Annotated in this window: 191 protein-coding genes and 1 pseudogene (2 of these 192 running past the window's edge); 97 read left to right on the top strand and 95 right to left on the bottom strand. The window is 61.5% G+C overall.

Features of this window, described 5'->3' with window-relative positions; translation table 11 throughout:
• Window positions 1-153 carry the final stretch of a methylenetetrahydrofolate--tRNA-(uracil(54)-C(5))-methyltransferase (FADH(2)-oxidizing) TrmFO gene (gene trmFO / locus FTO74_RS14815; RefSeq protein WP_162538841.1) on the top strand. 1,221 nt of this gene lie to the left of the window's left edge, so 153 of the gene's 1,374 nt are visible here — the last part of the coding sequence; its start codon lies beyond the left edge, outside the window; its stop codon occupies window positions 151-153.
• 259 nt (window positions 154-412) lie between these two features.
• Here trmFO and der read toward each other — a convergent pair whose 3' ends face one another.
• Both der and FTO74_RS14805 read right to left on the bottom strand, forming a co-directional pair.
• Window positions 413-2,260 carry a ribosome biogenesis GTPase Der gene (der, locus tag FTO74_RS14810; RefSeq protein WP_162538840.1) on the bottom strand — a complete coding sequence of 616 codons (1,848 nt, stop codon included), beginning with the start codon at window positions 2,258-2,260 and terminating at the stop codon, window positions 413-415.
• A 228-nt stretch (window positions 2,261-2,488) separates the two neighbouring features.
• Window positions 2,489-3,391, bottom strand: coding sequence for a hypothetical protein (locus FTO74_RS14805; RefSeq protein WP_162538839.1), 903 nt, complete (start codon window positions 3,389-3,391; stop codon window positions 2,489-2,491).
• Between the two features lie 189 nt (window positions 3,392-3,580).
• Here FTO74_RS14805 and FTO74_RS14800 point away from each other — a divergent pair, with 189 nt between their 5' ends.
• From FTO74_RS14800 to FTO74_RS14765, 8 genes are all read left to right on the top strand, one after another.
• On the top strand, window positions 3,581-4,729 hold the full coding sequence (locus FTO74_RS14800) for a GGDEF domain-containing protein (protein ID WP_162538838.1): 1,149 nt from the start codon (window positions 3,581-3,583) through the stop codon (window positions 4,727-4,729).
• A gap of 48 nt (window positions 4,730-4,777) precedes the next feature.
• Window positions 4,778-6,826, top strand: a complete 2,049-nt coding sequence (locus FTO74_RS14795) for an ATP-dependent DNA helicase (protein ID WP_255462295.1) — start codon at window positions 4,778-4,780, stop codon at window positions 6,824-6,826.
• 6 nt (window positions 6,827-6,832) lie between these two features.
• Window positions 6,833-7,078 (top strand): hypothetical protein, encoded by a 246-nt coding sequence (locus FTO74_RS14790; RefSeq protein ID WP_162538837.1) that lies wholly within the window; start codon window positions 6,833-6,835, stop codon window positions 7,076-7,078.
• Between the two features lie 76 nt (window positions 7,079-7,154).
• Window positions 7,155-7,535, top strand: a complete 381-nt coding sequence (gene queD / locus FTO74_RS14785; RefSeq protein WP_162538836.1) for a 6-carboxytetrahydropterin synthase QueD — start codon at window positions 7,155-7,157, stop codon at window positions 7,533-7,535.
• Window positions 7,536-7,538: 3 nt separating this feature from the next.
• A complete protein-coding gene (locus FTO74_RS14780) occupies window positions 7,539-8,222 on the top strand; it encodes a radical SAM protein (protein WP_162538835.1) in 684 nt (227 codons plus the stop codon).
• Window positions 8,223-8,281: 59 nt separating this feature from the next.
• Window positions 8,282-9,379, top strand: a complete 1,098-nt coding sequence (gene ychF, locus FTO74_RS14775) for a redox-regulated ATPase YchF (protein ID WP_162538834.1) — start codon at window positions 8,282-8,284, stop codon at window positions 9,377-9,379.
• Between the two features lie 184 nt (window positions 9,380-9,563).
• A complete protein-coding gene (locus tag FTO74_RS14770; RefSeq protein WP_162538833.1) occupies window positions 9,564-10,538 on the top strand; it encodes a purine nucleoside permease in 975 nt (324 codons plus the stop codon).
• Between the two features lie 35 nt (window positions 10,539-10,573).
• Window positions 10,574-11,296: a PIG-L family deacetylase gene (locus tag FTO74_RS14765; RefSeq protein ID WP_162538832.1), complete on the top strand. Its 723-nt coding sequence runs from the start codon at window positions 10,574-10,576 to the stop codon at window positions 11,294-11,296.
• On the opposite strand, the gene FTO74_RS14760 is transcribed toward FTO74_RS14765, so the two are convergent.
• From FTO74_RS14760 to FTO74_RS14735, 6 genes are all read right to left on the bottom strand, one after another.
• Window positions 11,293-11,814 (bottom strand): DUF1440 domain-containing protein, encoded by a 522-nt coding sequence (locus FTO74_RS14760; RefSeq protein ID WP_255462294.1) that lies wholly within the window; start codon window positions 11,812-11,814, stop codon window positions 11,293-11,295. The two genes, FTO74_RS14765 and FTO74_RS14760, sit on opposite strands and share 4 nt — an antisense overlap.
• Before the next feature lie 48 nt (window positions 11,815-11,862).
• Window positions 11,863-13,368 (bottom strand): sodium:solute symporter, encoded by a 1,506-nt coding sequence (locus tag FTO74_RS14755; protein ID WP_174242232.1) that lies wholly within the window; start codon window positions 13,366-13,368, stop codon window positions 11,863-11,865.
• Window positions 13,369-13,522: 154 nt separating this feature from the next.
• Window positions 13,523-14,071 (bottom strand): hypothetical protein, encoded by a 549-nt coding sequence (locus FTO74_RS14750; RefSeq protein ID WP_255462293.1) that lies wholly within the window; start codon window positions 14,069-14,071, stop codon window positions 13,523-13,525.
• 87 nt (window positions 14,072-14,158) lie between these two features.
• Window positions 14,159-14,941, bottom strand: coding sequence for an enoyl-CoA hydratase-related protein (locus FTO74_RS14745; RefSeq protein ID WP_162538831.1), 783 nt, complete (start codon window positions 14,939-14,941; stop codon window positions 14,159-14,161).
• 214 nt (window positions 14,942-15,155) lie between these two features.
• Entirely contained in the window at window positions 15,156-17,639 is a 2,484-nt protein-coding gene (locus tag FTO74_RS14740) for a PAS domain S-box protein (protein ID WP_162538830.1), read from the bottom strand.
• 58 nt (window positions 17,640-17,697) lie between these two features.
• Window positions 17,698-18,300, bottom strand: coding sequence for a nuclear transport factor 2 family protein (locus tag FTO74_RS14735; protein ID WP_162538829.1), 603 nt, complete (start codon window positions 18,298-18,300; stop codon window positions 17,698-17,700).
• A 155-nt stretch (window positions 18,301-18,455) separates the two neighbouring features.
• Here FTO74_RS14735 and FTO74_RS14730 point away from each other — a divergent pair, with 155 nt between their 5' ends.
• On the top strand, window positions 18,456-19,751 hold the full coding sequence (locus FTO74_RS14730; RefSeq protein ID WP_255462643.1) for a cation:dicarboxylase symporter family transporter: 1,296 nt from the start codon (window positions 18,456-18,458) through the stop codon (window positions 19,749-19,751).
• A 234-nt stretch (window positions 19,752-19,985) separates the two neighbouring features.
• Here FTO74_RS14730 and FTO74_RS14725 read toward each other — a convergent pair whose 3' ends face one another.
• Window positions 19,986-21,029, bottom strand: a complete 1,044-nt coding sequence (locus tag FTO74_RS14725) for a carboxypeptidase-like regulatory domain-containing protein (RefSeq protein WP_162538827.1) — start codon at window positions 21,027-21,029, stop codon at window positions 19,986-19,988.
• Window positions 21,030-21,269: 240 nt separating this feature from the next.
• On the opposite strand from FTO74_RS14725, the gene dxs reads away from it, so the two are divergent.
• The 16 genes from dxs (at window position 21,270) to murG (ending at window position 40,946) form a co-directional block, all read left to right on the top strand.
• Complete coding sequence (dxs, locus tag FTO74_RS14720) at window positions 21,270-23,159, top strand: 1-deoxy-D-xylulose-5-phosphate synthase (protein WP_162538826.1); 1,890 nt, start codon at window positions 21,270-21,272, stop codon at window positions 23,157-23,159.
• Between the two features lie 442 nt (window positions 23,160-23,601).
• Entirely contained in the window at window positions 23,602-26,247 is a 2,646-nt protein-coding gene (locus FTO74_RS14715; RefSeq protein ID WP_162538825.1) for a TonB-dependent siderophore receptor, read from the top strand.
• A 16-nt stretch (window positions 26,248-26,263) separates the two neighbouring features.
• Window positions 26,264-26,950 (top strand): Fe2+-dependent dioxygenase, encoded by a 687-nt coding sequence (locus FTO74_RS14710; RefSeq protein ID WP_162538824.1) that lies wholly within the window; start codon window positions 26,264-26,266, stop codon window positions 26,948-26,950.
• 186 nt (window positions 26,951-27,136) lie between these two features.
• Window positions 27,137-27,652, top strand: a complete 516-nt coding sequence (locus tag FTO74_RS14705; RefSeq protein ID WP_162538823.1) for a DUF2127 domain-containing protein — start codon at window positions 27,137-27,139, stop codon at window positions 27,650-27,652.
• Between the two features lie 47 nt (window positions 27,653-27,699).
• Complete coding sequence (locus FTO74_RS14700; RefSeq protein WP_162538822.1) at window positions 27,700-27,915, top strand: ribbon-helix-helix domain-containing protein; 216 nt, start codon at window positions 27,700-27,702, stop codon at window positions 27,913-27,915.
• Window positions 27,909-28,280, top strand: a complete 372-nt coding sequence (locus FTO74_RS14695; protein WP_162538821.1) for a type II toxin-antitoxin system VapC family toxin — start codon at window positions 27,909-27,911, stop codon at window positions 28,278-28,280. Before FTO74_RS14700 ends, FTO74_RS14695 begins: the two co-directional genes overlap by 7 nt.
• 363 nt (window positions 28,281-28,643) lie before the next feature.
• Complete coding sequence (locus FTO74_RS14690; protein WP_162538820.1) at window positions 28,644-29,084, top strand: division/cell wall cluster transcriptional repressor MraZ; 441 nt, start codon at window positions 28,644-28,646, stop codon at window positions 29,082-29,084.
• An 84-nt stretch (window positions 29,085-29,168) separates the two neighbouring features.
• On the top strand, window positions 29,169-30,089 hold the full coding sequence (gene rsmH, locus FTO74_RS14685; protein ID WP_255462292.1) for a 16S rRNA (cytosine(1402)-N(4))-methyltransferase RsmH: 921 nt from the start codon (window positions 29,169-29,171) through the stop codon (window positions 30,087-30,089).
• Between the two features lie 3 nt (window positions 30,090-30,092).
• A complete protein-coding gene (locus tag FTO74_RS14680; protein ID WP_162538818.1) occupies window positions 30,093-30,605 on the top strand; it encodes a cell division protein FtsL in 513 nt (170 codons plus the stop codon).
• Between the two features lie 144 nt (window positions 30,606-30,749).
• The gene (locus FTO74_RS14675) at window positions 30,750-32,960 is read left to right on the top strand and encodes a penicillin-binding protein (protein WP_345933306.1); all 2,211 of its coding nucleotides are present in this window, start codon (window positions 30,750-30,752) and stop codon (window positions 32,958-32,960) included.
• Window positions 32,961-33,008: 48 nt separating this feature from the next.
• Entirely contained in the window at window positions 33,009-34,493 is a 1,485-nt protein-coding gene (locus tag FTO74_RS14670) for a UDP-N-acetylmuramoyl-L-alanyl-D-glutamate--2,6-diaminopimelate ligase (protein WP_162539910.1), read from the top strand.
• Between the two features lie 33 nt (window positions 34,494-34,526).
• Window positions 34,527-35,900 carry a UDP-N-acetylmuramoyl-tripeptide--D-alanyl-D-alanine ligase gene (gene murF / locus FTO74_RS14665; RefSeq protein ID WP_162538817.1) on the top strand — a complete coding sequence of 458 codons (1,374 nt, stop codon included), beginning with the start codon at window positions 34,527-34,529 and terminating at the stop codon, window positions 35,898-35,900.
• 346 nt (window positions 35,901-36,246) lie between these two features.
• Complete coding sequence (gene mraY / locus FTO74_RS14660) at window positions 36,247-37,383, top strand: phospho-N-acetylmuramoyl-pentapeptide-transferase (RefSeq protein WP_162538816.1); 1,137 nt, start codon at window positions 36,247-36,249, stop codon at window positions 37,381-37,383.
• 22 nt (window positions 37,384-37,405) lie between these two features.
• Window positions 37,406-38,764 carry a UDP-N-acetylmuramoyl-L-alanine--D-glutamate ligase gene (gene murD, locus FTO74_RS14655; RefSeq protein WP_162539909.1) on the top strand — a complete coding sequence of 453 codons (1,359 nt, stop codon included), beginning with the start codon at window positions 37,406-37,408 and terminating at the stop codon, window positions 38,762-38,764.
• Between the two features lie 17 nt (window positions 38,765-38,781).
• On the top strand, window positions 38,782-39,876 hold the full coding sequence (gene ftsW / locus FTO74_RS14650; protein WP_162538815.1) for a putative lipid II flippase FtsW: 1,095 nt from the start codon (window positions 38,782-38,784) through the stop codon (window positions 39,874-39,876).
• Window positions 39,876-40,946 carry an undecaprenyldiphospho-muramoylpentapeptide beta-N-acetylglucosaminyltransferase gene (gene murG, locus FTO74_RS14645; protein ID WP_162538814.1) on the top strand — a complete coding sequence of 357 codons (1,071 nt, stop codon included), beginning with the start codon at window positions 39,876-39,878 and terminating at the stop codon, window positions 40,944-40,946. The genes ftsW and murG overlap by 1 nt, the downstream gene beginning before the upstream one ends.
• A gap of 187 nt (window positions 40,947-41,133) precedes the next feature.
• Here the strand turns inward: murG and FTO74_RS19815 are convergent, their stop codons facing one another.
• The 3 genes from FTO74_RS19815 to FTO74_RS14630 form a co-directional block, all read right to left on the bottom strand.
• Window positions 41,134-42,216, bottom strand: a complete 1,083-nt coding sequence (locus FTO74_RS19815; protein WP_255462291.1) for a YXWGXW repeat-containing protein — start codon at window positions 42,214-42,216, stop codon at window positions 41,134-41,136.
• Window positions 42,217-42,572: 356 nt separating this feature from the next.
• Window positions 42,573-43,628 carry an acetamidase/formamidase family protein gene (locus FTO74_RS14635; RefSeq protein WP_162538813.1) on the bottom strand — a complete coding sequence of 352 codons (1,056 nt, stop codon included), beginning with the start codon at window positions 43,626-43,628 and terminating at the stop codon, window positions 42,573-42,575.
• A gap of 87 nt (window positions 43,629-43,715) precedes the next feature.
• The gene (locus FTO74_RS14630; protein WP_162538812.1) at window positions 43,716-44,384 is read right to left on the bottom strand and encodes a Bax inhibitor-1 family protein; all 669 of its coding nucleotides are present in this window, start codon (window positions 44,382-44,384) and stop codon (window positions 43,716-43,718) included.
• 122 nt (window positions 44,385-44,506) lie between these two features.
• Here FTO74_RS14630 and murC point away from each other — a divergent pair.
• The 5 genes and pseudogenes from murC to FTO74_RS14605 all read left to right on the top strand — a co-directional run bounded on the left by murC (window position 44,507) and on the right by FTO74_RS14605 (window position 50,879).
• A pseudogene (gene murC, locus FTO74_RS14625) lies at window positions 44,507-45,879 on the top strand (UDP-N-acetylmuramate--L-alanine ligase).
• 200 nt (window positions 45,880-46,079) lie between these two features.
• Window positions 46,080-47,270, top strand: a complete 1,191-nt coding sequence (locus FTO74_RS14620; protein ID WP_162538811.1) for an FtsQ-type POTRA domain-containing protein — start codon at window positions 46,080-46,082, stop codon at window positions 47,268-47,270.
• A 94-nt stretch (window positions 47,271-47,364) separates the two neighbouring features.
• The gene (gene ftsA / locus FTO74_RS14615) at window positions 47,365-48,606 is read left to right on the top strand and encodes a cell division protein FtsA (protein WP_162538810.1); all 1,242 of its coding nucleotides are present in this window, start codon (window positions 47,365-47,367) and stop codon (window positions 48,604-48,606) included.
• A gap of 6 nt (window positions 48,607-48,612) precedes the next feature.
• A complete protein-coding gene (locus FTO74_RS14610; protein ID WP_162538809.1) occupies window positions 48,613-49,512 on the top strand; it encodes a LysR substrate-binding domain-containing protein in 900 nt (299 codons plus the stop codon).
• Between the two features lie 113 nt (window positions 49,513-49,625).
• Complete coding sequence (locus tag FTO74_RS14605) at window positions 49,626-50,879, top strand: cupin domain-containing protein (RefSeq protein WP_162538808.1); 1,254 nt, start codon at window positions 49,626-49,628, stop codon at window positions 50,877-50,879.
• 113 nt (window positions 50,880-50,992) lie between these two features.
• Here the strand turns inward: FTO74_RS14605 and FTO74_RS14600 are convergent, their stop codons facing one another.
• Window positions 50,993-53,191: a hypothetical protein gene (locus FTO74_RS14600; RefSeq protein WP_162538807.1), complete on the bottom strand. Its 2,199-nt coding sequence runs from the start codon at window positions 53,189-53,191 to the stop codon at window positions 50,993-50,995.
• Window positions 53,192-53,502: 311 nt separating this feature from the next.
• Between FTO74_RS14600 and ftsZ the strand changes: the two genes are divergently transcribed.
• From ftsZ to tsaE, 4 genes are all read left to right on the top strand, one after another.
• Window positions 53,503-55,071 (top strand): cell division protein FtsZ, encoded by a 1,569-nt coding sequence (ftsZ, locus tag FTO74_RS14595; protein WP_255462290.1) that lies wholly within the window; start codon window positions 53,503-53,505, stop codon window positions 55,069-55,071.
• 188 nt (window positions 55,072-55,259) lie between these two features.
• On the top strand, window positions 55,260-56,576 hold the full coding sequence (locus FTO74_RS14590) for a penicillin-binding transpeptidase domain-containing protein (RefSeq protein WP_255462289.1): 1,317 nt from the start codon (window positions 55,260-55,262) through the stop codon (window positions 56,574-56,576).
• A 295-nt stretch (window positions 56,577-56,871) separates the two neighbouring features.
• The gene (locus FTO74_RS14585) at window positions 56,872-58,494 is read left to right on the top strand and encodes an NAD(P)H-hydrate dehydratase (protein ID WP_162538806.1); all 1,623 of its coding nucleotides are present in this window, start codon (window positions 56,872-56,874) and stop codon (window positions 58,492-58,494) included.
• Window positions 58,491-58,946, top strand: a complete 456-nt coding sequence (gene tsaE, locus FTO74_RS14580) for a tRNA (adenosine(37)-N6)-threonylcarbamoyltransferase complex ATPase subunit type 1 TsaE (protein WP_162538805.1) — start codon at window positions 58,491-58,493, stop codon at window positions 58,944-58,946. The genes FTO74_RS14585 and tsaE overlap by 4 nt, the downstream gene beginning before the upstream one ends.
• Window positions 58,947-58,952: 6 nt before the next feature.
• Here tsaE and FTO74_RS14575 read toward each other — a convergent pair whose 3' ends face one another.
• A complete protein-coding gene (locus tag FTO74_RS14575) occupies window positions 58,953-59,681 on the bottom strand; it encodes a class I SAM-dependent methyltransferase (RefSeq protein ID WP_162538804.1) in 729 nt (242 codons plus the stop codon).
• A gap of 10 nt (window positions 59,682-59,691) precedes the next feature.
• Window positions 59,692-60,072: an iron-sulfur cluster assembly protein gene (locus tag FTO74_RS14570; RefSeq protein WP_162538803.1), complete on the bottom strand. Its 381-nt coding sequence runs from the start codon at window positions 60,070-60,072 to the stop codon at window positions 59,692-59,694.
• Window positions 60,073-60,151: 79 nt separating this feature from the next.
• Here FTO74_RS14570 and FTO74_RS14565 point away from each other — a divergent pair, with 79 nt between their 5' ends.
• Window positions 60,152-60,574, top strand: coding sequence for a cupin domain-containing protein (locus FTO74_RS14565; protein WP_162538802.1), 423 nt, complete (start codon window positions 60,152-60,154; stop codon window positions 60,572-60,574).
• Window positions 60,575-60,846: 272 nt separating this feature from the next.
• On the opposite strand, the gene FTO74_RS14560 is transcribed toward FTO74_RS14565, so the two are convergent.
• Genes FTO74_RS14560 through FTO74_RS14545 form a run of 4 tightly spaced genes read right to left on the bottom strand, consistent with a single transcriptional unit; the run spans window position 60,847 to window position 67,297 of the window.
• On the bottom strand, window positions 60,847-61,782 hold the full coding sequence (locus tag FTO74_RS14560; protein ID WP_162538801.1) for a polyprenyl synthetase family protein: 936 nt from the start codon (window positions 61,780-61,782) through the stop codon (window positions 60,847-60,849).
• Between the two features lie 47 nt (window positions 61,783-61,829).
• Window positions 61,830-63,458 (bottom strand): hypothetical protein, encoded by a 1,629-nt coding sequence (locus FTO74_RS14555; protein WP_162538800.1) that lies wholly within the window; start codon window positions 63,456-63,458, stop codon window positions 61,830-61,832.
• Window positions 63,459-63,498: 40 nt separating this feature from the next.
• Window positions 63,499-66,249, bottom strand: a complete 2,751-nt coding sequence (locus FTO74_RS14550; RefSeq protein ID WP_162538799.1) for a penicillin acylase family protein — start codon at window positions 66,247-66,249, stop codon at window positions 63,499-63,501.
• Window positions 66,250-66,274: 25 nt separating this feature from the next.
• Complete coding sequence (locus tag FTO74_RS14545; protein WP_162538798.1) at window positions 66,275-67,297, bottom strand: CPBP family intramembrane glutamic endopeptidase; 1,023 nt, start codon at window positions 67,295-67,297, stop codon at window positions 66,275-66,277.
• 89 nt (window positions 67,298-67,386) lie between these two features.
• Between FTO74_RS14545 and FTO74_RS14540 the strand changes: the two genes are divergently transcribed.
• Window positions 67,387-68,364, top strand: a complete 978-nt coding sequence (locus tag FTO74_RS14540) for a phosphoesterase (protein ID WP_162538797.1) — start codon at window positions 67,387-67,389, stop codon at window positions 68,362-68,364.
• 211 nt (window positions 68,365-68,575) lie between these two features.
• A complete protein-coding gene (locus tag FTO74_RS19810) occupies window positions 68,576-68,701 on the top strand; it encodes a hypothetical protein (RefSeq protein WP_255462288.1) in 126 nt (41 codons plus the stop codon).
• On the opposite strand, the gene rseP is transcribed toward FTO74_RS19810, so the two are convergent.
• From rseP to FTO74_RS14375, 33 genes are all read right to left on the bottom strand, one after another.
• Window positions 68,670-70,028, bottom strand: a complete 1,359-nt coding sequence (gene rseP / locus FTO74_RS14535; RefSeq protein ID WP_174242231.1) for an RIP metalloprotease RseP — start codon at window positions 70,026-70,028, stop codon at window positions 68,670-68,672. The genes FTO74_RS19810 and rseP overlap by 32 nt on opposite strands.
• Before the next feature lie 39 nt (window positions 70,029-70,067).
• Window positions 70,068-71,231 (bottom strand): 1-deoxy-D-xylulose-5-phosphate reductoisomerase, encoded by a 1,164-nt coding sequence (gene dxr, locus FTO74_RS14530; RefSeq protein ID WP_162538796.1) that lies wholly within the window; start codon window positions 71,229-71,231, stop codon window positions 70,068-70,070.
• 363 nt (window positions 71,232-71,594) lie between these two features.
• Entirely contained in the window at window positions 71,595-73,784 is a 2,190-nt protein-coding gene (locus FTO74_RS14525; RefSeq protein WP_162538795.1) for a hypothetical protein, read from the bottom strand.
• Window positions 73,784-74,500, bottom strand: coding sequence for a hypothetical protein (locus FTO74_RS14520; RefSeq protein WP_162538794.1), 717 nt, complete (start codon window positions 74,498-74,500; stop codon window positions 73,784-73,786). Before FTO74_RS14520 ends, FTO74_RS14525 begins: the two co-directional genes overlap by 1 nt.
• Window positions 74,500-75,372: a hypothetical protein gene (locus FTO74_RS14515; protein WP_162538793.1), complete on the bottom strand. Its 873-nt coding sequence runs from the start codon at window positions 75,370-75,372 to the stop codon at window positions 74,500-74,502. Before FTO74_RS14515 ends, FTO74_RS14520 begins: the two co-directional genes overlap by 1 nt.
• Window positions 75,373-79,365, bottom strand: a complete 3,993-nt coding sequence (locus FTO74_RS14510; protein WP_162538792.1) for a hypothetical protein — start codon at window positions 79,363-79,365, stop codon at window positions 75,373-75,375.
• On the bottom strand, window positions 79,365-79,817 hold the full coding sequence (locus FTO74_RS14505; RefSeq protein WP_162538791.1) for a hypothetical protein: 453 nt from the start codon (window positions 79,815-79,817) through the stop codon (window positions 79,365-79,367). The genes FTO74_RS14510 and FTO74_RS14505 overlap by 1 nt, the downstream gene beginning before the upstream one ends.
• Entirely contained in the window at window positions 79,817-80,584 is a 768-nt protein-coding gene (locus FTO74_RS14500; RefSeq protein ID WP_162538790.1) for a hypothetical protein, read from the bottom strand. Before FTO74_RS14500 ends, FTO74_RS14505 begins: the two co-directional genes overlap by 1 nt.
• A 169-nt stretch (window positions 80,585-80,753) precedes the next feature.
• A complete protein-coding gene (locus tag FTO74_RS14495) occupies window positions 80,754-81,755 on the bottom strand; it encodes a phage tail tube protein (RefSeq protein WP_162538789.1) in 1,002 nt (333 codons plus the stop codon).
• Window positions 81,752-82,060 carry a hypothetical protein gene (locus FTO74_RS14490; RefSeq protein ID WP_162538788.1) on the bottom strand — a complete coding sequence of 103 codons (309 nt, stop codon included), beginning with the start codon at window positions 82,058-82,060 and terminating at the stop codon, window positions 81,752-81,754. The genes FTO74_RS14495 and FTO74_RS14490 overlap by 4 nt, the downstream gene beginning before the upstream one ends.
• Window positions 82,047-82,544, bottom strand: a complete 498-nt coding sequence (locus FTO74_RS14485; RefSeq protein WP_162538787.1) for a hypothetical protein — start codon at window positions 82,542-82,544, stop codon at window positions 82,047-82,049. Before FTO74_RS14485 ends, FTO74_RS14490 begins: the two co-directional genes overlap by 14 nt.
• Window positions 82,541-83,173 (bottom strand): phage virion morphogenesis protein, encoded by a 633-nt coding sequence (locus tag FTO74_RS14480; protein WP_162538786.1) that lies wholly within the window; start codon window positions 83,171-83,173, stop codon window positions 82,541-82,543. The genes FTO74_RS14485 and FTO74_RS14480 overlap by 4 nt, the downstream gene beginning before the upstream one ends.
• The gene (locus tag FTO74_RS14475; protein WP_162538785.1) at window positions 83,173-83,604 is read right to left on the bottom strand and encodes a DUF1320 domain-containing protein; all 432 of its coding nucleotides are present in this window, start codon (window positions 83,602-83,604) and stop codon (window positions 83,173-83,175) included. The genes FTO74_RS14480 and FTO74_RS14475 overlap by 1 nt, the downstream gene beginning before the upstream one ends.
• Window positions 83,604-83,924 carry a hypothetical protein gene (locus tag FTO74_RS14470; protein WP_162538784.1) on the bottom strand — a complete coding sequence of 107 codons (321 nt, stop codon included), beginning with the start codon at window positions 83,922-83,924 and terminating at the stop codon, window positions 83,604-83,606. Before FTO74_RS14470 ends, FTO74_RS14475 begins: the two co-directional genes overlap by 1 nt.
• A gap of 77 nt (window positions 83,925-84,001) precedes the next feature.
• A complete protein-coding gene (locus FTO74_RS14465; RefSeq protein ID WP_162538783.1) occupies window positions 84,002-84,964 on the bottom strand; it encodes a hypothetical protein in 963 nt (320 codons plus the stop codon).
• A 70-nt stretch (window positions 84,965-85,034) separates the two neighbouring features.
• Window positions 85,035-85,424 carry a hypothetical protein gene (locus tag FTO74_RS14460; RefSeq protein ID WP_162538782.1) on the bottom strand — a complete coding sequence of 130 codons (390 nt, stop codon included), beginning with the start codon at window positions 85,422-85,424 and terminating at the stop codon, window positions 85,035-85,037.
• Between the two features lie 187 nt (window positions 85,425-85,611).
• The gene (locus tag FTO74_RS14455; RefSeq protein ID WP_162538781.1) at window positions 85,612-86,631 is read right to left on the bottom strand and encodes a hypothetical protein; all 1,020 of its coding nucleotides are present in this window, start codon (window positions 86,629-86,631) and stop codon (window positions 85,612-85,614) included.
• A 64-nt stretch (window positions 86,632-86,695) separates the two neighbouring features.
• Window positions 86,696-87,478 carry a phage minor head protein gene (locus tag FTO74_RS14450; protein ID WP_162538780.1) on the bottom strand — a complete coding sequence of 261 codons (783 nt, stop codon included), beginning with the start codon at window positions 87,476-87,478 and terminating at the stop codon, window positions 86,696-86,698.
• Window positions 87,478-88,908 (bottom strand): DUF935 family protein, encoded by a 1,431-nt coding sequence (locus tag FTO74_RS14445; protein ID WP_162538779.1) that lies wholly within the window; start codon window positions 88,906-88,908, stop codon window positions 87,478-87,480. Before FTO74_RS14445 ends, FTO74_RS14450 begins: the two co-directional genes overlap by 1 nt.
• The gene (locus tag FTO74_RS14440; protein WP_162538778.1) at window positions 88,908-90,452 is read right to left on the bottom strand and encodes a terminase family protein; all 1,545 of its coding nucleotides are present in this window, start codon (window positions 90,450-90,452) and stop codon (window positions 88,908-88,910) included. Before FTO74_RS14440 ends, FTO74_RS14445 begins: the two co-directional genes overlap by 1 nt.
• Entirely contained in the window at window positions 90,436-91,140 is a 705-nt protein-coding gene (locus tag FTO74_RS14435; RefSeq protein WP_162538777.1) for a phage protein Gp27 family protein, read from the bottom strand. The genes FTO74_RS14440 and FTO74_RS14435 overlap by 17 nt, the downstream gene beginning before the upstream one ends.
• An 11-nt stretch (window positions 91,141-91,151) precedes the next feature.
• On the bottom strand, window positions 91,152-91,472 hold the full coding sequence (locus FTO74_RS14430) for a hypothetical protein (RefSeq protein WP_162538776.1): 321 nt from the start codon (window positions 91,470-91,472) through the stop codon (window positions 91,152-91,154).
• Between the two features lie 18 nt (window positions 91,473-91,490).
• The gene (locus FTO74_RS14425; RefSeq protein WP_162538775.1) at window positions 91,491-92,015 is read right to left on the bottom strand and encodes a hypothetical protein; all 525 of its coding nucleotides are present in this window, start codon (window positions 92,013-92,015) and stop codon (window positions 91,491-91,493) included.
• Window positions 92,012-92,356, bottom strand: coding sequence for a hypothetical protein (locus tag FTO74_RS14420; protein WP_162538774.1), 345 nt, complete (start codon window positions 92,354-92,356; stop codon window positions 92,012-92,014). The genes FTO74_RS14425 and FTO74_RS14420 overlap by 4 nt, the downstream gene beginning before the upstream one ends.
• Before the next feature lie 105 nt (window positions 92,357-92,461).
• Window positions 92,462-92,665 carry a hypothetical protein gene (locus FTO74_RS14415; RefSeq protein ID WP_162538773.1) on the bottom strand — a complete coding sequence of 68 codons (204 nt, stop codon included), beginning with the start codon at window positions 92,663-92,665 and terminating at the stop codon, window positions 92,462-92,464.
• 204 nt (window positions 92,666-92,869) lie between these two features.
• Window positions 92,870-93,097, bottom strand: coding sequence for a hypothetical protein (locus tag FTO74_RS14410; RefSeq protein WP_162538772.1), 228 nt, complete (start codon window positions 93,095-93,097; stop codon window positions 92,870-92,872).
• Between the two features lie 77 nt (window positions 93,098-93,174).
• Window positions 93,175-94,017 (bottom strand): hypothetical protein, encoded by an 843-nt coding sequence (locus tag FTO74_RS14405; protein ID WP_162538771.1) that lies wholly within the window; start codon window positions 94,015-94,017, stop codon window positions 93,175-93,177.
• Window positions 94,017-94,523 carry a glucosaminidase domain-containing protein gene (locus FTO74_RS14400; protein ID WP_162538770.1) on the bottom strand — a complete coding sequence of 169 codons (507 nt, stop codon included), beginning with the start codon at window positions 94,521-94,523 and terminating at the stop codon, window positions 94,017-94,019. The genes FTO74_RS14405 and FTO74_RS14400 overlap by 1 nt, the downstream gene beginning before the upstream one ends.
• Before the next feature lie 261 nt (window positions 94,524-94,784).
• Entirely contained in the window at window positions 94,785-95,153 is a 369-nt protein-coding gene (locus FTO74_RS14395) for a hypothetical protein (RefSeq protein WP_162538769.1), read from the bottom strand.
• A 91-nt stretch (window positions 95,154-95,244) separates the two neighbouring features.
• Window positions 95,245-95,607: a hypothetical protein gene (locus FTO74_RS14390; protein ID WP_162538768.1), complete on the bottom strand. Its 363-nt coding sequence runs from the start codon at window positions 95,605-95,607 to the stop codon at window positions 95,245-95,247.
• A gap of 88 nt (window positions 95,608-95,695) precedes the next feature.
• Window positions 95,696-96,499, bottom strand: coding sequence for a DNA adenine methylase (locus FTO74_RS14385; protein WP_162538767.1), 804 nt, complete (start codon window positions 96,497-96,499; stop codon window positions 95,696-95,698).
• Window positions 96,500-96,566: 67 nt separating this feature from the next.
• Window positions 96,567-96,971 carry a hypothetical protein gene (locus FTO74_RS14380; protein ID WP_162538766.1) on the bottom strand — a complete coding sequence of 135 codons (405 nt, stop codon included), beginning with the start codon at window positions 96,969-96,971 and terminating at the stop codon, window positions 96,567-96,569.
• Window positions 96,972-96,991: 20 nt separating this feature from the next.
• Window positions 96,992-97,708, bottom strand: coding sequence for an XRE family transcriptional regulator (locus tag FTO74_RS14375; protein WP_220399027.1), 717 nt, complete (start codon window positions 97,706-97,708; stop codon window positions 96,992-96,994).
• 369 nt (window positions 97,709-98,077) lie between these two features.
• Between FTO74_RS14375 and FTO74_RS14370 the strand changes: the two genes are divergently transcribed.
• The 19 genes from FTO74_RS14370 to FTO74_RS14280 all read left to right on the top strand — a co-directional run bounded on the left by FTO74_RS14370 (window position 98,078) and on the right by FTO74_RS14280 (window position 112,338).
• The gene (locus tag FTO74_RS14370; protein WP_162538764.1) at window positions 98,078-98,443 is read left to right on the top strand and encodes a hypothetical protein; all 366 of its coding nucleotides are present in this window, start codon (window positions 98,078-98,080) and stop codon (window positions 98,441-98,443) included.
• Window positions 98,440-98,814: a hypothetical protein gene (locus FTO74_RS14365; protein WP_162538763.1), complete on the top strand. Its 375-nt coding sequence runs from the start codon at window positions 98,440-98,442 to the stop codon at window positions 98,812-98,814. Before FTO74_RS14370 ends, FTO74_RS14365 begins: the two co-directional genes overlap by 4 nt.
• Complete coding sequence (locus FTO74_RS14360; protein ID WP_162538762.1) at window positions 98,811-100,919, top strand: DDE-type integrase/transposase/recombinase; 2,109 nt, start codon at window positions 98,811-98,813, stop codon at window positions 100,917-100,919. The genes FTO74_RS14365 and FTO74_RS14360 overlap by 4 nt, the downstream gene beginning before the upstream one ends.
• Window positions 100,920-101,924 (top strand): AAA family ATPase, encoded by a 1,005-nt coding sequence (locus tag FTO74_RS14355; RefSeq protein ID WP_162538761.1) that lies wholly within the window; start codon window positions 100,920-100,922, stop codon window positions 101,922-101,924. It begins immediately after the preceding gene.
• Window positions 101,921-102,169 carry a hypothetical protein gene (locus FTO74_RS14350; protein ID WP_162538760.1) on the top strand — a complete coding sequence of 83 codons (249 nt, stop codon included), beginning with the start codon at window positions 101,921-101,923 and terminating at the stop codon, window positions 102,167-102,169. Before FTO74_RS14355 ends, FTO74_RS14350 begins: the two co-directional genes overlap by 4 nt.
• A 100-nt stretch (window positions 102,170-102,269) precedes the next feature.
• Complete coding sequence (locus FTO74_RS14345; protein WP_162538759.1) at window positions 102,270-102,578, top strand: hypothetical protein; 309 nt, start codon at window positions 102,270-102,272, stop codon at window positions 102,576-102,578.
• Window positions 102,575-103,225, top strand: a complete 651-nt coding sequence (locus FTO74_RS14340; protein ID WP_162538758.1) for a hypothetical protein — start codon at window positions 102,575-102,577, stop codon at window positions 103,223-103,225. Before FTO74_RS14345 ends, FTO74_RS14340 begins: the two co-directional genes overlap by 4 nt.
• The gene (locus FTO74_RS14335; RefSeq protein ID WP_162538757.1) at window positions 103,225-103,506 is read left to right on the top strand and encodes a hypothetical protein; all 282 of its coding nucleotides are present in this window, start codon (window positions 103,225-103,227) and stop codon (window positions 103,504-103,506) included. Before FTO74_RS14340 ends, FTO74_RS14335 begins: the two co-directional genes overlap by 1 nt.
• A gap of 192 nt (window positions 103,507-103,698) precedes the next feature.
• Complete coding sequence (locus tag FTO74_RS14330) at window positions 103,699-103,983, top strand: hypothetical protein (RefSeq protein WP_162538756.1); 285 nt, start codon at window positions 103,699-103,701, stop codon at window positions 103,981-103,983.
• The gene (locus tag FTO74_RS14325; protein ID WP_162538755.1) at window positions 103,980-104,585 is read left to right on the top strand and encodes a hypothetical protein; all 606 of its coding nucleotides are present in this window, start codon (window positions 103,980-103,982) and stop codon (window positions 104,583-104,585) included. Before FTO74_RS14330 ends, FTO74_RS14325 begins: the two co-directional genes overlap by 4 nt.
• Window positions 104,572-104,976 carry a hypothetical protein gene (locus tag FTO74_RS14320; RefSeq protein ID WP_162538754.1) on the top strand — a complete coding sequence of 135 codons (405 nt, stop codon included), beginning with the start codon at window positions 104,572-104,574 and terminating at the stop codon, window positions 104,974-104,976. Before FTO74_RS14325 ends, FTO74_RS14320 begins: the two co-directional genes overlap by 14 nt.
• A 154-nt stretch (window positions 104,977-105,130) precedes the next feature.
• Window positions 105,131-106,132 (top strand): hypothetical protein, encoded by a 1,002-nt coding sequence (locus tag FTO74_RS14315; protein ID WP_162538753.1) that lies wholly within the window; start codon window positions 105,131-105,133, stop codon window positions 106,130-106,132.
• 297 nt (window positions 106,133-106,429) lie between these two features.
• A complete protein-coding gene (locus FTO74_RS14310; RefSeq protein ID WP_162538752.1) occupies window positions 106,430-106,930 on the top strand; it encodes a hypothetical protein in 501 nt (166 codons plus the stop codon).
• A 270-nt stretch (window positions 106,931-107,200) separates the two neighbouring features.
• Window positions 107,201-107,500 (top strand): hypothetical protein, encoded by a 300-nt coding sequence (locus FTO74_RS14305; protein ID WP_162538751.1) that lies wholly within the window; start codon window positions 107,201-107,203, stop codon window positions 107,498-107,500.
• On the top strand, window positions 107,497-107,760 hold the full coding sequence (locus tag FTO74_RS14300; RefSeq protein ID WP_162538750.1) for a hypothetical protein: 264 nt from the start codon (window positions 107,497-107,499) through the stop codon (window positions 107,758-107,760). Before FTO74_RS14305 ends, FTO74_RS14300 begins: the two co-directional genes overlap by 4 nt.
• A complete protein-coding gene (locus FTO74_RS14295) occupies window positions 107,757-108,479 on the top strand; it encodes a hypothetical protein (protein ID WP_162538749.1) in 723 nt (240 codons plus the stop codon). Before FTO74_RS14300 ends, FTO74_RS14295 begins: the two co-directional genes overlap by 4 nt.
• Window positions 108,479-109,003 (top strand): hypothetical protein, encoded by a 525-nt coding sequence (locus FTO74_RS14290; RefSeq protein WP_162538748.1) that lies wholly within the window; start codon window positions 108,479-108,481, stop codon window positions 109,001-109,003. The genes FTO74_RS14295 and FTO74_RS14290 overlap by 1 nt, the downstream gene beginning before the upstream one ends.
• 2 nt (window positions 109,004-109,005) lie before the next feature.
• Entirely contained in the window at window positions 109,006-109,566 is a 561-nt protein-coding gene (locus tag FTO74_RS14285; RefSeq protein ID WP_162538747.1) for a hypothetical protein, read from the top strand.
• Window positions 109,567-109,596: 30 nt separating this feature from the next.
• Window positions 109,597-112,338, top strand: a complete 2,742-nt coding sequence (locus tag FTO74_RS14280; protein WP_162538746.1) for an SGNH/GDSL hydrolase family protein — start codon at window positions 109,597-109,599, stop codon at window positions 112,336-112,338.
• Window positions 112,339-112,861: 523 nt separating this feature from the next.
• Here FTO74_RS14280 and FTO74_RS14275 read toward each other — a convergent pair.
• From FTO74_RS14275 to FTO74_RS14265, 3 genes are all read right to left on the bottom strand, one after another.
• Window positions 112,862-113,701, bottom strand: a complete 840-nt coding sequence (locus FTO74_RS14275) for a CDP-archaeol synthase (protein WP_162538745.1) — start codon at window positions 113,699-113,701, stop codon at window positions 112,862-112,864.
• A 66-nt stretch (window positions 113,702-113,767) separates the two neighbouring features.
• Window positions 113,768-114,667, bottom strand: coding sequence for an isoprenyl transferase (locus tag FTO74_RS14270; protein WP_174242230.1), 900 nt, complete (start codon window positions 114,665-114,667; stop codon window positions 113,768-113,770).
• Window positions 114,668-114,832: 165 nt separating this feature from the next.
• Window positions 114,833-115,366, bottom strand: coding sequence for a helix-turn-helix domain-containing protein (locus FTO74_RS14265; RefSeq protein WP_162538743.1), 534 nt, complete (start codon window positions 115,364-115,366; stop codon window positions 114,833-114,835).
• A gap of 222 nt (window positions 115,367-115,588) precedes the next feature.
• On the opposite strand from FTO74_RS14265, the gene FTO74_RS14260 reads away from it, so the two are divergent.
• Window positions 115,589-116,200 carry an HD domain-containing protein gene (locus FTO74_RS14260; protein ID WP_162538742.1) on the top strand — a complete coding sequence of 204 codons (612 nt, stop codon included), beginning with the start codon at window positions 115,589-115,591 and terminating at the stop codon, window positions 116,198-116,200.
• Window positions 116,201-116,268: 68 nt separating this feature from the next.
• Window positions 116,269-117,054 (top strand): SDR family oxidoreductase, encoded by a 786-nt coding sequence (locus FTO74_RS14255; protein WP_162538741.1) that lies wholly within the window; start codon window positions 116,269-116,271, stop codon window positions 117,052-117,054.
• Between the two features lie 378 nt (window positions 117,055-117,432).
• On the opposite strand, the gene FTO74_RS14250 is transcribed toward FTO74_RS14255, so the two are convergent.
• From FTO74_RS14250 to FTO74_RS14195, 12 genes are all read right to left on the bottom strand, one after another.
• Window positions 117,433-117,852: a cupin domain-containing protein gene (locus FTO74_RS14250; RefSeq protein ID WP_162538740.1), complete on the bottom strand. Its 420-nt coding sequence runs from the start codon at window positions 117,850-117,852 to the stop codon at window positions 117,433-117,435.
• Window positions 117,853-117,903: 51 nt separating this feature from the next.
• Window positions 117,904-120,390, bottom strand: a complete 2,487-nt coding sequence (locus FTO74_RS14245; protein ID WP_162538739.1) for a zinc-dependent metalloprotease — start codon at window positions 120,388-120,390, stop codon at window positions 117,904-117,906.
• Window positions 120,391-120,577: 187 nt separating this feature from the next.
• Complete coding sequence (locus FTO74_RS14240) at window positions 120,578-121,387, bottom strand: glycosyltransferase family 2 protein (protein ID WP_162538738.1); 810 nt, start codon at window positions 121,385-121,387, stop codon at window positions 120,578-120,580.
• Between the two features lie 193 nt (window positions 121,388-121,580).
• A complete protein-coding gene (gene cyaY, locus FTO74_RS14235; RefSeq protein WP_162538737.1) occupies window positions 121,581-121,916 on the bottom strand; it encodes an iron donor protein CyaY in 336 nt (111 codons plus the stop codon).
• 119 nt (window positions 121,917-122,035) lie between these two features.
• On the bottom strand, window positions 122,036-122,524 hold the full coding sequence (gene ssb, locus FTO74_RS14230; protein WP_162538736.1) for a single-stranded DNA-binding protein: 489 nt from the start codon (window positions 122,522-122,524) through the stop codon (window positions 122,036-122,038).
• A 68-nt stretch (window positions 122,525-122,592) separates the two neighbouring features.
• Window positions 122,593-122,829 (bottom strand): hypothetical protein, encoded by a 237-nt coding sequence (locus tag FTO74_RS14225; RefSeq protein ID WP_255462287.1) that lies wholly within the window; start codon window positions 122,827-122,829, stop codon window positions 122,593-122,595.
• Window positions 122,830-122,850: 21 nt separating this feature from the next.
• Window positions 122,851-123,399, bottom strand: coding sequence for a DUF420 domain-containing protein (locus FTO74_RS14220; protein ID WP_162538735.1), 549 nt, complete (start codon window positions 123,397-123,399; stop codon window positions 122,851-122,853).
• Window positions 123,400-123,485: 86 nt separating this feature from the next.
• Window positions 123,486-124,457, bottom strand: a complete 972-nt coding sequence (cyoE, locus tag FTO74_RS14215) for a heme o synthase (protein WP_255462286.1) — start codon at window positions 124,455-124,457, stop codon at window positions 123,486-123,488.
• 30 nt (window positions 124,458-124,487) lie between these two features.
• A complete protein-coding gene (locus FTO74_RS14210) occupies window positions 124,488-126,194 on the bottom strand; it encodes a M1 family metallopeptidase (RefSeq protein ID WP_162538733.1) in 1,707 nt (568 codons plus the stop codon).
• 19 nt (window positions 126,195-126,213) lie between these two features.
• The gene (polX, locus tag FTO74_RS14205) at window positions 126,214-127,968 is read right to left on the bottom strand and encodes a DNA polymerase/3'-5' exonuclease PolX (protein WP_162538732.1); all 1,755 of its coding nucleotides are present in this window, start codon (window positions 127,966-127,968) and stop codon (window positions 126,214-126,216) included.
• A 181-nt stretch (window positions 127,969-128,149) separates the two neighbouring features.
• Window positions 128,150-128,368 carry a cold shock domain-containing protein gene (locus FTO74_RS14200; RefSeq protein WP_162538731.1) on the bottom strand — a complete coding sequence of 73 codons (219 nt, stop codon included), beginning with the start codon at window positions 128,366-128,368 and terminating at the stop codon, window positions 128,150-128,152.
• Window positions 128,369-128,666: 298 nt separating this feature from the next.
• A complete protein-coding gene (locus FTO74_RS14195) occupies window positions 128,667-129,317 on the bottom strand; it encodes an NUDIX hydrolase (RefSeq protein ID WP_162538730.1) in 651 nt (216 codons plus the stop codon).
• Window positions 129,318-129,455: 138 nt separating this feature from the next.
• Here FTO74_RS14195 and bshC point away from each other — a divergent pair, with 138 nt between their 5' ends.
• Window positions 129,456-131,075, top strand: a complete 1,620-nt coding sequence (bshC, locus tag FTO74_RS14190; RefSeq protein WP_162538729.1) for a bacillithiol biosynthesis cysteine-adding enzyme BshC — start codon at window positions 129,456-129,458, stop codon at window positions 131,073-131,075.
• A 62-nt stretch (window positions 131,076-131,137) separates the two neighbouring features.
• Here bshC and FTO74_RS14185 read toward each other — a convergent pair whose 3' ends face one another.
• From FTO74_RS14185 to FTO74_RS14175, 3 genes are all read right to left on the bottom strand, one after another.
• Window positions 131,138-131,437, bottom strand: a complete 300-nt coding sequence (locus FTO74_RS14185) for a hypothetical protein (protein WP_162538728.1) — start codon at window positions 131,435-131,437, stop codon at window positions 131,138-131,140.
• On the bottom strand, window positions 131,434-132,078 hold the full coding sequence (locus FTO74_RS14180) for an RNA polymerase sigma factor (RefSeq protein WP_162538727.1): 645 nt from the start codon (window positions 132,076-132,078) through the stop codon (window positions 131,434-131,436). Before FTO74_RS14180 ends, FTO74_RS14185 begins: the two co-directional genes overlap by 4 nt.
• Window positions 132,079-132,337: 259 nt before the next feature.
• Window positions 132,338-133,420 carry a ThiF family adenylyltransferase gene (locus tag FTO74_RS14175; protein ID WP_162538726.1) on the bottom strand — a complete coding sequence of 361 codons (1,083 nt, stop codon included), beginning with the start codon at window positions 133,418-133,420 and terminating at the stop codon, window positions 132,338-132,340.
• Between the two features lie 267 nt (window positions 133,421-133,687).
• Here FTO74_RS14175 and FTO74_RS14170 point away from each other — a divergent pair, with 267 nt between their 5' ends.
• From FTO74_RS14170 to FTO74_RS14150, 5 genes are all read left to right on the top strand, one after another.
• Window positions 133,688-136,969 (top strand): POTRA domain-containing protein, encoded by a 3,282-nt coding sequence (locus tag FTO74_RS14170; RefSeq protein WP_255462285.1) that lies wholly within the window; start codon window positions 133,688-133,690, stop codon window positions 136,967-136,969.
• A 20-nt stretch (window positions 136,970-136,989) separates the two neighbouring features.
• Complete coding sequence (locus tag FTO74_RS14165) at window positions 136,990-137,721, top strand: peptidylprolyl isomerase (RefSeq protein ID WP_162538725.1); 732 nt, start codon at window positions 136,990-136,992, stop codon at window positions 137,719-137,721.
• A complete protein-coding gene (locus FTO74_RS14160; protein ID WP_162538724.1) occupies window positions 137,718-142,088 on the top strand; it encodes a translocation/assembly module TamB domain-containing protein in 4,371 nt (1,456 codons plus the stop codon). Before FTO74_RS14165 ends, FTO74_RS14160 begins: the two co-directional genes overlap by 4 nt.
• A gap of 22 nt (window positions 142,089-142,110) precedes the next feature.
• Window positions 142,111-142,878, top strand: a complete 768-nt coding sequence (locus tag FTO74_RS14155; RefSeq protein ID WP_255462284.1) for a BON domain-containing protein — start codon at window positions 142,111-142,113, stop codon at window positions 142,876-142,878.
• A gap of 100 nt (window positions 142,879-142,978) precedes the next feature.
• Window positions 142,979-143,845, top strand: coding sequence for a UbiA-like polyprenyltransferase (locus FTO74_RS14150; protein WP_162538723.1), 867 nt, complete (start codon window positions 142,979-142,981; stop codon window positions 143,843-143,845).
• A gap of 66 nt (window positions 143,846-143,911) precedes the next feature.
• On the opposite strand, the gene FTO74_RS14145 is transcribed toward FTO74_RS14150, so the two are convergent.
• A complete protein-coding gene (locus tag FTO74_RS14145) occupies window positions 143,912-144,253 on the bottom strand; it encodes a CsbD family protein (protein WP_162538722.1) in 342 nt (113 codons plus the stop codon).
• Between the two features lie 58 nt (window positions 144,254-144,311).
• Entirely contained in the window at window positions 144,312-144,461 is a 150-nt protein-coding gene (locus FTO74_RS14140; protein ID WP_162538721.1) for a lmo0937 family membrane protein, read from the bottom strand.
• Between the two features lie 184 nt (window positions 144,462-144,645).
• Here FTO74_RS14140 and FTO74_RS14135 point away from each other — a divergent pair, with 184 nt between their 5' ends.
• Window positions 144,646-145,509, top strand: coding sequence for a prephenate dehydratase domain-containing protein (locus FTO74_RS14135; RefSeq protein ID WP_162538720.1), 864 nt, complete (start codon window positions 144,646-144,648; stop codon window positions 145,507-145,509).
• Between the two features lie 236 nt (window positions 145,510-145,745).
• Entirely contained in the window at window positions 145,746-148,196 is a 2,451-nt protein-coding gene (lon, locus tag FTO74_RS14130) for an endopeptidase La (protein ID WP_162538719.1), read from the top strand.
• A 143-nt stretch (window positions 148,197-148,339) separates the two neighbouring features.
• On the opposite strand, the gene FTO74_RS14125 is transcribed toward lon, so the two are convergent.
• Both FTO74_RS14125 and FTO74_RS14120 read right to left on the bottom strand, forming a co-directional pair.
• Complete coding sequence (locus tag FTO74_RS14125) at window positions 148,340-150,340, bottom strand: tetratricopeptide repeat protein (protein WP_162538718.1); 2,001 nt, start codon at window positions 150,338-150,340, stop codon at window positions 148,340-148,342.
• A gap of 199 nt (window positions 150,341-150,539) precedes the next feature.
• Window positions 150,540-152,405 (bottom strand): phospholipase D-like domain-containing protein, encoded by a 1,866-nt coding sequence (locus FTO74_RS14120; protein ID WP_162538717.1) that lies wholly within the window; start codon window positions 152,403-152,405, stop codon window positions 150,540-150,542.
• A 131-nt stretch (window positions 152,406-152,536) separates the two neighbouring features.
• Here FTO74_RS14120 and FTO74_RS14115 point away from each other — a divergent pair, with 131 nt between their 5' ends.
• The 8 genes from FTO74_RS14115 (at window position 152,537) to glyS (ending at window position 159,441) form a co-directional block, all read left to right on the top strand.
• On the top strand, window positions 152,537-152,788 hold the full coding sequence (locus FTO74_RS14115; protein WP_162538716.1) for a MoaD/ThiS family protein: 252 nt from the start codon (window positions 152,537-152,539) through the stop codon (window positions 152,786-152,788).
• A complete protein-coding gene (locus FTO74_RS14110; protein ID WP_162538715.1) occupies window positions 152,778-153,224 on the top strand; it encodes a molybdenum cofactor biosynthesis protein MoaE in 447 nt (148 codons plus the stop codon). The genes FTO74_RS14115 and FTO74_RS14110 overlap by 11 nt, the downstream gene beginning before the upstream one ends.
• Entirely contained in the window at window positions 153,221-154,180 is a 960-nt protein-coding gene (locus FTO74_RS14105; protein WP_255462283.1) for a VWA domain-containing protein, read from the top strand. The genes FTO74_RS14110 and FTO74_RS14105 overlap by 4 nt, the downstream gene beginning before the upstream one ends.
• On the top strand, window positions 154,170-155,075 hold the full coding sequence (locus tag FTO74_RS14100; protein ID WP_162538714.1) for an inositol monophosphatase family protein: 906 nt from the start codon (window positions 154,170-154,172) through the stop codon (window positions 155,073-155,075). The genes FTO74_RS14105 and FTO74_RS14100 overlap by 11 nt, the downstream gene beginning before the upstream one ends.
• A 139-nt stretch (window positions 155,076-155,214) precedes the next feature.
• The gene (locus tag FTO74_RS14095; protein WP_162538713.1) at window positions 155,215-155,475 is read left to right on the top strand and encodes a ferredoxin family protein; all 261 of its coding nucleotides are present in this window, start codon (window positions 155,215-155,217) and stop codon (window positions 155,473-155,475) included.
• 77 nt (window positions 155,476-155,552) lie between these two features.
• Window positions 155,553-156,275 carry a DNA repair protein RecO gene (gene recO, locus FTO74_RS14090; protein WP_162538712.1) on the top strand — a complete coding sequence of 241 codons (723 nt, stop codon included), beginning with the start codon at window positions 155,553-155,555 and terminating at the stop codon, window positions 156,273-156,275.
• Between the two features lie 82 nt (window positions 156,276-156,357).
• Window positions 156,358-157,320, top strand: coding sequence for a glycine--tRNA ligase subunit alpha (locus FTO74_RS14085; protein ID WP_162538711.1), 963 nt, complete (start codon window positions 156,358-156,360; stop codon window positions 157,318-157,320).
• Between the two features lie 33 nt (window positions 157,321-157,353).
• Window positions 157,354-159,441, top strand: a complete 2,088-nt coding sequence (gene glyS / locus FTO74_RS14080; RefSeq protein ID WP_162538710.1) for a glycine--tRNA ligase subunit beta — start codon at window positions 157,354-157,356, stop codon at window positions 159,439-159,441.
• 336 nt (window positions 159,442-159,777) lie between these two features.
• Here glyS and thiL read toward each other — a convergent pair whose 3' ends face one another.
• On the bottom strand, window positions 159,778-160,785 hold the full coding sequence (gene thiL / locus FTO74_RS14075; protein ID WP_162538709.1) for a thiamine-phosphate kinase: 1,008 nt from the start codon (window positions 160,783-160,785) through the stop codon (window positions 159,778-159,780).
• A gap of 185 nt (window positions 160,786-160,970) precedes the next feature.
• Here thiL and FTO74_RS14070 point away from each other — a divergent pair, with 185 nt between their 5' ends.
• Both FTO74_RS14070 and FTO74_RS14065 read left to right on the top strand, forming a co-directional pair.
• Complete coding sequence (locus tag FTO74_RS14070; RefSeq protein WP_162538708.1) at window positions 160,971-162,623, top strand: FAD-dependent oxidoreductase; 1,653 nt, start codon at window positions 160,971-160,973, stop codon at window positions 162,621-162,623.
• A 20-nt stretch (window positions 162,624-162,643) separates the two neighbouring features.
• The gene (locus tag FTO74_RS14065) at window positions 162,644-163,138 is read left to right on the top strand and encodes a RidA family protein (protein ID WP_162538707.1); all 495 of its coding nucleotides are present in this window, start codon (window positions 162,644-162,646) and stop codon (window positions 163,136-163,138) included.
• A gap of 93 nt (window positions 163,139-163,231) precedes the next feature.
• Here the strand turns inward: FTO74_RS14065 and FTO74_RS14060 are convergent, their stop codons facing one another.
• Window positions 163,232-163,831, bottom strand: a complete 600-nt coding sequence (locus tag FTO74_RS14060) for a cupin (protein WP_255462282.1) — start codon at window positions 163,829-163,831, stop codon at window positions 163,232-163,234.
• A gap of 176 nt (window positions 163,832-164,007) precedes the next feature.
• Between FTO74_RS14060 and FTO74_RS14055 the strand changes: the two genes are divergently transcribed.
• The 4 genes from FTO74_RS14055 to FTO74_RS14040 all read left to right on the top strand — a co-directional run bounded on the left by FTO74_RS14055 (window position 164,008) and on the right by FTO74_RS14040 (window position 169,021).
• Window positions 164,008-165,591: an aldehyde dehydrogenase (NADP(+)) gene (locus FTO74_RS14055; RefSeq protein ID WP_162538706.1), complete on the top strand. Its 1,584-nt coding sequence runs from the start codon at window positions 164,008-164,010 to the stop codon at window positions 165,589-165,591.
• A 264-nt stretch (window positions 165,592-165,855) separates the two neighbouring features.
• Window positions 165,856-167,067 (top strand): Gfo/Idh/MocA family oxidoreductase, encoded by a 1,212-nt coding sequence (locus FTO74_RS14050; protein WP_174242229.1) that lies wholly within the window; start codon window positions 165,856-165,858, stop codon window positions 167,065-167,067.
• 4 nt (window positions 167,068-167,071) lie between these two features.
• The gene (locus FTO74_RS14045) at window positions 167,072-168,469 is read left to right on the top strand and encodes a Gfo/Idh/MocA family oxidoreductase (RefSeq protein WP_255462281.1); all 1,398 of its coding nucleotides are present in this window, start codon (window positions 167,072-167,074) and stop codon (window positions 168,467-168,469) included.
• Between the two features lie 102 nt (window positions 168,470-168,571).
• Window positions 168,572-169,021 (top strand): cupin domain-containing protein, encoded by a 450-nt coding sequence (locus tag FTO74_RS14040; protein WP_162538705.1) that lies wholly within the window; start codon window positions 168,572-168,574, stop codon window positions 169,019-169,021.
• A 50-nt stretch (window positions 169,022-169,071) separates the two neighbouring features.
• On the opposite strand, the gene FTO74_RS14035 is transcribed toward FTO74_RS14040, so the two are convergent.
• From FTO74_RS14035 to FTO74_RS14020, 4 genes are all read right to left on the bottom strand, one after another.
• On the bottom strand, window positions 169,072-169,896 hold the full coding sequence (locus FTO74_RS14035; RefSeq protein ID WP_162538704.1) for a fumarylacetoacetate hydrolase family protein: 825 nt from the start codon (window positions 169,894-169,896) through the stop codon (window positions 169,072-169,074).
• 123 nt (window positions 169,897-170,019) lie between these two features.
• A complete protein-coding gene (locus FTO74_RS14030; RefSeq protein WP_162538703.1) occupies window positions 170,020-171,999 on the bottom strand; it encodes a YjhG/YagF family D-xylonate dehydratase in 1,980 nt (659 codons plus the stop codon).
• A gap of 178 nt (window positions 172,000-172,177) precedes the next feature.
• Window positions 172,178-173,506 (bottom strand): MFS transporter, encoded by a 1,329-nt coding sequence (locus FTO74_RS14025; RefSeq protein ID WP_255462280.1) that lies wholly within the window; start codon window positions 173,504-173,506, stop codon window positions 172,178-172,180.
• 32 nt (window positions 173,507-173,538) lie between these two features.
• On the bottom strand, window positions 173,539-174,648 hold the full coding sequence (locus tag FTO74_RS14020; protein ID WP_255462279.1) for an SMP-30/gluconolactonase/LRE family protein: 1,110 nt from the start codon (window positions 174,646-174,648) through the stop codon (window positions 173,539-173,541).
• Window positions 174,649-175,100: 452 nt separating this feature from the next.
• On the opposite strand from FTO74_RS14020, the gene FTO74_RS14015 reads away from it, so the two are divergent.
• Window positions 175,101-176,387: an ROK family protein gene (locus tag FTO74_RS14015; protein WP_162538702.1), complete on the top strand. Its 1,287-nt coding sequence runs from the start codon at window positions 175,101-175,103 to the stop codon at window positions 176,385-176,387.
• Window positions 176,388-176,635: 248 nt separating this feature from the next.
• Here FTO74_RS14015 and FTO74_RS14010 read toward each other — a convergent pair whose 3' ends face one another.
• From FTO74_RS14010 to FTO74_RS13995, 4 genes are all read right to left on the bottom strand, one after another.
• Complete coding sequence (locus FTO74_RS14010) at window positions 176,636-179,497, bottom strand: carboxypeptidase regulatory-like domain-containing protein (RefSeq protein WP_162538701.1); 2,862 nt, start codon at window positions 179,495-179,497, stop codon at window positions 176,636-176,638.
• Window positions 179,498-179,575: 78 nt separating this feature from the next.
• A complete protein-coding gene (locus tag FTO74_RS14005) occupies window positions 179,576-182,572 on the bottom strand; it encodes a carboxypeptidase regulatory-like domain-containing protein (protein WP_162538700.1) in 2,997 nt (998 codons plus the stop codon).
• Between the two features lie 643 nt (window positions 182,573-183,215).
• A complete protein-coding gene (locus tag FTO74_RS14000) occupies window positions 183,216-184,142 on the bottom strand; it encodes a M56 family metallopeptidase (RefSeq protein WP_162538699.1) in 927 nt (308 codons plus the stop codon).
• A 15-nt stretch (window positions 184,143-184,157) separates the two neighbouring features.
• The gene (locus FTO74_RS13995) at window positions 184,158-184,610 is read right to left on the bottom strand and encodes a BlaI/MecI/CopY family transcriptional regulator (protein WP_162538698.1); all 453 of its coding nucleotides are present in this window, start codon (window positions 184,608-184,610) and stop codon (window positions 184,158-184,160) included.
• 357 nt (window positions 184,611-184,967) lie between these two features.
• Here FTO74_RS13995 and FTO74_RS13990 point away from each other — a divergent pair, with 357 nt between their 5' ends.
• Both FTO74_RS13990 and FTO74_RS13985 read left to right on the top strand, forming a co-directional pair.
• Window positions 184,968-188,177 (top strand): hypothetical protein, encoded by a 3,210-nt coding sequence (locus tag FTO74_RS13990; protein WP_220399025.1) that lies wholly within the window; start codon window positions 184,968-184,970, stop codon window positions 188,175-188,177.
• 72 nt (window positions 188,178-188,249) lie between these two features.
• On the top strand, window positions 188,250-191,345 hold the full coding sequence (locus FTO74_RS13985) for a hypothetical protein (RefSeq protein ID WP_220399024.1): 3,096 nt from the start codon (window positions 188,250-188,252) through the stop codon (window positions 191,343-191,345).
• A gap of 87 nt (window positions 191,346-191,432) precedes the next feature.
• Here FTO74_RS13985 and FTO74_RS13980 read toward each other — a convergent pair whose 3' ends face one another.
• The 7 genes from FTO74_RS13980 to FTO74_RS13950 form a co-directional block, all read right to left on the bottom strand.
• Window positions 191,433-192,662, bottom strand: coding sequence for an MFS transporter (locus tag FTO74_RS13980; protein WP_162538697.1), 1,230 nt, complete (start codon window positions 192,660-192,662; stop codon window positions 191,433-191,435).
• A gap of 9 nt (window positions 192,663-192,671) precedes the next feature.
• Window positions 192,672-194,270, bottom strand: coding sequence for a fucose isomerase (locus tag FTO74_RS13975; protein ID WP_162538696.1), 1,599 nt, complete (start codon window positions 194,268-194,270; stop codon window positions 192,672-192,674).
• Window positions 194,271-194,294: 24 nt separating this feature from the next.
• Window positions 194,295-195,200 carry a dihydrodipicolinate synthase family protein gene (locus FTO74_RS13970; RefSeq protein WP_162538695.1) on the bottom strand — a complete coding sequence of 302 codons (906 nt, stop codon included), beginning with the start codon at window positions 195,198-195,200 and terminating at the stop codon, window positions 194,295-194,297.
• 92 nt (window positions 195,201-195,292) lie between these two features.
• Entirely contained in the window at window positions 195,293-196,063 is a 771-nt protein-coding gene (locus FTO74_RS13965; RefSeq protein WP_255462278.1) for a GntR family transcriptional regulator, read from the bottom strand.
• Between the two features lie 117 nt (window positions 196,064-196,180).
• Window positions 196,181-199,444, bottom strand: coding sequence for a carboxypeptidase-like regulatory domain-containing protein (locus FTO74_RS19920; RefSeq protein ID WP_162538694.1), 3,264 nt, complete (start codon window positions 199,442-199,444; stop codon window positions 196,181-196,183).
• Between the two features lie 147 nt (window positions 199,445-199,591).
• Window positions 199,592-202,126 carry a M14 metallopeptidase family protein gene (locus FTO74_RS13955; RefSeq protein WP_162538693.1) on the bottom strand — a complete coding sequence of 845 codons (2,535 nt, stop codon included), beginning with the start codon at window positions 202,124-202,126 and terminating at the stop codon, window positions 199,592-199,594.
• 546 nt (window positions 202,127-202,672) lie between these two features.
• Window positions 202,673-203,875 (bottom strand): threonine synthase, encoded by a 1,203-nt coding sequence (locus FTO74_RS13950; RefSeq protein WP_162538692.1) that lies wholly within the window; start codon window positions 203,873-203,875, stop codon window positions 202,673-202,675.
• A 163-nt stretch (window positions 203,876-204,038) separates the two neighbouring features.
• Between FTO74_RS13950 and FTO74_RS13945 the strand changes: the two genes are divergently transcribed.
• On the top strand, window positions 204,039-204,707 hold the full coding sequence (locus tag FTO74_RS13945; protein ID WP_162538691.1) for a GntR family transcriptional regulator: 669 nt from the start codon (window positions 204,039-204,041) through the stop codon (window positions 204,705-204,707).
• A gap of 380 nt (window positions 204,708-205,087) precedes the next feature.
• Here FTO74_RS13945 and FTO74_RS13940 read toward each other — a convergent pair whose 3' ends face one another.
• On the bottom strand, window positions 205,088-207,829 hold the full coding sequence (locus tag FTO74_RS13940; RefSeq protein ID WP_162538690.1) for an SLBB domain-containing protein: 2,742 nt from the start codon (window positions 207,827-207,829) through the stop codon (window positions 205,088-205,090).
• A 1,271-nt stretch (window positions 207,830-209,100) separates the two neighbouring features.
• Here FTO74_RS13940 and FTO74_RS13935 point away from each other — a divergent pair.
• From FTO74_RS13935 to FTO74_RS13900, 8 genes are all read left to right on the top strand, one after another.
• Window positions 209,101-210,120 (top strand): glycosyltransferase family 2 protein, encoded by a 1,020-nt coding sequence (locus FTO74_RS13935; protein ID WP_162538689.1) that lies wholly within the window; start codon window positions 209,101-209,103, stop codon window positions 210,118-210,120.
• A gap of 1,237 nt (window positions 210,121-211,357) precedes the next feature.
• The gene (locus tag FTO74_RS13930; RefSeq protein ID WP_162538688.1) at window positions 211,358-212,206 is read left to right on the top strand and encodes a 2OG-Fe(II) oxygenase; all 849 of its coding nucleotides are present in this window, start codon (window positions 211,358-211,360) and stop codon (window positions 212,204-212,206) included.
• A 145-nt stretch (window positions 212,207-212,351) separates the two neighbouring features.
• The gene (locus FTO74_RS13925; protein WP_162538687.1) at window positions 212,352-213,686 is read left to right on the top strand and encodes a hypothetical protein; all 1,335 of its coding nucleotides are present in this window, start codon (window positions 212,352-212,354) and stop codon (window positions 213,684-213,686) included.
• Entirely contained in the window at window positions 213,683-214,789 is a 1,107-nt protein-coding gene (locus FTO74_RS13920) for a glycosyltransferase (RefSeq protein ID WP_220399023.1), read from the top strand. Before FTO74_RS13925 ends, FTO74_RS13920 begins: the two co-directional genes overlap by 4 nt.
• Before the next feature lie 191 nt (window positions 214,790-214,980).
• Entirely contained in the window at window positions 214,981-216,051 is a 1,071-nt protein-coding gene (locus tag FTO74_RS13915; protein WP_162538685.1) for a glycosyl hydrolase family 28-related protein, read from the top strand.
• Between the two features lie 449 nt (window positions 216,052-216,500).
• A complete protein-coding gene (locus FTO74_RS13910) occupies window positions 216,501-217,640 on the top strand; it encodes an SDR family NAD(P)-dependent oxidoreductase (RefSeq protein ID WP_162538684.1) in 1,140 nt (379 codons plus the stop codon).
• A 689-nt stretch (window positions 217,641-218,329) separates the two neighbouring features.
• Entirely contained in the window at window positions 218,330-219,205 is an 876-nt protein-coding gene (locus FTO74_RS13905; protein ID WP_162538683.1) for a glycosyltransferase family 2 protein, read from the top strand.
• Window positions 219,206-219,275: 70 nt separating this feature from the next.
• Entirely contained in the window at window positions 219,276-220,772 is a 1,497-nt protein-coding gene (locus tag FTO74_RS13900) for an MATE family efflux transporter (protein WP_162538682.1), read from the top strand.
• Between the two features lie 379 nt (window positions 220,773-221,151).
• On the opposite strand, the gene FTO74_RS19915 is transcribed toward FTO74_RS13900, so the two are convergent.
• Window positions 221,152-221,595, bottom strand: coding sequence for a hypothetical protein (locus tag FTO74_RS19915; protein WP_275938914.1), 444 nt, complete (start codon window positions 221,593-221,595; stop codon window positions 221,152-221,154).
• A gap of 566 nt (window positions 221,596-222,161) precedes the next feature.
• Between FTO74_RS19915 and FTO74_RS19980 the strand changes: the two genes are divergently transcribed.
• Both FTO74_RS19980 and FTO74_RS13885 read left to right on the top strand, forming a co-directional pair.
• Window positions 222,162-222,389 carry an acyltransferase gene (locus FTO74_RS19980; RefSeq protein ID WP_345934273.1) on the top strand — a complete coding sequence of 76 codons (228 nt, stop codon included), beginning with the start codon at window positions 222,162-222,164 and terminating at the stop codon, window positions 222,387-222,389.
• Between the two features lie 894 nt (window positions 222,390-223,283).
• Complete coding sequence (locus tag FTO74_RS13885) at window positions 223,284-224,741, top strand: capsule assembly Wzi family protein (RefSeq protein ID WP_255462277.1); 1,458 nt, start codon at window positions 223,284-223,286, stop codon at window positions 224,739-224,741.
• 96 nt (window positions 224,742-224,837) lie between these two features.
• On the opposite strand, the gene FTO74_RS13880 is transcribed toward FTO74_RS13885, so the two are convergent.
• The gene (locus FTO74_RS13880; protein ID WP_162538679.1) at window positions 224,838-226,076 is read right to left on the bottom strand and encodes a Wzz/FepE/Etk N-terminal domain-containing protein; all 1,239 of its coding nucleotides are present in this window, start codon (window positions 226,074-226,076) and stop codon (window positions 224,838-224,840) included.
• Window positions 226,077-226,686: 610 nt separating this feature from the next.
• Here FTO74_RS13880 and FTO74_RS19790 point away from each other — a divergent pair.
• A complete protein-coding gene (locus FTO74_RS19790; RefSeq protein WP_255462276.1) occupies window positions 226,687-226,818 on the top strand; it encodes a hypothetical protein in 132 nt (43 codons plus the stop codon).
• Between the two features lie 323 nt (window positions 226,819-227,141).
• Here FTO74_RS19790 and FTO74_RS13875 read toward each other — a convergent pair whose 3' ends face one another.
• A complete protein-coding gene (locus tag FTO74_RS13875) occupies window positions 227,142-229,421 on the bottom strand; it encodes a PD40 domain-containing protein (protein ID WP_162538678.1) in 2,280 nt (759 codons plus the stop codon).
• Window positions 229,422-229,767: 346 nt separating this feature from the next.
• Between FTO74_RS13875 and FTO74_RS13870 the strand changes: the two genes are divergently transcribed.
• Window positions 229,768-230,686 carry the 5' portion of a carboxypeptidase regulatory-like domain-containing protein gene (locus FTO74_RS13870; protein ID WP_162538677.1) on the top strand. It continues 2,405 nt past the right edge of the window, so the window shows 919 of its 3,324 coding nt (coding positions 1-919); the start codon lies at window positions 229,768-229,770; its stop codon lies off the right edge, out of view.

Here is a 230,686-nt window from a genome sequence, read left to right as displayed (position 1 = left end):
ACGAAGAAGTTCCAACCGGCCAACATCACCTTCGACCTGCTGCCTCCGCTTGAAGAGGAGCTGCGTAAGCAGATCCGCGACAAGAAGGAACGCCACCGCATCCAGTGCGACCGCGCCTTGGAGGCTTGGTCCGACTGGCGTAAACAGCTATAACGCCACCCGGACGCCGTGGCCTGTTCTTTTGGTTGTCATTCAGGAGCGAAGCGGAGGAATCCGCTTCTGCTGTTGCCGTTGTTTCTGGGGTAGGTCCGGGCTTTAGCCCGGACCTCAAAACCAGCCACAGATGCGGGCTTTAGCCCCCGAGGTATTCTCTCTTCAAAAGAGGAAAGACGTCCTGTCGGACGGGCCCGCTACGCGCGGGGCGGGCGTTCACACGCCTTTTTACTGCTTCGCGTGGTCCTCGGGCCACCATTTACTCCGCTTCTTTCTTCTTGTTCCGCGCCCGAATCTTGAACCAGATCGGCGAGCCGATAAACCCAAAGTTCTCCCGAATCTGATTGGCCAGAAACCGCTCGAACGAGAAGTGCATCTTCACGTCCTTGTCGGTAAACAGCACAAAGGTCGGCGGAGCCACCTGAGCCTGCGTCATGTAGTAGATGCGCACGCGCTTGTTCATCGGCACGGAAGCTCGCTGGAAGTCGACCTTCTCGAGGAACTTGTTCATCTGCCCGGTCGAGACGCGCTTACGCCGCTCGCGCGCTACCAGCTCCACCTTGGCGAAGACCTCGTTGATCGCCCGCGGCTTGTCGCTATCGGCCGGAGCAGCCGAGATGAACAGCAGCGGCGCGTAGTCCAGATACTTCAACGCATCGCGAACCTGTTGCGCGTAAACCTTCTGGTCCGCCGGAGGCTTGCCGTCGGTCCGCGCCGTCGTCATCAGGTCCCACTTGTTGATGACGATAATCACCGACCGCCCCGACTCGTGCGCGTACCCGCCGATGTTGGCGTCGATCCCCGTCACGCCCTCGGTGGCGTCGATCACCAGCAGCGAGACGTCCGCCGCCTCGAGGTGCTTCCGCGCCATAATCACCGACAGCTTCTCGGCCATCAGCTTGGTCTTGCCCTTGCGCCGAATCCCCGCCGTATCCACAAACCGGAAGAGGTGCCCCTTGCGCTCGACGATCTCATCGACCGCATCCCGCGTCGTTCCCGCAATGGGAGAGACGATGGCCCGCTTCGAGTCCGTCAGGGCGTTCAGCAGCGTGCTCTTGCCCACGTTCGGACGGCCGATGATCGCAACCTTGGTCTCCCGCGACTCGTACTCGCCGTGCGTGCGCTGCTTGCGCACCAGCTTCGGCCCACCATCCTCCGGCTCGGTCTCCTCGTCCTCGAACGGCTCGAACTCCGGCTCTTCCTCAACCTCGGCCACGTCGGTAGGCTGCGGCAGCACCGCGAAGACCTCGTCCAGCAGGTCGCCCACGCCCGAGCCATGCTCCGCCGAAATGGGCAGCACGTTCTTGAAGCCCAGGCGGCGGAAGTTCTCCGCCATCAGGTTCATGTGCTCGGTGTCGATCTTGTTGACGGCCAGAAAGACGGGCTTGCCGCCGCGCAGCAGCAGCCGCGCTAGTTCGAGGTCGGGCGAGGCCAGCTCCGTGCGCCCGTCTACGACCATGACGATCGCGTCGGCTTCCTGAAGCGCCACCTGCGCCTGGCGGAAGATCTCGCTCGGGATCAGCGCCTCGTCATCGGGGATGACGCCGCCGGTATCGACCAGCCGTGCGTGCTGGTTCTGCCACTCGATCTCGCCGTAGATGCGGTCGCGTGTGATGCCCGGCTCGTCGCCCACGATGGAGCGCCGCGAGCCTGTCAGGCGGTTGAAGAGCGTGCTCTTGCCCACGTTGGGCCGCCCGCAGATGGCGATGAGCGGCAGCGCCTTCGAGGCCGCGTGCTCGGTCGTGACGGAGAGTTGCAACGCCAGCAGCTCGGCCTCGCGCCAGTCGTCCTCGGGATGAGCCGCCGCGTGAATCCGCCGCGCCGGCAGCGGAGCCGTGCGCGAGGGCCGGTCCTGCGAGGCTTTGGCGGAGTTGCGCCCCTGCTTCTCGTCGCTGTCGCCCGCGATGATGCGCTTCTGCTCGAACTCCGGCGACCGCCGCGAGATGCGTGCTTTCTCGGCCTCTTTGGCCTTCTTGGTGGCGATCACCTTGCGCTTACGCGGGTCCACCGCTCCAGTCGTCGGCGTAGCCTTCGGCGCGCGCCCCTTCTTCGGACGCGTACTCGCCTGCCGATGCTTCTTGCCTAACCGCTTCTTCTCTGGAGCCATCTCGTCCTCACCTATGCCCACGCGCAGACCCAGCGTGAACCTCTCAAGACTTCTATTATAGGAAGCCGCAGCGATCTGCGCGGTATTTTGCACGCGTTCGTGGTATCACGAACACATCTGTCACCATTTATGAGGTAAAGGGGAGCTTCTTTTGGCAGTTTCGTCGAGCGTGCCAGAATTACAAAATGCTTCGCCCCGCAGACCGCACTCACTTGTCACGAGGCGTCACTAATGCTCGGTGGAACTCGGCGATACGACGCCGAATTGAGGATGAGAGCCAAGATCCAGGATCACGATAGAGCTGAAGAAGAGCGCATTTCCCAATGATCCTGATGCCCCGAAAACATTGTCGCGGAAGAAATTCGGGCGCGAAGGAGTCGTGCTCAAGACGGGATGCGAATAAGTGTGTTGTCCCAACCGAAGATCTCCTGTCGATTTTGCTGTCACAGACTCAACTTCTTTTCCCCAGATCTGATCGACCTGATGAGTTGCGGTGTCTTCGGCACCTTTCAAGTTTGTCGCAGCTTTCCAGAGGTCGAAGTCAACTGACAGTTCATCAGGACTATCGCCGCTGTCATAGATAAGATCAGGCAGCTTCTGGCCATTCAGTTCGGCGCTCAGGAATAGCTTGCCGTCGCGGATCTGTGCGGGAATCCAATCTGCTGCTCGATTCAATGCGTCGGGCAGGTCCGCACGATTCATAAGGCAGATGCGCTGCCTGGGGAAGTCAATCACGAACGTGTGACCCACCAGGATGTCCAATCCGACTGAGCCTTGAAGGTCTTTGTCGGGTATGTTTTTCATCCTGTACACGGGGATGGAGGAGAAGAACATGCCCGCGAACTGAACCCGGGGAGCGCGAGTAAAGCTGCTCTTCTCGGTCCACCCAGCATGCTCCTTGGCTCCATACGGAATGACCACATCGGCTCCCGTGTCGAGCTGATACCAATAGTGCTGACCGTTCACGGTAATGGGAACCCGCATAACGGACTTACCCGCGTTCCATTCGAACCGGCTACAGCGAATACCGTCGGTGGAGGGCTTTCCCGGGGTGGTCTGGCCTTGCGCTTTTGCGAGGAAGGTACAACCCGTCAGCACGAAGAGGAATGCTCGCCGGAGAAAGAGCTTCATGCTGGCATCATATGACAGTCAAGTTTGGCGGCGAGGAGTATCCAACGAAAGCTGGCGCGATTCCTGAACCGGACATCATTACTTCGAATCATCCTATGGACCGCCTCCGTAACCCCCATAAAATAAAGACATGCTTCGTCCTCGGGGTTCAAAATAAGCGGCGTTCCTCCATCGGAGGCGGGAATCCATGTGCTGACGCTCGCCGGCCCCGCCATTGCGTTCCTGTTCGGCGTGCTCTTTTTCGGCATCTGGATGAGCTGGAGAACGCTCTGCTATCTTCGGTGGCTGGCGGCCGCATTTTTTCTGTTCAGCCTCGCGCTTCTGTCGCATATCCTGCTGATTCCAAGCGATCTGGGCCTCAATACGGTCGTCAACTGCACCCTGTACACCGCCGCGACCTTGGCCTTCGTCGAAGGCAACCTGCGGCGGCTGAGCCTGCGGTCGAACCACCTGCTCAACGCGACGGTGGCCATCCTTGTCGTCGGCCTCACCACGTACTTCTACTACGGCCTCCCCTGGCTGCACGGGCGGGAGTACGTGATGAACTTCGGGCTGGCCTCGCTGCTGCTCGTGATGGCGCTGCGGATGAGGCGGGTGCATCTCCTCCTCGACCGCGCCCTGTTCTGGACGCTTCTGGTCTTCGCCCTCCAGTTCTTTGTGCGGACGGTCCTCACGATGGGACCTAAAGGTGTGATCGGCTATCGAGCCAGCATGAGCGATCGCGTCTGGATGATGCAGTCCACCTTCTGGATCTGGATGAACTTCTCCTTCCTGATCTTTACGGTCCTGATCGGGCTGCTGTCCTCGGCCGTCATTGCGGCCGATATCGTGGCCGCGCTGCAGCGCAAGGCAGGCACGGACCTGCTGACGGGCCTGTTCAATCGCCGCGGGTTTGAGGAGTTTGCCGCGGGGCAGGCTGTGAGGATGGAGTGCCAGGGCCGCAGCCTGATCCTCTTCGATCTCGACGACTTCAAGACCATCAATGACACGCACGGCCACCATGCGGGGGATGCGGTTCTCTCGCAGATCGGCTCGCTGCTGTTGCAATACATGCACAGTCGAGATGCGGCGGCGCGGCTGGGAGGGGAGGAGTTTGCCGTGCTTCTGTGCGATCCCGCTGCGGGCGAGGCCGAGGAGATCGCCGAGCGGCTGCGCCGGGGCATCGCCAATATTAGGTTCGGTGAGGTGGGCCTGAAAGGCCGGATCGTTACGGCGAGCTTCGGCGTCGTCGAGCTGCGCGCCGGAGAGGGGCTGGACCGAGCGCTGCGCCGCGCGGATGAGCTGATGTACACGGCCAAGAGAGCCGGAAAGAACAGAATCGTAGCCAATTGGAGCTGAGGTTTTTCAGCGAAGATTCGGCGAAACCCATATGATGGTGACAGCACCGTGCCTCCGCTGACCTCGATCTCGCCCGCGGTCCCCGCACCCCCTCAGCCCAAGCTGCCGACCCTCCGCGAGTTCTTCGCGCCCGGCGGCATCCTCTCCAGCAGCTCGCTCGCCTTCGAGCACCGCAAGGGCCAGTACGAGATGGCCCAGGCCGTCGAATCCGCCCTCAACGACAAGCGCCACCTCATAGTCGAGGCAGGCACCGGCACCGGCAAGACCCTCGCCTATCTGCTGCCCGCCCTCCGCTACGCCCGCGAGCGCCAGCAGCGCGTCATCATATCGACGGGTACAAAAAACCTTCAGGAACAGCTCTTCTTCAAGGACGTGCCTTTTCTCGAATCGCTCCTCGGCCCTCTGAAGATCTGTTACATGAAGGGCCGCGCCAACTACCTCTGCAAGTCCAAGCTCTACGCCCTGCGCGACTCGCCGCTGCTCAACGGGCTCGAGGAGATCGAGCAGTTCCACCAGCTCGTCGTCTGGGAAAAAGAGACCACCACCGGCGACCGCGCTGAGGTCGATCACCTGCCCGAGACCTCGCCCCTGTGGCACAAGCTGGACGCCCGCACCGAGGCCTGCCTGGGCACCACCTGCCCCGACTGGGAGCAGTGCTTCGTCACCCAGATGCGGCGCAACGCGCTCGAAGCCGACATCATCATCGTCAACCACCACCTCTTCTTTGCCGACCTCAACATCAAGCAGCAGGCCGCCAACGCGCCCGACGCGGGCATCCTGCCCGAGGCCGCGGCGGTCATCTTCGACGAGGCCCATGAGCTGGAGGACATAGCCTCCAACTACTTCGGCATCGGCCTCACCAACGCCCGCTTCGACGAGCTGATCCGCGATGTCGAGCTGATGATGCGCAGTAAGGACGCGCTCTCCTCGTCGCTGCTGAGCGCCTGCAACATCCTGAAAGACCGCGCTCGCATGTTCTTCGCCGCGCTGCCCGTCGAAGGCCCGCAGCTCGGCCGTATGCCCTTCGATCGCCGCCAGGACTTCCTCGAATCGGACGGCGACGCCTACCTGGGCGCGGCCAACGCGCTGCAACGGCTCGAAGGCGAGCTGGAGCGCATCAAGAACGTCGACGAGGCCAAGGGGCTGCTCAAGCGCACGGGCGACATCCGCTCGCACCTCAAGTTCCTGCTCGAATCCGACGACCCCAACGTCGTCTTCTGGATCGAGCGCCGCGCCCTGGGCGGGGTCCGCAACCTCGCTCGTGGCGCGGGGATGCAGGCCTTCAGCACCCACCTACAGGCCACGCCCATCGACGTCTCGCAGCTCCTCACCACGTCGCTCTTCGAGAGCCACTCCTCGGTCGTCCTCACCTCGGCGACCCTCACGGTGGCGGGCGGCTTCGAGCACATCACCAAGCGCCTCGGGATGCCCTTTGGCCGCGAACTGGTCGTCCCCAGCCACTTCGACTACCCGCGCCAGGCGCTGCTCTACCTGCCCCCCAGTATGCCCGACCCGCGAGAGCCGGACTTCTTCGGCCACGCCGCCGAGCGCATCCGCCGCGTGCTTGAGATCTCGCAGGGCCGCGCCTTCTGCCTCTTCACCAGCTACACCCAGATGCGCGCCATGCACGAGCGGATGCTGGCCGAGCTGCCGTATCCGCTGCTGCTCCACGGCACCGCGCCACGCCATGTGCTGCTGCAACAGTTCCGCGACACCCCCAATGCCGTCCTCTTCGGCACGTCGTCCTTCTGGCAGGGGGTGGATGTACAGGGCGAGCAGCTCTCCTGCGTCATCGTGGACCGCCTGCCCTTCGCCGTGCCCTCGGACCCGGTGGTCAAGGCGCGCATGGAGGCCATCGAGGCGACGGGCGGCAAGCCCTTCTTCGACCTGTCGGTCCCCTCTGCGGTCATCACGTTGAAACAGGGCTTCGGCCGCCTCATCCGCTCGCTCCACGACCGCGGCGTTCTGGTGCTGCTCGACCCGCGCATCCAGCGCCAGCGTTACGGCCGCATCTTTCTGGACTCGCTGCCGCCCTACCGGGTCACCCAATCTATTGACGACGTCGAGCAGTTCTTCGCAACTGACGTATCCTCGTAAGTAGCTATGGGACGCAACCTCTACATTCTCTCCGGCACGCTGATGCTCTTCGCGCTGGTGGCCTTCGGGCTGTCGTTCTCGAACGTCGCCCAGCAGCCCGGTTCGCCCGGCGACGCGTCGCTATGGCGCACGATGGGCTTCGGCTTCGTCGTTGTGTCGCTCATCATTGCGCTCGCCGGAATGCTCTCCTCGCTCCTCGAGCAGGCGGAGCGGCGCGCCGAAGAGGCTCGCAGAAAGCGTCGTCAGGGCTAACATCGCGCCAAACAGGTAAAATAAAGGTTTGAGTAAGCGCCATGCGTCCGCACGGCAGAGAAGGGAAGCAGCAGCAATGTTCGAAGTCACCGTGGAAGCAGGTTTCTCCTCCGGCCACTACCTGCGCAACTATCAGGGCAAGTGCGAAAACCCGCACGGCCACAACTACAAGGTCTTCGTTACCCTGGTCGGCGAGGAGCTGGACAGCTCCGGCCTCCTGCTCGACTTCAAGCTGCTGAAGCAGGTGCTGCGCCCGACCGTCGCGTATCTCGACCACTTCATGATTAACGACCTGCCGCCCTTCGACAAGGAGCTGAACCCCAGCGCCGAGAACCTGGCGAAGTACTTCTTCGACAAGACCCGCGAGCAGGTTCACCAGATGTCGGCCGGGCGCGTGCGCGTCAAAGACTGCACGGTCTACGAGACCGACACCAGCTTCGCCCGCTACTACGAGTAGCTTATGCATCTCATCGAGCTATACAAATCGGTCCAGGGCGAAAGCTCGTTCACCGGCCTGCCGTGCATCTTTGTGCGGCTGGCGGGCTGCAACCTGCGCTGCGCCTGGTGCGACTCCGAGTACACCTTTACCGGCGGCAAGCCCTTCACGGCGGACGAGATTGTCGCGCAGATCGAGGCGCTTGCTCCGTGCAGGCTGGTCGAGTTCACCGGCGGCGAGCCGATGCTACAGGCCAAAGAGCTACTGCCGCTGATGGATCGCCTGCTAGCCGAGGGCTACACGCTGATGATGGAGACCAGCGGCGAACGCCCGCTCGCCGATGTACCCAAAGCCGTGCACAAGATCGTCGACGTCAAGTGCCCCGGCGCGGGCGCGGCAGCCAACAGCTTTCGCATCGAGAACCTTCAGGCGCTCACCAAAAACGATGAGGTCAAGTTCGTCCTCAGCCACCGCGAAGACTACGAGTTCGCCCGCAACTTCATCGCCGAGCACGCCCTGAACGAGAAGGCCGGCGGCGTGCTGCTAAGCCCCGCGTTCAACAAGAACCCCAGCCCGCTCCGCACCACCGACAACGCCACGCTCGACCCCCGCATCCTGGTCGAGTGGATGATGGCCGACGGCATCGACGCGCGGCTCTCTCTCCAGACCCACAAATATATCTGGGAGCCGATGAAGAAGGGCGTTTGAACCAGTTTTAGTTACAAATTTTATTTAGACCAGATTGAGTTACATATAAGGAAGAAACCATGCCTTTGAACTGTGGAATCGTCGGCCTGCCCAACGTCGGTAAGAGCACCATCTTCAACGCCCTCACGTCGGCCAAGGCACAGGCTGCGAACTATCCTTTCTGCACCATCGACCCCAACACCGGCACCGTCACCGTGCCCGACGAGCGGCTCGACAAGATCACCGCGTTCGTCAAGCCGAACCGCACCGTGCCCACGACGATGGAGTTCATCGACATCGCCGGTCTGGTCGAGGGCGCGAGCAAGGGCGAGGGCCTGGGCAACCAGTTCCTCGGCCACATCCGCTCGACCGATGCTATCTGCCACGTCGTGCGCTGCTTCGACGACGGCGAGATCGTCCACGTCCACGGCGGCGTCAACCCGCTGCACGACATGGAGATCATCAACACCGAGTTGCTGCTGGCCGATCTCGACTCGGTCGAGAAGCGTTACGCCAAGATCGAGCGCGCAGCCAAGGCGTCGTCCGACGCCAAGGTCAAGGCCGAGGCCGAGACGCTCAAGAAGGTGCTCGACGTGCTGAACGCAGGCAAGCCCGCCCGCACGGCCGACCTCGGCGAAGATGAGAAGGTCTACGTCCGCGACCTCTTCCTCATCACCATGAAGCCGCAGCTCTACGTTGCCAACGTCGATGAGGCAAGTCTCGTGAGCGGCAACGCATACACCGAGCTGGTCGAAAAGCGCGCAGCGGAAGAGGGCGCGCAGGTGGTCAAGATCTGCGGCCAGATGGAAGCCGAGATCGCGCAGCTAGACCCCGCCGAGCGCAACGAGTTCCTCGCCGAGATGGGCCTGGCCGAGCCGGGCCTCAACCGCCTGATCCACTCCGCCTACCGCCTGCTCGACCTCATCACGTACTTCACCTCCGGCGTGCAGGAGGTCCGCGCGTGGACGATCAAGCGCGGCACCAAGGCTCCCGGAGCAGCCGGCGTCATCCACTCGGACTTCGAGCGCGGCTTCATCAAGGCCGACTGCTACCACTGCGAAGACCTCTTCCTCTACGGCAGCGAGCAGGCCGTCAAGGAGAAGGGCCTGCTGCGCTCAGAAGGCAAGGAGTACGTAGTCCGCGACGGCGACATCCTCTTCTTCAAATTCAACGTCTAGGTACTTCGGCACTTCGTGCGGTTCTCGGGGCAGCATGGGTAAGTAATCTTCTGAGGGCCTCCCGTTGGTCGGCAGCGAGCATCGCTTATTTCCGACCAACGGGAGGAGCACGCGAAGCAGTAAAAAGGCGTGGAAACGCCCGCTCCGCGCGTAGCGGGCCCGTCCGGCAGGACAGAGGTGTTTCATGCCCATCCCAATCCGCGTAGTCCTCATCACAGCCTTCGAACCAGACGCCGGGCCTGTTCCCGGCGAACTTCGTCACTGGATCGACCGCAACCACCTCGATACAGTCCTCCCATTCCCGCAGGGCTACCGTGATCTACGCTTCAACGAGCAGGGAGTTCTGGCTATTACCACCGGCGTAGGCGCAGCCCGCGCCGCAGCCTCGGTGATGGCGCTCGGACTCGATCCACGCTTCGACCTCACCTATGCCTTCATCCTCATCAACGGCATCGCGGGCATCGACCCGGTCCGCGGCTCGCTCGCCTCTGCCGTCTGGTGTGACACGGTCGTGGACGGTTCCTTCGCCCACGAGATTGATGCTCGCGAGATCCCGCAAGAGTGGCCCGACGGCTTCGTCCCCATCGGCAAATCCATCCCCTACGAGCAGCCTCTTGCACACCGCTTCAACGGCGATGACGGCATCGTCTTTCGCCTGAACTCGAAGCTCTCAGAATGGGCCTTCGAGCTATCCCGAGATACCGAACTGCTCGATACTCCGGCTATGGCCGAGCGCCGTGCGCAATTTGTGCCTTCCGAGGTTGCAAATAGAAAACCCTACGTCCTGCGCGGCGCGGAGCTATCCTCCACGACCTTCTGGCACGGCCATCTACTCAGCCAGCGCGCGCGCAACTGGGTCAATTACCAGACCGAAGACACCGCCACTTACACCATCACCGGCATGGAGGACACCGGTATCCTCCAGTCGTTACGCTTCCTCGCCGACGCGGGCCACATCGACTTCGACCGCGTCCTGATCCTGCGCACCGCCTCGAACTTCGATCAGCAGCGCACAGGTATCACCGCCGCCGAGTCCTTAGCCGAAACCAAAGTAGCCCGCTACTCGGCCTATCTGCCCGCGCTCGAGAACGCCCACCGCGTGGGCAACGTCGTGGTTCAGGCGCTGCTCGCACTACCCGACGGCGACTCACCCGTATAAAGCCCGTATAGACTAGATGGCTGGAGCAGCCCTACTTGAAGATTCTCATTCTCTCGCCTCACCGTGGCACTGCCGCGTTTTCGCTCGCCCTCGCCATCACTCGTTGGCGAGCCGGTGGCCACCGCGTCACCATCCTCAACGTCTTCAGCCGCTCGTTGCACGCGCCCTGGTCGGACGCCGACACCGTCCACGAGAACGATCGGCTCTCCTACGTCTCGGCCCTGCGCCGCAAGGAGGACGAGAGCTTCCTGCGCCAGATCCCCGGCCTCGCCATGATCGACCTCAACCTAAAGGACGCTCCCATCCGCCTGCGCTGCGATCCCGCAACTGTTTTCGCACTGGAGCCTTCTCCGGAAGACACAGCTATCCCAAAGATTCACAAGGCACTCGACCAAAACACCTTCGACGCACTGGTTCTGCCGCTGGCGCTCGGCAACCATGTCGATCACCGCGTCGTCCGCGAAGCCACGCTGCTGGCCTCGACACAACACCCCTGCGCCTTCTACGAAGACCTGCCCTACGCCACGTCTTCTGAAGCTGATTCCGCTGCACTGCCCGGCAAACTCACTCCCGTCCTCATCCACGGCACACACGCCCAGCCAGCGGAGTTCAAACGCCGCATGGCCGTGCTCTACGCCTCACAGCTCGACGGGGAAGAGGCCCGCGCCATCGCCGCCTTTAGCGAGCGTTACCAGGGAGCCGAACGCCTTTGGGCCAACGCTGCCTGGCTCGCGTCACCGGGCCTCAACCCGCTCTAGAGCGCCCGCCGCACAAGCCGCCGCACGGTCTCCGCCACCAGCCCGAAGACGATGTGTGAGGCCATCTCCGAGCTTTTCTCCCGCGTTGTCTGCGCGGCGGGATCGGCCGAAAGCCCCAGCGCGGGCAGAGCGCCCTCGTGGGTCATGGCCATCAGGGTCATGCCGAAGTTCGCTCCCTGCTTGCCCGTGGCGGCGGGGTAGTACTCGGCTAGCGCGCCATACGCCGCCCCGGCCGCCGCGCCGAAGCCCCAATGAATCCCTTCCACAGCCAGGGTCTTCGCCGCGCCGTCCAGCGGATGCCCGGCGATCTCCTCGGCCAGCACCTCTGGCGGCTCCGGCTCGCCGTGCGTCCGTGGCGGATACACCTTCTCCACCAATGACTTAGCCGCCGTCGCCGCCACCCCCGCGATCACCCCAGCCAGCAGCCCTTTGGCCAGCGAGCGAGCGCCGCAATGTTCAGGGGTTGCTTCGCTTGCCAGCTTCTTTTCAATGAAGTCCTGCACCATGTTCTCGATCATTCAGCCCTCAACCCTTCAGATGCACCTTGAGACTCCATCGTCCCACGGCTACTCCACATAAGCCGCCGCATCCGTCCGGTCTAGCGCCATCCCGGCTCCCATTCCCCGGAAGACAACCGTCAGCACCGCCGCCACAGCCAGGTTCAGCACCAGCGCGGGCACCGCCGCGTACATCGGCCCGATCCCCGGCACGGGGTACACCGAGCTTTTCAGCCCCATCGCCACGGCCATCGCGGTGCCGCTGCCCATCCCGACCGCCCATCCGGCCAGCAGCGCCCACGGATGCAGCCACTTCGAGAACAGCCCAACCATCACCGCCGGAAAGATCTGGCAGATCCAGATTCCGCCCAGCAATTGCATCTCAATCGCATACGGCGCAGGCAGCTTCAGGACGAAGACCAGCGCGCCAAGCTTCACCACCAGCGAGACCAGCTTGGCCATATTCGACTCCTGATGCGGCAGCATTGGCGTCCTGACAAACTCTCCCCAGAGGTTGCGCGTGAACAGGTTCGAGGCGGCAATCGACATGATCGCCGCGGGCACCAGCGCGCCTACCGCGACCGCCGCGAGGCAGAACCCCGCGAACCACTCCGGAAACATCTTCAGGAAGAGCAGCGGAATCACCATGCTCGACTCCTTGGTCTCGACCCCGGCGGCCAGCGCGACGAAGCCCAGCAGCGCGATCAGCCCCAGCAGGATGCTGTACGCCGGAAGCATGGCCGCGTTGCGCCGCACCGTGTTGGCGCTGCCCGCGCTCAACACCGCCGTCGCGGTGTGCGGATAGAGCATCAGCGCAATCGCCGATCCGATAGCCAGCGTGATGTAGCCCATGTACTGCGGCGGTGCGAGCAGCACCGACCCCGCCGGTTTATGCGCCGCCAGAGCCGTATTGGCCAGCGTAAAGATATGCGCCCAGCCGCCCAGTTTGATGGGCAGCCACACCACCGCCACCAGCACCATCGCGTAGAGCATGAAGTCCTTGACGATGGCGATCACCGCCGGGGCCCGCAGCCCGCTCGAGTAGGTATACGCCGCCAGGATCACGAACGCCGCCGCCAGCGGCCACTCGCCGTGCACGCCCATCGCGCCGATCACCACCTTGATGCCCACCAGTTGCAGCGCGATATACGGCATCAGCGCCAGGATGCCGGTCAGCGCAATCGCCACCGTCAGCCAGCGAAAGCCGTAGCGTCCGCGCACGAAGTCGGCCATGGTCACGTAGCCGTGCCGGTGGCAGACCTGCCACAGCTTCGGCATCACCAGCATCATGTACGGGTAGGCGAAGACCATGTATGGCACAGCGAAGAAGTTCAGCGCGCCCGCCCCGTACATCGCCGCCGGAACCGCGATCACCGTGTACGCGGTGTAGAGGTCGCCGCCGATCAGGAACCACGTGATCCAGGTGCCGAAGCTGCGCCCCGCCAGCCCCCACTCTTCGAGCGAGTGCATTCCGGCATCGGGCCTGCGCCACCGCGCTGCCCAGAAACCCGCCAATGTGACCAGCATGAATAAAACGCAGAACACTACGAGCGCTGTCGTATGCAGATTGGACATTTCCGACGATGTTAGCGCATCGAAGGTGCTTCGTGTTGCGCACGGGTGTCTCGCCAGCCCCATCCGTCAGCCACAGACAATAATGCACGCTGCCGACCAACGGGAGGCCCATGTCGATCACTTACCCATACAGCCCCGAGAACGGCACGAAGTGCTAGCGAAGGCCGCCTATTCCGCCCTCTTGCCACTCGTACACCACGACGCCCAGATCGCTCAGAGTCTTGATCGCCACTTCCATATTTCGCCGCACCTGTGGCCGCGCGCCCGCCGGAGTCTGGTGCGCCTCTTCGATGGCGATGACGCGCCCGTACGGCCACGCTGTTTGCGGCACCGCGTTCAGGGCCGCCGGAAGGTCGTCCATCCGTACGTTCAGGTCCTGCCTCCTAGCGCCCAGTGGACGCAGCAGTCCGCCCTGGCCCATATCGCTTTTGTTGGCGTCGGCCATCACCACGTGCAGCGTCACCATATCGCCCTGCACGGTCAGGTAGGGGTTCTCCCACTGCTCCAGGCTCTTCACGGCCATGTATCGAGTCTTCGAAGGCGGCGGGATGTGGTCGATGTCCTCGCGCAGCTCATTCATCTGCCGCGCCTGCTCGGCCTGGGCGGCGGCGCGCGCCTCTACCGCGGGCAGTCCGCCGGAGCGGGTACAGCCGGTGAGCGTAAGCAGGAGGAGGGCGGGGAGGAGAGAAATCTTGTATCGCACGATATCCAGAATATACGCGATCTTTCGCGTCAAAAAGCCCTGTTTCCCCTCATCCGGGTACTCTGAGAAGGTACTTTTCGAGCCAGGTCAGCGCCCCACCCACGCCGCCGCCCGTTTTTCCAGAAACGCCGCTGTGCCTTCGCGCTTATCTTCCGTGCCGGAGAGCCGCCCGAAGATCTCTGCCTCGACGGCAAGTGCCTCATCCAAAGGCAGTTCTTCGCCGCGCTCGACCGCCTCCAGGCACCCGGCCACGGCCAGCGGGGCCATCGCCACTATCGCCTGCGCCAGGGCCAGTCCACGAGCCGGCAGCTCGCCTGCCGGAACCACCTCGCTCACCAGTCCGATGCGCAGCGCCTCGGCTGCACCGATGATCTCGCCTGTCAGCAGCAGTTGCAGGGCCGCTGCCCGTCCCACCAGACGGGGGAGACGCTGGGTTCCGCCGTAGCCGGGGATCAGGCCGAGCTTCACCTCCGGCTGGCCCATGCGGGCGTTCTCGCTGGCGATGCGCAGTGTGCAGGCCAGCGCCAGCTCGCACCCGCCGCCCAGCGCGAAGCCGTTCACCAGGGCGATTACGGGTTTGCCGCACTGCTCGATCTTGCGAAAGACTCCTTGGCCCTGCAAGGCCAGCCGTTCTCCGGCGGCGGCGTCCGTTTGGGCCAGTTCGGCGATGTCGGCCCCGGCGGCGAAGGCCTTTTCGCCCGAGCCGGTCAGCAGGATCACCCGCACCGTGGGGTCGTCGAGAAGCTGGGTGAAAGCCCGCTCCAGCTCGTCGAAGACCTGTGCGTTCAGCGCGTGGAGGACCTTAGGGCGGTTCAGCGTGACCGTTGCAATGGGGCCGGTTATCTCGTAAAGCAGTGTTTCAAAGCTCATGGAGTCTCTCCCGAGATGCAGGAAACAGCTTAGACGAAGTTCCTCAACGGCCGCTGAAGCTTCGACTTATCCCAGAGGCAATGGCAATAGCGCCCTTACGCCGGGCGGGCGGCACTTCGTGCGGTCTTGGACGCCTCGCGTGAAAGGCAAAGGTCTCAAGGCTCCGCTCTTATCCCTTTTATCCCTTTTTCCCCGTTTCGCCTTGCTCTTGTTTTTACGTCAGCCGCCCGCTGGCATGGGTTGGCAAAGTAAAGGAGAACGTCGATCCCTCCCCCGGAGCGCTCACCGCCCAGATCCTGCCCCCATGCTGCGCCACAATGCTGCGGCAGATCGCCAGTCCCAGCCCCGTCCCGCCCATCCCCCGCGAGTCCGAGGCATCCACCTGCTGGAAGCGCTCGAAGATATGCTCCAGCTTGTCCTCCGGAATCCCCCGGCCCTCGTCGTGCACGTCGATCCGGGCCTCGTTGGCGTCGACCTTGTGGGCCGAAAGCGTAATCTCCGAACCCTCCGGAGAGAACTTGATCGCGTTCGAGATCAGGTTGGTCACGGTCTGCAGGATACGGTCCGCATCGGCCCAGATCTGGACCCCGTTGCCAGTAATACGGAAGCGGAAGCCTCCCTTGGCCGCCGCGGCCTGTTGCAGCTCTGCCGCACGGCGCAGCAGGTCTTCGGCCGAGCACAGGCTGGAGTGCAGCTCGGCCTTGCCGCTGCTGATCCGTTCGATGTCGAGGATGTCGTTGACCAGCCGCACCAGCCGATCCGTGTTGCCGATGGCGATATCGAGCATCTTGGCCATCTTCTCCGGCCGCGAGGCCAGTGCGCCCCCGGTTACGAGGCCCAGCGCGGCACGCAGCGAGGTCAGCGGCGTACGCAGCTCGTGCGAGACGGTCGAGATGAACTCGTCCTTCATGCGGTCGAGCGCGCGGCGTTCGGTGGTGTCGGTAAAGGCGACGACGACGCCGATGGCGTGCCGCGACTGGCGGCCAGATTGGTGGCCGGTCTGGTGATCCGCCTGGGTATCGACCTGAGTATCGAACTGGGGCCGTGCCACGTACTCCACCGGAAACGAGGTGCCGTCCTTGCGCCAGAAGACCTCGTCCGAGACCCGCACGCTGTCCAGCTTGTGCATCGCGCCGAGAATCGGGCTGTCCTCGGGCAGGTAGGGGGTGCCGTCGGCGTGAGTGTGGTGGATCAGCTCGTGGACATTCTTGCCCAGCAGCTCGTGCTCGCGGAAGCCCAGCATCTGGCAGGCCGCCGGGTTCACCACTGTGACGCAGCCCTGCATGTCGAAAGCGTAGATGCCGTCGCCGACCGACTCGAGGATCGAGTTGGACTGGTGGATGAGGGCGCGGATCTTCTCCTCGGCGCGCACCTGCTCGGTGATGTCGACGCCGAAGCCGAGGATGTAGGGCTTACGGCCGGAGCTATGCCCAGCCTGATGCCCATTTTCGGCGATCAGCCGGTTGCGGAAGGCGATCACGCGCTCCTCCCCCTGGCGATGCAGCAGGCGAAAACGACCCTGGGCCTCGCTGGTGCGAGCCATCTCGTCGAGGTAGCGCGGCATCTGGTTGCGGTGCTCGTGCGACATAAAGCTGGCGAGTGCGTGGCCGACCATCTCCTCCACGCTGCGGCCTATGCTGCGCGCGCCGTAGGCGTTGATCGAGAGCAGGATGCCGTCGAGATCGTGCGTGAAGACCATGCCCAGCGAGCCTTCGACCAGTTGCCGGTAGCGGCTTTCGCTCGCTCGCAGCGTGGCCTCGGCCGCGCGCTGCACGGTTACGTCGATGCCGGTGACGATCAGGAAGCTCACCTGTCCCTGGCTCGGGTCCTGGCCGTCGCGTAGCGCCGTGGCCGACCAGGCGATGCGGTGCAGGGAGCCGTCGCTCGACCGCCAGCGGTTCTCGAAGCTGGCCGGAAGCTGGCCCGCGCGCATCCGCTCGAAGTTGGCCACCGCCTCCGGGATATCGTCTTCGGGAATCAGCTTCTCCCACACGTAGTGACCGACGAGGCTCGGAAAGTCGTAGCCGGAGACCGTCTCGCAGGCGCGGTTGAAGCGGACGATGCGTCCCGCCGTGTCGAAGACGACCACCAGCGCGCCCACCGTGTCGAGCACGGCGGAGACGAAGTTGCGCTCGACCGTCAGGGCCGTCTCCACGCGCTGCCGGGCGCGCTCGGCGCGGTCCATCTGGCGGATGCGGCTGGTCAGCTCCAGCCGGGTGACGACCTGGCGGCTGAAGACCAGCAGGGAGTTGCGCTGGGAGTCGGTGAGCTGGCGCGGAACCGTGTCCTGCACAAAGATGCAGCCGATGTTGACGCCCGAGGGAGTGGTGAGGGGCGCACCGGCGTAGAAGCGGCAGGCGCGGCCCGTGGTCAGGATGCCGTGAGGGGCGTAGTCGCGGTGGTAGCGCGCGTCGGGAATCTCGTAGAGCTTGTCGCCCGCGAGGGTGCTCTCGTAGGGTGTGGGCGTGCCGCCACGGGGAATCTTGCCCAGTGCGGGGCCGGTAAGGGTGCCGACGCGAGACTGAATCTGGAGGCTGTCCGAGCCGATGTAGGCGATTCCGGCCTGCGAGGCGCGGCAGATCTGCGCGGCCAGAGCGGTGATCTCGGCCAGGGCAGGATCGGGCGGCGCATCGAAGACCTCGTACTGATCGAGGGCTTCCAGCCGGAGGATTTCGTCGGTGGCCAGGTTATGGATCATGCCTCCTGAAAGATACTAGGGATGGGGGCGGGGTTGGCACTCCAACGAAAGACGTAGGCTACGGTTTGGGCAGCGTGCAGCACTCCCCGGCGGCTGGCGGCTCGTCGGCGCTGGCGTCCATGGCGACCTTCCAGCTCCCGTCCTTCACCTTCTTCCACACCGTGATGTACCGGCCTGCCGTGACGATGGGGTTGCCGTCCGGCCCCTTGTAGCGGGTGGTGTAGTGGCCCCAGGTGAAGCCCATGTCACCGGAGGGGCCCATCTGTGCGCCTTGAGCCGTCCAGGTCAGTTGATACTCGGAGGGGTTCCACTGGGCGGTGGCGGCGATGGCTCCGCGCCCGAAGATGGCTGGTTTGCCGTTGTTCAGCGTCACCGCATCTTCGGCGAACCAACTGGCGAAGGCCTTGCCGCCGCCTGCCTCGACCTCTTGCGAGAAGCGGCCTTCCAGCTCGAGCAGGGTGAGCTGGCCCGGCGTGATGGTCGGCTGGGTAATGGGGCTGATGATGTGGAAGGGGCTGGCCGGGTTGACCGGCACAGGCGAACCGGGCAGGGCTGCGGGCGCAGCGGGAGCGGAAGACGGGGGCATCGGGCTCTGCTGGCCCACGAGTGGGGCGGCGAGCGGAAGGGCGGCGAGAAGCAGGTACAGGGCAGTGCGGATCATGGGGAGATGCTAGCAAAATCGAAGGGTTGGGGCTGGGCTGATATCCTGCGACCACGAGGATAAAGATGCACAGGGAACGTGTGCTGCTGGGAACGGCGGCGTTATTGCTGGGAGTGTCGGCTTATATGCAGCACCTGTCCGGTGGCGGAAGCACGATGGTGTGGGTGCTGCTCCGTTGGATCGGGATTGGCTGTATGGGAGCCTTCGCGGTGCGTCGCCGCACGCTGACGCCCTGGATCTTCGTGGCCATGGTGGCCGGGGCGGAGATCGGCTTTGACGCTCCGGCATTCGCCGTGAACCTGCGCGTGTTCTCGGATATCTTTCTGCGGCTCATCAAAACCATCGTCGCGCCGCTCATCCTGGCGACGCTGGTGACAGGTATTGCGGGCCACGGTGACCTGAAGGGCGTCGGCCGCATGGGCATCAAGAGCATCGTCTACTTCGAGGTGCTGACGACGCTGGCGCTGGTCATCGGTCTGGTGGCCATCAACATCAGCAAGGCTGGCGTGGGGCTGACGCTGCCCGCCGCGCACGAAGCCACCGAGACGCTGGCCAAGGTAGCTCCGGCGCACTGGGACGACTTTCTGCTGCACGTCTTTCCGGAGAACATCGCCAAGTCGGTCGCCGAGGGGCAGATCCTGCAAGTGGCTGTCTTTGCGGTCTTCTTCGCCATCGCGATGGCCATGCTGAGCGAGGAGAAGCGCGCTCCGGTGCTGCGGCTGTGCGAGAGCCTGAGCGAGGTGATGTTCAAGTTCACCAACGTGGTCATGTACTTCGCGCCCATCGGCGTGGGGGCGGCGATGGCGTTTACGGTGGGCCACCTGGGGCTGGGCGTGCTGGTGAATCTGGGCAAGCTGCTGCTGACGCTCTATGGCGCGCTGATTGCTTACGCGCTGCTGGTGATGCTGCCGGTGGCGCTGATCGCCAAGGTGCCGGTGAAGCGTTTTCTGAGCGCGGTGGCCGAGCCTGCGACGATTGCCTTTGCTACCTCGACCAGCGAGGCGGCGCTGCCACGGGCGATGGAGGCGATGGAGGCTCTGGGCGTGCCGCGGCGAATCGTGGCGTTCGTGATTCCGGCGGGGTACAGCTTCAACCTCGACGGCAGCACGCTGTACCTGGCGTTGGCGAGCATCTTCGTGGCTCAGGCAGCGGGCATCCATATGAGCTGGGGCGAGCAGGCGATGATGATGGGTACGCTGATCCTGACCAGCAAGGGCGTCGCGGGCGTGCCTCGGGCGACTCTGGTGGTATTGCTGGCGACTGCGGCGACCTTCCATCTGCCGACGGAGCCGATCTTTGTGATCCTCGGCATCGACGCGTTGATGGATATGGCGCGGACGATGGTGAACGTGGTGGGGAACTGCCTGGCCAGTGTGGTGGTGGCTCAGTGGGAGGGCCAGTTTGGGAGCGAGCCGGTGAGTGAGGTTGTGCTCGAGGGCATGGCGGATTAGGCAGGAAACACGCGCAGCGTCAAGAACCGCACGAAGTGCCGCCCGCCCGGCGTGAGGGCGTTGTTGCCTGTTTTCTTGGTTGTCATTCAGGAGCGAAGCGGAGGAATCTGCTTCTGCTTTTGCCGCTGTTTCTGGGATCGCCCGAGGTGTCCTTTTTTAGAATCAACGGCAAAAGCGCCCTCACGCCGGGCGGGCGGCACTTCGTGCGGTTCTCGACGCTGCGCGTAAAAAGCTCTACGGCTTGTGGTGCGGCGTGAACTTCCTCAGCACAAACTCCTGCATCAGCGAACTGAAGGCTCCGCTGGCGGTCCCGATCAATGCATTATCAATCGTGACCCGCGCCCCATGCCGGTCGCTCGCCGGGTAGTACGCGTTCGAGATCCCCGCCGACGCCAGATTTCCCAGCACATTCGAGTAGTTCGGCTGCCACTTGCCGTTATCCCCCTTGCAGATGACCACGGTCGAGATGGCATACAACACCCGCGAGCGGATGGTCCCGGTGCCCTTGTAGAAGTAGCGCGGGTCCTGGTGCAGCAGCGACGGCAGAATCGCGCCGCCGATCATCGCCGCCGTAAACCCATCGGCCGAGGACGCCCCGAAACGCTTGAAGTACCCCTGCGCGCCCTGTCCGTAGCCCTCGTAGGTGTTCTGCCACTGCTCGATGCCCGCGATGGCGGCGGTCTGGAGAAAGAATCCCGGGTCGCTCGAGGCGCGCAGCGAGAGCTTGAACTTCTGCCCCGGCGTCAGCGGCGCGGCCTTCCAGTTGTAGGTGACGTAAAAGTTGGGAAAGATGGCGAAGATGCGCTGCTGCTCCTGCTCGTGCAACTGCTCCTGGGCCATGTCGTACTGGGTAAAGGTGACGTCGACCTGGGCGGTGGCGGTGGCGATCTGGAGCTGGACCGGCGGCATCTCGTACTCCTCGCCGGGTGTTAACAGGATGCCGGAGGAGCTCCACGGCGCGAATCCGGCGGATCTGATCGTCAGGGTGAACTGGCCGGGCTCGAGCGCGGGGAAGCCGAAGCGGCCGTCGCTGTCGGTGGTTACGGTATGGGTGACCTTCGTGGCCGTATCTTTGACCGTGACCTGCGCCCCGGCGACCTTGCTGTGGTCGGGGTCGACGACTGCGCCGCCGAGGCTGGCCTGCCCGGTCTGTTCTATCTGGCGTCCGGGCGCGTTGGGCAGCGGGGTCGGCAGCGCCTGGGCCTGAAGTGCGAGGCCGAGTGTGCCGTTAAGGGCAAGAAGGATCAAAGTTGTACGTGCGATGGGGAGATCAGCCATGTTTAATTCAAAGTTTGATGCCGTAACTGAAGACGCACGTTCGACTACGAGGTAAGCGAGGCTCTGCTGCGTTGATCTTATAGGGCTTTTGCTCAGGAATGTAGACGAGAAAGACGGTCTGTGGAGTACCGCAACTAAGAAAATTTTAATGCGTCGTATACTTAGAGATTGACATAAGGCAGCAATCGCCGACGTACGCAATGAAGAATACGGCGGATTGGACTGCGGAGCAAAGGATCAATGAGCAACATCCTGGAGACCATTCACTCGCCGGCGGACGTCAAGAAGCTATCCATGGCGGAGTTGACGCAGCTTGCACAGGAGATCCGCGAGCGGCTGATCCTGGGTGTATCGAAGACCGGCGGACATATTGGGCCGAACCTCGGCGTCGTCGAGCTGACGATTGCGATGCACTACGTCTTCGACACCCCGACCGACAGCTTTGTCTTCGACGTGAGCCACCAGGCCTACGTGCATAAGCTGCTGACGGGGCGGGAGAAGCTCTTCCACACCATCCGCCAGCCGGGCGGGCTGAATGGCTTTATGCTGCGCACCGAAAGCGAGCATGACAGCTACGGCGCGGGCCACGCGGGCACGGCGCTCAGCGCGGCTCTGGGTATGGCGGTCGGGCGCGATATGTCGGGCGGCAGCGAGCACATCGTCGCACTGGCCGGGGACGCGGCCTTCACCAACGGCATCTCGTTCGAGGCTCTGAATAACATAGCCGCGCAGACCAGGCGGATGATTATCGTGCTGAATGACAACGAGTGGTCCATCGACAAGAACGTCGGGGCCATCGCAGAGTACTTCCACAAGATTGCCACCAATGTGACCTACAACCAGCTCCACGACCGAGCTGCGGGATTGGTGGAGCGGTTCGGCGGCAAGGCGGCGCTGCACGTGGTGAAGAAGGCCGAGGAGGCCGCCAAGGGCATCGTCGGGCGCGGCATGATCTTCGAGGAGTTCGGCCTGAACTACTTTGGGCCTATCGACGGGCACAACCTGCCGCTGCTGATCGAGACCTTCAAGTTCCTGAAGCAGCAGAACAAGCCCGTGGTGCTGCACGCGATCACCCAGAAGGGACGCGGCTTCCAGCCCGCCATCGAGGGGCAGAAGAAGTTTCATGGGCTGGGGCCTTATCACCCCGAGACCGGCGAGACCAAGCCCGCGTCGCAGAAAACTTACTCGGAGATATTTGCCGAGTCGCTGACGAAGCTGGCCAACGGCAACGACAAGGTCGTCGCCATTACGGCGGCTATGCCCAACGGCACCGCGCTCGACCTCTTCCGTCCGCATCACCCTACTCGCTACTTCGATGTCGGGATTGCGGAGGAGCACGCGGTGCTCTTCGCCGCAGGGCTTGCGACCAAGGGGTATAAGCCCTTCTGTGCGATCTACTCCACGTTTTTGCAACGGGCGTTCGACCAGATCGTGCATGATGTGGCGTTGCAGAACCTGCCGGTGGTCTTCTGCATGGATCGCGGCGGCTTGAGCGGCGACGACGGCCCGACGCATCACGGTCTCTTCGATATCAGCTACCTGCGCAGCGTGCCCAACATCATCCACATGGACCCGGTGGACGAGGATGAACTGGCCGACATGATGTACACGGCGATGCTGCACGAGGGGCCGTCGGCGATCCGCTATCCGCGCGGCACAGGGCCGGGAGTAACGGTGAAAGACCAGCCTGCGGCGCTCGCCATCGGCAAGGCCGAGGTGCTTAAGGACGGCGTGGATGTCGCGATCTTCGGGCTCGGAGCCATGATGGGCGAGGCCAAGCGGCTGACCGCGATGCTCGAGGCCCAGGGGCTCTCGGTGGCGCTGGTGAATCCGCGGTTTGTGAAGCCGCTGGACCGAGAGTGCGTGCGGGTGTACGGCGGGCGCTGCGGGCTCATCATCACGCTGGAGGACCATGTACTGGCCGGTGGGTTCGGGTCGGCGGTACTGGAGGCGGTGAACGAGATGGAACTGGCCGTGCCGGTGGTCCGGGTCGGTTGGCCGGATGAGTTCATCGAGCACGGCAAGCCGGAGGCGCTGCGGGAGAAGTATGGCCTGACCGCCGAAGGGGCGATGGAGAAGGCCGCGACCGTGGTGCAGGAGCTGGTGGCGGCGCGGCTGGTGGCTCGGTAGGGCTGTGAGTCGTTGCTTTGGGGCAGGTCGAGGCTAAAGCCAGGACCTGCCCCAGGAAGAACAGCAGGAACAACAGCAACAATGTCCTCACGCCGGGCGGGCAGCACTTCGTGCGGTTCTGGACGCTGCGCGGAAAAATCGAATGTCACTCGTGGAAACCCTGCACAAAAACTCCACCAATTGTCTGGGAATTGTCTGAAAAAAGTCACGAAATTTTCTCGATCGAGGACTATTTCAGTCCTTGATCGTGTATTCTTTGCATATCGGACTCGATGAGTCGCATATGCTGCGCTGACGCCGGAAGAGGTCTTCCAGGTGGCCGCGGACCTGCGTCTTGAAGTCGGGTCAGAGCAGCAACGGGGCGCGTGTTGAGGGACCGCGCCAAGGTTTGAGCGGCAGCCGTGCGAGGGCCGGCTGGCCAGAAGACGATCGGGAGATTGAGATGAAGAGTTCCAAGAAGCTCGGCAGCAAGGTAGATACGCGTTCGACGCGGTTGGCGGCAGTGGCAATGGTAGCGGCGGCGGCGATGGCCCCCGTCTCCGGCAGAGCGCAGAACCTGGTCGAGGCCGGTAGCGGCAGCGCGGACGGCGGCAGCGGCGCGGCCATGCAGAAGATGCAGCGGCAGTTTTCCATCGGCGGCGGCAGCCTGCCCGACGTTCTGGAGCAGTATCGCCAGGTGACCGGCATCTCGGTCCGGCTGGGTATGCCCAAGGACGCCGCGGCGCAGTTGCGCTCGAACGGCATCTCCGGCACCTACGCCGATGACGAGGCGCTGCGCCAGTTGCTGACCGGCACCAGCCTGACCGTCACCTTCCAGGACGCTCACCACGCGACAGCCTCCATCCAGCACTCGGACAGCGTCAGCGTGCTGGCGGGCTTGCAGAATAACCTGCCCATGAACAAGTTCAGCGAAGACCTGATCGACACGCCGCAGACCGTGGACGTGGTACCGAAGTTCCTTATCGAAGACCAGGGTACCTCGACCCTGAAGGATGCGCTGCGCAACGTCCCCGGCATCAGCCTGGCGGCGGGCGAGGCCGGTGCGCAGGGAGACAACCTGACCATTCGCGGCTTTACGGCGCGCAACGACATCTTCCTCGACGGTATCCGCGACTTCGGCAGCTACTACCGCGACGGTTTCAACTACGAGGCGGTCGAGGCGCTCGAAGGTCCGGCGGGCATCCAGTTCGGGCGCGGCTCGACGGGCGGCGTCATCAACCAGGAGAGCAAGGTTCCGGTTGAGCCGCAGATCATCAACATCCAGACGCAGTTCGGCACCGATGCCACGCGTCGCATTACGGCTGACATCAACGAGCCGATGCCGGAGCTGGCGGCGGGATCGGCCTTCCGGGTCAACATCATGGGGCAGGAGGGCGGTGTTGCGGGCCGTCCGTTCGACGAAATTCGTCGCTTCGGTCTCGCGCCCTCGGTCTCGTTCGGCCTCAACTCACCGACGCGGTTCACGCTCAGCTACTTCCACCTGTCGGAGAACGACACGCCGGACTACGGTCTGCCGTGGTTCTTCAACCAACTGGCTCCGGGGGTGAGCCGCCATGCCTACTTCGGCTTCCCGGATGAGAACTCGCTGAAGACGAACGACGATATCCTCACCGCGAAGTTCGATCACGACTTTACCAAGAGCATCGCGATCCACAGCATCGCGCGGGCGGCGAACTATCCGCGCACCGCGCAGATTACCGAGCCGCAGATCTGTTCGAACCCCCCGGCCAGCGTGCCCGTGGGCGGATACGTCAGTTCGTTGCCGACCGTGGCGTGGAACAGCAGCCTGACCTGTTCCACCCTGGCCAACTACGACCCCGCCAAGATCGTGGTGAACCGCAACCAGATCCAGACCAAGAGCGTGGAGGGCGACCTGTGGGATCAGACCGAGGTGACGGCACACTTCAAGACCTTCGGCCTGAAGCATAACTTTGTCGGCGGTATTGAGGGCGGACAGGAGATCTCGAACCCCATCCGCTACTCGTACACGATCAGCGGCGTGGACACGGTACCGACAGCGACCCTGCTGAACCCGGACACCACGCAGGTCTTCAGCGGCACGGGGTACACCACCTCGGTGGTCCACACCAAGGTGGAGAGCGTCGGGCTTTACTTCGTGGATACGATCAAGCTGGGACGTCTCTTCGAGGTCAGCGGCGGCGCTCGCTGGGATCGCATGGATACGGGCTACAGCATCTATCAGCCGGTAAAGCCGCCCACTGGAGGCACCGCGACGGCCACCGCTGTCTTGAGCCTGGTGGAGTCGCAGCCGACCTACCGCGCGGCCTTCGTCTATAAACCGACCAGCCACGGCAGCGTCTACTTCGACTACGGCACCAGCTTCAATCCTGCGGCCGAGTCGCTGAGCCTGAGCGTGACCCTGACCAGCGCCGGGCTGAAGCCCGAGGAGAACGAGAGCTACGAAGGCGGCGTCAAGTACTCCTTCCTGAACGAGCGCTTGCAGGTGGAAGGTGCGGTCTTCCGCACTGAGAAGGACAACGCCCGCGAGACCAGTGCCACGGACAGCACCCTGACCGTGAATGCGGGCAACCAGTTGGTGAAGGGCGCGCAGTTCAGCGTCGTGGGTCGTCTGCCGCAGGGCATGGACCTGGTCGCAGGGTACGCGTACCTCGACAGCAAGGTGCTCTCCTCGCCGAACTACCCGACCTCGGTGGGCTTCCCGCTGGCGAACGTGCCCAAGCAGACCTTCAACGTCTTCGTGACGCACAAGCTGCCGCTGAAGCTGATCGCCGGTGTGGGAGGCAACTATGTGGGCAGCCGCACGGCCAGCTCGACGGTGCCGTATGTGCCGCTGACCTACTCGGCCGCACAGACCTTTGCCGCGGGCACCTCGCCCTGCGGAGCCACGGCGACCAAGTGCTACCAGGTGCTGTCGACGGGGATGAAGCAGGTGCCGGGATACTGGATCTTCAACGCGATGGTGAAGCGTCCGCTGACCGACAAGCTGGAGCTGCAGGCCAACGTGTATAACCTGCTGAACCGGTTCTACATTGACCTGCCGCACCCGAGCCACCTGGTTCCGGGAGCGGGAGCTTCGGCGCTGATCGGGGTCAACTACAAGTTTTAAATCCGAGGTCGTAACGATGTTGACGAAGATAGAAAACGTACTGACGAAGGAACAGGTCCACTCGGCCCGGCAGAAGCTTGCCGCGGCTGAGTGGGTCGATGGCCGTGTGACGGCGGGCTACCAGGCGCAGGAGGTGAAGCGTAACGCGCAGGTGGCTGAGGGCAGCACGGCCTCGAAGGAAGTCGGCGAGATGGTGCTGCTGGGGCTGGCACGCAGCCCTCTGTTCATGTCGGCGGCACTGCCGCTGCGGGTCTTTCCGCCGATGTTCAACAGCTACGCCGGTGGCCAGACCTTCGGCACCCACGTCGATACGGCGATCCGCCAGATCTCGACGACGGGGCAGAGGATTCGCACGGACCTCTCGGCCACGCTCTTCCTCACCGATCCCGAGGACTACGACGGCGGCGATCTGGTGGTTGAGGATTACTACGGTGAGCACCGCGTCAAGCTGCCCGCCGGGCACATGGTTCTCTACCCGGCCACTAGCCTGCACCGCGTGGAGCCGGTGACGCGCGGCAACCGCGTCAGCTCGTTCTTCTGGATTCAGAGCATGATCCGGCACGACGCGCAGCGGACCCTGCTCTTCGACCTCGACACGGCCATCCAGCGGCTGGCCGGGATCGAGGACGCCAAGGTCAAGGAGAGTTCGGTGCAGATGACCGGCGTCTACCACAATCTGCTGCGGCAGTGGGCCGAGATGTAAACCGAGATTGCCCGTGCGACGGTGCGGGCAGTGGCCGGTGCGGTTTGCCGGTCGGGGATGCGACGAGCTATCCCTCGTGGCTCGCCGCATTCCCATAACGAGATCTGCCTGCCGGGCGTGAATGTTCAACTTCTTGAGGACGTTGACATTTGCGCCCGTTGCTCGTCAACTGGAGCAGTGGGCCTTATGAGCAATTCGACCGAGCCGGTTTCGGCTGGATCGGGGACGTCGAGATCGGGTGCGCACGACCGCGGGCTGCTGATGATCGGCCTGTTCAAGCTGGCCAAGGCGATCTTCTTTTTCTGCCTCGGCATTGGGGCCTTTCGCCTGCTGCACCGCGACCTGACCGACGAGGTGATGAAGCTGGCCGTGGCGCTGCGCTTCGACCCCGAGGGCCGTCTGGCCGGGCTGCTGCTCGAACAGGTGGACCGGATCGACGCGCACCGGCTGCGCGAGATCGGGCTGGCGACCTTCGCCTACTCCGGGCTGGCGCTGACTGAAGGGATCGGGCTGCTGCTCGAAAAGGTATGGGCCGAGTACCTGACGCTGATTCTGACGGTCTCGTTCCTGCCGTGGGAGCTTTACGAGCTGGCCCGCCGTCCCAATTGGATGCGGCTCTCGCTGCTGCTTATCAATCTGGCCGTGCTGGCCTACCTGGTGTGGCTGCTCCAGCGCAAGAAGCGCTCTGCCGAGCGGGCCTGACAGAGTGATATCGTGGGTGTATATCATGCGTCCGTCAGGAGGCTGCGATGCGAACCCTCGTCGATATCCCCGAAGATGACCTGAACCTGCTCAACCAGTTGAGCAAGGCTGGCGATGTTCCGCGCGCCGAGCTGGTCCGGCAGGCTATCGCCCACTATCTGGAGCCGCACCGTCTGGCAAAGAAGTCCAGCGCCTTCGGCCTGTGGGCCGACCAGCCGGAGGACGGCCTGGAGTTCCAGAAGCGGCTGCGCGACGAATGGTAGGCACCAGCGCCCTTTTCGATACCAACATCCTGATCGACTACCTGAGCGGCATAGAGGCCGCCCGCGTCGAGATGGACCGATACCAGAGCCGAGCCATCAGCATCATCACCTGGATGGAGGTGATGGCGGGAGTAAAGTCCGAGCACGAAGCTGAAACCCGCGTCTTTCTTGCCTCTTTCACGATACTGCCCATCACGATGGCGACCGCTGAGCGTGCCATCGTGATGCGCCGCCAGCCGCGGATGAAGCTGCCCAACGCCATGATCCTGGCGTCCGCCGAGTTGAGCGACCACCTGCTCATCACTCGCAACACGCGGGATTTTTCCACCGAAAACCCTCACGTACGTATCCCCTACCAGCTTTAGCTGGTGCCTCTTTTCTGGACAGTAAAGAGCGTCCGCTGGACGTTTTCGCTTTTTGTTTGCCTATCAGATGCCTCGCCGCCCGACAAGGGGGGAAAATACCCGGAATCAGAAAGCGAAACACTACCTGTAGTCGTGTCGTGGGATATGTACACCATCGGAAGGTTTTTCCACATTTCGTTCAACAAATAGTTATCTCAATCCCAATTTAGGGCTGGACTTCGGGGTTAGAGAAGGAGACGATGTGGATGGAAGTGGTCAAAAGTGGGAGAAACGGGACCATTCGGTAGGGATTTGAACTGATTTTACCCTCCGCCCGGCGCTCCTCTGCTGTCGAGTTTGGTTCGCAAAGAGAGTGAAGAGACGATGTTTCGGGGAAACCATCCAGCGCGCGTGGACGAGAAGGGCCGGTTGAAGATGCCGGCTGCTTATAAGAGCCGCGTGGATGAGGTCTACGGGAACGAGTTCTACATCACCAGCACGGACGGCAAGCGGGCGCAGCTCTACCCGTTGAAAGAGTGGGAGAAGAAGGAAGAGCAGCTCGCAAAGGTGCCCAACTCCCACCCGGCCAAGATGAAGTTTCTGGACGTGACCAGCTACTACGGCCAGATGGCAAAGATGGACGAGCAGGGCCGGTTGCTTTTGCCGCAGATTCTGCGGGAGTCGGCCAAGGTGATCGGCGATGTGGTGGTGCTGGGCAAGATGGGAATCCTCGAGGTCGTGAACCATGACGACTTCAAGGGCAGGTTGGAAGAGGCTCCGTTGACGGCTGAGGATATGGCGGCTCTCGCGGAGTTTGGGCTCTAAGTGACAGAAGATCAGGGTCCGAAGTTTACCCCCCAGGGGGAGCAGGTGCGGCGGTCGGAGCAAGCGCAATACCACCCGCAGCATGTGCCGGTTCTTTTCGAAGAAGTTTTGGAGTACTTGAATGTGCGCCCCGGCGGAACCTACGCGGATGCAACGCTAGGTCTGGCGGGACATACGTCGGGCATCGCCCGCAGGCTGGGCGCGGCGGGCAGGATGATCTGCTTCGACCGCGATCCGGAGGCGATGGAGAAGGCGAAGGCCCGGATGGCCGAGGTCGCCGCCGAGCTGGGCAGCGAGATGCCGACGGTGGAGTATCAGCCGAGGGCTTTCTCGGAGGCTCACGAGGCCATCGAGCCGGGCAGTCTGGACGGCCTGCTGGCGGACTTTGGAGTGAGCAGCCTCCAACTGGACGAGGCGCACAGAGGATTCAGTTTTCGGTCGGAAGGCCCCTTGGATATGCGGATGGACACGCGCTCGGGGGAGACGGCCGGACAAGTGGTAAATCAGGAAGACGAAAACGAACTCGCCGACCTGATTTACGAATTCGGAGAGGAAAGGAGGTCGCGGAGAATCGCCAGAGCCATTGTGAGGGCCCGGCCGATAGAGACAACGGCAGAACTTGCCAGAGTGATATCGGCCGCGGCCCCATCAATGAAAGGCGACAAGATTCATCCGGCAACACGCACCTTTCAGGCACTTCGGATTCGCGTGAATGATGAGCTGGGAGAGATACGATCGCTGCTTGAGAGCGCGGGGTCTCTGTTGAAGCCGGGGGGAAGGCTGGTGTTGATCAGCTTCCACTCGCTGGAGGATCGCCTGGTAAAGGACTCCTTCAAAGCGTCGAAGGACGCAGGTGTTTTTGAGGTGCTGACGAAGAAGCCGGTCGTCGCCACCGAGCAAGAGATGTTGAGGAATCCGCGGTCGCGCAGCGCGAAGCTGAGGGCGGCGGAGAAATTAGCAACAACAGCGGGTTGGAAGGGCGACTCGGGCAGAAGAAGGAGATAAGCGATGGCGGCGATAGCGACGGGTTTGGACATGACGAGTGCGGGACGGGCGACGCGGCGCCGTCCGGAGACCGTGGCAGAGCGCAATCGCGAGCTGTTTGAGCAGCAGCGGCGTGCGCGTCGCGGGCCGACGCCCGAGGTCTTCTTCGCCAAGCACCTGGACAACAGCCGCATTGTGAAGCTCGACGATCCCGAACGCCGCAAGGAGATGCGCAGCTTCGCGGTGATGATGAGCATCCTCTTCGCGCTGGTGATGATCTTCGTATGGCAGCACTTTTCGGCCATCGAGATGGGCTACCAGATCGAGGCGCAGAAGCAGCAGGTGGAGACGATGCGCGAGCAGAACCGCCAGCTTCGCTTGACGGAAGCTCAGCTCAGCGATCCCGGTCGTCTGGACCGGATGGCCCGTCAGCTTGGTCTCGACGAGCCCCAGCCTGGACAGGTGGTGCGCCCCGAAGGCTCGATGGCCGCTGCCGTAGCCCAGATCAACACCCCCGGAGTACCGCAGCGGAACTAGTTTGAGCCAGTGAGAGACAAGACAGGAAGACAGATAAACCGAGGGCCACGGCAGACTCTGACCGCTCCGATCCGGAGAAAACGGTTTGCCTACGTGGCCCTGTTTTTTTGCGTCTGGGTCGTGTTCATCGCGGGAAAACTAATTTTGTTACAAATTTTCCAGCACAAGATGTGGGAGCAGCGTGCGGCGCGCCAGCAGCAGGGTGCGTTTGAGGTTGCACCGCGGCGCGGAGTGCTCTACGACCGTAACCTTAAAGAGCTGGCGATGACGGTCCTTGTGGACTCGGTCTACGCTGTCCCTTCTGAGCTGGGGGATAACCGCGGGAACGCCGCCGAGATTCTCTCGAAGATCGTCCACACCGACCCCACCGACAACTTCACCTCCGAGCACCAGATGCTGGCGCGCTTCAACGCCTCGCGCGGCTTCGCCTGGGTGGGTCGCCGGTTGAACCCCGATATCGTCAACCGCGTGCGCGAGTTGAACCTGAAGGGTGTCTACTTCCAGAAGGAGTTCAAGCGCTTCTATCCGAACAACGAGCTGGCCGCTCAGGTGCTGGGTTATGTGGGCACCGACGACGCCGGACTCGGCGGGCTGGAGCGGCAGTTCGACTTCGAGATGCACGGCGAGCCAGGGCACATGCTTACCGCGCTCGACGCCAAGCGCCACGTGCTGGGCAGCGTGGAGAACGAGCCGCAGGCAGGCGAAAATCTTGTGCTTTCCATTGACGCCAACATTCAGTACATGGCCGAGCGCGCGCTCGACGAGCAGGTGGCGAAGGTGAAGGCGGCGCACGGTACGATCGTGGTGCAGGACCCGCACACCGGGCAGATTCTCGCGCTCGCGGTCTCGCCGCGCTTCAACCCGAACGACTCGAAGCATATGGATTCGAGCGTGCTCAACAATCTTGCGGTGAGCGATGTGTACGAGCCGGGCTCGACCTTCAAGCTCGTCACCTACTCGGCTGCGCTTGACGCGGCGGGCGTGGAGCCGACCGATATCGTCGATTGCCAGGGTGGCGCGATGACGATGTTCGGGCGCACGCTGCACGACGACAAGTCCGATCACTTCGGCCGTGTGACGGTGCAGTATGCGCTCGAGCACTCGTCGGACGTGGGCGCGGCGAAGATGGCCCTGAAACTCGGCTCGAATAAGTTTTACGAGTACATGAAGGGTTTTGGCTTCGGCGAGCGCAGCGGCATCGAGCTGCCCAGCGAGACGCGTGGGCTGCTGCGTCCGCCGCATAAGTGGGGCTCGACCAGCATCCTCTCGCTCTCGATCGGGCAGGAGGTTGGCGTCACGCCGGTGCAACTTGTCACCATGGTGAGCGCTATCGCCAACGGCGGCGAGTATATCCCGCCGCACATTTTGTTGCAGTCCACCGATGAGATGAAGGGCGATCCGCGGCTGAAACCTGCGGCGTTTCATCCCGTGTATCAACTGCCGGAGAAGCTGCCCGACGGTTCGCACCGCGTCATCAAGGAGCTGACGGCGGCAAAGATGCGCTCGATGATGCAGGGCATCGTGACCGAGGGCACGGGCAAGGCGGCGCAGCTCAACGGTTATAGCTCAGCGGGCAAGACGGGCACGGCGCAGAAGATTGATCCGGCCACGCGTACCTATTCGCACACCAAGCTGGTGGCCAGCTTTGCAGGATTCGCGCCGGTCAGCTCTCCGGCAATCTCGGTGGCGGTGGTGATCGACACGCCAACGGTGGGGACCGGATATGGTTCAACCGTCTCGGCCCCTGTTTTTCATGAGGTCGCGCAGGAGGTGCTCGAGTACCTCGGCGTGCCGCACGATCAGCCGCTCAAGACCAGCAAGGAGATGCTGGCTGTAGCGAAGACCGATGCCCACGACGATATGCCGTCGGACAGCGGCGCGGACCTGAACGCGATGTTTGCGGAGGTAAATAGTTTACCGGCTGACGATCCGCTGAGGACTGCTGCGACTCAGCCAACAGAGCCGACCCCGGCTGTTGCGGAGAAGAACGCGCCCGCGAAGCCCACGGTTCCATCGCCGATTGAGAAGCTCTCTTCGAGCGTGCTCTCTGCATTCGCGGCGAACACCCGAAAGGACGCGGCCGCGACGGATGCAACAGCCAGGGCCGCACTGGTCGCGCCGAAGGTGACCCCGACGGTCTCGCCGAAGAGCAACGGCGGTGTCGTGGTCGATTCGGCCACTCGTGTTGCGGTCCCGTCGTTCCAGGGCTCCGCATTGCGGGCGGTCATTGAAAAGGCCGGCAACGCGGGCTTGCGAGTGCAGCCCGTGGGCAGTGGGTTGGCAACAGAACAAGCCCCCGCCGCAGGGACGATGGTGCCTAGCGGGACCGAGGTCGTTGTGCGCTTCTCGCGTTAGCCAAGCCATTGCCAACGCTATGCAATCAGGAGCGGCTAGAATTTGAAGATGCGGCTGGATGAGGCAATGCGCGGGGTAGACGCGGTAGGGACTGGTGTTCCGTCCTATCTTGAAGTGAACGGCGTCCAATACGACTCCCGCCGCGTTGTGCCGGGAGATATTTTTGTAGCGATGAGGGGTGGGGCCACGGACGGCAACCGCTTCATTGGCACGGCCATCGAGCGCGGTGCCGTTGCTGTGCTCACCGACTCGGACGAACTGTGGAAACGTCCTGCGATGCTCTATCCAGGCACTCCCTTTTACCTGATGGAGCATGGCCGCCGCGCGCTTGCTACTGTTAGCGCTAACCTCTTCGGCCATCCTGAACAGGCGCTCAAAATCAGCGCGGTCACCGGCACCAACGGCAAGACGACGACGGCCTTTCTGCTAGAGCAGATGCTGCGCAGCGCGGGTCGCAGGTGCGTGCTGGTCGGGACCATCGAGACCCACATCGGCGATGAGGTCAGGCCCAGCGAGCACACCACTCCCGAGAGCCGCGATCTGCTGGCCTTGTTTGCCGATGGAATACGCGTGGGCGCGACCGAGGCGGTGATGGAGATGTCCAGTCACGCGCTCGAGCAGGAGCGTGTTTGGGGGCTGCCAGTGGATGTGGCCATCTTTACCAACCTGACCCAGGATCATCTTGATTATCACGGCACGATGCAGGCTTACTTCGAGGCCAAGGCCCGGCTGTTTGCAGGTGTTGGCGCTCCTCCTCCGCGTGTCGCGATCCTCAATGCAGATGATCCCGATGGCGGTGCTCGTCTCCTCCAACAGAACTTGTCTTCCGGCGTGATGAGCTATGGCATGAACGCCGGTGAGTATCGAGCTGAAAGAATCAGCCTGCACGCGGGACGCACTGAGTATCTATGGAAGACCCCGGTTGGCGCGGTCGAGATCGTCTCCGCTCTTACGGGGAGGGTGAATGTTTATAACCTGCTCGCTGCCTCTTGTGCGGCGCTTGCTCGAGGCCTCAGCCTTGAACAAATTGCAGAGGCAGCGCGTCTGCTGAAGCCGGTTCCGGGCCGCTTTGAGACGGTGGCTAACGAGCTTGGCATCACGGTGGTCGTGGACTATGCCCACACCGACGATGCGCTGCGCAACCTGATCGCTCTGGCGCGTGAGCTGGTGGGCAACGGCCGCGTCATCACGCTCTTCGGCTGCGGTGGTGATCGAGACCGCACCAAGCGTCCGAAGATGGGACGGGCAGCGGGTGAGGGTAGCGACCTCGTTGTTCTGACCAGCGACAATCCGCGCACGGAAGATCCGGCGGTCATTCTTGCTGAGGCGTTGGCAGGCGTGACAGAGACCGGCGCGAAGTACATCGTCGAGCCGGATCGCGCCAAGGCGATTGAGCTTGCGATTCACGAGGCTCGCCGGGGAGACATCGTGCTGCTCGCGGGCAAGGGGCACGAGAAGGTGCAGATATTGAATGGTGTGACCGTTCCCTTCGATGACGTGGCCGTCGCGGCTGCCGCGCTTCAAGCTCACTGATAGGCTGGACTGGATGCTGAAGAGGGATCAAAGATGAAGTTGACGCTGGGCCAGATCGCCGATTGGATTCACGCTGAGGGCGACTTCACCACTGATGTTGAGGCGCTCGGTTACTCGATCGACTCGCGCACGATCAACGCGGGCGAGCTTTACTTTGCCGTCACCGGCGAGCGCACCGACGGGCATAACTACGTTGAAGCCGCGTTGACAAACGGGGCTGTAGCGGCGGTCGTCAGCTCACACTGGCTCGCGCCGGACGAACTCGACCCCTGCAAGTTCCTCTGGGTTCCCGAGGGTGAGGACAGCGTCCTCAAGGCCATGCAGACGCTGGCCCGCGAGGTCCGTCGGCACTGGGGCAGGCGTGTCATCGGCATCACTGGATCGGCGGGTAAGACCACGACCAAGGAGGCCGTGGCGCAGGTGCTCTCCGCTCGATTCAACGTGCTCAAGTCGGCGGGGAACCTGAATAATCACTTCGGCGTTCCTCTGCAACTGCTGCGGCTGGAGCCGGAGCACGAGGTTGCCGTGATCGAGATGGGCATGAACCACGCGGGCGAGATCGCGGCGCTGGCAAAGATCGCGGAGCCGAATTGGGCGGTTGTCAGCAACGTCGCGCCGGTTCATCTGGAGCACTTTCCCGAAGGCATTGCGGGCATCGCCAAGGCCAAGTACGAGCTGGTGCAGGCGCTGCCGCCCGATGGCGTAGCAGTGCTGAACGGCGACGATCCTTACGTGGCGGCGTTCGCGCGGGGATTAGGTGAGCGAGCTGTTCTGTTTGGTTTGCAGGATGGCCTCGAGGTGCGTGCGGAGAAGGTCGTCGAGGCCGGTGCGGAGGGGATGCTGTTTGATGTGATCGCCGCAGGCGAGCGGGCCGAAGTCCGGCTGGCTCTGCTGGGACGGCACAACGTCTACAACGCGCTGGCGGCGATTGCCGTGGGGTTCAGGAGCGGCATGGGGCTGGCCGAGTGCGCCGCTGCCGTCGGCCAGATGCAGCCCTCCGAGAAGCGCGGCGCGGTCGTCGAGTGGCGCGGGGCCAGGATTGTGAACGATAGCTATAACTCGAACCCGGTGGCCCTGAACGCGATGGTGGACGCGCTGATGACGATGCCTGCGGAGCGTCACATCGTGGTGGCGGGCGAGATGCTGGAGCTTGGTCCGGACGCTGCGACCCTGCACGCCGCTTGCGGGCGTCATATGGCAACGAGCGGCGTTGATCTGATCGTTGGCGTGCGCGGCCTTGCCTCTGCGCTGGTGAACGCTGCTGCGGAGGCTGGAGTGGTGGCGGTGTTTGTGGAATCGCCCGCGGCGGCGGGGGGGTGGATGAAGGAGAACCTTCGGTCAGGCGATGCGGTACTGCTGAAGGCTTCGCGCGGCGTGCGGCTCGAGGGCGCTCTGGCAGAGTTGTAAAGACTGTCCTGCCGGACGGGCCCGCTGCGCGCGGGGCGGGCGTTCACACGCCTTTTTACGGCTTCGCGTGGTCCTCCCGTTGGTCGGGAAGAAAGATGTTCGCTGCCGACCGGCGGAAGGCCCTCAGAAGATAACTTCCCCATACCGCCCCGAGAACGGCACGAAGTGCCCTCCCGTTGGTCGGAATTGAGATACTCGCCGCGGCGTGTGCTCTTCGTGGTTCACTCATGCTGCTGGACGCCCTTTCCACGGACGCGCGCGCGGCTGCGCTGTTAAGATGGGCAGGTAGTGCGCGGCCGAAACACGATGCCTCCAGGCGCGGCCAGCCCCACAGGCGGAGACCCTTTTGCTTTATTGGCTGCTCTATCAAAAGCTGTTCCCATACTTCCGGTTGTTCCGCATCTTCCGCTACCTCACCTTTCGCACGGTAGGCGCGAGCCTGACTGCGCTGCTGATCGGCTTGCTCCTTGGCCCATTCGTCATCGAGCGGCTGCGCGAGTTCCAGATCGGCCAGTACATCCGCGAAGAGGGGCCGCAGTCGCACCAGAAGAAGGGCGGCACGCCCACCATGGGCGGCGTCCTCATCTGCATCTCCATCATTATTCCGACGCTGATGTGGTCCGATCTCTCGAACCCGCTGGTGTGGATCGTGATGCTGTCCACGCTGGCCTTCGCGGCCATCGGCTTCGCGGACGACTACACGAAGGTGCTGCACAAGCACAACCAGGGCCTCACCGGAAAGCAGAAGCTGGTCCTGCAATTCTCCGTCAGCGCGCTGGTGGCGGTAGCGTTGCTGCTGCTCGAGCAGCGCGGCCGCTACTCCACGCGGTTGATGGTGCCGTTCGCCAAGCGCTTCCGCCCCGACCTCGTCTGGCAGTGGATGGGGCACATCCCGCACATGCACTGGCTGGCGTTCCTGCCCTTCGTCGTATTTGTAATGCTTGTAGTTACATTCTCGAGCAACGCCGTCAACCTGACCGACGGTCTCGACGGTCTCGCGATCGGATGCACCATCATCGCAGCCGCCGCGCTGACGATGCTCACCTACGTCAGCGGCCACGTCGTCTTCTCCGACTACCTGGAGCTGCAGCGGATGCCGATGGTCAGCGAGTTGACGGTTTTCTGCGGAGCCATGGTCGGCGGCAGCATCGGCTTCCTCTGGTACAACGCGCACCCGGCCGAGGTCTTCATGGGCGACGTCGGCTCGCTGGCGCTGGGCGGAGCCATCGGCACAGTGGCGGTGGTCATCAAGCAGGAGCTGCTGCTCCCCTTCATCGGCGGCGTCTTCATCCTCGAGGCGATGAGCGTCATTCTTCAGGTGGGAAGTTACAAACTGAGGAACGGCAAGCGTATCTTCAAGATGGCCCCGCTGCACCATCACTTCGAGCTGCTGGGCTGGTCGGAGTCGAAGGTGATCGCGCGGTTCTGGATCCTGGCGCTGGTCTTTGCGCTGTTCGCACTCACGACGCTGAAGCTGCGGTAGGCTGGAAGGCATGGCGGCAGAGATGGAACTGAAGAAGAAACGCGTACTGGTGGTGGGACTGGGGAAATCCGGGCTGGCGGCGGCCCTGTTTCTGAAGGCACGCGGCGCTCAGGTGACGGTGAGCGATACCCGCAGCGCGTCTGCGCTGGCCAAGGATATTCCGGCGCTGCTCGAGGTCGGCATCATGGTGGAGTCGGGCGGCCACGGTCTCCTGACCTTTCGTCGGCAAGACCTGATCGTGGTCTCGCCGGGCGTGCCGCTGGATACGCCCGAGGTGAAACAGGCGCTGGCCTTTGGGCAGACGGTGATCGGCGAGCTGGAGCTGGCGAGCCGGTTTCTGGAGGGGCGCGTGGTTGCCATCACCGGCTCGAACGGCAAGACGACCACGACGACGCTGGTGGGCAAGATATTTGAAGACGCGGGCCTACCGACGCTGGTGGGCGGCAACATCGGCCTGCCGGTGATCGAGCTGATCGGCGAGAGCACGCCCGAGAGTTGGAGCGTGCTCGAGGTCTCGAGCTTCCAACTGGAGACGGTGATCGAGTTCAAGCCGAAGATCGCTGTGGTGCTGAACATTACGCCGGACCACCTGGACCGGCATGGCAGCTTTGCGAACTACGCGGCGGCGAAGACAAAGATCACTGGACAGCAGGACGCCGATGACTTTCTCGTTCTAAATGCTGAAGACAAGGCGACCCAGATGGTCGCGGCCAAAACCAAGGCGCAGATCTTCTGGTTCAGCGCCACGCGGCAGATCAAGCAGGGTACGTTTGTACATGGCGAGAGCCTGTTCTTCAAGGCGTCCGAGACGGCCACGCCGGAGCCGATTCTGCCCATCGCGGAGATTCCGCTGAAGGGTTCGCATAACGTGGAGAACGTGCTGGCAGCGGTCTGCGCGGCGCGGCTCGCGGGCGTTCCCGCTGAGAGCATTCGTGCGTCGGTCGCGGCGTTTCACGCGGTTGAGCACCGGCTGGAGCGAGTGGCGAAGATCGCAGACGTGGAGTACTACAACGACTCGAAGGCCACCAACGTGGACGCGACCATGAAGGCGGTGGCCTCGTTCGCGGGCGGCGTTCACCTGATCCTCGGCGGCAAGGACAAGGACTCCGACTACACGCAGCTTGCGCCGCTGCTGCGCGAGCGGGTGCGCGTTGTTTACACGATAGGTTCGGCCGCGCAAAAGATCGAGCGCGAGCTGGCGGGAGTCGTGAAGATAGAGTCTGCGGGAACGCTGGACGCCGCGCTGGCAAAGGCTGCGGAGGCCGCTGTGCCGGGCGACGTAGTGCTTTTGGCCCCCGCGTGTTCGAGCTTCGACCAGTTCGAGAACTACGAGCATCGCGGTCGCGTCTTCCGTGAACTCGTGCTGGCGATGAAGAAGTAGCAGAGGATTCGGTCTCGATGGCGAAACGGGTTGGCGTCGATAAATGGCTGTTTGGCGTGGTGCTGTTGCTGGTCCTCTTCGGGCTGGTGATGGTCTTCTCCGCCTCGGCCGTGATGGCCAAGGCCAACTCCGGCTCGCCATATCCGTTCGTGGCCAAGCAGGCGGTCTTCGCGCTGGCCGGGATGATCGCGCTGACGATCCTGATGCGCATCGACTACCGCCGCTACAACAACCCCAAGGTCGTCTTCCCCGCGATGGCGGTCACGCTGCTGCTGCTCGTCGGCGTCTTCGCGATGCACGACTCGCACCACACGCACCGCTGGTTCCGCTTCGGCGGCTTCTTCACGTTTCAGCCGTCGGAGCTGGCCGGGCCGGTGGTCATCCTCTTCCTCGCGTATTTTTTGCAGACGCGCATCCACAAGATGGACGATTGGAAGGAGACGGTGCTGCGGGCCGCGCTGCCGCCGCTGGTCTTCGTCGCGCTCATCCTGAAGGAGCCGGACCTGGGCACGGCGCTGGTCTGCGCATCTGTAACGCTTTTGATGCTTTATCTGGCGGGCTTGCAGATGCGCTGGATCTGGATTGCGCTGCTCTGCGCCTCGCCCGTGATGGCGTACATGCTCTTCTTCGTGCCCTGGCGTCTGGCCCGCATGAAGGTCTTCCTGAACCCCGATGCGGACCCGCGCGGAGCCGGATTCCACATCCTGCAATCGCTCATCGCCGTGGGGACGGGCGGGCTATGGGGCAAGGGGTTGATGGAGGGCGTGCAGAAGCTCTTCTACCTGCCGGAGCCGCACACGGACTTCATTTTCGCCAATATCTCTGAGGAACTGGGGCTGATCGGCGCGCTGGCGCTGGTGGGGATGTTCTGCCTGCTGGGCTATCGCGGGTTGCGGGCGGCGTACCTCTCCACCGATCCGTTCGCACGGTTCCTGGCGTTCGGGCTTACGTCGGCCATCCTGATCCAGGCGTTCTTCAACGTCAGCGTTTCGCTGGCGCTGCTGCCGACGAAGGGCATCACGCTGCCGTTTGTCTCCTTCGGCGGCACCTCGCTCTTTGTGACGCTGGCCGGAATGGGCGTGCTGCTGAACATCACCCGGGAAATCGACTGATGCGGGTTCTAATCGCCGGTGGAGGCACCGGGGGGCATGTGATTCCGGCGCTGGCCATCGCACGCGAGCTGCGCGACGCGCACGGGGCCGAGGTACGGTTCGTGGGTACGGCACGCGGGCTGGAGACGCGGCTGGTGCCCGAGGCGGGCTTCGCGCTGGAGCTGATTAAGGTCGGCCAACTCAAGAACGTCAGCCTGATGACGCGGGTGCGGACGTTTGCCGACCTGCCGCTGGGCCTGCTGCGCTGCGCGGGGCTGCTGCGGAGCTTCAAGCCGGATGTCGTCGTCGGCGTGGGTGGATACGCCTCGGGACCGGCGATGATGGCGGCGATCCTGCTGCGGGTACCGACGCTGGCATTCGAGCCGAACGCGGTTCCGGGGCTGGCGAACCGGCTGGTGGGCAGGCTGGTGGGCGCGGCGGCGGTGAACTTCGCGGCCACGACGAGCTACTTCCGGCGGGCCGAGGTGACGGGGATTCCGGTAAGGAAAGAGTTCTTTGCACTGGCTCCGAAGCAGGCCGGTGCTCTGCGGCTGCTGGTCTTCGGCGGCAGTCAGGGGGCTCAGGTTTTGAACCGGGTGATGCCGTCGGTAGCAAGTGGTCTACTGGAGCAGTTCCCGGCACTGGAGATTGTGCATCAGGCCGGTGGGCGGCACGGCGAGACAACCGCCGAGGCTTTTCGTTCCGCTGGAGTGGTCTCGGAGCGGGTGCGGGTGGTGCCTTACCTCGACGGCATGGTGGAGGAGATCGGCGGGGCTGACCTGATCGTCTGCCGGAGCGGAGCGAGCACGGTGGCGGAGCTGGCGGCTGCGGGGCGGGCGTCGGTGCTGGTGCCGTTTGCGGCGGCGGCGGACGACCACCAGAGGAAAAACGCGGATGTGTTGGTGGAAGCCGGTGCGGCGGTGATGGTACTGGAGTCGGAGCTGAACCCGGAGCGGCTGGGAGCTGTGGTAGCGGATCTATTGGAGGATTCCGCACGACGGAGCCGGATGGGCGAGGCGGCTCGGGGGCTGGCCCACGCCGATGCCGCCGGGCAGATCGCCCGGATGTGCCTGCGGCTGGCTCGGCCTTAGGAAGACTGTCCTGCCGGACGGGCCTCCTGCGCGGAGGGCGGTCACTTCGTGACTTTCATACTTGTCTGGGTGGTTTAAGAGCAACTGTCCTCCCGCTGGTCGGAAACGAAGAATGCTCGCTTCCGACCAACGGGAGGACCTCAGAGGATCACTTACTCATACCGCCCCGAGAACGGTACGAAGTACCCTAGTGGTGGCCGCCGCCGCCACCGCCGTGTGCTCCGCCGCCGCCTCCGGCAGGAGCGCCGTGGAAGCCGCCGCCCGCAGGTGCTCCACCACCGTGGAACTGGCCACTACCAGCCGGAGCCTGACCGCCACGGAACTGTCCGCCGGGGTTACCGGCAGGCGCTCCGCCACGAGGCGCGCTGTTGAAGTTGCCGCGATTCGGCGACGCGGGGAAGCCGTGGGCCTCGGCGGCAGCATGTCCGCGGTCGTTGAAGGTGCCGCCCGGACGGCTGCCGAAGTTGCCAGGGGCGCGGCCACCGTTGTGAGCGCTGAAGGCCGCTCCGCCGCCAGGACGGACGTTGTGGATGTTGTCGAAGTGTTGGTTGTAGACGTTACGCACTCCTGGGCCGACGTGGACGTACTCCCGGTTGTAGAAGAAGTGTCCGCCGCGCCATGCGCCGCCGTAGAAGCCTGCGCCGAAGAAGCCGAAGCCGTAGTTGATGCCGCCGTAGTAGCCGACAACCGGGCCCCAGTATCCGGCGTTCCAGAAGTAACCGCCGCCGCCGTAGCCCCAGTAGCCGGGGGTCCAGAGAGCGCCGGAGTAGGGAGCCTCAACCCACGCGCCGGGCACCCAGACGTAGCCGCCGGGCCCCCAGGCCCAGTAACCGGGCGTCCAGATGTAGCCGTCGCCGGGGCTGTCGGGCTGATCGTAGTCGGGAATAGGGGGCGGAGCCTGGGCAACGATCTGCTGGCCGTCCTGCGGACCTTGCGGGTCGGGGGCGTAGCCTAGCTGATTGGGGTCTTGATTCGGATCGCCAGGGCCCTGATCCTGGGGGGGATAGCCGCCCTGGTTGGGATCGCCGTAGCCGGGCTGCTGCTGGGGGTAACCCTGTTGCTGGGGCGGATAGCCCTGCTGTTGCTGAGGAGGGTATCCCTGCTGCTGCGGCGGCGAATAAGCTTGCTGCTGCTGCTGGGCCTGGGGATCGTAGCCGGGCTGCTGAGGCGGGTACTGCGGGGCCTGTGCGGCGAGAGTCATCGGCACGGCCAGGAGAGCACCAGCCATGAGGGTCTTCGTGAACGGAGTCTTGCGGGTCGCGATCTGCATAAGATCCTCTGTTGCCGCGCCTGCCTTCGCTATGCCGGTCTTACGCCGGTGCGAGGCGGTGCGGCTCTCAGTTTATTAGACACGAGGTTTAGATATTTGTTGCATGAGCCTGGGGAGGAGGGAAACGAATGGAATGTGGGGAGAAGAAAGCATCCCTCGGGGCTAAAGCCCGCCTCAGAGACAAGAGCAATGGCAACAACAGAAGCAGATTCCTCCGCTTCGCTCCTGAATGACAACAAAAACAAGCAAAAGCGTCCTAACGCCGGACGGGCGGCACTTCGTGCGGTTCTCGACGCTTCGCGTAAAAAACAGGTGCCCACCTCGACGTCGAGATAGTGGCACCTGTTTTTGTGAGGTTACTTCCGGGTGGTGAAGAGGTTCTTGGGGCACATGACGTGGACGCCGTAGCGAGGCATATCGACCAGTTGGGTGATATCGACGTCGCAGGCCGTGGAGATGAGGGCGTAGGCGTCCTCGCGGCTTAGGAGCGGGTGGTCGGGGTTCTGCTCCGAGAGGAAGGTAATCATGTTGCGGATGGCCATCTCGGTGGTGCGGACCAGGTCCTCGTTGAATCCCATAGAGATGTATTGGGTCGGGGTCTCGGCGCGGGGCCAGACCAGCCGGTGCGCGTCGGCCAGCGAGCCCTTGTGCAGGATGAACTGGAAGGTGCCGGTGAGCTGGGTCTCGAGCGCGGTGATGTCCACCTCGCCGTTGCCCTGTCCGGCGTGGCCGTCGCCGACCTCGAAGTTGGCTCCGTCGGAGTTGATGGGTAGGAAGAGCGTGGTTCCGGCGACCAGCTCCTTGTTATCCATGTTGCCCGCGTTCATCCACGGCGGGCCGGAGTTGGTCTTGGCCGAGGGCGTGGCGATGCCCATGGAGCCGAAGAAGGGGTGCAGTGGAATCTTGACGCCGGGGGCGAAGTCGGCCAGCATCTTGTCGCGGTCCAGCCGGATGAGCTTGGTGCGGGCGTAGGGGAAGTCGTCGGGCAGGAAGCCGCGGCCTACGCCGAAGGAGTTGCAGGCCCAGGGCACGTCGATGTCGATCTTCTGGATGCGGATCTCGAGGACATCGCCCGGCTTGGCGTCGGCGATGGCGACGGGGCCAGTCAGAATATGGCCGCCGGGACCCTTCTGGTCGGCGGGGAACTGGGTGTAGATGTCCTTGGCGTACTGGGGAATCTCGGCGTCAGGCACGCCCATGGCGTGCAGGCGCTCGGTGGGGCCGCAGGTGGAGAGGGTCTGGATCTTGACGGTGTCGCCGGAGTTTACGGTGAGGGCGGGGGCGTGGTGCGGGTCGTAGTTACCCCAGACGACCGTGGTGGGGGTGGCGAGCAGCGTCTTCTGGGCGTGCAGGGGGGCAGCAAAAAAGGCTGTGAGTGCCAGAAGGCCAGAGATGGGCGGACAAAGGCGCATGGGGTTCCTTGGGTTTCGTTTTCTTGACTGTAACCCAAGGGGTGTTGCGGGTGGGAGGAAAACGATCCCACCCGCAAGAACCAGTGTTTAGTTGCGGCGGCGGTTTCCGCCCATCAGTTGCAGGACGGCCAGGAATATATTGATGGCGTCCAGATAGATGGAGAGGGCGAGAACGACGGCGGAGGAGTTATCGACACCCGCACGGCTGGCGGCGCGGATGCGGGCGAAGTCGCCCACCGTGAGCAGCGAGAAGATCCCCAGCGTCAGCCAGGAGTAGGTGCTGGGCTGCATGAAGTGGAAGAACATGCTGAGGATGCCCGCGACCACCAGGCAGAGCAGCGCGGCGAGTCCGATGCCCGCGACGCGGCGGTAGTCGATGTTGAACAGGTAGGCGACGCAGCCCATGACGGCCATGCCCAGTCCGGTGGTGGCGGCCGCATTGAAGACCACGGCGGGACCGGCGGTGTGGACGTAGTGCTGGATGATCGGCGCGATCTCCCAGCCCATGAAGTACGTGAGGGCGAGGAAGAGCGAAAGCGCCATGGTAGCGTTGCGGCGGCGTGCGAAGTTGATGGCGAAGACCAGGCCGAAGACAGCGATCATGCCGACGAACATTCCCCATTCGGGCGCGGTGGCGACACCGCCGGCCGTGATGAGGAAGCCGAGGGAGGTGATGCCGAGAACCTTGGCCAGAAGGCCGGCGGTCTCTTCACGGGTGGCGTCGATAATGGTCGGGTAGCTGTTGTACGTGTTCATGGTGTCTCCGGGCGGCTCGCGCCTGCCTACCTATAAGACGCAGCCCCTGCAATCATGTTACGCCTGCGCCGGTCGGCTGATAAAGTGAGGGCATGTTTGCTTCTGGATTCAAGCCTGGCCATATGTTTTTCGCCTCTTCACAGCGGGTTCACTTTATTGGGATCGGCGGCATCGGGATGAGCGGGATCGCGGAGATCCTGCTGACGCTGGGGTACAGCGTCTCCGGCTCCGACCTGCGGCGGTCGGCCGCGACTGACCGGCTGGCGGGGCTCGGGCGATTATCTTCGAGGGCCACGCGGCGGGGAACGCGGCGGCGAGCGATGTGGTGGTGACCAGCTCGGCCGTCTCGGCCACGAACCCGGAGGTGGTGGAGGCGCGGCGGCGGAAGATTCCGGTGATCCAGCGGGCGGAGATGCTGGCCGAGCTGATGCGGCTGAAGTACGGCATCGCCGTGGCCGGGATGCACGGCAAGACGACGACCACGTCGATGATCGCGGCGGTGCTGCAAAGCATTGATCCCACGGTAGTTGTGGGCGGACGCGTGGACGCGATGGGGTCGAATGCACGGCTCGGCCAGAGCCAGTATCTCGTTGCCGAAGCCGACGAGAGCGACCGCTCATTTTTGAAGCTGTCGCCGGTGCTGGCCGTGGTGACGAACCTCGACCGGGAGCACATGGACTGCTACAAGAGCCTGGAGGATGTGGACGACGCGTTCGTTCAGTTTATGGACTCGCTGCCGTTCTACGGGGCGACCACGGCCTGCATCGACAACGAGCGGCTGCGCGGGGTGATCGGGCGGGTGCGCCGCCGGGTCTACACCTACGGCGAGCACGAGGACGCGGACTTCCGGCTGGAGATGCTGCCCGCGCGGGCGGACTGCAACGCCAGCTTCGGGGTGAACTATCGCGGGGTGCTGATGGGGCCGTTCTCGCTGCATGTGCCCGGTCGGCACAACGTGCTGAACGCCACGGCGGCGATTGCGGTGGGGGTGCAGCTCGGGGTCTCCCCGGCGGAGATTGCGACGGGGCTAGCCAGCTTCCGTGGGGTGGACCGGCGGTTTCAGGTGAAGGGGACGGTCGGCGGGGTGACGGTGGTGGACGACTACGGCCACCATCCGACGGAGATCAAAGCGACGCTGGCGGCGGCTCGGGAGGCCGGGTACAAGCGGGTGCATGTGCTCTTTCAGCCGCACCGCTATACGCGGACGCGGGATCTGATGGAGGAGTTCGCGGGGGCGTTTGGTGATGCCGATACGGTGGAGATGCTGGATATCTACGCGGCCAGCGAGGAGCCGATCGAGGGCGTGACGGCGGAGGCGCTGGCGAAGCGGGTGACGGGCGGGGCGAAGGTGGCTTATTCGCCGTCGATGGCCGAGGCGGTGATGAAGCTGGTGGCCGAGGCGAAGGAGAACGATGTGATCCTGACGCTGGGGGCGGGGAGCGTATCGCAGGCGAGCGGGATGCTGCTGACGGAGCTGTCCGGCACCGGTAAGTAATTGATTCCCGACCAACGGGAGGGCCACGCGAAGCTTTAAAAAGGCATGTGAACGCCTCCGGCGGGACAAGCTTTTGCTTTTTTACAAGAGAGTTGCTCGGCGGATACTCCCCCCGGGATGGTGGGCCGGGGGAGGGTCTGAGCGGGTTATAGTCAGGGTGGCGATTCTCGCGGCCTTGCTCGGGCGCGCGGACAAGCGAAGTGTTCTTTAAGGATGGTGCAGCGGTGCTGGAGACGCGCGAGACAAATCACGTCCCTGGTGCGAGATCGGGGCTTGCGACGCCTCGGCGCGCGCCCGGCTCGCCGCGACTGCGCCGCGACCTGAGTGAAGATTTCCGCGATCTGACCGATGACGGCTCTGCCGACGCGGAGGATGAGGCTCCGGCGTTCGACCGTCGCCGTCGCCGCAAGGGCGTGCAACTGACCCTGCGCGGCGGGATGCCGCAGACGCGGCTGGGACGGATCCTGGCCGGGGTCGCGGCGGTCTCGATGCTGGGGATCTCGGTGGCGATCCTGTGGGGTGCGCGGCAGTCGCTGCTGCACGACCGGCGATTTGCCATTCCTTCGTCGTCCGCCATCCAGATTGCAGGCAATAGCCACATGACGCGGGCGCAACTGCTCAGCGTCTTCGGTGAAGATGTCGACCGCAACGTGCTGACGATCTCGCTCGAGGACCGCAAGGCCGAGCTGGAGCGGCTGCCGTGGGTGGAGCACGCGACGGTGATGCGGCTGCTGCCGAACCGTATCCACGTCTCCGTCGTGGAACGGACGCCGGTGGCTTTTTACCGCCAGGGCGGCCACATCGGGCTGGTCGACGCCAACGGCGTGCTGCTGAATATGTCCGAGGACACGGGCGACGGAGATACCTCGGCCCAGCCCGCGCAGCACTACTCCTTTCCCGTGGTGACGGGGATCGGTGAGGACGACCCGCTCTCGACCCGGGCAGCGCGGATGAAGATCTATATGCGGTTCATCGCGGAGCTGAACCAATCGGCCGATAAGATCTCCGACCGTCTGAGCGAGGTGGACCTCTCAAGCCCGGAGGACGTGAAGGCTCTGATCCCGTCGGGCAAGAACGACGTGCTGGTTCACTTCGGCGACGGGGAGTTCCTGGAGCGGTATCGCAGGTTCGAAGAGAACCTGCCTAAGTGGCAGGCGGACTATCCCAAGCTGGCCTCGGCGGATATGCGCTATCCGCGGCAGGTGGTGCTGGAGATGCAGGCAGGCTCGTCGGTGCCGATGGCGACGAACGCGAACCCGGAGGCCATCGCGGACAAGCCCAAGGCGGATGCGGCCAAGGCTCCGGTGAAGACAGTGGTGGCGAAGAAGCCCGTGGTCCGGCGAAGAAGGCTCTCATGGCGAAGGCCGTGCCTCCGCCGCACGGGCATCTGAAGACGGCGTTTGCTGTGCCGAAGAAGAAGGCAGGTACGACGAAGCCGGTCGCGAAGGCAGCTCCGAAGACTCATTCCCCGCAGGCAGGACCGCGATGAAGCCGAATGTAGACAATCTGATTACCGTGCTCGACGCTGGCAGCGCCAAGAGCTTTGTGCTGGTGGCCGAGGTACAGGATGGCGTACTGCGGTATCGCGGCCACGGCGTCGAGGCGTCGAAGGGGATGCGCAAGGGCTTGATCGCCGACCTGGGGCCTGCTGCCGAGGCGATCAACAAGGCCGCTCTGACGGCGGAGCGCGCGGCCAAGGCGACGATTGAGACGGCGGTGGTCGGCATCGGTGGAACCCACGTGCGCGGGATCAACTCGCGCGGCGGCATCAGCATGGGCAACCGTATGCGCGAGATTACGCGCGACGAGGTGAGGGCCGCGGTGGATCGGGCGCGCTCGGTGGCGCTGCCGCCGGACCGTGAGGTGCTGCACCTGTTGCCGCAGGAGTTCATTCTCGACGACCAGGCGGGGATCCACGATCCGGTGGGCATGGTGGGGAACCGGCTGGAGGTGAACCTGCACCTCTCGACCTGCTCGGGCGGCGCGGCGCAGAGCGTGATTACGTGCGCGAACCGCGCAGGGCTTGAGGTCTACGACACGGTGTACGAGGGGATCGCGGCGGCTGAGGCGGTGCTCTCGGCTGACGAACGCGAGCTGGGCGTGTGTGTGGCCGATATCGGAGCGAGCACGACCGAGCTGGCGGTCTTCTTCGAAGGCTCCATCGCACATACGGCGGTGCTACCCATCGGCGGCGATCACTTTACGAACGACCTTGCGGTCGGGCTGCACGTCTCGGTCGAAGAGGCCGAGCAGCTGAAGCAGATGTATGGAAACTGCGTGGTCACCTCAGTGCCGCAACTGGCGGAGATCGAGGTCGGCGGCAGCCTGACGACGGGCGGCATCTCGGGCGGCGCGCAGCAGTCGCGGCTGGTGCGGCAGCGGTTTCTGGCGGAGATTCTGGAGCCGCGTGCGCGGGAGCTGTTTACGATGCTGCGCGATAATCTGCGCGCGGGCGGCGTGCTGGAGGCGCTGGGCGCGGGCTGTGTATTGACCGGCGGCGGTGCGCACCTGGTGGGCCTGCTCGACAACGCGGAGAGCCTGCTGCGGGTGCCTGCACGGGTGGGCGCGCCGGTGCCGCTGAGCCGTATGCCGCAGGAGCTGGTGCGGCCGGAGTACGCGGCGGCCATCGGGATGCTGCTCTATACGCATCGCACACAGATTCGGCGGGCCAGCGAAGAGATGGGCCTGAAGGCCAAGCTGAAGGCGATCTTCGCGGGCAGCTTCTAACGCAATATGGAGCTTCGTCATCTCAGGTCGTTCGTTGCGGTGGCGGACGAGCTGAACTTTACGCGTGCGTCGGAGCGGCTGCACGTCTCGCAGCCCGCATTAACGGCGCATATTCAGGAGCTTGAGAGCGAGCTTGGGGTGCAGCTTTTAGAACGTAACCGTCGTGGTGTCAAATTGACTCCGGCGGGAATGGTCTTTCGGCGCGATGCCGGGTCGATCCTGCAAAAGCTGATCGAAGCGGAGAAGACGGCGCAGCAGGTAGCGCGGGGCGAGGCCGGGCATCTGCGGATCGCGTTCGTGGCCTCGGCTGCGATCCACCTGGTGCCCTCGATCGTGATGGAGTTTCGCAGGCTGTATCCGGCGGTGACGCTGGAGCTGCTGAACCTGCGCACGGTGGAGCAGATTGCGCGGCTCGAAGAGGGCAGGCTGGACGCGGGTTTTCTGCGTCTGCCGGTGACGTCCAAGCGGCTGGAGATTATGCCGATCCACAAAGAGCCGTTCGTGTTGGTGATGCCGCTCGGCCATCGTCTGGCGGCGAAGCCGGGGTTTCGTCCGGAGGATGCCGAGGGCGAGGAGTTTCTGGCCTACGGCAGGCAGTGGGCTCCGGCGTTCTTCGATACGTGGACGGCGATCTTTGAGAGCTGCGGAGTAACGCCGCGCATCGTGCAGGAGACCGGCGAGATGGGCACTCTGCTGGCCCTGGTGGCGGCTGGCGCGGGCATCGCCGTGGTGCCGCGCGGGCTGGTGAAGAAGAGCGGAGAGACGCTGGTCATGCGGGATCTGCCGCCGCGTTCGCCCAGCTCGGTGATCGGCTTTGCCTGCCGCGCGGGAGAGCGGACGCCGCTGCTGACGAAGCTGGGCGCGCTGTCGCGGACGATGGGACGGAGAGCTTCGAAGGAAGATTGAGTTATCAGGAAAACTGATAACTGGCGGTCTGAAAAACGATTGGACGCGATGATTGTGTAGGAGTGTGATTGGTCTTGTAAGCCTCGCAGGTGTGGGGCGGAAAGGTCGATACCATGAAGGCGAATGAGACAGAGGCGGTAAGCAGAAGGTCATTTTTAGGCGCGGCTGCGGCTGCGTTGAGCGCGGGTGCGATGTTTGCTCCGCAGGCGTTTGCACAGAGCGCGAGCGAGATACGCAAGGGCGAGGCCAACCACTCGGCCGATAACCCGGGGCCGATCAACCGGCGTCTGGCGGAGGAGAATCCGAACTCGTCTCTGTCGCCGTTTACTGATCGCGGCGACGTCTCGCCGTTCTGGTACTCGTTCGATCTCTCGCACCGGCGCGTGCAGGACGGCGGCTGGACCCGGCAGGTGACGCAGAAGGAGCTGCCCTCGTCGCAGGATATCGCGGGCGTGAACATGCGGCTGACCGCGGGCAGCTATCGCGAGCTGCACTGGCACACGGCCAATGAGTGGGCCTTCATGCTCTACGGCAACGCGCGCGTGACGGTGCTGAACCCCGATGGAACGATCTTCATTGGCGACGTGAGCAAGGGCGATCTGTGGTACTTTCCTGCGGGCTATCCGCACTCGATCCAGGGGCTGGGGCCGGATGGATGCGAGTTCCTGCTGGTCTTCGACCAGGGCACTTTTTCCGAGTACCAGACCTTCCTCATCTCCGACTGGCTGGTCCATACGCCGGGCGAGGTGCTGGCGAAGAACCTGCGACTTTCGGAGGCCGCGCTGGCGAAGTTGCCGGACGATGAGCTGTACATCTTTCCGGGCACGCTGCCCGGCTCGGTGGAAGATGACCGGCGCGCGGTGGGCGGCAAGGCGGTGGAGTCGAAGATCGACTACACCTTCCGGATGGAGGCGATGAAGCCGACGGCCGAGGATGCGGGCGGCAATGTGAAGGTGGTGGACTCGGCGGTCTTTCCGGAGTCGAAGGGGATTGCGGCGGCGCTGGTGACGGTGAAGCCGGGCGGGATGCGCGAGCTGCACTGGCACCCGAACGCCTCGGAGTGGCAGTACTACATCCAAGGCTCGGGGCGCATGACGGTGTTTGCGTCTTCGGGCAAGGCGCGGACGACGGACTTCAACGCGAACGATGTGGGGTTCATTCCGGCGGTCGCAGGGCACTATATCGAGAACACGGGGAGCGAGGACCTGGTGTTTCTGGAGACGTTCAAGAGTGCGTACTATGCGGACTTTTCGCTGAATCAGTGGATTCGGCGGCTGCCTCCGCTGATCGCGAAGGAGCATCTGCATCTGGATCAGGCGGAGTTGAAGAGTGTGCCGGAGCAGAGCCTGAAGATCATTGCTAAGTAAGGCTGTGCGGGTGCCGCATCTCTCAGAGTAGAGAGATGCGGCACTTGATTTTCACGCGAAGCGTCGAGAACGGTACGAAGTACCGCCCGCCCGACGTGAGGGCGCTTTTGTTTTTAATGCTGGATACGAATGAGGTACTGAGTCGTAGGAACATCGCCAATGGGGAACTCCCAGCCAGCTTCGAGGAAGCGTGCAGGAATCTCTTTGAGAGGGCGTGAAGCTCCATCAAGCGGTGTGACTGTCATACCAACGACGCCGTCGAGCTGACGCAGCAGGATGTAGCCCTTGATGGGCTCGATGAGCGTGGGCGGGTCTCCCCATACGGCGTAGTTGGTGCGGCGCTCATCCCACGTGGAGCCGGTGTTTTCCACCTTGCCGCCAGTGGTCAGGAGCATGGTGCCGGAGCTGGCGAGCGGCTTGCCGTCCATGGAGGTAAGGGTGATGGCGGCGAAGTCGTTCTTGACATCGGCCGAGAGGTGCGAGGTTTGGAGGCCGTACTTCTTGACGAAGCCGACGAGCGCGCTGGAGCGGGGGCTGTCGATGGTGACGAGGCCCTCTTTGTCATGCGACGACGACGGGACAGAGGTGTACCAGGCGAGCTGGCCGGTGTCGGTGCGGATGGGGCTGGAGGTGTCGGTGGTGTAGTGAGCCGTGGGCTCGCAGTCCAGGCACTTGATGCGCATGGCGTGCTGGAGCGGAAGCTGCAAGGGGAAGCCGGGCGTGTAGTACGGGTCTTCGCCCTGCGGCAGTCTCATACTCTCGTTGATCTGTTCGGTGGAGTAGGTGCGGGCGATGGTCTCGCGGGCGGTATCGACGTCGTGGCGCAGAAAGAGCATGGCGGCGGCGGGCATCTGGGCCATTTTGACGGGGTCTTGGGCGATGTCGAAGTGGTCGCCGACCTGGGCTTGTTGCTGTCCGCTGAGCTGCGGCTCGTAGGAGTAGAGGATGACGGCGTCCCAATCCTGGAAGGCGCCGTAGGCGGCGAGCAGCGGGATCATCTCGGCCCCGTACTCGTTGGGGTAAGGCTCGTTGACCTCGCTGACGGTGAAGGGCTTGCCGACTAAGGTCGAACGGGTGAGCTTGACCAGAACCGAGTTGAGCGGATCGTTGACCATGGGAGTGTTACGCATCCCGAAGATCGCGGGGTGCTGCCAGTAGACGTGCGCGTCGATGATGTCTTCATGCTGGGTAGAGCGGAGCAGCGGCATACCTGGAATAAAGTAAGTGTGGTCGTTAGTGCCGATGACGAGCGACTTTACTCCTAAGTCCTTTTTGAGATAGTTCTGTAACTCCTCTAGTACGCGAGTCTCTAACTGAGTATAAAAAGTAGCTTCGGCATAGAAGCGCGACTTAGGAGCAGTTACAAAGTCGGGCTTGCGTAAGAGAGGGATCTCTTCGCCGGGTTGTAAGTTGGATTCTTTTCTTATGTCGGTAAGTTGTTGCGGCGTGTAGGTCGAAGCTAAGTATTTGTTGTAGTCCTTGGTCAGTAAGTCCTTATGGTAGGGAGTGAAGTCAAGCTGGGCGCGTGGTGCTCCGGGTTTCAGCTCGCCGCGAAACCAGTTGCGCTGCCAGAACTCCAGTACCGAGTTCTCGTTCATCAACTCGACGATAGCCACGGCAGGCTCGTTGCGATACTCGGTCTTCGTATAGGGATTGAGGTGTGTGAGTAACTTGCGGGCGTAGTCTTTTTCTAACTCGATAATTCGCGGGTCGATGTAAGTCAGTGCCTTGGCGTTCCCAATAAGATCGTAGCCCGTAACTCCGTCGCCTTTTTTATAGACGCGACCTACATTGAGGTTGAAGTCGATGTAGATGCCGTTGAGCTTGAGCTGATAGAGCCAGTAGTCCATGCGGTCCAACTGCTCGGGGTTGAAGAACTGGGTGTCGTCTTTGGTGCTGTCGATCAGTCCGGCGGGGCTGTAGGTAGCTGGAACGTCGGCGCGGGTCGTCTGTTTGTCAGGGAGGTCGAGAAACTGCAACCGCACGACGTTGACCCCGGCGCGGGCCAGTTCACGGGCGAAGATCTCGGCGTCCTTCTTGGGCGGAAGCAGCACGCCGCCCTTGGTCCAGCCGGTGGTATTCACGCCCCACATGCGGAAGCGTTTGCCGTCGAGCATCAGGTGGCCGTCCGCGGCCTGCACGAAGCCGTGCTTGCCCGCTGGCGCGTCGAGCAGGAAGGTGACGTCGGCGGGGCCGTCGACGCGGGCCTGATGGTCGATGGTGTAGACCGGCAGAGGGTTCGACTGCGCGAGGGCCGTGGTGCAAAGAGCAAACAGGATCGTACGGGTAAGGCCAGCCAACTTGCGGTGCATGGAGTTTCCTCGAAGTGCGGAGAGATTACTGCGCGAGAGTTCGAGAGGACGGTAGGTGGAGGGGGCGGGGTTGTCAAGATTGTGTTTGCGGGAGGGTCTGGTTCCAGACCTCGGAACAGGCTTCGAGCGCCTCTGCCTTGGCTACGGCGGCGGCACGGGTGAAATTTGAACCAAGATAGATACTCCGGTGGAAAAGGTGTGCGGTGGTTTTGCCGCGTCAATGACAGAATTGAGATGGATGCGAATGACGTTCGCTATTCGCCATTTGCCCCAGAGAACTTTGCCCCAGAGAACCAGGAGAAACTGCTGCCATGTCCTACCCGACCCACGACGCCGAGATGCCCGACGACCTTCGTATTCAGTACCAGGATGAGATGCCGCGTGGAGCGCGGATCAAGGTAATCGGCGTCGGCGGCGGCGGCAACAACGCGGTCAACCGCATGATCGCGGCCAAGGTCGAGGGCGTCGAGTTCATCGCGGCCAATACGGACGTGCAGGCGCTGCAGGTGTCGAATGCGCCGGTGAAGCTGCAACTGGGCGTGAAGCTGACGATGGGACTGGGCGCGGGCTCGAACCCGGACGTGGGACGGCGCGCGGCGCTTGAGGATTCCGACAAGATCATCGAGGCGCTCGAGGGCGCGGACATGGTCTTTGTGACGGCGGGCCTGGGCGGCGGCACGGGCACGGGCGCGGCCCCGGTGATCGCTTCGCTGGCCAGCGAGATGGGCGCGCTGACGGTGGCAGTGGTGACCCGGCCGTTCTCGTTCGAGGGCAAGCGCCGCATGATGCAGGCCGAGCGCGGAATGCAGGAGCTGCTCGACTCGGTGGATACAGTGATCGTGATCCCGAACGAGAAGCTGCTGGCCGTGGCCAAGGACGCGGGCTTCTTCGAGTCGTTCCGCATCGCGGATGACGTGCTGCGCCAGGGCGTGCAGGGCATCTCGGACATCATCACGATTCCGGGCGTCATCAACCGCGACTTTGCCGACGTGCGTACGACAATGGCGGGCATGGGCTACGCGGTGATGGGTACGGCGAGCCGCAGCGGGCAGAACCGGGCAGTCGATGCGGCGGTGGCCGCGATGGCGTCGCCTCTGCTCGAAGAGGGCGCGATCGACGGCGCGCGCGGCATCCTGATTAACATTACGGGCTCCAGCAGCCTGAAGCTGAACGAGGTGAACGAGGCCTCGACGATCATCCAGAACGCGGCGCACGAGGATGCGAACATCATCTTCGGCGCGGTGCTGGACGAGACGATGGGCGACGAGGTGAAGATCACCGTGATCGCGACCGGGTTCCGCCAGCCGGACGACGCCCCGCAGATGCGGCGCGAGCGGATGCTGTCGGAGCCGACGCTGCCGACGATCCGGTACGAGGTGCCGATCCAGCCGCGTGTGGCTCCGCGGGCCGAGACGCCGAGCCCTGCTTCGAGTCCAGCCAGAGAGCCGGTCCAGACCCAGACTGTGGTGGCACCCGCTGCGCCCGTTGCCTCGGTAGCGTCAGTGGAGCCGGTCGCCGCCGTTGCGGTCGCCGAGCCGGAGCCGGTTGCGGAGGCAGTTGTGCCGGTGGTTGTGGCGGCTCCCGTCCGCCCGGTCGAGCCGGAGCTGGTTCCGGTGCCGTCCTCGGTCTTCGACGACGATTTCTTCAGGGGCCGTCGCGGCGAGGCCGCCGGAGTGGCCGAGGAGGGCCGTCTCCCGGCTCCGCGCGGGATCGACCATGACATTTCGCGCCCTTTGCGCGTCCAATATGCGGAGACAGCTTCCTCTTCCTACGCCGAGGCGGCGATGGAGGCGTCGCGCCCGGCCTACGCGGTCCCCGCGGAAGAGCATGGGGCGACCGATGAGCTGGATATCCCGGCATTTCTGCGCAGGGGCAACTGACGGGCAGACGTGCGTCAGCCAGCGTGGTGAGAATGCCGTAACATTGCAGGATCAGGCACGGCAATCGAAATGCTGTCTGCAATCCATAGTCGGTCGGCGGCTGTTTGCGCCGCCTTTGCGGAACTGAATCTCCACCTTGGGGGCTGATGGTGATCGAGCGGGTAATGAAAATCTTTCGAGGTGGCGGATTGGCTTCTTCTCCGGTGCTGGTGTTGGCTGCGATGGTGTTATGCCTGCTCGGCGGCGGTGCCGAGGCTATGGGGATGACCAGGACGCAGGTGGGCGCGACGCATCGGCGGGCGGTCTCGGCGGGAGCAGCGCGAGGCCGTGTCGCCAGCCGGGCCACGGGGCGACGCGCGACCCATACGGCTAGGGCGGCGGCTCCAGCGCGGGGCGGGCGGGCAGTGGGGCGTGCCTCCAGACAAGCTTCCAGCCGTACTGTAGTGGTGGTTCGAGGACGCGGACGCCATGGCCGTGGCGCGCGGGTGGTTACGGTCTCGCGGCGGGCGCGGTACTCGGAGCGGTTCTATGCCAGCTCTTTCGCGGATGTGGACAATCTGACCCAGGGCGATGTGACGGCGGGCGAAGATCCGATCGTCCGCGCTGCGGCGATTGAGGCGCTGGGCAATATGAACGGCACTGCGCTCGCGATTGACCCCGCGACCGGACGGATTCTGGCGATGGTGAACCAGAAGCTGGCTCTCTCGCACGGCGCGGAGCCCTGCTCGACCATCAAGCTGACGGTGGCGCTGGCGGCTTTGCAGGAAGGCATTGTTACCAAGGACACGCCGGTAGCTCTGGGCGGCGGCTATCGCCTGACCCTGACTGAAGCGCTGGCACACTCGAACAACCTTTACTTTGAGACACTTGGCCGCGCTCTGGGTTTTGAGCGGGTGAAGCACTACGCCAACCAACTGGGGCTGGGAGAGCTGGCAGGGTACAACATTCAGGGCGAGCAGCTTGGCACGTATCCCGACCAGGAGCTGCCTCGGGCGCTGGGCGGAGTGGGGCGCATGTGCTCGTTCGGCGAGAGCGTCAGCATGACTCCGTTGCAACTGGGCGCTATCGTTACGGCGATTGCCAATGGAGGCACGCTGTACTACTTGCAGCACCCGCAGACGGCTGGGGAACTGGTCTCCTTCGAGCCCAGGGTGAAGCGGACTCTGGATATCGGTAAGCTGATTCCGGAGATGAAGGTGGGGATGCAGGCCGCGACTCAGTACGGCACGGCACGGAGCCTCAGGGCCAACTTCAATGAGTTTCCGGTGATGGGCAAGACCGGGACCTGCTCGAACAACGGGACGCGGTTTGGGTGGTTCGGCTCGTACGCGGACACGCCGAACGGGCGCATTGTGACGGTAATCTTCCTCGAGGGCGGGCGGCCGACCTTCGGCCCCAAGGCTGCGGAGCTGACCGGCCAGTTCTACCGGGCGCTCTACGACAAGAGCTACTTCACCCCGAAGAATGGGACTCCAGCCGTGGCTGGGACGTTAGCCTCGAAGTAGAGACAAAGCCTGATGCGGATAAAAGCACGGATCTACAGGGAAACCTGTAGATCCGTGTTTTGTTTTTACGCGAAGCGTTCAGGACCGCACGAAGTGCCGCCCGCCCAGCGTTAGGGCGCGTTTGCTTTTGTCCTGCCGGATCGTCCCGCTGCGGGGCGGGCGTTTGCACACCTTCTTAGAGCTTCGCGTGGTCCTCCCGTTGGTCGGGGATAAGATTTCTCTTTCATCCAACGGAAGGCCCAGGCTGGCAATCTAGCTCATGTGCGGGATACTGGTATCTGGTGGAGGATCACTCTTGAAGATATTGACGGCAGCAGAGATGGGCGCGGCGGATCGCCGGACGGTCGAGGCCGGAATCCCGATTCGTGAGTTGATGGAGGCCGCCGGAGCAGCCGTGGCACGGTTCTGCCTGACCGAGTACCCGCAGGCGGCGCGGGTGATGGTGCTCTGCGGCAAGGGCAACAACGGCGGCGACGGCATGGTGGCGGCGCGGCTGCTGGCCGGTGAGGGTGTCGGCGTGCGCGTGCTGCTGGCGGGCAAGAAGGCCGAGGTGCGCGGCGACGCGGCGGAGGCGTTGGCCGCGCTGCTGGATTCCACCTCAGAGGAGGTGGTCGAGGAGCTAGACGAGGGCTTCGACGCGGAGATTTTAGAAGCATTGCTGGAGGAGGCCGACCTGCTGCTGGACGCGGTGGTGGGGACGGGGTTCAAGCCGCCGCTGCGGGGAATGGCCGCGCTGCTGCGGGACGCGGTGGAGGCGGTCGCGGTGCCGGTGGTGGCGGTCGATGTGCCCAGCGGCTGGGACGCGGACGCGGTGGTGGAGACGGTCGAGGGGGCCTTTCGGGCCGACGCGGTGGTGACCTTCACCGCGCCCAAGCTGGCGCACGTCTTCGGGCACCTGACGGCCGATGTCTTCGGACCGGTGGCGGTGGCCGAGATCGGCTCGCCCGAGGAGGCGGTGGTCTCGGAGAACGGGCTGGCGTGGGCTGGGGCTTCGAAGGAGATTTCAGAGGTTCCGCGCTCGATCAGCACGAATAAAGGGCGTTTCGGGCACATCTTGGTAGTTGGTGGCAGCTACGGCACGGCGGGAGCGCCGTCGATGGCGTCGGTTGCGGCGTTGCGGGCTGGCGCGGGGTTGGTGACAGCGGCGGTGCCGGGGAGCGTGTTGCCGACGGTCGCGGCGGTGGCTCCGGAGCTGATGTTTCGGGCGCTCGATGAGGTGGCTGGAGCGGCGGCGCTGTCGAATCTCGAAGACGCCGTGCTGGCGGAGCTGCTCAAGGGGATCAAGGTGATCGCGCTGGGGCCGGGGCTTTCGACGCGTGGTGAGGCGTCGGAGTTTGCGCGGGCGCTGGTGGCGAAGACGACGCTGCCCATCGTGATCGACGCCGATGCGTTGAACGCGTTTGCAGGGCACGCGGAGCTGCTGAAGGCCGCGACAGCCGGGGGCAGGACGGTGGTGCTGACGCCGCATCCCGGCGAGATGGCGCGGCTGGCGGGGATGACGGTGCCGGAGGTCGAGGCGGATCGTGTGGGGCTGGCGCGGCGGTTTGCCGCCGAGCACGGCGTGACGCTGGTGCTGAAGGGCTGGCGCACGCTGATCGCGCACCCGGACGGGCGCGTGGCCGTGAATACGTCGGGTAATCCGGCGATGGCCAAGGGCGGCAGCGGCGATATCCTGACGGGCATCGTGGCGGCTTGTCTGGGACAGTGGCCCGAGGACGTGGCCCGCGCCGTGGAGACGGCGGTATACGTGCACGGGCTGGCCGGGGATTTTGCGGCGCACGCCATGGACGAAAAGACGGTGCTGGCGATGGATACGGTGCATCACCTGAGCGACGCGTACCGCTACCGCGCGGGCGACGGCGAGGGGATGGTCTGGCTGACGGGCATCAGAAAGAAGAAAGAGGAGCAACAGGGATGAAGGAGTACGTTCGCGAAAAGCGGTTGAAGACACGGTCGGAGGCGGGGACGTTGGCGCTGGCGCAGATGATCTCGGAGCTGCTGGCGGCTCCTAAGATTGTGGTGCTGACGGGCGAGATGGGTGTGGGCAAGACGACGCTGGTGAAGGGCTGGGTGGAGGCGCTGGGGATGGGCCGCGCGGGCGAGGTAACCAGCCCGACGTTTTCGCTGATGCACGAGTACACGTCGAAGTCGGGGAAGAAGCTGTATCACCTGGATCTTTACCGGCTGGAGACGGAGCGGGAGCTGGCGACGGTGGGGCTGGAGGAGATCGCCGAAGAGCCGGGCGCGCTGGTGCTGGTGGAGTGGGGCGAGCAGTTCGCCTCGGTGATGGAGCGGGCCGACGCGGTGATCGTGATGGAGCCGCTCGAGGGTGATGAGCGGAGCTTTTTGCTGCGGTGGACGGACCGTTAGTTTCCGCTAATTGCCGCCGGTGAAGCGGTAGATGGCGCAGATCTCGTCGCCGGTGGAGCCGTACTCGGTCTGGGTGGCGATGGCGGCGAGGTCGGCCAAGTGGTCGTCTGTGGACATGGGGACCGTGCCCGCGTAGACGCGGGTGAAGCCGGGGTGCTGGTCGATGACCGTGGCGTGCTCGGCGTTGACGTAGAGCAGGTCGAAGTGGCCGGGGCGGTCGCGGAAGGCCTGCGTGACGCGGGCGAGGAAGCGGCGCAGGACCGGCGCTTCAAACGGGTGGAAGAGGAAGGCGACGGTGGGGGTGTCGGGCAGCTCGGCGGCGAGCGCGTCGCCCTCGATGAGGGAGACGGGGGCGAGCGGGCTGGCGGACGCGGGGAAGACGGCGATGTTGGTGCGGGCGATGGCGGCCAGATGCGGGTTCAGCTCGACGCCGAGGACGCGGTGGAAGGGGTGCAGCGAGGCCACCAGCATGGCGCGGCCCTTGCCCGCGCCGATGTCGAGGAAGGTGTAGCGGTCGATGGGGAAGACGGGCCGGGACTCAAGCCAGTGGTCGATGAGCGTGTCCAGAATGGATGGGGCGACGCCGTAGTAGGCGGTGATGTGGCGGTCGTTGGGGTGGCCGACGTGCAGGGCCGACGCCGGGATGAGGCCGCCGGTGTCGGTGCCGTGGATCTGGTCGAAGGGGTAGACGGGTTCGGTGGGGATCTTGGCGGTGGGGCGGGGTTTGCGGGCCATCAGGTCTAGTCTATCTGGCTCTGTTATTGAGGATGGGAAAGACGGGCTGGTCGAGCTTGAGGATGCGGCGGCCCTCGGGGGTGATGAGCGCGGGGCTCCACTCGGGGGTCTCGGCCAGGTGGATGGAGGTGCGGGAAAGCTCGGGCAGACCGGCTAGCCGGTTGGCGATCTGGGCGGTGAGCTGGGCTTGCGGGGCTTCGTCCTGCGTGGTGGCGATAAGGGCGATCTCGACGCGGAAGCGCGGGGGGACGCCGGGGATTCCGGCTCCGGGAGCGTCGTGGTCTTCGGCGAGAGAGATCGACTGGACGAGGCCGAGGTCGATGATGTTCAGGGGAATCTCGGGGTCGTAGCAGTCGCGCAGGATGGTGCGGATTGTCTGTTCGGTGAGCATTACTGGTTCTTATTCTATCGACGTGCGTTGACGGTTGCTCCCCACGCTGAGTGGTAGGGGCTGGTGTTAGGCTCGTGGCATGAAGATTCTTGGCAATGCGGAGCGGGGCTGTAAGCGGGGACCGGCCAACTGGTTCACCGGCGAGGTGTGGATGGACTCGGTGGTGGAGCCGACGCCGCCGTCGCGGGCGCAGGGGGTGCTGGTGACGTTCGCTCCGGGTGGGCGGACGGCGTGGCACACGCACCCGGTGGGGCAGACGCTGTATGTTGTCTCGGGGATCGGGTGGGTGCAGTTGCAGGGGGAGGCGGCGAGGGTGATCCGTGCGGGGGATGTGGTGGTGATCGGTCCGGGGGAGGTGCATTGGCATGGTGCGGAGAAGAGCCGTACGATGGTGCATCTGGCGATGCAGGAGGCCAACGAGACCGGGGTAAACGTGGTGTGGGGAGAGCCGGTGACGGAAGAGCAGTACGCACTTGTTTCCGACCAGCACGCGGAGCAGTAAAAAGGCGTGTGAACGCCCGCCCTCCGCGTAGGAGGCCCGTCCGGCAGGACAGTCTTTGCAGCTTTTGAAGAAAGCATACCTCGGGGCTAAAGCCCGGATTTACCCCAGAAGCAAGAGCAAAGACAGAAGCAGATTCCTCCGCTTCGCTCCTGAATGACAAACAAGAAAACAGGCAACAGCTCAGGATGACAGGGGAGAGGTTGTGGGGTGGCTGCGCTGCGGGTGCCCCATGTCTCAGAGTCGAGACATAGGGCACAACGTTGTAGCTCGCTTTAGTTCGTTCGCGTGGTGAGGTACTGGGCGAGATCCTTCAGCGGTTGGGCAGCCTCGCCGAAGGGGGCGAGTGCCTCGAAGGCGTCGGCGATGAGCTGGTCGGCGTCGCGGATGGATTGGTCGATGCCGTAGACCGCGGGCCAGGTGGCCTTGTCGGTGGCGGTGTCCTTGCCTGCCGTCTTGCCGAGCTGCGCGGAGTCCTGCGTCATGTCGAGCACGTCGTCGACGATCTGGAAGGCGAGTCCGGCCTTCTCGCCAAAGGTGCGCAGGCGGGCGATGGTGTCGGCGCTGGGCTGGTCGGAAGAGCCGTACAGCCCACCCGCGACGATGCTGACCGTGATGAGCGCTCCGGTCTTGGCGCGGTGGATGGCTTCGACCAGGTCGGCGGTGGGCTTGACGCCCTCGGATTCGATATCCATCACCTGTCCGCCGATCATACCGGGGGGCAGCGCGGTGTGGAGGTCGCCGACCTGGCCGACGCCGGTGGCCACGGCGGCCGAGACCTCTCTGAGCAGCGCGACGACGGTCGCGGGCGGCGCGGGCAGGTTGGCGATGGTCTGGAAGGCGAGCGTCTGGAGTGCGTCTCCGGCCAGGATCGCGGTAGCCTCGCTGAAGGCGACGTGGCACGTCGGCTGGCCGCGGCGCAGGTCGTCGTTGTCGAGCGCGGGCAGGTCGTCGTGAATGAGCGAGTAGGTGTGGATCATCTCCAGTGCCGCGCCGAGGTCGGCGACACCTTCGGGGAGCGTGCCCGCGACCATGCGCGCGGCCTCCATACAGAGGATGGGGCGCAGCCGCTTGCCGCCGGCGAAGGTGCTGTGGCGCATGGCGCGGTGGATGGAGTGCGGCAGAGTGTCGGGCGAAGGCAGCAGCCGTTCGAGAGCCTCATCGGTGAGGCTGACGCCGGTCGTAAGGAGAGATCGTACCTGGGGGTTCATCTTAGTTGATGATACCGGGTTTCGCGTGGTTGGGTTGGGCTGGCCGGTTAGGCGCTGGGGACTTTGCGGCGCAGCAGCCAGAGGCAGGCCAGCGCGGCCAGGCTGATGGCGAGACCGGCGTTCTCGTCGGTGGTCCGGTGCAGGGTCAGGGCGACGGTGGACTGGCCAGCCGGAATGGGAAGGGCGATGAGGCCGTCGTCGCGGGTGCCGGGCGGGTCGAGCGCGGCGTCTTTGCCGTTGAGTTGGACGCCCCATGCCGGGATCTGGCGGCGGTTCAGGATGAGCGTCTCCGGCGCGGGCGCGGTAAGGGTGAGGTGATCGGGTAGGGGGCCGGGAGTGGAGCTGGCTGGGGGCTGCGCGTTGGCGTTGTCGCCGAGCCAGTAGGGCGGGTTGGCGTGGCGGAGGAAGTCGTTGTCGGCGGTGGCGGGGGTGTACTCGTCGGTGGGGTCGCTGCCCTGCGGAGAGTGGAAGAGGGTGTAGCGGGCCTCCACGGTGTCGGGGGTGTCGCAGGGCTGGTTGAAGTGGTGGAAGCTGGGGAGGGTGAGCAGGGTAGTCAGGCCAAGTACCGAAAGCGCGAGCGGCAGGGGGCGGAAGTCGAGGTCGCGGAAGAGTAGTGCTCCCGCGAAGGCTAGGACGGCGGCGAGGATCGCGAGTAAGCGCCAGGGGAACTGGAGGAAGATCGCCTCCGGCGCGTGGCGCCAGAGCGGCAGCGACCACGGTGTCAGCAGGAAGGCGATGGCGAGGGTCAGGAGGATGAGGGCGGGTTTGGATTTGGCTTCGCGCAGGGCGGCGAGGGTGGCCAGCGTAGCGGTGAGGAGCACGACGGCCAGCATCGAGGCGGTGTGGAGGACCGCGTCGTGGGCCTCGTCAGTCGTCTGTTGGAAGAGGGTGTTGTCCGCGATCCTCATGCCCGGCACGGTGGCCATCGCGGCCTGTATAGTGCCGCGCTCCCACGCCGCCGGAAGCACGTAGAAGGCGGCGAGGCCAAGGCCGAGAAGGACGCCGAGGATGGTGTTGCGGGTCAGCTCGAAGGGAGTCTGGCGGGGTTGCTTGTCGCGCAGGGTAGTGGCGAGGCGCACAAGAGCCAGCAGGGCCAGCGCGTAGCAGCTCATGACGGCAGCGGGGGCGTTGGTGATCCAGAGCAGCCCGACCGGGATCGCGATGGCAGCGATGGAGATGCGCGGAGCCAGGATTGCCGCCAGCAGCAGGGGTATCCATGCGGCGGCTAGTAGCTCGCCGTAGGCCGTGCGCTCGTAGGCGGTGAAGAGCATGTAGGGGTTGGCGAGGTAGAAGACTGCCGCCAGTGTCGCCGCCGTCGGCGTGGTATAGCGCAGGGCCAGCCGGTGTAGGGTAAGGCCGCTGAGCGTCAGGGCCAGCCAGGTGAAGGCGATGGGGGCGTAGTGCCAGGGCAGCGCCAGTCCCAGCATAGCGCCGGTGAGCCAGGAGAGCGGCGGGTAGAAGAGGAAGCGCGGCTCCCCGGCGTTGTAGGCGGGCGTGTAGGCCCACTGCGGATAGTGCCCGTGCAGGAGCTGGCGGGCGGCTTCGAGCCAGCTCAGGATGTGGAAGTCGAAGTCGTGCCCGCAGGAGGGGCCTGCGAATAGCAGGGGGAGGATCGGGATGAGCGCCGCGAGCGGAATCAGGTAGGGCCGGGCTCGTAAGGGGGCTCGTGAGGGCATGGGTTACAGGGTATGCCAAGGGGAGGGCGGAGCGGTAGCCCTACCTCGGCGTCAGGGTCAGCGTGTGGGTGGTGGAGGCTGCGACGGCTGCGTCCGTGAAGGCGAAGGGGAAGCTGGTGCCGCGATACCAGGCGGGGAACTGATCCATGTAGTACGGGCTGGCGGGGTTGCCGGACTCGCCCAGAACGATGTTCAGCGTGGACTGGTCGAGGTTGGCGAGGTCGGCGGTGAAGCGCTCAGAGGGGCCGAAGGCGCGGCCTACCTGCTTGATCGTGGTGCGGTCGCCGGACTGAGGCTGGGAGCCGGTTCCGGTGCGCATTCCCAACAGACGCGAGAGCAGGCGGGAGTGGCCGAAGATGGGGTGCTCGATGTCCACGACGTGGGTGCGTCCGTAGCTCCAGGCGGCGAGGTCCTTGGGATGGTGCGGGGCGTGGGCGTCGGCGAGGCCCTTGTCCAGCGCGGAGGCCAGCAGGTCGTCCCAGTTGGCGATGCCCTTGGGTAGCCAACGCTCGGGCGTGTGCATGATGAGCTGCTCGAGGGCGTAGTCGCGCTCGTTCCAGCTATACAGCTCGGCGTCGGTTGGCTTGTCGGCTTTGGCGCCGGTTTTGGTCTGGGGAGCGGGTGGGCCGGGCGTCAGGTGCGTGCCCAGCAGGATCGGCCAGAGGGCGGCGCGGGTGGCTTCGACGATGTTGGCGGCGGCGGAGTTGGTCTCGACCCTACCGTTCCAGGTGCGGAGCAGGTCCGCTGCCTGGTGCAGAGCGGCTTGATTGGAGGACTTCTCGTGGGCGAGCGCGGCGGAGTGGTCCACCGCGTAGGCGATGCGTTGCGCCAGCACGTGGTCGAGGTCGGAGTAGACGTCGGTCTGGATGGCGAGCATGTCGGCGGGCTTCAGGTTACGGCGTCCGGCCAGCAGCTTCCAGATGCGCTCGTTGCGGTAGGGCGCGCCCCAGTTCAGGGTGACGGGGTAGGGGTAGTCGTCCGGGGTGATGCGGGCGTTGGCCGTGGCCAGGATGCCGTTGGGTGGGTCAAAGACCGACGGGAGTTGGTCGAAGGGGATGTAGCCGGTCCACTCGTGGCTGGCGCTGGTGGCCACGGGAACGGGGTTCAGCGGGCCGGAGAGCGTCTGGGGTTGCGTGGGCGGGGCGGCCAGCTCGGTTTGGGCGCTGATGGCGGGTGTGGGCTGCGCGGGGGCGGCGAGATCGGTGGGGATAGCCGGTGCGGGTTGGCCGCGCAGGGGGATGCGGCCGGTGGCGTGGTAGCCGATGTGGCCCTGGTCGTCGGCGTAGACCATGTTCTGCGCGGGGCCGCCGAACTGGGCGATGGCGGCGGTGAAGCTGCTCCAGTCGCTCGCCGAGTCGATAGCCTGGAAGGGCGCGCGGAGGATGTTGGGATCGTAGATGGTCCAGCGCAGGGCGATGGGGCGGGTCTCGTTGGTGAGGGTGGGCGTCAGGATGGGGGTGATGGCGTCGCCGTGCTTGGTGGCCAGGACCTCGAAGTTCACGTCGCGGCCGCCGTGGACGGTGATGGGCTCGGGCAGGTGCAGGACGGGCTGCCAGGAGCCATCGGCGGATTGGAACTCCTGGTTATTGTTGCGGGTCTGCTCGAGGTAGAGGTCTTGTACGTCCGCGCCGAGATTGGTGAAGCCCCAGGCGATGTGGGCGTTGTGGCCGACGATTACCAGCGGCAGGCCGGGCAGGGTGACTCCGGCGGCGTGGAAGGCCTCGGAGCCGGGGATAGGGGCTTCGAGGTCAGCCTCGTACCAGACGCCGGGGATGTTGTGGGACAGGTGCATGTCATTGGCCAGCAAGGGTTTGCCCGAGGCCGTGTGCGTGCCGGAGACGACCCAGTTGTTGGAGCCGGGGATGCAGTCGGGGCAGCTCGGGCGCGAGAGGGCGTCGATGTCGGACTGAATGGAGCGGAGTACCTGCTGCCTGTCGGGCGGCAACTTGTTGGCGGCGAAGGGGCCTTCCTGCGACTCGTCCAGGGGGACCTGCTCGATGGGTGGGCCGTCGATGGTCAGGTCGACCGGCGGCTGGGTGGGCGGGTGGTCGCGCCACGAGCCTACGGGGAAGAGGTCGGCGGCCAGCTCGGGCGGCAGGCGCGCGGTCAGTGCCTCGCGGTCGAGCTTCTCTTGATAGTTGTTGGTCAGGTCTTCGAAGAGCACGAGGGCGACCAGCAGGCAGTCGCGCGGGGTCCACGGGGCGGGATGGTAGTTGAGGACGCGGAACTCGATGGGCAGGTGGGCCTGCTGGTCGGCGATGGCGGCGTTGACGCCCTGGGCGTAGACGGTGAAGAGGTGGAGCTGGTCCGGCGGCAGCGTGGCCATGGCGCGGTCGGCGGAGGCGCGGAGCTGGAGGGTGCGCTGGAGCTTATCGTGGTCGAGGAGGGAGGGGCCGAGGATCGCGGCCAGCTCTCCGGCGGCGTGGCGGCGGAGCATATCCATCTGCCAGAGGCGGTCGTGCGCGGTGACCCACGCCTGCGCGAGCACCATGTCGTCGAGCGACTGGGCGTGGATGTGGGGGACGCCCTGGGCGTCGCGCTGGATGGTGACGGGTGCGGCTAGGCCCGGCAGAGGGGCGGAGCCGTCGAGCTGCGGCAGGCTGGCCCGGACGGAGTGTTGCAGGTAGAAGTGGCCGCCCACGATTGCGGCTACTGCCAGCAAGAGCAGCAGGGGGAGCGCCAGCAGGAGGCGCTTGGTCTTCTTCCCGGATGTCGGTAGAGGTGCGTAATCTTCGGGGTTGCGGCGGGTCGAAAGGCGCGGTTCCTGCGGGTTCGGTTCGGGGGGAAGCATCTTGGTTGAGTGTAATTGGTGCGGGTTAGGTGACTGTTGGCGGCTGTTGGCTGGGGGTGAGCGGGTAGTCGCGGCGGGGGAGGGTTAGGTGGATGATCACCGCCGTCAGGGCCAGCGTGGGGAAGACGAGGATGCTGCCCTCGGGGCCGGTGGCTCCGCCCGAGTAGATGGCGGCTCCGGCGGGGTGGGTGAGGAAGAGATGGCCCTGGGCGAGGCTGCCCGAGTCGGCCACGCCGAAGAGGAACGACTGCGCCCAGTCCCAGGCGGCGTGGAAGCCGACGGCCCACCAGAGGGTTCCCGTGCGCCAGAGCGAGTAGGCGAAGGTGAGCCCGGCGGCGGCGACGGCGGCTAGGCCCACGGGCGATTCACCCTGATTGGCCTTGTGCAGCAGGGCGAAGAGGCCGACCGAGAAGAGGAGGGTGGCGCTCCAGAAGCCGATGGCGTGGCTGTGGCGGCTACGCGGGACAATGGCGCGGACCAGTCCGCTGATGCCGCGTGCGGCGGTGTATTGGACGAAGCCGCGGAAGAGGAACTCTTCGAAGAGGCCGACGAAGAGGAAGGCGGCGAACCAGGAGAGGGCGTAGCCGAGCGCGCTGAGGGGATCGAGGGCGATGCCGTCGAAGACGATGAGGCCGGTGAGACGAAGGGTTTCGACCAGCAGGGAGAGGAAGACTACGCCCCAGGCGAGGCCCTTGCCGAGGTCGAAGAGGGGGTTGGCGTCGGGGGTGCCGCGGCCCAGGCCATAGGTGCCGAAGGGGCGGCGCTCGACCAGCGAGACCAGGAAGGTGGTTCCGGCGACGACGGCGAAGCTGATTAGCTCGACGAGAGCTGTTTCGAGTACGTTGATCTGGTTGTCCACGGTTCGGCGGGACGGGGCTTGTTGGGCGTGGCGAGCCAGCGCCATGACGCCGTAGAGCACGGCGAAGGGCAGGGCGAAGAGGAGCAGGCTCCAACCGGCGCGGAGGCCGTCCGGGCCGTAGAAGATGCGGCGCAGCGGCGACGGCGGATGGGAGGTTTCGGGTTGAGCGTCGTGGAGCGAATCGAACATGCGGGGGATTCCTAAGGCCTGCGTTGGATGATCCTATTGCGCCGGGCTATCCTGAGAGGGATTCGAGAGATTCAGAGATTCGAGGTTCCATGCAGGTCTTCTTTCACGATAAATGTTTTGACGGAGCCTGCTCCGCCTCGCTGTTCACGCGGTTTCATCAGGAGTGCTCCGGTGGGGGCGAAAAGTACGTCTATCGCGGGCTGGTCCATAAGGCTGGCGGGTTGATCGACGAGGGGATCTTTGGTGATGGCGGCAACGCCATTGTGGACTTCAAGTACTCCTCTTCGCCGAAGCTGACGTGGTGGTTCGATCATCACCTGAGCGCCTTTGCCGGGGCGGAGGAGCGCGAGCACTTCGACCGCGTCGGCGCGCCGGGTGGGCAGCAGTTTTACGATCCCGATTACACCTCCTGCACTACCTTTATTGCGCATATTGCGAAGACTCGTTTTGGTTTTGACACGGCTGGACTGGAGGAGTTGCTGCACTGGGCCGATATCGTCGACGGGGCGAAGTATGAGTCGGCCAAGGCTGCGGTGGAGCTGGAGGCTCCGGCGATGAAGCTGACGCTGGTGATCGAGAATGCTCCTGCGAGTGATCGGGATGATGCTTTGATCCCGAGGATGATTCCTCTGTTGACCTCGCTTCCGCTGCAAGAGGTTTTGAATCAGCCATTTGTGCAGGAGTTTGTGGGGCCGCTGCTCGACCAGCACTGGGAGGCGCTGGAGCTGATCCGGCAGAGGGCGCGGGTGGAGCGGGGGGTGATTACCTTCGACCTGATCGACCAGAGGATGGAGGCTTATAGCAAGTTCATCCCGTACTACCTGCACCCGGAGGCTACGTATGTGGTGGGGGTGAGCAAGTCGAGCTTTCGGACGAAGATCTCGGTGGGGACGAATCCGTGGACGCAGCGGCCTGCGGCGGAGCTTGCGAATATCGCGGAGATCTGCGAGCGGTTTGGGGGTGGGGGACATGCCCGGGTGGGGGCGATTAGCTTTGGGTTGGATCAGGAGGATGAGGTGAGGCGGGTGGCTGGGGTGGTGGCAGCGGAGTTGAAGGCGCGGGAGTAGCGGTTTTTACGCGAAGCGTCCAAGACCGCACGAAGTGCCGCCCGCCCGGCGTTAGGGCGCTTTTGCCTTTGTGATTGGGAAAAGAAAGCATACCTCGGGGGCTAAAGCGCGCATTGGTGCATGGGCTTAATGTCCGGGCTAAAGCCCGGACCTACCCCAGAAGCAAGGGCAAAAGCAAAGACAGAAGCAGATTCCTCCGCTTCGCTCCTGAATGACAACCAAGAAAACTGGCAACGGCAAAAACAAGAGCAAGAACAAAGGCAAGGACCATGTCCTTGCCTTTGTTCTTGGTGATGGTGTCGAGCCTACATCTTCAGGTGGTGGGGCAGGCGGCTGATGTCGTTGAAGATGACCATCGCGGCGAAGAGCAGGATGCAGACGAAGGCCACCTGGTAGATGCGGTCCTTGACCTGCTGGTTGATGTCGCGGCGCAGGATGCCCTCGATGCCCAGCAGGCTGATGAGGCCGCCGTCGAGCACAGGGAAGGGCAGCAGGTTGAAGATCGCCAGGTTCATGCTGATGACCGCCATCAGGGTGAAGAGCGACCAGATGGAGTCGCGCGCGGCGATGCCCACCTGCTGGCCGATGCCGATGGGGCCGGAGAGGTTCTTGGGCGAGACGCGCCGCTGGAACATGCCCATGAGCACGTCCTTGATGAGCGTGGCCGACTTCAGGTTCGTCTTCCACGACTCGCGGGCCGCCGCGCCGAAGGAGAGCTTGTTGACGCGGAAGAGCGGGCGGACCGGGATGAAGCCGAGTCGGTAGCTGTCGGTGCCGTCGCCGCTGGGCATGAGCTTGGGCGTGATGCCCACCGTGATGGCCGCGCCGGAGCGGACGACGGTGAGGGCCGAGCGCTTGCCGCCTTGGTCTTGCAAATAGGCCAGCAGCGCGGGCACCGAGTGGATGGCGACGCCGTCGATGGCGGAGATCTGGTCGCCGGGCTGGAGGCCAGCCGTGGAGGCTGGGGAGTCAGGTGCGACCGACGTCACGGCCACAGGAACGTTCTGGGCCTGGGGGACGAGGCCGATGGGCTTCAGGATGGAGTAGACGTCGGCCGTGCTGGGGTCGGGCTGGGTGCCCGCGACGAGGATGTGGGAGTCGGTGCGCTGGCCGTCGTGCTCGTAGGAGAAGTCGACCGTGCGGCCGAGGTTGAGCAGCGAGGTGTTGAGGATCGTCTCCCAGTCGGGGTTGTCCTGGTGGTCGTAGCGGACGATGGTGTCGCCGGGGTGGATGCCGGTGGCGGCGGCGGGAGAGTTGCGCAGCGCGTAGTCGTTCTGGGCTGGTCCGGCGAGGTAGTAGTCGACCTCGTGGTGGTTCATGTAGACCACCAGCATGATGATGAAGGCCAGGACAAGGTTGGCTACCGGCCCGGCGATGGCGACCAGGCCGCGCTGCCAGCGGGGGTGCGCGTTGAACTCGCCGGGATCGCCTGTGGGGGCCTCGCCGGGGTTGTCGCCCGACATCTTGACGTAGCCGCCGAGGGGCAGCAGGGAGAGGCGGTAGTCCGTGTCGCCCGAGCGGAAGCCCAGCAGCCGCTTGCCGAAGCCGATCGAGAAGACCTCGACGCGGATGCCGCAGAGCTTGGCCACGGCGAAGTGGCCGAACTCGTGGACCAGCACCATGACGCCGAGAACAAGCAGAAGCAGGAGGACGGTAACGATCATAGAAGTGGAAAGCCTCGTGTGGTGCTTTGCGGGGGAGCTTTACGCTCGTCCCGCGATGACTTCGGCGGCACAGACGCGGGCCGCGCGGTCCGCCGCCAGGACGTCTGGAATAGACGCGGGCCGGGCTGCCGGGGTTAGCTCCAGTACACGTTCGATTGTAGCCGGAATGCCGAGGAAGGGGATTTGGTGGGCCAGGAAAGCCGCCACGGCGATCTCGTCGGCGGCGTTGAGGGCGATGCAGGATGCTTGGGAGGCCGCTGCTGCCTCGTAGGCCAGGCGCAGGCAAGGGAAGCGGGCGAGATCGGGCTGGGCGAAGTCGAGATGGCTTAGGGATGCGAGGTCGAAGGTCAGGTTGGAGGCCGGGCGCTCGGGGTAGGCGAGGGCGTAGAGGATGGGCAGGCGCATGTCCGTCACCGAGATTTGCGCCAATATCGACCCGTCGATGAACTCTACCAGCGAGTGGACCGTCGACTGCGGGTGGACCGTGACGCGGACCTGCGCGGGCGGCAGGTCGAAGAGGCGGCAGGCCTCGATGACCTCGAAGCCCTTGTTCATCATGGTGGCCGAGTCGATGGTGATGCGCTGGCCCATGACCCAGGTGGGGTGCTTCAGAGCCTGGGCGGGGGTGATCGCCGCGAAGTCGGTCGCAGGGGTGTTGCGGAAGGGGCCGCCGGAGGCCGTCAGCCAGACCTGCTTGACCTCGTTTGCCGCTCCGCCGCGCATGCACTGGTGGACGGCGTTGTGCTCGGAGTCGATGGGGAGCAGGGCCACGTTTTTTTCGCGGGCGGCGGAGATGATGAGGTCTCCGGCGGCTACGAGGCACTCCTTGTTGGCGAGGCCGATGGTCTTGCCTGCCTGTACGGCGGCGTAGGTGGCTTCGAGCCCTGACACGCCGACGATGGCCGAGACTACGAACTCAACCGCCGGGTGGGTGGCGACGGCGACGGTGCCGGGGGTGCCCCAGACGATCTCGATGCCGGTGATGCCTTCGGCGCTGAGGCGCTGGCGGAGGGTGTCGGCCAGCTCTTCGGTGGCGATGGAGAGGAGCTGTGGGCGCCACTGCACGGCCTGGGCGAAGGCGACTTCGAGGTTGGTCCCGGCGGCCAGCGCGATGGGGAGATATCGGTCGGGAAACGACTCGCAGATGGAGAGGGTGGAGGTGCCGATGGAACCGGTCGAACCTAAAATCGCGATCTTCTTCACGTTAGTTATTTTCGCAGAAGTTTCCGACCGGGGGAGGACCGATGTTGTTGATCCTGCCGAGACAAGTGTGAAAGTCACGAAGTGACCGCTCTCCGCGTAGGAGGCCCGTCCGGCAGGACGTCTTTCCTCATTTGAAGAAAGCATACCTCGGGGGCTAAAGCCCGCTTCTGTGGCTGGTTTTGATGTCCGGGCCAAAGCCCGGACCTACCCCAGAAGCAAAAGCAACAACAAAGACAGAAGCTGTAGCTGCCGGAATTTTTCGGGAAAACGTGCAGCCGATAAATGGGAATTTTCCCAAAAAGCGGCTGTATATGAAAATCTGAATCCCTCGAAGCCATACTATCCTGACGCCCCACGAACCGATCAATTCGACGGCCCGGAAGGCGACGACGAATCGGACGAGACCGCCCCTCCTCCGTAATTTGTGCTTGAGCCTGGCTGTACAAGGGGACTGCCTCCCGTGGTGGGCAAATAAGTGCCATAGAAAACGATCATGCTACCTGCTGGAACGGTCGGAAGGACATTGGCTGCGGGCACCTGAAAGCTCATCGTCGGCTGGGTGGCCATCGTCGTCATGGCGAGATAAACGGTGACGAGTTCGCCGGTCGGCACCTTCGCCAGCGAGACCGTTGGATAGGCAGTTGGAGCTTCCTGCCCGGCCCACCAGATCGAGAGATCGTTGATGTTGACGGTGACAGTCCCGTCATCCTCGGAGACAGGGGATGGCGTCGCCTGCATCACGTAATACTGAGCCTCTGGCAGCACTGAATCACCCATCGGCAAAAGGCTATTGGGTAGCGTCGAATAGGAGTCGCCGGGCGGATAGCTCACGTCTACAAATGCGGCAGGGTTGTATGTCTGGATCGTAAGGTCGCGCTGTGAGCCACTGCCGCTCGAGCTGGCTGGCTCAACAGCATTGTCGACCACTTCATAGTCGCCCGCGAACTCCGGCGAGGCCGTTGGGTCGATCGTAATGATGTCTCCGTTCTCAACCTCGGCGAGAGCGTTGCCGTTGACGTCGACAGACTCCAGATACCCGGAGATAGTGCCCTGAAACGGTGCCTTCCAGTTAGGGCCATCCGTGCCGAGATCGCGAGCCATCATCCACTGCATGATGCGATTCGTCTGGTCGAACGTGTTGTTGCCGAGGTCGTAATAAACAGGTGTTGCGCGCGGAATGGGAATGATGCCGGGAGCGACCTGGCCAACAGCTTTTTGATGGGCACGATGTTGCACCACGGTTGGGGCACGCTGCGAAAAGCGCGATTGCTGAGTGCCGATAAAACCACCCGTCGCAGAGGCTATCTTCTGCGGGCCGAAGCTCGTGTTGAATTGGTTCGGGATGGGCGGGGCCGAGATCACCGCTGGCTGATTGCCTGTCGTCGTCGAGTAGAGTTCGACTCGATAGTCACCGGCGAAATCTGCGTCATCGGAGCTGCCCGAATAAGTAAAGGAGTCTCCCGAGAATAAGGGCTGCTGCCCATTGGTGGTGAAAGTGCAGATGAACTTTGAATTAGCGTCGGCCTGAGTTACCTCTACGTTTACCACTTCAGTGACCGCAGGAATCCCAAGATCACGATATTGAGGGATGTAAACGTTGGAGGCCGTGCTCAGATCCTTCTTGCTGATCTTTACCGTATTGGGAACAACATTTCGCTGCGAAAAAGTGAATACCGACACGCGAGGGTCATCTCCGATGAACGCAATCACGCCGCCGCGTTCGCGTTTATAAGACCTGCAATTGCGCAGTTGCGTCTCCATCATGCTGGCAAGCGTTGCATCCGAGGCGAAGGCAAAGTTACCCGCGTAGGTAGGAGCACCATTCGAGAGAAGCGCCGCGTTGCGGTTGGCATGATCCACCAATGCGGGCCAGTCAAAGCACGCCTTCTCCGCACGAGTAAGTCCGGCAAGAGATGGCTGTTGCTGCTTGATCTGGTAGCGGAGGACGGTCTCTGTCATCTGCCACGTAGGATTGACCGTGAACCCATAGCCAGTTACTTCGCCGGTGGCATCGAACATGCGGCAACGAAGACTGCGATAGATGCCGGTCGGTTGCATCGCGACACTCGAAAGGACACCCACGTCGCCTGTTATCCCATCAGATGCCTGGATGATGCGGCGCACAAAATAATAGGCGAGGCCGCTATAGCAGAGCTGGGGAGTAACTGATGGAAAGTATCTGAGCCATATCTCGGAACCTTGGTCTGGCCCCTGACTAATAAGGTTGTTCGGAACACCCTTCGTAGCGAGCGAGCCGCCGTGAAAGTGGTAGTAAAGTGAACGGCTGTAATCGTCGCCCTGGTTGAATTTGTTCTGCGTGTAAAAAGAGCCGCCCCCGACTAATTGTTCATTGTCAGTTGAGAAAAAATCGGTAGGTGAGACAGAGAGATAGAGGCAACTGTCCCACTCGCCCTCTGCGAGGATGTACTGCTCGACAGTCGCTCCATCAGGACCAACCATCGAGTTGACCTTGCTGCCCTGGGCATAGACATACCCGACGCAAAACGGCAGCGCACGCGTGCTTTGCTGAACGTATTCAGGATTGAGGCCCATTAGCCGGGATTCCTCCCGTTGAAGACCCGGGTCGGCGCGGCCTGTGCGTACTGCGTATAGTCGAGCGCGGCTCCGTTCCACTCAAGCACGATCCCGTCGAAGCGCTCGATCGAGCTGCATGTGCCATAGCTGTTATCGCAAGGGATGGCGCTTGTGGAACCACAGTTGACGGTGCCGAAGCGTAGTGTGCATGAGACGCCGATCTGCCTGTTCGGCGCGGTGATTTTGGACCAGTTACAAAATCCTTCGACCGTGAGCGTCATGCTGTCGCCGTCCGCATCGATATCGATCTCGTCCACGTTGCCCTGGAAGCTGAATTCCGATAACTCACAGTCCTCGCGCCAAAGACGAAAATAAATAAGTGCGCTGCTGAACTCATCCTTGCTGAAGGAGAGAGCCGCGTCGCGGCGAATGCTATCTCCACTTACATTTTGAATGGTGATTGTCGCCGTTGCCGTCTGGGTCGATTTGTAAGTGCGAAAGACGGGCGGCGTAGTTATCCAGGGCTGGAACTGTACTGGAGGCAGGGTGAGAATCCCGCCGTCGCCACTTCCCGGCAGAGGATAAGTGTTGAGAACGGCTACAACTTTGGGACTTCCGTCAGACCAGAAATACAAATTGTTCGAGATGGTAAGTACTTCGAGCAGGCAGACAGGCGGCGAACCGCCGTTGGCCTGCATAACTGCTTTCGCTGGGATTGGAAGTGGATTCGACATTAGTAGATGTAAGTGACCGGTGGGAAGAGGATGCCTTTGCCAGCCCCTGAAGCCGCATTAGCCATAATCTTGATGCGATGAGAGTCGAGCGGCACATCGATCACCTCGACAGTGAGGGACGTGCTGCCATTAGGAGAGGTGCCAGCAGGTGCATTCAACTGGGTGACGGCACCACTGCTAAGGTTGAGACCAGACACGAGCAGCACGTTATCGAGATAGAGATCGATGACGCCGAGGGTCGCACCCAGCCGGAATGTCATCGAAAAGCCCCAGCCGACATAACCCATCTGTGCCCAGTCAGTACCAGCCACGGGAGCTGCGTCGTATGCCTCGAGCGCGGATGGCATTGACGCGGTAGAGCCAGCGGGAGCGGTGGGGGATATCTGGATTGCCCAAGCTCCCTGCATGAGCGCCACCCGTGGGCGCAGGTTGTCATCAGCAACATAGAGAGAGTGACCGTCATTGTCGAAATCGCTGGGATATTGCACCATCCGTGCTGTCGGATACTCCTCAAAAGTGAGGCCCTGGATGCTGTACTTTCCGTTAGCCGTTTGGACCGACTTAGGAACATTGGTGAAGCGCCCCACATAGTGACGTCCACCGCCGTCGATATCGATCAACGTGAAATATCCATCTTTGTAGGAGTGGTAGAACTGCTTGATTCGCTGCACGATACTCAGCGGCAGATTGTTCCACTGCAGGGAGAAGCTGTGTCCGGTATTTGTGAGGTCGCGGCTAAACCAACCACCGAGGCGCGGTCGCAATATCTGGCTGTTACTACCTGGCTCAAGCTCTGACATGTAGGCGGGGTTCGGGTTGAAATCGAGGCTCGTCTGCCAATCGAGAGGGTTGAAGATATCGGTCTCGGCCATTTAGATCGCGCCTCCCACGTCGCTCGCCATGCGCGTCACGCGCTTATTCGCGGCCTGCGATATCGCATCCATGCCGCCGCCGTTGACGAGCATATCTTTGAACGATTTGGCGTCGACGGCGCTGACGTTCCAGTGATGATGCGTATCACCACCGCCGGATGCGCTCGCAGCCGTCCCGGAGCTGCTCGAGCCTAGATACATCGCCGCGATGTCCTCCGGAGACGCGCCCGCGTTCGCGGCGGATAAGTATGGAGCGTGAGCACTGCTCGCGGCGGGGTTCATCACGGTCTCGCCAAGCATGGCGTGAATCATGCCTTCGTTGCTGCTGGTCGCAAAGTCGCCGAAGCCTGAGATCACACCGCCTGAGTGGAACTGGACAGCGGAGGCAGCCATGTAGTCATGACCGGCGCCGCCTAGCGCCTCGAGATCCTGAGTGATGTTTGCGACCATCGGATCGATGTAGGAAGTCTTCGCCCATGCGGCTGCGTCGAACCCCCACTTCTGGATCATGTAGTTGTAGCCCTGCGATGCAGTCTGATTGACCTCCGACAGCGCGCTGTAGACTGTGCCGCCGCTGCCCTGGCCATAGGCCAGCTCCTCTTGCGCGAGCTGGGGCTGCATCGTGCTCTTGTAGTACTGCTGTGCCTGGATGCGATTGCCTTCGCCACTAGCCCAGCCAACCAGACCGGCAACTGCGCCGCCGACAGCGCCGATTGTTGCGCCGATTGCAGCGCCCGGTGCCCCACCCAGCATCCCAATCGACGCGCCCATTGCAGCGCCACTTTCAGCTCCGGTCAGGATGCCGCTGGCTTTACCGCTCTCGAACGAGCTGATGATCCCCTCGGTGCCCGTGTAGGCCCCAACTCCGGCACCGACGATGCCGAGTCCGGCAGAGAGGCCGGAGCTGCCAGCCGCGCCATGATAGGCCGAATTAGCCCCCGAGCCGGGCACCGAACTGGATACCTTGGTTGGATCGTTCCAGGCTGCATCGGTATCTGCGGCTTCGGCAGCCGCAAAGCCTCCATCGGTTCCTGCAGGATTCAGGTTCGCAACATTATCTGCGGTGGACGCATTTGAGCTGGAGAGACTACCTGCACCAAGGGTGCTCAGCGTGTGCGCAGTAGACATCCCGTTTTTGAGAAGGTCTGATGTGCCGGAGATAACGGAAGCGGGTGCGACACCGGCGCTACGTGCCGCTGTCGTCTGGACTGCACCCAACTGTGCCACCGATGAGGAATTGCTGCCAGGTGCCGCTGTAAACGCCGCAGGCGCTGTGTAGGCATGATCTATTGTCCCAAGGCTCGCCGACGCGATGGCAGGGCTGCCAGCGCTAATGCTGGCCGTCCCAGTGGCTCCGGGACGAATGTACGCCTGGTCGATCGTGCCGGAGACGATATCGGCAGAAGTTGCCGTGCTGCTGGAGCGCGTGGAGGAAGCTGCAGCGGCGGGATGACCTCCAAGATGTTGAGCGATGAACCCGGAGATGCCGCCAGCGCTGGCCGCGCTGCCGCCGCTTGCGCCACCAGGCTGAAGAGTGCTCATTGAATTCCCAAACAAACCCTTGAAGGTCTCCGTCTGGGTCAGCCAGTCGGCGAGGATCTGGAAGAACATCTCCTTCATCTTGTTCTGGATGAACCGCACAGGATCATCAAACGCGCCCTGCAGCATCCCCGCGACCTGATGGCTCATCTGCTGGTTTAGCTCGAGGATCTGCGCATTGGCGACGCGATCGGCGTCGACCTTCTGTTGTTCGAACGGCGCTGTATCGCCGCCGGTCTTTTGCTGGTCCGCGTCGATCCGCGCTCGCATCTCCGTCTGTGCTGTCTGAATCTCGGCAACGGCTGACTGGTAATCCTGCACCCACCCAGCGAGTCCCTCACCGCGCACGCGGCGCTCGGCCTGCGCGGCCTCACGGTCCATCTGGAGAGTCTGCTGTTGGGTCTGCTGCGCGAGCCGCGTGCGGTCGGCATTCGATGCAGCGATGATTGAAGTGGTCTCATCCTGCAGTTGCTTCTGACCTTGGGCTTGCACGTCGGGAGGCACGTCCTTGCCGCCATAATTACGCGTCATGTCCCGCGTGGCGGCGTTGATCTGGCGCTGCTGGGCCGCGTCGATCTTGGCGTAGCCCTGTAGCCCGGCCTCGGTGCGACTATCGATCTCTGCTTTTACGCGATCGGTATATTGATCTTGCAGGGCGGTGAGCTTCTGAACTTCCTCGGTCTGTGCAGCCACTCGCCGCGCCGACGCGTTCTCCGGATCAAGCGTGCGGTCCGTATTGATCGCCTGGACCTGATTATCATGGTCCGCGACAATGCGGGCCGCGCCGGTGAGACCCGACTGCTGCGCATTGCGGACGATTTGCTGAGTCTGTTGCCACTGCTGTTGCAGCCGCTCTGCTCGTTCGTTGTCAAACCTTGCGGCGATCGCCGCCGTTGTCGCATCGGCTGTCTGCTTGCTTATATCCCCATCAAGATACTGACGAGTTATTGCATCAATGGCCTGCTTGCGCTGAGCCGTATAACGAGCTTCTCCCTCAAGGCCGGAGTTAATGGCCTCGTTCTGCGCGGCGATCCTTTCATCCCGCTCGTGACGTGAAGCAGCTATATTTTCGGCTGAAGCATCCAGACGTGCCTTATTGATGGCCTCGTTATATTCAGCCAATCCAGCAGTAGGATCGGCATGTGCCTGCTGACTGGCCGGATACTTTATGGGGTCTGCTTTAGTGTTCAGTTGAGATATACGCTCGAGAGCCTGTTCCCTCTGTTGCGTGTAATCGAGGTTGGCCTTGGCTATCTTCTCGCTATCGCTCTCTTTTGCGCCGATGCGGCCGAGGCTTCCCGAAACTGCCGAATCATATGCCATCCGATCCTGCAGCTGCTGCAGATTGCCCGTGTGCTTCAGCTCGTTGGCGCGCTGCTGCGCTGTCGCCTGGAGAGCAAGGTTTGATGCGAGAGTCTTATCGTCCTGTGCGCTAAAAGTTACATTGGCGGTTGCCTGTTGTGAGGTTGCGTCCGCACCGGCATATGATTCACCACCCGCACCAGCTCCAGCGAAGTACTGGAGCAAACCACCACCAGGCACATTCGCAACCCCGGCCTGGTCTTTCTTTTTCTGCAGCTCGTCGACGCGCCGCGATGTCTCCGCAAGCAGCGAGTTCGCAGTCTCAATTGAGGCTGTGTTGAATAGCTCTGTCTGACCGGCCTCGGCAGCCTTGACCTGGTAATCTTCAACAGCTTTGGTCACGTTGAACCACTCTTCGTAGACGTGGTAGATGCCCTCGGCGATACGTGCAAAAATCTCGATTGCGCCGAGTGCGAGCATCGCGTTTAGCATCCCGCTCAACAGTCCGATAACAGCCGGGATGCGTGAAAGCATCGTTTCCATCGCACGCGGAATCCTGATACCCAGCTCCTGCCCGAAGAGGCGCACGGAATCGAGCGATGTCGTCATGTGGCTGCCGAACTGTTGGATGGCCTCATCTGCGGGTCCGACCTCGCTGGGAAGGTTCTTGAAGCCGAAGACGTCCCCGACCATGCCGCCACGCTGCTGTGCCTGGATCGTCTGGAAGTTCGCAAAGCCATACGAACCGCCGCCGAGCCCGGCCATCCTCTGGGGGCTGCTCAAAAGCTGCTGTTGCGCCGCTGCAGCATACTTGGCCTGAGCGGCCTGCATGTTCTCCACCATCTGCTGCATCGCCGCGCTGGCTCTGGCAACCCGGGCACTCGTGTCGGATGCTGCCCGACCGATATCGGTGATGCCTGCCGCAGCAGAGGCCGAACTCATGCCCATCTGGCGCATCTCTGCATTCAGCGCGGCTGATGGCGAGACCGCCTGCTGAATCTTGGCGGTCGCATTCGTCATTGCCGTGCCGAGCTGCTCGGATGCCTCCTCGCCGACTACACCGATGTCGCGTATCGACGCCGTAACCTGATCGGCCCCGGCGAGAGCCTTGGTGTTATCGAGCTGAATCACGATCTGTACGAGTGTCGCCATCAGTTGCCTCTTCCCGCGAACTTGGTGGCGCATTTGAAGCACTGCTTGAGGAAGCGATTGTCCTGGCGCTCGCCGCAGGCCTCGCACGCTGGATGGTCGTACTCATACTCCTGCCGTGCGTTGCGCACGGCCTGGAGGCCGATGACGTCGGAACGGGTGATGGTGGAGGGATCGACGGGAACACCCAACTCGAGCGTGGTGGAAAGCTCAAGCAGATACGCGGCGCGGCGATAGTAACCGGGCGATAGCTCACGCTCCGGCAGTTCCTCGGCGGCGCGATCGCGTGTTGCCTTATCCGCGAGGCGCAGGATGGAATCCATGCGATGCAGGATCAGCGCCTCTTCGAAGAGGGCGCGGAGGGCGAGCTGGAGGCCCTCCGCATCTCTTTCGACCAGGATGGGCCGATCGCACTGGGCGACGGCCATCTCTGCGGATTGGATAGTGGCCTGCATTACTCCTGCTCAGCCGCCTCGGTGCTTACCGTGCCGTTCGGGTTGAAGAGTTCCTGTGCCGCCGAGAACTTGTGGTGCAGGTCCATCTCGGCGCGGATCTGCTCCACAGAGGTCAACGGCTTCCCGTCGACCGAGTACCCTTCGACGGAGAGGATCAGCTCGTCGTATAGATCGCAAAGGACAGCGTGCGCACCCGTGTAGATCGTCTTACCCGAGCGAGAGCCGCCGACCACGATACTGCGGCTCGACTCCTGGTTGTAGCGCTTGTACTGCGCATCAGTCGGCGTCTTGAGGATGTGCTTGAGTCCCTGATATTCATTCATCGCCCAGCTATCGCCGATGAGATGAACCGCCGACCACGCCGCATCGAGCAGAACTTCCTCTGCCTCTGCATGAATCACGAAATCCTCGGAAGCCTCGGAGCTGCGCACATTGGCCAGCGTCGCGCCCAACTGGCGACGGTGCGAGAGCGGCAGACGAGATTGCCAGTTCGGCACGTCCTCCAGCTTGTCAAAGCCTGCGACCTTATAGCCTTCGGCCTTGAGCAGGACACGCTCGGCAAGCATGACGCGGGGCGTCTCAAAATCCATCGTGTTTGCACGCTTTGCGCCCGTCTGCTCACTGGTGATGCGGATGGCAGCAAAGTAGGCGAGCCAGTCGGCGCGTTCGATGCGGCGGCAAAAGAGCGTGAAGGAGCGGTTGCGGTCGTGAAGGCGGATGATACGCAGCTTGGCGAGATCGAGCAGAACTTCCTGAGTTTCGGACATGGGTTTCCTCATTGTGAGTGGTTGGATTTTGGTGTTGCCAGGGTGAGGAACCCTGTACATCTTTGAGGTCGCGAAGTGGTGCAGCGCTCATCCGGCGGCGAAGGGGTGCTGCCGGTACTACAGAAGAAAAAGAACCGGGGACGTGCCCACATCCCCGGCGGAGAAAAATTTAGAGCGGCGCGAGGAACGCAGCCGTGTCGTTGATGACGAAGGCGCTGATCGCTGCCTGCGCTCCGACCTGGATGGAGCTGGTCTCATCAAGCGAGAGCGCCCAGGTGACGGTGTTATTTGTGTTGGTCACCTTGTTCGCGTTGAAGCGCACACTCGGGAAGGTAAAGCCGAAGCGATATGGAAGCGCAACGTTCGTGGCAATCGTGAGCGAGCAACGAATGCCGGACTCGAACCATCCGTTCACATCGTCGACGGCACCGGCGGCGATCGTCAGATCGACTGAAAATTTCCCATCACCGCTCGCGACGCTTCCCGAGGTGAGACCGTCTCCGGAGCTTTCATAAGCGGCTGATCCACGATCAAGCTTGATGCTGATCCCTTTTTGCCGACCGTTGAACGGCACCGCTGCACCGGCGGCAGGCGTGATCGTCACAATGACGTCCGAGCCAAGCAGATAGATGGCCTGCGCGAGCGCAGGGAGGGCCTCCATCGCGCCCGGATAAAATTTGCCTGTCCCGACCAGGTCAAGTGAGGCAGAGACCGCTCCACGTTCGGGCACGTCGATCGAAAGCGTCTTCGCCGCCATGTCTGCATACTTGCGCTTCACATCGTTGGTCTCTTCGACGTAGATGGTGGTGGCGGGCATCGTCGCCGTCACAGACGGAAGCGTGAACGTGTGCGTATAGGGGCCAGCGCCAACGACCGTCTCCTGCCCAAAGGCGAGCGACAGCATCCAGCCGAGCAGGAACGTATCGGCATCGTTCTTAATGGTGCCCGCAGTATCCCAGCTCGTGATCTGATCGTCCGTCGCCCACTCCGTGCCCTTGCCGGACGATTCTTTGTCGGTGCGATTCCCCGGAGTAGCCGAGATCGCGGAGCTGGGGTCGAAGCGCTGGCGCACGGTAAGGGCCGCATCGGCGAGGACGCCGCCATAGGCCGCCTGAGTGTTAGCGCTCAGGACAAGATTACGAGAACTCTGTTTTTGCAGGTTGATGCTCATGCGGTCGGCTCCTTGGAGGCTTCAGGTTCGGTTGGTTCTGATGTGGATACAACGGGAGCAACGGGCGCAGGCGTAGCGGCAGGGACCGGAGCTGCAACAGGAGCCAGCTCAAACAGTAGCTCGCCCTCCGGATTCGCATAATGCTTGAGGAAGCCATTCCACTCATAATGGCGCTCCACGCGTGTCTCCTGACCAGGCGTGAAGACGAGAGTGCGGCGTCCGTTCGATACGCGCAGTGGTATGCCATCCGCCATACCCATGCCAGCCGCAGTCAGTTGGACCTGGACGAAATCATTGCCCGCCATAGATAGCCTCCGGATATGCGTTGGGTCCAGGGAAGAGTGCGAGGCCGGGAACCTCGAAGCCGATCGCGTAAGCGGTGCCAAGGCCCTTTACGGGCCGAGGCTCCATCGACACGATCAGGACTGGCTCAGATGCCTCGCGTGTGGGAAGCGCGATCCGCGCACCGGTGAGCAGATCGCAGACCCTGCTGGCGAGCTGCAGGGATGCGATTGCCTGGTCTGCTGGCGAAGTGCGGTCCTGGTCGGCACAGATAGCCACGAACCGGCCAGCAGCGTCATAGCTGAGCCGCTGTGAGTCCATCATGGGATTGAAGGATGCGCCGCCGAAGAAGGTGCGAACCGAGGGCGGCGTAAGTACCAGGTCATCGCCCGAAAAGTCGTTCTCGGAGACCGGCGCGACATCGCAGTCGGCCAGTCCCGCAACCAAGAGCGCCATGCACGCGGACCAGACCAGGTCGAAGTGGAAGGTGCCTTGAGCCTCGCTCACGCTACACCTCCGGCAGCCAGGCCGCGCCCGGCGATGTAGAGATCGAGCGCCTCAACGAACCGCTGCGGATCTTCGGGGCGAAGGACAGCGAACGGACGAGCAGGGATGTTCTGGTAGCGCTCGTGATCGGGAACCGAGATCTTCCGGCCTGGTCCTTCGATCGCAGCCTTGCGCCCGCGTGCGCTCCTATCGAAGAGACGTCCGAAGCCAAGCCGACGCGAATAGTCGTAGGCCCCGACCTTGACCTGACGGCCTTCGATCCGCGCCTGCGGCCCAGTCGATCCTGCCAGATCAGCCGAGCCAAAGTTCTGGACGGCTGCATAGGGGATCTCGCTGCCGGTGCCAACCACAACCTCGTCGCCTTTGACGTCGAAGCGAATCGAACGAAAGAGATTGCCGAGGAGGTAGAGGAGCTTGTGTGGCTTGAACCCTTTGCGGAGAGTAGTAGACAGAGCGAACGGCACCCAGGAGCCAGAGGGTGAACCCTGCTCAACCATCGTCAGATGGATCGAGTCCACCATCATGCGGCCGAGGATTCTATACATGGCCGCACGATCGGAGATGCTGGCGCGGTAATCACCGAGGCTCAGCAATACCGCACGATCATTCACCTGTACCGACGCCGCCATTATTCGAAGCCTCTCAAGTTGCGATCGCTGAATTTGTTGGGCCGAGTAGAGCGAACTACAGGTCCCGACGATGCTTGATCGATAGTCCCGATCGGTTGATCCAGGCTGGCCTTTCCGGCTGAGATGTCTCGCAGCATCTTCATGGCGTCCTGGTAGTTATTGGTGACTGCTTCGGGGATCGGGCCTGTGCGGCGCGAATAGAGCAGGTAGATCGCGATTGTGCAGGTAAGGCCAACCAGCTCGTTCGTCGGCTGCAGCGGCAGCTTGTAGCGAAGACGACAGTACAGCTCGACCTGGCCCGAGGCTTCGTCCAGCTTCTCGGAGACGACGCCGGGATCGATCTCCGGCGGTCTGCCGTCGCCGGTCAACTGAGCGAGTGTCAGCGACTGGATGCGGCCCGGTACCAGGTCGGACTGTGCTGCGTATGCCATCAGCCCTTCACGGCCTTTGCGGCGGCGATAACGGCAGCGAGGATTGCATCCTTGCCAGAGCTGGCGTCGAGCGTGAGGCCGAGAAGGGTGCCCTGCTCGACCAGCTCCGCCACGGTGAGCTTCGCGAGAGTTGACTCACCCAGCACAACGGCCTGGATGGCAACAGGCGCATCAGCCTCGCGGATGGAGCCGTACTTGCGGAGGCGGTCAGCCTCTTCGGTTGTGAGCGCGATAGGCTTGCCCGTCTGGTAGAGCTTGCGATTGTGACGAATCGGCGACGTGGTGACATAGTTCGTGGTGATGGGGGTTACAACGTCCATGATGGTCTCCTTATGCGGCTGCCGGGAACCTTAGCCCCGGCAGCCCTGCTTACTGCCCTTCGGTAAAAAATCGTGGATTAGCCTTCGACTTCAGGAGCGTTGGCTCCGTAAGCCGGGACCGCACAGCAGCCGTTGAAGGTGAAGAGACAGCCGGGGGCGGTGAGCTTCAGATCGTAGTAGCGCTCGATCGAAGAGATGGTGGTCTTCTTGTTGAGGTAGGGATCGGGGAAGGTCATGACGCCATAACCGCCGACTGTGCCGGGAGCCGCAGTCCAGTCGAACTGCTTCATAGCGCTGATATCCATCTGACTCGGTGCCTGCTGACTATAACCGAGTACCGCGCTCTCGCCCCACACCCATGTCTCGTTATTGTCGTCATCCAGTACATAGGCGGATGCACGAGATACGGGCACCTCGAAGAGAGCGGAGAGCGCATCCGTGTCGTAGACGCCGGTGGTGTTGGTGTACTTCAGGCGGTCAACGATATCAGGATGGTTCTTCACTGCCGTGTAGACAGGGTCAGAGAAGATGAGGAAGTTGGCGTCCACTCCGTTCTGACGGATCGCCGACTTGGCCGCATCGATCACGGTAATGGGGTCAGATGCCACGTTGTCCCACATCGATGCTCCGGACAAGGTCTGCGTGTTGGGAACGAGTGCTGGATTCAGCACGATGTTGGCGCATTCGACCTCCGCATCGAGCGTCATCTGATCCATCAGGAACGCAACCAGCGCCTGCTCCTCGCTGAAGCCGAGGCCGAGGCCATACTGCTGAGCCTCGAACGGCACGTTACCTTCGAGAGCGTGGCCGTGGCAGAAGTAGGTGTCGGCACCGAAGGTCGTACGTACACTCTGCGGACGAGCACCAGGCGCGCGGCGTGTCTGACGCGTGAGGCGCGAGTTGGACTTGTCCCACTTCACATACTGGTAAGACTGGCGATCGACAGGGACACGCGGTGCGATCATGTCGATCATCATCTTGTTGTTGCGGATACGCTGCATGTAGTTCGACAACGCAACGTTCAGCGTTCCTATCGGCATTACTGGGGCGAATCCACCCATCTTGAACCTGCTTTCTTCCGCTCAGCGGAAAGAGATCAATCAGAATTTGTTAGCGAATAAAAGGCGTGATGAAGGCTGTTCCGTAATCGCCGATAGCCGCGATGCTCGAGACAGCACGAGCGATGACGTTGTCGCCGATTGCGGCGCTCGGGATGAGCTGCCCGGTCGCATTCGAGACGAGATATGCAGGCGCATTGAGAACAGCTCCGGCGATGAAGACGGCCTCGCCTGAGACACGCACAGCACAGTCGTCGCCGACGTTGATGACGTCCTCTTCGAGAAGGCCGAGGCATTGCGCATTGGCCGTCGCGGGGATAACGTGCTGTGGGTCGGCACCCTGCATCACTGCGGTGCCGCGCTTCATCCCGGCCACTCCGGCCTGGTAAGTCCGGGTCAGATGCCCGGCATCGATAACTCCGGTTTTTTCAACTGCTGGCATAGTCTCAACCTTTCGCCCGAGGGCACATCTGAAATTGCGAATCAGCCTCTCCGGACAACCGCGGCCCGGAGAGGCTAGTCATTGCGCTAGACCTGTCCTGCTGCCGCGCCTCCCGGCACGGTAAGCTCGGGACGCTCAGCAGCTACTTCAAGCGACGCCTTGGCCCAGTCCAGCTTCGGGTTCTCCTTCATGCGTGCCTGGATGGCCTCGGCGAAGAGGACAGAGTTGGGGTCAGCCTTGACGCGATCGGACTCATTGAACTGCACGCCGCCGGAAGTAGACTGCCGGGGCCGTGCCCGGTATAAGCGCGTCCAGCCGGTACGATCTGCGGAAAGGACTCCATGAACGTGACCAGGATCTCGAGCGGCGTCTGCTTCTTTTTCTTGTCGCCCTCGCCGAACTCGATGACGGTCTCAGCCTTCGCGAGTTCATCGAACAGGATGGTAAGGCCGTCGCGGTCGAAGGCCGGAACCCACTTACCGGAAGACTTCAGGCCGGAGATGGCATTCGCGGCACGCGTCTTGGACGCGGCAGTCTCAGATGCGGTCTTCGTCTCAGTGAAGTTCTTATCATGCGAATCGAGCTTCGCCTGGAGAGGCGCAACGGCAGCGGCGACAGCGGCGGCGGCGACCTCTCCGGAGATGCGCTTCACATCGGCCTCACTGAAGTTCGCCTGCGATGACTGCGCCCCGAACATACCCGGGAAGCGCTTCTGAAGGGAATCAATGAATCCCTCCATCCATTTGGTCTGCTGCTGTTCCGACTGCTCGGTTGCCATATCCTTCTCCTCTGCGAACTCGATCTCGACCGATTCGCTGTCCTCGTTTTCAAACTTGATGTCTGCAAGACCTTTCACTTCAGGGGGCGAACCGCCGAGGAAGCCAACATGGCGAAGAGCGAATCCCTTCGCACTGCTGTAGAGAGAGACAGACCGCTTTTTGTAGCGGCCTGCCTCCACTGCCTCTTCAAATGCCGGAACGATCTGCTTGAACTTGCCCTGCAGCTTGGCTCCAACGCGGCGTAGACTCTCCACCCACGCATAAGCCGGTGCGTCTGTCGCCGGATGACCGATGACAACCGGAGCTTCATGGTGGGCAGGATCGTAGTTCGCGATGATCTGATCGATGTCAGAGCTGGAGTATTCGCCCTTGTCGCCGTAGTTACCGGCCTCGAACAGATCAACCCACTGATTGGTAAGTTTGCTCACTAACGGGATAGTAAGTTTGTAAGTCAAAAGCCCGACTTATGGATGGCTCAGGGCTTGAGGTTGTCTAGAAGAGGCCACCAAAACTAACCGGTGCGGCGGCGGCCATCCTTAGAACGCCTAGCCTTGTAGTTCCGTCTTCACTCGCATCGTCACTTACTTCGCTGGGTAGTTTGGCGATGGTGGTACATCTGCAACCGAAATCACATGGAGGATAGATTCTGTTCCACACAGGATCGGTAGCACGCGCCGTAAAGCCTTCGAGTGCCGCGTGCGCAGGACGAACTGCATCATCGCGCATGGTGAGGAATGTCCAGAACGGAAGCGCATCCACCATTGCAGGATCAGTCTGCTGCTCGTAGCGCCCTTGGCCATATGCTCTGTGCGTCGCGATCTCGAAGGCATTATCCAGGCTGAACGCATTGATACGCTCAACTCCTTCGTCGCTGGTCATCTTATTGACGACTGCGGCGAAGTCATCGCTATTGCCGCCGTGTTGCACAACGTCGGCTAACTCATCGCGGACATTCTTGATAAGTCGAAGATCGGCGTTCCCGGCAAGAGTGAAGGCCAACCTGCGATATTGCGCAGTAAGTCCATCGAAGGTCTCCTTTGTAACTGGAGTAAGTGACCTGATGTACTGCGCGGCGTCATCGTTGGGTAAGTCAAAACCGAAGCCAAGATTCAAACTATCCGCACCGGCTTCGGCGAAGTTGAGGCGTGAGCTTGTCGCCAGGGGAAGCGACTTACCAGTCCTCCGCTTTGCCGCAGTCAGCACGTCGACTCTTCCGAGTACATTCGCCGCAGCCAGGTGCGTAGCCAGGATGTCGACGAGCTGGGGACGCGCCATCAGTTACCACCGCGTGAGAGGCGCTCCGCGACTTGCCGGGTGCGAGTGCGGAATTCAATCATCGACTCCCGCTTCATCTGAGCCGACAGCTTATCCAATCGAGCGATCCCGAAGTCGGCCTCCTTTACGTCCTCGCTGCTCTCAGCGAAGGCCGCGCCAGGCAGAGCCGGGACGGCTCCCGAGACATTCGGGATCAGCGCCTGGTCATCCTCGCCCACGGGCGGGATCTCCAGCACTTGAGCTGCCCACTTGGCCGGGATCGGCACGCCGATCCGCTGGGCCCCGGTCATGATCGCAAGCTTGCCCGTCAGATCCTTGTCTTCGGCGATATCCCAACTGAACCGTGGAGGGGGCACGTTTGGGCCGAAGTTCCAGAGATGAACGGGCCGAAGGATCTGATTATTGATTACCGCATTCTCTTTCTTAGCCAGCGAGATCGAACGCTTCTCAAATGTGTCCGCGTGGGTGTTGCCCTGAGCATTGGAACCTTTGCCGCCTTCATTGCCGAAGCTAGTAAGTGTCTCCCCTTTGATTGCACGCGCGATCGCGTATTGCATCTGCGTAAAGAGCTTCTCGTAGATCCCCGGATCACTTCCACGGGCTACCTTCAGAAGGTCGACGTCGTAATCCATATTCTGCGGAATGGCCATCGCAACGCCATCTACCAGGCCCTCTGCGCACTCGACAGCGAACTGCATCTCCTGGGCGGACGCTCCTTCCGCATATCGTGCGACGGCGGTCCCATTTGCTTTACCTCCCGCCTTGAGCCATAGGCCGAGAATCTGGCGCTTGAACCAACTGGGCCAGAACGCATTCTTTAGAAGCGGCCTGCCCATGCGATTGCGCGAGCGGCCACGATAGCTGAAGACTGCAAATTTCTCGGCGGGAACTATAGTGCCCGTAGACGACCCCACATAGTCGAGAAGCTGGATAGGACCAGTCTGAGGCTGGAACCGCTCGCCGAAGAGAAACATCTCCTGTGGGCAATCATCGATCGATAAGAGCGATGCCTGCCCCATGCTCGTATCGAACATCAGCTCAGCGCAGGAGAAGCCATACGGTGCCGCGTCGAGGAGCGTATCCATCGCGGCGTCAAAGTCCACGCCATCGAGCTGGGCCTTGGCGAAGTCGCGGGCATCCAGGGCGGCCTGGCTGTCGTCGCCCGGCTCAATCGTCCACTCGCGCTCAAGAACGCTGAGCTTCAGCTCGTCTAGTGCGGAGCTGACATCATCGTCCTTATCTTCCAGCTCGCGATAAAGCGGGATGGCTTGGCTGCCGCCGTAGGTCATCTGCTGCCAGATATGCGTGGGGTCGCGCAGGCCGCTGAATGCGTTCGTATTGAGCCAGCCGGCCATAATCGCCTGCTGCAATATCTGCTGTGTAACGAGCTGCCCTTGCGGCGGCAGCGGCGGAATTGTCTGGTCTGCCATCAATAACCTCTCAACTGTTGTCCCACTGTGGGGTTGGAGCTTCTAGCCATCCCGACCGATACGGTGTTTGACCCCGCAGAGTATGTCGCCAGGGCACACGCCCAGAAGCGATCGGCGTGCTGGTAGCCCTTCTGCTTTGCTCCACCGGCTACTGCCGTCTCGATCGGCACACGCGGAGCGTCGAAGGTAACGCCTGTCGACGTCGGCACGCGCTTGATGGCCTGCAGCTCCGTCCGGATGTCCATGTGATACGGGATACGTTCCTTCGCGCCTTCCATCGAACGCTTGAGCTTGATGGCGAGGTCAACCTTCATGCTCACCGCACCGTCCTCAGTGGCAGTCGTAGCGCGGTTCTTTTTGCGCTTCTCGTCGCGGAGTCGGCTCGAACCTGCGAAATTCACGCCCATAACCTTGCCGGGACAGCTCACGTTCAATAGATCCCATAGAGCAATACCCATGCCTGTCGAGTCGAGCGCTGTGCGGCTCGTCATCTTCACATAGGGCGTCAACATCTCGCACTGCTTGGGGAAGGTCACACCATGCAGCGCGATGACCATACGCGTCCAGAGCACATCGCCGATCTGCTCTTTGAGCCAGAAAGTAGTCTGGTCACCCACGCGTCCGACGTCGATACCTGCGAAGAGCTTCCCACGCGGCCTATAGCCTCCAGGCAGATCGAGCGTCGCACCATCGTCCTCGGCGCTCTGGATAAGTTCGAGCGGCAGCCATGCGCCAGTAGATTTCAGGAAGATGCAACGGAACTCCTGGTTGACGACATCGTCATCCTGGATCATCTGCTGCATCTCTTCCATGTTGATCGGGCAGCCGTCCGCGATCGCCATCTCGGCGTCGATCCAATGAACGGACCAGCCCTTGTACTTCTGGAAGTTATGCTCGGGGGCTACTCCATCTACAAGTCCCAGTTCTTTGCATAGGTCGTAGAACTTACCCTGCTCGCCGTTCGGCGTAGATAGTACGCGGATCTTATGACCGAGAGACGTCTGCCGTGTAATAGCAGCCCAGATCGCATAGCTCTCACCATGATGGCCAAACTCGTCCAGGATGGCGTTGCCTGGATAACCACGCGCCGTTCTTGCGTTCGCCGCAAGTGCGATGATGCGAGACCCATTAGGAAGAGTGACGCGCTGCTGGATGGCTTCGTACTCGCCCAGCTCGTCATAGAAGCTCTCGTCCTGATAGAGCTGGACAGCTCCCTGCATCAGCTCAAGCAGCGTGTGGCACGTCTGAATGAACTCAACCGACTGAGGCTTCGAAGCGCTGAGGACCGTCCATGTTTCTTTCGGATGGGCGATGCAGTCGAGGACCGCTTCGAGCGCCGTGGCAAATGAGAAGCCGATGCGGGCAGACTTGACCGCGATCTTCATGCGAGCGCCGTCGTCGATCCAGCGCTGCTGGTACGGCCTCATCTGCAATACAGCGGGGTGCGACGGCTGCGGGGGACTCGGGGGCGCGGCTATGCCGCTGGCGATCATGCCAACGCCGAGGACAGCCGCCTGCATCAGCCCCTTAGCTGTGCGCTGCATTCGCCTCTACCTTCGCCAACGGCGGCAAGCCGAAGACACGCTCGCGCAGCCTGTCGATGTCTTCCTGAGTAACAACGCCCTTCGCAGCTTTCTTCGACGCCCTGGCGGTCTCTTCGTCCATACGCTTGCGACGCAGCTCGGCGTCCTTCTCCATCTGCGCCATCTTGCGTTCATCGACTGCAACACGGCGCTCGCGGATATCATTCGCTCGCGCCCTCTGCATCACTTCGCCGAGTACGATGAGGGCCTTGGCTGCATTCTCGCGCCCCTTCACAGAGCCATTCTCAGACAGCACGGACATGAACGTATCGCGTGCGGCGTTCAGCACGGCCTGATCGCCATCCTTTACGACAGAGGTGGCAAATGCTTCGGCGATCTTCCGCGCCTGTTCGGAGCGGGCCACTACATCGCGCTGAACCTGATCGACGCGGATGTCATACCAGCGGTGCAGATTCGAGTGAGGGATGCGCATGTCCGGAAACAGCTCGAGCACAGGCGTCTCCAGCTTCTCCCACTCGACAAATCCCGGCTTGCCATCACCAACCGGCTCCGCAGACAGCTCCTCAATCTCCTGCCACGTCTTACCCATGACGTTACGCAGGTGCAGGATCGCCTCATGCACACTGATGGGCAGTCGATCGATCTTGAGCGGTTGTTTCGTTTTGCGAGCATCACCCGTCTTGGCCATTCGTCAGTACCTCAGAGCAGGACGGTGTCTTCGGTGATCTTGCCGTCGAGCAGACGCAGGCCACGGGCGCAGAGCTGGATGTGGGTGATCGACGTGCGATTCGTACGCCGATCCTTATCAGTCGCGAACTCGATCAGCTCGAGCACTTCGAGATCCTGCAGATAAGTGATGACGTCGTTCTCGCCGACGTCGATCCCGATGCCGCGCAGCATGTGCCACAGCTCGACATGATCGAAGCGGCTGTTCTGTGCGCGATGCCGCCTGCGCACCAGCTCAAGGATCGCGCCTCGCGCCCTGCCATCACGAACTGCATCGTCAAGCCTGTTTTCCATCTCACCCTCGTCTTTCGTTTATTTCTTGGTCAGCTCTTCTACCTGCGCTGCCATCTTCGTCACGATGCCGCTCAAGCTGGATAGCCCTTCAGCAGCCTCACGGCTCTTTTGGCCCGCATAGTCCACCAACGTCGCCATGCGCTCCTGGTCGCGGTCATCGCGGTCGGCGGTGCGTTGCATTGCATCTGCCTGATCGCGTGCGGCAGCGGCCAGCTTCACCTGTTCATCCGCAACCCGGTCCATCGAACCTGCGAAGCGATCTCCGAGCTTCGAGAGGACTTCGAGGAGCCGAAGCGATATCCCGTAGACAACCCACAGCGCGAACATGGCGAGGAAGTACCACGGCCCCCACTTCTCAAGCAGCTCGAACCCTTTATCGGGGTTGGTGCGGACCAGCTCCACCAGCGCATAAATGACTGAGCCGCCCCCGAAGAAGCTGCCGCCGATGATGAATGCCTGTCCAAGCTTCCGGCGCATGTCGGTCGATTGGGAGCCGGGTGCCGCACCGCCTGGCGCGGCACCGGGGATGTTGAGCTGGGTCATTTGGCGGGAGTCTCCTGCACGAGCTGCGGGCCGGTGACGCCCTCCGACTGCAGCTCGCGGCCCAATGTGACCGCATCGCCGAGGCTTTGCTTGAGAGCACCCTCTGCCCCCGCCGAGTTATGCGATCTCATGTACACACCGGCAAGCGCGATCTGCTGGAGAATCGTCAAGACGTCCTGTTCATGGCGTTTGATCGCGGACCGGAACGTGACCGGGAAACCGAACGCGCCAACAAGGAGCAAAGTCATCGCCGACGTCGGGGTCAACTGCCCGGTCAACAGCAGCGCGATCGCAGCCAGTAGGAGCACCCCTGCCAGCAGGTAAGTCTTCTTTCCAGCCAACCACTCCCTAACCGTCCTCATACTCACCCTCCCAGATGCCTCAAATTTGCGCAGAAAAATACCTGCCACGCGTGGCGCGAATTATTGCGCCCCCTTACTACCCACTCACCAGCTGACGAAGCCCTGAGGCGCTGCCCGCGTGCAAGTGTCTTTGCACGTCGGACACGCGATCGACAGGTAATCGCCGTCCCGAAAATCTGCGACGAACGTAACCTCTTTCGCCGTAGCCTCGAACATCGCGTGGCAGCGGCTGCAGTCGAACCTGACGACCTGCTGCGCTGCCTGGATTCCTTCGCGGATGATGCGCATCTCAACCCCTCCCTAATGCCCGAGATGCCACTCCCGGCAAAACTCACATTCGTATGGGTGCAGGCCGCTCGCCGTTCGCAACGTCCCTGCATCCTGGTAAACCTTCAGCGCCGCGCTGGCGGCCGCCTCGGTCGGGTGCCTTTCCTTGCCCTCGCAGGCCCGCTCATAGCGGGCCGTCAAGTACGGAAGCGCCTCCATCGCGCCTCACTTGTGAAGTGCGATGGACCGGTTGGCCGTCATCCGCGCATCGCGGATCTGGCGCTGAGCCGCGCTACGGTCGGCGCTGGACGGACACTGTTCCAGGACGACACGCTCGAAGTTCTTGGCGGCTGCGTTGATCGCCGCATACCGCTCGATCTGATCGGGTGATGGCGCGTGGTAGCCATATGCATGGTCGAGGTCCGCTTCCTGCTCTGCACTCAATTTCGACATTTACCCCTCCTCAAACTCTGTTTATTGCGGGCGGCACCTTTAGGGGAGCCGCCCGCGTCGCTATGCCTCTCTCAGGCTTAGAACCCCTGAGAGGTCTCGTAGGCATAGACCACATGAAAGTTGTGGCCGGTCGCCATTTCTACCTTGTGCTTGTCCAGATAGGGCGCGATGTCCCGCAGTTTCAGCGTGCGAGCCTCGGCGACAGCGGCGTTCTGAGCAGGCGTCTGCGTGGTCTGCAGAGCGCCGTCCATCAGCAGTAATACCTCGCGGACCGCGACGATGGCAGTCTTCGCCGCCGCCACGCTTACCGGGTTGGTGATGTGGGTTGCCGCGAGGAACTGGTTGGCGTTGACGGCCAGCACCTGCTGCAGCGCGGTCGAGATGCTGGCCAGCGTCCCATCGTTCGGAGTCGCCGTATAGTCATCGCACGCGACCTTCAGCGCGGCGAAGGCTGCATCGAAGGTCTGCTGTGCCGCAGAGATCAGCGCGGCGTCCGCAGGCGCGAAGGTTGCAAGCGTCGTCGAAAGCGCGTCGACAGCCAGGACGACTTCCGGTTCGTAGCTGACGATCTTCGCGACGACGGCCTTGGCGTCGGCCTGCTGCTTGACTGTGCAGCCGGTGAGGCCGAACATCAGCGAGAAGCACAGTACGAGCGCCACAATCGCCTTGGGAGCGACCGAGATACCGGAGGAGTGCTGCCCGAACCATGCAAGGATCTGGCCTTCGACATACCCTTCGGAGACGTACCAGGGCTTCTTGGTAATTGCCAGCGTGAGTGCGGTGCCGTCGTAGCTATATGTGGCAGTCACACCACTGTGCTCGATCGTGCCCTCATCACCGGACACCACAACGTCGTACTTTTCGTGAAGCAGTGTGACGGCGGCGGTGAACTGATCGCGCGTCAGAGCAATAGGGTCCATTACGCAACTTCCGTTTCTGCAGCCGGGGGCTGCGGGAGTGTGTCGTATTGCGTGAGGTTGTAATCGCGCATGAGCGCGACCAGGCTAGAGGCATAGCTCGCAGAGGTTGAATAACCCGCATGCTGAAGTGCGAGTGCGAAATTGAAGGGAAACTCCGCATAGCCCATCGCCGCACGATATCTTGCAGCGGTAGCGAGCAAGGCTCCATGAGCTTCGAAGCTATCGGCTTCGCTTTGATAGCGAGCGAAGAGAGCGTGGACAAGGACACGCTTACCCTTCACATACTCTGCGGTGAGGAATTCAACGTAAGTGTTCGGAGCACCAATATGCGACTGCTTGATGCCGAAATAATTGTTCGCCTTGACTGCTAGTTCGGAAGCTCCCCAGGAACTCTCGATGATCCACTGGGCCAGGGTGACAGACGCGGGAACATGCCACCTTGCCTGCGTAGCTTGAGCTGCTGGCACCGCCGCACGAAGTCTCGCCATCTGTTCCGGTGTCGCCATGTAACTCCCCTGACCACGGCTTTCACTCGACCGGGATGTCTGCCAAGGCAGACATCCCGACTACGAGGGCTCTGGCACTTCCCGCGACCTCCTTTCCTTTTGAGATAAGTGGTTGCGAATGCACAGGACGCTGACCGCGAGGTCGTAGTTGGAGAGTAAGTGCGCTCTCTAGATATGCAATTTATGGGTGAATCAATTGGAGAGGTTGGCCCTAAAAGCAAAAGCCGCCTCGCTTAGCGAGGCGGCTGCTTTCACAATCGATCAATCCTTCTTAGCCCAACGAGTGTCGACAGCATTCTTGGCAATCTTTTTTCGCGCAGCCGGAGTAAGTGCTTCAGCGCGGGCTTTCCCCCCAATCTTGCCGCCGATCGATCCGATCGCCGCCATCTCCTCAGAGGTTCTAGCCGTATGAATTGCAACTCGATGTGACTGTTCTGAGCGATGCTCCGCGCTTTTTGTCAGCCCCAAATTTCCTGCCGCATAGCCTATGGATTTCGCCGTTCGCCCCAATTTTGTGGCGATTTTCGCATTTGTAGTAGTCGCGAATGCTCGTCTCAGGAACGCCAATTCCTCTTCCGTCCAAATCCGCCACCGGCCAGGACCGGCAATCGGTATCTTCTTTCTTGGCATGATTGCCTCCGGATTCTTCGCCGGGTTACGTACCGGCACCGAGGTACCACCCTCAGACGCACCGCTTACCCCTAGTTGGGCGCGGCGGAGCTTATGACGCCAACGGAGGAAAGCCCTTGACGCAACTAAGGGGCTTATCGAAAAGGCGAAGCGCTGGAGCGTCGAACCACTCACCATCGCGCTTCGTCGCGTTGGCCAAGTCACGAATCATCACGACAGCGAAGCGGCCCCGAGAGTTATGACCGGAGACATTACAAATCATCAGATCTTGGGCCTGCTCAAGAGAATGGCACTCGGTCAGATACTCTTGATAGTCAACAAGGACCCGGTCATGGCCGTTTTCAGCCGTCTCAACTGACTTATAGGACTCAACACAAAGCAGGTGGGTGGGATATGTGTGTGCATCTCGACCATTGTTGTCAGCGTCCGCGAATACTTTGAATGCCTTCTCCATTTGAAACTCCTAGTGAGGTTGGTTACCTCTGAGAAAAATATACTTGAGCGACTATTCCCGGTCAAGGCTTATTTCTAAAAATAATCACCTACTTGGGAAGCGTGTAGTTTGCCAGGAGCAGCTCTGCCGCTTTGCGGGACCGTGCCTCCTGGCTGCTACCCAGCGAGTAACCCACCGCGACCTTCATCGTCTTGAGGCCATGCTTGCGGGCGAGCTGCCGCACCTCAGAGCAATCATCGAAGCTCATGAGGAACTTGCCCTTCAGACCCGCGAGCAGCTCGAAGAGTTCCATGCGGCGCTCTTCGCTCAGAGCGTCATAGCGTCCGTTCGGCTGGAAGTGAACATAGGGCGGATCGAGATAGAGGAAGCTCTCAGCCGAGTCGTAGCGCGTGAGGATCTCCGCGAAGTCTCGCTGCTCGATCAGCACGTTGCGCAGCCGGGCAGCCGTCTGGTCGAGCAGATCCCGCACGCGGTCGAGCGAGCGGCGCAGCTTGTTGCCCTGGCATCCCTTGGCGCTCGAGCCTGCGAAGTGTTCTCCCTTGGAGCCGTAGGAGTACCAGGCGAGATAAACGAAGCGGAGCGCCCGCTGCAGCTCGTCAGGCTGCTCGGGTGAGGCGAGCAGCTCGCGGAAGCGGCCCGCATGGACGATCTCGTGATCGAACATCTCCGCCAGGGCAGCGGGCCGGTGCTTAGCCACACGGAAGAAGTTCACCACCTCCCCGTTCAGATCGTTCATAATCTCGCGCTCTGACGCGGGTTTGGCGAAGAGCAGCTTGGCCGATCCGGCGAAGACCTCGACATAGATGCGATGTTCAGGGATCAGCCCGAGCAGCGTGTTCTTGAGCGCACGCTTACCACCAGGCCACGCGAATGGGGATTGAGGAATCTTCATTCGCCTGAGCGTAGCTCGAAACCAAAGGCGAAGTAAAGGCGAAAGTACTGATTAGGTAAATCTGACCCTAAAGTCTTGGATAGACTTTCACTTCATCAATTCCAGCGGCTTCCAGAGCGCTAGACCTCATAGCATCTTTATTGGCTAGGCAAGACTTGAATGCATCGGACGATGAACCTGCCGCTTGAGTGATACGACATGTTTTGGTCCATTCCAGGTATCTCCAAAGAAAGTTGGCGACCTTTAGTTCATTCTGTCCCACAGCACTCCGCGCTGCCGCCATGACACTCTTCCTAGCATTCAGAAAGTTCAGAGAATAGGCCATCTCCGACGATAAAACGTCGATTCCATCAGTATCCTGTATTGCCTCAAGCGTCTTGTCTTTGAAGACTTGACGCAAAGATGGCGGATTCTGTGCCATACAGTGCAGCGTTGCGAGCAGCAGCAAAATTGCGATGCTAGTCTTCTTCATTCTGTCCTCTTTTGCTAGAACTACGGGGGCCAACCCGTCCAATTTACGACAGCGCCGACTATGGCAAGATCAGAGCCCTTTTGGAATATTCGCACTGGATAATGCTTTGAGGGCTGTTGAGGCATTAACATGTATATCCCGCCATCTTGTTTTAGCCATTTGACCGTCATGCCTGAGCCATCGCGTGCAAGAACCATTTTGCCGACAAGCTCCTTGGGGTCTTTGCGACTTACATCCACGATAACTACATAGCCGGTCTCAAGAACAGGACTCATCGAATCGCCCATAATCTTGATCGCATATAGCTTCCCGCCGCTTGGAAGCCAATCTGTGGGAATCCAGAGAGTTCTTTCTATTTGGTTCTGATCGATCGCCCGACCCGTGCCAGCTGCCGCTGGATCTCGCAATAGTGGGATGCCTCGAGTTCCAGAGTCCCCTTGTTCCCAATCTGGATGATCTTTCTTGTACGAGTCAACGACCTCTTCAATATCTGCGTATTCCTGCCCGGCCTCTCGGAACCAGTAAGTCTTATCAGCCCCCTTCATTCTTCCAATTGCCATCAGTGCCATTGCAGAGGGTTTATACCTGCCGTTCTCCCACTGCGAAATGATCGTTTGCGAGACCCCCAAAAGACGTGCGAGTCCTTTCTGATCGGTCTGCAACACCTCCAGACGCAACTTTTTCAGTTGCGCACCGAGTTCTTTGAATTGGTAGCCAATTTTTTCCTTGACAGTCATATTGGCAGCCAATAAAGTCCATTTTGTGGCGAAGCATAAATCATCCCGCAATCTTACCGCAGTCCGGGAAGCCTCCATTAGAGCTTCGCGCAATCGCGGCATGTATTCGCAGATAGCTCGCAAGCTCGACTTGACGCCTGCACATGTTCGTAATGTGGCTATGGGCCTACGGTCCTCTCGCAGGGTTGAAGAAGAACTTGAGAGGGAACTTCAGAAGCGGGCACGAAATGAGCAGAAAACGGCGGTGGCGGCATGAGTTCTTCACGTACTCAGTCTCGCAACTGTTCGGGTTCCGCGTCGATGCAGATTTCGGGGGAACTTTTTACACCCGAGTTTGCGCTGGGGAATGACAGTGAAATCCCTGGCGGAATGAACGATGAGGCGGTAATTCGCGGCATCGTGACTGAGACGATTCGCCACTGCAGCAAGAGCCGCGAAGTCATCGCACAGGAGATGACGACGCTCCTGGGCGAAAGAGTCACGGCCCGAATGTTGAACTCGTACACCTCAGAGGCAGCAGAGAAGCATAGATGGCCAGCTCAGTACACTCGGGCGCTTTGCCATGCGACCGGGGACTGGCGATTGGTTCGGTGTATATCCGAACGGGCTGGTTTCCACCTGATTACGAAAGCCGAAGCAAAGCTCTTCGAGCTGGGTCGCCAGTACCTCATTGAAAAGCGTGCAGCTCAGACGATCGCCGCGCTCGAGCGCGAACTAGCGGGGGTGGCATTATGACGACCTCCAGCCCCATAATTCTTCGCCACACTGAGGCAGGGATCTTGCGGACACAACTGAAGGAGGCGATGCAAAGGTCTCCTCTATCTCGTGCCCAAATCGTAGAGAAGCTCGCAGAAGCCACCGGGGATCAAGTAACAGAGCGTCGCCTGAATGGATATCTGGCAGAGTCGAAAGAAGACTACAAATTTCCCGCCGAATTGATCTTGTCCATCTGCGAAATCTTGGGAGATCATTCCGTTCTTCTGAAGATGGTAGAGCGTGCCGGTTTTCGGATGATCGGCCCGGAAGAGGAGCGACTGCTTACCATTGGTGCCGCTTATGAGGCAAAGGTTCGCGCCGAAAAGGTACTTGCGGAGGTGGCCCTATGAGCGCCCTTCCAGTCTCTCTCGCTCCTGTCTCAGCCCCTGACCTCTGGCTGACCAAAGAACAGATCGTTGAGCGTACCGGCATCACGCCGCGCTCGATCGAGCGGTATGCCAAGACTCGCGGCACGATCTCGCAGGATCTCGACCAGCGCGGACGCAACGGACGCAAAGTGCGGCAGTATCTGGTTTCGTCGCTTCCGCAGGAGCTGCAGCGCAAGCTGACGCCACCAGCTCCGGCCCTGGTTGTCGCCCCAGCTCCATCGCCGCTTGCAATCGAGCCGTTGTTCGCCCAGCAGGACGCCGAGATCCGAGCGGTACTGACCGATCCGCGTGACATTGCTCTGGCCACACAGCGCGAAAAGATCATCCGGCCCATGCTCGACTTCAAGGCCAATGCAGTTCGCTATCGTCAGCTACGGCTCTCGGATGGCACGGCGGTGACCACGCTCGATCGCCTGGCTAAATATCTCTGCGAGACCCACCCCGATATCAATCTGAGCAGCACCACTCTCTATCGCTGGAAAGACGCATACAGCAAGCACGGCCTAGTCGGTCTCGCTCCCAAGCGCCGCGTCGACAAAGGCCGGTCTCGCTGGGCGACTGCCAACCGCGATCTAGCGGACCTCGCGGCCTTCATCTACATCGGCGACGAGCAGCAGCCCGGCCAGTCGGTCATGGTCGCCTATGAGCAGGTCTGCCGTCTCGCGATAGAGCGCGGCGTCGAAGCACCCTGCTACGAGACAGTTCGGGCGTTCCTCGAGAACCCGTCTGAGGTCTCGCTCTCCATGAAGACCCTGCAGATGAAGGGCAAGCGTGGCTACGAGGCGATGTTCGCGCCCTACCTGAAGCGTGGCTACACCGAGCCTGCCAACCAGATATGGGTCTCGGATCACATGATCTGCGACTGCCTTGTGCAGGACGACTGCTTCGCGGGCGACATGAAGCACATCCGTCTGCGCATGACGACGCTGTTGGACTACCGTTCGCGCAAGGTCGTGGGGGTCTCCTGGTGCCAGGAGGGCAGTAGCCACTCCATCAAGCGGGCGCTCCTGAAGGCGATCCTCCGCTATGGCCCGCCAGAGGCGTTCTATTGCGACAACGGCAAGGACTACAAAAAGATCGCCAAGGGTGCCCAGCGGCACGAGCTGGAGGCGTACTACGCGGAGATCCAGGCTGAGGCCGAAGCACAGACCCCAGAGGTCCGGGTGCTGGAAGGCTCGGTGATGAGGCGGCTCGGCATCAACGTCACGTTCTGCCTGCCGTTCCATCCGCAATCGAAGCATATCGAAAAGTACCACCGCTTCTTTCATGAGCGCTTCGACATTGCCTTTCCCACCTATACGGCGGGCAAGACTCACCTCCGGCCCGATGCGACGAACACGAATCTTGTTCGGCACAAGAAGCTCATCCAGATGGGCGACACCACCAGCTCCGCGTTGCCGCTTGCGAGCGAGTACATCCGCATGGCCGAGGCATGGATTGAGCAGTTCTATCACCAGCGTGGGCACGAAGGCGAAGGCATGAATGGGCGCAGTCCCGACCAGTGCTTCCGCGAGGAGTTCAATCCCAACCAGAAGCCCGTTCCCGCATTCGAGGAACTCGTACCGCTGCTGGCTGAGATCAAGCTCTGCAAGGTGATGAACAGCGCGGTGGAGATCGGCGGCGTTCGCATGGTGTCTTCCTTCTCTGACCAGCGTGCGGCCTTCATCATGCATGAGCGGAGTGGCCAAAGGATCAAGGTCGCCTATGACCCGCTCGATATGAGCCACGCCGTGGCGCTTGACCTCGAAGGCTATCCGCTCTGCAAGCTTGAGCGCCAGAACCTCACGCGCTTCTCGCACGACGATGAGACCCGCGCCGAGATCGCCGGTATGTCCCAGCAGCGCGGCATGGTTCTCAAGGCCACCCGGCAGTCTATCGACGCACTGGGCAAGCGCGTGCGGGGCAGCGGCTACACGTCTCAGGTCGACCAGCTCCGCGAACTGGCGGCGCTCCCGGCCACCGGTACTGACTCCATCGTGCAGCGACCGCGTAAGACGGCCAGCACCGAGGTCAGTACGCCCATGTATGTAAGCGATGCAGTTGATGCCTTTTTCGGAGAGAACTAGATGAAGATTCGGCCAGAAGTCTTAGAGCAACTCGAAGCATCAACCCCATCGACAGAGGCCGTTCAGAAGCGCGTCCGCGAATACCTCGCAGTCGCACAACTCACGATCGATGATTTCGCCCGGCGTGTCGGGCGCGGTCACTCCGGCGTCAAGATCTTCCTCAGCGGCAAGTACATCACGTCCACCGGCTCGAGCAGTGACGTTCGTATCCGCCGCGCCCTTGTGGAGTTCATGGATGCACATCCGATTGAGATATCGACTCAGACAAACGGAAAGCTCTATGAGACTTCGAATGTACGGGTGATGCGCGAGTGGTTTGATCGTTGCCGCGACGGTCGCGAGATGGCAGTCATCTATGGACCGCCGGGATCACAGAAGACATTCGTATTCAGCCATTTGATTGCGGAGCACAACCGGCGCGAACTATCGAAGAATGGCCACGGCTCACGCGCTTATTACGTGTACTGCTCGCAGAACATCACGCCCCGCGAGCTGCTGAAGAAGATGGCGAAGGCCGCAGCGATCCCCGCTACGCAGTCAATCGCCGGGATCATCAATGCACTGAGCCACCACCTCGCCAGCCGCAAATCGATCTTCGTGCTTGATGAGGCTCAACATCTTGGCATCCCGACGTTGGAGATTGTGCGCGAGTTGAACGATTGTGCTCCCCGCTGTGGTGTTCTTTTGGCCGGAAGCCACAGCCTGATGCGCCTCTTCCATGAGCGTGCGGCTGAGCTTGAACAATGGAATGCACGGCTCAGCAATGCCATTGAGCTTCCGGGTATCGCTGCCCCCGAGGCAACAGCCATTGTCGAGGCTGAACTCGGCGTGCAGCCCGCCGAGAAGCTGAAGATGCTGCTCGATCACTCCAGAGTTACGGACGGCTTTAGCCGCAAAAAGCAGCAGTATCTGTCTGCCCACCGAATTTTTCGCCAGATCAAAAAGATCAAGGCCCACCCGCTTTTCATCGCCCCAAACACCACACAGAAAGAGAGTGCCGCATGAAGACCTCCACGTTGGACTCACTTCACGAACGTCGCCCCATTCGCCAGACAATCGCGCTGCTGCTGCTGTTCCCGATCGTGCTCCTGGAATCCCTGCAGGATTGGTTCCGAGGACTCAGCGGCTCGCAGATCGATCGCTTCATCCTCACTGTCGGCAACGTGTTCTTCCTCGTCGCCTGCACACTGATGATCTACTCCATCGTCTTCGCCTGGATCAGCGGCGCGTTCGCTCGGGCGGTGCGCTGATGCATAGCCTCCGCGCTATCGATTGGTTCCTGCTGACCTTTGCCGTTGCGGTGTGGTCAGGGATGCTCCTTGATGTGCTTCGCGCAGGAGGATGCCTCTAATGGCCCACCAAGCCTATTGCTCCGGCTGCATGGCGACGCAACCTATCGATGCCAACTGGCGTGCCCTCTGGATCGACTCAGACGGCGACCTGCTGATGTCTCGCCCGGAGCGTGACGGCGATATCGATTTCGAACGCCCTGGCACAGTCTTCGCCTGCGGCCAGGGCGCGGCGCTCTGCATTGTCGAGCGCTACCTCCACTCGGGAACCTTCGATCATGCTCCCGAATCCATCAACGAACCACTTACCGCTGACGAAAGCGTTGCAGAACGCATGGCTGCTTACTTCTTTTTAGGAGATATACGATGACCACCGAACTACTCGCCCCACCTACGCCGACCGAGGTAGCCGTCACGGTCGTTACCGACATGATCCACGAAGAGAAGACCTCGACCTTCGATGAAAAGGAGTTCGAGAAGCTCTGCTATCAGTTCGCTCTCGATAAGATCGTTCTCGAATCGTCCAAGGAGCTGGCCGAGCGGTCGCGAGATGCGCTTCAGGTCTTCGTCGACAAGTACGGCTACGTGCCCGAAGACGCCGAGAAGACCATCCGCTGCCAGACCCGGAAGTACCAGGCGAGCGTGACGCGGCCCACCTCAATCGAGATCAATGACTCGCGTGTTGAGCAGTTCCAGAGGATCTGCCGCAGGGGCCGCATTGCTGCTCTCTTCCCGGCGATCTTCACCCGCAACGTCTACTACACGCTCACACCTGGCGCGGACAAAGCGATTGAGGATGCGAAGCCTTCGGCCAAGTTCAAAGAGGCGTTTCATACCCTCTATGCGCTGTGCTTCGTGCCGAAGCCTAAGTCGCCCTCACTGACCTTTGTGGACTTCGAGGCCGAGAAGGAAAAGCGCGAGGCCAAGGAGGCCGAGAAGAAAGCCAAGCAGGAAGAAAAGAAGGCCAAGCAGGAAGAGAAGCGGCTAGCAAAGAAGGTCGGAAAGGCGAGTGCCTAATGCCAGATCTGTCACCAGAGCAACTACTCGCTATCGACCCATTGTTGAACGACTGGTATGCAGCGACATACGATGTCGCCCACCATCTCACAAAGTTCTTTGAGCTTATCGCCGCCGATGGGCGCGCCTTCGAAGCTTTCGCAAAAATCGCGCGCAACGATCCATCCATATTGCAGATGGTCCCTGTAATCAAAGCTGCGATCTCACGCCGCCGAGATGTTCGAGAGGCCATGATCCGTTCCATGGCAGATGACCTAAAGGCGGTGCCTGATGGCCTTTGAGACCGAATACAGCTTGGTCTGCGACAGGTGCCGGACGCGATCCGAGTACTTCGACGGAGCCATCTTTACGAAAGCCGAAGTAATCGCTGCGCTTCGCCGTGTCGGATGGGCACGCCCTCGCGGTGGCCGCACGACAACCCAAGGCACTGAATGCCCGACATGTTCCGGCGAAAAGATAAAGGGGATCACGGGATGGCGATAACTAAGGCTTATATCGATGCCTCCATCGCGGCTGGAAAGCGCGAGATCGAGGAGCTGAAGGAAGTCACCCAGAACATGGGAGCGACGGTCAGCCGTATTGGCTATGCAGCCACTCAAGTTGACGGTGTGCGCTCGCTTGATACAAACCGCAAACTACTCACCGCCGCCGAGCAGGGCCTGACCACCCTGCGCACACAACTCCGCGAGATGCGGCGGCTCTGCAAGCTCATCGACCACCGGCGCGATCGTCGCCAGAACGGAACTTATATCCCATGAACACAGCTACTCAGATACGGGAGCGCGGCGGCGTCATCGGGCCGGACAGCATCCTCTGCGTCGTGATGGACGAACACAATGTCCATTGCCTCAACGAATCGCAACTGGACGCCTGGTGGGCCAACCAGACTCCCGAACAGAAGGCGGCCATCTATGAGGCTGATCTCGAAAGTGACACGACCGTCCAGGCATTTGGAACCACGCTCGGGGTCTGTCGCCATTGTGGTTGCACAGATGAAAGCGCGTGTCCGGATGGTTGCGAGTGGGTCGATGTTGCGCACACGGTATGCAGCAACGATGATTGCATAGCCGATCACCTCCGCGAACTAGCGAATGACCTCGGTCCGATCCCCTTGCTGCGCGGTTCGATGGATGAGATCCGGGCGGCGGCGGAAGAAGAGCCGATACCAGCAGGCATCTTGCGGCAGGCCGTCTCCATGTTGGCCGACTTTCAGCGCCTGATCCGGAAGTCCCTACAACAGCCGGATGCGGTCCTGCAATCCCGCCGTGATCTGGCCACTAAACCGCTCGCCTCTCCATTGAATGGCAAGGATTACACGCTGCCCATGTCATCGCCGGAGGTGCTTGATGCAGCTCTGTAACCTCACTGACAATGAACTGCGCGAGTTGGCTTCGAGGCATCGTCGCCTTGTTGACTTCCTGGGCGCAGGGGATGCCATCAAGGCCACAGCGAACGCCGTCTGCACAGCGATCGACGAGCTGATCGCTCGCCGCGCCGGGGTGAACCCCCGCCTCGTATTTCTGGAAAAGACAATCGCATACGAGTCGGCCTGCAGCCTGATCGAGAGTAGCTGCTTCCAGGGCAAGGCAGAGATCGGCGATCCAAATGAATGGTTCGACCTGGATACTTTCGATTCTGAGATCGGCAGTATCGATGACGAGGTCGAATATCTGGAGTTGCGTGGGCTTCTCAACCATCACCCTGAAAATCCGAAATGGATCTCGTTCCGCGACGAAGGCGAGGAGATATGAGAAACGTTCAATGCTCATACTGCAGTGGCGTAGCAGGCAGGGGAAGCAGCCGCGTTCTCGGAAAGCTGCTCTTCCACTTCTGCGCCGGTTGCTGGTCGCAGTGCAAGGCCGAGTGCGAAGGCTTCATGCTTCGCGTCGTGAAAGGAGCCTGACGATGCCCAGTGAGATTCGCGGTGGCCCCGTCCAGGTCATTCATGACGACTATAGCGAGCACTGCCCAAAGTGCGGCACGCTACTGACCGATGAGGACCACGGCCTCGGATTGGCTTATGGAGGCTATGGGCGTTACATCAGTTGTCCGAACGAGCCTCTATGCGACTGGTGGATCAAGGAATGCGAAAGCGATGACGAACCGGAAAATGAGGCACTCAAGGAGATAGCGATGCCAGAGCAAGGTCCGAAGATTGAGGACATCGAGAAAATCATCCGAGGCGCATGGCCGGAGATGTTCACGCATCACGTCGCCGGACTGATGGCCCCGGATTTTTGGAGTGTGGACGTCTCCCTAGGCATCGGCGAGACTCGCGAGGATGCGATTCGCGCAGCAGCCAATCATCACACCGTTCTCTGGCGCACGATGGAGACCGCACCGTCGACGGGAATCACAATCGAGATGGTCTGCAAAGGTGCCGATGGAACGTTCTTCCTCAATTACGGCTATTTCCACGAACACTTAGATTCTGATGGCGAGGGCTGGACTGACGGCACTGTCGCCTCTTGGGGTTCGCAGGAGAATATTCGCCTGAATCCAATGTTGTGGCGTCCGGTGGCAACAATCAATCCTGCTGTCGTAACTGCATCCATCGAATCGCCGCGTTCGATCTCCAAATATCTGGGAGGAGACGGGAAGACTAATTATTACCGGACTCCCAAAGGCTCGGTCTTCAGCTTTGATGGCTGGAAGGCCGGAGACTCTCCTCTCGAATGCTTCGACCGCGGCGACTATCTTGGATGCCTCCACGGTTGCATGCTGGCCATTTACCTCGCTGACGATCAATATCTCGCAATTCTCCATGTTGCCGATGACGGGCTGATGCACGAACTGGTGCATCTCGCCCGAAAGATCGACATCTCTACCCACAACACGATTGCCGATCTGCGCAAACAGGTCGGGTATCTTACCTCGCTCATTGTCATATATCTGGCTGCGCGATGAATGAATTCTGCCTCAATCCGGAGCTGGCCGATGTGAGCGCCGCGCTGTATGCAAACGCGATATCGGACACCTGCGCGTGCGGTGTGACAAAGCGGGAGGCTTATGTATTTTGCGCGGACTGCTGGAAGCGGCTCGAGCGTATTGATCGTCGGTTCCCCGGCATAGCGCATCGCTGGATGCAGGGCGCTGCCGGGAGAGACAGAACACCGGGTCTTTGGCTTTACGACCTATGCGTGGACCTACTTCGCGATCCGCGTGCTGGAACCCACAAAAAACGCACCAACCAGGAGGAACACGATGGCTATTGATCTCGACTTCGAGCGCACTCTGCACCAGACCGCTCGCACCGTTCCGGTTGAGGATGATCTCTTCACGACCTTCGCCGACAAAGTCCTTCGCCGCGTTGACGAGGTAATCGAAAGCCGTAGGTGCAAGTGGACTCCCCGGCATGGACATATTCGCCTCCTGCAACTGCTGCGCTCTCACCAGGGGAAAAGCCGGGCAGTCTCCCTGGAATCGCTCGCACGAACGATGAACTTCACGCCGCGAGAACTCAAGGACATCGTGCAGGATCTCCGGTTGAACTTTGGCGTGCAGCTCGGCGCGTCGCGTGATTCGGAGGCGGGCGGCTACTACCTGGTCGCAACCGAAGAGGAGAGTATCGAGTCCACCGCGCAGATGCTCCACCAGGCCACCTCCATGCTGCGCGTCGTAGCCGCGATGCGCGGAGGCCGAGAGGTCATCGACAACCTCCTGCACCAGCTCCGGCTCGATCTCAGCCAGGAGGGGCAAAGCTGATGGCTACCGCTTGGGTCTGGATGATTATGGAGGGGGCGTCTACTCTGCGCCTTTATAAGGATGGACTTGCCTGGCACAGTTCATACGGTACGGGCTTCGCCACAAGAGAAGAGGCTCACAAGGTATTCATGCGGACACGCGCCCGATATCTCGAACTCAGAGAGGTCTGCCGCAATGGAGGCAGCGATATTGGCGTAGAAAACTGGACGAAGTGCTTGGATAGCATTCGCGTCACTCGGATCAAACTTCCGGAGAGCAAAGGAGACGGGCATGTACGGTCCTAAAACCGAACTTGAGACGGAGCTGGAAAAAGTTTCGAAGAGCGGTCTCATCCATCTCGCGAAGTCTCTAGCTCGATTTAGTTGGCTGCACCGCGAGGACTTATTACTTGAACTCGTGAGAAATGCAAAAAGGATGGGGAGTGCGCTTGATGCACAGGCAAGGATGCAACTGCTAATAAATGATCCCGACAAGTTTATCGAAGGCGCGATGAGACGGTCCAAAGCGGCCAAGAAGGGCGCGCGGCGACGCAAGAAAGAAGCACGAGCACTGAAAGGCGGAGGACGATGAACCGCGAGCGTGCGTTCTTCGATACAGAGATGATGGCCAAAATGCTGAAAGCTGACTTACCCGCAGCATTACGTGTATTGGCAAATGGACTCGAGGCACAGGAGTTTGAAGGATGGTTCGAAGGCAAAGCAACCGACGGCTTCTACTGTGGGCCGGATGAGATGCGAGTCATGTTGCAGCTCCGGCTGAGAGTGCGGATAGTGCAAGACCACAGATTGGAGACTCCCCCCACACTTGCAATACGAAAGGAACTAGCATGACCACTTATCGTGAGCTCGGCACCCAGATCGGGGAGCTCGTAGACGAAAAGAACACGGCCTATGGATCGAGCTTTGAGAAGTGCGGCGAGTTCATGCGCCTTCTCTATCCCAACGGTGTGCCTCCTGAGCGCATGGACGTCGCGCTGCTGTTGGTTCGGATCTTCGATAAGCAGGTGCGGATTGCGACGGACGAGGATGCCTTTGGCGAGTCACCCTTCAAGGATATCGCCGGTTACGGATTGCTCGGAGCAAAGCTTCACCAGGAGAAGAGAGATAGATGGCAAGACAATGCCAGCGGCCCGGTTGCAGCGAACTCGTCAAAGGCACCTCACGATTCTGCGGGGCCAAGCACAAAGCAGCCGACTACAACGAACGAAAGCGGGCGAGCCGTCTCCGCGACCTGGCAGCAGCTCGTAGACTCGTCGCCGCTGCGGACGGCTGCAACTGCGCCAACTGCAACGGCGGATGCAAGCCAAAGCGAGGAAGGCCACGTAAATCCTGACGAGATCGAGTGGGAAGTTCTCCATGCGCTTTCGATAGGAACGCCCGGATTCAACCTCGATTATTTATGCAAGTACTTGTATCGCTATCCCGGCAGCGCTGTCGAAGGCCAAGTGGCGTACTTCCTTGCAACCGGATTTGCATATTTAGACGGGGACATCATCACACTGACCAAGGCGGGACGGAAGTTCCATCTCTACTATTTGAGGTCGCGGTAATGATTCCTCAGTCCATTACCCCAGCTCAGCGTCAGCGCCTCCAGATCCTTTACGCCCAGTTCGAGCGTCATTCTCTCGATTGCCCCGGCGCGTCACGCGAGGCGCGGATGAGCTGGGCCAGCAAGATGATTCGCCGCGAGGTCGCCAGCTTCAATGACCTGACCCTGGAGGAAGCGAAGCGTCTTATCGACATTCTTCAGGGCACCCTCGGCGTGAAGGTGCCTTCAAAGACCAAGCGCCGTCCTCAGACGCGGCGCGATGGCGAGAAGGCTGGCACAGAAGGACGCCGCGACCAGATCCATGCAGAAAATACGCTGGTCGGCCAAGGTGAGCTTCGTATGATCCAGCGCGACCTTGACCGCCTCGGCTGGGATCGGACGCGCCTGGAGGCGTTTCTGGCCTCACCACGCGGTCCTAACAAGGGACGCACAACCATCCTTACGCTCGGCGATGCGAACCGCATCCACTGGGCGCTCAAGCGACTCAACCCTAACCCTGCCAACAAGGAGAGAACTGCGAGCTAACCATGACTGCGCCTCAACTCGATCTCTTCGATCTTCCCCAAGAGACTGCTGAATTCAAACCCAAACTTGCTCTACCGTTCCAGGCTTCGGCGACGATCGACGTCGACCGCGCAAGCAAGATTCTCGACGTCTCACGGATCACGATGCGGCGGATGCTCGAAAAAGAGTTGTTCCGTGCGTATTACCTCATGGACCGTCCGACGTGCTGGAGAATTGAATACGATTCCGTTGTCGACTACTGCGACAGGCTGCGCGTCCACTATGCAATCTCGATCCCGCGCTCGCCTCTCGGTCCAGGGCGCAAGCGTCGCCGCGATGAGGAGCTGTTGCCTTTCCCGAAAGAGCAGACGGTCGGTGTCGGCCTGGTGATGAAGGTGCTGGACTGCTCAAGCCCCACTGTGAGCGCATTGATCGAGTCGGGCACACTGGTCGCTTATCAGATCCTCATAAATCAGCCCGGATCTCCCTGGCGAATCTATCGCCCGTCATTCGAACGCTACGTTGCATCGCTGCACCAGATGGCCCGAGGAACAAGCTCGCAGGGCAGTACATCCGTAAAGTAATAACTGGTTGAATCGCAGCAGCATGGCAGTATGCGATTCCTCTCACGTCTGCTGATCCTTGCGAGCCTACTGATCTCCCCGGCCTACGCCCAGACACCTAATTACACTACCTCCGTCACGCTTGCCAAATTGCTATCTGGCGGCGGCGTTGTTCCCAATGCGACGATCTGCGCGACTGCCGCCGACGTTTATGGCAATCCCGTCTCAGTCTCCGCTCCGAACTGGGGCCTGATTATCCCAAGTCGGCCAATGTGCTCGACGGTCACAGCGGGTCTACTTGCTCCGCTTTCCATCCCTGACGCAAATCATACGAACGCAACAAGTCCGATCTTTTATAACTTTGCCATCCAGGTACTTAGTTCCACGAATATTCCCCAAGGACCGCCGATTATTTTCAAGGCAGTCCCCAATGTAAGTGGCACTACCTATCCGCTGGACAGCTATGCGCCAGCCGCTTCTGCATCTGTCGCGCCATCATCCGCGCTGAGTCAAGGCGCTGGCGTCCCTGGTAAATGCACCGGGCCTTCGATTTTTCTATCGAATATTTCTCCCGTTGCTTATACATGCCTGAACGGCTCCTACTCGCCTTTATCGCCGCTGAACTATCAAGGTTCATACTCCGCTGCTACATCGTATGGGGTAGGCGCGATCGTCCAGAATGGCGGTGCTTCATATATCTCTTTACTGCCCAATAATCTGGCGAACAACCCTGCGACCAATTCGACCAATTGGGGGTTGGTCGCTGCTGCTGGTGCTCCGGGACCGGCTGGTGTGGCATCCCTTCCCGCGCTCTCCGCGATCAGAACCCGAGGGCAGCTCACCTCCAATCTGTTCAATCCGGCTACTGTCACGGCTGCTTCATACATCAGCACGGCTACGGGAGTGATTGGCACCAACGCTGGGACTTCGGCTAGCGATTTCATCCCGGCCAATTCCGGCGGCTCGATGACCGTAACGGCCATGTTTGAGAGTAACGGAGCCTTAGCCGGAGGATCTTTTTTCGATCAGAACCAAACCTATATATCTGCGATTCCGTTTGGATTTACGAGCGGTGGCACGTTTACGGTTCCGTCCACTGCGGCCTTCATCCGCGTCACTGTAAACACGACTGCTGTTGCAACTACGATGGTCGTCAATGGTCCTACTCTCCCGCCTGGTGGTTATCAGGCATTCGGGACGTATCCAACCAACATCATTGACTCAAAGTTGTCAGTCCTCCCGAGCGCCACTGCTGCATTTGCTGCTGCGCTCCCAACGACTGCCAATCTGTATAACGTGAATACTAGTGTTCCGGGATATGTAAGCACTGCGGACGGCACAATTCAGACTTCCATCCCTGGCTACCATTCCAGCGGCTTTATGGCCGCGAATGCTGGAGGCCAGATGACTGCCAACGAAGCGCTGTACGGCAACACCGGATCAGCCGCCGGAATTGCATATTACGATGGGTCGCAACACTTTCTCTCTGGAGACAGTACCGGCTATGCGGCGAATGTTCCCTTTACGATCCCTATAGGGGCGGTCCTTGAGCGGGTAACAACAAAAGACGTCGGTAGCCCCGACACCGTCACCCCGGCTTTGATGGTCGTCAATGGGCCTACTCTCCCACCTGGTGGTTATCAGGCATTCGGGACGTATCCAACCAACGTAATTGATGCGAAGACCTTTCCGCTTGCTAATGCGACCGATGCGGAGGGGATTCAGCAGTTGGTGGAGAGTTATCTCCCGGCCAAGCGGAACGCGTTCAACCAAGCAACGATCACGCCAAACTCCGCGATAATGGCCAATGGAAGCATAGGCTCGGTGACGGGGTTCTTCGTATCAGCGTTCATCCAAGTACGACCAGGGCAGCAATGGACCTTGGCGCTGGCTCCTCTTACCAGCAACGCCAGCTATAGCGCCATTGCTTATTTCGGCCCCACCGGCACCTACATGTCGTCGGGGGCAGCTCTCGTCGCATCCATCGGAGCAAACTACACAGTGACGATTCCGACAGGGGTCACACAAGTGCGGATCAGCATGGATACTTCACTGTTGCCTACCCAGATGTTCTTGCCTGGTGCCAGCGGTTCAGCCACATATATCCCGTTCCTGCAAACTCCCACCTCAATGTTCGCCGCTGCAACGCCTCCGACCGTCGCGCTGTTTGGTGACAGCTACCAGGGAACCTATGGAAATCTGTGGGTTCCCAACTTGATTCGCAGCCTCGGAGGTACTTTGGTCTATCAGGACGCCAATTCAGGGCGTCCTTGGAATAACGTATTTTCCCAGTTTGGCGGCGACGGAACCGGAACGACTACCACTTGCGCACCCACAGGTACCTGGGAGCTTGCGGGCTGTGTAGTGGGTCAAACACTAACGCAGGCCCTATCAACGGCAAGTGTGATCGTGATCGAGCTAGGCACGAACGACGTGGAAAGCGAGACTATCGGCTCGCTCGGAGATACTTATGCAGCCTCGTCGCTTCACGGCTACATCAACAATGCCATCACCAAAATTCTGACCGCAAATCCCACTGCGCGATTGATTATGGTCGGCCCCAGCTATACGGCGCACGGGACGTATGCTCAAGCCGTCACGGTGGACACCGCAATGCAGCAGGAGTGCAACGCTGCGGGGATACCCTACCTCAGCTTGTTGCTAACGTCGGGGATCAACGCAACCAACCTCGCAGCGATGACACAGAGCGATGAGATTCATTGGAGCAATGCCGCTTTCACGAATCGGTATGGGCCGGAACTGGCCAAGTTCATCAGTCAGTTTTTGCCGTAGTTTCGGAGACCAACCGCGGAATTTCTGGCGACAAGAAAGCGAAACTGCCTGTCGCTAGGATTTTTGCTCAAATCGACCATTTTGGGAGCTGTCGCTAGGATTTCACCGCACTAAAACCCGCGCCAATTGCGCATTTCATGCGATCTTTGACATTCTGAGCCGCACCCAAATGTAGCCTGTCGCTAGGATTGGGAGCTGTCGCTAGGATTTTTACGCAGAATCAGCAACTTAGCCCTCCCATCCAAGCGACAGCACCCGTTTACTGTCAAATAATTCCTGTATTTCCGCCTCGCAGTTTCGATGCCGTTTTCGCTACAAAACCCGCGCCGCTATTGCGCTATCCCGTCATTTCCCGCCTTCGCCCGCCGTATCCCGCACTGTCATTTAACTTCTGTATTCACAGAAGCAGATTCCTCCGCTTCGCTCCTGAATGACAACCAAGAAAACAGGCAACGGCAACAGCGCCCTTGCGCCGGGCGGGCGGCACTTCGTGCGGTCTTGGACGCTTCGTGTGTTTCTTGCTTTAGCGGAACAGGGTCTGCCAGTCGCGGAGCATCAGCACGTACCAGAGGGCCGGGGCGGCCAGCAGCAGAGCGTCGATCCGGTCGAGGATGCCGCCGTGGCCGGGCAGCATCGTGCCCGAGTCCTTGACGCCTGCGCCGCGCTTGATCGCTGATTCCAGCAGGTCGCCAAGCTGCGCGGCGATGTTCAGGAAAGCGGCTAGTAAGACGATCTGCCAGACCGGCATCGCGATGTGCAATGCGGTGAAGTCGCGATGGATTGCCAGATACTGGCCGAGGTAATAGATGCCCGTCCCGAAGCCCATTGAGGCCACGATTGAGGCGACCGAGCCAGCCCAGGTCTTGCCTGGAGAGAGACGGGGAGCCAGCTTGCGTTTGCCGAAGAGCCGACCGATGTAGAGCGCGGCGATATCGCCCGACCAGACGCAGACGAAGAGGAAGACCAACAGGCCGATGCCGTCCTCGTGCGCCTTGATGAGCGGGATCAGAGTGAGCGGGTAGGCAATGTAGATCAGCGCGAAGAGGCCGTAGGCCGTGTCGGGCAGCACACGGTCGAGCGGCGCGCGGAAGCCTGCCCAGGCGAAAAGGGCAAAGGCCAGCAGCGAGAGGATCGGCAGCTCGGCATCGGTCAGGTACATGGTGACGCCGAAGACGGTGGCGGTAGCGGCCAGCAGCCAGGGTAGGGGGATCTGCGCGCCCGATTTGTGGACCAGCCCGCGGTACTCGATGGAGGCCAGGGCCGCTACGAGCGCGGAGGCGACCGTCAGCGACCAGAGCGGGCCGAAGAAGACCAGGGCGACGACGGCGGCGATCAGGACAATGGCTGTAAGGATGCGTTTCATGCGTAATGGATGAGGATACAGGTTACAGCAGGTTGTGCCGGAAGAAGATAGGAGGGAAGGAAGCGGTTAGCGCTGGGCTAGTTCGGCCGCGATGCTCTCCGGTGTTTCGAGCGCGTCGTCCCGGCCTTCGAGATGCTCGTCGGTGCCCTCGCCCAGGCCGCCGAAGCGGCGCTCCCGCTGCTGGTAGGCCGCGATGGCCTCGAGCAGGTGGAGGCCGCGGAAGTCGGGCCACAGGCGGTCGGTGACGAAGATCTCCGAGTAGGCGATCTGCCAGAGCAGGAAGTTGGAGATGCGCTGCTCGCCCGAGGTGCGGATGACGAGGTCGGGGTCGGGCATGTGGGCGGTGTAGAGGTGCTGCGAGAGCTGGGCCTCATTGAGACGCTCGTCGAGGCCATCGACGGCCAGAAGGTCTTCGAGCGAACAGCCGCGCTGGTTGGCTTCGGCGATCAGGTTCGAGAGCAGGCTGCGGGCCGCGTCCACGATCTCGGCGCGGGAGCCGTAGTTGAGCGCCAGGGTCAGGGTGGTTCCGGTGTTCTGGGCGGTGGCTTCGGAGGCCCACTGCATGGTGTCCTGGATCTCGCTGGGCAGGCCCGCCGTGCGGCCGATGTACGCCATGCGGACGTTGTTGTCGTTCATGCGGCGCACGTTGCCGACCAGGTAGGACTTGAGCAGCTTCATCAGGAACGTAACCTCGGCCTTGGGGCGGCGGAGGTTGTTCTCGAGCGAGAAGGCGTAGAGCGTCAGCCAGGGCAGGTCGATGCGGCTGGCGGTCTCGACGACGAACTGGACGCTCTCTGCACCCTGCTGGTGGCCGAGGAAGCGCTTGAGCGCGCGCTTTCCGGCCCAGCGGCCATTGCCGTCCATGATGATGGCGACGTGTTCGGGGATCTTTTCGGGATCGAGCTGGCCGTAGATGCAGGCTTCTTCAGCAGAAAGCTCATGCAGGCGGCGGGGGACTGGGCGCAACGGGGTGCCTCTCGCGGTACACACACTAGCATAATGCAGGGCGTGAGAATTGGGGATGAATGGGCAACCGAAGGCAGGGAGGAGAGCAGCAGAACAGCAGGCAGGAGAGGGGCCGCACCCCGCGGGATGCGGCCTTGGAGGTCGTACTGACTACAGCTTACAGGCTCAGGCCGTGCGCTTGCGACCGGCGGCCAGCTCCCGAACGTGGTTCAGGAAGATGGACCGCTGCAGCGAGTCGAGCTGCGAGGTGTACGCCGCGATCTCGGCCAGGAACGGGTCCGTCATGAGCATGGCGGTCTCGTTGGAGTGGCGGGTGTTGGCGTCGCGCAGCAGGGCGGAGATATCCACCTGCAGGGCCTTGGCCAGACGGTCGAGCGAGGACAGCGTAGGCATGGCCTTGCCGTTCTCGATCTTGCTGATGTAGGTGCGGGGGACGTTCATGCGAGCCGCGAGCTGACGCTGGCTCAGGTTGCGAACGTGCCGCAGGTCGCGGACGGCCGCGGCTACCTGCGGGCCGGAGTCAAGAGCTGCCTGGGCGGGAACGAGCGCGATCGCTGCCGCGACCGGCTCGGGCTTCTCGACCTCGAGGCCCTTCTTGCAGCGGCGGCATATCGCCGTCGCTGTGCGGAACTGCACGAGGCTGCAATGGTCACAGCGCAGGACTTCGCGTTGTTCAACCGACGCCATCATGGTTGCCATAAGTTGTGTGTAGCGGGCGGAGGCCAGAGCAAGGTCCGCAGCACACGTCCGATAACGGAAGCATGTGATGTGCCTAGAGTGACACCGGGTATCAAGGGAGTCAAGGGGGAATATCGGGTGATTGCCGGAGAAAACCGGAGAACGCCGGAAGTTGAACCACAGTGGTTAACAGCGGAAGAGGTGATATACAACGTTGGAAGGATTTGTTACGGAGGAAGTGGCATGGATGGTCTGCTGCGCGAGCGGGCGCTGGCGTTGATGGAGGAGTGGACGGCGGGCGAGTCTCTGCGGAAGCATGGGCTGTCGGTGGCCTGCTGCACCGAGGCTTATGGGCTGAAGGAGGCGCAGCGGCTGGGACTCGATGCTGCGGCCACGGCATTTATGACCGATCTTTATGCTGCCACCGGCTTGCTGCACGACTTCGACTATGAGCGGCATCCGACGCCGGAGGAGCATCCGTTTGTCGGGGTGGCGTACCTGCGCGAGAGGGAGTGGCCGGAGACGCTGCTGCACGCGATTCTGGCCCATGCGGACTACTCCGGCGTGAAGCCCGAGACGCATCTGGATAAGGCGCTCTTTGCCTGTGACGAGCTGTCGGGCTTTCTGACCGCGTGTGCACTGGTGAAGCCGACCAAGTCGATCTTCGACGTGGAGGTCGCGGGTGTGAAGAAGAAGATGAAGGACAAGGGGTTTGCCCGCGCGGTCAAGCGGGAGGACATCACCAACGGGGCTGAGTTATTGGGGCTGAGCGTGGAGGAGCACGTCGGGAACTGCCTGGCGGCGATGCAGGCCTCGGCGGACTTGCTGGGGTTGGCCGGAACTCCGGCTGCTTAGGCACGATTCTGTAACGTTTCCGTGCGAGGCTCATCTCATAGGTGTTTCTGAAAAACGAGGTGACTGCAATGGCTGAAGCGAAGAAGAAGATTGCGCTGATCTCCGGTGCAAACAAAGGGATTGGGCTGGAGACGGCGCGCCAGTTGGGCAAGCTGGGCGTTACCGTGATTCTGGGAGCGCGTGACCTGGGCAGGGGCGAGGCTGCGGTTGCGGAGCTGAAGAAGGATGGTGTCGATGCCGTCGCCGTGAAGTTCGATGTGGTCGATGCCGCCGATATTCAGGCTGCGGTGGACAAGATCGAAGCGGAGTATGGCGTGCTCGATATCCTCGTCAACAACGCGGGCATGAGCACGGAGTCTCTGGGCGGGAACAGCACCACCACCGTCTCGGAAGACGACCTGCGGAAGACGTTCGAAACGAACTTCTTCGCGGTCATCAACGTCACGAATGCGTTTCTGCCGCTGCTCGAGAAGAGCGAGGCCGGGCGTATCGTGAATGTTTCGAGCATTCTGGCCTCGCTGACGCTGCACGCGCTGCCGGGTTCGCCGATCTATGACGCGAAGATGTTTGCTTATGACTCGTCGAAGACCGCGCTGAATGCGTACACCGTACACCTGGCACACGCGCTCAAGGACACGAAGATCAAGGTCAACTCGGCGCATCCGGGCTGGGTGAAGACGGATCTGGGTACGGACGCCGCGCCGATGGATGTGGTGGATGGCGCGAAGACCGAGGTGACTCTGGCGACGCTGCCTGAGGATGGGCCTACGGGCGGGTACTTCCACCTGGGCGAAACGCTCCCTGGTAGGTACTTCGTACTGTTCTCGGGGTGGTATAGGGGAATGATCTTCTGAGGCCCTCCCGTTGGTCGGAAGCGAGCATTTTGTTTCCGACCAGCGGGAGGACTATTGCTTTTAATCAGCCGAGACAAGTGTGAAAGTCACGAAGTGACCGCCCTCCGCGTAGGAGGCCCGTCCGGCAGGACGTCTTGCTCTTTTGAAGAAAGCATACCTCGGGGGCTAAAGCCCGCATTGGTGCATGTTTTTGATGTCCGGGCTAAAGCCCGGACCTACCCCAGATGCAACAACAACGGCATAGGCAAGAACAACGACAACGACAGAAGCAGATTCCTCCGCTTAGCTCCTGAATGACAACCAAGAAAACAGGCAACAGCAGAGACAATCGCTGATTAGTAAGAAAGAGTTTCTCAGCGGTCAAAGCCGCATCTCAGCCTAGTAAAGAACCTTGCTCTGGATGAAGGATGCGGGAGTGCCGTCGGCTGGGTTGACGAAGATGATGTCTCCGGGGTCGCGGCGCGGGGTGTCCACCGAGAAGACTACGAAGGGCTCTTCTAGGATCTGCGGGGTGCCGTGGATGGTGCCCTTCTTGAAGAAGATGAGCTGGCCGGGACCGAGTTCGAAAGGGTCGCTGTCACCGAGGAAGAACGTCGCCCGGCCCGAGACGACGAAGAGGTACTCGTCGCAGGTGGCGTGGTAGTGCGCCGGGGTGGGGTGGTAGATGCGGAAGACACGGGAGCTGGCCTCGGCCTCGTCGGTCAGGCGGGTGTCGATCAGCATCGTCTCGGCGGTGGCCGGAAAGTTGTCGGCGATGGCGTGGATGTCGAAGACGGCGGATTGCTTGTTGTCGGGCATAAAAAATCCCTCCCCTACAGCGTAGATGCCGCGGGGGAGGGATGGTTGCGATTACATCACTTCGTCGTCGCCGATGGGCATTCCGGGTGGGGCCTCGATGGGCTTGGCCGGGACGAACTTCGCCGGGTCCTGCCGGAACTGCTCGATCCGGTTGGCCATGGCTGCGCGGTGGGCTGCTTCGGCGCTGTCCGGTGCGCTCTTTGAGTAGGTTTCATAGAGCGTCGCGATGTAGGCGCGGGTGACGGCGCGGGCCTGGCTGGAGGTTGCCGGGTTGACGGCGAGAGAAAGCATCGCTTCGAGTGCGCGGAACTCGACGGCGCGCTCGACCTCGGAGGCGAGGCCGTCGGGCCGCTCGGAGACGGTCTTTGAGATGGACTCGAGAACGCCCGAGAGCGTGGGCTGCTCCGGCTCGCGGGCGTGGTACTGGACCAGCCGCGAGGCGCGTGCGGGATCGAGCAACACGGTCAGGGTGAGGTCGGCTGCGGACTCGGCTGCGGCGATGGGATCGAAGGTCAGGTCGGTCTCGGAGGGGAAGGACTCCTGCGTCTTGCGCAGGCCCGGTGGGCGGGGAGGCAGCATCTTCAGCAGCGGCTCGGGCAGGGTCAGGAAGCTGGGTTGGAGTGTCGTCAGGACAGCGGCCAGAGCCTTCTTCTGGTCGGCCGGGCTTACGATCTCGGGTAGCTTCTGGCCGTCGCCGCGCACGCTGTAGCGGTAGTCGAGGCCGCCGATCTCCTTAGTGGCGGCCTCGGCCTGGTAGCGGTGCAGCAGGTAGAGGGGGACCAGCGTGTCCTCAAGCTGCGCCAGGGGCTTGCCGGGCTTGATGGCGTTCTCGCCGAAGCGGGCCAGCGCCGCCGCGCGGATGCCCTCGATGCGCGTCAGCTCCTCGGCGGGGTCCGCTCCGTTGTCCCACAGGTGCGAGTGCGGGTGAGCGCCGCCGAAGGGGCGGGAGTCCTCGTCGGTGATGAAGATGATGCCGGTTTTGGCTGAGTCGGTGAGGATCTTGTTCAGCTCGGCCTTTTCGTCGACACGGGCGGGGAACTGGCGGTAGCCGTAGTCGATGGCGACCTTGTCCCACTGGCCGATGTTGACCGCGTAGGCGTGCGAGAGGTCGGGCACGCCGTTCTTGTCGAGCGTGATCCACGGGTGCGGGTAGTCCATGACCGAGACCGACTCGGCGGGCGTGTGGGGGAAGGAGCTGGCGGCGAAGTTGTGCGCGAGGCCGAGGGTGTGGCCGGTCTCATGCGCGGCCAGTTGGCGGATGCGTTGCAGCACCATCGACAGCATGGGGTCGTTCTCGGGCGTGATCGTCTTGCCGGTGCCGTAGGGGGAGAGCAGCGACTCGGCGATGAGGTAGTCCTGGCGTCCGCGCAGGCTGCCCAGGGTCACGTTGCCCTTGATGATCTCGCCGGTGCGCGGGTCGGAGACGGCGGCTCCGTAGCTCCAGCCGCGGGTGTAGCGGTGGACCCACTGGATCATGTTGTAGCGGATGTCCATGGGGTCGGCGTCGGCGGGGAGGGGATCGACGCGGAAGGTACCGGGTGCCCAGCCGGCGGCCTGGAAGGCCTGGTCCCACCAGCGTGCGCCCTCGACCAGCGCGGTGCGGATCGGCTCGGGCGCGCCGCGATCGACGTAGTACTGGATGGGGGCCTCGGCCTCGCAGGCGGTGCGGCAGGCGGGGTCTTTTTTGATGAGGCGGTGGCGGACGATGAACTGCTGGTTCAGGTCGCCGCTGAGCGGGGCGGAGTAGTCGCGGTAGTTGGAGGCGAAGTACCCGGCGCGGGGATCGAAGCGGCGCGGCGTGAAGCCGGGGCCGGGCAGCTCGAGGAAGCTCTGGTGCTCATGCACGGTCATGGCGTGCGGGTCGGGGGTGACGTCGCGGACGTAGCGGCCACGGGCGAGGCCGTCGGTGGCGAAGGTCAGGACGGCTTCGACCTCGGTGTTTTTGGGGAAGGCTTTGGTGCTCTCGAGCGAGATGGTGGAGCGGGCGGGATCGACCTTGTAGGCTCCCTGCTGGTTCTGGGTCAGGGACTCGGCTACGTTGTGGACGTCGCGGAGGAAGAGGTCGGTGGCGTCGACCAGTACGGCTCCGGTGGGGTCTTCGGCTTCGACCTTGAAGCCTGCCAGCACCGATTCAGGGAAGGACTGGGTGACGGAGAGGACCTCGGCGGGGTCGGTGGACGAGGTGCGGAACATCTCGTTCGGCTCGACCAGAAGGACCTTGGGGCCGGTGCGCTCGAAGCGCACGATGCGGCCGGGAGAGGTCTGGCCGCGGTCGAGGCCGAGGTCGTTGGAGCCGGTGCCGCTGGGCAGGGAGTTGGTGTAGAGGAGCTCCTCGGAGCGGCCGGAGGCGTCGAGATGGGGGATTTCGAGGTAGAGCTTGCCGGAGCGGGCGTCCCAGTCGAGCGGCAGCAGGCCGGGCATGTGCTTCATCGTGGCGGTCTTGGCGGAGATGGTTGGGAGGGCGGCGTCGGGCTTCGGGGTCTGTGCGGGCAGGGCCGCGGAGGCAGCGAGAAGGAAGGGAAGCAGAGATACGCGCATATTTTGTTGTAGCACAGCACTCGTGCGGTTCTCGGGGCGGTATGGGTGAGGGATCTTTTGAGGGCCTCCCGTTGGTCGGCTGCGAACATTGCTTATTTCCGACCAACGGGAGGACCACGCGAAGCTCTAAAAAGGCTTATAAACGCCCGCCTTCCGCGTAGGAGACCCGTCCGGCAGGACAGAGTTATTATGCGTTTGGCTCAGGGGACGAGGCCGTCTGGCCGGTCTTGTGCGTGGTGGCCCACGCCTTCGCGTACTTCCAGCTTACGTAGGCCGAGTGGTACAGGTGCAGCAGCAGACCCTCGCGCCCGTCCAGAAAACCCAGCCTCACAAGGTAGTTCCAGAAAAACGTGAGGTGAGGAACGATCATGATGTACCAGTAGAACGCGAGCACCGGGCCGCTGGTCTTCTTCTCGTTGACGAGCAGTTGTGCGCCCAGCGTCGAGTAGCGGTCCATGTGCTCCAGGTAGCTCTCGAGCGTGGGGTAGGCGTGGTGGATCAGGTCGTAGTCCAGCGAGGCCGATTCGCCGTCGAAGACCATCGTCTCGTGGACGGGGCGCGGCGCGAAACGCGGCTCGAAGTTGGCGGCGGAGCGGCGGAAGAGCCGCAGCTTGGGGTCGGGGTAGTAGCCGCCGTGCTTGATCCAGCGGTTGAGGAAGAGGTTGCGGCGATTGATGAAGTAGGCGTCCGCCGGTGGGTTGCTGGGCAGCAGCGTGCGGATCTGCCGCTGCAGCTCGGGCGAAAGCTCCTCGTCGGCGTCGAGCGAGAGTACCCAGGTACCCGAACACTTCTCGATAGCGAAGTTCTTCTGCGCGGCGAAGCCCATCCACGGCTGTTGAAAGACTTTGGCCCCGAACGATTCGGCGATCTCGACCGTGCGATCCGTCGAGTTCGAATCGACGATTACGATCTCATCGGCGAAGCTCACGCTGGCCAGGGTGCGCGCCAGATTGTGTTCCTCGTTCAGGGTGATGATCGCGACAGAGAGCATGGTCATCTTAGACAGTCCTTTGCCCGGTCCGAGGTGGCGGGGGCAGCCTTGTCGGTCCAGAGGGTACGTCGGTTCCGGAGTGGCGATTGGTGCGCGGCAAGCGTGCGCCCGCGCGGAAGAGGGAGCGATTGCCATCATTCTAAGGGCGAAGACGCACTTTTGCCCGAAACTTTTCTCTGTCGACGTGGCCGCTACGGGCTTAGGAGAGGATGATCGAGCTGTCGCCCAGGTGTTCCTGCAGCAGACGCTGGGTCAGGGCTTTCAGGGTCTCGCCCGTCTTAGGCAGCGTAAAAGCCGCGGCCTCGGCGTTCCATTCCAGCTTGAAGCTGGAGGTGCGGGCAGAGATCCAGACCTGACGGACGGGTGTGTTCGGGGTAAAGACGAACTTGGTGGAGCCGTCCTCAAATACAACATTTAACACGCCGTTATTATCTTCGGCCTCGAAACCGCCGTCCTCTTCGGCTTCGATCAGGGACTGCTTCAACGACTCAAGGGCTCGGTCGGACTCGCGGCGGAACTCGGCTTCGTCAATCATGCTTCTAGTTTAGCCGGGGGCGGGTTGGTTGGGGAGTTTGGCTCGAGTGGGGAATTTCCAGAGACATAAAAACGAACCGCCCCATGAGGAGGCGGTTCGTTAGTTAGCAAGGGTGAGAACTAAAAGGGGATGTCGTCGTCGGTTATGCCGGAGTCGCCGTAGTCGGGAGTGGTGGCGGGCTGGCGCTGGTCGTAGCTCGTCGAGCTGGAGGCGCTGCTGCGAGTGGAGGCACCGGAGTAGGAGCCCGTGCTGGTGCTGCCGCCCTCGGCGCCACGACCGCCCAGCAACGTCAGCTCATTGCACAGGATCTCGGTCTTGTACTTCTTCTCGCCGCTGGTCTTGTCATCCCACGAGCGCGTCTGGATCTTGCCCTCGATGAAGAGCTGCGTCCCCTTCTTCACGTAGTCGCGTACGACCTCGGCCGTCCGCTGGAAGCAGACGATGTTGTGCCACTCGGTCTTGTCGGACCAGTTGCCCTGGGCGTCGCGCGCACGCTCGGCGGTGGCGAGAGAGAACGAGGCCACCGTCATGCCGCCGGCGGTGGAGCGGATCTCGGGATCTTTGCCGACGTTGCCGAGGAGGAGAACTTTGTTGATGCCTTTTGCCATGACGTTTGCTCCGTTTGAAAACTTGAGAATAGCAGAATCGAGGCTGTGGGAGCCGGTTTAGCGCCAGCCTAGCGTCGCAGGTCGCCTATCACTTTGGCCAGAGCCAGGGCCAGCGTCAGCACGCCCGTCGGCAGGCAGCCCATGGCCACCATCAGGGCCAGCCAGCCGGAGTTGGTATGCGGCCCCTGGCGCGAGACGCCACCGAACACGGTCAGCATCAGCGCGGCGGCGATCGCTCCGGTCGAGAAGATGCCCAGACCGGTCGTCAACAGTTTGCGAGTATCGGGGCGCATAGAAAAAGACAACAGGTTCCTTCGCGTGCAGATTTACCGGTAAGCCGCCAGCATCGCGTACACGATCACGCCGGTGACCGAGACGTAGAGCCAGATCGGAAAGGTGTAACGAGCGATCTTCCGATGGAGCGGAATCCGGCCTGTCAGAGAGAGGAAAAAAGTAATCAGGATCATCGGCAGGGCGACGACCGAGAGGAAGATATGCGAGATCAGCAGCGCGAAGTAGAACGGGCGGATGATGCCCTGGCCGTGGAAGTGGGCGTCGCCGTGCAGGGCGTGGTTGGCGATGTACGAGACCAGAAAGAGGGAGGAGAAGAAGAAGGCCGCGAACATTGCGTTGCGGTGCTTGGTGATAGCGTGCTGACGGATGTGGCGCAGGCCGACCAGCAGCGCGATGGTGCAGAGGGTGTTCAGAACGGCGTTCAGAGCGGGCAGAAAGAGCAGATGAGTGCCGGATACGTCTGCGGGCTGGTGGAAGTAGACCAGCCAGAAGAGGAAGGCGGATGCGGCGGCGCTCACGGCGATGATTCCGGCGACGGCGCTGAGCGGGGTTCGGTACGAGATGGAGGGTTCGCTTGGCATGAACGGTTGCAACTCTAGTTTCGCAGATTTCCGGGTCTCTTGCCGAAGCACTTCGTGCGGTACTCGACGCTTCGCGTGAAGTGCTTTCAGAACCAGACGCGTCCGCGTGCGTTCAGGATCATTGCCGCCAGCAGAAGCGGCAGGTAGATCACCGAGGCCTTCAGCAGATTGCGAGCATCCGTCCTGGTGCCGGGATCGCTGGGATCGCGCAGGATGCGGGCGAATCGCACGGTATAGGCCAGATAGACCAGTCCCAGCACCGTGGCCGCGATGGCGTAGGGGATTCCGGTGACGCCCAGCCACGTCGTCCACAGCGAGACCGGCAGCATCAGAACCGCGTAAAACAGAGCCTGAAAGACGGTCGACCGGGCTGCCCAGGAGAGCGGCTGCTGTGTCGCCGCCAGGCGGATGCCGCCGTGCCGATAATCGTCCCGGTACATCCAGCCGATGGCCATGAAGTGGGGGAACTGCCAGACGAAGAGCACCGCGAAGAGCGCCACGCCGGGCCACTCGATCATTCCCCGAGCTGCCGTCCAGCCGATGAGCGGCGGCAGCGCGCCGGGAAACGCCCCGATGAAGGTGTTCAGGGTGGAGATGCGCTTCAGCGGCGTGTAGATGGCGACGTAGCTGGTCGCGGTCAGCAGGGTCAGGGTGCCGGTCAGCAGGTTGGTGTCGTAGGCCAGCCAGAGCGAGCCGAGAAAGACCGCCGCGAAGCCCAGCAGCAGTCCGTGCGCCAGGCCGATCCGGCCCGTCACCATGGGGCGGCCGGCGGTGCGCACCATGCGCGCGTCCGAGCGGCGCTCCAGCACCTGGTTCAGCGCGGAGGAGCCGCAGGTGACGATTGCGATTCCGATGAGCGCTGACAGCGACCCGGCGTGGAAGGGGCTGATGCCCGATTGCAGGTCGCCCAGGTACAGACCGGCGGCGGCGGTGATGAGCACCATCGTCGAGACGCGGAACTTGAACAGGGTGGCGTAGTCCGACAGCAGCGACGGGGCGGCCGCGGAAGCGGAGACGCCAGCCGGGTTTGAAGCTGCGGTCGTTGTTGCTGCGGACAAGGACACACCTTAGTTTAGCGCAGCCTCCGGCTAGGTCTTGCTCACGTTGACGAAGAACAGCTCCGTCGCCACGCTAAACTGCTCTTTCGAGAGGCCCGTCTTCATCCACTGCCACTCCCGCGTGGGGTGGATCGTCTGCCAGTGGCCCTCCGATCCAACTTTTACCGGCATCGCAAACCCTGGCTCCTCGGCCTGCCACTTATACATCACGATCCCTTGGGCTTCGTCGAAGTTTAGCTCCAGCGTCGGGATCGTGGTGCGGCGCAGGTACTGGTTGAAGAAGGGTGTCATGTCCTGCTTAAGCGAGGCGTTCCACCATGCGACGACGGCTTCGGTTGTGGTGGTCTGGTACTTGAAGTGCTGGTAGAAGTCGTGGATCAGGGTAAACCAGCGTGGGTCGTTGTCCACGACGCTGCGCAGGGTGGCGATCATCAGCGCGGCCTTGAAGTACTGGTCCTGCGGAGGCTCCTGGTTCGTGCCCGGCTCGGTGATGATGGGGGTGCGGTTACGCACCTTCGGCACCAGCCCGCCGAGGTACTTCAGCGCGTCCGGCTTGCCGTAGTGGAACTCCACGTAGAGGCTTTCGAGGTACGTCGTCCAGCCCTCGTGTATCCACATATCCGCGCGGTCCGCCGCCGTGACCGCGTTGCCGAACCACTCGTGGCCGCTCTCGTGGATGATGATGAAGTCGAAGCGCGGCGAGATGCCCACTCCCGTCCAGTCGCGGTTCAGGTAGCCGTTGGCGAAGTGGTTCCCGTAGGCCACGGCGGACTGGTGCTCCATGCCCGCGTAGGGGACTTCGATCAATTTGTAACCATCTTGGTAAAACGGGTATGGACCGAAGTAGTGTGTGAAGGCGTCCAGCATCCCCTTGGCCTGCGCGAACTGCGTCTTGGCCTTGTCGAGGTCTTCGGGCAGAGCGTAGAAGTCCAGTGTTAGCGGGGTGTTTGCTTTGTAGGTGTCGGAGAAGTGCTCGTAGGCTCCGATGTTCAGCGCGACGTCGTAGCTGTTGATGGGGTAGTGGACGCGCCAGTTCCACTGCGTGTAGCCGTCGCCGAGATCCTGCTTGCTGAGGAAGCGGCCGTTCGAGACGTCGGTGAGGCCGTTGGGCACCGCGACCGAGATATCCATGCCCTCCTGCGGCTCGTCGCGCCACTGGTCCTTGGAGGGCCACCAGATGCTCGAGCCGTCGTCCTCGCAGGCGGTGTTGATCCACGGCCTACCGGTGCTGTCGTGGTCGAAGACCATGCCGCCGAAGCGTCCCTTGGCGACGGGTTTGCCGGAGTAGAAGAAGTCGATGGTGTAGGTCTGGCCTGTGTGCAGGGTCTCGGGAAAGTCGATGAAGACCGCGCCAGCATCGCGTGTGTAGTGCAGCTCGGTTGTGCCCATCACGATCTTATCGACGGTGAGGGTCTCGGTCAGGTCGATCTGGATACGCGTGGCATTCGAGAGCATCTTGAAGCGCACAGAGTTCTTGCCCGCAATGGTCTTGGCTACCGGATCGACGCGCACGTCTAAGTGGTAATAAAGTAGATCGTTGTTGGCGCGGAACGGCCCGTACGCACCGCGCAGTATCTCGGCGCGTGTGGGCGTCGCGGGTGGCACGGCTGCTGTGTTTTGTGCCTGTGCCGATGGGTTGGTGGTGGAGGTTGTTGCTCCGGGTGTCTTGGGAAGCGTTGTGGTCTGGGCGAACCCGATGGAGCCGAGGGCAAACAACACGAAGCAACGAGCGAGCATGAGGAAAGTGTAGCTCCGCTTAGTCTCGTGGACGTAGCGCGGCGAGAAACTCCTTCGCCGTGGGCAGGGTGTTGAGCACGTCAGCCGCGCTCAGCCAGGCGCGGCGAAGCTGCGTGATGCCGAAGCCCATGTTGTCGAGATCGCCGATGGAGTGGGCGTCGGTATCGACGACGATCTTGCAGCCCAGCTCTTTGGCCAGACGCAGGTGATTGTCCTTGAGGTCGGCGCGCGCGGGTGCGGCGTTGTGCTCCACTGCAACGCCAAGCTCTGCGGCACGCTTCAGGACTGCGTCGATATCGAGGGCGTAGGCATCGCGCTGGAGCACCTTGCGGCCCGTAGGATGGCCGAGGATGCGCACGTAGGGGTTCTCCAAAGCTCGCAGGATACGGGCTGTCATTATGTCGGCAGGCTGATCGAACTTGCTGTGGACGCTGGCGACGACGATGTCGAGCTGCGCCAGCGTTTCGTCTTCGAGATCAAGCTCGCCCTCGCCGAGGATATCGACCTCGATGCCGCTGAAGAGATGGATCTTGCCCTCCATCTCCTCGTTTACCTGACGCACGCGCAGCGCATGGGCCAGAGCGCGGGTGTCGTCCATGCCGTTGGTCATGGCCAGGTTCTTGGAGTGGTCGGTGATGGCGATGTAGCGCAGCCCCCGCGCCAGTGCGGCCTCGGCCATCTCGCGGATAGTCGCGGTGCCGTCGGTCTCGTTGGTATGCATGTGCAGATCGCCGCGGATGTCGGCCAGCGTGATGAGCTTGGGCAGCGTGTGCGCGGCTGCGGCTTCGATCTCGCCGCTATTCTCGCGCAGCTCCGGTGCGATGTAGTCGAGGTCGAGCGCGTTGTAGATCGCCTCTTCTGTTTCGGAGGCGATGATCTTGTTGTCTTCGAGACGCAGCAGGGCGTACTCGCTGAGCGTGAGGCCGCGCTTGATCGCCCGCTGGCGCAGGGCGACGTTGTGCATCTTCGAGCCGGTGAAGTACTGCAACGCGGCTCCGTAGCTGACGCGGGGGAGCAGGCGCACATCTACTTGCAAGTTGTTGCGTAGCGTGAAGGTGACCTTGTTCTGCCCGCGTGCCATCAGCTTGTCGATGAGCGGCAGCGTGGCCACATGCTCGACTGCGGCGGCTACAACGTTCGGCTCGCAGGCCAGTCCCGTGGCCAGCAGGTCGAGGTCGCCGACGGTCTCGCGGCCACGGCGCAGGCTTCCGGCGGGAGTCACGGTCTCGATGCCGGGGAACTCGAGGATGAGCTTGATGATGCGGTCGGCGAACTCTTTGGCGTGGTCGATGCGGAAGCGAGAGGAGTTCTTGCGGTAGTCCTCGATACCCTTGAGGAGCTTGGTGGTGAACTTCTCGCCCATGCGCGGCAGCGTGTTCAGGTGGCCGTCCTTCGCGGCGGCCTCGAGCGCGTCGATGTCGGCGACGCCGAGCGCGGACCAGACCAGCGCGACCGTCTTCGGACCCATGCCGGGCAGGCGCAGCAGCTCCAGCATGGTGGGCTTGTACTTGGTCAGCAGCTCTTCGCGCAGGGGCATCGTGCCCGTGGCCACCAGATCGCGGATGTTGGCGGCCATGCCCTTGCCGATGCCGGGGATGGCGAGCAGCAGCTTGGGGTCGGAGTCGGGAGCGGCCAGCGTGGCGAGCTGCGTGGTTTGCTGCTCGACCGCCTCGGCGGCGCGCCGGTAGGAGCGGATACGGAAGGGATCGGCTCCGTCGATCTCAAGAAGGGCGGCGGTTTCGTCGAGCAGGCGCGCCAGCGTGATGTTGTCCATGCCTATCAGGATACGGCTTGCCGGAAGATGCAAACGAGCGGCCGGTGGCAGAACCGGGCCGCTCGTCTTATGGATCGAAAATTATCTCAATGAAGGCTGAGAGAACTGACGCAGTTTAGAGGAGTTGCTTCAGGCAGTCAGTCAAGGCTCTCCCTGCTCCAGCACCGAAAGGTGCTTGGGATCAAAGTGCTTCTTTCAGGCGAGTGACTTGGTCTGCCTGCGGCCCCTTCGTTCCCTGAATGACATCGAACTCAACCTCATCGCCTTCTTTCAGGCTCTTGTAGCCGTCGAGCTGAATGGAACTGTAGTGAACGAATACATCCGGGCCATCTTCGCGCCCCAGAAATCCGTATCCCTTTGCATTGTTGAACCACTTTACCTGACCCTTGTATTGTGCCACGTTCGGCCCCTTTCCATCCTTCTGTTGCTCTAGCTACGAATGCAGAATTAAAGACTTGTGACGTCAAAATGGAGAAAAAGGTTTTTACGTAAACCCCGGAAACTTATTTCACCAAGAAACGACTCTTCCTTCCGTCACATAGGCGACGGAAGGAGGTCATTCCCAAATAAATTTATGGTGGGGATCGTGGATCAATTATGCGTGAAATAGGCTGTATTTCTCGCTTAAAGCGCCATGCGATGCCAGCGGGGAGGTAGGTTGCCGTCAGGCCAATCGCCGGGGCGCCAACTTTAGTCCATTATGCAAAATATTGCGTAGCAAAGAGCTGCACTGAGAGGATCGTTTTGCCGTCGAGGATCTTGCCGGACTGGATCTGGGACAGCAGCTCCGAGAGAGGGATGTGGTGGAGCGTGATCTTCTCGTCCTCTTCGGGCTGGGCTACGCCGGGGCGGATATTCTCGGCCAGAAAGACCTGCATGGTCTCGGCCAGAAAACCGGGGCTGGCGTAGTAGCGGACCAGCTTCGACCACTTCCTGGCGCGGAAGCCGGTCTCTTCGATCAGCTCGCGCTTGGCGGCGGCAAGTGGGGTCTCGTTGGGCTCGATGCGGCCTGCGGGCAGCTCGTAGAGGAACTGGCCTGCGGCGTGGCGGTACTGGCGCTCGATGAGGATAGTCGGGTCTTTGGGATTGACGCTGGCGTCCACGGCCAGGATGACGACCGAGCCGTTGTGGCGGATGACGTCGCGGGTGCTGGTGACGCCGCCGGGCTCGGTGACCGTGTCGGTGGTGACGTTGAAAACATTGCCCCGGAAGGAGACCTTCGAGGAGAGGACAACGGCCTTGGTGCGGCTGGTTTTTTTGACCGGGGCGACGGCGGTTGGGGTGGCGGCGGGCTTCCTGCCGCGTTTCTGGGCAGGCTGCTTTGTGGGCTTCTTTATCAGCTTGGGCATGGGGCTACGGTATCATTCTGCGTCGGCGGTGGGGAGTACCGCATCCAACCACTGTCAGGACTCCCCAGAGGTTTGTCCCGTAGGATAGAAAGCGCAGCATTCCCATGTGCCAGCTGGCGGGGAATCAGGATTGGATTGATGAGCGAACAGTGTTACCCGATGACCGTACTTCCGCATATCTCCAGGCTCTATGCGGATTATCTGGCGATGGCGAATGCCCCGGCCGACGCGAGCGTACGGCTATGGTTTGGATCGGAGCCGATGACGGGCGGATGGATGGGGCGGCCGGTGGCGGTGAAGGACCCCGACGCGGTGGCCGATGCGTTGGCGCGGCAGAGCCGGGAGTTCGGCGCCGGAGCCAGGGCGCTCGAAAATATTGAGAAGCTGCGCGGAGGGGCGCGGGCGGTGGTCACGGGCCAGCAGGTGGGGCTCTTTGGCGGGCCGCTGCTGACTCTGCTGAAGGCTGCTACCGCCGTGGCGCGGGCTAAGGAAGCTTCGGCGCGAACCGGAGTGGAGCATGTGCCGGTCTTCTGGCTGGCGACCGAGGACCACGATCTCGAAGAGGTCGATCAGGTCTCGCTGCCGGGAAAGAACACTTTAGAGACGATACGGCTAGGGCTGAGCTCTGCTCCGGTGCCGGTGGGTGGGTTGTCGCTGGGCGGGGCCAATCTGGAGCAGGCTCTGGACCAGGCGAGCGAGCTGTTGGGCTGGGCTCCCGTCAGCGAGCTGCTGCGGGCCTGTTATACGCCGGAGAGTACGCTGGGCGGGGCGTTTGCGCGGTTCATGGCGACACTCTTCGCCGAGCACGGGTTGATCGTAATGGACGCTGCCGGGGCGGAGTTTCACGGGTTGGGCCAGTCCACGCTGCGTTTTGCCATCGAGCAGGCGGCGGAGTTGGAACAGGCTTTGCTGGCGCGGACGAAGGAGCTGGAAGCGGACGGGTATCACGCGCAGGTGCTGGTGGCGGCGGGGCACTCGCTGCTGTTCCTGCTGCACGAGGAGACGCGTGAGCGGCAGGCGCTGCGGCGGACGGCGGACGGCGGGTGGAAGGCCGGTGGGCGGGCTTACACGACGGCCGAGTTGCTTGAAATTTTGGAGAAGACGCCCGACCGGGTAAGCCCCAATGCGCTGCTGCGGCCGGTCTTTCAGGACACGATTCTGCCGGTGGCCGCATATATCGGCGGCCCGGCGGAGATCGCCTACTTCGCGCAGAGCGAGGTGGTTTACCGGGCGATCCTGGGGAGGGTGACGCCGGTTCTGCCGCGCTTCTCGGCTACCCTGATCGAGCCTGCGATTGCCGCCGTGATGGACCGGCACGAGATAACTCTGAGCGATCTCTTTACCGCGAAGACGGCGGAGGCGCTGGCGCAGCGGCTGGGCGCTCGGGCTATGCCGATCGAAGGCAAGCGCAAGCTGGCGGCGGTGGGCAATGCGATGGATGCGGAGCTGACTGCGCTGACCGAGTACCTGGGGGCGATGGACGCGAGTTTGGGACGGTCGGCCACGATCTCCGGCAACAAGATGCGCTACCAGATGAACCGGCTGCGGAGGATGGCGGCGACCTTCGAGGTTCAGAAGGAGGCTAGTCTGCGCAAGCACGCTGACGCCCTGGTGCTGCAACTATTTCCGGACGGGCATCCGCAGGAGCGAGTGCTGGGCGGGGTATGGTTTCTGTCGCGCTGCGGCGAGGGCCTGGTGGACCGTCTGGTGGAAGAGGCTGGCCTGATGTGCGTAGGCCACACGGTAGTACGGGTTTAAGATTCCGTCAGGAAGTAAAAAGGCCGCTGCGATTGCTCGCAGCGGCCTTCTGATTTGAGAGGCTACTCCGCCTCGCCCTTCTCCAGCTCTTTCTGGATGTTGGCCCACACGGAGTCGCTGGGCTCTTCGGCCATATTGAAGAGCTCGCGGGCCTCGCGGGCGATGTACTCGAGGTCGCGAATGAGTGCGGCGTAGTTGGGGTCGTTGCGGAGCCCGGCGAGAGGGTCTTCGGCATCGTCCGCGGGCGCGGCGAAGAGGTCGTGCAGATCGTCCGGCTGACTGGTGGAGGCCAGCGCAGAGGGAGATTTCATTTCGGTTCCAAGGGCAGGGTTCGTGTCGTGCGAATCTTCGGCGTTCGTCATGCGATGGCCTCCTTTGTCTGGGGTAGCTGGGCGGCTTGGGCCGTCTGTTCTCTAAGCAGCTCGCGCAGCTTCAAACGTGCTTTGTGCAGTTGGGATTTGCTGTTGCCGGTCGAGCACTCGAGCATGACCGCGATCTCATTATGTTCGAAACCTTCCACGTCGTGCAGAACAAAGACCATGCGGTAACCCGGGGGTAACGAGGAGACCGCGCGTTCGAGGGCCACGCGGTCCACCGAGCCCGAGAGCATGGTGTCGCGCGAGCCGAAGTCGCGCTTGGGAGCATCCTCTTCCGATGGGTTGATGGTCTCTTCGAGCGAGACCAGATTCAGGCCCTTCTTGCGCAGGTGCATCAGCACCAGATTCACGGTCAGGCGGTGCAGCCAGGTGGAGAACGCCGACTCGCCGCGGAAGCTGCCGAGCTTGCGGAAGAGGTGCAGGAAAGCCTCCTGCGTCATGTCTTCAGCTTCGGAGACGTTGCCAAGCATACGCAGGCACAGGGTGTAGACGCGCCGTTTGTGCAGCGCGTACAGCTTCGAGAATGCGTCCGGATCGCCGTTCTTGGCAGCTTCGATCGCCTCGGCTTCGCCTGCGATGGGAGGATTGCGTTTGAACAGACCTGGATTGGGTTTTGCTTCGCTCATCTGGGGGCCTTGGAGGTTCATATGGGTTCGACTCCCGGCATTCTTGGACGGTTAGTTGGGCCGCCGGTTGGTTTCCGTTGTCTCGCCTGCTGCAAGGTTACCGCAAACGCGAAGATTTGAGAGGCATACCGATCTTTGCTTGTTTTGAGACGATTGCGAAGGGAAAGGTTGTTTGTGGGGAAGCCCATGGCCGGTTGGAGTTTTTACGCGAAGCGTCCAGAACAGCACGAAGTGCCGCCTGTCCGGCGTTAGGGCGTTTTTAGGAGCCGATGAAGCGGGCGTAGAGCGTGCGGGCGACGACGATGTCGGTAGTGCCCTGGATGAGGGCGCGGCCATCGGGGAAGAGCGTGACCGTGTGCGGGCCGCGGCGGAAGCGCAGCAACAGCGGGTTGACGCGGAGGTCTTCGAGGTCGCTGTGCGCGGAGAGGCGGGCGTGCATGGCCGTGAGCGAGACGGGCCGGTGATGCTCGTGGATCTGGACCGAGTTGCGGCCGCAGAGGGTGATGTGGGGGCGGTTCACGCCGGAGAGGTGGGGGAACTCGCGGCGTCCGCAGGCGGGGCACGCAGGGTTGGGGCGGGCGGTGGAGATCTCGGAGCGCTCGCCGGTCCAGAGGTTGTGCGAGTAGAGCGTGCGCCGCAGCAGCTCGGGCTGGCCGGTGAGCAGCTTCAACGCCTCGGTGGCCTGGAGCGACGCGGCCAGATTGACGGCGGTGGAGAGGATGCCTGCGGTGTCGCAGGTCTCGACCGGGCCGGTGGGCGGGGCGGGGAAGATGCAGGCCAGACAGGCCGTCGGGCTGGACGCCGCAGCCTCGGGCGAGCCGACGGGCAGGATGTTCATGGTCGCGGCGTAGGCCCCTACGGCAGCGGCGTAGATCCAGGGCTTGCCCTGCTGGACGGCGTAGTCGTTGAGCAGGTAGCGGGTCTCGAAGTTGTCGGTCGCGTCGAGAATCAGGTGGGCGGGGCCGAGCAGCTCGTGGATGTTGGCCGGGACCAGGTCGGCGATGTGCGGGTAGACCTTCACTTCGGCGTTGAAGAGTCCGATATGGCGGCGGGCGGCCTCGGCCTTGGGCAGCACGTCGCGGGCGTCGGCCTCGTCGAAGAGGATCTGGCGCTGGAGGTTGGAGGGCTCGACGAAGTCGCGGTCGATGAGGGTGAGGGTGCCGACGCCCGCCCGCGCCAGCAGCGAGGCGGAGGCGGCTCCGGTGGCTCCCACGCCGACGATGGCTACGTGGGCTAGGCCCAGCCGCTGCTGGCCCTCGAGACCGATTCCGTCGAAGAGGATCTGGCGCGAGTAGCGGTCTTGTGTCAGGTCGGTGGCAGCGTCGAGGGTGACTTCGGGCATGGTGAGATCTCAATTCGAAGCGCGGGTGAGGATCTTAAATCCGGATACGGGCTTCCTTCGTAGTATAGAGAGTGTGATGAGGTGACAAGAGATTCGGGTTCGACTGCCTTTGCGGCAGGTTTTCGCATCGAACACTAAAATTGGGGAGCGCTTCGGAGCGCCTGTGCGAAATGATGGGTCAGGTCGCTCGTTTGGGGACGGGCCGGTCGGGGACCGTGTATCGGGCCTTCGGGTGTTGAAGATGAGGGCCGAAAGGTGTTTGGGATCTTGAGTGAGCTTCGGGCAGTCGAATCTCTTGCCGCGCCGCGGGGGCCCTGGGGCCTGGCTGCTCGGCGGGAGGATGGACGGTGGCCCCTGCGGCGTGTGGCGCTGCGGGGGCTTGTGCCCGTGCTTGCGGCTCTGTTGCCGCTGACGGCGCTAGGCGGCGGAGAGGCGTTCGCGCAAAGCCCCGAGACGCAAGCTGCTCCGGCTACCCAGGCTGTTCCTCCTCCACCGGAGCTGGGGGTGGATGATGCGCCGCAGCCTGTGCTGCCTCCGCTCGAGACCAATCTGGGCGACTGGCGCGGGCTGAAGGTGGTGGCCATCAGGTTCGCCGGGGTCGAGTTTACCGAGAACGACCGGCTGCTCTCCGAACTGGCCCAGAAGGCCGGGCAGCCGCTCGATGTGGATAAGGTGCGCCAGACCACGCGGCGGCTCTTCGCGACCGGGCGCTATATCAACATCGCGGTGCACGGAGAGCGCCAGGGCAACGAGGTGACGCTGATCTTTGCCGGTGTGCCGCGCTACTTCGTGGGGCGGGTCGAGATCCACGGCGTGAAGGATGATCGGCTGTCTTCGCTGCTGGAGTATGGATCGAAGCTGGGGCCGGGGACGCCGTTTGCCCGGTCGCAGGTGACGGCTGGAGCCGATGCGGTGAAGCAGGTGCTGGAGCAGAACGGCTATCACCAGCCGGTAGTCACCACGACGACGCGGCGCGACGACGCCGGACAGCAGGTGGACGTGACCTACACCGTCGCCGTGGGGCCGCAGGCACGCGTGGGTGAGGTCTCCCTCGAGGGCAAGGACCCCGGATTCACCGCGGATGAGTTTCGCAAGAAGGGCAAGCTCAAGCGGGGCGGCAAGGTGACGCGGGATACGACCAGCACGGCGCTGAACAATATCCGCAAGCAGTATCAGAAGAAGGATCGGCTGGAGGCGGTGGCGACGTTGCAGAAGTCGACCTACGACCCGGCGAAGAACACGCTGAACTATGACTTCCATGCCGATCAGGGGCCGATGGTGAAGGTGCAGGTGGAGGGTGCGAAGTTCTCGCGGAGCAGGCTGCACCTGCTGGTTCCTGTCTATGAGGAGGGCGCGGTCGACCTCGATCTTTTGAACGAGGGAACACACAACATCAAGGACTATCTGCAGCAGCAGGGCTACTTCGACGCCACCGTGGCGGTGCGCGTGGTGGGCGAAGACACAACGAACGAGACGGTGCTGTATACGGTGGACAAGGGCGTCAAGCATAAGGTGCGCGCGGTCTCGGTAAAGGGCAACAAGTACTTCAGTGAGGAGCTGCTGAAGGATCGGCTGAAGGTGCAGAAGGCCGATAACTACCAGCGCAGCGGGCGCTACAGCCAGTCGCTGGTGGCCAGCGATGAAAGCTCGATTCAGGACCTCTATCGCGCCAACGGCTTCAGTAATGCCAAGGTGACGTCCACGGTCAAGGATGTCGACGAGGTGAAAGGCAAGAAGCTGAAGGTCTCCGATATTCAGGTGATCTACAACGTGGAAGAGGGGACGCAGCAGGTCTTCGGCACGGTGAACCTGGGCGGTGTGGATGCGAGCCGGCAGCAGGTTATCAACGGACTGCTGAACTCGCGGGCGGGCCAGCCCTTCTCGCTGGTGACGCTCTCGGGCGATCGCGATGCGGTGCTGGCGTATTACCTGAGCAACGGCTTTGACGAGGCCAGGGTGGAGGTCGCGCAGAAGGTCGAGGAGGCGGACAAGAGCAAGACAAACGTAACACTGAACGTTACAGAGGGGCCGCAGGTCTTTATCGGCAAGGTGCTGGTCTCGGGGATTCACCATACGCATCCGCGGTTGGTAAAGGACCAGATGAAGATCCACGATGGCGATCCGCTCGACCAGAGCGCGCTGCTTGAGACGCAGAGGAATCTGTACAACCTTGCGCTCTTCAACGAGGTGGTGGCCGTGGTGCAGAACCCGGCGGGCGAGGCCGAGCAGAAGAACGCGCTGGTGCAGCTGACCGAGGCTAAGCGTTGGGACGTGACCTACGGCTTCGGCTTCGAGGCGCAGACCGGCACGCCCAGCCTGGGCCAATACCAGACGGCGCAGGGCACGACCAAGGCGCAGGAGGGAAAGGCCGGGGTCAGCCCGCGTGTCTCGCTGGATGTGTCGCGCATCAACCTGCGCGGAACCGATCAGTCGTTGACGCTGCATACGACGTACGGCCTGCTCGAAGAGGTGGCGACGTTGACCTATCAGGCCCCGCACATCTTCGGGAATAAAAATCTCATGTTCCAGACCTCGGGCGGCTATTCGAACGTGCAGAACATCACGACGTTCCAGGCCTCGACGCTGCAGGGCGATGTTCGGGCGACACAGAAGGTCGGGCGCAAGGACACCTTCATCTACGACTTCCAGTATCGCCGCGTGGAGGTGAACCCCAACAGCCTGGCCATCGCGCCGAACCTGATCCCGCTGCTGTCGGAGCCGGTGCGCGTGGGAGGCCCCGGCATCACGTGGTATCACGACACGCGTTCGCCCAGTCCGCTCGACGCGCAGAAGGGTTCTTACACCTCGGTGCAGCAGTTTCTTGCCACCACGAAGCTGGGTTCTCAGGTTGGATTCAGCCGCACGGATGTTACCAACGCGACCTACTACAGCTTCGGCAGGCATAAGTACGTGCTGGCGCGGAGCACGCGCTTCGGCTTCATCGTCTCGCCCGGTGACAATCCCAACGCAGGCAATGCGAGCTGCGTGGGCGTGCTGCTGAACACCAACGCGAGCTGCAATCCCGTGCCTCTGCCCGAGCGTCTATACGCTGGCGGCGGTAGCTCGTTCCGTGGATTCCCCATCAACGGCGCGGGTCCGCGAGACCTGCAGACCGGCTACCCGGTGGGCGGCTCGGGTGCGTTCGTGAACATCACCGAACTGCGCCTGCCCGCGCCGGTACTGCCTTACGTGGGCACCAGCGTCAGCTTCGTGCTCTTTCACGATATGGGCAACGTCTTCCAGCATGTGGGCGATGTCTTCCCCAGTATCCGGCACTTCCGCCAGCCCAACGAGAAGACCTGCGAGGTTCTCACCAATCCGGTGGGCACCTGCGACTTCAACTACTACTCGCACGACCTCGGCATCGGCGCACGCTATGCAACGCCGGTGGGGCCGATCCGCGTGGACTTCAGCTATAACCTGAATCCGCCGCGTTATCCCGTTATTCCGCAGATCGACTCGGCGACCGGGCAGTATCTCAACGGCGGGCCTTACGTGGGGCAAGCTGCACACTTCAACTTCTTCTTCAGCATCGGACAGAGCTTCTAGGCGAGGGCAACGGTTCCTGCATGAATGGTGTCTCCAAACTCGATCGCGTAGCCAGGTGGATGAGGCTCGCCTGCGTGGCCATGCTGATGCTGTCGATGCGGTTGCCTGCCCAGTCCACACCAGCACCGGCTAAGGAAGGAACGGTGATCGACCGCGTGGTGGCCGTGGTCAACGGCGACTTGATTCTTGAGAGCGACGTGGACGAGGAGCGACGGTTTGCCGCGTTCGAGCCTTATGGAGACCGGGCACAGTTCTCACGGGACAGAGCGGTCGAACGCCTGATCGACCGGACCCTGATTCTGCAGCAGACCAGGCTGCAACCGGAGGAAGGCGTGACGTCAGCCGCGGTGAAGGAGCAGTTGCAGTCGCTGCGTCGAGACATCCCCGCGTGCAAGCAGTATCACTGCGAGACCGACGCCGGATGGGCGAAGTTCGTCGCCGACCAGGGCTTTACCGTTGCCGAGGTGGAGCGCCGCTGGCAGCAGCGGATGCAGACGTTGAAGTTCGTGGAGGTGCGCTTCCGCATGGGCATACGCATCTCGCCGGAGGAGATCAAGAGCTACTACGACAAGACGTTTGTGCCCGCGTACAGCAGGCAGCAGGACACGCCACCGACGCTCGAATCGGTCTCGGACCGAATCCAGGAGGTGTTGCTGGAGCAGCAGGTGACGAGCCTGCTCGAGGACTGGCTGAAGACGCTGCGCGCACAGGGAACGGTGCGGATCATCAGGCCGGATGAGGTCACTCCATGAGTCTGCTGCACCTCAACGGGCCTGATCCGGAACAGCATCCAGAGCAGCCTGAGACGCCTGTCAACGCTGCAACCAAGCGTGGCCTCCACGTACGCATCGCACGCTGGTGCGTGTGGCTCATCGGCTCTCTGGTGTTGTTGATCGTGGCGTTTGCGGCGGCTGTGGCCTGGTACTCCACCACGCCGGACTTTCAGCGCAGAGTCAACCGTGAAGTCGTCAAGGTGCTCGAAGATGCTACCGGAGGCCGCGTCGAGCTGGCGAAGATCGACGTCAGCCTGAGGCAGCTCGCGATTGAGGCCGATGGTCTTGTCATTCACGGTCTGGAGGGCCCCGGTGAGGCTCCGTATCTGGCCGTGGACCGCATCCTGGTGCGGCTGAAGCTGGTGAGCCTGCTGCATCGCACTGCGGGCGGACCGGCCTCGCACATCGGCCTGAACCTGCTGCGAGTGGAGCAGCCGCGCTTTCACCTGATCGTCGACAAAGACGGCAAGACCAATCAGCCTGTTCCGAAGCATCCGACGCAAAGCAATAAGCCTGTGCTCGACACGCTGCTGGACCTGAAGGCGCATGAGGTTGAGCTGGTCAACGGTGTGGCCCTGCTAAACGAGAAGTCCATTCCGTTCAATCTTGCGGCGCGAGATCTGAATGCGCAGATAAAGTACCTTCCCACGAGCGATCGCTACGGCGCGACGATTGATCTGAACGATCTGCGCACGCAGTTGAAGAAGCTGCCTGAGGAGCAGTCGCAGCTACACATCGAGGCCGAGGTGGGCCGCGATATCGCCGCGCTTACCAACTTCACGCTGCATACGGGAGAGGCTTCGCATCTCGCGGCCACGGCCTCGCTGAGCCACTTCGCCAAGCCGAGCTGGCAGACGAAGGTCGATGGCACGGTGGACCTGAAGCAGCTCTCCCTGATGGCTGGCATCGACGGGCTTACGGGCGGTACGGTTGACCTCGATCTCGCCGGACATAGCTGCAATACGCCACCGGTTGCGGTGCAGAAGCGCCCACGCTTCTGGGAGCGGCTGCACCCGCAGAAGACTCCGCAGCCCAATGCCAAGGTTCCGCAGACCGACCCTGACTGCCAGTCGGGATATCTGCTGGTGGGCACGACGAAGATGCATAACGTCGGCTACGCGGATGAGTATGTGCGCTTCCGCGACATCAACGGCGGCGCGACGTTGCACGTCACGCCCGCTGAGGTGCTGCTGACGGAGTTGTCCGGCTATCTGCCCGGCGGCGGCGGCGCTACGGGGCAGTTGAAGATCGAGTTGAACGCGGGCGCACATGCTTATCTGACTGCTACAGCGGCGAAGATTCCCCTGCGCACCATCATGGATACGACCGCGCCGAAGGGCTTTGGCGATCTCGGCTTCGACACCGCGATCAACGGGCCTGTCGAGGTGGAGTGGGGCGGGCCGGTGAAGGATGTTGCCGACTCGGTGCTGGTCGATGCGGACCTGCAACTCGCGCCGACGGGCGTGCGCAGAGGGCTATCGAATATCCCTGTCTCGGGCCGTGTGCTTGGGCACTACGACGGCAAGAGCGAGTCGGTGCTCATCAAGCAGCTTAACTTCAACACGCCGCAGTCCACCCTCGTTGCCAATGGAGTTCTGGGGGTTGATCTTGGCGATCGACTTACGGACCTGCGGGTGGATCTTGCCGTGCGCGACCTGAGCGAGTACGACCAGCTACTGAAGACGCTTGGTCTCGAAGGCAATGGCAGAAAGGGAGCGGCTGCGATCCCCGCTGTGCTGCATGGCTCCGCGGACTTTCATGGCACGGCGAGAGGAGAGTTGGCAAAGCTCGATGTGAAGGGGCATCTGGATGCGACCAATGTTGAGGTCAAGATCGAATCCGCTCCTCCTCCGGCTCCGCCAGTACCAGCTCGCAAGAGCCTGCTGAGCGCGGTGATGGGCGCGAAGCCTGTCCCACCAGCTCCTCCGCCTGCGCCGATTCTGGACGTGCTGGTCGACTCGCTGGTCGCCGATGCGGAGTACACGCCGGGGGGGCTTGCGATTGCAAGCTCAACGATTACGCGGCGTTCGGCGGTATTGAATGTGGAGGGTTCGTTCAAACCGCGCACGCAGATGGTCCGCAAGACGGAGACATATGTGTGGGATCAGGACACCACTGCTGACCTGAAAGTTCAGTTGGCCCACGCCGATGTACCGGATTTGTTACAAATTGCCGGGCAGCAACAGAACGTGCCTGTCAGCGGGACGATTGCGCTGAACGTAAGTGCCTCTGGCCCTCTGCATAGCCTGAGCGGAGGGGGCACGGCGTCGCTGGTCGATGGCGTGGCCTATGGGGAGCCATTCGAGTCGGTCAACGTGACGGCGAGCATGATGGGCCGCCAGATCGAAGCTACGCAGATTGCGTTGCGGCTGCATGGCATGGAGATCGACGGCAACGGCGGTTATAACATCGACACCCGCAGGCTACATGGACATGTGCAGGGAGACAACCTGGTGTTGTCGAAGTTCAAGGCCGTGCAAGAGGCGAAGATGCCCGCTGATGGAACTGTCAGCCTGAGGGCGGATGCGAACGGCACGCTGGAGGAGCCGGGGCTGACCGCTCATGTGGCCCTCGCGAACCTCGCGGTGGAGGGCAAGCCGATGGGCAGCGTCGCGGTGGACGCGCACAGCCAGGGCAAAGTGGTGATGTATACGGCGAAGTCCACGCTGGTGGGCGCGGAGCTGGATGCCAATGGCCAGACGGAGCTGACGGGCGACATGCAGACCAAGGCGCAGATCACACTGGCGCATCTGGACGTCGGTGTTCCGCTGGGGCTGTTTCAGCCCGATGGTATGAAGGCGACCTCGAACATCTCCGGCGTGGTGACGGTGAGCGGCCCGGCGAAGACGCCGACCGAGTTGAGCGGTGGCGTCGCCTTCGATCACGTCGAGGTCACCTCGAACGGTATTACCCTGAAGGCCGCTGAGCCGCTGCGGATCGGGTTGAAGAACGGGATCGCGAGCCTTGATGAGGTTCACATCACTGGCCCGGATACTGACCTGCGCGCCAAGGGGACGGCGCAGCTCTTCGGAGCGGTGAATGCGAAGACGGGCCAGCCCGACCCGAACGGCGGCAAGGTGGATATCCAGTCGGTCGGCAATGTCAGCATCGCCATCGCTCATACGCTTGATCCGGACCTGATCGCCAGCGGCAAGGTGACCTTCGCGGTCGGTGTGGGCGGCACGGTGAAGAACCCGGGGCTTACGGGCAAGCTGCAGTTCGAGAAGGTCAACATGGCTCTCGATGGCATTGCGAACGGCCTCAGCAACATCAACGGAACGCTCGTCTTCAACGAAGACCGGCTGACGGTGCAGACCCTGACCGCGACCACCGGCGGCGGGCAGGTGAAGATCGGCGGGTTCCTCACCTACAAGAACGGCCTCTACGCCGACTTGACCGCTACTGCCAACACGGTGCGTATTCGCTACAACGGCATCAGCGGCACGGCCAACTCCACCCTGCGCTTACAGGGGGGGGAGCAGAACGCCATACTGAGCGGCACGGTGCTGCTGACGCGCTTCGGCATCGGAGCGGACGTGGACTTCGCCGCGTTTGCCTCTGCTGGAGGTGTGAGCGCGCCGCCGAACCCGAGCGCCGTCATGAACAAGATTCGCCTGGATGTGAAGGTGACCAGCTCGCCGCAGCTCGACTTCCAGAACAGCTATGCGAAGCTGGCGGGCAACGTGGACCTGACGCTGCGCGGCACGCTCGCCGAGCCTACAGTGCTGGGTAAGATTCAGATCACCGACGGCAACGCGACCTTCGCCGGAACTAAGTACCAGTTGCAGCGAGGCGATATCTTCTTCACCAACCCGGTGCGCATCGACCCGACCATCGACCTCGACGCCACGGCCCGCGTGGAGACCTACGACATCACGGTCGGGCTGCACGGCACGGCTTCTAACCTGAAGCCGACCTACCGCTCCGAGCCGCCGCTTAGCGAGGCCGACGTCTTCGCGCTACTGGCGCTCGGCCGCACGCAGGAGGAGGCGCAAATCTACCAGGAGCAGCAGGTGCAGGCAGGAACCGATCCGGCAGCGAGCAGCCTGTTGGGCGGTGCGCTCAATGCCACCGTCAGCAGCCGTGTGTCGAAGCTCTTCGGCGGCGGCAGCGTCAAGATCGACCCTGCGTTCGTTGGCACGCTGGGCAACTCATCGGCGCGCATCACGGTGCAGCAGCAGCTCTCGCGTCAACTGACGCTGACCTATGCGACCAACGTCAACTCTTCAGCCGAGCAGTTGATCTCGGTGCAGTATGATCTGACACCTAACGTCTCCATCGTCGCAACTCGTGATGAGAGCGACGTGTTCAGCATTGTGTATAAGATTCGGCGGCGCTATCGTTAGGCCGTAGCCTGAGGAGGATGAGATGGCAATGAAGAACGCTGCGATGTTCAAGAGCCTGGTGTTGGGATGCGTGTTGCTGGTCGGCGGTCATACAGCGCCGGCTCAAGGGGCTGCGGTACAGGACCAGAAGACGCAGGTCGATATCAACAAGTCGCTCAGCAATAAGCGCTTCAAGGATGTGAAGAGCACCGTGCAGGATGGCGTCGTGACGCTGACCGGCTCCGTCGCCCTGTACTTCGACAAGAAGGATGCTGAGCACCGGATTCGCCATGCGCAGGGGCTTGAGCAGGTGCATAACGAGATCGTCGTGGCAGGGCCGGTGGTGGAAGATGAGACGCTCCGCGACAAGCTTGGGAACAAACTGGTCTACGACCGTGTGGGCTATGGCACCACCATGTTCAATGCCCTGACCATCGGCGTGAAGAACGGCGTGGTTACGCTGGGCGGAGTCGTCTACGGGCCGGTCGATAAGTCGTCGGCGCTGGATCTGGTCGAAACCTATCCCGGCGTCAAGGACGTGGTCGACAACATCGAGGTCGCGCCGCTCTCGCCCAACGACGACCGCCTCCGCGTGGCTCTCCGCCGTGCGGTCTATGGTGCGCCGCAGTTGAACCGCTATGCGATGGACCCGGGCAAGCCCATACGGATCACCGTCATCAACGGCAACGCGACGCTCTCGGGCGTGGTCGATACGCAGGCGGATAAGGACATTGCATTTCTGCAAGCCAACTCGGTCGCGGGTGTGTTCAAGGTCGTCAATAATATTCAGGTGGTTGGACGGGAGAAGTAGGTTTTTTAGAAGCAACAGCGCCCTAACGCCGGGCGGGCGCCACTTCGTAGGGTATTGGACGCTTCGCGTATAACCAACTGCTCGGAGTACCATAAGCACTATGGCTTCATTGCGACAGAGCACCCTCATTACGCTCGAGATGATCAAGTGGGAGCACTCCATCTTCGCGCTCCCGTTTGCCTTGACGGGCGCCATGCTCGCCGCCGGCGGACTGCCCACGTTGCCCGTTCTCGGCTGGATCATCGTGTGCATGGTCTCGGCACGTTCGGCGGCCATGGCGTTCAACCGCCTGGTCGACGCCCGGCTCGACGCCGACAACCCCCGCACCGCGATGCGCGCCATCCCGGCAGGAGCCCTGACGACGACCTTCGTCGCGGGCTTCGTCCTCGTCTGCTCGGGCATCTTCTTCTTTGCCTCCGCGATGCTCAACAGGCTGACACTCGAACTGGCCCCGGTGGCTCTCGCGGTGGTGCTGCTCTACAGCTACATGAAGCGAGTGACGCGCTGGTCGCACCTGGTGCTGGGGCTGGCGCTCGGCATCGCGCCTTCGGCGGCGTGGATCGCGGTGCGCGGCACCTTCGACCCGCGCATCATCGTACTTACAGCGATCGTCGTGCTGTGGGTTGGCGGCTTCGACGTGCTCTATGCCTGCCAGGACTTCGAGCACGACCGCCGCGTCGGCCTCAACAGCGTGCCCCAGGCCTTCGGGCTGGAGGGCGCGTTCTGGATCGCCCGCGTCATGCACCTGGGGATGATCGCGCTGCTGGTCTGGCTCGACCGGCTCTTCAGCCTGGGGCTGATGGGCGCGGTCGGAACGATCCTCGTGGCCGCGCTGCTGGCCTATGAGCACAGCATCATCTCTCCCCGCGACCTGCGGCGGATGAACGCGGCATTCTTTCTGCTGAACGGAATTATCTCGGTGGTCTTCTTCGTCTGCGTGGCCGCCGACATCCTGATCCGCCACTAAGCACAAACGCACAGCCCGCCTGAATGGCGACGGGCTGTGCGTTTTGTCCTTTGTCGGAAACCGGAGTTAGCGGCGGCGGTCTACGTCCTGCTCAAGGTGATTGAGCCCCCGCTTGATGGAATTCTTCAGGTTCGCAGCTCCTTCGATCGCTTCATCCCGAAGACTGACGCTCGAATCGTTCGCGTCGGTACGAAGCTCCGCCTCCTGCTCGTCGCTGGCGGCGCGTGCCGAACTGGTGAGGTGAGCCGCCGTATCCTTTACGTTGCCCCAGGTCTCCCTGGCATGGCCCTTTACCTGATCGGCGGCCCCGGAGTTAGCCAGCTTCTCATTGCCGGTCACATTTCCAACGACTTCCTTGAGCTTGCCTTTTGCTTGATCCAGAATGCCCGCTGCTTGATCGTTATTCATGGTTAGCCTTCCCATTTCCGTGTACGGCTGAGTCGGTCGGCGTGCAGGAACCGCGTGCCTAAAGCGCGCGGCGGCCGGACAGCAGGTTGAAGATCAGAACGATGACGGCCAGCACCAGCAGGATATGAATCCATCCGCCGAGGGTGTAGCTGCTGACGAGACCGAGGATCCAGAGAACTACTAAGAGAATCGTGATGGTCCAAAGCATGGGGTGATCCTTCCTTCCTTGGCCCGCGGCCCTGGTGTCGGCCGTGGGCTACCATGGAGTGCCGGGGCAGTCCTTGGCCCATGTGGTAAGTTGCGGGGTAACGTAGGCGGGTTGCCAGTAATTTCCAGATCTATAATCAGGAACTGACTTTTAGGAACTTTACGCGGGTCTTGCACGGCCCAGGATGCAGTCGGCGCGCAGGCGCGGAAGGAAGCAAGTGAGAGTCGCGATTCAGGGAGAGCTCGGGTCCAACAGTCACATGGCCGCTTTGGCCGCATTCGAGGCACAGGCAGCAGGCATCGAGATCGTTCCCTGCATGTTGTCGGTCGATGTCTTCGACCGCATCCAGTCGGGCCAAGTGGAAGCCGCCGTGCTGCCCATCGAGAACAGTCTCCACGGCTCGGTCGCCGAGCACTACGATCTGCTGCTCGAACGGCCGGTGACCATCGCGGCGGAGAGCCTGCTGCGTGTGCGGCACAACGTTACCGTCGCGCCGGGAGTGCGGCTGGAGGAGGTTCGCCGGGTGCTCTCGCACCCGGTGGCGCTCTCGCAGTGCCGCAAGTGGCTGGCGGCAAATTCGCAGATCGAGGCGGTGCCCTTTTACGACACGGCGGGCAGCGTGAAGCACATCATGCAGCTCGGCCTGCGCGACACCGCCGCCATCGCGCCCGCGCTCGCCGCCCGACAGTACGGGGCCGAGATTTTGGTCGAGGGCATGGAAGACCATGCCGAGAACTACACCCGTTTTTACACACTGGCGCTGCCGGAGCATCGCTCCAGCGTAGGCGCGGCTGGGCCGAACAAGCTTAGCGTGGCTTTCAGCGTCGAGCACCGGCCCGGCACGCTGATGCTGGCGCTCGAGGAGTTCCGCCGCGCCGGTCTCAACCTGACCCGCATCGAATCGCGCCCGGTGCCGGGGCGTCCGTGGGAGTACATCTTTTACGTCGACGTCCGCTTCGAGCGCGGCCAGCAGATGGACGAGGCGATGGCCGGACTCAGCCGCCACTGCCAGATGGTCAAAGAGCTGGGCCGATACCCCGCTGCCTGAGTCCAGAAAACTAAACCTACAGTCTAATGCCACAGACCGGGCCGTCCTCACATCCTATGTAAGAACAGGTTGTGCAGGGACGGGCTGAGAAGCGGCTGCATGCGTCGCAAACTATTCATGCCATTGGGCCTGCGGTCGATAGGTTTGGAGTGGAATAGGAGGCTGGAGTTTGTCTGCGACTTTTTCTGGACTTGATACATCGAATAGCTGATAATTTGATGGAAGGACACTCAACCATGCAAAATGATTTCGTAAGCGTCATCAAGCCCACCGCCGCAAAGTCCGGAGAAGTCGTCAGCAAGATTGAGGGCGGAAGCCTTGCGGTTCCGGTTCTGCCGGTCCGCGATACCGTTCTCTTTCCCCATGCCGTCCTTCCCTTGACTGTCGGCCGCGAGAGCTCCATCCAGCTCATCCAGTCGCTCGGCGAAGAGAAGACCATCCTCGTGGTGGCGCAGCGTGACGCCCGCATGGACGTGCCCGAATCGGCCGATTTGCACGCCATTGGCACTCGTGCGACCGTGCACAAGGTCGTCAAGATGCCGAACCAGAGCCTCTTCGTCTTCACGGAGGGCAACGAGCGCGTGCGTCTGGGCGAGTTTGCGCAGTCGACGCCCTTCATGACCGCCGAGTACACGATCCTCGAGGAGATTCAGCCTGAAAAGACGCCGGAGTTGGAGGCGTTGCAGCGCAATGTCGTCAGCCAGTTCCAGCAGATCGTCACCGCGTCGCCCACACTCTCGGACGACCTGCAGACGATTGCGATCAACATCGACGAGCCGGGCCGTCTGGCGGACTTCATCGCCTCCAGCCTGCCGTTTTTGACCACCAACGACAAGCAGGAGCTGCTCGAGACGCCCAATATCGCGGCGCGCTTGGAGCGGATCAACAATCATCTGGCCAAGGAGCTGGAGGTCCAGCAGCTTCGCAACAAGATCCAGACCGAGGTGCAGGATTCGGTGCAGCAGTCGCAGCGCGACTACTACCTGCGCGAGCAGTTGAAGGCCATCCAGAAGGAGCTGGGCGACATCGACGATACCCAGAAGGATATCGCCGATCTAAAAGAGAAGATCGAGAACGCGGGCATGCCCGAGGAGACCAAGAAGGACGCTCTCAAGGAGCTTGGCCGCCTCTCGCGGATGAACCCAGCCGCTGCCGACTACTCGCTGACGCGCAACTACGTGGAGTGGCTGGCCGTGCTGCCATGGGCGAAGACCAGCTCGGGCGAGGTCGATATTTTGAAGGCCAAGGAGTTCCTCGATGAGGATCACTACGGCCTGGGCAAGGTGAAGGAGCGCATCCTCGACTACCTCTCCGTGCGCCGTTTGAAGCCGGACATGAAGGGGCCGATCCTCTGCTTCGTCGGGCCTCCGGGCGTGGGTAAGACCTCGCTGGGCCGCTCTATCGCTCGTGCGCTCGGACGCAAGTTCTCGCGCATCTCGCTGGGAGGAATGCACGACGAGGCCGAGATCCGCGGGCATCGCCGCACCTACATCGGCGCGCTGCCGGGACAGATCATTCAGCACCTCAAGAGGGTTGAGGTGAAGGACCCTGTCTTCATGCTCGACGAGATCGACAAGCTGGGCCGCGACTTTAGAGGAGATCCAGCAAGTGCCTTGCTGGAAACCCTTGACCCGGAGCAGAACAACACCTTCCGGGACAACTACCTCGACCAGCCGTTCGACCTCTCGAAGGTGCTCTTCATCTGCACGGCGAACCAGCTCGACACCATCCCCGGCCCGCTGCTCGACCGTATGGAGATCATCGAACTGACCGGCTACACCGAGGAGGAGAAGGTCGCGATCGCGGAGAAGTACCTGATCCCGCGGCAGATCAAGGAGAACGGCATCGACGCCTCGCTGATCGAGTTCCCCAGCGAGAGCGTGGCACTGATCGCGCGGCACTACACGCGTGAGGCAGGCGTTCGCAAGCTCGAGCAGCAGGTAGGTACTGTCTGCCGCAAGCTGGCGCGCAAGATCGCCGAGGGACGTACGGAGAAGCTGGTCATCACGCCGGAGATCATCCACGAGTTCCTGGGCGGCATCAAGGTCCGCGTGGATACGGAGATCGCCGAGCGGACCAGGCGGGCGGGTGTGGTTGTCGGGCTGGCGTGGACGCCTGCCGGCGGCGACATCCTCTTCATCGAGGCCAACAAGATGAAGGGCAAGGGCGGCTTCACCATCACCGGTCAGATTGGCGATGTGATGAAGGAGTCCATGCAGGCTGCGCTGACGTGGGTACGCTCGAACGCCGTGTCGCTGGGGCTGGACGAGGACTTCACCAAGGACACGGACCTGCACATCCACGTGCCTGCGGGAGCGATCCCGAAGGACGGGCCGAGTGCGGGCGTGACGATGGCGACGGCGATCGTCTCGCTCTTCACCGATAAGCCGGTGCGGCCGTTGCTGGCCATGACGGGCGAGATCACGCTGAGCGGCGATGTGCTGCCGGTCGGCGGGATCAAGGAGAAGTTCCTTGCGGCGAAGCGGGCTGGCGTGCGGGATGTGATCCTGCCGGTCGATTGCAAGCAGCAGGTCGATGAGGACCTGACGCCGGAGCAGACCGAGGGGATCACGATCCACTACGCGCGGCGGATCGAGGAGGTGCTCGCGGTGGCGCTGCCGAAGACGGTCGTGGAAGAGGTGCAGGACGAGGTGGTGCGCGAAGAGGTTCTCAGCGCCACTGTCTAATGCACTATAGCCTGCGGTCCTCCCGTTGGTCGATTTCGTTTCCGACCAGCGGGAGGATCTTTGCTTTTTAAATCGCCCAGACAAGTATGAAAGTCACGAAGTGACCGCCCTCCGCGTAGGAGGCCCGTCCGGCAGGATGCCTTTTACGTCATCTCATTCAACCGTCTCAGCACTTCACGCGCATTGCCGTCATCCGGGGAGATCCGCAGGGCTGTCTCTGCTTCTGTACGTGCGGCAGGGAAGTCACCAGTCGCCGCAAGTGCGCTCGCGAGGTTGACGTGGAACTCCGGGTCTTGAGGTAGTATGCGGATCGCGTGCCGAAGCTCCGTGATGGCGGCTGTGAAGTTGTCCTGATCGGCGTAGACCCCCGCGAGATTGTTGTGCTGCGAGGCGCTGAAGTCGTCCTCCTGCGGGTGAGCGGCGAGTGCTTTCGTGAACAGTTCTGCGGCTCGCTTCAGGTCGTGGTGCTCTTCGCGCGCGATCAGGCCGAGCGCGGCGAGTACGTTCTCGTTGTTCGGCTGCGCAGCCAGTGCGCGGTTCAGCGACTCCTCGGAGCCGCTGCCGTGCCCTGCGCGGGCGAGGATCATGCCCTCTTCTCCTGCGACGTCTGGATCGCCGGGAGCGAGTGCGCGGGCCTTGGCAAGCATCGCCAGCGCCTGCTCGAACTGTGAGCGATCCGCGTAGAGCGAGGCTAAGCCCTCGTAGCCCTTCAGGAGAAAGAGCCGGTCGGGCGGAAGCTGCTCCTGGGCGAGCGCGATGGTCTTCTGGTAGTTCTGCTCGGCCAGCGGCGATGTGGTCGAGTCGGCACTCTGCGCGGTGGCGACCATGTAGCGGACGAACGGCGCGTCGGGCGACTGCGGAAGCGTCGCGGTGAAGAGTGTCGTGTCATCCTTCCAGTCGGGATTGCGGAGGATCGTCTCAGCGATGTAACCGACGAGCACGATAGCCAGCACGGCACCGGCTACAGGGGTGCGTGCCTTCTCCGGCAGGCGGTCGATGAGCCATGCTGCCGCCAATACAGCCAGCAGGCAGAAGCCCGCGGAGGGCAGGTAGAGATAGCGTTCGGCGAAGGGATTACGGCCCAGGCCGTTGAAGTTCATCGCAGGAACGAGGAAGAGGAAGACCCCGAGTGCGGCGAAGGCGCAGAGCGGTGCGCGGCGCACGAGCGCGGCGATGCCCGCTGCGGCGCAGAGCAGGAGCAAGATCGCCGCCCAGCCACGCAGGTCGGTGACGGAGCGGATGGGGTGGAAGAGGTGGTAGGCGTTCAGGTCGAGGGGCAGCGCCAGCTTAGCCCAATAGGAGATCATCAGGTGCAGCATCGTCAGCAGAGACTGTACGGGTGTCAGCGCCCAGTCACGCGGGCCGGTGCTCAGGCTGCCCAGCACGCTGACGCGCAGCGCCATGTATGCGGCGAGCACGATCCAGTAAGGCACGCTGGCGATGAGTGCGCGCCGAGTTCGGGTGGTTGACTCGGTGAGCCATACGTAAGCCGCTACGCCAATCGGAAAGACGACTGCCGTCTCTTTCCACAGCAGCGCGATGGCAAAGGCCACCAGCGAGAGCACTTGCAGGAGAGGCTTCGTTCGGGCACGCAGAAAGAGCGCGAAGGCTAGCAGGATGAAGAGTCCGAATCCGAGGTCGGGGAGCGCGGCGATCCAGTCGACTGCCTCGGTATGGACGGGGTGTACGGCGAAGAGCGCGGCGGCTGCACAGGCTACGCCTAGCCTGTGCGTTAGCAGTTGGAAGACGGCGAAGGCCGCCAGCGCCCCGGCGACCGCGAAGAGAATGCTGCATCCGTGGAAGGCTGCGGGTGAGCCGCCGGACCAGTCGTTCACGATGCGGTACGTGAGCAGTTGCAGCGGGCGATAGACCTGCGTGTGGCCGGACTGATCCTGCCGGGTGAAACGGACGTCCTGTGTGAAGAGAGGGGCCAGCGGCGCGTCCGGCTTCATGTACGGGTTCATCACGATCTGCTCGTGATCGTCCCAGACGAAGCCGTTGCCGATGCTGTTGCCGTATGCGACAACGACCAGCACGCAGAGCGCCAGCGCAGCCAGAAGCGTGCGCCATGAGGCGAGCGGAAGAGGGAAGGTCTGTGCTGGAGCCGGTTTCTGGTTCTTCTTCAGAACACGCTTTGTCGTCATCGCGGATGGGTCCAGTTATATCGCAAGACAAAAGCATTGTCCTGCCGGACGAGCCTCCTACGCGGAGGGCGGGCGTTTGCACGCCTTTTTACTGCTTCGCGTGGTCCTCCCGCTGGTCGGAAAGAAAAACTCGCTGCCGAGCAGCGGAAGGCTCTTAAAAGCTAACTTCTCCGTACCGCCCCGAGAACCGCACGAAGTGCTACGCGAAAAGTTCTCGCTCCATGCAGTGCAGGTCGTTGGGGTCGTAGTACGACTTCGTCCATCCGTCGTCCGTCGAGAGAAACATCTTTGCCTGCACCGCCGCTTGCTGTTTGGATCGCGGCTGCTTCTGCACGAGGGCCGTTGTAGCCGACTTTTTCTTGGACGTCTTGGGAGTCGCATAGCGATCGAGAAAGCTGTAGTGGTCCACCAGCGCCAGCGCCTCGATGGCAAAGGCTGTGGCGACGTCGGCGTCGTAGACGGCCAGCAGGTTGTCGCCGTTTTCCTGCTCTCCTCCGGCGGCCAGGTTCGACGAGCCGCAGTAGATGACCGGGGCATCGCCGTTGAAGCCGCAGACGACGAACTTGTCGTGGATCTCGTGCCCCGGCGGAATGGGCACCTGGTCGAAGGGCGGAGGCAGCTCCGTCTTGCCGGGCTTGCCGGTGACGAGCACGCCCGTCGTGCTGTCGGGTGCGTACAGCGTGGTGCCGGAGGCGTCGTCCGAGATGCCGTAGCTGAAGATGTTCTGCTGCGTGTGGATGTTGTTGAGCGTCGTGTAGACCGGCCCGCCGCCGACAAGCTGCATCACCGCGAAGAGCACGCTGCCGCCGGACTTCTTTGCTGCCTCCTGCTCGATCCGGGCGGTGAGGTTGTTTAGAACCGTCTCCTCATCGGACGTGCTGTGGGGCGAGAAGGTGATGTGGGTCTCGGGCACAGTTTTGGACTTGAAGACGAAGGGCGTAGCCGAGGAGAGCGGCGAGGCCTCGAACTGCTTGGTGGAGGTCTTGCTCGTCCAGCTCAGCGCAAAGACCTCTTCGTACTTGGCGGCGACGGTGGCGTCGTCGTAGAGCAGTACGTGGTTGGCGTTGACGTAGAGGCCGGTGACCGAGAAGTTGGTGGAGCCGGTGAGCACCTTGATTGGCGTGCCATTCTTCGAGACGATCAGGACCTTATCGTGCGAGTAGCGGCTGAACTTGCCGCGCACGATGCCTGCCTGCGCGGGGTCGGCAGACTTCGGCAGAGCCTTCGTGAAGAGCGCGGTGAACTGGTCCTCGGGCGTGGTGCCTGCCTTGTTGGTGTGCAGCGAGGCATCGTCGAGGATGATGCGGATGCGAGCCTGTTTGGCCAGTGCGAGCAGGATCGTCATCAGGTCCGGCTCGTCGAGGTCGTAAGCAAACATATCCAGCTGCAGGGTCTTGTCGGCGAGCACTTCGTTGAGCAGGTCGAAGATCTTGACCTGTGCGGACGAGCCCATCCAGGCGTACTCCTCGGCGAAGGTATGGGTGTTGCCCTCGGCGTCGGTCCCAGCCACCTGGTTGGTCTTGAAGAGCAATGGGCCGTCCTTGGGCTTGATGGTGGCCTTGAGGCCGAAGTGGTGGACGAAGGCCTCGGACTGCATGTAGCCGCGGGTGAAGCCGAGGCTGAGGCTGCCCTTCTGGAAGAAGTCCACCACGGACTTGACGCTGACGCTGAGCGTGGGGTCCATCGGCTGCATGGACTGGTTTTCGTCGAAGTAGCGCGGCGTGACGGTGTAGGTGTACAGGCCCGTCGCGGGCTGGGTGCCCTGGTGGTTGTAGCCGGGAAAGTGGACCCAGCGGAACTTGTGGATAGGAGCGTTGACGCTGGAGTTGGGCGGCTCGGTGGCGACCTGGGCGTGGTCGCCGGGAGTCTCGAACTGTAGCTCGTTGAAGAGGTAGTAGCTGGGCTTGCCCGGCGGCTGGCAGGCGATGGTGAATCCGGCCAGATTGGTGGCGTTGGCCGCGTCGGCGAGATCGAAGGCGAGCAGCGTCTTGTTGTCGCCGCGATAGGCCTTGACGGTGAGGGTCTTCTTGCTCGAACGGGCCTTGCTGGTGGTCTTCTTAGCCATCGTTTCCTCCGCGGGCTGGGGCAATTTGCGCGAATTGTAGCAGGGGCATGTGCGGATTCCTGCGAATCGTGATCGTCATTCAGAACAGGCCGCCGGGGCGGGGTTGGTAGGATAGGTGGGTGCGGATCGCGGTGCTTTATTTCGGGGTGTTGAAGGAGTTCTTCGGCGGCGCGGGGGAGACGGTCGAGCTGGCCGAGGGGGCCGATGTAGCGGCCCTGCTGAGCCTTTTGCGCAGCCGGTCGTCTAACGAGACGAAGCTGTGGACCGCGCTGGCCGTGGCCGTCAACCGCGAGTACGCCGGGCAGGCGACGGTGTTGCGCGACGGCGACGAGGTGGCTCTGCTGCCACCGGTGAGCGGGGGATTGGAGTGCAATGCGCGTTGAGATTCTGGATACCGTGCTGCCCACGACCGCGGTAATGGACGAGATCAAGGCCGGAGCCGATGGCGCGGTGTGCGTCTTTGACGGCATCGTGCGCGACAACACGCGCGGGCGGAAGACGCTGTACCTGGACTACGAGGCTTACCGCGAGATGGCGCTGGCGCAGATGCAACAGCTTGCGACGGAGGCGGTGGAGCGGTTCGGAGTGCGCGATGTGGCGATGCTGCATCGGCTAGGGCGGCTGAAGATTGGTGAGTCGAGCGTGCTGATTGTGGTGGCGTCGGCGCATCGGGGCGTGGCGTTTGACGCCTGCCGCTGGCTGATCGATACGCTGAAGAAGCAGGTGCCAATCTGGAAGAAAGAGACGTTTGAGGATGGCGCTGTTTGGGCGGATGGCGAGCCGTTCCCCGAGGCGCTGGTGGCTGGGGTAGAGGAGTGAGGGTTTTCGCGATTGCGGGGATGATGTTGGCGGCTGGGATCGCTTGGGGGCAGGCTCCGATTGAGCGGCGAGCGCCTAGCCAGCAGCCGAACCAGGACCTGCCGCTCCAGACGCTGCACGTGGAGACGCGGCTGGTAAACGTGGCGTTGAACGTGGCTGACGCGACGGGCGCTCCGGTGGGTGGACTGGGCAAGGACGACTTCGAGATCTTCGAAGACGGCAAGCCGCAGAAGATCGCAATCTTCGAGCGGGAGTCCACGTCGCCGCTCTCTGTGGTGCTGGCGCTCGACGGCAGCGAGAGCATCCTGCGCAACGAGCATCTGGAGAAGGAGGCCGCGAAGAAGTTCGTCAAGGCTCTGCTGCGCGATCAGGACGAGATGGACGTGATGACTTTCTCGGACACAGTGCGCGAGGTGGTCTCGTTTACCAACGACAAGAGCCGCATCGAGGCCGGGCTGGGGTCGATCGAGCACGGTGACGCCACGGCCCTGTATAACGCGGTGTATCTGGCCTCGCAGCGGCTGGCCGAGACCTCTGCGGCGAACAACCGGCGGCGGGTGCTGGTGCTGGTCACCGACGGCGGCGACACCGTGAAGGGTGTGCGCTACACGCAGGCGCTCGAGCAGGCGCAGCGGGCGGGGGTGCTGGTTTACTCGCTGATTATCGTGCCCATCGAGGCGGACGCGGGCCGCAATACGGGCGGCGAGCACGCGCTGATGCAGTTCGGCATGGACACCGGCGGCAAGTACTACTACGTGAACGATGCCAAGGATCTGGCGCCCGCGCTGGCCAAGGTCTCCGACGATCTGAGGACGCAGTACGTGCTGGGCTACTACGCGCCGCAGCGGGGCCGAGACACGTCGTTTCGCAGCATCTCGATCCGGATGAAGGACCCCGGACTGGCCGCCAAGTACGGCTTGCGATATCGAACCGGATACTATGCGAATGGGAAGTGATTTAGAAGCACCAGGGGGACAAGTGGAGAACTTCGAGTACGCAGGGGTGGCGGCGGAGATCGCGCGCGAGGCTGGGGCGCTGTTGCGCGGGTTCTACGAGAAGGGCGTCGAGACCGAGTATAAGGGCGATGTCGATCTGGTGACGGTGGCCGACCGTACCAGCGAGAAGCTCATCATGGAGCGGCTGGCGGCGGCGTTTCCGGGGCACGGCATCTACGGCGAAGAGGGCACTCGCGAGCGGCTCGACGGAGAGTTTCGCTGGTACGTGGACCCGCTGGACGGCACGACGAACTTTGCCCACGGTTTCCCGGCCTTCTGCGTGGTGCTGGGGCTGGAGCAGCGGCCCGCCGGTACGAAGCCGGATGAGGACGGCGAGATGGCCGCGGGGGTCATCTACGATCCTCTGCGGGACGAGATGTTCCAGGCCGAGCGGGGCAAGGGCGCGTGGCTGAACGGCCGCCGCATCGCCGTCTCGAAGACGAGGATGCTGCAAGAGGCGCTGACGGCCACCGGGTTCCCCTCGAAGAAGCGGCACGAGAGCCCGAATATCCACTTCTACCAGGAGATCACGCTACGCTCGCACGGTGTGCGCCGGGCAGGATCGGCCGCACTGGACCTGGCCTACGTAGCCTGTGGGCGGCTAGACGGATACTGGGAGTTCGGGCTGAACCCGTGGGACACCTCGGCCGGATACCTGCTGGTGGAAGAGGCAGGGGGCACGATCACGCACTTCGATGGAGGCAAGTTCACGCTGGACAGCCGCGAGATCCTGGCGACGAACGGGCTGATCCACGAGGAGCTGAAGGAGTTGTTCGCGGATATGTTCGCGGGCCGCTCGATGAGCGCGATTCCGAGCGCCGCGGAGTTCAAGGCGAGGCGCGAAGCCGCGAAATAGGCCCGAAATAGTCGTATTTCGTGGCTGGGTTCCATTTGCGGTAAGGCCGTCCTGTGCTGGTAGAATCAGGATCTAACGACAGAAAGTCAGCGAATTTTTCTGACGGCTTAAGTCGGCGAATTTTAAGGAGAGTTTGGAAATGGCTTATGTGATTGCGGAACCCTGCATCGGGACCAAGGATACGGCTTGCGTGGATGCCTGCCCGGTGGACTGCATCCACCCCAAGAAGGATGAGGGTGCCCACGGCGATGCGGACCAGTTGTTCATCGATCCGGTCGAGTGCATCGACTGTGGCGCGTGCGTGCCGGTTTGCCCGGTTTCGGCAATCTATGCCGCTGACGATCTGCCCGAGAAGTGGGCTGCCTTCCAGGAGAAGAACGCGGCGCACTTCGGCCGTTAGTCCTTCGAGATTCAGCAGCGCGCGGCCCTCATCGGCCGCGCGCTTTGCTTTGGGACAAAAAAGATGATCGGGATACGATGATTCAGCACACCGGCGAGGCGATCGTACTGCGGAGTTGGCCCTTCCACGAGGCCGACCTGCTGGTGAGCCTGTTTACGCGCGAGCAGGGGCGGGTGAAGGGCGTGGCGCGCCATGCCATGCGCAGCCGCAGGCGCTTTGGTGGGGCGCTCGAGCCTATGACGTACGTCCGCGCCCACTACGTCGAAAAGCCGAAGCAGGAGCTGATGCGGCTGGACTCCTTCGAGATTCTGAGTTCGCCGCTGACGGGAGCCATCGACTACTACCGCACGGCTGGCTTGCAACTGGTGGCCGAGGTGATCGAGGAGGCTCTGCCCGAGCAGGCCGCCGAGGATGCCGTCTTCCGGCTCGCTCTGGCGGTTCTGGAGGAGATTCGTGTTGGCTCGGTGGCGTTGCCGGTAACCTACTTCTGCCTGTGGATGATCCGGCTGATGGGCTGGATGCCGGAGCTGGGCCACTGTAGTCTCTGCGGGCTGGACCTGCGCGGCGGCACGGTCTTTTACTCGCCCACGAGCGACGGGGTGACCTGCGCGGACGACCGCCGCAACGGAGCGGTGGGGCTTTCGGCCGGGGCGGTGGACGACGCGCGCAGGATCTTTCGCGGCACGGTGAAGGAGCTGGCTACTGAGAGCTGGCCGCGTGTGGGGGAGCTGCGACGCTTCGCCGTGGCCATGCTGGAGCGACATCTGGAGCGACGTCTGGTGTGTGCTCGGGCGCTGTAAGGGAGACCGGATTAAGGGCACGGCTTCAGCCATGCCCTTAATGGGGCGAGCGTTGAAGTCTAGAGCCGTTTAGAATCTTCTGATGGTCTCCAAGGCAGGAAAGAAGGCGCTCACTTTTCAGGAACTGTTGTTTACCCTGCAGCGGTTCTGGGCCGAGCGCGGATGTGTTTTGCAGCAGCCGTATGACGTCGAGGTCGGGGCCGGCACCATGTCGCCGGACACGTTCCTGCGCGTGCTCGGGCCGAAGCCGGTCCGCATCGCCTATGCGCAGCCCTCGCGCCGCCCGGCCGACGGGCGCTATGGCGAGAACCCCAACCGGCTCTTCCGCCACACCCAGTTTCAGGTCATCCTGAAGCCGCCACCGGTGCGTATCCAGGAGATGTACCTCGAGTCGCTCGAGGCCATCGGGATCGACCTCAAAGAGCACGACATCAAGTTCGAAGAGGACAATTGGGAGTGGCCCGTTGGCGGCGCCTGGGGCGTCGGCTGGCAGGTGATGCTCGACGGACTCGAGATCACGCAGTTCACCTACTTCCAGCAGTGCGGCGGCATGGACCTCGACCCGATCTCGGGCGAGATTACCTACGGCCTCGAGCGCATCGCGGGCTTCTTGCAGGATGTGGACTCGATCTACGACATCGTGTGGGCCGTCGAGCCGGACACTGGCCGTGAGGTGACCTACGGCGAGATGCGTCTGGCCGAGGAGGAGCAGTTCTCCGCCTTCGGGTTCGACTACGCCGATGTCAGCTCGCTGTGGAAGCACTTTGAGCTGTACGAGGCCGAGTGCCTGGGGTTGCTCGAACGGGCCAAGGGGTTCGAGGAGATGGACGCGCTGACGTTGAAGCGCTTCCCCACGCTGGGCGCGTATGAGCTGGCGCTCAAGTGCTCGCAGCTCTTCAACCTGCTCGATGCGCGCGGCGCGATCTCGGTGACCGAGCGCGTGGGCGTGATGGCGCGGATTCGGGCGCTGATCGTTGGAGTGGCGAAGGTCTACGCGGCGCAGGGTGCGCTGGTAAGCCCGGCTCCGATGGAGCTGGTCGGCTAACAGGCTTACGGTTTTTGAGATTGGATGAGGTGTATGGCGGATTTTCTGTTTGAGATCGGACTCGAAGAAGTGCCTGCGCGGATGATCGCTGCGGCCCAGGCGGAGCTGGAGCGGCGCGTGGTCGCGATGCTGGAGCGGGAGCGGCTGGTTGCGCCGGGTGCGGCTGGTGAGAGCTTCTCCACGCCACGGCGGCTGGCTGTGCGCGTGCGCGGCGTGCTCTTGCAGCAGCCGGAGCTGGCCGAGGAGTTGACGGGACCGGCGGTGAAGATCGCCTACAAGGACGGCGTGCCTACGCCCGCTGCGGTGGCCTTTGCGAAGAAGGCTGGCGTTGCGGTCGAGGAGCTGAAGACCGTGACCACGCCCAAGGGCGAGTACCTGGCGGCGACCGCGGTGAAGCCCGGTCAGGACGCCCGCGCGGTCATCATGGCGGAGCTGCCGAAGGAGCTGCTCGGCATCTACTGGGCCAAGAATATGTACTGGCGGCTGGGCAAGCCGGAGCGGTTTGTGCGGCCCGTGCGCTGGATGGTGGCGTTGCTGGGCGATGAGGTCGTGCCGGTCTCCTTCGCGGGCTACGAGGCTGCGGATGTGACCTTTGGGCATCGCGTGCTCTTCGGCGATGAGGCCATCAAGCTTACCTCGGCGGACTCGTATGAGGGAGTGCTTGAAGGCGCGTCGGTGGCGGTGGACGTGGAGAAGCGGCGGCAGACGATCCGCAAGGCACTGGACAAAGTTTGCCGGACGGTGGACGGTATGCGGTGGCGCGAGGACCACGCGCTGGTGGACAAGATGACCCACCTGACGGAGTGGCCGTCGGTGCTGCTGGGCAGCTTCGACCCGGAGTTCCTGGCGCTGCCCGAGGAGGTGCTGGTGACCGTGATGCGCGATCACCAGAACTACTTTGCGGTGGATGATGCGTCGGGCAAGCTGGCGCCGTACTTCCTGGCGGTGCTCAACACGGTGGCCGATGAGGCCGGGACGGCGGTGATCCGGCACGGCAACGAGCGCGTGCTGCGGGCGCGGTTCAACGATGCCCGGTTCTTCTGGGAGTTCGACCAGCGCGTGCCGCTGGTGGAGCGGGTGGCGCTGCTTGAGAACGTCACCTTCCAGAAGGATCTCGGCAGCTATGCGAAGAAGAGCGAACGCGTGTTCGAGCTTTGCAGACGCTTGGCTGATCGTGCCGCTAATGATGGATTTGAAGTAGATCATAACGCGTTATATGACGCTGCCAGATTGGCGAAAACTGATCTAACCACTGAGCTAGTAAAGGAATTTACTGAGCTTCAGGGGATTATTGGTGGTCTTTACGCGCGTGCCCAGGGCTTGAAACAAGCGAAGGCCGCCGATGCGATCTACGATCAATACAAGCCAGAGTCGATGGACGATTCCATCGCCCGTACTGCTGAGGGCCAGTTGCTGGCCATCGCGGACAAGGCTGACACCATCGCGGGCATGTTCGGCCTGGGGCTTGAGCCTACTGGATCGAAAGACCCTTTTGCGCTGCGTCGCGCTGCGAACGGCATCGTGAAGACGCTGGCAGAGAGTGCGGTTCCGCTATCGTTGAGCGAGATTGCCGAGGCTGCGGGAGCGGCTGACGGCAAGATGCTGAGCTTCTTTGGCGAGCGGCTGGAGTTCTATCTGCGCGAGGCCAAGGGGCAGTCTTACGATGTGGTGAAGGCTGTGCTCGCCGTCGGTGGGGACGATGTGCGTGACGCCGTGGCTCGTGCCGAGGCCGTTACGGCGGTGCGTGGCTCGGACGACTTTACGGCGGTCTCGGCGGCGTTCAAGCGGATGAAGAATATCCTTGCTCAGGCTTCGGAGAAGGGCGTTGCTGCGGGGGCTTCGGTCTCGGCGGAGCTGCTGGTCGAGCCTTCGGAGCGTGAGCTGTCCACTCGCTCTGAGGCGCTGGCGGCGCAGGTCTCCACGCTGCGGAGTGAAGGGAAGTACATCACGGCGCTTGAGGCCATCGCCACGCTGCGGCCACAGGTTGACGCCTTCTTCGACGCAGTTATGGTGATGGCTCCGGATGAGTCGGTGCGGGCCAACCGTCTGGCGCTGCTCAGCAAGGTGCTGGGGGATTTTTCGGGCATTGCTGACTTCTCGGAGATCGTTGTCGCCGGTTGATCTGGATGCGGGTGCCCCATGCCTCGAGTTTGAGGCATGGGGTTTACTCGGGCGCTCTGGGGTAGGAGAAGAAAGCATACCTCGGGGGCTAAAGCCCGCTTCTGTGGCTGGTTTTGATGTCCGGGCCAAAGCCCGGACCTACCCCAGAAGCAAAAGCAACAACAAAGACAGAAGCAGATTCCTCCGCTTCGCTCCTGAATGACAACCAAAAGAACAGGCAACGGCAAAAGTTCTTTTGTGTCGGGTGTTTTGGGTTGCGTGCCAGAGCCAGGCTTCGTGGGGGTACTTGGTGTTACGGATGGGGCAACTCGACCTAAGGCTTCCCTTTTATCTCCGTTACGTCTTGCTCTTTGCCTGGGGAGGAATCTCGGCCAGGTGCTGCCAGCCTGCTGCGGCCACCGCGGTCGGCTTTCCTGTTTGATCAATCAGTGTGATGCGTGGGGTGTTTGCGAGAACAGGTAACACTCTGCCGATCCGCGTTATCGAGATGCCTGCGATCTTTCTGGGAACACGCGTCGTTGAAGAGGCTGTGAAGAGTAGCTCGTAGTCTTCGCCGCCGTTGAGGGCCTGCTCTATCGTTGCTTGTGGATGCATGGGGAGCGCCGTTGCGAGAATCTCGGCGCGGATGCCGGAGGCCTCGCAAAGATGCGTCAGGTCGGTGGAGAGACCGTCGGAGAGGTCCATGCACGCGGTCGCTAGCCGACGCCGCAGCAACGCCTGCCCCATGGCCAGCCGAGGCGCGGGAAAGAGTTGCGGGTGATCACCCGAGGTGGGTTTGCGCTGTGGTGGATGGGCGAAGAGGCGCTCCAGTTCGGCTGCCGCGCCGCCCAATGAGCCGGTGACATAGAGGTTGTCGCCCGCCTGCGCGGTGGATCGCCGCAGCGCCCGTCCGCGCGGCGCGGTGCCGGTGAGCACGATATCGGCAAGGATGTGGGGCGAGGGTGACTGGGACGTATCGCCTCCGGCCAGTGTGACTCCGTGTGTTGCGGCGAGCGTCTGCAGACCCGCTAAATAGCGTGCGAACCATGTGCGGCCAGAGGCGGTGGAGAGCAGCTCTCGGGGCAGAGCGAGCGACAGGAAGGCTGCCAGCGGGGTCGCGCCCATCGCGGCCAGGTCGGAGAGTCCGCGTGCCAAAGTGCGGTGCCCGGCGGATTCCGGAGAGTGCGTGTCGCGGCGGAAGTGTCGTCCCTCGAGGGTAAAGTCCGTCGTGACCAGCACGTCGTGCCTCGGTGGCGGGCGCAGAATCGCGCAGTCGTCGCCGATCCCCAGGGGCACGCGCACGGAGGGCCGTGTCCCGGACTGAATCTGGCGGATAAGGTCAAGCTCGCCGGGTGGCTTGGTCATGCTTCGAGGGTACAACCTCGGGGCCTCGCTCATGCAGAAGCGATTTAGCGGTTATTGGCCGCCTGTTTACGTTAGAGTAAATCTCATCAATCCCAAACTTCACCCATCTGCTTCCACGCGATGCAGCATTGGCAACCGGCACCTGTTTCTTATCTTGTACTTTTTGTTGAGGGAGATCTGTCACTATGGCCGTATCGCGGCGGGAGTTTATCACCAGGGTAGGACAGGCGGGCGGATTCAGCGCCGCCTTTCTGACGATGCAGACGCTGGGCATGTTGCCCGCAAAGGCGGAGATGGTGGCGCCGATCGAGGCCGCGCCGGGTTCGGGCAAGGGCGTGAAGGTGGTGATCCTGGGCGGCGGCATCGCGGGGCTGGTGGCCGCGTATGAGATGCGCAAGCTGGGCTACGAATGTACGGTGCTGGAGGCGCGGTCGCGTCCCGGCGGACGCAACTGGACGGTGCGCGGTGGGGATAAGATTACGTTTACCGATGGGACGGTTCAGACCTGTACCTTCAACGAGGGGAACTACCAGAACGTCGGTCCGGCGCGGCTGCCGTCAGTGCACCGGCATATCTTGAACTACTGCAAAGAGCTGGGCGTTCAGCTTGAGATCGAGGTGAATACCTCGCGCAGCACGCTGCTCGAGAACGACAAGGCCAACGGCGGCAAGCCCGTGGAGCAGCGGCAGGCGATCAACGACACGCGCGGCCATGTGGCCGAGTTGCTGACCAAGAGCATCAACGCGGGCGCTCTGGACGCGGAGCTGAGCAAGGAAGATCACCAGCGGATGCTGGAGTTTCTGGCCAAGTATGGGCCGCTGGATGAGACGGGCAAGTATGTCGGGTCGGATCGCGCCGGGTATGCGGTGGAACCGGCTGCGGGCTCGGAGGCGGGAACGCTGCGCCTGCCGATGAATATGCACACGCTGCTCGATGCCTCGTTCTGGGATGGGCTGCTGTTCGAAGAGGCGTTCGACATGCAGGCGACGATGTTCCAGCCGGTGGGCGGCATGGACCGGATTCCGTATGCGTTTGCGAAGTCACTGGGGAGCATTGTGAAGTTCGACTCGCCGGTGACGGAGATTCGCAAGACGGCCAAGGGCGTGCGCGTCGGCTATACGCAGGGCGGCGCGGCGAAGACGATTGAGGCGGAGTTCTGCTTCTGCGCGATGCCGCTGTCGATCCTGAAGAAGATTCCGAATGATTTTTCGGCTCCGTACAAGAAGGTCATCGACGAGTGCGTCTATGCGCACGCGTACAAGGTGGCGTGGGAGTCGCGGCGGTTCTGGGAGCAGGACTACAACATCTACGGCGGGCTCGAGTTTGTGAGCGAGGGGCCGAGCCCGATCTGGTTTCCGTCGGCCAGGATGTTCTCCGAGCGCGGGGTGCTGGTGGCGGGCTATACGGATGAGCGGCGGTCCGACTTCGGCAAGCTGACGGTGGCGGAGAAGTTCGACGCCTCGCGCGGCTCGATTGAGAAGCTGCATCCGGGGCACGGCAAGGAGCTGGAGAAGCCGATCTACGTGGGCTGGGGCAAGATTCCTTACAACGAGGGATCGTGGATTCAGTCGTACGGGCCGGGGCAGGATCGCGCGCCGGGGGCGCTGGCGGTGCCGGGACAGCCGAAGCCGAAGATGACGCCGAAGGGGGATAATCCCGGCTATGACGTGCTCTTGCAGCCGGATGGGCCGATCTATTTTGTGGGCGATCATGTGAGCCACTGGGTGGGCTGGCAGGAGGGCGCGGCGGAGAGCTCATTGCGCGCGATCAAGATGATGGGCGAGCGCGTGAAGTCGGCGAAGGTGGCTGTGGCGGCTTCGTCGGTGGTTTCGGCTTAGAGCTTACAAGGGAGAGTGCGATGAAGAAGCTGGGCATGGCAGTGATGGCGGCGGCGATGTTGGCAATGCCGCTGGCGACGCGGGCGCAGGGCGTGACGGTGAAGCATATTCAGCCCGAGGGCAAGGTGATCGCCGACGCGGTGTGGGCGGGGGATACGCTCTATTGCAGCGGCCAGTTGGCCGATCCGGTGACTCCGGCTGATGCGGCCAAGGGAACTCCGGCGGTCTATGGCGATACGAAGACGCAGGCGTTTTCGGCGTTGACGAAGATCAAGGCGCTGCTGAAGAGCCAGGGGCTCGATATGAAGGACGTGGTGAAGATGACGGTCTTCCTTGCGGCCGATCCGGCCAAGGGCAACCAGCTCGACTTCGCCGGTCTTCAGGCGGCCTACACCCAGTTCTTCGGGACGAAGGAGCAGCCCAATAAACCCGCACGCAGCGCGATGCAGGTGGCGGCGCTGGTGGTGCCGTGGGGGCTGGTGGAGATCGAAGTGATCGCGGTGCGCTCGAAGTAGCACTTTGTGCCGTTCACGGGGCGGTATGGGCGAGTGAATAGCATGGAGCCTCCCGTTGGTCGGCAGAGAGGTTCTATCGGCTGACGGGAGGCTTTAATCTGGGCGGCGTCCGGTGATCCAGTGCTGGACTAACGGGCCTGTCGCGCCGGTGACGGGATCGGAGGCCGGGAAGCGGACCTGCTTCATGCGGGCGAGCGTGGCGGCGTCCGGGGCCTGACGGCAGATGTCCCAGCTCTCGCCGGGCGGGTAGGCTCCGATGACGAGGAAGTCGGCGCTGGCGTCGAGGCGGCAGTGGCCGGTTCCGGCGGGCAGCACGGCAACGTCGCCCGCGTGGACGGTCAGCTCGTGGCCGCCCTCGCCGCCGAGGACCAGGCGGCCCCACCCTCCGGCGAAGCCGAGGACCTCGTGCGCGGTGGAGTGGAAGTGGTGGAAGCTATAGACTCCGTTGCGCCACTGCGGGGGCCAGCCGTTGCGGGTGAAGGTGGTCTCCATGGCCGAGGCCAGGTCGGGGTGGTCGGCGGCGAAGGCGCTGCGGTAGAGCAGTACGGGGAGATCGGGGTTGTTCGGCATCCAGCCGTTGCGGGCCAGAGGGAGAAGCTGCGGAGCGGTGATGGCTGCGGTCGCAGGGATGGGATTGGCTGCGCTGATCCCCGCGCCCGCCAGAAGAGTGTTGAATCTGCGTCGATTCATCATGGCTGCTGCTCCTTCGGCTTATGATGCCATGATTGGGTGAAGGTATTTTGTGCATGGCTCGAACTTATTGATTCCTGAGGGCCGCAGGGCGTCTCTGGTCTGACCAACTTGGCAGGCGTAGGCGGCGGGGTATATGACAGTAGGGACGAAATCTTGTGGAAGACGGAGAAGATGACATGCAGTTGACCGGAGAGACACTGATCGGATCGCGTGGGGTGGTGGGGACGGGCTCAACCGTGATGGCGCTGAATCCGTTGACGAACGAGTCGATGGAGCCGGTGTTTCCGGATAGCTCGGTGGAGCAGGTGAACGAGGCGTGCGAGCTGGCGGCGACGGCGTTCGATGTGTATCGGGAGGCTCCGCTGGCGCAGCGGGCGGCGCTGCTGGAGGCGATGGCCGAGGAGATTCTGGCGCTGGGCGATGAGCTGATCGAGCGGGTGATGGCCGAGAGCGGGTTGCCGCGGCCACGGCTTGAGGGCGAGCGCGGGCGCACGGTGGGGCAACTGCGGCTCTTCGCGACGGTGGTGCGCGACGGGAGGTTTCTGACGGCGACGCTGGACTCGGCTCTGCCGGATCGTAAACCGCTTCCCAGACAAGACCTGCGGCTGCGGAAGATTCCGCTGGGACCGGTGGCTGTCTTCGGCGCGAGCAACTTTCCGCTGGCGTTCTCGGTCGCGGGCGGGGATACGGCGTCGGCGCTGGCGGCAGGATGCCCGGTGGTGGTGAAGTCGCATCCGTCGCATCCGGGCACGTCGGAGCTGATCGGCAAGGCATTGCAGCGTGCAGTGGCGAAGAGTGGGCTGCCGGAGGGCGTCTTCTCGCTGGTGCACGGCAGCGCGATGGATGTGGGACAGGCTCTGGTGAAGCATCCGGCGATTACGGCGGTGGGCTTTACCGGCTCGCGGCGCGGCGGGCTGGCGCTGGTGGAGGCTGCGGCCAAGCGGCCGGTGCCGATTCCGGTGTATGCGGAGATGAGCAGCGTGAACCCGGTCTTCCTGCTGCCGGAGGCGCTTGAAGCCCGTGCGGAGGCGATTGCGCAGGGCTTTGTGGACTCGGCGACGCTGGGCACGGGGCAGTTCTGCACGCAGCCGGGGCTGGTCTTTGGCGTGGACTGTGCGGCGATGCAGTCGTTTGTGAAGGCTGCGGGCGAGAGGCTGGCGGCTAAGCCCGCGACTCCGATGCTCAACGCGGGAATTTGCAGCGCGTATGCGAAGGGCGCGGCAGCTCTGGCGGCGGATAGCAAGCTGAGGAAGATTGCCGAGGGGCAGCCTTCCGAGGATGCGGGGCTTCGGGGGCGTCCGGCGCTGTTTGTGACCGAGGCGGCGGAGTTCGTGAAGAATCCGCACCTGGCCGAGGAGCTGTTTGGGCCTTCGTCGGTGATCGTGCTGTGTTCGAGCGTGGAGGAGATGGTGTCCATCGCTGCAGGGCTGGAAGGGCAGTTGACGGCGACGTTGCAGATGGACGGCGGAGACAAGGCCGTCGCCAAGCGGCTGCTGACGGTGCTCGAGCGCAAGGCCGGACGCATCCTGGCGAATGGGTATCCGACCGGGGTGGAGGTCTGCTACGCGATGGTGCACGGCGGGCCGTTCCCCTCGACCTCGGACAGCCGGACGACCTCGGTTGGGGCCACGGCGATTGATCGCTATCTGCGGCCGGTTTGCTATCAGGATATTCCCGAGGATCTGCTGGCTCCGGAGCTTCAGGATGCGAATCCGCTGGGGCTGTGGCGGTTGAAGGATGGGGCGCTGGGTAAGGGCTAGGGTCTCGGCGGGAACCGATAGATCGGGCCTCCGGCCCTCGTCCACGTGTGAGGATGCTTACCTGGGGCTTTGTCCCAGGCTGGTATAGGGCGCGCCATTGGCTCTCTCGTCCCGTTTTGGCTTCGAACCGTGGGAAGTATCTTGACAGCGATGCGGTCAGGGGAATAAATTCGCGTCGCATAGTAATTGTGCCTTTGAGATCGAGCCGTCGGGTGTAGCCGTACGGCTCGAGTTCTTTCCGCACGGGTGAGGCTATGCGGAGGGATGATGAAGCGAGCAACGGGGCGGCGGGATTTCTTGAAGCAGGCAGGCTGGATGGGGTCGGCCGCGATGATGGCAGCGATGCCGCAGGGCGCGATGGCGCTGGGGGATGTGGCGTCGAGTGGCCGGGTCGTCGAGGATGCGGTGCTGATACAGGCTGAGGAGGCTCCGAAGCACCACATACGGTTTGCGGTGTGCGGCATGAGCCACGACCACGTCTACGGCATGATCGGAGCCATACAGCGGGGCGGCGGCGAGCTGGTGGCCGCGTGGGGCGACGAGGAGGACAAGCTGGCGGCGTTCGCCAAGCGGTATCCCGGCGTGAAGATGGCCAAGACACAGGATGAGATTCTGCACGACGGCTCGATCCAGTTGGTGCTCAGCTCGGAGAAGGCGAACGAGCGCGCGGGCATCGGCGTGCGGGCGATGCGGGCGGGCAAGGACTTTCTCTCCGACAAGCCGGGGATTACGACGCTCGAACAGTTGGCCGAGGTGCGCAAGACAATTGCCGAGACCAAGCGGATCTACGCGATCATGTACAGCGAGCGGCTGGAGGTGAAGGCCGCCGTGTACGCGGGCGAGCTGGTGCAGAAGGGCGCGATCGGCAAGGTTATCCAGACGATCAATATCGCGCCGCACCAGATCAACCAGCGGCCGGGAGACTGGGGCGGCGGCATGGGCAGCCGTCCGGCGTGGTTCTGGAATGACGTGCAGTTCGGCGGCATCCTGTGCGATATCGGGTCGCACCAGTTGGACCAGTTCCTGTTCTATACGGGCTCGAAGCAGGCCGAGGTGGTGGCCTCGCAGGTGACGAACGTGCGGCATCCGAAGTTCCCGCACTTTCAGGACTTCGGCGACATGATGCTGCGCGGCGATAAGGGGTTGGGCTATGTGCGGCTGGACTGGTTTACGCCGTTCGGTCTGGGGACGTGGGGCGATGGGCGGCTCTTCATTCTGGGGACCGAGGGATACATCGAGATCCGCAAGTATACGGACGTGGCGGTGAAGAAGCAGGGCAATAACCTCTTTCTCGTCGATGGCAAGGAGGCGCGGTACATCGACTGCAACAATATGCCGCTGCCGTTTGGGCCTCAGTTTGTGGCCGATATCGTGAACCGCACGCACACGGCGCAGGATCAGGAACAGTGCCTGCTGGCGGCGGAGCTGTCGATCAAGGCGCAGAAGAACGCTACGCATGTGGTGTTGAAGGACTAGGAGAATGGCGATGAAAGCAGCGGAGAATGGAGTCTCGCGGCGCAGCTTTTTGAAGACAGGGCTGGGTGCGGCGGCGGCGGTAGGGTTTCCGACGATCGTTCCGGCGTCGGTGTTTGGGCAGTATGCTCCGAGCAAGCGGATCAACGTGGGCGCTATCGGAGTGGGGCGCATCTCGCGCGTGCATGATCTGCCGGGGATCATGCAGTACGACAATGCGCGGGTGATCGCGGTGTGCGACCTCGATGCGCATCGCGTGGTCGAGGGCAAGGCGTTTGTGAACGACTTCTATGCGAAGAAGTCGAGCAAGCCCTACGACGGCACGGTGGGGTATGCGAACTACCACGAGCTGCTGGCGAATAAGGACATCGACGCGGTGGTGGTGAGCACGCCGGATCACTGGCACTCGCTGATCGGCGTGGACGCGGTGCGCGCGGGCAAGGACGTGTACCTGCAGAAGCCCGCGTCGCTGACGATTGGCGAGGGGCGCGCGCTGAGCAATGCGGTGCAGGCTTCGGGGAGGATTCTCCAGATCGGCAGTCAGCAGCGGTCGACGCCACAGTTCCGGTACGCGGCGGAGCTGGTGCGGAACGGACGCATCGGTGAGGTGCAGCGGGTGGAGATCGGACTGCCCGGCGATCCGGCCGGTGGCGAGAAGACGCCGATGCCGGTGCCTGCGGGGTTCAACTACGAGATGTGGCTGGGCGAGACGCCGGATGTGTACTACACGGTGGATCGGGTGCATCCCGTGAAGGGCTATGACCGACCGGGCTGGCTGCGGATGCGGCAGTTCGGCGCGGGTATGATTACCGGCTGGGGCGCGCACCATGTCGATAGCGCCCACTGGGGCATGAACACGGAGTACTCCGGGCCGGTCGAGATATGGGGCACGGCGGAGTTTCCGACGCATGGGCTGTGGGATGTGCATGGCGCATTCAAGACCGAGGCACTGTATGCGAACGGCATCCGGATGAGTATCAGCGGGGAGTATCCGAACGGGATCAAGTTCTACGGGACGAAGGGTTGGATCTTTGTCTCGCGCGGTAATGAAGCTGTAACCAAGAGCGATCCGGTGGCTAAGCTGAACGACAATACGGCGCTGGCTTCGAGCGATCCGGCGATCATCAAGTCGGTGATCGGGCCGGATGAGATTCACCTGTACGACAGCAAGGAGCAGCATGGCAACTGGCTGGAGTGCATCATCAGCCGCAAGGAGCCGATCTCGCCGGTGGAGCTGGGGCATCGGGCGTGCTCGACCTGCCTGCTGCACGATATGGCGATGGTGCTGAAGCGCAAGCTGTACTGGGACCCGGTCTCCGAGAAGTTCAAGAACGACGACGAGGCGAATAACATGCTGTGGCGGAAGCAGCGTGCTCCGTATGTTTTGCCGAAGGTGCTGGTGTAGTACTTCGTACCGTTCTCGGGGCGGCATGGGAGAGGTCGTGAGCATGGGGCCTCCCGCTGGTCGGCAGGACAAGTCTTTATAAGCTTTTACGAAAGGGAAGAGATGATTACCAAAAGGGATGTACTGGTGGGTTTGTTAGGGGCGGCGAGTGCGCTGGGAGTGGCTGGGGCTGCGGTTGAAGCCAAGCCGATCCTGGGGCCGACGGTCTTCAAGTGGGATGAGATGAAGGTGACCAAGACGCCGACCGGCGAGGTGCGCTCGCTGGTGAAGCAGCCCACGGCCACGGTGGATGAGCTGGAGATGCACGTGACCACGCTGAATCCGGGGCTGTTGTCGCATCCTCCGCACAGGCATGTGAACGAGGAGCTGATCATCATCGACAAGGGCGAGTGCGAGACGTTGTCGGATGGAAAGTGGATCAAGGTGGGGCCGGGGGATGTGGTCTTCAATGCCTCGAACAGCCTGCATGGCTTCCGCAATATCGGGAAGACTCCGGCTACGTATCACGTTATCAACTGGAGCCCGAACAAGGAGTTGGCGGCGAAGAAGTAGGGTGGGGGCAGACGCAAACGGCCTGGGCTTTGGCTCAGGCCGTTTTGCTTTTAAGCGACGGTGTTCTTCAGCGTGCCGATGTGGTCGATGGTGATGATGATCTCGTCGCCCGAGGCCAGCGTGAAGTTGTCGGGCGGGACGACGCCGGTGCCGGTCATCAGCAGGGCTCCGTGCTCGAAGTCCATCTCGCGGAAGAGGTACTCGGCGAGCGTGTGCGGATCGCGCTTCAACTCGGTGAGGGCGGTGGCGCCGGTGAAGGCGGGCTGGCCGTCGCGCAGGATCTCGATGGAGATAGTGGTCGAGGTGGGGAGCAGGCCGTTCGAGAGGAAGATGCAGGGGCCGACGGCGCAGGCTCCGTTGTAGACCTTGGCCTGCGGGAGGTAGAGCGGGTTCTCGCCCTCGATGTCGCGCGAGCTCATGTCGTTGCCGATGGTGAAGCCGATGATCTTGCCGCGCGGGCTGAGGACGAGGGTCATCTCCGGCTCGGGGACGGACCAGGTGGCGTCCTTGCGGATGCGGACCGGAGCGCCGGTACCGACGGCTTTGGGGCCGGTCGATTTGAAGAAGAGTTCGGGGCGCTCGGCCGTGTAGACGCGGTCGTAGAAGGTGCCGCCACCGGCGTCCTTGGACTCCTCCATGCGGGCGTTGCGGCTGCGGTAGTAGGTGACGCCCGAGGCCCAGATCTCCTGGCTGACGACGGGGGCCAGGATCTCGGATTCATGGAACTCGGTGGAGCGCGGGGCGCTGGCGGCGATGGCCGCGGCGTGGCCGTAGAGATCGTCGTGGGCGATGAGGCTGTCCCAGGTGGCTTCGAGCTTGAAGTAGTTGCCGTTTGCTTCGAGGAAGTTGCCGGAGCGTGTGCGGAAGAGTTTCAAGGTTGGCGGCCTTTCGTGGGACTCAGTGGTCTGATTATCAATGCTTGGATGGGGAATTGGGGCTTGTGATGAGATTTTATGTTTGGGGCCAACGGGGGTGACGGCACGGCTGAAGCCGTGCCCTTAAGGGACGGGGTTGTGCTGGTTCAGGCGGGCGAGGATCATGTCGGTGTCGTAGACGCAGCCGCCCCAGATGCCGCCGCTGGCCTGGATGAGCGCGGCCCAGAGGCGGGTGTCTTCGGGCAAGGCCGGGTGCGGGGCGAGGTCGGGGCGCGATGGGCGGGCGGCTAGGATGGCGCGGCCTTCCTCCGGCGTGAAGGTGCGGCCGGTGGCGTCGCCTACTAGGTCGACTGTGCCGTGCAGCGCAGCGCGGTCGATGACAATTTCAATTTGATCGCCGTCGAGGACCTTGCCGATGGGGCCTCCGGCCAGCGCCTCGGGTGAGATGTGGCCGAGGCAGGCTCCGGTGGAGACGCCGCTGAAGCGCGCGTCGGTGAGGACGGCGATGTGCTTGCAGTAGGAGAGCTGTTTGAGCGCCGAGGTGACCTGGTAGACCTCCTGCATCCCCGCGCCCGCGGGGCCGCCGCAGATGAGGACCATGACGTCGCCTTCGCCGAGCGCGTGGGTTTTGATGGCCTCGATGGCCGCGTGCTCGGTGAGGAAGACGCGGGCCGGGCCGCGGTGGCGGTAGGTCTCGTTGGCGTCGATGAGGGTGGGGTCGATGGAGGTGCTCTTGATGACGCAGCCCTCGGGCGCGAGGTTGCCGATGGGGAAGCAGACCGTGGCGGTGAGGCCGCGAGAGCGGGCGGTGTCGGGCGACATGATGACCAGGCCGGGGTCGATGCCGTCGAGGGTTTGGAGCTTGGCCTTTAGCTCGCGGCGGCGGTCAGACTGTTGCCACCAGTTGAGGTTCTCGTCGAGCGTGGAGCCGCTGACGGTTTGGACGGAGGTGTCGAGCAGGCCCGCGTCGCGCAGGTGCAGCATGACCTCGGGGACGGCTCCGGCGAGGAAGACCTGGACCGTGGCGAAGCCGTTGGGGCCGTTGGGCAGCGCGTCCACGAGGCGCGGGATCTGGCGGTTGACGTGCGCCCAGTCCTCGGCGGTGGGGCGGGTGAGGCCCGCCGCGTGGGCGATGGCGGGGACGTGGAGTAGCAGGTTGGTGGAGCCGCCGAAGGCCGCGTGGACGACCATCGCGTTGCGGATGGCGGCGTCGGTGAGGATGTCGCGGGTGCCGGTGCCGAGCTGGAACATGCGCAGCAGCGCGCGGGCGGAGCGGGCGGCGGCGTCGAGCCAGATGGGCTGGCCGGAGGGGGCGAGCGCCGTGTGCGGCAGTGAGAGGCCGAGGGCTTCGGCTACGACCTGGCTGGTGGCTGCGGTGCCGAGGAACTGGCAGCCGCCGCCGGGCGAGGCGCAGGCGCGGCAGCCCATCTCGGCGGCGTACTCGAGGGTGATCTGGTGCTGGGCGTAGCGGGCTCCGATGGTCTGGACCTTGCCTGCGTCTTCGCCGCCGTCTGGAAGCAGCGTTGTCCCTCCAGGAACCAGGATGCTGGGGTAGGTGCCACTGGATGCCAGCGCGAGCATCATAGCGGGCAGGCCCTTGTCGCAGGTGGCGATGCCGAGCACGCCCTTGCGCGTGGGCAGCGAGCGCATCAGGCGGCGCAGCACGATGGCCGCGTCGTTGCGGAAGGGCAGCGAGTCGAACATGCCCTCGGTGCCCTGGGTGCGGCCGTCGCAGGGGTCGGTGACGGCCCCGGCGAAGGGGACGGCGTGCAGGTTGCGCAGCTCGCGGGCGGCCTCGGCGACGAGCAGGCCGACCTCCCAGTGGCCGGTGTGGAAGCCGAGGGCGATGGGGGTGCCGTCGGCTGCGCGCAGGCCGCCGTGGGTGCTCAGGATGAGGAACTCGGGGTCGAGCAGGCGGGCGGGGTCCCAGCCCATGCCCGCGCTCTGCGAGAGGCCGAAGAGATTGCCCGAGGGCGCGGTGAGCAGCATCTCGGGCGTGATGGGCAGCGCGCCCTCGGGGCCGGGGGCGTGGGTCTTTACGGCTGCGTGGTCGAAGCCGGAGGTCTCGAGGATGGAGGTGATATCAAGTGCAGAAATTGTCATGTACTTCGTACGGTTCTCGGGGTGGTGTGGGTAAATGATCTTCTTTGGCCCTCCGGCTGGTCGGGATCGAGAATCTTTATCTCTGACCAGCAGGAGGACCGATGCTGTTGATTCTGCCGAGACAAGTATGAAAGTCACGAAGTGACCGCCCTCCGCGCAGGAGGCCTGTCCGGCAGGACTAAGTAGGTTCGGCTTGGCTTAGATCATACGGTCCGGCAGACTCGCTCGAGTTGGGCGAGGTGCGCTTGATGCAGAGCATGAGCAGGCCGGAGAGGATGGTCGAGAAGGACATGAAGAGCAGGCCCGCCTTCGAGCCGCCGGTGCGGGCTTGTAGCTCGCCCACCAGCCAGGTGCCGAAGAAGCCGCCGAGTGCCCCGGCGCTGTTGACTGCGGCGATGACTCCGGCGGCGACGTTGGCGGGGATGATCTCGGGGATCATGGCGAAGAAGGGGCCGTAGGGAGCGTAGAGGCCGCCCGCGGTGAGGATGAGGCCAATGTAGGCCAGCCAGAAGCTGTGTGCGGCCAGGAAGGAGGAGATGAGAAGCGCGAAGCCCGCGAAGAGCATGGAGGGCCAGACGAGAGAACCGCGGCGCTGGGTCCGATCCGAGATCTGCGAGGTGACGATCATGGCGATGACACCGAGGACGTAGGGCGCGGCCGAGAGCAGGCCGGTGGCCTCGATGCCCTTTGAAAGCCCCTGCTGGATGATGGTGGGGAGCCAGAGCACGAAGGCGTACATGCCGATGCTCCAGCAGAAGTACATGGCGCAGAAGATGAGGACATCGGGGCGGCGGAGCGCGAGGCCGAGATTGGCGATGGGGGGCAGGCTGCGCTGCTCGAGTGCGAGCTGGTGGGCGAGGTCGGCGCTGGCCTCGGCAGAGAGCCACTTGGCCTGGTGGGGGTGGTCGCGTACCAGCACGAGCCATACGAAGGCCCAGAGGACCGAGGGGATGCCCTCGATGATGAAGGTCTTCTGCCAGCCGAAGGAGTGGATGAGGTAGCCGGTGATGGCCGACATCCAGAGGACGGTGACGGGGTTGCCGAGGATGAGGAAGGTGTTGGCGCGCGAACGCTCCTGGCGGGTGAACCAGTTGGTGAGCAGGAGCAGTGCGGCGGGCATGATGAGGCTCTCGGCGATGCCGAGGACGAAGCGGTCGAGCACGAGCAGCCAGAAGTTGCGGATGACGCCGGTAAGCGCGGCCAGAGAGCCCCAGGCGACGAGCGCGATGAAGATGAGGCGGGCGGCGCTGTGGCGGCGGGCGTACATGGCTCCGGGGATCTGGAAGATGAAGTACCCGAGGAAGAAGAGCGAGCCGAGGATGGCGGTCTGGGAGCCGCTGATGTTCAGGGTTTTGGCCAGCCCGGCGGCCGCGCCGAAGCCGTAGTTGGCGCGGTCGAGGTAGGCCAGCGAGTAGGTGATGAAGATGGCGGGCATCAGGAGGAACCAGCGTTTGCGCTGGTCCTTCTTGACCTCGGGAGAGGTAGGAGATGCAGGTGAGAAGGTCAACGGTGGTTCCTCTCGTGCTGCTGGGCGTGGTGCTACGCGCCGGGGATGTTGAGGTGGATGCGATAGATGCTGTCGGTCGCGGTGATGTAGAGGGTCTTGCGGTCGGCTCCGGCCCAGGCCACGTTGGAGGCGTTGAGCGGTGTGTGCAGCACGGCCAGGGGCTTGCCCGCGGGCGAGATGATCCAGATGCCGCCGGGGCCGGAGCTGTAGATATTGCCCTGGCGGTCGACCTTCATGCCGTCGGGTACGCCGGGGCGCTGGTCGGCGGAGGCGTCGTAGAAGACCTTGGCGTCGGTGAGGGTGCCGTCGGGCTTGACGGTGTAGCGCATCCAGAGCTTCTTGGGGCCGGAGTTGCTGACGTAGAGAAACTTTTCGTCAGGCGAGAAGGCGATGCCGTTCGGCTTGGGCAGGTCGGAGACGAGCAGTTGCAGCTTCTCCCGAGCCGGTGCTGCTCCGGGTTTCTGGCTGAGCGCGTTGGGGATGCGATAGACGCCGCTGAAGGCCTGCTCCTGCGGGTACGCCTTATTGGGCTGCTCGGGTAGGCCGTAGGGCGGATCGGTGAAGTAGAGCGAGCCGTCGGACTTGTAGACGAGGTCGTTGGGGCTGTTGAGGCGCTTGCCCTGGTAGGTGTCGGCCAGGATGGTGTGGGGCGCGCCGGGGACGAGCGACTCGATGCGGAAGACGTCACGCTGGGCGTGGCCGGCGATGGTGAGACGCCCCCGGCGGTCGAGCGTCATGCCGTTGGTGCCGGGTTCCTTGTGCGGGTAGGGCGTGGTGCCCTGATAGCCGCTGGGCTGGAGGAAGATGCTGACGTCGCCCGAGGGCGTGAGCTTGCGGATGCTGTTGCTGGTGATCTCGGCGAAGAAGAGATAGCCGCCGGGCATCCATACGGGGCCTTCGACCCAGGTGAAGCCGGTGGCGACGCGCTCGAGCTTGGCGTCCTTGGGGACGATGGCGTCGATGGCGGGATCGAGGCGGTCGAGTTGGAGCGGAACGGTGTTGCCGGTGGCACTCTGGCTGGATGGCTTGGCCTCCGTGAGGACACCGGAGGGCAGCAGGGAGAGAAGAACGAACGCCGAGATGGTCTGAATGCCGGTCACTGATGGATCTCCGATGGGATGGCTGGTGCGGATCTGCTTCAACCGTAGATGAAGCTCCGGAAGCTGGGCAACGGAAGTGTATCAGGGTGATTGCAGGATAGGCTTGCCGGTTTCTTTGTATCGAAAAGAATGTGACAGTGGAGGCGGGGTTCGTGTAGGCTTCGCAGCACGTAAATTTCCATGTGGCAACGCGTGTCTAAGTGCGGAGCAGGGCATGGCTTATGCAGTGGGGGCCGGGTTGGGCGAAGCTGCGGTACGGTATTGCTTCGAGCAGTACTTCGAATTGCGGTGCGGGAGTGAGATTCGGCCTTGCAGCGTGTGCAGGCGGGTGTTTGCGTGGGGCGTCTTTGCCGCCCGGGGCAACCGCGATATGCTGAACTCTGCGCGCGTTCCGGCTGGCTCTGAGTACTCCGCTGCTGATCGAGGTGCATAGATTGAATCGGTTACTTCTTTTGTAGGCAGTGGTTTCCAGCGAGCGGAGTCAATCAGCAACTATGAGATCGAACTCGGGATCGAAGAGCACGACGCGCGGTATCAAGCGCATTGATCTGGCGTATGTGGAGCTTGCATCCAGCGAGAATGCGCGCGATATCAACCGCGATATCGTGCTGGAGATCATCCGCTCGCAGCAGCCCGTGGCGCGGGCCGATCTGGCGCGATTCTCCGGGTTGCAGCCGAGCACGATCTCGTCCATCGTCGAGCAGTTGATTCAAGAAAAGTGGGTGGCTGAAGGCGCGATGGCGCGACGGCCGCGTGGACGTCCTTCGACACTGCTCTCGCTGAACGATGCGATGGTGATCCTGGTGGCGGATGTGCGGCCGAACCAGTCCATTGTGGCGCTGGTGGATTTGAATGGGCGATTTCTCGCTCGTGAAGTTGTGCCGCTGGTCTCGGAACCCGAACGTTCGGTCGAGAAGATTGTGCAGTGTATGCAGGCGATGCGGGAGGCGCATCGGGACCGCTCGTTCGAGGGCGTCGGCGTGAGCCTGCCGGGGCGGGTCGATCCGGATACGCAGCGGCTGATCCTCGCGCCGAACCTGAAGTGGGGCGAGTTCGACATCAAGGGCGCTATCGAGAAGAAGATGCAGTTGCAGGTGGAGCTGGCCAACGCGGCCAATGCGTGTCTGCTGGCGGAGCTGTGGTCGGGGCGGCTGGATGGGATTCGCAATGCGGTGCTGGTGACGGTGTCTGAGGGCATCGGCGCGGCGATATTGGCGAATGGGCAGATCATCGCCAGCCGTAGCGGGTTGGCGGGCGAGTTCGGGCACTGCCCCATCGACCCGAACGGGCCGCAGTGCGGGTGCGGGCAGAATGGGTGCTGGGAGGTCTTTGCCTCGTCCTCGGCGGCGTTGCGGTACTACCGCGAGTCCGCGAAGGATGGGAAGGTCGGCACGATTCACGACCTGCTGCGGCTGTCGGAGGAGGGCGATCCGGCGGCGGTGGCGGCGGTGACGAAGCAGGCGACGCACCTGGGGCGGGGGCTGCGGTTGATTACGGCTACGCTGTCGCCGGAGGTGATTTTGATTACCGGCGATCTGACGACTTCATGGGCGCGGTTTGGGCCGATCATCCAGAAGGAGTTGGCTGGCTCGATGCTGGCTGGGGTGGTTCCTACGTTGGGGATTACGAATGACGGCGAGCTTTCGCGGCTGCGTGGGGCGGCGGCGGTGGTATTGCAGCGGCACTCGGGGTATCACGCGTCGACGCATCTGGCGGGGACGGGCGAACGGTCGCGGCGCAAGCGGACCGTGCCGACCAGCGGGAGGACCGTTGCCTCCTGAGTCATCGAGATAAGGTATACAAGTCACGAAGTGACCGCTCTCCGCGCAGGAGGCCCGTCCGGCAGGACGTCTTTGCTCTTTTGAAGAAAGCATACCTCGGGGGCTAAAGCCCGCTTCTGTGGTGGGTTTTGATGTCCGGGCCAAAGCCCGGACCTACCCCGGAAGCAAAAGCAACAACAAAGACAGAAGCAGATTCCTCCGCTTCGCTCCTGAATGACAACCAAGAAAACAGGCAACGGCTTGGCAGGTTAGAAGCCGACGAGTCGGGCGGTGAACTGGACCTCGCGTGGGCCGCCGAGGCGGGTGGTGTCGGGCGCGAAGAGGGCTTGGCCTGCGGAGAAGACGGGCGAAGACGCGTTGCCGAAGAGGCTGGAGCTGGACGGGCCGAAGCTGCGGTTGCCGGAGCCCGCGACGTTGAAGACGTCCATAAAGAGGTCGAGGTGGTGGCCCTCGCCGGGCAGGGTGAAGTCCTTGACGATGCGCAGATCGAGGTCGTTGAAGGCAGGCTGGCGCAGGCTGTTGCGGGCAGCTACCTGGCCGCTGATGACGGCGCGGTCGTTGTAGTCGTTGGCGTCGTGCTGGGTGTCGAAGCCGACCAGCGGCGTGTAGGGCAGGCCCGAGCGGGTGATGAAGATGGGATTGAACTTGAAGCCGACAGGGAGATTCAGGATGGCCGCGATGTTGAGGTTGTGGCGGACGTCCTGCGTGGAGGGTGCGGCCTCGGCCTTGAGGTTATAGGGGTTCAGGGCCGAGTCGATGCTGAACGGGCCATCGTTGGAGTCGTCGTCGCGGGTGCGGGCGAAGGTGTAGTTGGCCGTGACCTGCGTGCGTCGGGAGATCTGCGAGATGGCCGTGACCAGGAGGCCGTCGTAATTGGAATGGGCGTTCGACTGGTTGACCAGCAGGCGGCCGTAGGCGGAGCTGGGGCGCAGGGCGGGGAAGACCGGGTTGCCGGAGGCGTCGATGGTGGGAGCGTCGAGGTTCTCGTCGATGCGGCGCTGGAGGTGCCAGGTGCTGTTGTGCAGGTAGCCGACGGTGACGTCGAGTTTGGGGTGAAGCTCCTGCTCAAGGGTGGCGGCGAACTGCGCGGAGGTGGGGTTGCGGAAGTTCGGGTCGATGCCGATGACGAGGGCTGCCGGTGTGGTCAGGGCCGGGACTCGGGGCAGCGGCTGTGCGAGCGTGAGCAGCATGGGGTCGAAGTAGCTGTCGGCGATGGCGACCTGCTGGCCGTTGTCGATGGCGACGCGGTGGAAGATATCGGCAGGAGTATTGGCCGAGAAGAGGCCCGAGGAGAGGCGTACGACGGTCTTCGTGGCCGGGTTCCAGGCGAGGCCGAGGCGAGGCTGCCAGAGAGAGAGGTCGCTGGGGATGTGAGCGGTGACGGGGATGGCCGGGTTGGGGTTCTGGGGCTGGGGGTTGAACTGGGAGGCCCAGCGGAGACCGGCGGTGAGGGTCAGCTTGCGGGTGAGGGTGAAGCGGCCGTTGCCGTAGAGGCTGAACTCGCGGACTGAGCCACGATAGCGTGTGTCTCCGAGGGCGAAGGTCTGCTGGAAGCGGCGCGGGTTGGCGGCGAGGTAGTCGGCCAGCGAGTCGTAGTCGAAGCGGCCGTTGAGATTGGCCTCCTGCTGCTGGTAGGCGGGGTCGTAGGCGAAGGCTCCGCCGAAGGTGAGCAGGGTGTTGCCGCGCGTGAGGGAGACGTCTTCCTTGAGCTGGGTCTGCTGCGAGGTGAAGAGCTGCGAGCCGAAGCTGTTGCCGCCGAGGATGCCGAAGCCGTTGATGACCTGCTCGGGCGCGGTGGAGTTGGGGGTGAGGCTGCGGTGGTCGCCGGACCACGCCACCGTGGCTTGGTTTACAAGCCGTGGAGTGAGCAGGTGCATCCACTGGACGATGGCCGTGGCGCTGTGGCCGCCGAGCGAGGCTGCGTTTGCGGCGGTGGCGAGCGAGCGCGTGGAGGCTCCGGTGTTCAGGGCGTCGGGGACGTTCGAGGCGGAGACGCGGTTGAGGCCCAGCTCAAGGGCTAGTGTGTCCTTCGGGGAAGGAAGTAGATCGACGCGACCGAAGAAGGCTGTGGGTGAGGACTTCTGCACGGTCTCGCCCTGCTGGGCGGCGAGTGCGGTGGGGATCACGACGCCCGGAGCTTGCGGGGCGAAGGCCGACCAGTAGGGGACGTGGAGGAAGTCCTGCTCGAAGCCGACGTAGTAGAAGGAACGCTTGCGCAGGAAGGGCAGCTTGAGCGGGCCGCCGGTGGAGCCGCCGAAGGTGTTCTGGGTGTTGTCGAGCGAGTTGCCGAAGGCATCGGCGGCGGTCAGGCCGCTGGGGCGTCCGGTGTAGAAGAGCTCGCCGTGGGTGCGCCCCGAGCCCTGCTTGGTGACCACGTTGATGAGGCCGGAGTTGGTGCCGCCGACCTCGGCGGTGACGCCGGAGTGGATGATCTGGAACTCGCGCACGACGGTCTGGGGGAGGAAGAAGGCGCGGTCGCCCGCGCCGCGAATGCCGCCGTGGAGCGGGTCGTTGAAGCTGGTGCCGTCCACCTGCGTGATGAGGGAAGAAGCGCGCTGGCCCGCCATGATGACGCCGTTGCCGCTGGCGTCCTCGTCGGCACCGGGCGAGAGCGTGGTGAACTGGTTGAAGTCGCGGTCGCGGTTGGGCAGGTAGGTGACGGTTAGCCCGGCGAGGAAGATGCCGACGGAGGAGTCCTCTTTGTTGACCTCGGGGGCGACGGTGTTGCCTTCTACGAGGCCGCTGCGTGCGTGCACGGTGGCGGACTGCTTGACTGCGGGAAGGGCAAGGGGGACGTCGACGTGGACGGTGCTGCCTAAACTTAGGGTGAGGCGGACGGGATGGCGGGTGGCGAGGCTCTCGGATTTGGCCTCGACGGTGAAGGCGCCGGAGGTGAGCGAGGCTACGCGGAAGTTGCCGCTGGCGTCGGTGGTGGCGGTGCGGGTGCTGGAGAGATCGGTGTTGCGGACGGTGACCGTGGCTCCGGCGACGGGGCGGCCCTGCGGGTCGAGGATGCGGCCCGCGATGGTGGCGGTGCTGGTCTGGGCATGAAGAGGAGCGAGCGTGCAGCAGGCTAAGGCAATCGTGGTGGCATACCTGCGGACGCTCATGGAACGGGGTCTCCTGTTGGCTTATGGATGGATGTTAAGTGGACCCCGGCCATCTGTGATGACCGGGGCATGGGGTTGTTAGAAGCTTACCTTGGCCGAGAACTGGAGCGAGCGGGCCGGAAGCTGGTTCGTGATGCCTGCGAGCGGTGCACCGAGGGTCGGAGAAGGCGTTACGCCGTTACCGTAGGTGCCGTTGTAGCCGATGAAGTTGGCGTGGTTGAGGACGTTGAAAGCCTCGGCGCGACCTTCAGCGTGGACGCGGTCGTGGAAGAAGCCGAAGGAACGGCTGACGAAGGGAGCCAGCTCGTAGATCGGGCGGCCACGGCCGGTGTCGCGGCCCAGGATGGCTCCGTTGACAAGCGGTCGGTCGGTGGTTGCGCCGGTGTCGCCGCTGTTGGTGGTGCCGGTGACGATGTTGTAGGGCAGGCCACCGGCCAGAGTGGCTACGCCGCCGACGTGGATCTTGAACGGCGCGACGTAGATGCCGGAGAGCACGAGGCGGTGACGCTGATCGAAGATGGCGTTGCCGATCTCCTGCTTGCCGGTGAGGAGAGGATCGTTGGGGTTCTGGCTGGTGGTGTCGGGATCGACGTTGTCGATGGTGTGCGACCAGGTGTAGCTGGCCAGCATGGAGAAGCCGTGCGCGAAGGTGTGGTTGATGTTGACGTCGAGTGCGTTGTAGTAGAGGACGCCGTTGTCGGAGTCGGTCTGGATGACGCTATAGGGTGGCGTTGCGCCCGCGTTTTTATTGGGGTCGCAGGTGCCGCCGTGCGACTGATACCAGGAGATCCAGTAGGGGCGGGTGCAGTTGGCGGCCTGGGCGGTGCGGATCGACTGCGTCGGAGCAGTCGCAGGTGTGGTCGGGGTTGCGGGGGTTCCGGGGACGATGGTGCGGGCGACCGAGGCCGGGGCATCGACGTCCAGGGGACGGGTGATGCGTAGGGTGTGGGTGCCTACGTAATCGACGGCCAGGGTCCAGCCGGGAGCGAACTGGTGCTCGATGCCGAGGTTGTACTGCTCGGAGTAGGGATTGACCAGCTTATCCGGGTAGTTGACCAGGGTGTTGGTGGGGAAGAACGAGTTGAGGAACGCGCCGCCGCCGGGACGGATGTAGAGGCTGCGCAGAGGTACTGGCGCTCCCGCGGGAAAGGCCGGAAGCGGAGCCGCCGCGATGGAGGTGGGGAAGCCCACCTGTCCGGCCTGGGCCGTGTAGTTGAAGACACCGGTGGGACCGACGAGCGAGTAGTTGGCCTGAGAGTTGTCGACGATCTGCGAGTCATAGATGCCGAAGCCGCCGCGAATGACGATCTGGCCGTTGCTGAGCGGGTTGTAGACGAAGCCGACGCGCGGAGCGAAGAGCAGGGTCGAGTCGGTGAAGGTCTGGCGCTCGTAGCGGAGGCCGAAGTTGAGGGTCAGGTTCTTCAGGCGCAGGTCATCCTGTACGAACCCAGCCCAGAGTACGTCGTCCACGGTGTAGGCGGCGTTGCCGTAGCTCTGGGTGTAGGAGAGAGCGTTGCCGATGTTCTGTGCCCAGGTGGTCTCGCAGTAGGTGAGGCTCTGGGTGGCGCTGATGGTGCAGGGCTTGAAGGTGAAGGAGCCGAGGTAGACCGGGCCGCCGAACTCTTTGCTGTTGCCGCCGGTGTGCGCGTAGAGGACGTCGCCGCCGATGGAGAGCTGGTTGCGGCCCTTGGTGAAGCTGATGGTGTCGTTGAACTGGTACTGCCGGTTCATCAGCAGGGCGGACTGCGAGGTGCCGTTGGTGAAGGTGGTAGTGCTGCCGCCGTTCACGATGGGCACGACGAACTGGGTGCCGAAGACGACCGGGTCGAACTCGGTGATGGGAGAGGCGAGCTGGAACTGCGCACGGGCGTTGTTGACCAGTGCGGGGCTGAGCACGGTGGTCGCGCCCAGCTCGTTGGCGTAGGTGCGCTTGTGGAAGACGCGGGCCACGGTGGGTAGTGCATTGCCGCCGACGATGCCGTTGGGGTTGGTGTCGGAGAAGGCGTCGATGTCGCCGCGGTAGAAGAGGTGCGTGGTCGCGTTCAGCTCGTGGTCGAGGCGCAGGTAGCCGAGCCACTGGCGGTAGTGGCCGACGTAGTTGCCGGGGGCGAGCGGCGAGATGACCGGTGAGGCGCGGTCCTGGCGGCTGAACTCGGCTCCGGTGAGGAAGAAGGTCTTCTTGGCCAGCGGGCCGGAGAGGCTGGCGGCGGTCTGGCCGAGGGAGTCGTTGGTGATGTCGTTGCCGCTGGCGGCGTTGCCGGGGGTGAAGCCGGAGAGCGCGGCCTCGGGCCGGGAGGGCCGCCACAGCTCGAGCAGGTCGCCGTGGAAGCGGTTGCTGCCGCTCTTGGTGATGATGTTGACGACAGCGCCGGTGCTGGCTCCGTACTCGGCCGAGAAGCTGTTGGTCAGGACCGACATCTCCTGCACGGCGTCCTGCGGGATGGCGGTGAAGATGGTTTGGCGGCCCCAGGAGTCGTTGCCGCTGACGCCGTCGATCTCGAAGTACTGCTGGCGTCGGCCTGCTCCGTTGGTGGTGAAGAGAGGCTGGTTCATGAAGACGTCGCCCTGGTTGATGGCGGGGCGGTTGGCGGCGTTGAGCAGGGCGAGATAGGTGATCTTGCGGCCGTAGAGCGGGGTCTCTTCGATCTGCTCGCGGCTGAGGGTGTCGCCGAGCTGGGGCTGGTCGATGCGGGCCTGACCGGCGGCTCCGGTGACGGTGATGGCGGCGGTGCCGCCCGAGACGGCTAGGCGCAGGTCGAGGTGCGCAGAGCTACCGCCGACGAAGGTGACGTGGCTGAGAGTGGAGGTGGCGAAGCCGTCCTTGGTCGCGGTGATGTCGTAGCTGTCGGCGGTGGGGAGGCCGACGAGGGCGAACTGGCCGGAGGCGTCGGCGTGGACCGTGCGGGTGACGCCGGTCTGGGTGTCGGTCGCGACGATCTCGGCTCCGGCGATGCGGGCGCTGGTGGGGTCGGAGACCGTGCCGTAGAGAGTGGCAGTGTCGGGGGTCTGGGCCGAAAGGAGCGTCGTGGCGCCGACGACGAGGGATGAGACGAAGAGATTTCGTGCTCTGAGCATGTGCCTCCAAAGATTTTGGTGCAGACGGAGAATATTTTTATGGAACTGCAATAAACGGGATTAACGATCACGATAGTAGTGCCCAAGTCGTACTACCAGCCGTAGTAGGTACTTCGTACCGTTCTCGGGGCGGTATGGGCAGGATTATCGGCATGGGGCCTTCCGTTGGGTTGGCAGCGAGGATTTTTTGTTTTGGGCAATGGGGATTTGGGGCTTCCGCGTAGGTGGGGCGTCCGGCAGGAGGGCTTTGCTCGTTGTAAGAAAGCGTTCCTCAGCGGCTAAAGCCGGTTTGTCGGCAGGCTGGGATGGCACGGCTGAAGCCGTGCCCTTAAGGGTCTGGGTTGGGATGGAGAAAGCATACCTCGGGGGCTAAAGCCCGTTTCTGTGGCGAGTTTTAATGTCCGGGCTAAGGCCCGGACCTACCCCAGAAGCAACGACAACAGCAGATTCCTCCGCTTCGCTCCTGAATGACAACCAAGAAAACAGGCAGCAGCAAAAGCGCTCTCGCGCCGGAGTACATTTGCTGGACTGGAAAGTTCGACAGGAAGGGATGCCTCGTGTGAGGCAAGGATCTTCAGGCTCCGCTCTTATCCCCTTTTATCCTTTTTTATCCCCGTTTCGCCTTGCTCTTTGTTGGAGCGGGCTAGTGGACCAGGAACTCCATCGCGCTGTGGACCAGGGAGAGGACCTCGCGCTGATGGGTGGCCAGCAGGGTGATGATGGCTGCGGCTGTGGCGACGGCTGCCGTGCGGAGACGAGAGTGCCCGGTGGTCGGCGTGGCCTGTGCGGTGGGGCCGAGAAGGCGCTGGACGCGCTCGCCGAGGTCGTCCTTGCAGGCTACCAGCGAACTGACGACGGGGATCTGCTCGCTGCGGGTGGAGAGGCGGGCGACGCGGACTAGGGCTTCGGCCAGGGCGATGGCGCGCATGGGCTCGGAGGCCACAGCGGCATCGTCGGCGGCCCACTCGGCCATGCGCGCCCACTGCTGCTCCAGCGAGCGGAAGGTGGGGTGCAGCGGCAGCACGCCGGGGGCGGAGACCATCGCAAGACGCTTCAGGTTGTCGTAGGACTGGCGGTGCGCCTCCTCGTGGAGCAGGGCAGCCTCCATCTGGCTCTGCGAGAGGGCCTGGCGGGCGCGGTGCGAGACGATCAGGCGGGGGTGCAGGAAGCCCACCAGGGTAAAGGGAGAACGTATGCCGATGCGGGGCGAGGCCTCATCCTGCGCGATGCGGTGCGAGGCGAAGAGTGCCCAGACGAAGCGCATCGCCGCTGCCGCGATGAGGGCGGCTCCGGCAGCCGCGAAGGCCAGGCAGGGGTAGCCGATGCTCTCGCTGGCGTCCTGCTCGAAGCGCAGGTAGCTGGGGATGCAGAAGAGCAGGACGGTCAGGGTGGAGAGGGTGAGCGGCAGCAGGCGCAGGCCGAAGAGCAGCAGGGCGCCCGAGGAGGCGCGCATTCGCACTGCGAGCCGCGTGGCGACCGAGGAGAGTGCGAGGATCAGCAGGCTCGCCGCGACGTGGACGAGGAAGAAGGAGGCGAGGCAGGCGCAGGCGAGACGCAGCGTGTAGCTCATGGGCGATACGCTCCTTTACTTCGTGGCTGGTTCTTCATGGCTGGCCTTGAGTTCGTACTGGCGGCGGCGTTCGGCGATGTTTTTTTCCAGCTCGGCGAGCAGGGTCTCGTCGTACTCGCAGACGGTGTCGACCAGGTGCGAGACGAGCAGCTCGCGGGCCTCCTGCGAGTGGAAGAGCGGCACGTCGGTGGCTGGCTCCTCGCTCTCCGTACGCCGGGGGACGCAGGGGATGTAGCGGAAGGTGCGGTCGGCCATGTGGCGGTCGAGCAGGCCCTTCTTGAAGAGGCGGTCAAGCGTGGTCATGACGGTGGTGTATGCGAGCGGGCGGCTCAGATGGCCGAGCACGTCGCGCACGGAGCTCTCGCCGCGCGCCCAGAGGATGCGCAGTACCTCGGCCTCAAGCCGGCCGAGCGAGGGGCCGCGATTGAGGGAACGGCCGGATAGGAGTTCGGAGAGCGTACGCATCATAAAGAACCGGATCTCTGCTGGAAGTGCGTTGGTTTCGGGTTTGATCGCTATCTTATCCCATGACGCGGGCGCGGGTGGGGAAGTGTTCTTCAGAATTTCATTGACACGAAACGCATCTACTATCAGCATAGGATTACTACCGGCATAGTAGTTGTGAATCCAGCAGGGTCTCCCGTGCTTGGCGTGCTTTGCCGTGCAGTGGTCAGAAATCGGATTTCCAGAATTTCCAGAAGTAGATACAAGCATCGCCGCTTTCGTCACCGGGGGACGTCTTCCGTTCCCTGCCATGTCGGGCTGGTGAGTGGACTCTGCCGCCAGCCTGAAAAGTAGTGCCAACTGCTTCCTGTGAGGGCTTCTGTGTCAGATCGCAATACCCCCGTCCGCCTGCTCCGCTCGTTTGCGCCTTTCTCGCTGAAAGCCTGTTTCTCCATCTCCTGTGCTGCTCTGCTGCTGGGCAGCTCGGTGCTGGCCCAAGGGACTGCTCAAGGCGCTCCTGACCCGCTGAAGGGGCTTTCTTTCCGTCAGGTCGGACCCTTCCGTGGAGGCCGCGTGGTCGCGGTGAGTGGCGTGCGGAACCAGCCGCTGGTGTTCTACTTCGGCGGCACGGGCGGCGGTGTGTTCAAGACGGTGGACGGCGGGCATAGCTGGAAGCCGATTACGGATGGGCAGATCAACTTCGGCTCTATTGGCGCGATTGCCGTGGCTCCGTCGGACCCGAACGTAATCTACATCGGCACGGGTGAGGCTCCGATGCGCGGCAATGCCTCGCACGGCGACGGTGTGTACAAGTCCACTGACGCGGGCAAGACGTGGAAGCACATCGGCCTTGAAGATACGCAGCAGATTGGGCGTATCTGCGTTGATCCGAAGGACCCGAACCTGGTTTATGTGGCTGCGGTGGGACACATGACTGGTCCTAATGAAGAGCGTGGAGTTTTCCGCTCGAATGACGGCGGTAAGAGCTGGAAGAAGGTTCTCTTCAAGAGCAACAAGGCTGGCGCGTCGGACCTCATCATCGACCCCAGCAACTCGAATATTCTCTATGCCACTATCTGGCAGTTCAATCGCGAGCCGTGGGGATTTGAGAGCGGTGGACCGGATGGCGGAATCTGGAAGTCGATGGACGGCGGCGATACCTGGAAGGAACTGACCCGTAACCCCGGTCTGCCGAAGGGTGTGCTGGGTCGTATTGGCGTTACCGTCTCGCCGGTAAACCCGGATCGCATCTGGGCGCTGGTGGAGGCTGAGGACGGCGGCATCTTCCGCTCTGAGGACGCGGGCGCTACGTGGAAGAAGGTTAACGATCAGCGCATTCTGCGCCAGCGGGCTTGGTACTACTCGCAGATCTTTGCCGACCCCAAGGACGCCAATGAGATCTATGCGCTGAACACCGGGTTCTTCCGCTCGACCGACGGCGGCAAGACCTTCGACCAGATTCCGAACGAGCATGGCGATAACCATGACATGTGGATCGCGCCGGAAGACCCGAACCGCTTCATCGAGTCGTCGGACGGCGGAGCGCAGATCTCCTACGACGGCGGCAAGAGCTGGAGCACGGAGCAGAACCAGCCCACGGCGCAATTCTACCGCGTGGTCACGGACAACGACTTTCCGTATCACATCTACGGCGCGCAGCAGGACTCGACTACTGTGGCGATTGATAGCTACGCCAACGAGGGCGTCATCAACCAGACCAACTGGCACTCGGTTGGCGGCGGCGAGAGCGGCTGGATCGCGCCGGACCCGAAGAACTCGGACTTTGTGTATGCCGGTTCTTACGACGGGCTGCTGACTCGCTACGACCGCAAGACGGCTTCGCTACGGCAGATCAACGTGTGGCCGGATAACCCGATGGGCTCGGGTGCGGAGGCGATGAAGTATCGCTTCCAGTGGAGCTTTCCGATGATGTTCTCGCCCAACGATCCGAAGAAGCTCTACGCGGGCGGCAACGTTCTCTTCGAGACGACGGACGAGGGCCAGCACTGGAAGGCGATCAGCCCCGATCTGACCCGCAATGATAAGTCGAAGCAGGGGCCGGTTGGCGGGCCGATCACCAAGGACAACACGGCGGTCGAGTACTACGACACGATCTATACGATCGACGAATCGCCGGTGGCGGCGGGGACGATCTGGGCTGGGGCTGATGACGGGCTCGTCCACCTGACCCGCGACGGCGGCAAGAACTGGGCGGATGTTACGCCGAAGGGGATGCCCGACTGGATTCGCATCAACTGTATCGCGGCCTCGCCGTTCGATGCGGGCACGGCCTACATTGCCGCGACGATGTATCTCTCGGACGACTACCACCCCTTCCTCTACAGGACGACGGACTTCGGCAAGACTTGGCAGAAGATCGTCAGCGGGATTCCGGCTGATGACTTTACCCGCACCATTCGGCCCGATCCGAAGAAGAAGGGCTTGCTCTTCGCGGGCACGGAGTCGCACCTCTACATCTCGTACAACGATGGCGAGTCGTGGCAGCGGTTCCAGTTGAACCTGCCCGAGGTGCCGATCACCGACCTTACCTTCCAGAAGCGGGATGACGATTTGGTCGTCGCTACGCAGGGGCGCGCGTTCTATGTGCTGGGCGATCTGCCGCTGGTGAGGGCGCTCGATCCAGCCAGCTTCAATGCGTCGTCGGCGACGGTGAAGCTGTTTGCGCCGAAGAAGACTGTGCGCTACTCCGCGCCGGGTCGTCAGCCGGGAATCGCTCCGGCGGGTGGTGGGCAGAATCCGCCCAGCGGCGTGGTGGTGAACTACTACTTGAAGAGCAAGCCCGCGGAGGTGAAGCTGCGCTTCCTCGATAACAGCGGCAAGGTCATTAACGAGTTCTCGAGCAAGGCCGAGCCGGTGGAGACGGTGCCAGGAATGGATGAGGAGGAGTCGGGGATTCCTGCGAAGCCGCTGGCTCCGGCGCGCGAGGGCATGAACCGCTTCGTGTGGAACATGCGCTATGAGGACGCGACGGGCTTCCCGGGGCTGCTGATGTGGGCGGCTTCGCTGCGTGGTCCGCTGGCGGTGCCGGGTACTTACAAGGTGGAGCTGGTCGTCGACGGCAAGGCGCAGACCGAGCCGTTCGAGATCATCAAGGACCCACGCTCGCCGGGTACGCCGGAGGATATGGCTAAGCAACTCGATCTTGCTCTGAAGGTCGAAGCGAAGCTGACTGAGGCGAACCAGAGCGTTATTTCTATCCGCGCGGCGAAGAAGCAGTTGCAGCCCTACACGACAGCCGGTGGTGCGGACGTTCGCGCCAAGGCCAAGTCGATCATCGAGCAGTTGAGCGTGGTGGAGAACAACATCTACCAGACGAAGCTGCAGGCCAATGAAGACGCGCTGAACTTCCCCATCAAGCTGAACAACAAGATCGGCTCTCTGTTGGGCGTGGTACAGGCGAACGATATCGCACCGACGGCGCAGAGCTACGAGGTCTTCGACGACCTGTCGGCGAAGCTCAAGGTGGAGACCGATCACCTGAACCAGATCGTGACGACCGATGTGTCCAGCTTCAACAAGCTGGTCGAGGATCAGAAGATTCCGGCGGTCAATCTGAAGAAGTCCGAGTAAACGGCTAGCGGCCCTCCCCTGTGGAGGGCCGCTGTTGTCTTGTGCAATTTGAACGAGATTGGAAGGCGAGAGATGAAGAAGTCATTGGGTTGTATCGCGGTTTCGGTTGTGGCGCTGGCTCTACAGGCGGGCACGGCGATGGCACAGGCAGCACCGGCGGGGCCGCAGGTCTGGCGCAACATCGGGCCGGATCGCGGAGGCCGCTCGCTCACCTCGGCGGGCAGCTCGCTGCGTCCGAACGAGTACTACTTCGGCGCGGTTGGCGGCGGGCTTTGGAAGACGGTGGATGGTGGAGCGACGTGGAAGCCCATTACCGATCAGAAGATTCATAGCTCTTCGGTGGGCGCGATGGCGATTGCGCAGTCGAACCCAGATATCGTTTACGTCGGCATGGGAGAGTCGGAGCTGCGCGGCAACGTGATGCAGGGCGACGGCGTGTACAAGACGACCGACGGCGGCAAGACGTGGGCCAACGTGGGCCTCAACGACACGCAGGCCATCTCGCGCATTCGTGTGGATGCCCATAACCCGGACCTCGTTTATGCCGCGGTGCTTGGACATCCTTACGGCCCCAGTGCGGAGCGTGGTGTCTTTCGCTCGACCGACGGCGGCAAGAGCTGGAAGAAGATTCTGTATGAGAACGACCACGCAGGTGCCGAGGATCTTGCGATTGATCCACGCAACCCCAAGGTGATGTTTGCCACCATCTGGGATGTGCAGCGCACACCCTGGTCGCTATCGAGCGGCGGCCCGGCCAGCAAGCTGTACAAGTCGGTCGATGGCGGCGATACGTGGAAGGACATTACGCGCAACCCCGGCTTGCCTGAGGGTACTGACGGCAAGATCGGTATTGCCATCTCGGCTGACTCTAACACCATCTACACGCTGGTCGAGAACGAGAATGGCGGCCTCTATCGCTCGGACAATGCGGGTGATACGTGGACCAAGGTGAGCGAGGATCGCAACATTCGGCAGCGCGCTTTTTACTACACGCGCCTGACCGCAGACCCTAAGGACAAGAACACGCTCTACTTTACGAACGTGAACTTCTACCGCTCGTTCGATGGCGGTAAGACCATTCACCGGTTGCAGCAGCCGCACGGCGATAACCACGATCTTTGGATTGATCCGCAGAACCCGAACCGCATGATCGAGTCCAACGACGGCGGCGGCACGGTCTCGGTGGATCACGCCGAGACGTGGACGCCTGAGACCTATCCCACGGCGCAGCTCTACCATGTGGCCACCACCACCGATATTCCTTACCAGGTGTGCGGCGCGCAGCAGGACAACACGACCATCTGCGTGGCCAGCAAGGGCGGCTCGAACTTCCACAACCCGGTGGAGAAGCAGGGGCTGTGGATGTATCCGGTGGGCGGCGGCGAGAGCGGCTACATCGCTCCCGATCCGAAGAACCCGAACATCTTCTTCGCGGGCAGCCAGGGCGCGATGCTGACCAAGTACGATCGCCGCGATGGCCAGAGCCAGGATATTCAGCCTTATCCGTTTTTCTTCTCCGGCCAGTCGGCTGCGAGTCTGAAGGAGCGTTGGCAGTGGACCTTCCCCATCGTCTTCGATCCTCTCGATCCGAACACGATGTATGCGTCTTCGCAGCACCTCTTCAAGACCACCAACGCGGGCAAGAGCTGGACGATTATCAGCCCGGACCTGACGCTGGCCGATCCCAAGACGCTGGGGGATTCGGGCGGTCCTATCACCAAGGACCAGAACGGGCCGGAGATCTATGCGACCATCTTCAGCATCGCGCCTTCGCGGCTGGAGAAGGGAACCATCTGGACTGGCTCGGATGATGGGCTCGCCTTCATCACCAAGGATGGCGGTGCGAACTGGGCGAAGATCACTCCCGAGGGGCTGCCGCACTACAGCCGCATCGGCATGATCGATGCTTCGTGGCACAAGCCGGGCACGGCTTATCTGGCCGCGAACCGTTATCAGATGGACGACTTCGCGCCTTACATCTACAAGACCAGCGACTACGGGCAGCACTGGACGAAGATCACCGACGGTATTCCTGCCAATGATTTTGTCCGCGTCATTCGGGAGGATCGTGTGCGTCCGGGCTTGCTGTATGCGGGTACGGAGCACTCCATCTATGTCTCGTATGATGACGGTGCGCACTGGAAGTCGCTTGCCTATAACCTTCCCGATACGCAGATCGCCGATATCGTCGTGGAGAAGTATGACCTCGTCATCGCCACGCATGGTCGCTCGTTCTACATCCTCGATGACATCGACTGGCTGCGCCAGACGACTCCTGAGACGTTGAACGCGAAGGTGCATCTCTTCCAGCCGCATCCGGCGACGCGCAACCTGGGCGATGCCGCTATCGACTACTTCCTGGCCAAGCCGGTCGATGAGGTGAAGGTCGAGGTGCTCGATAGCTCGAACAAGGTGATTGGTACGTTTGTCAGCCTTGCTCCGGGTAAGAAGGCCGCTGAGGATGAGGATGATGGCGAGGGTCGCCGTCCTTCGCAGAAGCCGCCGACCAACAAGGAAGGCATGAACCGCTTCCAGTGGAACCTGCGCTATCCGGCTGCCTATGGCTTTCCCGGCATGGTGGTGTGGGGTGCGGCTCCGAAGAACGGACCGATGGCGGTGCCGGGTATGTACCATGTGAAGCTGACTGCAGGCGGTGTGACGCAGACGCGTGATCTCGAGGTACTTAAGGATCCGCGTGTCGATGCTACGCAGGAAGACTTGCAGAGGCAGTTCGACCTGGCCTGGAAGATCCGCAACGAGTTCGAGCAGGCGAACCTGATCGTCGGCAAGATTCGCGGGATTCGCAAGCAGGTGAACGAGCGGCTGAAGGAGAGTCCTGACGCCGCGCTGAAGAGTCAGGCTGAGGAACTGCTGGCCAAGCAGAAGACGATCGAGGAGATTGTCTACCAGACCAAGAACCGCAGCAATCAGGACCCGCTCAACTTCCAGATTCGCCTGAACAACTACATCGCCACGCTGGATAAGAGCGTGATGATGGGCGATGCGGCTCCCACGGCGCAGGCGTACGAGGTGGATAAGGAGCTGAACGGACGTCTCGATGAGCAGCAGAGGGCCTTCGATCAGACCGTCAGCGTGGAGCTCGGCAAGCTGAACGAGACACTGAAGGCGAAGAAGCTGAAGCCGGTGGAAGTCTCGGCTGAAATGTAACTAAAACAATAACTAGTTATAAGTAACTAAAATTGTTTCAATTGGGTCGGCCATCTACTCTCGGGTAGATGGCCGATTTGTTTGTGTTCAGATGTGATCGACTCGCCGTCTCAAGGCCAATGCTGCCAGTCCCAGCACGAGATAGATCAATGCAGTGGCGGAGACGCATACGCTGAGGCTTACGTGGGTCGCTGCTGCCGCGATCAGGACTGGCGCGGTGCCACCGCCTAGCCAGCCCAGCGAGTTCATTACGCCAGCCGCGACGCCACGCCGATTTGTCGGAGTTACGTCGTAGAGCGATGCCCAGATGTTCGCGTCGTAGAGTCCCTTGGAGAGACCGAAGCCGAGGAAGGCTACGAGTAATACCTTGGTGGATGTGGTCCATCCGGCGAAGAAGAGGAAGGGCACGCCGAGCAGGAGGCCGAGGGCCTGTGTCTGGATGCGGCCGGAGCGGCTTTGTCGGGCTGCCCGGTCGGCCAGCATTCCGCCCAGCAGCACGCCGCACACGGATGCGGCCTGAATGTAGGCTGTGGCGCTGAAGCCTGCCATCGCGACCGTCATGTGGAACTTGCGGAAGAGGAACGTCGGCATCCATGTGAGGAAGACGACTGCCACGAAGTTCGCGCCGATGAAGATGGCGATGAGGGCCAGGGCATTGGGGTTAGTGAGTACATCGCGGATGCCGGTGAGGATGCTTTGCTTCTCGTGTGTGGCTAGTTTTTCTTCTGTGGCTCCCCGTGTAGGCTCACGTAACGATAGAAGTAGCATGATGTTCAGCAGTAGCCCTGCTGCGCCGAAGAACAGGAAGCTCGAACGCCAGCCGTGGTGTTCGGCCACGAGCGCCGAGAGTGTGCCGCCCGCGATGCTGCCCGCGTAGACGCTCGACTGGTGGATGGACATGGCGCGGGAGCGCGTGGTCTGGCCGTGGTAGTCGCCCAGCATGGACATGGCGGCGGGGAAGTAGAACGCCTCGCCCAGACCGCCCAGAGCGCGTAGCCAGACCAGCGAGCTGTATCCGGTCGAGAGCGCTGTGGCCGCTGTGGCCAGCGACCAGAAGGCCAGCGCGCCCAGGATAACAGTCTTGCGCGAGACGCGGTCGCTGATCCAGCCCGCTATCGGGCCGAAGCCCGCGTAGACCCACATGAAGGACGCAGCGACGACGCCTAGTTGTATGTCTGAGAGGCGGAACTCCGAGGCCAGCAGGGGGAAGACCGAGAAGATCGCCTGGCGGTCGGCGTAGTTGAAGAAGCAGACGCACCATAACATGCCGACGACGGCCCAGCGGTACTGCGGGCGGTCATCGAGCGTCGTCGGCATAAGGTCAGGTTAGAGCTGCACCGTTCCGCAGAGATGGACCTCGACCCCGAGCAGGCGGAGGGTTTCGGCCTTGAGAGCCAGGGCGCGGTCGGCCTCGGGGCCGTCGGTGGCGTAGGCGATGCTGACGTGGTTGGCGCGGTGCCGGGCCATGAAGGAGTCGCGCGAGATGCCGTGGAAGATGGCCGAGACCAACGGCCACTGTGGTGTGGTCTGGGACCAGCGGCGGTTGGTCTCGGACTCGGGCAGAAGCACGACCGAGCCGCGGCCGATATCGGCGTGGAGCTTGCCGTTCTCTTGAAAGACGCGGCTCCAGACGATCTGGCCGGGTCTGCCGACACCCTTGAGCGTGCCTCCGCCGAGCGGGAAGTACATGGGCGGTTGGCGCTCGCTGCTGGAGCCTGCGTAGCCTCCGACGAAGTGCGAGGCGGGTGCGGCTCCGGAGATTTGCAGGACCCAGACGAAGGCGTCGATCACCTCGTCCTTGTAGTGCTCGCCCCAGCGCAGGTCGTGCAGGGTGGTGGAGGGATCGAGGTCGAGGCGCATCCAGCAGCGGTTGGTGATGAGGGCGTCTACGGCGGCTCCTTCGTCCACCTCGTTGAAGTGGGGGAGGGCCGCGTTGGGGTAGAGTTCGTTGCCGGACTCGTCGAAGACGGGTGGGCGGTCGGGGTTGTTCAGGAGGCCCTCTACGAGGTCGGAGGCCGGGGCCATGTCCTTGAGGCCCTGCTGGTACTGGATGCCGATGGCATCGCAGCCGAACTCCTTCGCGATGCGCACGGCGGCGACGTACATGCGGCACTGGTCGAGGATCTGGGCGTCGGTCAGCTCGGTGGCCTCGTCGGTGCCGGTCTTGAAGGTGAGGCCGCGTGTGTCAAGCCAGGTGCGGATGGCTTGCGCGTCGGCGGTAGAGACAGTGCTCATGCGCGCTACCAGCGCGGACTGGCTGAGGCGCTCCTTGTAGATGCCCATGGGGTTCAGCAGCTCGTCGTCGAGGATGGCGTTGTACATGCCCATGCAGCCCTCATCGAAGACGCCGAGGATGGCGCTGCGGGTCTGAAGGGCGGTGGCGATCTCCTGGGCGATGGGGGCGATTGGCGCGGGGGCGGAGACGAAGGGGCGGACGTGGGTGAGGTCGTGATCGACGTGGCCGCTGGCCAGCCACTGGGCTAGGCCGTCGAGGAAGAAGCTATCGTCGAAGTCTTTGCTCCAGAGGGTGGAGAAGCGTACCCCGGCCTTGACCAGCGAGCCGTTCAGGTTGAGCAGGCCTACCAGGCCCGGCCACTGTCCGGACCAGTTGGCGATGGTGAGGATGGGGCCACGGTGGCGGCGCAGTCCGGCGAGGACGTGGTGGGTGTACTGCCAGGCGGCGGTGGCGAAGATGAGCGGCGCGCCAGTGGGGATCTCGGCGAAGATGTCCATGCCCATGCGCTGGCTGGAGATGAAGCCGTGCTGGGCGACGGGGGCGTAGGGGAAGGCGCGTTGGAGCGTGTAGCCGCGGGCGGAGATGCACTGTTGGAGCTGGGCTTCCAGCTCGGCTTGCGCGGGCCAGCAGTTGCGGTTTGCCGCCGGGCGAAGGTCGCCGCTGGTTACGAGGTAGATACAATTCGCCATCGGGATCAGCTCTCCTGTGTGTTGCTACTGCACCTGCAATTCGCTGCGATGCTCGGCGAACCAGGCGGTGAATTGGGCCGTCTGGAGCACGCGCTCGGGAGCGAGTGGGAACGGAAATGTGGCCGGGGCCAGGTTGCGGGCCTCGGCGATGATCTTCAGCCCCCAGGGCGTTGGGAAGGGATCGAGCTGGGCGATGAAGAGCTTGAGCGAGGCTACCAGATGCTCGAAGCTGGTGGCGAGTGGATCGATGCAGCCCATGCGGTAGAGCTGGGTCATCAGCTCGGGCAGGGCGCAGGCGACGCCGGAGATGACGCCGTCGGTGACGCGCTCGACGAGGGCTTGGGCGAGCGCGCCGTCGTTGCCGACGATGCGGGTGGCGGGGATGCCCTCGGAGGTGAGCAGGCGCAGGGTGTCGAGCGAGCCGCTGCTGTCCTTGATGCCGACGATGTTGTCCGTGTCTCGGATCAGCTCGAGCGAGGTGGCGGGGGCGAGCGGAGAGGTGAACTGCGGCAGGTTGTAGAGCAGGATCGGGGCCTGGACGCTGGCCGCGACCGTGCGGCTGAAGGACTTTACGTCGGCCTGGGAGTAGGGGAAGAAGTAGGGCATCGGGAGGAGCAGGCCGGTGGCTCCGGCGCGGGCGGCGAGGTTGCCCAGGCGGATGGCGGCGGCGGAACCGGCGGCTCCGACTCCGGCGACGAAGCGGATGGAGGGGTGGTCCTGGATGGTCTCGGCGACGATCTGCATGAGGCGGTCGAACTCGGGCTCGGTGACCAGGCAGAACTCGCCGGTGGCTCCGTTGATGGCGAATCCGTCGACGCCGCGGGAGATGAGGAAGTTGAGCCAGGAGCGGAACAGGGCTTCATTGATGCTGCCGTCTGCGTCGCGCGGGGTGAGGACGGCGGCGTAGGTGCCGTGAAGAAGCGGAGTCATGGCGTTCAAAGTAATACGTATGAGTACTGATTGTCGACAATCGATTGCGTTAATTTACGGACCCTGCAAAATGGGGGTTTTGTGGGGGCGAATCAGTCTTCGAGGCTGAGGGAGTTGGCCAGGTCGAGGTTGGCGAGGGAGGATTCGCGCTCCCAGTGGTCAAACTCCGCTAGGCGCTCCTGAGCACTGGCCTGGATGTGCTCGGCGAGCAGGCGGCGGGCGCGCTTGGCGTCCTGCTCGAGGACTGCTTCGAGGATCTCGCGATGGTGGCGGTAGATGCGCTCCAGCTCGTCGCGCCGGTGGCCGCTGCGCTGGATGCCGAAGATGAGGATCATCAGCCGGGTGTCGGCGATGACCTTGGAGATGCGGGTGTTGGCGGCCAGGCGCAGGAGCAGCGCGTGGAAGCCGAGGTCGGAGACGGTGAAGCGGCGCATCTGCGCGGCGTCCAGCTCCCACTGGCCGGAGGTTTTCAGCTCTTCGAGGAGCACCTGCGTCTCTTCGATGAGGCTTTCGAGACGCTCGCGGTCGGCGGCTTGCATGGGGTTCTGGGCGGCGCGGCCTACGGCGAAGACCTCGAGGGCCTCGCGCAGCTCGTATAGCTCGATGATGCTCTGGCGGGTGAGCCGGGTGACGACGATGCCGCCACCGGGGCTTAGCTCGAGCAGGCCCTCGGCGAGGAGCTGGCCTGCGGCCTCGCGGATGGGGGTGCGGCTCGAGCCCAGCTCGCGGGAGAGCGCCAGCTCGGAGATGAGGGTTCCGGCGCGTAGCTCGCCGGAGGCTATCTTCTTCTGGATGAGGAGGTAAGCCTTCATCCGGACGGAGTGCTTCTCGCCGGGGTGATGCGTCTTGGAGCGGCGTGGCATAGGTGCGAGTTTATACTTCCTCGTTGGCCAGCATAGTCTTTGTTTTAAATGAAAACCGCGTGTGACAAGCAAGAAAGCCTTGTCGCACGCGGTGGCTGCTGCTGGTTAGCGATGGGTTTAGAAGAGGACCTTGGCTGCGAACTGTGTCTGGCGTGCGGTGGAGGTGGTGTTGGAGAAGGCTCCGGCGCTGCTGGAGTCGATGGAGCTGGTGGGAGTGCCGAAGGACGGGTGATTGAGCGCGTTGAAGATCTCGGCGCGCAACTCGACGTGGATCTGATTATGGATAGGGATGTTGCGGTAGACACCGAAGTCCAGGTCTTCGTAGCCGCCGCCGGTCAGCATGTTGCGGCCCGAGTTGCCCAGGGCGTAGGTGCCAGCCGGAGTGATGGATGCACCGGTGAAGGCTGCGGTGTTGAACCAGTTCAGCGGCGTTTTATTCGCGGGGTAGAACGGCTGGTTGGGAACCAGGTTGGCGTAGCCGCCGGAGCCGGAGGTGAGGCCGACGTTGCCGGGGTCCTTGGTGGTGGTGACGGTGAAGGGCAGGCCGGAGTTGAAGGAGAGGATACCGTTGACCTGCCAGCCGGAGATGGCTGCGCGAGGCAGTGCGCCCAGGGTTGCGCCGATCGGCTTCTTGGTGCCGAAGGGCAGCTCGTAGGTGAAGCTGGCGACAGCTCGCTGACGGATGTCGTAGTCGGACGATGCCCATTGCGAGGCCAGATTGCGGAAGTTCTGAAGGGAGCCGCTGTAGGGGGCATCATCCAGAGAATGGGAATAGGTGTAAGAGGCGAGCAGCGTCATGCCGGCCGAGTAGCGGCGGGTGACCTGGGCCGAGAGGCTGTTATAGCTGGAGCCGCCGGTGGAGTCGACGTAGGTGATGGGACCCCACTGGCTGAAGGGACGGCGAGACTGTACCGTTCCAGCAGCCGGTGTGGGCTGGTTGACGTTGAAGCTCTCCTGCAGGTGTGAGCCGTGCGAGCCGAGGTAGCTGATCTCGAGCGCAAGGTCCTTCGACAGCTCGCGGTCGATGGCAAGGTTCCACTGCTGGACGTAGGCAGTGTGATAGTTCACGTTGATGCCGTTCGGTGAGTAGCTGCCTGCGCTGGCTCCTGCGGCAGGGAACGGTGCGGTCCATGTTGCGATCGGATTTGGTTTGGGATATGTGGTGCCGTTGGGGTTGGTGACGGTCTGGAGAGTGCGGAAGGGCAGACCGCGCCAGAGCTGAGAGATGCCGTTACCGGCGGTGACCTGGTTGTAGAAGAGCCCGTAACCGGCGCGGATGGTGGTCTTCGGTCCGAGCGGTTGGTAGGAGAGGCTGATGCGCGGAGCCACGTTGGTGTAGCGCGTGTTCCAGACCTTGCCGATGAGCGGGTTGCTGCCGACGCTGACGAGCTGGCCGGTGGTGGTGTTGAAGTTGAGCAGGCGGCCGTCGGCGACAGGCATACTGCCTGTGGTGGGGTCGTAGGAGGCGATGCGGTTGTTCTTTTCGCCCTCGGGAAAGTCCAGCTCGTAGCGGATGCCGTAGGTGAGGGTTAGCTTCTTGCTGACCTGGTACTGGTCGAGCACGAAGAAATCCGACGAGGTGGTGAAGCTGTGAACGCCGGGGTCGCCGGGATCGCGCGTGGTGGCCTGGAGATCTCCGAGCAGGAAGTCGGCGAGGGCCTGGCCGGTGTACTGGCCATTGAAGTTGAAGATGCCGCGGCCATCCTGGTAGTACTGCAAGTTATAGATGAAGTGCTTGTAGTCCGCGCCGAACTTGAAGGCGTGCTTACCCTTGACCCAGCTAAAGCTGTCGATGAGATTGTAGGTGTTGTCGCGGCGGCCCTGGGGGAGATTGGTGGCACCTCCGAGTGCGGCATAGCCGGAGATCGTTACGCGAGGCACGCCCATGTTGAGGCCGGTCTGATCACCCACGCCGTTGGCCCCGGTGGTGGGGATGCCGAGCTGGGCGAGGACGTTGCCGTACTTGGCATCCTCAAGGGCGCGGTTGGTACGGATGCGGTTGTAGCCGATGCGGAACTCATTCACCATGTTGGAGCCGACGATCTGCGTATCGTGAATCGCGATGGCCTGGTCAAGCTCCGGCGTGTTGCAGCCGAAGTTGGGAATCTGGGCCGTGCCGCAGAGGGAGTTAGAGGGCTCGAAGGCGTTCAGGTTCTGATACTGGTAGGCGGCGAAGATGGTGTTCTTGGCCCATAGGGTCTGGTCCACGCGGATCGAGAACTGATCCTGCCGCTGGGTGCGGATCTCGCTGAAGGAGTAGTTATTGCTAACGCCTCCGGCGGTGGGGGTGGGGAAGTACTGAAGCAGTTGGAGTGAGACGGGGTCGATGGTGGGAAGCGTGTTATTCGTGTAGGCCACACCGGTCTGGGGATTTTTGATCGGGGTGGAAAGCTCGGTGAAGATGCCTCGCCTCTCGAGGTTGGTGGGGACAGTTGCGGCCAGGTTGACCGGCTGGTTCAGGCGCAGACCTTCATAGGTGCCGAAGTAGAAGGTGTGGTCTTTGACGATGGGGCCGCCGATGGCCACGCCGTACTGGTTGCGGGTGAACGAAGGCACGCTGCCGGGGGCGAAGTATTGCTTGGCGTCGAGGAAGCTGTTGCGGTAGAACTCGTAGGCCGAGCCGTGGATGGCGTTGCCGCCCGAGCGCGTGGTGATGAGGATCTGGCCGCCGGAGAAGCGTCCGTACTCTGCCGTGTAGACGCCGGTGAGGAGCTTGAACTCCTGGATGCCTTCGACCGAGGGCGAGACGGTGGGCTGCATGGTAGCCTCGTCGGCGTTGTCGATACCGTCGAGCAGGTAGTTGTTGTTGACCTCGGGCTGGCCGGAGACGTTGAAGCCGCCGCGGAAGGCGAGAGACGAGCCGGGGATGGGCGGCAGGACGTTGGGCACGAGCTGCGCGAGCTGGAAGAACTGGCGGCCGTTCAGGGGCAGCTCGACGATCTTGCGCTGGTCGACGACATCGCCGAGCGTGGCGTCGGAGGACTGGACGAGCGAGGCGTCGGCTTCGACGGTGACGCTGTCGGAGGCTTCGCCGTTGAGCAGGCTGAAGTCGACGCGGGCCTGCTGGCCGGTCTGGAGCTGGATGCCCTGGCGGATGCTCTTACGGAAGCCGGGTGCGTCCACGGTGAGGGCGAAGCGGTCGGTCTCGAGCTCGGGCAGGGTGTACTCGCCCTGGGCGTTGCTCTTAATGGTGCGGGTCCAGCCTTTGGTCACGTCGGTGAGGACGATGGTCGCGCTGGGGATGGCCGAGCCGGTGCTGTCGGTGACGATACCGTGGATCTCTGCAAGTACGCCCTGGGCCAGGGAGAGGGCAGGGGAGCCTATGGTGACCGCGAGAATCGCAAGGGCGATTCGGGATGCGGGTCGGGATGAGTGCTTCATGGTTACTTGACCTCCGAGATATTCAAAAAACGCCTGATAGGTGCGGCTAAATCCTGCCCTGGGTGCAGGCTTGAAGATGCAGCAATGGGTGGAAGATCTGTCCGTGCACTGCTGCGGATCTTCCACCCACTGGTTTGTTGCAAGAGACTAGTTACCGCTGCCCTTGGATGAGGGCAGAGTGGTGGGTTGAGAGCTGGAGTACAGCATGGCGTTGAGGAGGAACTTGTAGGTCGCCTCGCTCAGGCCGCGGTACATGGGGATGAAGCCGAAGGCGATGACGCGGCCCTTGCCTGTGGGGACTTCGGCGATGGCCGAGGTTCCGTCGAGGTACTTGCCGCCCAGTATCCATCCGCTGAGCAGGGGCTTGTCGCTGGCATAGTGGGCCACCGATTTGGCATCGCCTGAGACCTTGAAGGTGGGACCGGTCTCGAAGAAGATCGGCACGGTGGGGGTGGAGCCGAAGGCGATGGGGTTCGTGGTGTCCACGGTGACCTCAAGCTGAGAACCGGGGCAGTAGAACTCCTTCGGCGGTACGCCTTCGAGCGCGTTGGTGAAGGTCGGGTTATCCTTGCGGGCGTAGACCCCGGCCGCCTTATTGTTGGTGATGATGGTTCCACCGTTCTCGACGAATGCCTTCAGAGCCGCAGCTCCGTCGGGGCCGAGGCCGCCGAGGTACTCGGAGGGAAGCGGGGGATAGGTGAGGCGGTCCGGACCGCCGCGTCCACCACCGGCCCGGCCCGTCAGGATGGCTCCGGGAGGGTTGTCCGGCAGGATGATCGCGTCGAACTGGGCGTTCAGGTTGCCCTTCTTGATATCGGCGTTGACGATGGTCTTGTAGGGAACGCCGTTGCTGTCGAAGATGAAGCGGGTCCAGCCCTCATCGAGCGCTGCAACCCAGCTCTTGTAGAGGCCGACGCGCGGAGCCTTCACTTCGAGTGCGGTTCCGGTGACGGCTCCCTTGGCGGGCTTGAAGGTGACTGCGAACTTCTTCGCGGCTGCTTCAAGCTTGGCCGAGACGCCGGGCTGGTTGGGGATGAAGATGGTGCCGGGAGTGTAGCCGGTGCCGGTGAGGCGGTAGGCCTTGACGCCTTCGCCGGTCAGCGCGAAGAGGGCGTAGAGGCTGCTGTTGCTGGTGTTCTCGAGCAGGTAGCCGCTCTTGGCAGCACCTGACTCTACGTGGCCAACGATGGGGGCGATGGTGTCGAGCTGCTTGGCCGGAGCGGTGAACTTCTCCTCGACTGCGGCGACTTCAACGCCGTAGAAGAGGGGTACGGTGGTTCCGGTCACGTCATACGGACGCTGCGGCGGCCCGCCGGGGTACTCGCGGATATCAGGGTACTTCTGGCGCTCGAGGACGGTCTTGGCAAAGTTGCGGTAGGGCTGGCTGAGCGAGACGATGTAGCTGCCTGCCGGGTAGCTCTTGCCGCCTGCCTCGAAGGACGAGGTGGCCTGCTGGACTTCGACGCCTGCATCGTGCAGGGTCTTGGCCAGCTTGACGGCCATTGCCGGGTCGGTCTGCTCGGACGAGATGACGTAGGCGTAGGGACCGGCGGCGGGGTGAACCGCGTTGTCGCTCACCTTGTAGAAGTCCTTGAGGAAGGATTCGCGGTCGATCGCCGCGCTCTTGGTCAGAGACTCGAGGGCGTCCATCTGGTAGGCGACGATGTCGCCGAGGCGCCAGGTGCCGCCCTTCCACGGGTCGGGGTAGTTCCAGGCCGCGACCTTGGCGTCGTAGCCGATGCCGGTGCCGAGCTTCTCGAAAGGAACCTCGATGGGCGTGGCCAGGTTGGCGCTGGCCGACTCGGTGAGAATGCGTAGGCCGTTGTGCAGGGAGATGTAATCACGCAGCGGCGACCAGAAGTCGTAGACGCCGTGGGTGAGGACGCCGGTCTTGCCGGTGGCGGCGACGTCGTGCGCGGTGCGCATACCCAGCGCGTTCATGGAATAGACCAGGAGCGGATCGACGTTCGGGTCGATGGGGTCGACCCAGGGAGGCAGAAAGAGACGCGGCGCGTCGGCGCCCTGCTGGTGGAGGTCGTAGAGGATCTCCGGGTGCCACTCGTTGATGACCCGGGCGGTGTGCATGGTCTCGTTCTGGGTCAGGCCGACCCAGTCGCGGTTGTCGTCGTGGCCGACGTACTTGGCGTAGAGGACGGGCGGGTTCGAGCCTTCAGACGGGGTGCCCAGGGTCTTCTTGTACCAATCCACGACGAGCTGTTCGCCGTCGGGGTTCTGCGAGGGCACCAGCAGCAGGATGACGTTCTTGAGGGTCGTCAGGACGTCGGGATCGTTGGAGCTGGCCATGCGATAGGCGAACTCGGCGGCGGTCTGCGAGCTGGCGATCTCGGTGGAGTGGATGTTGAAGGTGATAATCATCACCGTCTTACCCTTGGCGATGAGGGACTTGGCCTCTTCGGGCGAGGTCGTGCGCGGGTCCGAGAGCTTGGTGTTGATCTCCTTGTACTCGGCCAGGTGAGCGAGATTTTCCGGCGCGGAGACGGTGAGCAGGACGAAGGGACGGCCCTCCATGGTCTTGCCGATCTCCTGGTAGCGCAGACGGTCCGACTGCTTGGCGAGCGTCTGGTAGTAGGAGGTAAGGTCCTTCCAATCGGCGAGTTTGCGATCCGTGCCTGGCTTGAAGCCAAACGCCTGTTCCGGGGAGGTGATCTGCGCCGAGAGCATCGGTGCAGATAGTACGGCTAGGAGTGAGAGTCGAACGAACAGGGGGGCGGGGCTTCTCATGAAAGACTCAACCTTTCTGTGTAAAAAAGAGACAAGGGTGCGGCACGTATCTGCGTAGCGAAAGCGGCTGCTGAGGCTGCGGAAGCAAGTGCGGAGTGCTGGTTGCCAACTAGTTGTGTGCGAGTGCGCTCAAGATATCACGTATCACGCACAGGGCGATTAGTTTTTTCAGAACTTAACTGATTTGCCGAGAATTGATTCGCGCATCGGGCCCACAAGGCTGCAGCAGTGACGTCCCTACCGGACGCAAGCTACTACGATTCACAAGACAGACCAAGATATTCAGGGGTTTGGTGCGCGATTCTGCTCGACTAATCAGCGACAACAACAACAGGTAGTTTCGCGATAGGAGCAGAACGGCATAGGCACAGCTTATCGGAAAACATCGCTCCAACACAAATGGCTCCGACGCTAGGGCGGCGCGGAGTCGTGGCGGGTGCTCCTCAACTAACGAGTTAGGAGCACCCTATCGTGTTCAAAATAAAGCTATGCGGTCGTCTGCTGCTGCTGAAGCAAGCCGAACGATTCGGCGAGCGTGTCCGTATATTTATTCCCCGATCCAGTGTTGAAGAGGACCACGTGGTCACTCGGTTGCAGGAAGCCCGTGCGAATCAGGTGGTCGTAGCCGGCGGTTGCGGCTGCTCCCTCGGGCGACATCAGGATGCCTTCATGCTGCGCCCAGTCTTTGAGCGAGGTGAAGATCTGCTCGTCGGTGAGCGCGAGGGCGACGCCGCCCGACTCACGCACGATGTCGAGGATGATGCGGTCGCCGTATGGCTTGGGCACGCGCAGGCCGGAGGCGAAGGTGGCCGCGTTCTCGAAGAACGAGCTGACCTCGTCGCCCTGATCGAAGGCACGAGCGACGGGCGCGCAGCCCGCGGCTTGCACGGCGATCATCTTGGGCCTCTTGCCCGAGACCCAGCCGAGCTTCTCCATCTCGTCGAACGCCTTCCACATGCCGATCATGCCGACGCCACCGCCGGTGGGGTAGAAGACCGCGTCGGGGTACTTCCAGCCGTTCTGCTCGACCAGCTCGTAGCCCATGGTCTTCTTGCCCTCGACGCGGAAGGGCTCCTTGAGGGTGGAGATGTCGAACCAACCCTCGGCCTGCTTGCGCTCGCTGACGATGCGGGCGCAGTCGGAGATGAGGCCGTCGACGAGGGTGACCTTGGCTCCGTAGGCCGCGCCTTCGACCTGGTTGGCCATGGGGACGTCCTTGGGCATGAAGATGTGGCACTCGATGCCGGCGGCGGCGGCGTAGGCGGCCAGGGCTCCACCGGCGTTACCGGCCGAGGGCACGGCGAGCTTGCGCAGGCCGTAGTGGCCGGCCATGGTGACGGCCATCGCGAGGCCGCGGGCTTTGAAGGTGCCGGTGGGGTTGGCTCCCTCTTCTTTCAGGATGACCTGTGGGTAGCGGACGCTCTTGAGCGCCGGGGTCCAGCCCTCGCCGAGCGTAACCGGGGCGATCGAGGGCAGGACGGCTCCGTAGCGCCACATGCCGGTCCAGGTGCGGCCAGCGGGCATGAACTCGGGGTTGGCAACTACGCTGCGGGGATCGGTTCCGACGAGATGGCTGAGGTCGTAGCGGACGTAGAGCGTAGCAGTGCAGGCGGGGCAGACCGTCTGCGGTATCTCGGCAGAGACGGTGATGCCGCAGAGAGAACATTCGAGGTGGGAGATGACGGGCATGGCATTGGTATATCAGATATCAGTAATGATTTGCGAGCCTTTGCGAGCTCCGGAGAGAGGCCTTCGAGGGTGAGTCGCAGTTCGGGTCGGCACGTGTTTAGTAGAGTGGTTGCAGCAAATAGTTGGAGCGCGCTCCAACTAATCCGCTAGAATTGCGGCGGCGATGAAGAAACTTACGCACCCCCCCAACCTGACGGAGATGACCTACCGGAGCATCAAGCAGAGCATTCTGACCGGGGTGGTGAACCGGTCGTTTCGCTTGACGGAGGAGTACCTGGCGACGCAGTTGGGCATCAGCAAGTCTCCCGTGCGCGAGGCGCTGAACCGGCTGGAGGCGGAGGGGCTTGTGCGCATTGAGCCGCGCCGCGGAGCCTCTGTGCGGGAGTTTTCCGCCAAGGAGATTCGGGATCTGTACGACCTGCGTGTGGTGCTGGAGGTCCACTCGATTCAGATGGCGGCCCTGACTCCGGAGCTGCTGGCCGAACTGGCTGCCAGCATCGCGAGGACCACGCAGATACTGGCCGAGGGCGACCGGGTGAAGCACATCGAGGAGGATCTGCGCTTTCATCGGATGATCGCCGAGGCGACCGATAACGAGGAGCTGTGCCGACTCTTTGAGAACGTGCAACAGAAAACGCTGCTGTGCCGGTATGCGTCCTATGAGTTGTCGGCGACGACCTCGCCCTTGGCGCATAAGCGTATTTACCGCGCTCTGAAGCAGGACGACCGCCCGGGCGCGCAGGAGGCGATGAAGGAGCATATCGAATATGTGCGCGACCGGCTGCTGAAGAATCGCGAGGCGGATGGTGCATTGCAGGTGGCAGGCGACTAGAGGCTGTTTCCGCGAAGCATCCAGTACAGCTTGAAGTGCTGCCCGCCCGGCGTTAGGGCGCTTTTGTCGCGGCTTTTTAAAAAGATCAAAGCAGTGTCCTGACGGACATTCCCAAGCGCCATACTCTTCGTCTCTGTGCCCTCGCTACTGTTTCCTTGCTGCTGTTCGGGCGAGTGTGGAACTAGCGACCGAACCTGGTTTTGCATCGTCACGAGCGGTTTCTGGTTCTGCCGTTGATGCCCGGCTCGCAGAATAACGCCAAAGGATGGCTAATGATTACCTGAAATTCCAAGCTGCATGTGACGTGCTGCAGCTAACGTAATATCTCCCAGACAGGAAAGACCGTCACGTGATTCGAGACGGCCTTTCCTGTTCGGTTTCTACCTCAGTACGTTGATGGCGGCAATGCCCAGGCCAAACTGGCCAACAATCGTTGCGACGTCAACCAGATTTCTCAGCAGAGGACGCTTGTCTACCTGCTCTGGCACAACCACTGCATCTCCGGGATGAAGGTGCTGCGCCTCGAAGGTGCTCGCAAAGAGCGCTGTCGACGAGAACTGGCGACTCACGATGCTACCGTTCGCGTGGAAGATGTAGCTGCGTCTGGTATCCGCAGTACGAGTGCCTCCACCAGCCTGGCGAATGTAGTCCTGTGCGCGTTTGTGAGGATCGTACAGGAATGAACTCTGGGTGTAGACCGCACCGTACACATCTACACTGAGCGGCCGTTGCGGAATGACAAACGTATCTCCATCTTCGAGGGGTAAGTCGGGAATATCGTTTAGAGTGGAGCTGTCGGGCGTCATGTTCAGGACAATTCTTCCATTGGCGCTCAGTTGGCGCAGGCGTCCGGCAACAGTGCGTGAGTTCTGCAGCGCAGCGATATCGGCCAGCTGATCCTGAGGGTTCATCGTGGTATTGGCGCTGTTGGCCTCGACGAGCTTGATGCGGCGGTCGAGATCGTCAGCGTATTCCAGCAGGCGCCGCTGCTGAACGACCTTGGTGGACTCGCGAGTGAACTGCGAGCCGTAGAGGTAGGCCTCTTTGGTTATACCTCCGGCGCGTGCCACGAGCTGCCGCAGCGTCTCGCCGGGAGTCACACTATAGATGCCGGAGGCGACAAATTCCCCCTGCAGTCGGACAAACTTGGTCTGTTGCGACTGAGGCACGCGGATATCCGCTTTGGAGAAGACCGTAATGACATCGCCTGGTTCGAGCTCCAGGTTCTGTGTCTGATCGCCGTCGATCACGGCGCGCCCCAGGTTGAACGGTAGCAGCTGGGTAGTGAGGTCTTTCTTGTTCAGGCGCTGGATGACGGCGTAGGCCCAATCGATCTCGGGTGCGGGCAGCACGACGGAGTTTTTTATGGGAAAGCGCTGGGCCGTGGCGGTAACCGCTGAGCTGATGGAGGTTCCGGAGGAACTGCTTGCGGAGTTGTCCTGGGAGGCCAGAACGCTGCTTGAGGTCGCGTTGCCATTGCGCGAGGTTCGAGTCCCATTGGTGCCACTAGTATTTGCGGCAGCGCTATCGGCTGTACTGTCGGCTGAGGTGGAGCTATCGGGATTGGAATCATGCGATGCATCACGGGATGCATCGTGTGATGCTCCATGACCTTGAGCCGGGTTGGACAGGTTGTTCCCGTAGATATTGCCATCGCTGTCCCGGGCATTAGGTGCGGATAGGGACTGTGCAGATCGAGCGGGGCCGATGCCAACTCCATTGACCTGCGCGACGGGCTCATCGGGAGCATAGCGCCGCACATCCGGGTTGGACTCCAGGATCGGCAGTCCTAGCTGATTGCGCTGCTGCCAGTAGTCGCGCGTCAGCAGAGCTTCCTTGTCGGGGATTAGGTCGCGAACACGCATTCCCGGTACCCAGGTGAAGCGCCGCGGGTCCGCGACATTGCCGCGCAGCGTGACCACCTCCTTGAAACGATCGATGATGGGTGAGATCTCTAAAATATCGCCGTCGGACAATTCTGTCGCTAGGCCGCTCGTATCCAGGTTGATATCCATTACTGAGCGGGAGTCATCATGACGCCTGACTCGCTCGAGGCGTACTTCCTTGTGCCGTGCCAGTGTGGTGAGACCCCCTGCCAGCGCCAGCACCTCCTTGACGTTGCTCTCGGATTTCAGCTCATATAGCGCCGGATTATCGATGCTTCCAGCCAGGGCGACCATGGGGCCGACCGGCGGAATATAGACCACGTCGCCAGAGAGCAGGGGCACGTCCTTCGATTTGTCTCCTCGGAGGAGCAGATCGTAGAGGTCGAAGGTCGCGATGGTCTCTTTACCGCGCCGAACCTGGATATTGCGCATACTGCCCATAGGGCTCGGTCCCCCACTGGCGAAGAGGGCATTGACCAGCGAGCTAAGTGAGCTGACGGTATAGCTGCCAGGGCGCCTGGCCTCGCCGACGATAAAGATGTCGATGGAGCGCAGTTGCCCCATATTCACGTTCAGATCGAAGTTCTTGAAGTTGCGGCCCACCTGAGCGCGTAGGTAGTCGGTCAGCTTCGAGATAGGGATTCCGGATACCTGGATGGTGCCGACCCGCGGGATGTAGACAGCACCGGAACGGTCTACGGTGAAGTGTCCGTCAAGGATCACTTGTCCCCAGATACGAATGAGTAGTTCATCTCCGGGGCCGATTACGTAATCCGGCGTCACGGGGATTCGGTTTACCGGAGCAAAGGTGGTGGGAACATTCCGAAATAGGTTGGCACCGTAGATTGGCAGTACCTTACCGACGGATGCGGCGACCATTCGCTGAAATTCGCTCAATTCCACCGGAGGGACCGACTGGTTGCGGGTGGCAGCGCGATCCGTGCGCTGTGTGGTCTGCTCCTCGTCCTGCAGGCGGGTTTGATCGGCAGATTGCTGCTGGGGCGTCAAAACGGGGGAGCTGAGCAGAGGCTGGTTCTGATCCAGGACGGAGCTGCCATCAATCTGGTCGCTCCTCTGCTGCGCGGAGGTGGCTTGGCTGGAGGATTGGTCGGCGGACTGTTGCAGAGGTGAAAAAGGGCTGCCTTGTCCCTGAAAGCCAGTTGCAAGCGCGATGACCGGCGAGGAGAACAGGAGAATGATCCAAAGGAGTGCTGTACCCAATAAACGTTGTTTCATCAACATCATTCTCTTTCACTTCCCAAAATAAGCAACTTCAATTCGATGAAGCCTGCATTGCGGATTGATCCAGTGCCCCCTAGCCGCTAAGGGAAATTCCAAGACCATACGGCAGCAAACGATTGGGGGCAGAGGCCTGATCTTGGGAGCATGTCGATATTGCAACCCTTTGATAGACTGGAGCACTCCAAGCATAGCGGAAATCATGTGCTTTTTTATACGTTGTGGGCACGGCAGAATTAGGGAAGCAGGGGATCCGGACCGGAGTGGGATGCATCGAGATCTTGCAGGCTATGTCCTGCTCTCTATCTCGAGATGGCATCTCTGCGTGAAGATCTCCAAAGGGTATCTCAGTCCATCCATGGATAGCAATCCTTCCGTTGCCCCGGCTGGTTGCTCGGGCACGCTGTTCCCGTCGCTGCTAGTAGAATTTGGGGATTTCAAGGCGCGAAATAATCTTGCCCGAAGCTGCCGCGGAATGTCATTGCGAATGAAAGCCCGGATTGAGATTTAACCGGGGCCAGATGTGCTGCCTCCGGACATTCGAGTTTTGCTGCGAATAGCAGCATTTTGGGGCATCTTCTGGCTCCATTTTCACAGACAGGGAGTTCGTCCCCTGGTAGTCAGATAGTCAATCCTTTCGGGCATGATGTTCTGTCTGGTACCCTTCACTGCGGCTTATGATGGATCGTGATTTCTGGTATAGGCTGCCAACATCGAGGATCTCACGCGATCCGGCCACTCTCCAAAATGGGTCGAATAAGTCGGCTTGTTCCGGCTTTGGGAATAAGAAAAAGCAGGAGGGATATATGGGGCATCAGGGGTGCTGCAATAGTTCCGGTAGCATTCTGAATGTCTCAAGAGCTTGCTACAGACTTTGAGCTTTTGCGTATGTGATTATTTCCCTTGCATAAAGTTCTTGCCGGCTACGATATTTATCGGCTGCGGTGCAGAAGGGGATATGGAGTATCCATCATTTTCGCTTAAAAAGTACATCTTATGGTTCATGTACCTCGTAGGGAAATCGTGCAACTCTTTTTCCTGGATTCAGGTTTGCAGGAGGGCTCAGTACTGTTTATGCTCATGGATCTAACTTGGCGAGTAGTGTTTGATAGGCCCGCGTGGTAGGCTACCGAAGTCAGAACGGGCCTGATAGAATTGCTCATCACTGTAGCACTGTTATTTTTTTGCACTCGTTTAGGACGATTGCGAATCATCACGAGGCCTGCCCTTTCATTGCTGGATTCAAACTGAGGTAGGAGTCTTCAAATATGAGTTCTGTCGCAATTCCGGCCCCCCCCCCTTCAACTCTCCGGCTTCGTACCCGCCTTCAGCAGACCGGGATTATCATTCCTACCTATAATGCGAGTCCACATTGGAAGCAACTGCAAGCAGCGTTGGACCGCCAGGGGATTGCCAAAGAACAAATTCTTATCCTTGACTCCTCTTCTTCGGACAATACAGCGGCTCTGGCCAAGCGTGCAGGCTACTTGCTGAAGGTTATTCCTCTTGAGCAGTTTCAGCACGGTGCGACGCGCCAGTTGGCCCTGGCGCAACTGCCTTGGGCAGAGACCCTGGTATATCTCACGCAGGATGCAATTCCCGGTAAGAATTCAATTCAGACGCTGCTCCGGGCCTTCGATGATGCGGAGGTGGGTGCGGCTTATGGTCGGCAGTTACCTCGTCCAGAGGCAGATGAGATCGAGGCACACGCTCGTCTGTTCAATTATCCTCCGGCTTCGGATGTTCGCAACTTTGCCTCCCGTGAGCAACTCGGCTTCAGGGCGGCCTTCTTTTCCAATAGCTTCGCAGCTTATCGTCGCTCGGCTCTTGAGGAGGTCGGCGGATTTCCCACCAATACCATCGTTTCCGAAGAGGTTACAGTGGCGGCTCGGATGTTGATCGCCGGGTGGAAGCTGGCCTACCAGGCCGAAGCCACCGTGATTCACTCCCATCCACTGACGGTACGCAAGGAGTTTTCGCGTTACTTCGATATCGGGGTACATCATGGACGGGAGAGCTGGCTGATCGAACAATTTGGCGGAGCCGGTGGCGAGGGACTCAAGTTTGTGGCTTCGGAGATGCGGTTTCTCGCGAAGAATAAGGCCTCTCTTATTCCGCTTGCCGTAGTCCGGAGTGCCAGCAAATGGTGTGCCTACAAACTTGGGTCTCATGAGAGACACCTTCCGCTTTGGGTCAAAAAGAGGGTTTCCGGACAGCCTAACTTCTGGCATTCCGAGGATCAGGGGAATGGTGTACCCTTGGCTCTCAATCTGCCAGCTGATCGTTAGTCTCTCTGTCGTGCCCGTTGGGGGAGGGGAACGGAACTTGCTCTTGAAAACGGAGCGATTTACTCAGTCCAACGGCCCAAATCTTATCGCTTCCTTTCGCAAGGGCAGGCTCGCAATTCAAGTAATATTGAAGACCATTTCTGTGCTTTTTAGGCTTCGGTGGGAGCCAGGTTGGCGAGCACTCGATTGGCTTACTCCTTTATGTGAGACGCATTTATAGCGTATATTGATGTGCCTGAAAGGTGAAGGGTTCGCAGGTGTCTTTTATCGAAGCGTCGCGGCTCTGCTTTTCATCACTCGCGCGACTGTAGCCCTAGACGGATATCGGCGCTCCTTCTCTCTCTTCTCGGGGGAAGGATTTCCAGTTATGAGGAGCTTTCCAGTAGAGGATGTTTAGATTTGGCTGCAGGTTTTTTTTTGATCCGGTTTTCCAGTGAGGGGACGTGTTTCTTCATGTCTGTCGTGACTCAGGCGAATTGCGTTTATCATGAAGCAGTATGCCTCGGTGGCTTTCTGGCCGACGACCTTCAGCATTATCTGGATAATTTCCGGTGATGGCGCAGGCGGCTTCGTGAATCTATCGTGTGAACGAGTTCATTAGCTGTAGAAGATGGATGTAGTTGGACCATATTCGTCTAGCCCTACCGGCCAGGAGGCTGGCGCAGGAGCGCAATGTGGCCGAGACCCGACTGCGCCGAATTGAGCAGTCGTCAACAGCCTAATCAAAACGTGAAACTGCGGAGTGGAGAAAGGGGCTCCGGCGTTGATGGGGGAATGTGGGCATCCTAGGTGATTTCGAGCGGTAGGCGGCCTGCCTCTATTAGCAGGATACTTGGAAGGCCCCTTTGAGAATTGAAGATGGAGGAATTAAAAATGTCAAGGGATCGCAAATCCAATGCTCGCATGTGGTATCGAGACAATCTCTGCGGAAGAAGGGTTTTGCTGCAAATATCAGATAGTGGCGTTTTCCGGACTGGTCTTTAATTCCTTCGAAAGCTTATTGCTCAGGCACGATGCCCGGCCCTATTCATAATCGTATTGAGTGTAGCGCTGTTCGGAGTCTTGCGGATACTTCGCCCAATGATGATTTATCCCTGGAATGATCTTGCTCTTACGGATTCCTCGTTTCGAAATTGCTAGTACTGCTTGTGTCGATATCACCGCTCTAATCTCTATGTGGGATAGAATGTGCTGTATAGCGGGTGATTGCAGTCTTGCCATAATGATCGGAGTATTTATGAACCGTAGAGAATATGCCGCGATTATTGAGTCTCGGTTGCGCGAAGAGAGCGACCGGCTGAGCAGGGAGTTTGGTGAGCACACTGTTCAGAGTTGCTACATCGACAACTTACTGCCGGAAGATGAGGTCAAGAAGATCAACGCGGCTTTTCCCGACAAAGATACGATGATGCTCAAGAAGAGTCTTCGGGAAAACAAGTATGTAGCAGCGCAAATGGATAAATACAACCCGATTTTGGAGGAGATTATTTATGCGTTCCAAGACCCGAGAGTGGTCAAGGCCGTAGAGGAAATCACCGGGATCCAAGAGATGCTTCCAGATACGCATTTGTATGCTGGAGGTATCAGTCTGATGGCTAAAAATAACTTCTTAAATCCCCACTTGGATAATTCTCACGATAAGGATCGAAAACTCTACCGCGTATTGAACCTTCTTTTTTATGTAACTCCGGATTGGAGTACAGAGAATGGAGGCAATCTCGAACTTTGGGATGATGGCCCCAAAAAACCGCAGCGAGAAATTACCAGTCACTTTAATCGTCTCGCTTTGATGGCAACCCATAAGACATCCTGGCATTCTGTAAGCGAAGTAAAGGTGGATCGCTCTCGCTGCTGCGTATCAAATTATTATTTTTCTGAGAAGCCGCTAGAAGAGCACGAGTATTTTCATGTCACGTCGTTTCGGGGTCGACCGGAGCAACCGGTACGCGACGTCATTTTGCAAACCGACATCGCTCTTAGGCAGAGTATCCGTAAGATATTCAAAAAGGGAGTTGTTGAAAATTCTCACGTCTATCTGAAGGATGAGGAGACGAACGAACTCCCCGGCGCATCCGGCAAGAGCTAGGTTGGCCATGTCGTATCGCGCTGAGGTGGGGAGATAGCCTGAAAACATGTTCTAGTGGTCTGCCTGACAGAGACGTCGGGGTTGGGCTGGAACTCAGATTGAGGAATGTTGGAACCGTAGCGAAGTTTCTGTTAAGGCAGGGCCGATGGAATTGAAGGTAGCAGGATCTGGCCGAAGGCCTTCGGAATGGGCATGGGCTACCAAATTCTATCTATTCCTTCTTGTTTTTGTTATACCGATGGATTGGTTTCAGCCCACAGGTTTGCTGTTTCGGGAGGGGGGGGCCAAGCCGGCGATTCCTTTGATGATCCTGGGGTCCATCGTTATTATCGGTGCGCGCTGGAGACAGTTTATCTACGCGCTGCCGAGTTCGAGCCTGCGTGTGCTCTATGTCTTTGGTGGAATATTTGTATGTGGGACAGGGGCTTTTGTGCTGAACCTTGTATTTGGATGGTCTCGGTTCGGGGCGACAAAAGATCCTGTCACCCAATTTGTCACCCAAGCCATGCTATTTCTCGTGACGCCCTTCATCATTGTTGCCCATGCTGACCTGTTTGCCGGACGACGCTGGTCTGCATTTGTGATGAATGTTATTCCTTGGGCTGCGTTGGTGCACTTGGCCGCTGCGGTTTTTCAAGTTATTGGTCTGCTTCAGCCTGATCGTATGCCACTTGAACTGTTTCGCAATGGGACGGAGGAGTTCAACAGTCGGGTAGCTGGTTTGCTGAGCGAGCCTTCTTATTTCGGAACGATGGCCGCGCTCTATGGCATTCCATTACTGTTGGCTTACCCTACTGGGCGCAAACGACGCTATATACTTTTGGCTTTTTTGTTGTTCGCCATGTCGCTCTATGGCGGCGGGAAGACAGTTGTTCCGGTAACCATTTGCGGTTTTCTAGGTTTCATGTGGTATAGCCGAGCACGTATCCTTACTCTCAGGAATATTATTGTGCTCCTCGTCGTTGCAACAATATCGGCCATCGTTGTGGTGCAGAATGCGGCGTTGAATGTTCAGGACAATCTGAGTACTGCCATGAGATTTGGATCGACCGCTACGTCCTTGAACGCGGCCTTCGCGGGCTATGGCATCTTGGGTGTTGGTTTCGGTCAGTTTCACTTTATGTTCCTCGAACGGTTTATGCCTACTTTTCTGCTCTTCTCTCAGGAAGCGGTTGACCAAATGTCCTCCGCCGCTGAGCATCGTGCGTCGACCTTCAATATTTTCACGCGATACTTGATAGAGACTGGAGTATGCGGACTACTGCTATTTTTTGCATTTCTTCAATCGCAGTTCAGGATGGCAAGGGAAGATCAAAGGTCAGGTAGTCTTTTGGGCATCTTGCTTATCTCAGTAAGCCTGGGCTTTCTACTCACACAGGAGCCCTATTGCTATCCTCCTATCATGCTGGGGGCCTCTCTTGTATTAGGTAGCCACAATGAAGTTCGTCGACCTGCACTGGGATTGATGGGGCGCAAATGAACTCAGTGCCCGTGAAAACACTCTTGATGCCTATCCCGTCCCTCCGGATGTCGGGAGGAAACAAGGAAGCATTGCGCCTGGCCGAAGAGTTGCAGTTAGGGGGGGTGGACATAAGGATCGTAACTCTGTGGAGGAGCCAGCACGAACTGACATCGTCCAATGTGCCCATAGTTCATCTGTCTTCGTATCTTGCAGACCGCTTCAATGCGAGAGTGCAGTATCCGATTCTGCTCTTGCGCTTTCTTTTTTATGTTCTCGCACTGACTCGATCTTCTGAAGGTTGCAAGAATGCGTTGATCCTCACGCATTTCTCGACGTTCCCGCTGGCATGGTTGGCGCCGCATCTAGCTTGGTATTGTTTCAATCAGGATGTGGAATGGATGTTCGTTGCGGACGGGCCAAAACGGACGTTGCTACGCAAACTCATTCTTGCAACAAGCCGGCGTGCAAGCGTGATTACGACCAACGCTTACATCTCGAGTCTCTATCTACAAGAAGGAATCCAACCGTTAGGGCAGGCCTCCATTTGGCCTCCAAAGTCATGGCTGTCTCATGCAGTGAGTGGCGAACGCGATATTGATGTGGTAATGCTACTGCGGCGAGGTCATATGAAACGCTTGGATCTCTATTTAGAGATTCTGGCGCAACTAAACAGAGTCGGTATCTCCTCTGCTGTCGTGACTCCTGACTCCGAGATTCGAGCTAGTGTGGCTGGGCTTGCTGGTTCTTGCTTCCTTCGTCCGACCGACGAAGAAATAAAACAACTTTATGGGAGATCAAAAATATTCCTGCTGTTGAGCGATACTGAGGGATTTGGATTGCCTCCGCTGGAGTCGATGGGGTCCGGGTGTGTTCCGCTCTGTCGCGATTCTGGAGGTCCTCGGTGCTACATGGATGGGGCATTTGTCGGAAACCTTATGTCTTTGGATGCCACCATTCCCGAAATATTGTTGCGTTTGCAGATGCTGCTTGCCGACCCGGGAGGCCTGTTAGCCTTTTCGCTTGAAGCCAGGCGGCGATTTGAGATAGGGCTATTGTCTACTATTGCGCAACGCAAAGAATGCATCACCAGGCTTCTGAAGATTTTGACAATAGATCCTTAGCATGTCATCCACAGTTACTGGCGAAAAGATGTGAGGTGCTCCCCACCATGAACATGTTCTCTTGTTCGCTAACTCGTGTAACTCAGTCATTCCTCCAAGTACTCTGCTTTATAGTGCTGTCGTTGGCTTGTTGGAATTCGAGCGTTGTTCTAGGGGCTACATCGAAGAGGAAGGGTCAACCGCAACAAGACATGGCCCGACTATCGCTTGGACGATCCATTCTTGATTTTGGAGGCGTTGGCGATGGCAAGACAGATAATGCCCTAGCCTTTCAAAAGGCGATGAAAGCATTGAGCGCTGCTGGGGGCGGAACACTCCTGGTGCCTGCAGGTCTCTATGTGACCTCAGCAACTCTTGTTTTTTCATTGCCCGTCCCAATAACAATCCGCGGTGATAGTTCAAAGACTTCTATTATCCACTATGTCGGCAAAGGCGATGCAATCTTTGTGGGTCCACAGGTTGTGAGCGTCAAGCAGCATCTGTATGTCCATCTAACATTGAGCAGCTTAGGCCTGACCGGGACAGCGGTTTCGAGCAATGGAATCCATATTGTGGATGCATCAGAGTTTTTTCTCAAAGATCTCATTGTCTCCGGTTTTGGCCGGGACGGGATGAGAGCTTCCGCATCCCAGTATGGACATATCTCGGATACTACTTTTGCGGCAAATGGTGCCCATGGACTCAATTTCTCCATAGGAATCTTGAAAGATGGTAGGGGAGTTATTCAGAACAACACATGGGAACTCAACAACGTCTACTTCATGGCTAATCAAGGTTGGGGGTATCGAGACCAAGACGGATTCGGCATCTCGTGCCATAACTGTACATTCCAGTCGAACAGAGCGGGAGGTAGCTTGGAGACGGCCGATACGGATGATGAGGTGGGAGAACCCGCTCCTGGGGTCCCCACAACAGGGATACAGCCATCGAATAACATATATGAAAACTGCCATTGGGAATGGAACTCAAACATTAACCAATACATTCAGTTTGGTCAGCGAATTCGAACGGTGGAACCACTCTATGCTTCAACATCAGCGGCTAACGGAGATTGGATCATTGGCTCCCACGCTTCCACGGGGATGGTTTTGGAGCAACCTTTTTGGTTATCCGTAGGTCCACATATTGTCATTTACGGTGGAGATCATCATCGTGTGGATACAGGCGGCGTGCCAGTTACATTGAATCACTCAACACATTCTTACTTCTACTTCGGCAGTGAAGTCTTTTCCGACAGTTCAGCAGGACCAAGTCCAAAATGACAAAGGCACTCGATGAGTGTGTCAGGAGTTGATATTCCTCTTGGCTTAGTTTCGTGCTGCAACTTGCCGCCGGCGCGGGGCGCGCCTTATGTCGGTGGCATATGTCTTAAAGTACTCAAGGTTTTGTTGATTTCTCAGTATGAGAGGTCAACGGTCTTCTGAGCTCCTTCACGAATGAGATCGAATGCCTCCCGCTTTGGTGATATCTCCGGAGAAATGGCCAGCTGTTTAACACCTGTGACAGTGAAAGTATTGCACCACTCGTGGCTGCATTGGCCCAGGCAAGATGAGCAGGAGGAAGACATGGCGATCGATTGTCCCATTTAAAACGGCAAGTCAATATCGCTACGTCGAGTTTCCAAAACGTGCAGCGGCTCCTTTTGCTGGTGCTATGATGATCTAATCTTTATCGGAATGCGTGTTCCAGTTTATTTTAGGATCTTATTAACTTGACTCAAAATATATTGATTACGGGCGGCGCGGGATTTATCGGAACACACCTTGCTAAGACGCTTCTGAAGCAAGGTCATACCGTGACCCTTCTCGATAACTTCAGCCCTCAAATCCATGGCGAAAAGGCAGAAATACACGCTGATCTTCAAGGCAGGGTTCGCCTCGTACGTGGCGACGTCCGTGATGCTTCTGTTTGGGAAGCGGTTGTTCCAGGACACCAAGTCATTGTGAATCTGGCTGCTGAGACCGGAACCGGTCAGTCCATGTACGAGGTTATGAAGTACGAACAAGTTAATCTGGCTGGTACGGCACTGCTCTACGATTTGCTTGCGCGAAATTCGAATCATGGAGTTCTGCGTATCATTGGTGCCTCTTCACGGGCAATCTATGGTGAAGGTGCCTATAGGTGCTCCGAGCATGGATTAATATACCCAAGGCCACGTTCTTCTGCGGAGAAGAAGCTTGGCCACTTCGATCCCTTATGTCCTGTATGTGGATCGAAGTGCCGATCTGTTCCCACACCGGAAAGCGCACCATTCCAGCCAGCTTCATTTTACGGGCTCACGAAGCAGGTTCAGGAGCAGATGACCCTGCTGTTTGGGGAAGTCCTCGGGATTCCATCTTTTGCGCTCCGCTATCAAAATGTGTATGGACCAGGCCAGTCATTGAAGAATCCATACACTGGAATTCTAGCTATATTTTCGAACTTGGCTCGCGTCGGATCGGACATCAATGTCTTCGAAGATGGCGAAGAGAGTCGCGATTTTGTTTACATCGACGATGTCGTAAGCGCAACCATGGCTTGCATAGATAGTTCCGAGACTACCTCCCATGCCGTGAACGTAGGTTCCAATGAGCATGTAACCGTGATGCAGGTGGCGCAAGCTGTAAATGACTACTTCGGCGGGAAATCCAAAGTTCAGGTTAATGGTGCTTTTCGAGAAGGAGATATTCGCCATGGTTCGGCAGATCTCACGCTCGCTCGCTCACTGCTAGGGTATGAGCCTAAAACCCCATTCGCTGTCGGTGTCCGGGAGTTTCTGGCCTGGGCTGAACAGAGCGAACCAGAACTCTCCGGATACGAACGTTCACTTGCCGAGTTGAAGCAAAAGGGATTAATGCACCAGGCGGACTGATCCTGATACAGGGTGGTGTCGACAAATAGCGATTGTAACTCTACAAAAGGTCACTTGGATCGCTCAAATGCACAGCCAGGGGTGCTGATCGAGGATTGGGTGGAGAAAGTTCAGCGTCCTTTGATTCCATTGCCGCGACGTACCTGTTGTTTGCTGTCAATACCGTGATTCGGGGAAATTGTGGGGAGTCTTATCCTCACTTCGCAAAAGCAATTCTGCCTAGTGTTGCGATTCTCCCTCCTTGTTCTTCTCATTGTGGTGCCGATGGATCGATCTGAGCTACGGAGGGGATACCGCCCCCTTGTGTCAGTTGAAAGATGTAAAACTGGCATAGATAGCAGCATCGATTTGATCATCCGCAGCCGCTTCTTTTATATGGATTTCTGGTCAAACTGCATCGCGCTCTACATTCGAACTGTTTATGGAAAAAGCGAAGATGGCCCATGCCAGAAATGACACGGTATCGGTTGCGATAGAGTCTGGCTTGGGAAGGCGATGCGGAGAGCAGTATTTTCGTTTTTCAGTTGGTTGTAGGCGTTTCGAGTTCTCATTTGTCTCTAGGATCACATGCTAAAATAACATTGCTTCAGCTCGAACTCTGCATCCACGAAATTGGATCGGAGTAATGCCAGAGACGAGTCGCGCCAGACCTTCTTAGACGGATTGCACCGTCGGATGCGGATTGACACTTGCACAAAGTTGGCATTGTAACGGTAACTTTTAATAGCGCGAATGTGCTACCAGACTTCTTGAAGTCTCTGGAAGGGCAAGATCATCCAAGCTTCCATCTTTATGCAATCGACAATGCGTCCAGCGACGATACGATTTCCATACTCAAGTCGTGGCAGATGCCGCAACTGACGATAGTTGCTAACGATTTCAATGCTGGCGTAGCGGGTGGCAATAATCAGGGCATCACTGCTGCCCTTGCAGATGGATGCGACTCGATTCTGCTCTTGAATAACGATGTCGTGTTCGGATTGGACCTGATCCGGCTACTTATCGCGGGCCTTAGCGACTACGCATGTAATATGGCGGTTCCTCTGATCTATTACTATGATCCACCAAAGAAGATCTGGTGTGCTGGTGGTACATTTCAGGCCAGGTATGCCGCCCGCGGTATCCACTATGGGGAAGATGAGTTTGATCGCGGACAATTCGAGCAATCTCGGCTCATTGAATACTCGCCTACATGTTGCACTCTAATAAAACGCGAGGTTTTCGACGTGATTGGCCTTATGGACGAGCGTTACTTCGTCTATGTGGATGACAACGACTTCATGTACCGGGCATTTAAGGCTGGTTTCAAGACGTTCTATTTGCCCCATGTAAAGCTGTGGCACAAGGTGAACAGCCTTACGGGGACAGATTCTCCTTTTGCCCAGCGATACCTTTCTCGCAACCGGGCACTCTTCATCAGGAAGCACTTTGGCTGGTGGACCGTCATGAGGATGACACTTATCTATCGAGCCATCTACTGCTATAGATTACTCATCGGGAAAGACAACTTCGCAGCCTTTGAGCGCCGTCAGGCAGGCTGGACTGAAGGGCTTGGTATCCGCTGAGGATGACATGTGTGATGACCATGATCTTTCGAGGTAGTCAGTCCACTTTGCGGTTCGTGCCGAGGATTCGATGAGAAGCCTGCGCTGGACAGTTGCTAAGAATGCTTTATCCAATATTGTGAGGGGTGGAGCTACGGCCATTGTTGCAGTCGCCCTACCTCATTTTCTTGTTCATAGTCTTGACCGCGACCGGTTTGCCGCATGGTCGCTCATCCTTCAGATCGCCGCGTATGCTTCATTCCTTGATTTCGGCTTACAAACAGCGATTGCCCGCTTTGTAGCACAGGCGTTGGAGTTGGGAAAGCACGAACACGTGCGAAAGCTCATTGAAACGGCCTTTGCAATGCTTTCGATAGCTGCGTTAATATCATTGGCGCTCCTCCTGCTTATTGTCTTTCATGCAGGGATCTTCTTTTATGGCGTTCCTTCGTCGATTCTCCACGAGTTTCAGGTTGCAGCACTCATCATGGCACTTGGAGCAGTTCTGCTGCTTCCCTTGTCCACTTTTACCGGCGTGCTCATTGGAATGCATCAAAATGAGTTCACAGCCTACGCCGTGGGTGGGAGCCGACTGATAGGTGCGACGATTGCAATCATAGCTTCACACTACACTCGGTCGCTTATCACAATTGCTCTGTGTGTGGCCGTTCCCAATCTATTGGGTGGGCTGCTACAGATGTACATCGTGGGGCAACGGCTTGCTAGTGCGCGTCTTGAGCGGCTCGCTATCGATCGGAATGCGGCGGTGGGCTTTCTTCACTACTGCGCGGGCCTCACTGTATGGGCATTCGGCATGTTATTGGTTTCTGGCCTGGATATCACCATCGTCGGACATTATCAGTTTGAATCTGCTGGTTACTATGCTGTTGCTGCAACACTCACGTCTATCTTCGCAAGCGCCAACAGTTCAATACTGAGTGCCCTCTTGGCACCGTTTGCTGCAATGCAGGCAAGAGGAAGACTCGATCAGATGCGCGTGATCGTTATCCACGCAACTCGCATCAATACTTTCATGAATGTTGCAGTCACGGCGATCGTGATCGCCTACGGTAAAATGTTATTGGGACTTTGGGTGGGGGAGATTTACGCTAAGCAAGCTTACCCGGTCTTGGTCGTCCTCATGGCTACACAGACACTTCGGCTTTTCGCGAGCGGTTATTCCATTGCTCTTATCGCCACCGGCTATCAAAACAGTGGGATTTTTCCTGTTTTGATAGAGGCTGTTGTCAACCTTGTCATGAGCTTATACTTGGTACAACGGCGCGGCGCGCTCGGAGTTGCCTATGGCTCGTTCATTGGTGCGGTTGTTGCTATTCCTGCACTCTTTGTTTTTTGTGTAGGCATCAAGGAAGGGCTTAACATCAGCAGATTCGATCTAGGGTTTAGGGGAATCCTCGTAGGCATGTTGCCCGTTTTGCCCGCATTTGCCTGTGCCATTCTCGTTATCCGTCTACATCAATTCCGGTTGCTCCCTATTGTGGGTTGGTTGGTGTCGATCGTAATTGGCTTTTTTGTGTTCAAACTGACACAAAGACAATGGTCCACTGCTACTTTGGCTGCTCGGTAAATGCCAGGATTGTATCGTGGCTGTAGTCTGTACCTAGCCTAGGCGATGCAATCCTCAGGTCACTATGGGGCAATCGTCTTGGCATATGCATCATTAGTAAGAATAGTGATGTTCGGCTTCAGGGAATTCCTCTTGCTCAGGCGTTGAGACCGTTGCATACTCTTTGACGCTTGTAGAAGGTCACGGGTTTCAGTATCGTGATTTGCTATTTTGATGCCGCCTTTTATATGCTTCTTAGCTAACACTCGGACCTATGAACGATTTAAAGCAAAGTCGATGGAGTCTGCTGGTCTCTATGGAGGTTTATGACATATTGACATTTCTTATCAAAAGGCTATACCGCGTTAAGGGAGTTTTTTTTTATCGTAGAGTCTTCGGCTCATTCGGCAAAGGATCCATTCTGTATCCACCCCTGCTTTTGGTGCACCCAAGTTGTATAAGCATAGGGAGCGGGACCATTATCCGCCATGGACTGCGGATGGAAATCATCAGAGATGCGCTCTCTCCGGTACCCCATATAACAATCGGTAACAATGTCAATATAGAACAGTATGTACATATTATTTGCCGTCACCGTATTAGCATCGGGTCTGACGTATCCATAACTGGCTTCTGTTCTATCGTTGATACAAGTCACCCAGTCGATGGCCTGGGGGTAGATGACAAGATGGGGAGTCACATTGATCGAATAGAGGCTCCGGTTGAGATTTGTGATGGAGCCTTCATTGGAATGGGAGCCCGCATTCTCCCGGGTGTCCGGATTGGCCGCGGAGCAGTGGTTGGCGCCAATGCAGTGGTGACACGCGACGTTCCAGATTTCCACATTGCAACCGGTATACCGGCTGTCGTGCGGAGAGTGCGCAGGCTTACAGATATGGCTCCCCTTCCAGTGAATTCTGATACATGAGGAGGTCTAGGGAGCTCCAGGTCGCTTGGATTGCGCGCTGTTTACTAAAATGCAAGTCTCTTCTATCAAGATGAATATGGCTGATTTCAATATAAGTTTATCCGTGTTTTGTCGGAGGTCAGATATTGCTCCATAAACAGTTGCAAGTATTGAGTCTGGCGTTACGTCGGCTGAGATTGCCTAGCGGCATTAAGACTGGCAAAGGCACCTTAATCCGAGCGCCGTTTTCAATACCAAGCGGTATAGGGATCGAAATTGGGATAAATACAAAGATCCATGTTGGCTCTACCATTCTGACGATTAGAGAACATGCTGGGATACGATACCAACCCAAGATTGGCATCGGGAATGACGTATATATTGGTCGGTATATATTTCTTGCTGCAATAGGTGAAATAAGAATAGGGGATGGTTGTGTGCTCAGCGACTACGTTTACATTAACGATGCTGCGCATGGTCTTCATCCGTCGGCGGGCCCTATCATGAAGCAAGCACTCGAGAGCAAGGGGCCTATTCGAATCGGTCGCAACTGCTTTCTAGGATATCGCGCGGCAGTTCTGCCGGGCGTGACGCTTGGTGAGGGGTGCGTAGTTGGTATAAACGCCGTTGTCACACGATCTTTCCCAGCTCACTCTATGCTCGCTGGAGTTCCGGCTAAGGTTATCCGTACCTTCGATCACTCTACCCAGACTTGGGTTTCGGTATCTTAATGTGTTGCGAGGCCTAGAATCGCCGATACCCGTGCGGCAGAACGAAGTGTGAGGGGCATGCATCATGTTGCAAGGCTCATAATACCGAGGGCCCAAGCGCGAGTATATTTCCAGGCTGCGTTGGTTGCAGATTTCATCGTGATCCAAAATCCATTGGTATCAATCAGGAATTCGATTGCGTGTATGCCGGGAGCAGGGACAAAGCCTAGATATTCCGCGAGGGGCAAGTGAGCCACTCACTTGAGATGGCTCCAGATCAGGAACGACATCCCTCCAAGTAATGGGATGACTCAAAATATGGCGTCACGAGTCTTCATTTACAATCAGAGCTTGTACTTTCAGAGTCGCAGAATTATTCAGATATGGATATCCCGGCGCCGGTGGAAAAGTCATGCCTATTTGTACCTCCGAAGGGCTCATCCTGTCCATGCGGCCCGTGAGATGATGTGCGACTTGGCAGCAGGTTTGGATGAGCCGTGCAGAGGGTATGAGGCATAAGAGCTATTTAGTATAAGACAGAGATAATTGGATTCTGAAATTTAGAGTTTATCTCGGAGCAAAGGTTGCCTGAGATCGTCCGTGTACTCGGGACAATGAACGATTTGCTAAGGAAGTTTATTTATGGTAGCAGCGCGCTTTCGAAAGCAGCAAATATTTTCGCTAGCAATTTGGATATTACCTGTGTTTTTCGCTCTAGCTTGCGGGAAAACTATAGCGCAGACCGTAGGAAAGTTTCCTCAATGCACTACGGGCTACGGTGGCACGCGGCCGACTGATGTATATGTTCCCATAGATAGCTGGGTTTACCCGGCACTTGATCGTTTGCATGGGCTAGGATATTTGGACACAGCATTCCTTGGTCTTCGTCCCTGGACGAGACGTAGTGTCCAGCGAATGCTCGATGCAAGCTCAAACGCACAAGATATACGAAACGATTTTCAGGCGTTCGAAATACTTACTGCTCTTCAGCGTGAATTTGGTGAGGAAGACGAGTCGGAGAAGCTTTCCTTGGGGTGCGAAGGCGTTTATACGCGCTTGCAGGGCATTACCGGTCTAACCCTGCGAGACAGTTTCGGTCTCGGGCAAACACTTAACAATGATTACGGTCGCCCATATCAGACCGGCTTTAATACGGTCGATGGAGTAAGCGGAAGCGCAGAGTATGGCCGCTTCAGTTTGTACGTGCGAGGAGAGTATCAACATGCGCCTAGTGCCGCGGGCTATGATCCTGCTCTCGTCTCTATCCTGTCCTACATTAACGGCACTCCTATAACTAGCACCTCTGTGCATCCTACGATTCCCGCGGGTCCCATTGCCTCTACCAATGTATTCCGCATCATGGAGGCGAATATTTCCTACCGCTTGCTGGATCACGAAATATCATTCGGCAAGAGTGATCACTGGCTGGCTCCGACCAAGGGTGGAAGTTTTCTCTACAGCAATAATGCGGAAAATATCTATGCGTTTCAGATCGACCGTACTGAACCTCTTTCTGTGCCCTTGCTTTCACGCCTGACCGGACCATTCCGCTATGAGTTTTTTGTCGGTAGCCTCAAAGGCCATTCCGCCCCTAATGATCCTTGGTTGCACACCGAAAAAATTAGCTTCAAGCCTACTGCCAATGTCGAGATAGGGTTTGCGCGTTCTACGATTTGGGGAGGCAAAGGCCACGCGCCCATCACGATCCACTCCTTCCTTAAGAGTTTCTTTAGCTTCCAGAATGTGCCTGTTACGCAGAAGAACTCGAGAGATGATCCGGGGGCCAGATTTGGCACGTTCGATTTCAGCTGGCGACTTCCATTTCTGTCCCACAGGCTTACCTTGTATACGGATTCGCTCGTCCACGACGATGTGAGTCCGGTATCTGCTCCACGTCATGCTGGTGTGCGTCCTGGCCTCTTTTTGTCCCGCATTCCTGGAGCTCCGAAATTCGATCTTCGGGTCGAGGGCATGAGCACTGATCCTCCGACAGGTCGCAGTATTGACGGAGACTACCTCTATGTGGAGGCTGTTCAGGTGCAGGGATATACGAACAAAAGTTTCATTATGGGAGACTCTCTTGGTCGAGAAGGAAAGGGGGGGCAAGGATGGCTGACCTACCACATATCGCCACGTGAATTAGTCCAATTCGAGTTCCGGCACTCAAAGAATGCCAAGGACTTTATTCCCTCGGGAACCACTCAGAATAGCTTCGACTTTCGCGTGGTCAAACGTTTGCACGATCATCTGGAGTTGTCCGCTGACGTCCAGCACGAGTGGTGGAAGGCACCGGTGTATAAGCCTGGAGAGCAGACCAATACTGTTGCCACATTCCAGCTCACAATACACCCCGAACACAAAACCGCACCGTAAGAAACGGTTTGAGCTACTCCTCCCTATCTGAGGGAGGAGTAGCTGCGGTTGTATGGGGCGATGTATTTTGAAGTGTCGCTTGTTCTGGCGCTACACTTACTGAACCGCGTCTGTTGAGGATAAATCTTTCATTGGGGCAAAGGTGGAACGCGTACTTAGTACACGTTTACGTACTAGCACCCAAAGGCTGCCCATCAGAGTTCCGAGTAGCAAACCACCCAGACTAATCAGTGCCCGAGGCGGTCCAGATCGCTGATCGGGGTATGATGCAAAGTCCAAGATTTGTAGAAGCGGGGCATCATGCGCTTCGTCCATGCGTGCCGCTTCGTCTTGTTTTGCAATCATTTCAAACAACGCTTCGTGGTACTTCACCTCACGTGCTTGGCGAATATAGGCTAGTTGAGCGGCTGGGACTTTGGCCATGGGGATGTTGCCAGCATCGTTATTTGCGCCGCCGTTTTGAAGCCGGGCAAGTTGCTCCTCCAGGCCTGCTATTACACTTTGCAGTCGCATTACCATTGGGTTTTGTGGAGTGGAGGACTGTTGAAGGTCGGCTAGTTCGATCTGGTGAGCCGCGATCTGCGCCCTTGTCTTCGCGATCGTTTCGAGCTGTAACGCTGTTTGGCCCGTAGGAGAGATTAGACCATACTGTTCCTGGCTCTTCTTCAGCTCAACCTCAGCATCTGCCAAGTCATTCTTTTCTTTTGCGAGCTGATTGTCGAAGAACATACGGCGTTGCGATGACTCTGTGAGGGCAAGGCGGCCGTTTGTCTCCCGTAGAGCATCGAGATAGGCATTGACGAGATCTCTGGCGCGTTCCGGGCTTTTATCTTGCACGGTAATTCTGATAATCGTGTCTTTTACTCCTACCTCAATGTTAGTGTTTGAGGCGAGACGTTTAATTGCGTCGCTATCATGCTTCACCCTATAGATTTGTTTCAGGTTGAACCGTCGGATCAACTTTTCTGCAATGGAGCGGCTCTTAAGGATTCCGGCATAAAGATCACCAGACGTCTTCACTCCGGCTAATAAACTAGCAGGACCAAGTGCGGAAAGTTGGCCGGCAAGGGCCGAGGCGCTCGAGCTACTGCTGTTGGTAGGTGGGACGAAAGCAGCAACAGACGAATACTTTGCAGGAAGAGAAAATGCTGTAACTACAGATGCAAGGAAGATGCCCGCAGCAATGAGCAAAATTGTTTTTCTTCCCTGCTTGAGAGCGTCCAGCAAATCTAAGATGTTAACTTGGGACGCTTGATCTACGGAGGGCTGCAACCGATCTTCATTGGAGCGATTCTCCCGTGTCAAGGGGGCGACATGTGTGGCTTGGTCGATCATGAATTACCTTTCCTGCTGTTCTGCCCATCTATACAAGGGAAGATTCTCTCTGGATCAATTAGCTTGCTCGAAAGGCCAAAAAACGAAGCTTGTGTGGCGAGGTCAACCACTTTGCTGACAGTGCTTCGATGGCGGCGATGATCGACCAGTACCATGAATATTTCATTCAAGAAATTGTACCGGTTTCGCGCTGGCAAGCAAGGCCATCCAGCCCTCGGTTCTCAAAGAGGGGCAATTGCCGCGTTCGAGGTGCTGAGATATCCTCATGCTGCTTTTTCGCAGAAATGTTACCTCTGATTCCTCCAGATACCTTAAAAATATTTTGGCTCTGCTTACGTAAAGAATCTGTGGTTTCCTCTCTTTCCTTATGAGGCATGTCTGCCGCGCTAGCGTGGAGTAGGTTCGAACATGATTGGAATGATCAAGCATCTGACGCTGCACACGATAGATCTGGCGGGGGTGTCTGCAATCTGAAGTACAAGAGCCTATTTGATCTACAGAATACGGCTATAATCTCCTCATCAGAGGAGACAAATCAAAAGATGAGCCACTTTGCCTGGAGACATAGCTTACTTCCTGTCCGCGGAGCCGATGATTACATCGGTCGGAAGTGGTTCCCGAAGAGGTGGAAATAGCCGACATTTCGCTGACCATTACGGCGAAGATCCCCGTCGAGCACCGTGAGCAGATTGTTCTGATCGGCATCAAGCACCCTTATATCCAGATGGTCTGCCCAGCTTGATTTGTGCCAGTTGAAATCATAGAGACTGGAGATAAAGAAACTGAGGATAGAGATGATGTGTCATGCGCCGGAACAGGTGGATGCAGGAGTAGTGAATGGTAAGGCGACGGTACAGAGCCGTAAGAAAGTGGAGATCATGGGATCTAGTGGACGATTTTCGATTCGCTGATTTGGCGCGTATTTGATGGCTCCGAGTGTCCGCTTTGATCGTTGAATCATCTCCAAGGTGACTTGAGGGAGTTCTCTGGGGATGTGACAGATCCAGAAATACGCTGACCGATTTTACTATCGAGGGGATTGAGAACGGTCCATCCAGCTTTACTTTACTTCTGGTTTTTCTCCCACAAGGTCATCAGGTCGCTGTGCTGGTCTTCTTTTGCGGAGAAGAGGATGGCATTCTCCGTCGCAGAGTAGGACAGGCTCGGAAAACCAATCAGGACGTCGTTGGGCAGCATAAGCACAGCGCGACTCGACTGGGTGCGGAAATCGTAGAACTGCAACTTCGAGCGATCCGTCCCAATGTCGACAAAGTAGATACCCCGATCGGTCACTGTCCATAATCTGCCAAAACGGCACCTCTCAAGTCCCTCCACAAGAACTGGTGCTCCACCGTTGGCGGGCATCTTCCAAAGGCCTTCTCCCGAGTTGGTGAAGAATAGCACCTGGGAGTCGGGCGAGACGTGGACGTCGGTGAGGGCAATTGAGGAAATAGGCGTCGCGTCCGTCCCGGCGACTCGCATCTTCCATAACTGCATCGGACCGGCGCGATTGGAGTCAAAGTACAGCCACTTCCCATCTTGCGACCAGGCAGGCTGCTTCTCTTCAAAGTTGTCAGAGCTGAGATTGCGCAGCAGCTGCCCATCTGCCGAGACGACGTAGACCGCCGAATGGCCCTTGGGCCGTGCGTCGAAGGCAATGGATCTTCCATCGGGCGACCAGCGTGGGCTCCCCACGGTAGCTGCCTCGAACCGGGTGAGTTGGCTGGCCTCCTTGCCGTCTGCATTGGCGACCCACAGCTCCCACTTGCCGCTCCGGTCGGAAACGAAAGCGATCTTCGATCCGTCCGGAGAGAACTGGGCGCTGTGGCTGCGGCGCGTCGAAGGTGCGATGCTCACGGATGAGGCCGGATGTTGCAGAGCAACCTTCAGAATATTGGAGCGCTGGGCCCAGTCCGCGTAGACGATAAAGCTTCCATTAGAGGAGACTGCCGGCTGAATCGCGGATTCGCCTGTCGTCTCCATCGGAGCGGGCGGCCCTCCGTCCCGTCTGATCTTCCAGAGAGCATAAGCGCCATCCCGGTTTGAGGAGAAGAGTATGGAGTGGCTGTCGTCAGACCAGGCAAGACCCTGGATGTCCATGTGCTCCGCAGTAAGCTGGTGCTCTCGCCGGTCGGAGAGCGAGGTCAGGAAGATGTCACCTGAGTCGTAGCTGGAGAAGCGGACGTAAGCAACCCATCTTCCGTCCGGTGAGTACACGGGGTTTAGGTCGCGTCCATTGGAAAGGGGATCGGTGAGCGGACGCAACTCATGGCTGCCAAGGCTGTACTCATAGAGCCCCAGCCCGAAACCCGAAGGGGCTATATCGGAGACAATCAGCTTCTTGCCGTCCGCAGACCAGCTTGGCCCGGTGTCGTTGCGAGTGCCTAACAGATCTTCGCTCCATGGACGGCCGCTCTTCAGGGTAAAGAGCACCTTCTCCGATCCTCCGGGAAATGGAATCAGCATTACCTGAGAACCCGAGGAGGAGACGCGGAGGAAGGCCAAAGAGCTGCCATCCCGAGACCAGACCGGGTGAAGGTCAGAGCTGGAGCTTGTGGTGACCCGAAGCGGTCTTCCACCCGGCTGCATCACGTAGACATTGAAGTTGGGACCGCCATTATTCCAGATGAATGCAACCGACCGGCCATCCGGAGAGATAGACGGCTGGTACGACTCCCCAGGGAACGAGGTGAGCGGGCTGATATGGGCCGTGCCACTCAAAGTCTCAGAATGTCTTCTGTGCCAGAGAAAAAGTGCTACGAGGCCGGTCAGGAGGATGGCGAGGCACAGCGACGCCAGGACTAGAAGTGTCCTTCGATGTGGCGGATCTACTGCGGTGGTTTTGCGAGGAACCGGCTCGGGATGAACTGGTTCGGATTGGGGTGCGACCAAGGATTGCGGCAGCGCCGGACTCGGTTGCAATACCTCAATTGCGCTTGGCTGGACGCTGATTCGCGTGAAGACAGGGACGTAGCCGCCCTTCGGAAGTGAGATCCGAACCCTATCGAGATGGCCCTGCTCCTCGAAGTATTGATCCAGCTTCCGGCGCAGCCGCCTCGCCTCGCTGCGCACGACGGTATCGACCTTCGGATCGTAGGTCGGCACGCGATCATAGACCGAGACCCCGATCGAGGTCTCCTTGATCTCATCGGCGCGACCTTCTAGAACCGTTTCTGTTACAAATTGGAGAAAGCGCGAGATCCTGGCCGATCCCTTGAAGTGGACACATCCCAGAATGCGAGTCAACTGCTCGCGAACGAGGAAAGGATCGACGTCGAGGGGAGGAAGCTGGGGCGAGAGGGGATCGCCCTGAGTATCTCGTTCGGTGGCAATCTCTAGTGCCATAAAGCTCAGCCTGCTTGAGTGTCTTTCATCTTAGTGCCACATTCTTACAGTTCGATGAATCGAGCTTTGAGCGCCTCCACGCCTCGTCCTTCAGGCCATCCTTGCACCGTGGCTCTGTCACAATAAAACGTCGCAGATGCCGCGTCATTCGTGGGGTTGCAGAGGGGGCATCCCCCCAAATCACTCTTTCGCCGATGCCACGGTGAATTACGTTCAGCCTCGGGATTGGAGCCTTCTTTCTCCACTCCCTGAACAAATTCCCGCAATGATCTGTGAGGCACTGATGCGATTCTCCCGCGAGACCTGTGGCTTTCTCCGTCGAACAATCTTCGTTCTCCTGCTCGTGATGGCCAGTTCCCACGCGTGGGGGCAGAGCAGCATGACCGGCCTCATCTCCGACCCGAGCGGAGCTGCCGTTGCCAACGCGCAGGTGCAGGCGCGAAACCTGAATACGAATATCAATCGGGTCGCCCAGACCAACGCCAAGGGGTACTATACGATCTCGGCGCTTACCCCCGGCAGCTATTCCGTTCAGGTCGACGCCAGGGGCTTCTCCGAGATGACCCGAACCGGCGTCGCTCTCGGCGAGAACCAGGATCTCCGCCTGGACCTGGCTGTCGCCATTGGCTCGCAACAAGCCTCCGTGCAGGTCAACACACTGGCCCCGGCTCTGCAGCAGGAGACGACCGCGGTCAGCACCTCGCTTGATCAGGAGGCTATTCAGAATCTTCCGATGAACGGCCGTAATATCACCGAGCTGGTAGCTCTGTCCCCAGCGGTGCGGGCCATCGGCTCTTTCGGCAGCTATACGCAGTCGGCCAATACCGATGGCCGGATCTCCATCGCCGGCGCGCCTCCATCCTTCAACACATTCCTTCTCGATGGAGATGCAAACGAGCTTCCCACTGGCGGTGGCCCGATGGTGCCTCTGTCACCGGATGCGACTCAGGAGATCATCATCATCACCCACAACGCACCGGCGGAGTACGGACGCACCGCCGGTGGAGCGGTGAACTACATCTCGCGCAGCGGGACTAACCAGTTCCACGGCTCCGCCTGGGAGTTCGCCGAGAACAATGTCTTCGATGCAAACGATTACTTCAGCAAAAACCAGAAAAAGCCGATTCCTCCTCTGCAGTTCAATCAGTATGGCGGAGCCTTGGGCGGCCACATCCTTCCTGACAAGTTGTTCTTCTTCGTCAACTACGAGGGCTCGCGCCAGACGATCGGATCGAACGCTTTCTACACCGTCCCCACCGATCGCC

Origin of the sequence: Granulicella sp. WH15 (genome assembly GCF_009914315.1) — a bacterium.
Lineage (GTDB): Bacteria > Acidobacteriota > Terriglobia > Terriglobales > Acidobacteriaceae > Edaphobacter.
The sequence above is the reverse complement of the archived record's forward strand: the minus strand, read 5'-3'. Positions and strand labels throughout refer to the sequence as shown.

What these genes read in the sequence shown, in the direction of transcription:
- der (WP_162538840.1), bottom strand. Translation starts at nt 2,260, where the DNA reads ATGGCTCCAGAGAAGAAGCGGTTAGGCAAGAAGCATCGGCAGGCGAGT.
- FTO74_RS14805 (WP_162538839.1), bottom strand. Translation starts at nt 3,391, where the DNA reads ATGAAGCTCTTTCTCCGGCGAGCATTCCTCTTCGTGCTGACGGGTTGT.
- FTO74_RS14790 (WP_162538837.1), top strand. Translation starts at nt 6,833, where the DNA reads ATGGGACGCAACCTCTACATTCTCTCCGGCACGCTGATGCTCTTCGCG.
- queD (WP_162538836.1), top strand. Translation starts at nt 7,155, where the DNA reads ATGTTCGAAGTCACCGTGGAAGCAGGTTTCTCCTCCGGCCACTACCTG.
- FTO74_RS14780 (WP_162538835.1), top strand. Translation starts at nt 7,539, where the DNA reads ATGCATCTCATCGAGCTATACAAATCGGTCCAGGGCGAAAGCTCGTTC.
- ychF (WP_162538834.1), top strand. Translation starts at nt 8,282, where the DNA reads ATGCCTTTGAACTGTGGAATCGTCGGCCTGCCCAACGTCGGTAAGAGC.
- FTO74_RS14770 (WP_162538833.1), top strand. Translation starts at nt 9,564, where the DNA reads ATGCCCATCCCAATCCGCGTAGTCCTCATCACAGCCTTCGAACCAGAC.
- FTO74_RS14760 (WP_255462294.1), bottom strand. Translation starts at nt 11,814, where the DNA reads ATGATCGAGAACATGGTGCAGGACTTCATTGAAAAGAAGCTGGCAAGC.
- FTO74_RS14755 (WP_174242232.1), bottom strand. Translation starts at nt 13,368, where the DNA reads ATGTCCAATCTGCATACGACAGCGCTCGTAGTGTTCTGCGTTTTATTC.
- FTO74_RS14745 (WP_162538831.1), bottom strand. Translation starts at nt 14,941, where the DNA reads ATGAGCTTTGAAACACTGCTTTACGAGATAACCGGCCCCATTGCAACG.
- FTO74_RS14740 (WP_162538830.1), bottom strand. Translation starts at nt 17,639, where the DNA reads ATGATCCATAACCTGGCCACCGACGAAATCCTCCGGCTGGAAGCCCTC.
- FTO74_RS14735 (WP_162538829.1), bottom strand. Translation starts at nt 18,300, where the DNA reads ATGATCCGCACTGCCCTGTACCTGCTTCTCGCCGCCCTTCCGCTCGCC.
- FTO74_RS14730 (WP_255462643.1), top strand. Translation starts at nt 18,456, where the DNA reads ATGGTGTGGGTGCTGCTCCGTTGGATCGGGATTGGCTGTATGGGAGCC.
- FTO74_RS14725 (WP_162538827.1), bottom strand. Translation starts at nt 21,029, where the DNA reads ATGGCTGATCTCCCCATCGCACGTACAACTTTGATCCTTCTTGCCCTT.
- dxs (WP_162538826.1), top strand. Translation starts at nt 21,270, where the DNA reads ATGAGCAACATCCTGGAGACCATTCACTCGCCGGCGGACGTCAAGAAG.
- FTO74_RS14715 (WP_162538825.1), top strand. Translation starts at nt 23,602, where the DNA reads ATGAAGAGTTCCAAGAAGCTCGGCAGCAAGGTAGATACGCGTTCGACG.
- FTO74_RS14710 (WP_162538824.1), top strand. Translation starts at nt 26,264, where the DNA reads ATGTTGACGAAGATAGAAAACGTACTGACGAAGGAACAGGTCCACTCG.
- FTO74_RS14705 (WP_162538823.1), top strand. Translation starts at nt 27,137, where the DNA reads ATGAGCAATTCGACCGAGCCGGTTTCGGCTGGATCGGGGACGTCGAGA.
- FTO74_RS14700 (WP_162538822.1), top strand. Translation starts at nt 27,700, where the DNA reads ATGCGAACCCTCGTCGATATCCCCGAAGATGACCTGAACCTGCTCAAC.
- FTO74_RS14695 (WP_162538821.1), top strand. Translation starts at nt 27,909, where the DNA reads ATGGTAGGCACCAGCGCCCTTTTCGATACCAACATCCTGATCGACTAC.
- FTO74_RS14690 (WP_162538820.1), top strand. Translation starts at nt 28,644, where the DNA reads ATGTTTCGGGGAAACCATCCAGCGCGCGTGGACGAGAAGGGCCGGTTG.
- FTO74_RS14680 (WP_162538818.1), top strand. Translation starts at nt 30,093, where the DNA reads ATGGCGGCGATAGCGACGGGTTTGGACATGACGAGTGCGGGACGGGCG.
- FTO74_RS14670 (WP_162539910.1), top strand. Translation starts at nt 33,009, where the DNA reads ATGCGGCTGGATGAGGCAATGCGCGGGGTAGACGCGGTAGGGACTGGT.
- murF (WP_162538817.1), top strand. Translation starts at nt 34,527, where the DNA reads ATGAAGTTGACGCTGGGCCAGATCGCCGATTGGATTCACGCTGAGGGC.
- murD (WP_162539909.1), top strand. Translation starts at nt 37,406, where the DNA reads ATGGAACTGAAGAAGAAACGCGTACTGGTGGTGGGACTGGGGAAATCC.
- ftsW (WP_162538815.1), top strand. Translation starts at nt 38,782, where the DNA reads ATGGCGAAACGGGTTGGCGTCGATAAATGGCTGTTTGGCGTGGTGCTG.
- murG (WP_162538814.1), top strand. Translation starts at nt 39,876, where the DNA reads ATGCGGGTTCTAATCGCCGGTGGAGGCACCGGGGGGCATGTGATTCCG.
- FTO74_RS19815 (WP_255462291.1), bottom strand. Translation starts at nt 42,216, where the DNA reads ATGCAGATCGCGACCCGCAAGACTCCGTTCACGAAGACCCTCATGGCT.
- FTO74_RS14635 (WP_162538813.1), bottom strand. Translation starts at nt 43,628, where the DNA reads ATGCGCCTTTGTCCGCCCATCTCTGGCCTTCTGGCACTCACAGCCTTT.
- FTO74_RS14630 (WP_162538812.1), bottom strand. Translation starts at nt 44,384, where the DNA reads ATGAACACGTACAACAGCTACCCGACCATTATCGACGCCACCCGTGAA.
- ftsA (WP_162538810.1), top strand. Translation starts at nt 47,365, where the DNA reads ATGAAGCCGAATGTAGACAATCTGATTACCGTGCTCGACGCTGGCAGC.
- FTO74_RS14610 (WP_162538809.1), top strand. Translation starts at nt 48,613, where the DNA reads ATGGAGCTTCGTCATCTCAGGTCGTTCGTTGCGGTGGCGGACGAGCTG.
- FTO74_RS14605 (WP_162538808.1), top strand. Translation starts at nt 49,626, where the DNA reads ATGAAGGCGAATGAGACAGAGGCGGTAAGCAGAAGGTCATTTTTAGGC.
- FTO74_RS14600 (WP_162538807.1), bottom strand. Translation starts at nt 53,191, where the DNA reads ATGCACCGCAAGTTGGCTGGCCTTACCCGTACGATCCTGTTTGCTCTT.
- ftsZ (WP_255462290.1), top strand. Translation starts at nt 53,503, where the DNA reads ATGTCCTACCCGACCCACGACGCCGAGATGCCCGACGACCTTCGTATT.
- tsaE (WP_162538805.1), top strand. Translation starts at nt 58,491, where the DNA reads ATGAAGGAGTACGTTCGCGAAAAGCGGTTGAAGACACGGTCGGAGGCG.
- FTO74_RS14575 (WP_162538804.1), bottom strand. Translation starts at nt 59,681, where the DNA reads ATGGCCCGCAAACCCCGCCCCACCGCCAAGATCCCCACCGAACCCGTC.
- FTO74_RS14570 (WP_162538803.1), bottom strand. Translation starts at nt 60,072, where the DNA reads ATGCTCACCGAACAGACAATCCGCACCATCCTGCGCGACTGCTACGAC.
- FTO74_RS14565 (WP_162538802.1), top strand. Translation starts at nt 60,152, where the DNA reads ATGAAGATTCTTGGCAATGCGGAGCGGGGCTGTAAGCGGGGACCGGCC.
- FTO74_RS14560 (WP_162538801.1), bottom strand. Translation starts at nt 61,782, where the DNA reads ATGAACCCCCAGGTACGATCTCTCCTTACGACCGGCGTCAGCCTCACC.
- FTO74_RS14555 (WP_162538800.1), bottom strand. Translation starts at nt 63,458, where the DNA reads ATGCCCTCACGAGCCCCCTTACGAGCCCGGCCCTACCTGATTCCGCTC.
- FTO74_RS14550 (WP_162538799.1), bottom strand. Translation starts at nt 66,249, where the DNA reads ATGCTTCCCCCCGAACCGAACCCGCAGGAACCGCGCCTTTCGACCCGC.
- FTO74_RS14545 (WP_162538798.1), bottom strand. Translation starts at nt 67,297, where the DNA reads ATGTTCGATTCGCTCCACGACGCTCAACCCGAAACCTCCCATCCGCCG.
- FTO74_RS14540 (WP_162538797.1), top strand. Translation starts at nt 67,387, where the DNA reads ATGCAGGTCTTCTTTCACGATAAATGTTTTGACGGAGCCTGCTCCGCC.
- FTO74_RS19810 (WP_255462288.1), top strand. Translation starts at nt 68,576, where the DNA reads ATGACAACCAAGAAAACTGGCAACGGCAAAAACAAGAGCAAGAACAAA.
- rseP (WP_174242231.1), bottom strand. Translation starts at nt 70,028, where the DNA reads ATGATCGTTACCGTCCTCCTGCTTCTGCTTGTTCTCGGCGTCATGGTG.
- FTO74_RS14525 (WP_162538795.1), bottom strand. Translation starts at nt 73,784, where the DNA reads ATGGGCCTCAATCCTGAATACGTTCAGCAAAGCACGCGTGCGCTGCCG.
- FTO74_RS14520 (WP_162538794.1), bottom strand. Translation starts at nt 74,500, where the DNA reads ATGTCGAATCCACTTCCAATCCCAGCGAAAGCAGTTATGCAGGCCAAC.
- FTO74_RS14515 (WP_162538793.1), bottom strand. Translation starts at nt 75,372, where the DNA reads ATGGCCGAGACCGATATCTTCAACCCTCTCGATTGGCAGACGAGCCTC.
- FTO74_RS14510 (WP_162538792.1), bottom strand. Translation starts at nt 79,365, where the DNA reads ATGGCGACACTCGTACAGATCGTGATTCAGCTCGATAACACCAAGGCT.
- FTO74_RS14505 (WP_162538791.1), bottom strand. Translation starts at nt 79,817, where the DNA reads ATGCAGGCCACTATCCAATCCGCAGAGATGGCCGTCGCCCAGTGCGAT.
- FTO74_RS14500 (WP_162538790.1), bottom strand. Translation starts at nt 80,584, where the DNA reads ATGTCCGAAACTCAGGAAGTTCTGCTCGATCTCGCCAAGCTGCGTATC.
- FTO74_RS14495 (WP_162538789.1), bottom strand. Translation starts at nt 81,755, where the DNA reads ATGAGCATCAACCTGCAAAAACAGAGTTCTCGTAATCTTGTCCTGAGC.
- FTO74_RS14490 (WP_162538788.1), bottom strand. Translation starts at nt 82,060, where the DNA reads ATGGCGGGCAATGATTTCGTCCAGGTCCAACTGACTGCGGCTGGCATG.
- FTO74_RS14480 (WP_162538786.1), bottom strand. Translation starts at nt 83,173, where the DNA reads ATGGCGGCGTCGGTACAGGTGAATGATCGTGCGGTATTGCTGAGCCTC.
- FTO74_RS14475 (WP_162538785.1), bottom strand. Translation starts at nt 83,604, where the DNA reads ATGGCATACGCAGCACAGTCCGACCTGGTACCGGGCCGCATCCAGTCG.
- FTO74_RS14470 (WP_162538784.1), bottom strand. Translation starts at nt 83,924, where the DNA reads ATGGACGTTGTAACCCCCATCACCACGAACTATGTCACCACGTCGCCG.
- FTO74_RS14465 (WP_162538783.1), bottom strand. Translation starts at nt 84,964, where the DNA reads ATGCCGATAGGAACGCTGAACGTTGCGTTGTCGAACTACATGCAGCGT.
- FTO74_RS14460 (WP_162538782.1), bottom strand. Translation starts at nt 85,424, where the DNA reads ATGCCAGCAGTTGAAAAAACCGGAGTTATCGATGCCGGGCATCTGACC.
- FTO74_RS14450 (WP_162538780.1), bottom strand. Translation starts at nt 87,478, where the DNA reads ATGGCGCGTCCCCAGCTCGTCGACATCCTGGCTACGCACCTGGCTGCG.
- FTO74_RS14445 (WP_162538779.1), bottom strand. Translation starts at nt 88,908, where the DNA reads ATGGCAGACCAGACAATTCCGCCGCTGCCGCCGCAAGGGCAGCTCGTT.
- FTO74_RS14440 (WP_162538778.1), bottom strand. Translation starts at nt 90,452, where the DNA reads ATGCAGCGCACAGCTAAGGGGCTGATGCAGGCGGCTGTCCTCGGCGTT.
- FTO74_RS14435 (WP_162538777.1), bottom strand. Translation starts at nt 91,140, where the DNA reads ATGGCCAAGACGGGTGATGCTCGCAAAACGAAACAACCGCTCAAGATC.
- FTO74_RS14430 (WP_162538776.1), bottom strand. Translation starts at nt 91,472, where the DNA reads ATGGAAAACAGGCTTGACGATGCAGTTCGTGATGGCAGGGCGCGAGGC.
- FTO74_RS14425 (WP_162538775.1), bottom strand. Translation starts at nt 92,015, where the DNA reads ATGACCCAGCTCAACATCCCCGGTGCCGCGCCAGGCGGTGCGGCACCC.
- FTO74_RS14415 (WP_162538773.1), bottom strand. Translation starts at nt 92,665, where the DNA reads ATGCGCATCATCCGCGAAGGAATCCAGGCAGCGCAGCAGGTCGTCAGG.
- FTO74_RS14410 (WP_162538772.1), bottom strand. Translation starts at nt 93,097, where the DNA reads ATGTCGAAATTGAGTGCAGAGCAGGAAGCGGACCTCGACCATGCATAT.
- FTO74_RS14405 (WP_162538771.1), bottom strand. Translation starts at nt 94,017, where the DNA reads ATGGACCCTATTGCTCTGACGCGCGATCAGTTCACCGCCGCCGTCACA.
- FTO74_RS14400 (WP_162538770.1), bottom strand. Translation starts at nt 94,523, where the DNA reads ATGGCGACACCGGAACAGATGGCGAGACTTCGTGCGGCGGTGCCAGCA.
- FTO74_RS14395 (WP_162538769.1), bottom strand. Translation starts at nt 95,153, where the DNA reads ATGCCAAGAAAGAAGATACCGATTGCCGGTCCTGGCCGGTGGCGGATT.
- FTO74_RS14390 (WP_162538768.1), bottom strand. Translation starts at nt 95,607, where the DNA reads ATGGAGAAGGCATTCAAAGTATTCGCGGACGCTGACAACAATGGTCGA.
- FTO74_RS14385 (WP_162538767.1), bottom strand. Translation starts at nt 96,499, where the DNA reads ATGAAGATTCCTCAATCCCCATTCGCGTGGCCTGGTGGTAAGCGTGCG.
- FTO74_RS14380 (WP_162538766.1), bottom strand. Translation starts at nt 96,971, where the DNA reads ATGAAGAAGACTAGCATCGCAATTTTGCTGCTGCTCGCAACGCTGCAC.
- FTO74_RS14375 (WP_220399027.1), bottom strand. Translation starts at nt 97,708, where the DNA reads ATGACTGTCAAGGAAAAAATTGGCTACCAATTCAAAGAACTCGGTGCG.
- FTO74_RS14370 (WP_162538764.1), top strand. Translation starts at nt 98,078, where the DNA reads ATGAACGATGAGGCGGTAATTCGCGGCATCGTGACTGAGACGATTCGC.
- FTO74_RS14365 (WP_162538763.1), top strand. Translation starts at nt 98,440, where the DNA reads ATGACGACCTCCAGCCCCATAATTCTTCGCCACACTGAGGCAGGGATC.
- FTO74_RS14360 (WP_162538762.1), top strand. Translation starts at nt 98,811, where the DNA reads ATGAGCGCCCTTCCAGTCTCTCTCGCTCCTGTCTCAGCCCCTGACCTC.
- FTO74_RS14355 (WP_162538761.1), top strand. Translation starts at nt 100,920, where the DNA reads ATGAAGATTCGGCCAGAAGTCTTAGAGCAACTCGAAGCATCAACCCCA.
- FTO74_RS14350 (WP_162538760.1), top strand. Translation starts at nt 101,921, where the DNA reads ATGAAGACCTCCACGTTGGACTCACTTCACGAACGTCGCCCCATTCGC.
- FTO74_RS14345 (WP_162538759.1), top strand. Translation starts at nt 102,270, where the DNA reads ATGGCCCACCAAGCCTATTGCTCCGGCTGCATGGCGACGCAACCTATC.
- FTO74_RS14340 (WP_162538758.1), top strand. Translation starts at nt 102,575, where the DNA reads ATGACCACCGAACTACTCGCCCCACCTACGCCGACCGAGGTAGCCGTC.
- FTO74_RS14335 (WP_162538757.1), top strand. Translation starts at nt 103,225, where the DNA reads ATGCCAGATCTGTCACCAGAGCAACTACTCGCTATCGACCCATTGTTG.
- FTO74_RS14330 (WP_162538756.1), top strand. Translation starts at nt 103,699, where the DNA reads ATGGCGATAACTAAGGCTTATATCGATGCCTCCATCGCGGCTGGAAAG.
- FTO74_RS14325 (WP_162538755.1), top strand. Translation starts at nt 103,980, where the DNA reads ATGAACACAGCTACTCAGATACGGGAGCGCGGCGGCGTCATCGGGCCG.
- FTO74_RS14320 (WP_162538754.1), top strand. Translation starts at nt 104,572, where the DNA reads ATGCAGCTCTGTAACCTCACTGACAATGAACTGCGCGAGTTGGCTTCG.
- FTO74_RS14315 (WP_162538753.1), top strand. Translation starts at nt 105,131, where the DNA reads ATGCCCAGTGAGATTCGCGGTGGCCCCGTCCAGGTCATTCATGACGAC.
- FTO74_RS14310 (WP_162538752.1), top strand. Translation starts at nt 106,430, where the DNA reads ATGGCTATTGATCTCGACTTCGAGCGCACTCTGCACCAGACCGCTCGC.
- FTO74_RS14305 (WP_162538751.1), top strand. Translation starts at nt 107,201, where the DNA reads ATGTACGGTCCTAAAACCGAACTTGAGACGGAGCTGGAAAAAGTTTCG.
- FTO74_RS14300 (WP_162538750.1), top strand. Translation starts at nt 107,497, where the DNA reads ATGAACCGCGAGCGTGCGTTCTTCGATACAGAGATGATGGCCAAAATG.
- FTO74_RS14295 (WP_162538749.1), top strand. Translation starts at nt 107,757, where the DNA reads ATGACCACTTATCGTGAGCTCGGCACCCAGATCGGGGAGCTCGTAGAC.
- FTO74_RS14290 (WP_162538748.1), top strand. Translation starts at nt 108,479, where the DNA reads ATGATTCCTCAGTCCATTACCCCAGCTCAGCGTCAGCGCCTCCAGATC.
- FTO74_RS14285 (WP_162538747.1), top strand. Translation starts at nt 109,006, where the DNA reads ATGACTGCGCCTCAACTCGATCTCTTCGATCTTCCCCAAGAGACTGCT.
- FTO74_RS14280 (WP_162538746.1), top strand. Translation starts at nt 109,597, where the DNA reads ATGCGATTCCTCTCACGTCTGCTGATCCTTGCGAGCCTACTGATCTCC.
- FTO74_RS14275 (WP_162538745.1), bottom strand. Translation starts at nt 113,701, where the DNA reads ATGAAACGCATCCTTACAGCCATTGTCCTGATCGCCGCCGTCGTCGCC.
- FTO74_RS14265 (WP_162538743.1), bottom strand. Translation starts at nt 115,366, where the DNA reads ATGGCAACCATGATGGCGTCGGTTGAACAACGCGAAGTCCTGCGCTGT.
- FTO74_RS14260 (WP_162538742.1), top strand. Translation starts at nt 115,589, where the DNA reads ATGGATGGTCTGCTGCGCGAGCGGGCGCTGGCGTTGATGGAGGAGTGG.
- FTO74_RS14255 (WP_162538741.1), top strand. Translation starts at nt 116,269, where the DNA reads ATGGCTGAAGCGAAGAAGAAGATTGCGCTGATCTCCGGTGCAAACAAA.
- FTO74_RS14250 (WP_162538740.1), bottom strand. Translation starts at nt 117,852, where the DNA reads ATGCCCGACAACAAGCAATCCGCCGTCTTCGACATCCACGCCATCGCC.
- FTO74_RS14245 (WP_162538739.1), bottom strand. Translation starts at nt 120,390, where the DNA reads ATGCGCGTATCTCTGCTTCCCTTCCTTCTCGCTGCCTCCGCGGCCCTG.
- FTO74_RS14240 (WP_162538738.1), bottom strand. Translation starts at nt 121,387, where the DNA reads ATGACCATGCTCTCTGTCGCGATCATCACCCTGAACGAGGAACACAAT.
- cyaY (WP_162538737.1), bottom strand. Translation starts at nt 121,916, where the DNA reads ATGATTGACGAAGCCGAGTTCCGCCGCGAGTCCGACCGAGCCCTTGAG.
- ssb (WP_162538736.1), bottom strand. Translation starts at nt 122,524, where the DNA reads ATGGCAAAAGGCATCAACAAAGTTCTCCTCCTCGGCAACGTCGGCAAA.
- FTO74_RS14220 (WP_162538735.1), bottom strand. Translation starts at nt 123,399, where the DNA reads ATGCCAAGCGAACCCTCCATCTCGTACCGAACCCCGCTCAGCGCCGTC.
- FTO74_RS14210 (WP_162538733.1), bottom strand. Translation starts at nt 126,194, where the DNA reads ATGCTCGCTCGTTGCTTCGTGTTGTTTGCCCTCGGCTCCATCGGGTTC.
- polX (WP_162538732.1), bottom strand. Translation starts at nt 127,968, where the DNA reads ATGGACAACATCACGCTGGCGCGCCTGCTCGACGAAACCGCCGCCCTT.
- FTO74_RS14195 (WP_162538730.1), bottom strand. Translation starts at nt 129,317, where the DNA reads ATGCCCAAGCTGATAAAGAAGCCCACAAAGCAGCCTGCCCAGAAACGC.
- bshC (WP_162538729.1), top strand. Translation starts at nt 129,456, where the DNA reads ATGAGCGAACAGTGTTACCCGATGACCGTACTTCCGCATATCTCCAGG.
- FTO74_RS14185 (WP_162538728.1), bottom strand. Translation starts at nt 131,437, where the DNA reads ATGACGAACGCCGAAGATTCGCACGACACGAACCCTGCCCTTGGAACC.
- FTO74_RS14180 (WP_162538727.1), bottom strand. Translation starts at nt 132,078, where the DNA reads ATGAGCGAAGCAAAACCCAATCCAGGTCTGTTCAAACGCAATCCTCCC.
- FTO74_RS14175 (WP_162538726.1), bottom strand. Translation starts at nt 133,420, where the DNA reads ATGCCCGAAGTCACCCTCGACGCTGCCACCGACCTGACACAAGACCGC.
- FTO74_RS14165 (WP_162538725.1), top strand. Translation starts at nt 136,990, where the DNA reads ATGAATGGTGTCTCCAAACTCGATCGCGTAGCCAGGTGGATGAGGCTC.
- FTO74_RS14160 (WP_162538724.1), top strand. Translation starts at nt 137,718, where the DNA reads ATGAGTCTGCTGCACCTCAACGGGCCTGATCCGGAACAGCATCCAGAG.
- FTO74_RS14155 (WP_255462284.1), top strand. Translation starts at nt 142,111, where the DNA reads ATGGCAATGAAGAACGCTGCGATGTTCAAGAGCCTGGTGTTGGGATGC.
- FTO74_RS14150 (WP_162538723.1), top strand. Translation starts at nt 142,979, where the DNA reads ATGGCTTCATTGCGACAGAGCACCCTCATTACGCTCGAGATGATCAAG.
- FTO74_RS14145 (WP_162538722.1), bottom strand. Translation starts at nt 144,253, where the DNA reads ATGAATAACGATCAAGCAGCGGGCATTCTGGATCAAGCAAAAGGCAAG.
- FTO74_RS14140 (WP_162538721.1), bottom strand. Translation starts at nt 144,461, where the DNA reads ATGCTTTGGACCATCACGATTCTCTTAGTAGTTCTCTGGATCCTCGGT.
- FTO74_RS14135 (WP_162538720.1), top strand. Translation starts at nt 144,646, where the DNA reads ATGCAGTCGGCGCGCAGGCGCGGAAGGAAGCAAGTGAGAGTCGCGATT.
- lon (WP_162538719.1), top strand. Translation starts at nt 145,746, where the DNA reads ATGCAAAATGATTTCGTAAGCGTCATCAAGCCCACCGCCGCAAAGTCC.
- FTO74_RS14125 (WP_162538718.1), bottom strand. Translation starts at nt 150,340, where the DNA reads ATGACGACAAAGCGTGTTCTGAAGAAGAACCAGAAACCGGCTCCAGCA.
- FTO74_RS14120 (WP_162538717.1), bottom strand. Translation starts at nt 152,405, where the DNA reads ATGGCTAAGAAGACCACCAGCAAGGCCCGTTCGAGCAAGAAGACCCTC.
- FTO74_RS14110 (WP_162538715.1), top strand. Translation starts at nt 152,778, where the DNA reads ATGCGCGTTGAGATTCTGGATACCGTGCTGCCCACGACCGCGGTAATG.
- FTO74_RS14100 (WP_162538714.1), top strand. Translation starts at nt 154,170, where the DNA reads ATGGGAAGTGATTTAGAAGCACCAGGGGGACAAGTGGAGAACTTCGAG.
- FTO74_RS14095 (WP_162538713.1), top strand. Translation starts at nt 155,215, where the DNA reads ATGGCTTATGTGATTGCGGAACCCTGCATCGGGACCAAGGATACGGCT.
- recO (WP_162538712.1), top strand. Translation starts at nt 155,553, where the DNA reads ATGATTCAGCACACCGGCGAGGCGATCGTACTGCGGAGTTGGCCCTTC.
- FTO74_RS14085 (WP_162538711.1), top strand. Translation starts at nt 156,358, where the DNA reads ATGGTCTCCAAGGCAGGAAAGAAGGCGCTCACTTTTCAGGAACTGTTG.
- glyS (WP_162538710.1), top strand. Translation starts at nt 157,354, where the DNA reads ATGGCGGATTTTCTGTTTGAGATCGGACTCGAAGAAGTGCCTGCGCGG.
- thiL (WP_162538709.1), bottom strand. Translation starts at nt 160,785, where the DNA reads ATGACCAAGCCACCCGGCGAGCTTGACCTTATCCGCCAGATTCAGTCC.
- FTO74_RS14070 (WP_162538708.1), top strand. Translation starts at nt 160,971, where the DNA reads ATGGCCGTATCGCGGCGGGAGTTTATCACCAGGGTAGGACAGGCGGGC.
- FTO74_RS14065 (WP_162538707.1), top strand. Translation starts at nt 162,644, where the DNA reads ATGAAGAAGCTGGGCATGGCAGTGATGGCGGCGGCGATGTTGGCAATG.
- FTO74_RS14060 (WP_255462282.1), bottom strand. Translation starts at nt 163,831, where the DNA reads ATGATGAATCGACGCAGATTCAACACTCTTCTGGCGGGCGCGGGGATC.
- FTO74_RS14055 (WP_162538706.1), top strand. Translation starts at nt 164,008, where the DNA reads ATGCAGTTGACCGGAGAGACACTGATCGGATCGCGTGGGGTGGTGGGG.
- FTO74_RS14050 (WP_174242229.1), top strand. Translation starts at nt 165,856, where the DNA reads ATGATGAAGCGAGCAACGGGGCGGCGGGATTTCTTGAAGCAGGCAGGC.
- FTO74_RS14045 (WP_255462281.1), top strand. Translation starts at nt 167,072, where the DNA reads ATGGCGATGAAAGCAGCGGAGAATGGAGTCTCGCGGCGCAGCTTTTTG.
- FTO74_RS14040 (WP_162538705.1), top strand. Translation starts at nt 168,572, where the DNA reads ATGATTACCAAAAGGGATGTACTGGTGGGTTTGTTAGGGGCGGCGAGT.
- FTO74_RS14030 (WP_162538703.1), bottom strand. Translation starts at nt 171,999, where the DNA reads ATGACAATTTCTGCACTTGATATCACCTCCATCCTCGAGACCTCCGGC.
- FTO74_RS14015 (WP_162538702.1), top strand. Translation starts at nt 175,101, where the DNA reads ATGAGATCGAACTCGGGATCGAAGAGCACGACGCGCGGTATCAAGCGC.
- FTO74_RS14010 (WP_162538701.1), bottom strand. Translation starts at nt 179,497, where the DNA reads ATGAGCGTCCGCAGGTATGCCACCACGATTGCCTTAGCCTGCTGCACG.
- FTO74_RS14005 (WP_162538700.1), bottom strand. Translation starts at nt 182,572, where the DNA reads ATGCTCAGAGCACGAAATCTCTTCGTCTCATCCCTCGTCGTCGGCGCC.
- FTO74_RS14000 (WP_162538699.1), bottom strand. Translation starts at nt 184,142, where the DNA reads ATGAGCTACACGCTGCGTCTCGCCTGCGCCTGCCTCGCCTCCTTCTTC.
- FTO74_RS13995 (WP_162538698.1), bottom strand. Translation starts at nt 184,610, where the DNA reads ATGATGCGTACGCTCTCCGAACTCCTATCCGGCCGTTCCCTCAATCGC.
- FTO74_RS13985 (WP_220399024.1), top strand. Translation starts at nt 188,250, where the DNA reads ATGAAGAAGTCATTGGGTTGTATCGCGGTTTCGGTTGTGGCGCTGGCT.
- FTO74_RS13980 (WP_162538697.1), bottom strand. Translation starts at nt 192,662, where the DNA reads ATGCCGACGACGCTCGATGACCGCCCGCAGTACCGCTGGGCCGTCGTC.
- FTO74_RS13975 (WP_162538696.1), bottom strand. Translation starts at nt 194,270, where the DNA reads ATGGCGAATTGTATCTACCTCGTAACCAGCGGCGACCTTCGCCCGGCG.
- FTO74_RS13970 (WP_162538695.1), bottom strand. Translation starts at nt 195,200, where the DNA reads ATGACTCCGCTTCTTCACGGCACCTACGCCGCCGTCCTCACCCCGCGC.
- FTO74_RS13965 (WP_255462278.1), bottom strand. Translation starts at nt 196,063, where the DNA reads ATGCCACGCCGCTCCAAGACGCATCACCCCGGCGAGAAGCACTCCGTC.
- FTO74_RS19920 (WP_162538694.1), bottom strand. Translation starts at nt 199,444, where the DNA reads ATGAAGCACTCATCCCGACCCGCATCCCGAATCGCCCTTGCGATTCTC.
- FTO74_RS13955 (WP_162538693.1), bottom strand. Translation starts at nt 202,126, where the DNA reads ATGCTCTCGGCGCAGATCACCTCCCCGGAACAGGCGTTTGGCTTCAAG.
- FTO74_RS13950 (WP_162538692.1), bottom strand. Translation starts at nt 203,875, where the DNA reads ATGCCCGTCATCTCCCACCTCGAATGTTCTCTCTGCGGCATCACCGTC.
- FTO74_RS13945 (WP_162538691.1), top strand. Translation starts at nt 204,039, where the DNA reads ATGAAGAAACTTACGCACCCCCCCAACCTGACGGAGATGACCTACCGG.
- FTO74_RS13940 (WP_162538690.1), bottom strand. Translation starts at nt 207,829, where the DNA reads ATGAAACAACGTTTATTGGGTACAGCACTCCTTTGGATCATTCTCCTG.
- FTO74_RS13935 (WP_162538689.1), top strand. Translation starts at nt 209,101, where the DNA reads ATGAGTTCTGTCGCAATTCCGGCCCCCCCCCCTTCAACTCTCCGGCTT.
- FTO74_RS13930 (WP_162538688.1), top strand. Translation starts at nt 211,358, where the DNA reads ATGAACCGTAGAGAATATGCCGCGATTATTGAGTCTCGGTTGCGCGAA.
- FTO74_RS13925 (WP_162538687.1), top strand. Translation starts at nt 212,352, where the DNA reads ATGGAATTGAAGGTAGCAGGATCTGGCCGAAGGCCTTCGGAATGGGCA.
- FTO74_RS13920 (WP_220399023.1), top strand. Translation starts at nt 213,683, where the DNA reads ATGAACTCAGTGCCCGTGAAAACACTCTTGATGCCTATCCCGTCCCTC.
- FTO74_RS13915 (WP_162538685.1), top strand. Translation starts at nt 214,981, where the DNA reads ATGGCCCGACTATCGCTTGGACGATCCATTCTTGATTTTGGAGGCGTT.
- FTO74_RS13900 (WP_162538682.1), top strand. Translation starts at nt 219,276, where the DNA reads ATGAGAAGCCTGCGCTGGACAGTTGCTAAGAATGCTTTATCCAATATT.
- FTO74_RS19980 (WP_345934273.1), top strand. Translation starts at nt 222,162, where the DNA reads ATGAAGCAAGCACTCGAGAGCAAGGGGCCTATTCGAATCGGTCGCAAC.
- FTO74_RS13885 (WP_255462277.1), top strand. Translation starts at nt 223,284, where the DNA reads ATGCTCGATGCAAGCTCAAACGCACAAGATATACGAAACGATTTTCAG.
- FTO74_RS13880 (WP_162538679.1), bottom strand. Translation starts at nt 226,076, where the DNA reads ATGATCGACCAAGCCACACATGTCGCCCCCTTGACACGGGAGAATCGC.
- FTO74_RS13875 (WP_162538678.1), bottom strand. Translation starts at nt 229,421, where the DNA reads ATGGCACTAGAGATTGCCACCGAACGAGATACTCAGGGCGATCCCCTC.